Genomic DNA, 167,507 nt, shown 5'->3' on the forward strand with positions numbered 1-167,507 from the left:
CGCCCTCAATGCCATGATGGGACAAAAAAGGGACTTCAGCGATCAACCAACTTGACAGCAACCGATACAGTTGCTGGCCAAGCGCAGCGCCGAGCCGGGACCGGAGAGTCGAGACCTCAATATTTCAATGAGTTAACGCAGGAGAGACCTTGGCTCTCCGGTCCCGGATCTTCGCTTCGCTCGTCCGGGATGACATCCAGACATTAGTCACTAACCTGCGCCGGCTAGCTCACAACCTGTGCATCGCTTGTGCGCAAGCTGTGGGCCGCCTGTGGACAGCTGCGTGCAAAGACCGGAATTGCCGTTCTACTTCAATCGGCTACGAAGAGCGGTGCTCTGTGGACAATTCCGGGGCCTGTTTAGAGCCCCGGACCGCCAAACTTGTTGCTGCGCGGGAAGCCGGTGGGGGGCAGCCGTCCAGCCTGACCCCGGTCGCCGCGCCAGTCGGCCAGTTCATCCAATGAGCGGGTGTAGCTGCGGCCAGACGTATCGATCCAGGTCAGGCCTGTTGCGCCGGCAAAGACGACCGCATCCGCCACACGCCCATCGCGATAGCGCTGCAGCCGCACACCGCGTCCACGTGACATTTCCGGAACCTGCGCCAACGGGAAGATGACCAGCTTGCGGTTCTGACCGATAACAGCCACCTGATCGCCTTCGACGGGAATGCAGAGCACGGCTTCGTTCGGCGCGGTGACGTTGAGCACCTGTTTGCCCTTGCGTGTGTTGGCAACGACATCCACCTCCGGCACGACAAAGCCGCGTGCTTCATCGCTGATCAGCAGCAGCTTGCGGTCCGGCTTGTGCATGAAGGCTGAAACGATGTCCTGGCCTTCCTCCATGTCGACCATCAGCCGGATCGGCTCGCCATGGCCGCGCCCGCCGGGCAGGTTGGCGGCGGACAGGGTGAAGAACTTGCCGGCGGTGGTCAGCAGCAGGATCTTGTCCGTGGTCTCGCCGGGGAAGGCGATCTTCAGCTTGTCGCCCTGCTTGAAGGTCAGGGTCGAAAGGTCCTGCTGGTGTCCCTTGAGAGCGCGAATCCAGCCCTTTTCCGAGATGATGACGGTGATCGGTTCCTTCTCGATCATCGCCTGCTGGATGTCGCCGAGCGCATGTTCGGGGGCTTCCGCCACATCGGTGCGGCGTTTGCCGAGCGGCGTTTCGGGCCCGTAGGCCTTTGCAATCTCGGCAGTTTCCTTCGAAAGCCGGGCCCATTGCCGTGCTTCCGAGCCGATCAGGTCCTTGAGGTCGTCGCGTTCGCCGGAGAGTTTTTCGTGTTCCTTGCGGATCTCGAACTCTTCCAGCTTGCGCAGCGAGCGCAGGCGCATGTTGAGGATCGCCTCGGCCTGCACGTCACTCAGGCTGAACACCCGCATCAACTCGGCCTTCGGCTCATCCTCCTCGCGGATGATCCGGATCACCTCATCCAGGTTGAGATAGGCAACCAGATAGCCTTCCAGCACCTCGAGCCGGTGCTCGATCTGGGTCAGCCGATGGTTGGATCGGCGCAGCAGCACCTCGCGGCGATGGTCGAGCCATTCGCGCAGGACCTGCTTCAGCCCCATCACCATGGGCACCTTGCCGAGGGACAAGACGTTCATGTTCAAAGGGAATCTGGTTTCAAGCTCGCTCAGCTTGAACAGTGATTCCATCATCAAGGCCGGATCGACATTGCGCGACCGCGGCACCAGGACGACGCGGACGTCTTCAGCAGACTCATCGCGAATGTCATCGAGCAACGGCAGCTTCTTGGCCGTGAGCAGCTCGGCGATCTTCTCGATCAGGCGCGACTTCTGCACCTGGTAGGGGATCTCGGTGATCACGACCACCCATTGGCCCCGGCCGAGATCCTCGACGGACCAGCGCGCGCGGACGCGGAAGCTGCCGCGGCCGGTCTCGTAGGCCTCGAGCAGGCCCTTCGGGTCTTCGACCAGAATGCCACCGGTCGGAAAGTCCGGCCCCTTGAGATAGGCAAGCAGATCCCGGGTGTCGGCGTCCGGATGCTTGATCAGGTGCTGGGCGGCAAGGCACAGCTCATGCGCATTGTGCGGCGGGATCGAGGTCGCCATGCCGACGGCAATGCCGGAGGAGCCGTTGGCGAGGAGATTCGGGAACCCGCCCGGCAGGACGATCGGTTCACGTTCCTCGCCGTCGTAAGTCTCTCGAAAATCGACGGAATCCTCGTCGAGCCCATCGAGCAGACGCTTGGCCGTGTCGGTCAGGCGGGCTTCGGTGTAGCGCATCGCGGCGGCGTTATCGCCGTCGATATTGCCGAAGTTGCCCTGGCCGTCGACCAGCGGATAGCGCTGCGCAAAGTCCTGCGCGAGGCGCACGAGGGCGTCATAGACGGCCTGGTCGCCATGCGGATGGTACTTACCGATTACGTCACCGACGACACGGGCGCACTTCTTGAACCCCGCGCCCGGATCCAGCTTGAGCAGCCGCATGGCGTAAAGCAACCGGCGATGCACCGGCTTCAGACCATCGCGCACATCGGGCAGGGCCCGGTGCATGATGGTCGAGAGAGCGTAGGCGAGGTAGCGTTCCTCGAGTGCGTCGCGCAGGTTGACGCCTTCGATGCCGCTCGGCGGAGTGAGGTCTTTTCCCATGCTGCATGCTTAGCCCGAAGGGGCGGGGGAGACAATTTGCGAGGCAGTGAAATGGCGCAGATTTCGGCGGTTTTTCCCCGCTTTTAGCGTGTCAGCCGAGGGGATCGGGCAGGCCGGCGAGGCCAGCCGCTGTGAAGGCTTTCTCCAGCGCCGATGTCAGTCCCTCGCGTGTCTGCGCAAGGGAGACGCCACGCGGAGAAAACACGTCCCTTTCGAGAAAAAACCGGGTCAACGTCAGACCATTTGCGACATCGCGGAAGTTGATTTCCGAGCCGGGCTGACGTTCGCCGGAAACCAGGAAGGAGGGCAGGGGCAGGAGCCTCTCGCGGTAGGGAGCCCCCGCGTCCCGGGACACGGCCCGGCCGGACTTCGGCGACACATAGGCAAGATCCCAGCTTTGCCCGGTCGAGGCACAGCGGGAGAGGTCGAGGCCGAAGCCAAGTTCGGCGAGGAGTTCAAGTTCGAAGCGGACGATCAGCGGCCCGACGATCAGCGGCTCGCCGAGATGGTCGAGGACGAGGGTCAGCGCTTCGTGGACGCCTGGGTGAGCAGCCCGCTCGGGCATCAGCCGGGCGAGGGCCGTGAGGTGTTGCAGGCCGTAGAGGCCGAGCGGATCGGTCAGGAGCAGGCCCGCGCGGAGCGACAGGGGTTCGACGGCAAAGCTGCCGAGCTGATCTGCAAGACGGGCGCGCCAGGTGACCTGCAAGGAATTGCCCGGCTGCAGCAGCGGGGCAAGGCGGCGGGAGCGGCCGCCGCGCACAAGACCGAGATGACGGCCATGCTGGCGTGTCATCACTTCGATCACCGCGCTGGTCTCCCCCTGCGCCCGGCTCGACAGGAGCACGCCTTCGTCCGTCCACTCCAGTCCCACGTGACCTCCCGGGAAAGTCAGGTCCCCCGACGATCAGCGGGGAAACTCGAGGCCCATTTCGCGGTAGCGCTCCGGATCATCGGACCAGTTCTCGCGCACCTTAACGAAGAGGAACAAATGCACCGGCCGTTCGACGATCTCGGCCAGTTCCGTGCGTGCGGCCTGGGAGATGACCTTGATGGTCTGGCCCTTCTTGCCCAGCACAATGGCTTTCTGGCTGTCGCGCTCGACATAGATCGTCTGTTCAAGACGGACAGAGCCGTCCTTGCGCTCTTCCCATCGCTCGGTCTCGACGGTCGAGACATAGGGAATTTCTTCGTGCAGGCGCTCGAACAGCTTTTCGCGTGTGATCTCGGCGGCAAGCATGCGCATGGGCGCATCGGACACCTGGTCTTCCGGATAAAGCCAGGGACCGGGCCGCACCTTCTCGGCGAAATAGGTCAGGATATCCTGGACACCGTCGCCGCTGAGGGCCGAGACCATGAAAGTCTTCTCGAAAGCGACTTTCTCGTTTGCCGTCACGGCCAGTTTCAGCAGTTTCTCGCGGTTGGCGACATCGGTCTTGTTGAGGATCAGAACCTTCGTCCCGCGTTCGCCAGCGAGCCGGTCGAGGATCGTCTCGACCTCTTCGGTCAGGCCTTTGCGGGCGTCTATGAGCAGGGCGGTGACATCCGCATCGCGCGAACCGCCCCAGGCCGTGTCGACCATGGCCCGGTCAAGCCGGCGCTTGGGCTTGAAGATGCCCGGCGTGTCGACAAAGATCACCTGCGCGTCGCCATGCATGGCGATGCCGCGCACGAGCGCCCGGGTGGTCTGCACCTTGTGCGTGACGATGGACACCTTGGTGCCGACGAGCTGGTTGATCAGTGTGGACTTGCCGGCATTCGGAGCGCCGATCAGCGCAACGAAACCCGCGCGCGTGGTGGGCGCCGTAGCGGGAGCCAGTGTGTCCGCGCCCGTTTGGGCCGTCTCGTCATTCTCGATGTCGTTCAATACGTTGGTCCTGTTTCTGGACGTTGGAATACACTTGCACCTGAAGGCACCGTCCCCGCGTCAGGGGGGCGGATCCAGGGTCGCACGCGCGGAGACTGTCTTATCTTCAGGCAGCGGGCTGCCTAGCGGCGTCACTCGCTCCAGACGCCTTCCCGGCGCAGCATGGCTTCGGCGGCGGCCTGTTCGGCAATCCGCTTGGAACTGCCACTGCCCTCCGCAGGCGCGTGCCGTTCGACATGGACCGCAACGATGAACACCGGCGCGTGGTCCGGTCCACTGCGATCCACCACATCATAGGTGGGCGCGGGCAGGCTGCGCGCCTGGGCCCATTCCTGCAATGTGGTCTTGGCATCACGCAACGGACCGGAGAAGGTCAGCATACGCGGTTCCCACTGCCGGCGCACGAAATCTTCTGCAGTTGCCATGCCGGCGTCGAGATAGATCGCGGCAATCACGGCTTCACAGATATCAGCAAGAAGCGCGGTCTTCTGCCGTCCGCCGGTCTGCGCCTCGCTCTGGCTGATGCGCATGGCATCGCCGAGCTTGAGGTCCTGGGCGATCTCGGCGCAGGTCTCGCGCTTGACCATATGGTTGAGCCGGCGCGCCAGTTCGCCTTCGTCAGCACGCGGAAAGTTCCGGTGCAGCATGGTGGCGACTGCAAGACCCAGAACCCGGTCACCGAGAAACTCCAGCCGCTGGTAGCTGCCGCCGGTTTGCGGGTTGTTCAGGGCACTGGCATGGGTCAGTGCCTGCTCCAGCAGCGAGCGGTCGGTGAAACGGTGGCTGATCCGGTCTTCGACACGGGACAGCGGATCGGTTGTGGTCAGGCGTGTGCTCATCAGCTTTGCCGGTTAGAGCGAATTGAACATGCGATCCCAACGCACGGTCCAGGGCCACTGCCAGAACATCCAGGCCGGCTGACCGTCGGAAACGGAGAAGAAGATCACTTCAGCCCGGCCGACGAGGTTCTCATAGGGAACGTAGCCGACACTCGACTCGACACGGCTGTCGGAGGAGTTGTCGCGGTTATCACCCATCATGAAGTAATGGTCGGCAGGGACTTTGTAGACCTTGGTGTTGTCACCAAAGCCACGCGGATTGAGGTCGAGAGTGTCGTAGCTGACGCCATTCGGCAGGGTTTCACGGAAGCGGGCGATCGGTTGGCTCACACCGAACGCGTCTTTCTCGACGAAATCAGAAATCCGCTCGCGCTTCACCGCTGTGCCGTTGATGTGGAGGGCGCCGTCAATCATCTGGATCTCGTCGCCTGGCATTCCGATCACGCGCTTGATGTAGTCGGTTGAATTGTCGCTCGGCAGCTTGAAGACCACGACATCGCCGCGTTCGGGTTCAGCGCCCCAGATCCGGCCGGAGAAGGGGGCAAGTCCAAACGGGAAGGAGTAGCGCGAATAGCCGTAGCTGTATTTGGAGACGAAGAGATAATCGCCGATCAGCAGGGTGTTCATCATCGACCCGGAGGGGATGTTGAACGGCTGGAACAGGAGCGTGCGCACCACCAGCGCCAGCAGCAGCGCCTGAACAATCACCTTGACGGTCTCGCCGAGACCGCCGTCCTTGGCCTTCTTGTTATCGGTCACGCTCATCGGATCCTTCATCCTTCACCACCGCCGCTGCAGGCGAAATCTGGCGACTTGTACCGGTTCGGGGCAGCACTGGCAACGGACGAGAGGATTACAGCTTGGCAATGTGGGTGGGGGGCATAGCAGGACGGTGGCAATGGAGGGAGATTGTGGCGGACACTGATCAAGCGATATGTCTCCGCGCCGTCCCGGCCTTGTGCCGGCACCTGTAAGGGAGCCAAAGTCCTGAGCCACTTCGTCTACATTCTCGCCAACCGACCCTTTGGAGCGATCTACATCGGGTCAGCGCGCGATCTCAGAGCAAGACTGGAGCAGCACCGGGCTGGTTCGATTGGTGCGCATACATTGAAATACAATATCAAGACACTTGTGTACTTCGAGCAGCATGAAACGGTCCTGGATGCCGTCCACCGGGAGAAACGACTGAAACGTTGGCCGCGCGGCTGGAAAGACAATCTGATCAGTGCGGCCAATTCGGGCTGGTGGGACATTTCAGACCAGATCCCGTTCTGACGGCCATTCTCGCATCTGTTGTGATAGCGCAAGAACATCGGCCTCACCGCCCATGACAGGTCCCGGCACAAGGCCGGGACAGCTCGGAGGGGATCTATTTGTAGCGACTTTGCAAAGGCAGCATTTGCCCCAAGCGCGCGGATGCAGGATCCAAAAGGGGCGCTGCTCTTTCTCTCGTCATCACCATACGCGCCGTCCCGGCCTTGGGCCGGGACCTGTAAGGGACACTTCGCAATGGTGATTGATCAAGGCAGGGGCGGCGGGCAGGATCTGGAATTCAGGGCTCGGCCCACATGACAGGTCCCGGCACAAGGCCGGGACGGCGCGGGGGATGGTTGTGTAGCAATTTAGTGAAACAGCGCTCAATCCTCACGCCTCGCTCGGATCGTCCTTGAGTGGCGGCGTCGGTGGTTCGGGCCAATCGGCCGGCCAGGCGGAGATGACGACAAAGGCCTGGGCCAGCGGATAGTCATCGGTGATGGTGAGATCAATGCGGGGCCGGAAGCCCTCTGGCGTCAAGGCGGTGAGGCGGTCGGCGGCGCTGCCGGTCAGTTGCAGCGTGGGACGGCCGGAGGGCAGGTTGACGACGCCCATCTCGCGCCAGGCAACGCCCATTCGGATGCCGGTCCCGAGCGCCTTGGAACAGGCTTCTTTGGCGGCAAAGCGCTTGGCATAGGAGGCGGCGCGCTCGGCCCGGCGATCCGATTTTGCCCGCTCGATGTCGGTGAAGACCCGGGCGGCAAAGCGCTCGCCGAACCTTTCAAGCGTCTGCTCGATCCGGCGGATGTCACACAGGTCGCTGCCGATGCCGAGGATCATCCGGTCTGACCTTTCTTTCTCGTCACTCAGCAGGACGCGACTGCGCCGAGCGGGCCACTTCCGCCATCTGCCGGGCGGCAATCCGGCGTTGCTTGCGTTCCTGGTACGCCTTCACGCTGAAATAGACTGGAAAGTAACATAGAAGACCGCAGGTCAGCCCGAGCGGCAGGCCGCCAATGATCATCGGCTTGAGAAGAGGCCATAGGGCATCCAGCGAGTGGGTTAAAAGGTCGGCATGCATCAGGCCATGGGTTGCATCAGCCGAAGTGTCCAGGGTTCCTGTCCCGAGGATCACATGGCCGAGCTTGTAGGTGATGGCCCAGATGAAGGGAAAAGTCAGGGGATTGCCGACCACCGTGCCAAGCGCCGAGGCGAGCATATTGCCCCGGACGATCATGGCCACGGCTGCGGCCAGCAGGAAGTGAAAGCCCATGAAAGGAGTGAACGAGGCGAAGGCGCCACAGGAGAAGCCGAGCGCCACCGCATGCGGCGAGGCCGTCAGGCGCAGCACACGCTTGCCATAGTAGCGGAACGACCGCATCCAGCTGGCTCGCGGCCACACGGCGACGCGCAGTTTCTCGTATCGGCTCGGCGGTGTGCGGCGCTGAAACAGCATGGGGCGCGCAGGTCTCCTCGTTCGTCTCCGGCCTCAGGCCAGGTTGCGGCTGCCCGGCTTCACTGGCGGCAAGGCCGCCAGTTCCGGCGGCAGGTTGTCCGGTGAATAGGATGGCACCTTGTAGTCGATCAGGGCGACCAGAGGGACGCTCACATCGGCTTCGCCGGCTGACCGGTCGATCAGGCAGGCAACGCCGACCACATCAGCGCCAATCGCTTTCAGGGCATCAACCGTCTCGCGGCTGGACAGACCGGTGGTGACAATGTCCTCAACGATGATGACACGGGCGCCCGGCTCCAGGTCAAAGCGGCGCAGACGGAATTGGCCGCCCTCCCGCTCCACCCACATGGCCGGTACGCCAAGGTGGCGCGCGGTCTCATAGCCCGGGATCAGGCCGCCGAGGGCGGGGGAAACGATGAAATCAATCGGACCGAGGTTGGCGGCCCGGATCTTGTCAGCCAGAGCCTTGCACAGTTTCTCGGTCTTGTCCGGGTGCATGAACACGCGCGCTTTCTGCAGGAACACAGGGCTGCGCAGGCCGGATGACAGAATGAAATGGCCTTCAAGAATGGCGCCTGCCTCGCGGAACAGGGCCAGGACGTCGTCCTGAGTCATGCGTTTATCCCGTCTGTGGTCCCGCTCTCAGCCGTTGACGCGCGTCACGCTGGACACATTCGGCTTGGTGCGGAGCTGGTTGATGATGCGGTTGAGATGTTTAAGATCCCATACCTCAAGATCGATAATCATCTGGTGAAAATCGGCGACTTTGCGGACCATCTTGAGATTGTCGATGTTGCCGCCGTTCTCGCCGATCACCTGGGCGATGGCCGCGAGCGATCCGGGCTCGTTGAGCGCCGAGACGCTGATCCGGGCCGGAAAGCGCTCGGGATTGTCGATGTCGATATCCCAGCGCACGTCGACCCACAGGTCGCTCTGGTCATCGAATTCCTTCAGCGCCGGGGACTGGATCGGGTAGATCGTCAGGCCTTCGGCCGGCGTCAGGATGCCGACGATGCGATCGCCGGGCACGGCGCCGCCATTGGGCGCGAAATTGACCGGGATGTCGCCGGCAAGGCCCCGGATGGGCAAGGCATCGCCATCGGCGCCGGTGACCGTGGGAATGCGGAACTTCAGGCCCTGACCCTTTTCCAGATCGAACCAGCCTTCGCCCGGCTCGGGCCGGATGATGCCGACGCGCTCGTCCTGGTAGTCGGGATGGACCGACTTGACCACCTGCTGCGCGCTGATTTCGCCGCGGCCGACGGCCGCCAGAAGATCGGCAATGCTGTCCTGGCTGAGCAGGCCGAGGACGCCTTCCAGCAGGCCTTCCGAATACGGCTTGTCGGCACGGGTGAAGGCGCGCTGCAGGATATGCTCGCCGAGGGCGCCATATTGCTTGCGCACGGATTCGCGCGTCGCTCGGCGGATCGCGGCCTTGGCCTTGCCGGTGACGGCGATGGATTCCCAGGCCGGCGGCGGTGTCTGCGCCTGCGACCGGATGATTTCCACTTCGTCGCCGTTCCTGAGTTCGGTGACCAGCGGCATGATCTTGCCGTTCAGCTTGCAGCCGACACAGGTGTTGCCGATGCTGGTGTGCACCGCATAGGCAAAGTCGATCGGCGTTGCCCCGCGCGGCAAGGCGATCAGGCGGCCCTTCGGCGTGAAGCAGAACACCTGGTCGTGGAACAGCTCGAGCTTGGTGTTTTCCAGGAATTCTTCGGGCGTGTCGCCCTGTGACAAGAGGTCGATGGTGCGCCGCAGCCAGTCATAGGCGCGGCTTTCCTCGGTGTGGCGCGCAATGTTGCGGCCGCCGGTCTCGCCGTCCTTGTAGAGCGCATGGGCGGCAATGCCGTATTCGGCGACGCGGTCCATGATCTGGGTGCGGATCTGCAACTCGATGCGCTGGCGGCGCGGGCCGACGATGGTGGTGTGGATCGAGCGATAGTCGTTCTGCTTCGGCGTCGAGATGTAATCCTTGAACCGGCCGGGGACGGTGGACCAGGTGGTGTGGATGACGCCGAGCACCCGGTAGCAGGCCTCGGTAGTGCCGACGATAACGCGGAAGCCATAGATGTCGGACAACTGCTCGAAGCCGAGCGACTTCTGCTGCATCTTGCGGAAGATCGAGTAGGGGCGCTTCTCGCGGCCCTTGACCTGGGCCGCGATGCCGCGTTCGGCGATGCGGGCGGTGAGGGTTTCCTCGATATCGGTGATCAGCCCGTCGTTGCGCTCGCGCAGGCTGGCAAGACGCTCGGCCAGGGTCGCATAGGCGTCCGGGTTGAGGGTGCGGAAGGACAGGTCCTCCAGTTCCTCGCGCATGTCCTGCATGCCCATGCGCCCGGCGAGCGGGGCATAGATCTCCATCGTTTCTTCGGCAATGCGCGCCCGCTTGTGCTCGGGCATATGCTCGAGGGTGCGCATGTTGTGAAGACGGTCGGCAAGCTTGACCAGGAGCACGCGGACGTCGTCGACGATGGCGAGCAGCAGCTTGCGGAAATTTTCGGCCTGCTTGGCCTTCTGGGTCTGCAGGTCGAGGCGCTTGATCTTGGTCAGGCCCTCGACGAGCTTGCCGATCTCCTCGCCGAAGATCGTGTCGATCTCGGCCCGGGTGGCGTCCGTGTCCTCGATGGTGTCATGCAGGAGCGCAACGGCGATGGTCGCGTCATCCAGCCGCAATTCGGTGAGGATGGCGGCGACTTCGAGCGGATGGGAGAAATAGGGATCGCCCGAGGCACGGGTCTGTGACCCATGCTTGCGCATGGCATAGACATAGGCCTTGTTGAGCAGGGCCTCGTCCGCACTGGGATTGTAACGGGTAACCCGTTCAACGAGCTCGTATTGACGCATCATGGCCGGGCCGCATCATGCCGACTGAACACAGGACGGCATGGCGCGCCGGATCACCGGCACGCACTGCCACCGACCTTAAATGTCGTCCGAACGCTCCGGCGGGACAAGCCCTTCGAGGCCACGCAGAAGGTCTTCTTCCGACATGCGGTCGAACTCAACGCTGGAATCGTCAACGGCGTTGATCTGGGTGCCGCCGGACTGGCTGGACGGAACCATCGGCACGGCGCCCGGCTCCGGCTCATCCACTTCCACATATTTCTGCAGCGAGTGGATCAGGTCTTCCTTGAGATCTTCCGGGCTGACCGTCTCATCCGCGATCTCGCGCAGGGCGACGACCGGGTTCTTGTCGTTGTCGCGGTCAATGGTCAGCGGCGCGCCGCTGGAAATCATCCGGGCGCGATGCGCTGCAATCAGAACCAGCTCGAACCGGTTATCGACCTTGTCGATGCAATCCTCGACGGTAACGCGCGCCATAGGACGTCTCCATGTTGTCAGAAATTGAGTCACCAGCGTATACGGCGAACCGCAACGTCGTGCAAGCCTTCGCGCTGCAACAGGTTTCGTGCCCTGAATATATCGTGAAGAACACGGTTTCACTGGGGGTACACGTCAATCTTTACGATTGCGGCATCTGCATTTGATGTAGTACCTCAAGCAGTGTGGTCGTGGAAATTGGGGCATTTTCATGGCTGGTCTGACCAAATTCGTAAAACAGGCGTTTCAAATTTCGGCAACCGATAGTAGTGTGCTTGGGGTGTGAACGGGATTGCCGCGCGAGCGGGCCAGTTTGTTTTGGTCACCACTGCTAAATAACAACGCCGAAAGCAAGGGCAGGGTCTCAATGTTCGATTCTCGTGAAAAAATTGCTTTGTTTATTGATGGGGCAAATTTGTATTCAACGGCCAAGGCTATCGGCTTTGATATTGACTACAAGATGTTGCTTAAGGAATTTCAAGGTAAGGGTTACCTTCTCCGGGCCTATTACTACACTGCGATCATTGAGGATCAGGAGTATTCCTCGATCCGCCCGCTGATCGACTGGCTCGACTACAATGGCTACAAGGTTGTCACGAAGCCTGTAAAGGAATTCATCGACAGCACCGGCCGCCGCAAGGTGAAAGGCAATATGGACATCGAGCTGGCGATTGACGCCATGCAGCTCGTCGACCATGTCGACCACATCGTGCTGTTCTCCGGCGATGGCGATTTCCGCTCGCTGGTCGAGGCGCTGCAGCGCAAGGGCCGCAAGGTCTCGGTGGTGTCCACCCTGCAGACCCAGCCACCGATGATCGCCGACGACCTGCGCCGCCAGGCCGACCATTTCATCGATCTTGCCCATCTTGCTTCGCGCGTTGGCCGCGAACCGGTCGAGCGGCCCGTCCGCATGCCGGACCGCGACCGGGAGCGCGAGCGGGCGATGGACGAGGATGATGACTATTGATGCCTGAGGCTTCCGCCGCGACGGAGCCGTCCCGCGACTGTCCGACTTGCCCGCGCCTTGTTGCTTTCCGGATGGAGCACAGGGCGCGGTTTCCTGACTGGTTCAACGCGCCGGTTCCGAGTTTCACCTCGGAACGGCCCGTGCTGATGGTGGTTGGACTGGCCCCAGGATTGCGCGGCGCCAACCGCACCGGGCGGCCCTTTACCGGCGACTATGCCGGTGATCTCCTCTACGAGACCATGATCGATTTCGGCTTTGCGGCGGGGTCCTATCAGGCCCGACCGGATGACGGGTTGCAACTGACCGGCGCAATGATCACCAACGCGGTGCGCTGCGTGCCGCCGGAAAACAAACCGACCGGGCCGGAAATCAACGCCTGCCGCCCCTATCTAGTAGCGACACTAGAAGCTGCGACGAGCGTGCGGGCCGTCCTGGCGCTGGGGCGCATCGCCCATGACACGTTTTTGACGACCCTGGGACTACCACGCAGCCGAAATGCCTTTGCGCACGGCGCAAGGCATGACCTGAGTTATCGGGGGCGGCCGCTGATGCTCTTCGACAGCTATCACTGCTCCCGCTACAACACCAACACCGGCCGCCTGACCCGCGAGATGTTCCGCGATGTGTTTTCGGCCATGCGGGCTGCGCTGGGTTGAGCGAGGCGCAAGGCCTTCGGCCGTTTCCCTTTCCTTGGTCGTCATGCCATGGCTCGACCATGGCATCCATGCCGTTGCCTTTCCATGCGGTACATCCTGTCGAGGTTGCGTCTCGCTGATGCTGTCCGAGCTGTGAGGTCACGGCATGGATGCCATGATCAAGTCATGGCATGACGAAGGCGTTGAAGGTTTATGGGGGCGGCGAGGGTTGGGGGCTGGCTTGCAGCCCTTGCCGGATTTCTCCGGCAGCCAACACACATTTTCCCCTCTCCTTTTTCGTCATGCCATGGCTCGACCATGGCATCCATGCCGTTACCTTTCCACGCGGTTCACCCTGTCGCGGGCGCGTCTCGCTGATGCTGGCCGGGCTGTGAGGTTACGGCATGGATGCCATGATCAAGTCATGGCATGACGAGGAGGTTGAAGGTTCAAGGCGTGGCGCCGGGCTCCACCAGCGACCAGCCTTCCGGGCCGAGATGCTCCTGCGGCTGGAAGCGGGCCTTGTAGGACATTTTGTCTGATCCATCGACCCAGTACCCGAGATAGACATAGGGCAGCCCAAGCTTTCGGGCGCGCTCGATGTGGTCGAGAATCATGAAGGTGCCGATGCTGAGATCCTGCATCTCAGGGTCATAGAACGAGTAGACCATCGACAATCCGTCAGCGAGGCGATCACTGAGGGCGACGGCGACGAGCGGGCCGGTGCCGCGCCGGGTCAGGAAGCTGTCCGGTCCGCGCCGGCGGTATTCAACCACCATCGTGTCGACATGGGTGTCCTCGATCATCATGGCATAGTCGAGCACGGTCATTTCCGACATGCCGCCATTCTCGTGCCGGGCCAGGAGATAGGTCCGGAACAGGTCATATTGCTCGGAGGAGGGCGAGGGTGGCAGTTCGGCGCCAATCAGGCTGCTGCCGGTCTTCCAGGTGCGGCGGAAAGACCGGGTCCAATCGAACTCGGCAACGCGAACCCGGACGGAAACGCAGGCCCGGCACATTTCACAGGCCGGTCGGTAGGCGATGTTCTGGCTGCGACGAAAACCGCCCTGGGTAAGGACATCGTTGAGGGAGGACGCCTGATGACCGACAAGATGCGTGAAGACCTTGCGTTCCTGGCGCCCGGGCAGATACGGGCAGGGCGCGGGCGCGGTTAGATAGAACTGCGGATGGTCAATCGGGTGACGGGTCACGACCGGTGTTTGGCTCCTGCTACGCCCTTTCTTCTACTCTATTACGTGGGCGTCCCAAACGACACGTCAACCAAAGAATGAAGGTGCTCTGCCGCTGAGCCGGCAAAGCTGGGGAGCAATTGTCACCGGAGCGTGTCAGATCAAGGTACTTGGCCGTCACTGTTGAGGGGAGCGACCAGGCTCGCCCGGGACTTGGTCAGGGCCGGGACAGTGCCGGGCTGTTGACGACGATTGTGCCGAGGATCAGGTCGTGCAGCAGGCGCTTGCGGTCGCTGAACAGGCTGACCAGCAAGACGAGCGGCGTCAGCAGGGTAAAGGACAGCCAGAACAAGAGAACGTGCATGGCGGCCAGCAGGGCATAGGGCTTTGCGCCATACCACAGCCGCATCTCGATCCCCATCGCGCGCATGCCCGGTGTTGCCGCATTGGGCCCGCCAAGGGTCACCGCCGTATAGATCAGCGCGACTGCCTGCCACAGGAAGGCGTAGAAAAACCACGCCAGACCCAGCGTGAAGATGCCGAGAAAGAACACCAGGACGCCGGCGACGAAGGTGAAGAATGCGACCAGCAGCACGTCGATCAGAAACGCAAAGACACGCTTGCTGCGGATACCGTCAAACAGGGCGGGATTGGCCATTGGGTCGAACTGGTCCCGCTTCGGCTCGTCATAGCTGGCGTCATAGGTCATTGGCGGTCTCCTTGCGGTGGAGATGTGGGATCCCCTTGCGCACTGTGCAATGGCGAAAGCTCACGCCATTACTTCCGCAACGTTCATCGACCGCACGGGGAAGCCGCGCGCTTCCAGAGCCGAGATGATCTTCTGGCCATGCGCCGCATCGAAGGTCTCGAAGGTGACGTCCAGTGTCGCGCCCTTGGCCGGCACGTTGAGGAACAGCCGGTGGTGCGAGACGTCCACGACATTGCCCTGCATCTTGCCGATGAGCGTTGTGATCTCGCCAAGTACGCCCGGCCGGTCCGGCGTGTCGATGCGGATGGCGAGCAGCTTGCCGTCGCGGGCGAGTTCCCGCACCACGATGGAGGAGACCAGCCGCGGATCGATGTTGCCGCCGCACAGGACAAGCCCGACCTTCTTGCCCGCAAAGCGGGCAGGGTCTGTGAGAAGGGCCGCAAGGCCTGCGGCCCCGGCGCCTTCGGCCAGCGTCTTCTGCTGCGTCAGGAACAGGTTGATCGCCCGCTCGATGGCGCTTTCCTCGGCAAGGATGATGTCATCCACCAGCTCGGCCACGATCATCCGGGTGAGATCGCCGACATCGCGCACGGCAATGCCTTCGGCGATGGTCGGGCCGCCGCAGGTGACCGGCTCGTTGTTCAGCGCGCCCCACATGGCCGGATAGAGCCGAGTCTCGACGCCGATGACGGAGATCGACGGCTTCAGCGCCTTGGCTGCGACCGCCATGCCGGAAATCAGTCCGCCGCCGCCGACCGGCACCACGAGACAGTCAAGATCCGGATCCTCGGCCAGCATTTCCAGCGCGATGGTGCCCTGGCCGCGCATCACGTGCGGGTCGTCAAACGGGTGCACCCAGACGAAGCCATGCTCTTCCGACAGGCGCTGCGCCTCGGCCTTGGCCTCGACAAGCGTGTCACCCGACAGGACCACAGTGGCGCCATAGCCGCGCGTGGCGGTGATCTTCACGAAGGGCGTCGGCTCCGGCATGACGATGGTCGCCGGGATGCCAAGACGACCGGCATGGTAGGCGACGGCCTGGGCATGGTTGCCGGCCGACATGGCGATGACGCCGCGCGCCCGTTCCTCGGCCGTCAGCGACAGCAGCTTCACCAGGGCGCCGCGCTCCTTGAAGGCGCCGGTGACCTGGAGGTTGTCATACTTGATGCTGACAATGGCGCCAGTCAGCGCCGACAATTTCGGCGCCGGCAGGAAGGGCGTGCGCAGCACCGACCCGTCAATGAGACGGGCGGCATCCTGGACATCGGCAAGCGTGATCGGCAGGGGCATCAAGACCTCACAGTCAGACTGGGCGGATCTGGCCGGATCTGGCCAGGTGGCGCGGCTCAACGGGCGCGCTTGAGGATCTCGGCCACCTTCGGGGCGAAATAGGTGAGGATGCCGTCGGCCCCCGCGCGGCGGAACGCCATCAGGCTTTCCATCATGGCGCGTTCCCCGTCGATCCAGCCATTGTGGGAGGCGGCGACGATCATCGCGTATTCGCCGGACACCTGATAGGCGTAGGTCGGCACGCGGAAGCTCTCCTTCACCCGCTGGATGATGTCGAGATAGGGCATGCCCGGCTTGACCATCACCATGTCCGCCCCTTCCGCCAGATCCATCTCGACCTCGCGCAGGGCCTCGTCGGTGTTGGCCGGATCCATCTGGTAGGTGCGCTTGTCGCCAATGAGCGTCTTGGAGGTGCCGACTGCGTCGCGGAACGGGCCGTAGAAGGCCGAGGCATATTTGGCCGAATAGGCCATGATCTGGGTGTCGCGGTGACCGGCTTCGTCCAGCGCCCGGCGGATCGCGCCGATGCGGCCATCCATCATGTCGGATGGGGCAATGACGTCAGCGCCGGCCTCGACCTGGACGAGGGCCTGGCGGCAGAGCTGGTCGACGGTCTCGTCGTTGAGAATGCGCTCGCCCAGCATCAGGCCGTCGTGGCCGTGGCTGGTGTAGGGGTCGAGCGCCACGTCGGTGATGAGGCCGATGTCGAGTTCGGCCTGCTTGATGGCCCGGCAGGCGCGGCAGATGAGGTTTCCTGAATTGAGCGCTTCTGTGCCGGCCTCATCGCGCAGGGCCGGGTCCGTGTAGGGAAACAGCGCCAGCGCCGGGATGCCGAGGCTTGCGGCATATTCCGCCTCGCGCACGGCCTCGTCCACTGACAGGCGCTCGACACCGGGCATGGAGGCCACTGGCTGGCGCACATTGGTGCCATCGACCAGAAAGATCGGCCAGATCAGGTCATTGATGGAAAGCGTCGTTTCCTGCACCAGCCGCCGGGCCCAGTCGGCACGGCGATTGCGCCGCATGCGGCGTCCGCCGAGAATGTCGTCAATGTGCTCGGACGTGATGCGGGGCGAATGGGAAGACATGGGCGTTTCCTGACCTTGGCCCTGAGGGCCATCTTTTTGATGGCCGGACTTTAGCAACAGGGGCAGGGCTTCGCCAGTCATCGATGGGCGCGCGGCCTGCGGCGGTTTGGCGGCAAAGGGCAACTGTCCACAACACACTCAGCCGAATAGCCGATCGGCGCGCAAATTGACGTTAACGTCAAAAATAGCTACGAAACCTAAGGCCGACGCTGCGGCGGCATGCGCACAGCCAAGGGCGGACCATTGGGAGGTGGCCATGGATTTTTGCCTGACTGAGGACCAGCTGGCGTTTCAGGATCTGGCCGCCGGTTTCGCCCGCGACGCGATGGAGCCGCATGCCCGGGAGTGGGATGAAAAGTCCATCTTTCCGCTCGAGACCCTGCGCAAGGCGGCTGAACTGGGCTTTGCCGGCATCTATGTGCGCGAGGAGGTCGGCGGTTCCGGCCTGACGCGACTGGATGCGGCGCTGATCTTCGAGGAACTGGCCAAGGGCTGCACCTCGACGGCGGCCTATATCTCGATCCACAACATGGTCGGCTGGATGATCGACCGTTTCGGCTCGGACGCGCTGCGCCAGCGCTATGTGCCCGATCTTTGCACCATGGCCCGCTTTGGCAGCTATTGCCTGACCGAGCCGGGTTCAGGCTCGGATGCCGCCAGTCTCCGGACCCGGGCGGTGCGCGAGGGCGATCACTACGTTCTCAATGGCTCCAAGGCCTTCATCTCCGGCGGCGGCGCAGCGGACATCTATATCGTCATGGCGCGCACGGGAGGGGAGGGGGCCGGCGGCGTTTCCTGCTTTGTGGTTGAGAAAGGCACGCCCGGCCTCAGCTTCGGCGCGCAAGAGATCAAGCTTGGCTGGAAGAGCCAGCCGACGGCGCAGGTGAATTTCTCGGACTGCCGCATTCCGGCCGGCAACCGCATCGGCGAGGAGGGCGAAGGCTTCAAGTTCGCCATGGCCGGGCTGGACGGCGGCCGCCTCAACATCGGCGCCTGTTCGCTCGGCGCGGCGCAGACCTGCCTCGACCGGTCGATTGCCTACATGAAGGAGCGCCGCCAGTTCGGCAAGGCGCTGACCGAGTTCCAGGCGCTGCAGTTCCGCCTCGCCGACATGGCGACGGAGCTGGAGGCCGCGCGGCTCTTGCTGCACAAGGCGGCGATTGCGGTCAACGACAAGGCGCCGGGCGCGACGCGGCTGGCGGCGATGGCCAAGCGGCTGGCGACGGACACCGGCTTTGCCGTCGTCAACGAGGCGCTGCAGCTGCATGGCGGCTATGGCTACTTGCGCGACTATCCGATCGAGCGCTACCTGCGCGACGTGCGGGTGCACCAGATCCTGGAAGGCACCAACGAAATCATGCGGGTGATCATCGCCCGCGACCTGCTGGGTCGCTGAGGGAGCGCTGGCCATGACCGATGACGTGCTGTTCGAGACAAGGGGTAAGGCCGGGATCATCACGCTGAACCGGCCGCAGGCGCTGAACGCCCTGACGCACGAGATGGTGCGGGCGATCTCGGTGAGGTTGGATGACTGGGAGCACAATCCCTCTGTTGAGCGCATCCTGTTGCGCGGGGCCGGCGAGAAGGCTTTTTGCGCTGGTGGCGATATTCGCCAGGTCTATGAAAGCGGAGAAGCGCTGGGCCGCACCGGCAACCCGGAACAGACCCGGCTCTTTGGCGATGAGTACATCCTCAACGCCCGCATCCATGCCTTCGCCAAGCCGTGGATCTCGCTGATCGACGGCATCGTCATGGGCGGTGGTGTCGGCTTGTCGGTGCATGGCAGTCACCGGGTTGGGACGGAAAAGACCCTGTTCGCCATGCCGGAAACCGGCATCGGCTTCTTCCCCGATGTCGGCGGCTCCTATTTCCTGCCCCGCCTCAAGTCCGGCATCGGGCTTTACTGCGCGCTGTCGGCTGCACGGCTGAAGCAGGCCGATGCGCTTTATGCCGGAGTGCTGACGCACACGGTGCCCTCAGCGGCGATTGCAGCCCTGACCGACGCGCTCGCGGCTGCGGAGGATGTCGAGGCCGTGCTGGCAGCGCATGTGGTGGATCCGGGCCCGGCACCGCTGGCCGCCCATACGAGAGAGGTTGAACACATCTTCACGCAGCCGACGCTTGGCGGAGTGATGGCGGCGCTGGAGGCGGCGACCGGAGACTTTGCCGAAGGCGCACGCAAGGCAATCGCAACGAAGTCACCGACCAGCGTCGCCTTGTCCTTCGAGCAGCTGAAGCGCGGGGCGAGCCTGCCGTTCAATGCCTGCATGCGCATGGAATACAGGATCGTCAGCGAGATCCTGAAGCACCATGACTTCTATGAAGGTGTGCGGGCCGTGCTGATCGACAAGGACAACGCGCCACGCTGGACGCCGGAGCGGCTGGAGCAGGTGGACAGCGCCGCGCTGGGCGCGTATTTCGAGGAGCCGGCCGGGGGCGATCTGCCGCTGGCCTGAATTCCTCCCGATGTAAGTCCAGGGCCTGAGTGAGCCCATCCAGCCGGGGCCGCGCCATGATCGTTACCTTCCAGGACCTTCTCAAGAACCGCCCGCCCTGGGCGGTCGTGCTGATGTGGTACCTCAGGGCCATGGCCCTGCTGCTGATTGCCGGCGGGGTGATTCACTGGGCGCGCATCGTCGGCTATTCGCCGTGGCGCGGGGTCTGGTTCTGGGACATGCCGATCGAGTGGCAGACGGCAACGGTGTTCTTTGCCGTACTGGACCTGGTGGCGGCCATCGGCCTGTGGCTGACGGTGTCCTGGGGCACGGTGATGTGGCTGTTCCGGGCGCTCAGCCAGATCGTGATGCACACCGCCTTTGCCGACATTTTCGGCCGTCGGCCCTATGAAATCTCTTTCTACATGCTGACCATCGCGATCTACCTGCTGCTGCTCTACCTGATGGAGCAGGAGCAGAAGAAGCGATAGGCGGCCCATCAACGACGCCTTCGGGGGGACTGAACATGACAACAATTGCATTCATCGGCCTTGGCAACATGGGCGGACCGATGGCCGCCAACCTCGCCAAGGCAGGCCATCAGGTCACGGGCTTCGATCTCAGCGAAGACGCCAAGGCGCGTCTGGTGGCCGCCGGTGGCCGGGCTGTGGCGACCGTCGCCGAAGCTGTCACGGGCGCCGATGTTGTCGTCTCCATGCTGCCGGCCGGCAAGCATGTCCGCTCGGTCTACACCGGCCCTGATGGCGTCATTGCCAATGCGCCGAAGGGCGCGCTGCTGATCGACAGCTCGACCATTGACGTCGACAGCGCGCGCGCGGTCGCTGACGCTGCCAAGGCAGCCGGCATGCTGATGCTCGATGCGCCGGTGTCCGGCGGCGTCGGCGGGGCGGCAGCCGGCACGCTGACCTTCATGGTCGGCGGCGAAGCCGAGGCCTTCGAGCAGGCCAAGCCGATCCTGTCCGCCATGGGCAAGAACATCATTCACGCCGGCGGCGCGGGCACCGGCCAGGCGGCCAAGATCTGCAACAACATGATCCTCGGCATCTCGATGGTCGCCGTCAGCGAGGCCTTTGTTCTCGCCGAGCGCCTTGGCCTCGATGCGCAGAAGCTCTTTGACATCTCCTCGACCTCGTCGGGCCAGTGCTGGTCGCTGACCAGCTATTGCCCGGTGCCAGGGCCGGTGGCGACCTCGCCGGCCAACCGCGACTACCAGCCGGGCTTTGCCGCGCAGATGATGCTGAAGGACCTGAAACTGGCCCAGGAGGCGGCGCAGTCGTCGGGCGCAGCAACGCCGCTGGGAGCGCAGGCCGCCGCGCTTTACGCCATGTTCTGCAACTCCGGCCACGCCGACATGGACTTCTCCGGCATCGTCAAGTACCTGCGCGGCGACGCCTGAGGCTTTCGACCTCTCATCCAATCCCGGATCGGGCCGCTCTGCCACACGCAGGGCGGCCCTTTCTGCTTTGTCCAGAACAACGGCATTCGTCATGCCATGGCTTGACCATGGCATCCACGCCGTTCCCTCGCAGCTTGTGGAGCGTGTCGACGAGGATTGTCATGGACGCACAGCGCTGGCCGAGGCGTCACGGCATGGATGCCATGGTCGAGCCATGGCATGACGAAGGAGGGGGGGGAGATGAGTGGGGCAGCTTCAGCCTGGGCCTGCACTATGGGAATGTCCTGTGTTTTCCCTGACCATCCACATTCGTCATGCCATGGCTCGACCATGGCATCCACGCCGTTCCCTCGCAGCTCGGGGAGCGTGTCGACGAGGATCGTCATGGAAGCACCGCGCTGGCCGAGGCGTCACGGCATGGATGCCATGGTCGAGCCATGGCATGACGACGGAGAGAGGGAGAGGGGTGGGGGAGGCGGAACGAGCCGGCGAAGCTTTACCGCTGGGCTCCCATTTGCAGAAACATTTCGGAAAAAATTCGAGCGGCCCGAACGGGGGGCTGTGGGCGAGATGTGGACGGGGGAGCGAAGCAGCCGGCAAAGTGCAAGCATTCCTGCGGCTTATCGCAAAACCCCGCGAAACTGCTGCTAAAAGTCTCGGGAACTTCTTAACTGACGATTCAGTGTGTCTTTTAAGCGGATTTTAGAAGCGCGCCTGTATGTTGACCTCAAGGTGGGAAAAATATCCATCGGAAAACAGGTAGAAATAGAGGCGCAAACAAATGATCTCAGCAACCAGAGCTGTGGACGCCGCTGTGCAGGCTGAAAAGGACACGGACATCAAGCCGTTGTACCTCGAAGCACTGACACTCGTCGAAAGACTTCACCGGCGTCTGCTTGACGTTATCAAGGATGAGTTCGACCGCATGGGCCGGTCGGATGTCAACAGCGTCCAGGCGCTGCTGCTGTTCAACATCGGCGACAGCGAACTGACGGCTGGCGAGCTGCGCACCCGTGGCTACTACCTTGGTTCGAACGTGTCCTACAATCTGAAGAAGCTGGTCGAGACCGGCTACATTCACCACCAGCGCTCGCGCATGGACCGCCGGTCGGTTCGTGTCAGCCTGACGCCGAAGGGCGCGGAAGTGGCCCGGATCGTCAATGACCTCTATGAGCGGCACATCCTGTCGGTCGAGCAGGTCGGCGAAATCGGCGCGGACGACTTCACGATGCTCAACAAGGCGCTGCGTCGTCTGGAGCGCTTCTGGACCGACCAGATCCTGTATCGGCTCTGAGCCGAAGGCCGACGTCAGTTCCCCCCGCGAGCCATGCGTCTGCCGCAACGCCGCCCTACAAAGGGCGGCGTTCGCCTTTGCGCTGCGGCATGACATGTTTCAGCCACAAAACCCTGACTATCTGATGCTGACGACATGCGGGTGTCCGTCCCCTTGCAAGGGCAGTTCCGGCGAGTGATGTCGCTGTTGTTAAGCGGCTCGTCAGAACTTGCGCAGTAAAGTCGGACATCCGGGCAACTAGCCGGGGCTTCAGAACAGGCCCTGACCACCCGATGGGCGCAGCACGGCGGGACACCGTCTGCGACCCGAAGCGGATCGCTTGTTGTCATCAGAACGCGGTGAGATCGCCCGGCGGGCGACGCTTGGGGCATAAGGAGCGGTGCGGGTGTTTTTGCGTCAGGAAAAGAAGCAGTCGGGTCGTTCGGTAAAAGCGATTGCGTTTGCCGCCCTTGCGGGGCTTGGGCTCGGGACCGGCATCAGCGCCGTTCAGGCGCAGACCCCGCTCGAAGCCTTGCAGCAGTATAACCAGCGCGCCGAATGGGAAGACAAGTTCGACGCCACGCTGGAAAGCCTCGATGCAATCAAGACATCGACGCCGATCCTGTCGGCCGGCACGGCTGAATATATCACCGGCGCCATCAATCAGTATTCGATGATTGTCCAGCGTGGTGGCTGGGGCCAGGTGCCTTCGAGCAACCGTCCGCTGCGCATCGGCGCCCAGGACAGCGCCGTGACCGATCTGCGCCGCCGCCTGATGGCCTCAGGCGATCTGGAGCAGACCGCCGGCCTGTCCGATACCTTTGATTCCTACGTCGACGCAGCCGTGCGCCGGTTCCAGGTCCGTCATGGCCTGATTCCGGATGGTTCGGTCGGCCAGACCACGCTGGTGGCGCTCAACGTGCCGGCGGAAGTGCGCCTGCGCCAGCTTGAGACCAACCTGGTGCGCCTGCGCTCCATGTCCGGCTTTCTTGGCGACCGGTATGTGATGGTCAATATACCGGCTGCCGAGATCGAGGCGGTCGAGAACGGCCGCGTCCGCTCGCGCCACACCGCAGTGGTCGGCAAGATCGACCGCCAGACGCCGATCCTTAATTCCAAGATCTACGAGATCAACTTCAATCCCTACTGGACCGTGCCGGTGTCGATCATCCGAAAGGATCTGATCCCGAAGATGAAGCAGGATCCTGAGTATCTGGCCAAGAACAAGATCCGTATCTTCGACTGGAAGAACAACGAACTGGCCTGGCAGCAGATCGACTGGAACACCGAAGAGGCGACCCAGTACCAGTTCCGCCAGGAGCCGGGCGAGATCAACTCGATGGGTTCCATGAAGCTGAACTTCCACAACACGCATCAGGTCTATCTGCACGACACCCCGTCCAAGTCACTGTTCGGCACAGACAACCGGTTCCATTCCTCAGGCTGCGTGCGCGTGCAGAACGTGCGCGATCTGGTCAGCTGGATGCTGGAATCGACCACGCCGGACTGGAGCCGTGGCCGTGTTGACGAAACCATCCGCAGCGGCTTGCGCGAGGACGTGAAACTGAAAACCCAGGTGCCGCTGTACCTCACCTACATCACGGCCTGGACGAACGAGGACGGCATCGTCCACTTCCGCGAGGACATCTACAACCGCGACGGCCTTTATGGCGGCGATGTCGCCGGTCTGCAGTAAGCGGGACGAACGTAAGAGGGCCGGATTTTCCGGCCCTTTTGATTTTTTGGGCGCAGTGATGTGTTTTGCCCGTCTTCCCGGCCAAGCTGAGCGTCAGCGAAGCGCTGAGCCGGGATCCAGACATCAGCCGCGCGAAGCGCGACAACGCTGATCTGGTGCCGCCGGTTGCGGCTCAATTGTTGTGGCGCTCGCATGCGCTCGCACTCATGCGCTGGATTCCGGATCTGCGGTTCGCTGAACGCTCACCTTGTCCGGAATGACGGGTATGGACATTCGGTGGCTTCTCCGCTGCCGAAGGATCGGATTTCCAAACAGAAAGCCTCAGGTATCAAGCGCTTCATTACCGCCAACTCTGCGCCGTCCCGGCCTTGAGCCGGGACCTGTGTCCTTCGCGCTCCGGCTGATCACTTGGCTGAACGGATCGCCTTCCATACAGGTCCCGGCTCAAGGCCGGGACAGCGCGGGGAGGGGCGGAGGGTGGGTGCGGCTGTCCGCTGGCATAGGGGCAGAACCACGCGGAGAGCGAAGGCAAGTCAACGGGGTGTCCGCCCGCTCTGCCGGGTCTGGTCACCGGTTCATCCCCTCGCGGCTGGTGTTGCCCTTTGCTAGGATGGGGCACGTCCGGAATCAGGAGCACCACGCCATGCCAGGGCAGAACGGGGAAGTCTATTTCGAGTTTGTGCCCATCGGCCGGCAGGTGAAGGTGGTGGCGATTGACGCGGCCTCGGGTGTCGAGGTGAGCATTGTCGGTCCAAGTTCTGCGTCGCAGCGGGACCTGGAAAGCGTTGCCCTGCGCAAGCTGCAGAAGCGGATAACGGATCTAGCCGCTGAAGGCTGAGGGGTGAGAGGCAACTGCGGCCAGTGCGGGCGGCCTTATCAGGGCCATGTCGGATCATGGCAGAGCTGTGACGGTTGGCCACTTGGTTCGCGGGGAGGGCTATGCTAATTGCTTGGCTCCCTAACGGGCTGTGCGACTGGTGAGCGAGCCGCCGCGCAGATGCAAGGCCTGACCGGCCTGCCGGCCCCGGATCCCGATGCCCTGTGCTCGCTGAAAAGGACCAAGCGATGTCGATGACGGATACCTCGGCGAGCCAGCCGATCTATTCCGGGTTCTTCACCCGCAACCTCGCCGATGCGGACGCCGACGTGTTCGCTGCGATCCAGAAGGAAGCCGGTCGCCAGCAGCATGAGATCGAGCTGATCGCCTCGGAGAACATCGTCTCCAAGGCCGTGCTCGAGGCGCAAGGCTCGGTCCTGACCAACAAATATGCCGAAGGCTATCCGGGCAAGCGCTACTATGGCGGCTGCCAGTATGTCGACATTGTCGAGACCCTGGCGATCGAACGCGCCAAGCAGCTGTTCGGCGCCAAGTTCGCCAACGTGCAGCCGAACTCCGGCAGCCAGATGAACCAGGCCGTTTTCCTGGCCCTGCTGCAGCCGGGCGACACTTTCATGGGTCTTGACCTGAATTCGGGCGGTCACCTGACCCACGGCTCGCCGGTCAACATGTCCGGCAAGTGGTTCAACGTCGTCTCTTATGGCGTGCGCAAGGACGATCACCTCCTGGACATGGCCGAGGTCGAGCGCCTCGCCCATGAACACAAGCCGAAACTGATCGTTGCCGGTGGCACCGCCTATTCGCGCACCTGGGACTGGAAGAAGTTCCGCGAGATCGCTGACGCGGTTGGCGCCTACCTGATGGTCGACATGGCGCATATCGCCGGTCTCGTCGCCGGTGGCGTGCATCCCTCGCCGGTGCCCCATGCCCATGTCTGCACCTCGACCACGCACAAGTCGCTGCGTGGCCCGCGCGGCGGCCTGATCCTCACCAACGACGAGGACATCGCCAAGAAGATCAACTCGGCCGTGTTCCCAGGTCTTCAGGGCGGGCCGCTGATGCATGTCATCGCCGCCAAGGCCGTTGCCTTCGGTGAAGCGCTGAACCCGGAATTCAAGTCCTACGCCGCAGCCGTGGTGGCCAATGCCAAGATGCTGGCCCAGACCCTGCAGGAGCAGGGCCTCGACATCGTCTCCGGCGGCACCGACAACCACCTGATGCTGGTTGACCTGCGTCCGAAGAACGCCACCGGCAAGAAGGCCGAAGGCGCGCTTGGCCGGGCCAACATCACCTGCAACAAGAACGGCATTCCGTTTGACCCGGAGAAGCCCTTCGTTACCTCCGGTATCCGCCTCGGCACCCCGGCCGGCACGACGCGCGGCTTCGGCCTTGCCGAATTCCGCGAGATCGGCCTCTTGATCACCGAAGTGCTCGACGGCCTGAAGGCGGCCAACAGCGAAGATGGCAACGCTGCCGTGGAAGTTGCCGTGAAGCAGAAGGTCATCGCCCTGACCGAACGCTTCCCGATCTACCCGGCCTGAGGGTTCTGATGGCGCGAGGCCAGGCTCTGGCCTCGCCGCTTCGAATCTGGTCCTATCGGCCTCATCAAAGGTCCGCGCCGCAGGGCGCGGGCTTTTTGCGTTTGAAACGCAGCTGACCTGTCCTATCAAGGGCCAACCAGAGTACACCCGGCCCTGCCGGTCACGACAAACGGGAGTTTCCCCATGCGCTGCCCCTTCTGTGGCGGAGACGAGACACAGGTCAAGGACTCGCGTCCGACCGAGGACAATACCGCCATCCGCCGGCGCCGGGTGTGTTCGACCTGCGGTGGCCGCTTCACCACGTTCGAGCGGGTGCAGCTGCGTGAGCTGATGGTGGTCAAGCGCTCCGGCCGCCGGGTGCCCTTCGACCGGGAGAAGCTGATGCGTTCCGTCGAGACGGCCGTGCGCAAGCGGCCCGTCGATCCGGAGCGGATCGAGCGGATGGTCAGCGGCATCGTGCGCCAGCTGGAAAGCACGGGCGAGGGCGAGGTGACGAGCGAGGTCATCGGCACCCATGTCATGGAGGGGCTGAAGAACATCGACAGCGTCGCCTATGTGCGCTTTGCCTCCGTCTACAAGAATTTCCGCGAGGCCAAGGACTTCGAGGCCCTGATCGGCGAGCTGAACAACCCGGCCGCAGGTCCGCTGGAGGACGAGTGAGCAGCGCGGTGCCAGAGGGGCAGGGGCTGGTCTCGGCCTCCGACGTCCGGGCGATGCGGGCGGCAATCGCGCTGGCCACACGCGGACTGGGGCGGGTCTGGCCCAACCCTTCGGTCGGCGCGCTGATTATCGCAGGCGAGGGCACGGAGCGGCGGATTGTCGGGCGCGGCGTCACCGCGCGCCCGGGCGGGCCGCATGCGGAAGTGAGCGCCCTGCGCAGTGCTGGCGAAGCGGCACGCGGAGCGACCGCCTATGTCACACTGGAGCCCTGTTCCCATTACGGTCGCACGCCGCCCTGTTCGCTGGCGCTGGTCAAGGCGGGCGTCCGGCGGGTTGTTGTCGGCTGTCTCGATCCCAATCCGCGCGTCTCCGGCCGTGGCATCGCGATCCTGCGCGAGGCTGGCGTGGATGTGGTGGCGGGCGTCGAAGAAGAGGCCGCGCGCTGGCTGCATGCGGGGCACAATCTGCGCGTGACCGCCATGCGTCCGCTTGTGATGCTGAAGCTCGCTGTCTCTGCCGATGGCGGCATCGGCCGGCACGGGGAAGGGCAGGTGGCGATTACCGGGCCCGAGGCGCGGGCGATGGTGCATGGCCTCCGGGCCCGCTATGACGCCATACTGGTCGGCATCGGCACCGTGCTGGCCGATGATCCGGAGCTGACCTGCCGCTTGCCCGGCATGGGCAGCCGGTCACCGGTGCGCGTGGTGCTGGACCGGCAGGCGCGCCTGTCGCTGACGAGCCGGCTGGTCCGCGGTGCTGCCGATGTGCCCGTCTGGGTCATCGCCGGCCATGACGCGGATCCTGAACGGATTGAGGCACTGACCGAAGCTGGCGTGCTGGTCATTCGCGTGCCGCCAGGGCCTCAGGGGATTGATCCGCTGGTCGCGGTCACGGCATTGGCCAACCGCGGCATCACCCGGCTGATGGTCGAGGGCGGCGCCGCCGTGGCGGGCAGTTTTCTCGACGCCGGCCTGATTGACGAGGCCTTCATTTTCACCGGACGGACGAGCCTTGGGCCTGGTGCAATCCTGCCCTTCGCCGGACGCCCCTTGGCGGCGCTCACCGAATGCCCCACTTACCGGCTGGCCGGAACCGCCCTCTATGGCCCGGACCGGCTGATGCGCCTGGCGCGCAAGGAGATCTGAGATGTTCACTGGTATCGTCACCGACGTCGGCGTGATCCGCTCCGTTATCGACATCCCCGCCGGCAAGCGCACCCGCATTTCCACCGTCTACGATCCGGACGGCATTGACCTCGGTGCCTCCATCGCCTGCGGCGGTCCGTGCCATACGGTGACCGCCAAGGGACGCGACGGCGAGGGCAACTGGTTCGAAGTGGAAAGTGGCGCGGAAACCTTGCGCCTGACGACCGCGAAGGACTGGCGGGCTGGCATGCGCCTGAACCTGGAGCGCTCGCTGTCGCTGGGCACGGAACTGGGCGGTCATCTGGTGCTCGGCCATGTTGACGGGCTGGCGCGCATCGTCACGCGCCGGGATCACCCGGACAGCGTCTATTTCCGCTTTGACACGACGCCGGACTTTGCCCGCTTCATCGCCCGCAAGGGGTCGGTTGCCCTTGATGGCACGTCGCTGACGGTCAACGAGGTCGAGGGGACGGAGTTCTCGGTGTTCCTCATTCCCCATACCCTCAGTGCCACCACCTGGGGGGAACGGCAGCAAGGCGACCACGTTAATCTTGAAGTGGACATGATGGCGCGCTATGCCGCGCGCCTTGCCGAATTCGACCGATAGGCAGCCCTCAAAGCCGAGGGCTGGACAAACGGGGTCAGGCATGGTTCCTGACCCCTTACGATCTCAAGTGAAAGCGACCGACCGATGAGCTCCGCCCCGCACGTCCTGATTATCGAAGCCCGTTTCTACGACGACATCGCAGCCGCTCTATTTGAAGGCGCGACCAAGGCGCTGGACGATGCCGGAGCCACCTATGACCGCATCACGGTGCCGGGCGTGCTGGAAATCCCGGCGGCCCTGTCGATGGCGCTGACGTCGATGGAAAACGAGGGCACCTTCTATGACGGCTTCGTGCTGCTGGGCTGCGTCATTCGCGGCGAAACCTCGCATTACGACATCGTTGCCAATGAATCCGCCCGCGTGATCATGGATCTCATCGTTGATGCCGATCTTGCCGTGGGCAACGGCATCCTGACCGTCGAGAACGGCGAGCAGGCCTGGGCCCGTGCCCGTATCAGCGACAAGGACAAGGGCGGCGCTGCGGCCCGCGCGGCGCTCGACATGATCGCCCTGCGTGAGAAGCTCGGGGTCTGAGACACGATGGCTGACAGGGCAGACAACGCAGGCGGCCGCGAGGTCAAACCGGCCAACAAGCGCGGCACCGCCCGCCTCGGTGCGGTTCAGGCGCTCTACCAGATGGACATCGGCGGCGCCTCGCTGACCGATGTCATCAACGAATTCACCGCCTTCCGGCTTGGCAAGGAAGTCGACGGCGCCCAGTATCTGGACGCCGATGAGCATTACTTCAAGTCGGTTGTGAAGGGTGTGGTCGACGAACAGCGGGTGATCGATCCGTTCATCCACACCGCGCTGGCCGAAGACTGGCCGCTGAAGCGGATCGACAGCCTGCTGCGCGCCATCCTTCGGGCCGGCAGCTTCGAACTGCTGCGCCGCCGCGACGTGCCTGCAAAGGTGATCATTTCCGAGTATATCGACATCGCCAAGGCGTTCTACACCGACGACGAACCGCCGTTGGTCAATGGCGTGCTCGACCGTCTGGCGCATGAACTGCGCAGTGCGGAACTGCCGCCGCGTCCCGCCTCGAATGAGGACGAGGACGAGACAGGCGGTACCGCCGATATCGCCGATGACACGGCCGGCAAGACCGACTGAAGGCCCTGATGATGGCTGGCGACAGGCCAAACGAGTTCGCGCTGATCAAGCGCTTCTTCGCTCCTCTTGCCAGCGATCCCGGGGCCCTTGGCCTCACCGATGATGCTGCGACGCTGACGCCCTCGAAGGGCTGTGAACTGGTCCTGACCAAGGATCTCCTGGCGGCCGGTGTACATTTTTTTCCCCATGATCCGGCGGCGGCCATCGCCGCCAAGGCGCTGAGGGTCAACCTGTCGGATCTGGCTGCCAAGGGCGCGCGTCCGCGTGGCTATCTGCTGGGCCTCGCCCTGCCGTCCGACTGGACATCCGACTGGCTGGAGGCGTTCTGTTCCGGGCTGAAGGCCGATCAGGCAACCTATGATGTGACCCTGCTTGGCGGCGATACCATCGCTTCCGGCGGCGCGCTGTTGATCTCGGTGACGGCCATTGGCGAAGTTCCGGTCGGTCTTACCGTCCGGCGCAATGGCGCCAGGGCAGGGGATCTTCTCTACGTGAGCGGCACGCTCGGGGATGCTGCCCTTGGTGTTCGGCTGCGCTACGAGCCAGATCTGGCGGCCCGTCTGGGGCTTGAGGATGCCAGCACGGGCTTTCTGCTCGATCGCTATCTTTTGCCGCAACCGCGCTGTGCCCTGGCCGGAGCCGTGCTAGCCCATGCCAGCGCTGCCATGGACATTTCCGACGGCTTGACTGGCGATGCCGGCCATATGGCGGCGGCCTCCGGTGTTGACCTGCAGATCGATGTCGCCGCCATTCCGCTGTCACCAGCGGCTCAGGCGGTGCTGGCGCGCGAACCGGACTTTCTTACGACCTGTCTGGGCGGCGGCGATGACTATGAGCTTCTGATTGCTGTGCCGCCTGAGAAAGCTGCGGCCTTCGAGGCGGATGCGCGTCTGTCCGGTGTGGCGCTTGCCCGCATCGGACGGGCAGAACCAGCGCGCGGCGAGGCTGGAACGCTGCTCTATTTGCGCGAGGGTGAAAGTTTTTCCCTTGCAGGCAACGGCGGCTTCCGACACTTTTGATCGCCGGCCGGGTCCCCTCCGGCTTTCCTGTCCGTCAACCGCACTCAAGGTCCTCTCGGCACCTTACATGGTTTCCTAACCCTCGAAGACCAGATGGCCCGCGCTATCCGGCCGGGGCGGAGTGTCTTGCATGAGCCAATTGTCTTCCGCCGCCGCAGGCGCCACCGGCGTCGATGACCGCATCGCCCGGCGAAATGTCTTGATTCTGGCTTTTGCCCAGGCCCTTGGAGGGGCGTCCGCCTCCATCGTCATTGCTACCGGTCCGCTGATCGGCTCGGCCTTGCTCGGGGTGGACAAGTCGCTGGCGACGCTGCCGGTCTCCTTCATGGTGCTGGGGACGGCGCTTGGCATGTTGCCGGCGGGCATGATCATGCGTCGCTTCGGCCGCCGGCACAGTTTTCTCGGATCCTCGATCGGCGGCACTTTTACCTCGCTGCTTGCGGCCTGGGCGGTGATCGTGGCTGACTTCTGGCTGTTCACGCTGGCCTGTGCCGCCATGGGCTTCGTCACGGCCTTCGTGCAGCAGTTCCGCTTTGCCGCCGCCGATACGGCGAGCGAAGCGTTCCGGCCACGGGCGATCTCCTGGGTGATGGCGGGCGGCATTCTGGCGGGCGTGATCGGTCCCCAGACCGTCATCCTGACGCGGGACCTGTTTGCGCCGATCCTGTTCGCTGGAACCTATGTGGCGCTGGCCGGGCTGTCGTTCCTTGCCTTTCTGGTGCTGTGGTTCCTGAAGGCGCCGCCCCCGGTCGCAGCCGCGCGGGCCGGGGAGGCCCGGCCGTTGCTTGTGATCATGCGCAAGCCCGGCTTCATTGTCGCCGTCACCTGCGGCATCGTCTCCTATGCCCTGATGAGCCTCGTGATGACTGCAACGCCGCTGGCGATGATCGGCTGCGGCCTGACCACGACCGACGCGGCGCTGGCGATCCAGTGGCATGTGCTGGCGATGTTCGGTCCCAGCTTCTTCACCGGCGCCCTGATTGCCCGGTTCGGTGTGCGCAGCATCGTGCTGGTCGGCCTGGCTCTGCTGTGTGCCTGCGCGGTGATTGCCTTGAGCGGCGAGGAGGTCGGCCATTTCTGGGTGGCGCTGATCCTGCTGGGTGTCGGCTGGAACTTCGGCTTCATCGGTGCCACGACCATGCTGACGGCGTGCTACCGCCCGTCGGAGCGTAACATGGTCCAGTCAGCCAATGACTTCCTGGTGTTCGGCTTTGTCGCCTTCGCCTCGTTCTCGTCGGGCTCGCTGCTTTATAATTTCGGCTGGGGCACGGTGAACATGCTGGTGTTCCCGGTGACTGCAATCTGCGTCATCCTGATGGTGGTGCTGCGCCGCAGTTCAACCGACGATGCGCTGGCTTAAGTAAAAAGGCGATTGCATACAGACGTCTATCGCGCTGCGAAAAATGATGCACTGCGCTTGCCGCAGTGCAAGGACGGAAGTGCTGATGATCTCGTCAGTTTCTGCAGGTAGCGCTTGACCAACCCCACTTGTTACCTGTTACCGTGGCGCCGTTGTCCCGTGCCGGAGACTTGATCGGGTACTTGCCAAAGACAGAAGGCTCGCGCACGGGGCCGGTCTGCAGCTCCTTGCCGCATAACAGAAATCCGAAACAGCATGGCGAGGGCTGCGCGTCACTTGGGGAGGACTCATGACCGAGCTTGTCGTTGTCATAGCATGCGGTTTCCTGGCGATTGCCTATGGGATCTGGGCTGTCCAGTCCGTCATGGCCGCCGATGCCGGAAACGCCAGAATGCGTGAAATCGCCGGTGCCATCCAGGAGGGCGCACAGGCCTACCTGACCCGCCAGTATTCCACCATCGCCGTTGCCGGCGTCGTGATCTTCATTCTCGGGGCCTGGCTCCTTGGCATGCTCGTCGCCATCGGCTTTGCCGCCGGCGCGATCCTGTCGGCGCTGGCCGGCTTCATCGGCATGCATGTCTCCGTCCGCGCCAATGTGCGCACCGCACAGGCGTCGGCCAAAAGCCTCGCCGCCGGTCTCGAGATCGCCTTCAAGTCCGGAGCTGTCACCGGCATGCTGGTGGCGGGTCTGGCGCTCCTTGGCGTTGCCGTCTATTTCGCGGTGCTGACCCATGGGCTTGGCTATCCGGCAACGGACCGGGTCGTCATCGATGCGCTTGTAGCCCTCGGCTTCGGCGCGTCGCTGATCTCGATCTTTGCCCGTCTCGGCGGCGGTATCTTCACCAAGGGTGCGGATGTCGGCGGCGATCTGGTCGGCAAGGTCGAGGCCGGCATTCCCGAAGATGATCCGCGCAACCCGGCGACCATCGCCGACAACGTGGGCGACAACGTCGGTGATTGCGCCGGCATGGCGGCCGACCTGTTCGAGACCTACGCGGTGACGCTGGTCGCCACCATGGTGCTGGCGGCGATCTACTTCGCCGGAACGCCCTCGACCTCCGCGGCAATGCTCTATCCGCTGACCATTGGTGGGGCCTGCATCATCACCTCGATCATCGGCACCTTCTTCGTCAAGCTGGGCGCCAACAACTCGATCATGGGCGCCCTCTACAAGGGCTTCATCGCCACGGCGGTGCTGTCGCTCATCATCCTCTATCCGGTCACCTCCTGGGTGTTCGGCGGTATGGACGGGGTGCTCACCACCTCGCGCGGCCTCAGCTTCACGCCGATGGATCTCTATCTGTGCGGCATCGCCGGACTGCTGGTGACCGGATTGATCATCTGGGTGACGGAATATTACACCGGCACTGGCTTCCGCCCGGTCCGCTCCATCGCCCAGGCTTCGGTCACCGGCCATGGCACCAACGTCATCCAGGGCCTTGCCATCTCGATGGAAGCGACCGCCCTGCCGGCGATCATCATCATCGCCGGCATCATCGTCACCCACTCGCTGGCCGGCCTGTTCGGCATTGCCATCGCGGTGACCACCATGCTGGCGCTGGCCGGCATGGTGGTGGCGCTCGATGCCTTCGGCCCGGTCACCGACAACGCCGGCGGCATTGCCGAAATGGCGGACCTGCCGGCGTCGGTCCGTGTCACCACCGATGCGCTTGACGCGGTCGGCAACACGACCAAGGCCGTGACCAAGGGCTATGCCATCGGTTCGGCTGGTCTCGGCGCCCTGGTGCTGTTTGCCGCCTACACCGAGGATCTGCGCTTCTTCATCGCCAACTCGGACAAGTATCCCTACTTCCAGGGCCTGACCAACGAGACGCTCGACTTCTCGCTGTCCAATCCTTACGTGGTCGTGGGGCTCTTCTTCGGCGGCCTGCTGCCCTATCTCTTCGGCGGTATCGCCATGACCGCCGTGGGCCGTGCCGCCTCGGCGGTCGTGGAGGAAGTGCGGCGTCAGTTCCGCGAGAAGCCGGGCATCATGGCGGGAACCGAGCGGCCGGACTACGGCCGGGCGGTCGACATGCTGACCAAGGCGGCGATCCGCGAAATGATCGTGCCCTCGATGCTGCCGGTGCTGTCCCCGATCGTGGGCTTTTTCATCATCAACATGATCGCCGGCAAGGCCAATGCCTTCGCCGCGCTCGGGGCGATGCTGCTCGGCATCATCATCACCGGCCTGTTCGTGGCCCTGTCGATGACAGCCGGTGGCGGTGCCTGGGACAATGCGAAGAAATACATCGAGGACGGCCATCACGGCGGCAAGGGCTCGGACGCCCACAAGGCCGCAGTGACCGGCGACACGGTGGGTGACCCCTACAAGGACACCGCTGGTCCGGCCGTCAACCCGATGATCAAGATCGCCAATATCGTCGCCCTGCTGCTCCTCGCCGTGCTGGCGCATTGAGGGCAGGGGGTCTTGCAAGAAATGCAGAAGGCCCCGGAGCGATCCGGGGCCTTTTGTTTTGATGACGTGCAGTCGCAGCCGCCTTACAGGCCCAGCGACGGGGTGGTGGCGCCGCGCAGGATCTGGGTGATGAAGCCGTAGTCGGCGCCGCCCGTGCGCGTGGTGCGGGTGATGAAGTCGAACACCTTGCCGTCCTGCATGCCGTAATTGGCGATGTCCTTCACGAAGCCGTCCTCGTCGAAATAGACGGCGACGACGCGCTGTTCGACGATCTTGTTGCCCAAGAAGGCGGTGGTCTCGGACACCTGCGAGATGTAGTAATACGTCAGGCCGCTGATGTCGGAGGTGGTGGACGGCGAGCCGAGCACCAGTTCGACGTTTTCCTTGCTCGAGCCGACCTGGACCTGCTGCAGCATGTCCGGGGAAATGGAATGGCCGTGATTGAAGGTCTGGGTGAAGCAGCCTCCAACGGTCAGGCCGAGGAGAATCGGAAGCATCACCACATGCGACTTGATCTTCATTCCTGCGTTCCCGTTCCCGTTGAACCGGGGAATGTGCCCGGTGCGTATCTGAATTCGTTCCTTGGCAAAGCGAGTAACCTGCGTTAGGGCACAAGGCAACACCCACAGTCACCGCAATGCGAGAGGCTTGATATGGTTTTTGGCCTGTTTCGCCGCCGGACACAACCATCCGAATACGCCCTTTATGGCGCCATCGTGGCTCAGGCCCGGCAGCCTGTGTTTTATGCCGAGCTCGGCGCGCCCGATACGGTCGACGGCCGCTTCGACATGATCATCCTGCATGCGATGCTGCTGTTCCGCCGGCTGCAGGGCGAGGGCAAGGAAGCCGTCGCCGTGTCTCAGTCAGTCTTCGACATCTTTTTTGCCGATATGGATGGCTCGCTGCGGGAGATGGGCATCTCTGACAATGCCGTGCCGAAGAAGGTGAAGCGCATGGCCGAGGCTTTCTTCGGCCGCGCCGCTGCCTACGGCGCCGCCATCGATGCCGGTGATCTCAATGCGCTGGCCGCTGCCATAGACCGCAATTTTTTCCCCGAAAGCTCCAGTCCGGCGACCGCAATGGCGCTGGCCCGCTATGCCATGGCCGCAGGCCCGGTGCTGGCGGCAGTTCCGGTGGGCGATATCCTCGCTGCCAAGCTGTCCTGGCCCGACCCGCTGTCCCTGGCGGAAGGATCCACTCATGTCTGATGTTGCCTTTCCCCTCAGCCACCGGTTCGATGTTGCCCGCCTCGGCAACAAGGCGCAGGTGGTCAAGATTGTTCCGGACACCGCAGAGCTTGCCCGCATGGCGGAGGCTTACGGGCTTGTGGAACTGGCATCCCTTACGGCAGACCTCGAGGTCCGCCCGTGGCACAAGGCAGGCGCCTTTGTCATCGGCACCCTCTCGGCCAAGGGCGCGCAGCGCTGCGTGGTGACGCTTGAGCCGGTGCCGATGCAGGTGAGCGACAGGTTCGAGCGCGCTTATGAGCCGGCCCCGACGGTTGGCCGCCGGGCTCCGGACCTCGCCGATGACGGCGAGATCGAGATCGACCTCGAAGCGCCTGAGCCGCCGGATGAAATCGTCGACGGCATCATCGACCTGGGGGCGCTGGTGTGCGAGCAGTTCGTGCTGGCGCTGGATCCGTTCCCGCGGGCCCCGGGGGCGGAACTGGCCTTCAAGGCGCCGGTGGAAGCCGATGACGCAGACGACGAGCGGCCCAATCCTTTTGCTGTCTTGCAAAAACTGAAAGATCAGGATCCGCAGTAACTGGGCCTTCCCGGGGCCGGGTGTTGCAGTGAATTCGGTTGGAAATGGGGTGTTTGCGGTCGGTATAAGCCGGGTTCCGGTCCGGAAAACGGTTGTCTCGCGCCTCGAAACCGCTATGTTCGCTGCGCTGCGGCCCCTCACGGGCCGGGGACGCGACCGGCTGAGCGTGGGGCAGTCTAGTCCGGCGCGGAGACTGACCCGTTCGTGGCGCGTCGTCCGCCGCTCTGAAGGACAACAAGAACCTGCCAATGGCGAAACCCATTCATATTGCTCTCGATGTCATGGGCGGCGACGCCGGCGCGGAAATGGTGCTTCCGGGCGCTGAACTCGCGCTGTTGCGCCATCCCGACATCCGCTTTCTTCTGTATGGCAATGAGCGCGTCGTGCTGCCGCTGCTGGAGAAATATCCGCGCCTGCGCGATGCCTCGACCTTCTTCCATTGCGATGTCGCTGTGGCGATGGACGCCAAGCCGAGCCAGGCGCTGCGCCAGGGCCGCTGGCGTTCGTCCATGTGGCGTGCGATCGAGGCGGTGAAGACGGGCGATGCCGCTGTCGCCGTTTCCGCCGGCAATACCGGTGCGCTGATGGCCATGTCCAAGTTCTGCCTGCGCACCATGGCCAATATCGAACGCCCGGCAATCGCAGCCATCTGGCCGACGACCCGGGGCGAATCCGTCGTGCTCGATGTTGGTGCGTCCATCGGTGCGGATGCGCAGCAACTGATCGATTTCGCTATCCTCGGCGGCGCAATGGCCCGCGCGCTTTTCGGCGTGCAGAAGCCGACCGTCGGCCTGCTGAACATTGGCGTCGAGGAGGTCAAGGGTCTCGAAGAGGTGCGCACTGCCGGTCGGCTCCTCAAGGAAGTGCCGTTCCGCTCCTTCTCCTACGCCGGTTTCGTCGAGGGCGATGATCTTGGCAAGGGGACGGTTGACGTCGTGGTGACGGAAGGCTTTGCCGGCAATATCGCGCTGAAGACGGCGGAAGGCACGGCGAAGCAGATTGGCGGCTACCTGAAAGCCGCGATGCAACGCACGTGGCTGGCCAAGCTCGGCTATCTGCTGGCAAAGGGCGCCTTTGACCGGCTGCGCGAGAAGATGGACCCGCGCAAGGTCAATGGCGGCGTGTTCCTTGGTCTCAATGGCGTCGTCATCAAGAGCCATGGCGGCACCGACGCCGAAGGTTTCGCCGCCGCAATCGCCCTTGCTCATGGCATGGTGCGCAACGAACTCATTCACAAGATCGCACAGGACCTGGTTCACTACCATCGTGGCCGGTTTGCAGTGCCCTCTGACAACTCTGAAGGTGAAGTGTGAGCGTGATCCGTTCGACCGTTCTCGGTTGCGGCAGCTATCTGCCCGAGAAATTTCTCACCAATGAAGAACTGGCGTCGATGGTCGACACCAGCGATGACTGGATCGTCCAGCGTACGGGCATCCGCAAGCGCCATGTGGCGTCCGAAGGTGAATTTACCTCGCATCTGGCTGTCAAGGCAGCCCGCCGTGCGCTCGCCAGCGCCGGTCTTGAGGCGAAGGACATCGACGTCATCATCCTGGCGACGGCAACGCCGGACAACACCTTTCCGGCGACTGCGGTGACCGTGCAGCACGAGCTGGGCATGCATCATGGCTTTGCCTTTGACATTCAGGCCGTCTGTTCGGGATTTGTCTTTGCCCTGGCGACCGCCGACAATTTCCTGCGCTCCGGCCAGGCGCGCCGGGTGCTGGTGATCGGTGCCGAGACCTTCTCGCGCATTCTTGACTGGCAGGACCGGACCACCTGCGTTCTCTTTGGCGATGGCGCCGGGGCCGTCGTTCTCGAAGCACGCCAGGCGGAAGGATCCATTGCTGATCGCGGCATCCTGACGACCCATTTGCGCTCGGACGGCAGCCACAAGTCCAAGCTTTATGTCGATGGCGGACCGTCCTCGACCCAGACGGTCGGCCACCTGCGCATGGAAGGCAAGGAAGTCTTCAAGCACGCCGTCGGCATGATCACCGACGTGATCGAGGACGCCTACAAGGCGACCGGCCTTGGCTCGGACGATCTCGACTGGTTCGTACCGCACCAGGCCAACAAGCGCATCATCGATGCCAGCGCCAAGAAACTCGGGATCGCGCCGGAGAAGGTGGTGACCACGGTCGACCAGCACGGCAACACCTCGGCCGCCTCCATTCCTCTCGCCCTGGATGCGGCCGTGCGCGATGGCCGGATCAAGCAGGGCGATCTCATCATGCTTGAAGCGATGGGCGGAGGCTTCACCTGGGGCTCCGCGCTGCTGCGCTGGTGAGGAAACACATCTTGCGCCCGCTTGCGGGCGCAAGAGCGGGTTGACCGGTCGCAGCGGACACAATACCGTATTGGCGAACGTAACTTTTGCAGCAAAATCAGCCGGATCGATGATTTGAGGCAAGGAGGGGCCATGGGCAGCAAGACCGTGACGCGCGCAGACCTATGCGAAGCCGTCTATCAGAAGGTGGGGCTTTCCCGAACGGAGTCTGCCGAACTGGTCGAGCGTGTCTTGGCGGAAATTTCCGACTGCCTTGTGACTGGCGAATCCGTGAAGCTCTCGTCGTTCGGGTCCTTCGTCGTCCGCTCCAAGGGCGAGCGGATCGGCCGCAACCCGAAGACCGGCGAGGAAGTGCCGATCTCGCCACGACGGGTGATGGTGTTCAAGCCGAGCAACATTCTCAAGCAGAAGATCAACGAGACCCTGGCCGGTGACGGTCACGACGCCTGATCCTGACTGAGTCTTGCGCCGGCAGGGAAGAAGGGGCGTTCCGGCCGGACAAGGCTGGGAAGCGCTAACGGCTGCGCTTTGTCCGAGGGTGCCTGCGCCGAAATGCGCGGGCGGGGTGTGCTGCCGGTGTCGCGCAGGCGGCCAGTCGGTCCGGTCCGGTTGAACCGGCTGCAGGGCGAGGCAGATTGCCGGGGCGAGGTCCGCCGCACCTGTTCAGATTGGCTCATGTTGGTCTTGTTTTTGCCGCGTGCCAGTGCAACTCGATTACATTGAATATTGTCGGGGAACATTGTCGAGATTCGCGGTGCAGGACCTGCGGGACTGGAGACAGTCCGGCGTTGTTGGCGTGACGCATGACCGGCCCTGCCGGGGAGAAACGATCACCATGTCGCTTGAAAAAAGCCCGGATGCGTTCCGCACCATCAGCGAGGTGGCCGAGGATCTTGACCTGCCACAACACGTGCTGCGCTTCTGGGAGACCCGCTTTACCCAGATCAAGCCCCTGAAGCGCGGCGGTGGCCGACGCTATTACCGCCCCGATGACGTCGAGCTTCTGCGCGGTATACGGCATCTCCTTTACGGCGAAGGCTATACGATCAAGGGCGTGCAGCGCATCTTGAAGGAGCAGGGGCCGCGCTTCGTCATGCAGATCTGGCGCGAAGACGCCATCCCACTCTCCGTTGCAGCCCGTGTCGATCTGGATGACGACGACGAGGCACCCCGCATGGAAACGCCGGTTCGCCGGCCAGCCGTGGTCGAGCAGGCGCCGGCTCCTACACGAGCCGAGCCCGGACATGGTCTGCCGAGCGAGGTGCTGCCCAAGGGGCTCCTGTCCGATGACGATCCCCGCGTCCATGCCGCTCAGGCCAAGAGCAGCAGCTTCCGCTTCATGGAGCGGTTTCGCGGCGAGAAGGGGGACATTCACCCCGGCGGCAGCGCAGCCCTTTCGAAGGACGACGTCAGGCGCCTTCAGGCAACCTTGTTCGAACTGCTGGAATGCAAGCGGCTGCTGGACCAGGCCCGTTGAGTTAACTTGTTACTGCAAGTCGGGCGGCAGAGATCCTTTGCCAGCGCTGCCTGTGGATGGCCGGATACAGCAGGCCTTGCGCAAGCCGGGCGAAGCGGTTAGAGAGGGCGCAGTCGGGCAGTAGCGCAGCCTGGTAGCGCACTTGACTGGGGGTCAAGGGGTCGTCGGTTCAAATCCGGCCTGCCCGACCAAATCTCGTCCATCCCCCAACCGCCTTGCGGTCATGGACTGAGGCCTTCCGGACAATCTTGAAGACAGCGATCCGGCGGAACGCAACTTTAGTTGCTCAGCCAGCTAGGACACTGCGTGTTGCTGGCGCCATGCCCCGGGTGAGGAACCTTCCGCGCCGGTCATACAGCTTGTCTGCCGCGATCAGGCCCCAGGCGAGGCCAAGCAGCATGAACATGTGGCGCCAGCGATCGATGTCGATGACGACGCCGACGCAGACATGCACCAGGAACACGGCGAAGACGCATTGCGCGAAGGGCGTCCAGGGACGGTGCCGGAACAACTGGCCGCCCAGGGCTACAAGCGTCCACAGCATCAGCATCGGCCAGGCAATGCCGCCGAGCCAGCCATAGGCGGTGAAGGCCTTCATGTAGACGTTGTGCTCATCCTCGGGGAAGTACTTGTTGAACTCGAGGGGGCCGAGGCCCAGCGGACGCTCCATCGCCATTTCAAAGCCGAGGCTGTAGCGGGCAAAGCGGCCAAGGCGCGATCCGTCATAGGGCTGCACCAGCTTGGCCCGTTCCGCGAAGAGGTCTGAGACCTGGTCAATCGACAGCGCGGCAAGAAGCAGGAGCGCAATCCCCAGAACGCCGGCACCGGCAAGCATCATCAACCGCAGCCGGCGCGCTGGTCGCTGCTCGTTGACGAGGAGCAGCAGATACAGGACGACGCCTGCGACAGCCATCATGCCCCAGGCACCGCGCGAGAACGACAGAAATATCCCAAGCACCAGGACCGGCAGAGTGATCAGCGCCAGGCCCCAGGTCGAGGGGGGGCCAGTCATCAGCCGGCGCAGCAGCAGCAGCGTCGGCAGCAGAAGGAACGGGCCGAACACGTTCGGATCCTCGAACGTGCCCTTTGCACGCAGGTTGCGGACAAAGGCTTCCGCGCCCGGAATGAGATTGAAAAAGCCAAGAATGCCGAACATCGCGCAGAAGAATGCGCTGGCGATATAGGCACGCTCGATGATCGCAACCCGGTCCGGCCGCTCCGTGATCAGGGCGGCATAGAACATGGCCGTTGCTCCGAGAAAGGCCGACACCGCCATGTGCATGGCACCGGCCGGCAGATCACGGGCGAACGGTACAGCCATGATGCCGCCAGCCATGAACAGCAGCAAGAGAACCATCATCGGTCCGATCTCACGGCGGAATTTCAGGCCGGCGAGCAGCCAGACGACCATAAGCAGCGCCACCAGCAACTCGTAAGGTGCAGGTTCGGCGAGCACGAATCCGCCGAGGAACACCGCCAGCCACAGGGCCGCATCGCCGAGCCGGCGGAGGGGCAGGCCCCGCCCGCGCAGAAACCCGGCAGGCGCTGGCGCTGTGAGGGCGTCGCTCAATACGCATTCTCCGTGTTGAGTAGGCGCGCCGGCGTCAGGGCCAGGATCTTGATGTCAAACAGGATTGACCAGTTCTCGATGTAATAGAGATCGAACTCGACGCGCTTCTGGATCTTCTCCTGCGTGTCGACCTCGCCGCGCCAGCCGTTGATCTGGGCCCAGCCGGTGACGCCCGGCTTCACCTTGTGACGGGCGAAGTAGCCGTAGACGACCTCATCCCAGGTCTGGTCATTGGTGTGGGCGTTGACCGCATGCGGGCGCGGGCCGACCAGCGACAGCGTGCCGGCAAGCACGTTGAAGAGCTGCGGCAGTTCGTCGATGGAGGTGCGGCGGATGAAGCGGCCGACCTTGGTGACACGCGGATCGCCCTTGGTCACCACCTTCTTGGCCGCCGGATCGGCCATGTCAGCGTACATCGAGCGGAACTTCAGCACGTCGATGATCTCGTTGTTGAAGCCGTAGCGCTTCTGGCGGAACAGCACCGGTCCCTTGCTGTCGAGCTTGATGGCAATCATCGTCGCGATCATCACGGGCGACAGGGCAAGGATCGCAAGGCTGGCGACGACGACGTCGAACACGCGCTTGGCGACCATGTCCCAGTCGGTGATCGGCTTTTCCACCACGTCGACGAAGGGGACAGTGCCGATGAAGGACGAGCCACGGGTGCGGAAGCGCATCTTGTCAGTATGGGCCGACAGACGGATGTCGATGGGCAGGACCCAGAGTTTGCGCAGCAGTTCGAGCACGCGCTGTTCGGCGCGGAGCGGGATGCAGACGATCAGCATGTCGATGCGGGCGCGGCGGGCAAATTCCACCAGCGCATCGATGTTGCCGAGCTTCGGATAGCCGGCAACAACAGCCGGCGAGCGGTCATTGGCGCGGTCGTCGAAGATGCCGCAGATGCGGATGTCGTTGTCCTTCTGCGATTCCAGCTCGTGGATAAGGTCGGCTGCAGCCGTCCCGCCGCCGACGATGACCGCACGTCGTTCCAGCCGGCCATTGGCCATCCAGCGCCGCACGAGACGGGACAGCAGGAACCGCTCGGCCAGAAGCGCGGCAAGGCCGGCAGCATACCAGGCGCCAAAGGCCGTCGCCGGCACATGGACCGTCAGGGGCGTGGTGGCGATGGCGATGGCGAACATCGCAAAGACGAGCGTCCAGCCGCCGCCAATTCGCCCGGCCTGGGCCAGCCCGGCGCGCATCACCGGCACCTGGTAGCAGTCAAAGGCATGGAAGAAGGCAAGGGCGGAGACGAGGGCCACGCCAAGCAGCAAGAGCATCAGTCCCGGTGCGGCAAAGCCGGCCCCGGAGAGCGCCAGGACCGCTAGGCCGGAGCCAAGCACAAGGGCGGCGTCGACCAGGCGGACAACACCCTCCAGCACCGGTTGCGAGATGCCGTCGGAGCGCAGGCTGTCGGCGATGCGCAAGGCATCGGCCGACATCATCGGCTGGGTGATCTCGGGGCGATGCCCTGAGTCGCCCGATGTGCTGCGGCGCAGTTCATCAGCCAGCCGTCTGCGCAGCGCCTCTGCATCCTCGACGGACGCATCGGGGGCTGTCGTCTCTGGCTGAACGGGGAGGGGCTGGTCGGCTGGCATGGCGATCATGGTTTGCTCGGTCTGGCTAAAATGGACTTGGGCTCGGAATGCTTGGAAAGGACCGGGGAGGCGGCCACGCCCTCGAAGGGATGCGGCTCCTGCCCACGCAGGAGATGGTAGAGATCGGTGATACGGCTCGACATGACGGTGGCCGAGAAGCGATCCGCCATGGCATTGCGCAGGTCCCTGGCAAGGGCACGGGCCAGTTCGGGTGCATCCAGCATCTCGCCCATGGCACTGGCGAGGCGATGGCTGTCGCCCGGTTCCACAAGGCGTCCGGCATGGCGGCCGAAAACTTCCGGAATGCCGCCAACCCGTGTGGCCAGGAGCGGCACTTCCGCCGCCATGGCCTCCAGGACGATATAGGGCATTGCCTCGGCGCGGGAGGGAACCACCAGCGCCCGGCCCATTTCGAAGGCCTTGCGTGCCGGCAGGGCGCCAAGGAAGGTGATCTGCTCCCCAAGGCCGAGATCAGCGATCATGCGCTCGTAGCGCGGGCGGTCCGGGCCTTCGCCGATGATGTAGGCTGACACGGGCGCGGCGCGGCGCAGGCCGAGATTGTAGATCGCCTCGATGAAGAGATCGGGTCCCTTCAGGTCACGCAGCATGCCGACATAGATGAAATCGCGAGCGTCCGGTCCCGGCCGCACAGGATCAAATTCAGCATCATTGAGGCCGTTGTAGATGACCCGCACCGGTTCGTGCGGCGGCAAGACCTTGGTTTCATAGGCCGCGCGCTCGTAGTCGGACACGAACACCAGACCGTCGGTCAGCCGCGCCTGCACCCGCTCCAGCAGGTGGTAGACGCGTCCCTCGAAGCGGTTCGGGTCATAATGCAGGCTGCCGCCATGCGGGCAGTAGACGCGGACAACATCCAGGCCTTGCAGGCGCAAGAGGGTTCCGATCCCCCGCACATAGGCGCCGCCCTTGGCGCCATGCCCGTGCAGAACGTCCGGACGAAGCGCCTTGACGTTGCGATAAAGCGTCAACCCACCGGTGAGGTCCTGGATGGTCAGGTGGCGCTGGATGGCAAAGCGGGTGATTCCAAGGGCCAGATGCGGGCGCATCCGTTCAAGGATAGCCACATCGAAATCGGAGCCGGTCGTGGAATCACAGACGACGCCAACCGAGTGGCCAGCCTTGGCCTGGGCAATCGCCAGATCGTGGATATGACGGATCGTTCCTCCCACGGGCGAGCGCACGCAGTGGATGATCCGCAAAGGGTGCGGACTCATGACAAAACTCCCTGTCAGTCGCCCGGGCTTCTTTTTCGAGCCTGTGGCGCCAACAGGGAGAACCCTAGCAGGGGAGGATGAGTCCTCGGTTAATCCGCAACGGGATCAGAACAGCCGTTCCCGGATGTAGATGGTATCGCCCGGGCGGACAGGGTCCGTAATGGGGACACGTCCGTTCAGGATTTCGCCATTGATCTGTCGGGTAATGTCCGCCCCCGCCTGTTCCGCCCGCGGTGAAAAACCGCCTGCGGTGGCGATGGCGTTCTGGACCGTCATGCCGGCCACGTAGGGGTACTGGCCTGCGGCCTGAACTTCGCCCATGACGAAAACCGGCCGGTACTGGTCGACCTCAACCGAAACATCCGGATCGCGCAGGTAGCCCTTGCGCAGCGCGGCGGCGATGGCACCGGCCAATTCCTGCTGGGTGCGTCCGCGCGCGGCAACATTTCCGACCAGCGGCATCGAAATATACCCAGCTTGATCAACGACATAGCTGTTGCTCAAATCCGGCTGGCCAAACACGATCACCCGAAGTCGGTCGCTGGAGTCCAGCCGGTAGGGTTGGGTGAGGACTTCATGAAAAGCGGACGGTGGGCGTTTGTACCCGCTGCATCCGGCAAGCGCGAGCGCGATGGCAAGAAAGACAAGCGGGCGGGCAAGCATCATCTACTCCTGAACTGGCTGCCCCCAAGCTCGCAAATCATGGTTAATACGGGGTGAATGGTGTTCTGATGCATTTTCCGCAGTTAATTTCACATTAATAAAGATTAATTTTCGAAATCTGGCTTCGTAGCCGGGCTTAATGTTTCCCTTACCATGTTTGTGCATAGTTTGGCGGAAGCCTCTCGGAGTTGGTGTGATGAGTTCTAGGCACGACATCTATGAGCCGCAGGATATGGCCCTGGACCTCGCCGCCCTATTGCGTGCCATCGGGCGGGCGCAACGTTGGCTCCTGCCGCTGGTGCTTCTGGTCGCGGCGGGGGTCTTTTTCGGGCTTCAGCTGATGCCGGAGAAATACACCGGCGAAGCCAAGGTGTTGATCGAAAGTGGAGACGCACTTGATCCGGGCGCCTCGCGCGGCGTTGAAAACATCCGGGCATTGCTGGACGGGGAGGGGGTTACCAGTCAGGTGCAACTTCTGAACTCCGTTGATCTGGCGCGCCGCGTTGCCCAGCGTCTGGATCTCGTCTCCGTACCGGAGTTCAAGGCATCTGGTTCCGCAGGCATCCTGCAGCATGCTTTGGCGCTGCTGGGCCTTGCTTCCGATCAGTCGCGGGTGTCACCTGAAGAACGTGTGCTGAAGTATTATTTCCGCAACCTGAGTGTTTACAGGCTCGAAGGCTCCCGTGTTATCGCCGTCGAGTATGTGTCGCAAAGCCCGGAGTTGGCAGCCCAGGTCGCGAACACCATTGTTGACGAGTACCTCCAGATGCAGTCGTTGGCGAAGCGGCAGAGTCAGGAAGTTGCTGCCGGCGCTTTGGAACCTCAGATCAACCGACTGAGCCAGGAAGTCCAGATTGCGCGCAAGTCCGTCGAAGACTTCCGCGCCCGCGCAGATCTTCTGACCGGCAGCGACAACCGGACACTGAACCAGATGCAGTTGTCTGAAATCAGCTCTCAGCAAGCATCGGCCCAGGCCGCTGCCGCTGAAGCGGATGCCAAGGCACGGCAGTTGCGCCAGCTGCTGTCGTCCGGCGGGTCGCTGGAAAGCGCCAGTGAAGTGCTGAACTCCGGCTTGATCCAGCGCCTGCGCGAGCGTCAGGTTGAGCTGCAGTCCCGCATTGCAGAGCTGTCGACGACGCTCCTGCCTGGCCATCCGCAGCTGAAGGCGCTGTCGTCGCAACTGGCCGATTATGACCAGCAACTGCGGAGCGAGGCACGCAAGATCCTCGCTGGACTTGAGAATGATGCGCTTGTTGCCAAGCAGCAGGCCGCAGCGCTCGCCCTGCGCGTCGATGAACTGAAGGAAGCCGCGGCCCGGTCCAACTCCGATCAGGTGCGCTTGCGCGAACTGGAGCGGGAGGCCGATGCAAAGGCGGCGCAACTCGACGGACTGATCGCGAGCTATCGCGACGCCGATACCAGCCGCAATGCCAATGCGCTGCCGGCAGACGCCCGCGTGATCTCGCGCGCCGGTGTCCCCATCGAACCGTCCTCGCCAAAGGTGATGTTCTTCACCATCGCAGCGACACTGGCGACCTTTGTGCTTGGCTGCACCTTTGTCATCATGCGCGAATTCCTGAGCGGGGATGCCCTGCGGCCGCTGCGGCCAGCTGAAATCTATGCAGCGCCGCTCGAGGTTGCCCGTCCGGCGATCCAGGACGAAGACCGTGTTCCTTCGCAGGAAATCCATGTGCCCGGTGACGAGGACGGTAGCGATGACAGCGCCGCCGGGCAGGTGCATGACACAGATCCGCAAGATCTGGACGAGGGCGCGGAAGGTGTCAGGTCTGTTGCTGTCGCGCCGACCGATGTGCGTCCGGCAGCGGCTGCCGTTGCCGACAGGAGCGAGGGCCAGACCGACACCCGTGCGCCCGGGCCGACCCGGCGCGACGAGCGCAGCGCCCGGCGCGAGGCTGATCTTGCCGCGCGGCGGATCGAGCGGCTGAGTGACAGTGTGGCCATGCCTGATGTCCTGCGCACCGCGACGGACCCGGCCTTCTCGGCCAGCATGCCAAAAGCAGCAGACCCGATCGCGGTTGCAGCAGCGCAAGAGGCTTCCCGGTCGCAGCGCCCTGAACCCCGCACTGCGGTTTCTGTCAAAGCGCATGGGGTGGCTGCGTCGCGGCGGGTCGTCGTTGTAAGTGCTGCCGAGCCGGAGTTGTCGCATCAGCTTGCCTTCGACATGGCGCGGCTGGCGGCGGATGACGGCGAGATGTCCTTGCTTATGGAAGTGTTTCCGGACAGCGATGATCCGGCGGCGGCTCCCGGCTTTTCCGACCTGGTGGCCGCCGAAGCGTCATTCTCTTCTGTGATCTATCGCGATGCCGGGTCGCGGGCCCATATCATCGAGGCCGGTCGGCTGCCCTTGCCCGACGCCGAGGTCGAACCCCGTCGCATCGCGCTGGTGATGGATGCAATCGACGCAACCTACGACCGGATTGTCATCGATCTTGGCCGGGTCCGGGATTCGGCAGCCGCTGCCGAAGTGCTGGGCTATGCCGACCTGGTGATCGTTGCCAGCCGCAGCGGTGTTGCTGCCGTTCGCCTGGCCGAGGTTCTGGATCTGATGTCCGCGCTGACTGAAGCAGACGTGACGGTTCGCCGCGTTGGCGGCACGTCCAAGGCAGCCTGACGCTTCAGGCTGCGTCTCTGTCCGTTGCAAGTTGTTGTGGCCACGCCCTGAACGGGCGGGGCCTTTCAGTTCGTGCGGACTGGTGCAAGCATGCGGCGCAGTCGGCGATAAGCCGTCCAGAACAGCCGGGAAGCGCGCGCGCGGCGCTTGAGCGTGGCAAGGATCGCTCCGCAGGCGAGGGCAAGCCGGCCACGCAGGCTGCAGGCAAAGCCGATGTCCAGCAGCGGCTCAGGGTCGGTCCAGGCGTGTTTGTAGCGCTCATCGCCGAGACCAAGGTCGAGAACCGAGAGGCCGGGATCCGCCGCAGCTTGCCGGATCATTGCCGTGAGCAACTGTATGCCAGGGCTGAATGGCAGGCTGTCGTCCCCGGCGATGCTGTTGGAGTAACCGTAGAGCCGCCCCCCGCTTATGCCCGTGACATAGGTTGCGCGGACAAGGCCGCCGACCTCCAGTGCCGTCAGCCGGATGCGGGGAGGCCGGTCCCCGCTTCCGACCAGCATGGCCTGCAGCGCGGCCTTGAGGTTCGGATCGCTGAAGACATTCGGGATGCCGCTAGACCGGGCCCGGGCCTCGCGCTGTCCCACGAAGACATCCAGCAAGGCGATCACATCCGCCGGATCCTGTGGTGTTTTGACGCTGACAGGGCCAAGCCGGGCGAGGGCCTTGGCCTTCTTGTCGAGCTTGCGTCGTCCGTCGCGATCATGGCGCCGGCGCAGCAGGGCATCATAGTCCTCGTCGAGCGGCCCGACATGCACGGCATTGACACTCAGGCGTCGGGGCAGCCCGCTGAAGGGATGGGGCTTGCCGTGGACGGTTTGTGGAACATTGGCCAGATCGATCCGGTCGACCCGGGCGTGGAGGGCAATCTGACGCAGGGCCGGTGCCATGTCATCCGCCCGCACTTGTTCCAGCCCCTCCAGCGTCCAGAGCCCTGGGTTCTGGTTGCCATGGCGTGCGCCAAGCCACTCAAGGCGGCGATCAAACCGGCCCCGTATAATCGCAAGAGGCCATAGGAAGGCGGGACGGCCGTCCATGTCACCGATGACGATGCACGGCTGATGGCCAAGCCGGGAGCCGACATGCGCCTGCCAGGGCGCCAGCCAGTCATGTGTCTGGTAGAGGCAGGTAAGCGAGCGGGTCTCGAGGTCCAACCAGTCCGGCCGCGCCGCCTCGATCCGGTCGAACAGCCGAAGCGTCACGTTCGACATCGGGGCCGGACATGGGAGCGACACACCGGATCGCGGGATGGTTGCCTGTGCCTGTCCCATGCCCTTGCTGCGTCTCCGGCCCGTAATTGTTGCAGAGGAGCATTGCAACAATCTCTAAAAAAAGAGTACCTAGGCTCGGTTTCGAGGCAAAGTGCAGAATGTATATGGGGTTGAAGCGGCGGTTCTTTTCGACCGGGTTCTGGGTGCTTCGGCACACATGGATCAGTCGCGCGCTCGCCCCGTTGACTCAAGGCTGCGGTGTAATCTTCACGCTGCACAATGTTCGCCCGCGATCCGATAATCCGTTTCAGCCGAATGCGCATCTTGAAATCACGCCCGAGTTTCTCGAGCAGGTGGTGGACCTTGTGCGCCGGCGTGGCTACCGGGTTGTCTCCCTGACGGAAGCTGTCGACAGGCTGACGCTTGGCTATGGCGATGAGCGCTTTGCCGTGCTGACTTTCGATGACGGCTACCGGGACAATCTGGAGCATGCCTATCCGGTGCTGAAGGCGCTGGACGCGCCCTTCACCCTGTTCATCACGTCCGGCCTGATCGACCGCTCGTCGGAGCTGTGGTGGGTGGCGCTGGAACATCTCATTCGCGACAGGGCAACCCTGACCGCTTCGCTCGACGGCGGGCGGACGGAGCTGTCCTGCGCCGTCCCGGAAGAGAAGGCCAACTGCTTTGCCACCTTGCGCGAGCTGCTGATCCGCGAGACGGACGAGGCCGCGCAGCGCAATCTGATTCGTCAGCTCGCAACGGGAAATGGTCTCGACTTGCGAGTGCTGGCCGACGAGATGATGCTGTCCTGGGCCGAGTTGCGGCGGCTCGCCGCTGATCCTCTGGTCTCCATCGGGGCGCATACGCACGACCACTTTGCCCTTGCCCGCCTGCCGCTGGACGAGGCGCGCCAGGATATCCTGACCGGCGTGGAGCGGATCGAGACCGAACTCGGCCAGCGGCCGCGCGTCTTTGCCTATCCCTACGGTGACGATGCCTCGGCGGGGGCACGCGAGGGCCGGCTGGTTGCCGATCTGGGCTTCCAGGCTGCGGTCACGACCCAGCCGGGCGTGCTTGCGTCCTCGCATGCGCGGCATCTGATGCATCTGCCGCGTGTATCGCTGAACGGCTATTTCCAGGACCCGTCCTATGTCGAGGAATACCTGACTGGCGCGCCGTTCATGCTGTTTCGGGCGGCCTCGCGGTTCAGCCGCGTTGCTTCCCGCCGCGCTCCATCCACCAGATGATTGCGCCCGCCGGTATGACCCAGACCAGGCCGGCAATGGCAAAATAGATGAAGCGGGTGAGATTGGACGATTGCTGCAACGTCATGTCGCCGATCACCATGGCCGTGAGCGCATAGACGACGACGAAAACGACCAGAACGACCATGCCGATGAATTTGCGCAGCGAAGGCACTCGTGAACTCCCAGTCTCTGATGTGCCCCATAGGGCGGTAAAGCCAGCGGTCTGGCCAGCCGTATGGTTCCGGGGCGGCGCAATGTCGCAATCCTGAAGGCCGATTGATCCGGCTTGGCTGCGGCCGCGCCACTTGCCCCGCTGCCTGGGGACCTATATCCCAAGCGGCCATACGTCAAATCCCGGACGCCGATAAAATGACGCTGCTGACCGATGCTGCCCCAGTTTCCGCTCTCACTTTGCAAGCGGCCCGCAACCGTAGCCAGATCCGCATGTGGCTCTATGGCATCTGCCTGTTGATCCTGGCGATGGTGGTGGTGGGCGGGGCAACGCGGCTGACCGACTCGGGTCTCTCCATCACCGAATGGAAGCCGATCCACGGCACCATCCCGCCGCTCAGCGAGGCGGAATGGCTGGAGGAGTTCGACAAGTACCGCCAGATCCCGCAGTACCAGCTCATCAACAAGGGCATGAGCCTTGATGAGTTCAAGTTCATCTTCTGGTGGGAATGGGGCCATCGCCAGCTTGGCCGCTTCATCGGCATCGCCTACGCCCTGCCGCTGGTGTTCTTCTGGGCCACCGGGCGCATCGAGCGCGGGCTGAAAGTGCCGCTGCTGTTCGGTCTGTTCCTTGGCGGACTGCAGGGCGCTGTCGGCTGGTGGATGGTCGCCTCGGGCCTCGTCGAGCGCACGGACGTCAGCCAGTACCGGCTCGCCACCCATCTGACGCTCGCCTGCATCATCTTCGCTTACGTCTTCTGGATTGCGCGCCGGCTCGCTCCCCATACGGAGGCAACCCCACGCGATGCGGATCTGCTGCGCCGGGCTGGCTGGCTCGTGTTGGGCCTCGTCTTCGTACAGATCTTCCTCGGCGGCCTCGTCGCCGGGTTGAACGCAGGTCTTACCTTCAACACCTGGCCGCTGATGGACGGGCAGTGGGTGCCGAAGGGGCTGTTGGTCATGGAGCCGGCGTGGAAGAATTTCTTCGAGAATGTCATGACGGTGCAGTTCCAACACCGGCTGGGTGCCTATGTCTTGATGATCGCTGCCGTGGCGCTGCTCGCGATGACGCTGAAGCGCAATGTGCACAAAGGCCTGCGGGCGACGGTGCTGCTGCTGACAGCGGTGATCTTCGCCCAGGCGGCCCTCGGCATCACCACCTTGCTGCTGCATGTGCAGCTCGACGTTGCCCTCGCCCACCAGGCGATGGCCGTCATCGTGCTCGGCATGGCGGTGGAATATCTCGTCCGGCTGAAAGGCGAGGCACCGGTTCCAGCCTGAATCAGTTTGTTAGAATCAGGATGTGAAGCAACTCACTCGGTTTCTTCGCTTTGGCAGCGAAGGGATTCTGAACAAATGGGAAAGCGGGCACCAGTCGCACCCGCGAAAACGCCTCCCGGAGCAGATTTCCCTCTCCGCCGCACTGTCGCAACCCCTGGTTCTCGCCATCAACCACCACGCCGTCCCGGCCCTGTGCCGGGACCCGTCATCAGGGCAGAGCCTCTCTTCCGTTCGGTGCGACGGGAACAGGTCCCGGCACAAGGCCGGGACGGCACGGGGTGTGGATCGGGTCAATGCGAGAGAAAGAAAAACCCCGCTGGATCGCTCCGGCGGGGTTTCCATTTTCAGATGAGCTTGTTGCCGATCAGTCCGGCAGCTTTGCGAGCGCCTGGTCGAGGTCGGCGATGATGTCGGCGACATCCTCGAGACCAACCGACAGGCGGACCACGTCGGGACCGGCACCGGCCCGCGTCTTCTGCTCGTCGGAGAGCTGGCGGTGGGTGGTGGAGGCCGGGTGGATGATCAGCGAGCGGGTGTCGCCGATGTTGGCCAGATGCGAGAACAGGCTGACATTGGAGACGAGGGCGACGCCCGCGTCATAGCCGCCCTTGACGCCGAAGGTGAAAACAGCGCCCGCACCTTTCGGGCAGTATTTTTTGTAAAGCTCGTGGCCTGCGTCACCCGGCAGGGCGGCGTAGGAGACCCAGGACACCTTCGGATGCTTGGCCAGATGCTGGGCCACCGCGAGCGCATTGTCGCAATGGCGCTGCATGCGCAGGGGCAGGGTCTCAATGCCCGTCAGGATCATGAAGGCATTGAACGGCGAGATGGCGGGACCAAGGTCGCGCAGGCCCAGCACGCGGCAGGCGATGGCGAAGGAGAAGTTGCCAAAGGTCTCGTGCAGCACCATGCCCTGGTATTCCGGGCGCGGTGCGGAGAGGAGCGGATAGCGGCCGCTGGCCGACCAGTTGAACGTCCCGGCATCGACGATGACACCGCCCATGGAGTTGCCATGGCCACCCATGAACTTGGTCAGCGAATGCAGCACGATGTCTGCGCCATGCTCGATCGGTCGGATCAGGTAAGGGCTCGCCATTGTGTTGTCGACGATCAGCGGCACGCCCTTCTTCTTGGCAATCGCCGAGATGCCGGCGATGTCGGTGACGATGCCGCCGGGGTTGGCCAGGCTCTCGATGAAGATCGCCTTGGTGGTCTCGTCAACGGCGGCCTCGAAGGCAGCAAGGTCCGACGGATCGGCCCAGATGACGTTCCAGCCGAAGCTCTTGAACGAATGATTGAGCTGGTTGATCGAGCCGCCATAGAGCTTGGTCGAGGCAACGATGCTGTCGCCCGGGGTCATCAGCGTGTGGAAGGTGATGAGCTGCGCGGAATGGCCGGAGGCGACAGCCAGCGCGGCGGTGCCACCTTCCAGCGCCGCAACACGCTCTTCCAGAACGGCGGTCGTCGGGTTGGTGATGCGGGTATAGATGTTGCCGAAGGCCTGCAGGCCGAACAGCGAAGCGGCGTGGTCGACGTCATCGAACACGAAGGACGCGGTCTGGTAGATCGGCGTCACGCGCGCGCCGGTGGCCGGATCCGGCTGGGCGCCGGCATGGATTGCCAGCGTCGAAAAGCCCGGGGTTGCATCAGTCATTCCCTGTTCCTCCAGTGTAATTTGTGCGCAGTGTGGCCTAAGGTGTAGGCAAGGTCAAAGGATTGAAGTTCCAAAAGAGGGCCGTTCGGGAGATGCCAATGGTCCGCTGGAGGCAGTTCTTGAGCGGTTGTTTTCTCGCCAACTCGGTGGGCCTCGTCAGGCCGGTGTCTTGTGCCCTGGATCAGGAGCGGATGGATGACACGGATATTCGGTGGAATTGTTGCGCTGCCGGTTCTCAGTTGCGCCTGGCTTGCTGTCGGCGTTTGGGTGGCGGGTGCGATGTATCCGGGATACAACCATCTGAGCCAGTTCATCAGCGAATTGGGCGAAACCGGCTCACCCGTTGGCGCCTGGGTCAACTGGGGGGTCTTTTTTGCCTGCGAAGTGCCGGTGCTGGTCTTCGTGTGGCAGGCTTTCCGCCGGCTGCCGCGCCATGGATTGCTGACGGCAGGCCTGGCCTTGCTCGCCCTCTATGCCCTCCTCCTGATGGCGGCGGCAGTCTTTCCATGTGATTTCCGATGCAGGGCGCAAGTGCCAACCACCTCGCATCAAATTCACATGCTGACAGGAATCTCAGCCTATCTTTTTGGGCTCGCCGGGTTGCTTGCCCTGTCCATCGGGCTTGGCCGCATGGAGCAACGCAAACCGCGGCTTGTCTTTGTCCTGCCGGTCACCAGTGTGCTGTTGTTGGCAGTGAGTGGAACTGTGCCCGAATATGCCGGATTGGGGCAGCGACTGAACGAAGCATTGATCTACATCTGGATGATTGCAGTGGCCGCCAGGGTAGAGCGGCTGACGCCGCCGTCCCGACCTTAGCGGCGCTCGTCCAACTTTCAGCCCTTCAATTGGTCTTGCCGGATCCGGACAGCCCCCGATGCTGAAACCCGTCCGCCAGAACGGGCCGCTTGGAGGAGAGGTTGCGGGAGTTGACGCCCATCCAGCCAATCTCGCCGGAGAGCCGTCCGTATTCGATCTTCGGGCAGCGGTTCATGATGACCGTCAGACCCGCTGCTTCGGCTGTGGCGGCAGCTTCCTCATGCTCGACGCCGAGCTGCATCCAGATGACCTTTGGCAGTTCCGGAAGGCCAAGTGCCTCGTCGACGATGCCCGGCACCGCATCGGAGGCGCGGAAGATGTCGACCATGTCAACGGGCACGGGGATATCAGACAGGCGGCCATGCACCGGCCGACCAAGCAGCTCCTTGCCGGCAAGGCCCGGATTGACCGGCCAGACCTCGAAGCCCTTGGCGATCAGATATTTGGTGACAAAGAACGACGGCCGCACCTCGTTGGCGCTCGCCCCGATGATGGCAATGGAACGGGTTTCGGACAGGACGCGCCGGATCAGGTCATCGGTGTAATCGGGCATCGCCTCACTCTCCCCGCCACGCGGGCGCGCGCTTCTGCAGGAAGGCGTTGATGCCCTCCTCGGCGTCGCGGGCGAGCATGTTCTCCACCATCACCGAGGCGGCATAGTCATAGGCCTCGCCAAGCGGCATCTCGATCTGGCGGTAGAAGGCCTCCTTGCCGATCTTCAGCGTCAGCGGCGACTTCGACGCGATCACCTCGGCGTATTTCTGCACCACCTGTTCCAGATAGTCGGCCGGAATGATGCGGTTGATCAGGCCAAAGGACTTGGCGGTCGAGGCATCGATGGATTCGCCTGTCAGCAGCATTTCCATCGCCTGCTTTGGAGACGCGTTGCGGCTGACGGCCACCATCGGCGTGGAGCAGAACAGGCCGATATTGACGCCCGGCGTGCAGAAGGTGGCGGTGTCGGTGGCCAGCGCCAGGTCGCAGGAGGCAACCAGCTGGCAGCCGGCGGCGGTGGCGACGCCCGTCACCACGGCAATCACCGGCTTGGGCAGGCGGACGATCTGCTGCATCAGGTCCGAGCACTGGCGCATGATCGCCTCGTAGGTCGCCCGGCCCCGGTCGCTTTCGGCGCGCGCTGCGGTCAGTTCCTTGAGGTCATGCCCGGCGCAGAACACCTTGCCCTCGGCGCCAAGCAGGATCACCCGCACCGCCGGGTCCAGTTCGGCGAGGGTCAGCTCGGCAGCAAGCGCGCTCATCATCTCCCGCGACAGCGCGTTCATCTTCTCCGGCCGCTGCAGCACCAGGCGCAGCACGCCATTGTGCAGCAGCTTGCCGATGAGCGGGCGGGCGGACTGATCGGCTGCGATCTCAGGGCTTGACGGGGACATGCGGCGCTCCGGTCTGGAAATTCATTTTGATGGTTGTACCCCAGACCGGAGCCCGTGCAAGTCAGGCGTTCGGCGGTGGCTTTATTGCGCCGGCTTTGCCGCAAGCCAGGGGGCTTCGGCGCTCCAGAAGATGATGTTCACGCCGAGATAGTCGCTGGCGAAACTCTCGAACTCGGCCCGGGTGAAGCGCTGCTTCGTCTCCGGGTTGATATAGGCGAGCGTCGGCTCCTGGATCGCCATGGCCACCAGCGGCAGCTTGCCCCGGTAGGAATGGAAGAACGGATAGGCATTCTTCATCTGCCCCTTGCGCCAGGGCACGATGTCCGGTCCGCCGAGGCCAATGCGGTTTTCCGCCGCAAAGGCGAACACCCGCTCCATGTACTTTCGGTCGTTGTTCCATTCACAGGGCCAGAAATTGACGTATTGCACCACCGCCGAGGTGGTAAAGGCCTTGCGCGCCGCGCCCATGGTGTCGAGGGTCGCGCTGAAATAGGCGTCGCAGGAAAAACCCGTCGCCGGGTCCTTGGCGTTCACCTCGACCGCCGTCTCCGGCAGGTTCATGCCGGCGATCTCGCCATCAAATCTTTCGCCAAGAGCGATGAGCAAGGCCTGGAAGCGGGCTCTGAGCGCTGGGTTCCATTGCCGTGCGGCCCAGCCTTCCTGCACCAGGGTCTTGGCCTCAAGGTCCTGATACTGCGGCACCAGCCCGCCCTCATAGACCGGGTCAGTCAGGATATACTCCGGCAGATATCGGGCCTCGGTCGAGAAGAACCGGTCCTGGATCTGGATGAACAGCTGCTTGCCGGCTGCCTTGGCGAGCGTCAGGTCCGCTTCGATGGCGCTGAAGTCGTATTGGCCCTCGCTCGGTTCCAGCCGCCGCCAGTTGTAGATCACCTGGACGCCGGAAATCTCAGGCCGGGCGAGGAGGGCGGTCTGGCTCTCCAGTTCGCCGGCAGACGTATAGAGATAATGCGTCAGCGGCGCGGCTCCTGCGGTCGAGGTCGCAGCCGTGAGACTGGCAAGGGCAAGGGTGAGGCAGCGGGCAAGGGAAAGCATCGGCAAATCTTCCTGTCAAATGGGGCCGGAGGCGCGCACGCGCGCGGCTCCAGCCAGGCCTGTATGATCGGCAAATGGGATGACAGTTGGGCAGGCCGGAAAAGGGATAAATTCCAAATAAAACAATAGATTAAACTGAAAATCTGTATCATTGTCCCAGCAGCGCCGTCACTCTTGTGCCTTGATTGCCGGCGGCGGCTCGGCTTGTCTGGTGCCAAGCGCCGCGAATGCACCGGCCGGGGGGAGACAGCAATGCAGCCAGTCATGAGCGTTCCGGAGGTGGAGGCCTTTCTCACCCGCGAGTTTCCGCAGATCCATCTGGATGGCCCGGTCTACCGGGTGGAGAGCCTTGAGCCTGGCGTCGCCGTGATGCGCTTTACCGCCAGCGAGCGGCACCTGCGTCCGGGCGGCACGGTGTCTGGACCGGCGATGATGGCGCTGGCCGATCTTGCCGCCTATGTGGTGATCCTTGGCCACATCGGCCCGGTGGCGCTGGCGGTGACGACGAACCTCACCATCAATTTTCTCAGGAAGCCCGCCCCCGGCGATCTCATCGCCACCTGCCGGCTCCTGAAACTCGGCAAGCGGTTGGCTGTCGTGGACTGCGGTATAAACGGGGAGGGCGAGGCCGAGCTCGCCGCCCACGCCACCGCCACCTATTCCGTGCCGCCGGACCGTGGCTAAATATACGGTATTCTGTTACCGTTTTTGCAAGTCATTGATATTTATTGCTTTTATGAAATGCGTTGCAAATGTTTGATCTTGACGTTTTGCCGGTGACCGCGTATCACCCCGCTCGAACACACGGTGTGACAGAGCGAGGGGATTCCCTGGCGCGTCCTCACCGGTCTGGTTTCACCGATCAATCATGGATCAACACAAATGAAGACCTTCTCTGCCAAGCCGGCTGAGGTCGAAAAGAAGTGGATCTTGATCGACGCGGAAGGCATGGTTGTGGGCCGTCTGGCTGCCTACATCGCGAGCCACCTGCGCGGCAAGCATCTTCCGACCTTCACGCCCCACGTCGATTGCGGCGACAACATCATCGTTGTCAACGCTGACAAGGTGGTGCTGACCGGCCGCAAGTTCGAAAACAAGAAGTACTACTGGCACACCGGCCATCCGGGCGGCATCAAGGAGCGCACTGCGCGCAACATTCTCGAAGGCCGCTTCCCGGAGCGCGTGCTCGAGAAGGCCGTCGAGCGCATGATGCCGGGCGGCCCGCTGTCCCGTCGCCAGCTGAAGAACCTCAAGGTTTACGCTGGCCCGACCCATCCGCATGAAGCCCAGACGCCGGCCACCGTCGACGTCAAGAGCCTCAACGACAAGAACGCGAAGAGGGCTTGAGCATGGTCGAGCTGAACTCCCTGGACCAGCTGAAGGGCGCCGTTGCAACGGCTGCCGTTGACGCTCCGGTTCACGTCCAGAAGCTGGACGCTCATGGTCGCGCCTATGCCACCGGCAAGCGCAAGAACGCGATTGCCCGCGTCTGGGTCAAGCCGGGCACTGGCAAGATCACCATCAACGACACCGAATACCAGGCGTATTTCGCCCGTCCGGTGCTGCAGATGATCCTGCGTCAGCCGGTCATGCTGACCAACCGCGACGGCCAGTACGACATCGTCGCCACCGTCGCCGGTGGTGGCCTGTCCGGCCAGGCCGGCGCCCTGCGTCACGGCATCTCCAAGGCCCTGACCTATTACGAGCCGGAACTGCGCGCCATCCTGAAGAAGGAAGGCTTCCTCACCCGCGACAGCCGCGTGGTCGAGCGCAAGAAGTACGGCCGTGCCAAGGCACGTCGCTCGTTCCAGTTCTCCAAGCGCTGATCCCTCAGCTGCTTGTCAGACCAACGAAAAACCCGCCGGTGCAAGCCGGCGGGTTTTTTGGTTTTTGGGGGAGGGGGATGGCCCACTCTCTGCCGTCATCCCGGCCCAGCTGAGCGCCAGCGAAGCGCCGAGCCGGGATCCAGATGATAGCCGCGCGGAGCGCGACAAGACTGGTTCGAGGGGCTTGGCGAGGCGGTATCAATGATGCGTTCGCATGTTAAAGCTTCTTGGCCACTGGACGCTTCAACTTACGTTCGAGTTTGCTTTCAAATTCAGGCAGTGTTGTCGGTTTGCCTGCAGTAAGTCCCTTTACGGCATCCTCAAGCGTAGTATAGATTGTCTTGTGGATTTTGAGGACAGCCTTACAAGCTTGTTCAGTCTCATCGTAATCGACAACTACCCAAACTATGTCGCAGTTTGAGATATGATCTATAGGCTCCATGTCATCTAGAGCCTCCAAGAATGGTCGGTCAATTACAACCACCATCTTCTTGCCCCAACGGCGAAGCGTTGGAACCTTTATCATTAACTGTGGCATAAGGCGTTTAGGGCCACTTGATCGGAAGTCAGGTCGGCGAGCGGCACCTGGCATGGGAACACCGTTGCCTATGAAGGTCAAAATATTGTTATGGTCCTTGGTCATTGCCCCGCCGCTAAAGTAAACAGCCTGCATTTCCACGGCGCACCACCGAGTTCCGTCATCCGGATTGACGACAACCAAGTCAATTCTGCCGACATCTTCCTGCCTGGAATCTTCGATGCCTTCGTCCTCCACCGCATACATGTCCACCTCTTTCGCATTTGGTGCGTTTTCGGCTTCCAGCGCTGAAAGGGGTCTTCTCAGAAATGGAATCTCTTTAGCGATAAGCGGGCTATCGGAGCCAAGTAATTCCTTGCCGATGTGCTTGATAATCGTGCCGTTCTCGAGAAATCTATTCGGACAAGTAGCAGTTATAGGGCCGAATGTGATGTCATCTCCGGGGGCCTGCAATGGGTGAAAATTCCGAAGTGAACACACCCCACCAGTCTTGTTGCAGTTGATGCTTCCGCTTTGTGGGCCGAGTGCTGGCATCTGCTGGAAGTAAGGGCATGTGACAGTAGTATTTTTGGCCTGCACCAAGCGCTTGCGCTCGTCATTTGGCAGATCAATAAAGCGGTTTCCGTACAATTCAGCAATTCCGTAGAATTGCTTCTGCTTCTCTGGTCTCCGTGAAAGCTTCTTTTTCTTTGTCATTAAGCGACAGCCAGCGTCGTTTCGCGTTCAGCGACAATGGTTCTATCAGATTCGAGGAGAGTTAGGGCGATTGCACGACCGAGTAGAGGCGGTACAGCATTACCCACCTGCACATACTGCTCTGTGCGGCTGCCCTTGAATTCGAAGCTATCCGGAAAAGATTGCAGCCGCGCGGCTTCGCGCACTGTAATGGCACGATCCTGATTTGGGTGGATATAAGCCCCCCAATGTACATCGCACTTGGTCAGAATAGTACACGAAAGATCTGTCTTCCGCGGCCTACCATAACGTTTTGTGTGGTCTGAGCGCTTAGCTTTCTTCATGCCAGCGGGAAGCATATCGAATGGAATGTCACGCCATGAGCCGCCTGCTGGAATATGCTTCATGCGCGCTTCATTGATTGGGGAAAGTCGTCCTGCAGCGTGGTTCGTCAAGCAGCTCGCGCCGCTTCGGAGCTCGTGCTGATAAGTGTTCATTGGCGGGCAAAGGTAATGCTTAGGCACCTCCTTGTCGCCATTCGTGAGCGGGGGAAGGTCGCTAATTGCGTCCCAGATTGTAACAAACGGCCTTAATCCAGGACCGTGTGTCGGTTCAGGAAAGAGGATCGGCGCGCCAATACGATTGGCAATGAAAACGAGCCGTCTCCGTTCCTGCGGAATGCCATACTCCTCGGCTTTTAGAACCTTCCACCGGACCGCATATCCAAGACGGCCCATACCCTCTTCGATCTCGCGAATAATCCCACCCTCGGCGATAGAGGTTAGGCCACTCACGTTTTCCATCACCAGCCAACGTGGTCTTAGTCCTTCAACGATGCGCAAATACTCACGGAATAGACCAGCGCGCGGATCGTGGATGCCACGCCCATGATTATAGACCGAGTAGCCTTGGCAAGGCGGGCCGCCTACGAGGACATCAAGCATGCCGGGCTGCAACCTGGTAATACCCAGCAGATCCGAAACGGAAACGTCCTGTATCTTCCCGCCGACAAAAACAGACTCAGGGTGTGTGGCTGCAAAAGTCTCTCCAGCACGCCGATCGAAATCAAGGCCACCCAGAACATGAAAGCCTGCTTGCCGGAAGCCTTCGGAAAGGCCGCCGGCGCCGCAAAACAGGTCTAAGACAGTACTGCCTTGGCTTCCCATCATCAGTTTCTCCCCGACTCCCCTACGTTCGTAATGAATACAAAACGAGAACGTTTAAGATGTCAATCCCATCAATGCGCCTCAGAGAAGAATTTTTGCATCGATTTGTCTCCTCAAATTCCAAAGAATCATTTGAAACGCCGCTGTTAGATTGTTTGCGGCATTTGGAGCCTAAATCACCTGACAATGCAGAGAGGTCAATCCTTTTGAGCGTTCCCCCCCTTCATCCCCACACCCGCCACATAGGTCTCCACCACCGCCCGGTCATCGCCCAGCGTCTGCAGGATGAAGAGTTCGTCGGCCAATGAGCGGGCGGTCTCTACGCGCAGGGCCATTTCCGGGGTGGAGGCGGGGTTGAGGACGATGATGTCGGCCTCGGTGCCCGCGTCCAGGGTGCCGATCTTGTCTTCCAGCGACAGGCTCTCGGCGTTGCCGCGTGTGGCCCAGTAGAAGGTCTCGAAGGGGTGCAGGCGCTGGCGCTGCAACTGCAACACCTTGTAGCCCTCGTCCAGGGTGCGCAGCAGCGAATAGGACGTGCCACCGCCGATGTCGGTGGCAATGGCGGTGCGCACGCCCTGGTCCTCCAGCCGGGCCTTGTCGAACAGCCCGCTGCCGAGGAAGAGGTTGGACGTCGGGCAGAACACGGCGACGGAGCCGGTCTCGCGCATCACGCCGAGCTCGCGGTCATTCATGTGGATGCAGTGGCCGAGCAGGGTCTTGCGGCCAAGGAGGCCGTAGTGCTCGTAGACGGCGAGATAGTCGGCATGGCCGGGATAGAGATCCAGCGTGTAGGTGATCTCGTTGTGGTTCTCGTTGATGTGGGTCTGCAGGTGGCAGTCGGGGTGCTCGACAAGCAGCGCGCCGGCCACCTCCAGCTGCGCCGGCGTCGAGGTGATGGCAAAGCGCGGCGTGATCACATAGAGCGCGCGGCCCCGGCCATGCCATTCGGCCAGAAGCGCCTTGCTGTCGTCATAGGCCGATTGCGCCGTGTCGCAGAGGGCAGGGGGCGCGTTGCGGTCCATCATCGTCTTGCCGCCCAGCATGCGCATGCCGCGCGCTTCGGCTTCGGCGAAATAGGCGCGCACGGAATTGGGGTGGCTGGAGCAATAGGCCACCGCCGTCGTCGTGCCATGGGCGATCAGCGAGTCATAGAAGGCGGTGGCAATGCGCTGTCCATGGGCGAGATCGGCGAATTTCTGCTCGGCCGGGAAGGTGTGGTCGTTGAGCCAGTCCAGGAGCTGGTCGGCCCAGGAGGCAATCACCTGCGCCTGCGGGAAATGGATATGCGGATCAATGAAGCCGGCCATCAGGAGATGCGGCCGGTGGTCGGTCACCGGCGTCGCCTCGGGGGCTTGCGCCTGAACCTGTGCAAAGGGCCCCATGGCGGTGATGAGGCCGTTCTCGATCAGGAGGCCGCCATCTTCGTGATGCACCAGCGCGCCGTCGTCCTCCGCCCCGTGCGGGCGGCGGAGAAACGAGACGATGCGGCCGCGTAGCAGCCGGGCAGGGGAAGTAGCCAAGACCGGAACCCTCATGGTTGTCCTCACACCTCAGCCGTGGGCGCCGCGAGTGAGGCGGCGGCCAGCGGCTGAGGCAAACCTTGAAGTTCTAGTCGGCAGGGCCGGGCGGCACAAGGGCGCCGCGCGGCAATCCCTGTGAGGTGGCTCAGATCGTCAGGAGATGGGCGCTGCCGCCGCTGAGCGTTGCCGTGCTGAGGTCGACAAGACCGATCAGCTTGACCAGCTGGTCGGCTTCCGGGTTGAAGCCGATCGTGTGCCGGCTGAGGTCCTGCACGATGTAGGTGTTGCCCTCGAACTGGAACCAGGTCACGCGGCCGAAGTCGCCAGCCGCGGCGGTGTCCAGGAGCTTCTGGAACGTCGCCCCGGCCGGAGCCGTCACCTTTGCGGAGACGAAGTTGGCGACCCTTTCGTCGTCGGGAAGGTCAATCCGGTCGCCCTTACCCATCCCGGCAATCGTGACGAAGGTCGTGACCCGGCCGCTGTTCATCGACAGGACCACCGTGTCCAGCCCGCTGCCGACATCGACCATGTCCGCGCCGGTGCCGGTGATGATCACGTCATTGCCCGCCCCGCCCGACAGGGTGTCGGTCGCCGCTCCGCCGGTCAGCGTGTCATTGCCATCGCCCCCGGTCAGCGCGTTGGCCCAGGTGGCGGAGCCGGTGAGGACATCGTCGCCGGCCCCGCCGTCCATGGTCACGTTGGCGGCGGCCGTCGCGGCGGAGATGGTGTCCTTGCCCTTGCCGCCGAGGACGGTCACAGGCCCGGTCAGCACGTCCTTTGCCGTGAGGCCGACACCCCCGGCAAAGCTGGCGGCGTCAAGGAACCTGAGCGCAGTCCCCGAAAAATCGCCCAGCCAGAGCGAGGGGCCGTCGCCCGTCACCGTGATGGTCTGGACAGCGTTGCCGGTAAAATTGCCGCTGCCGCCCCGTGGTGGCGTGGTGTCGGCGCGGAAATTCACCGTCTCGACGTCGGCAAGCTGGATCCCGTAACCGCCCACCGTGGCGTCTGAGCCCTTGAATGCGATGGTAAAACTGTCATTTTCCCGCGTCGCAGCCCCATCCACGACGACAGTGACCCCGTTCACGAAATAGCCCGACAGCTGCAGCGTGCCGCCGGAGGCCAGGCCCTTCACCGTCACTGGCTCACCGACGATGCGTCCGGTCAAGGCAACCGTGGTGATCGCATTCTGCCCGGTGGCATTGAAGGCGGTGACATCGATCGTCTGGGGCGCGGTGAGACCACTCGATTCCACTTCCAGCACCTCGAAGCCGCTGAAGCGCGAGGCTGCCGCGGGCAGTGCGCCGTTGGTGATGCTCGCGACCTGGGTGACCAGCCTGTCGATGCCAGCCCCGCCGTTCACGCTGCCGTAGTCTGTCCCGCGGATCGCCAGCCAGTCGTCGCCCGCCCCCAGATCGATCCGCGTGCTGGAACTGGTCGAGGCCGAGGTGTAGCGGTCGCTGCCTGCGCCGCTGGCAATCGAGGTGTTCAGCATCTCCCGTGTCACCGTGATATCGCCGCTGCTGCCGGTGGCATCCAGCGTGGTGAGGGCCGTCGGCCCGTCGAGGAACAGCACCATGCTGTCGCCGGTGATGGTGAGGCTCCGCGCGGCCGCCCAGTCGACGGTCTCGAAGGTGATGATCTCGTCCGCGTCCACGGACACGCTGGTCGCCCGAGGCGAGAAGCTGGAAATGCTCGACAGGCCGCCAAAGACGCGGATCTGCAGCGATGTGGCGGTCTCGTCAATGACGTGGATCGCCCGGGTCGTGGAAACGAGGTCCAGGTTCAGCGGCCGCGCCGCGGCCTCGACCTTAAAGACCTCCGGTCTGGTGTGGTCGTTGTTGCGGGAACTGATGAGCTTCAGGTCCGTCAGGGCGTCCGAGCGGATCGTCGCCTGGCGGGAGGAAAAGAGCGTCACCGAGGCGAGCCTGTCGCCGCCGGCACCCGCTGTGTCCTCGATGATCGCGGCGCTCCAGCCAGAGGAGGTCACCTCCCGCACGTTGCCATGGGTCAGCATCGTCCAGGAGCCGGAAGTCTCGGCGCTCACGCTCTCCAGCCCGGTCCACGACCGCAGATCGATCCTTTGGTTGTTGGTAAGGCCATAGTCCAGATAGTCCAGATGCAGCGCCTCGACATTGCGGACGCTGGCAACCGGCAGGACCGTCTCGCCGAACCGCATGTCATTGATCAGGCGCAGGGTGTCGTATCCTGCCCCGCCATCGATCTGGTCGCCGCTCTGGAATGTGCCACCCGCGCCGGTCGAGACCGTGCCGATGATCGTGCTGTTTGCATCCAGGGCCTTGATCACGTCGTCCCCGGCGGTGAGGATCAGCGCGCCGTCGCGGTTTGACATGTCGAGCGGGCTCTTGCCGTTGTAGACCTTGGCAAGATCGGCGGCCGCGACAGTCCCGGCTGCCGTCTTGAGCGCCAGAACGGCAGCGGCGGACTTGGCCTGAAACTCGGCCGAATTGGAAAAGCCGATCAGGATCTGGGTCATCGGCTGGCCCGTGGCCTTCCAGGCGGCGATCTCGGCCGCAGAGCCTGCACGGCCCAGCACGTTCTGGTACAGCGCGCCGAGCGAGACATCGCTGACGCTGTTGTCGCCGTAGCGGTTCTTCCACTCCTGCGAATTGACAAAGCCGGCCGCCACCTTCGAGAGGGCAGTGGCATCCGCGCGCAGGTCCTTCACCCAGCCGCTGATGCCGGTTGTGTCCGGCACGCGTCCGAAAGCCGCCTGATAGATGCGGATCACCTGATCGACATAGGTGACGGCTTCAGCGCTGCCGGCCAGTTCATCCCGGAAACTGTCGAAACTCCGCACACCTTTGTCGACGAGATGCGCGTAGGTGGTTGAGTAGTAAACTTCCGGCGTGCGCTGCAGAACGTTCTGGAACAGCTGGACAATCCGGTCTGCAGTCGTCATCGCCAAGGCACGCTTCCTTATGTTGTATCAATGGCGTGCAGACCGGGAGCGTTCGACTGGAGCAGACTCAAACCCTCGCGCCGCACGGCTCAGGAATTGTGCAGCGATACAATGACGGGTTTGGGTTGTGAAGGCCGGGGATTGTCATAATTCGCGATTTTTGCCAGACGCGAGCGGACTATGGGCGAACCCGGGTTACGCCCTGGGCCTGCGCTGTCGTTGCATTGAACTGAGCCAGGCAGTCGACAGGGCAGGGAAGGAGGATCGCTGTTCCGGCCAGGGCTCGTCGCAAGACGGTTTTCGAGGCCTCTCCGCCCCCTCTCCCTCGTGGGAAGTGTGACGTCCGGCACTTGCAAAAATCAACGGACATTGCCTCGGCCCGGTCAGGGGGCGTCCGTGCAGTCATCGGGATCCTCAAACGCGCCCGCGCGCACCAGGTCGGCAAAGCGGCGGCCGCGTGCCACCAGCTCGGCAAAGCGTCCGCGCTCGACGATGCGGCCCTGTTCGAGGAACAGGATCTGGTCGGCATCGCGGATCGTCGACAGGCGGTGGGCGATGATGAAGGTGGTGCGCCCGGCGCGCAGGTGATCCAGCGCCCGCTTCACCTTTGCTTCCGTCTCCGTATCGAGCGCGGAGGTGGCCTCGTCGAGGATCAGGATCGGCGCGTCCTTCAGGATGGCCCGGGCGATGGCCAGGCGCTGGCGCTCGCCGCCCGACAGGGCCTTGCCCTGTTCGCCGCAGCGGGCGTCAAATCCCTCCGGCCGGGACAGGATGAAGCCGGTCGCCTCGGCCATGTCGGCAGCCGCGCGAATGTCGGCATCGCTGGCTTCCGGCCGGCCGATGCGTATGTTCTCGGCGATGGAGCGGTCGAAGAGGCCGGCGTTCTGCGCCACCACGGCGATCTGGCGGCGCAGGCTGTCGAGGGTGACATCGCGGATATCGGTGCTGTCGATCAGCACCCGGCCCGTCGCCGGATCGCGCAGCCGCTGCAACAGGGCGAGCGTCGTGCTCTTGCCCGAACCCGTGGGGCCGACCAGCGCCACCGTCTCGCCGGGGCGGGCCTCGAAGCCGAGTTCGCTGAGCCCCGCCGTGCCATCGGCATAGCGGAAGGAGACGCCCTCGAACACCACATGGCCCTTCGGCACGGCAAGCGGCCGCGCGCCGGGCTTTTCCGGCAGGTCGCTGGCCGCATCCAGCACCTCGAAGAACTGCTGCATCGCCGGCGCATCCAGGAACAGGCGGGTGACGAAGGCGGTGATGTTGTCGAGCCGCCCGATCAGCAGCGTCGCAAAGCCGACGAAGGAGACGATCTCGCCAACGCTGACGTCGCCGCGTGCATGCAGCACGGTGCCGAGTGCGAACATGGCAACGATGGTCAGCGTCGAGGCGGCCCGGGTCAGGATCGAGGTCATCGCCCACCAGGTCAGCACCGGATTCTGCACCGAGAGCAGCCGTCCCATCAGCTCGCGCAGGGCCTGGGTTTCCTCCTGCAGCCGGGTGAAGCTCTGCACCAGCGTCACATTGGCCATGACATCGCCGACCCGGCCCGAGAGGGCAGCGTGATAGGCCGCCGCATCCGCCTGTCCGGCCTGGGTCTTGCGCATGACGAGGCCATTGAGAAGCACATAGACGGCCATCAGCGCCAGTAGCAGCGCCGCCATCGCGGCATTCATGGAAAAGGCGACGGGAAGCAGCACGACCAGCGACACCAGTGCCGTCACCTGCTCGCGGAAGGCCGACAGCCAGAGCCCGAACAGAGTGTCCGATCCCTTCAGCATGACGCCGATCAGCCGGCCGGACTGCGCTCCGCTGTGAAAGGTGCTGGGCAGACCGATGACATGCTCGAAATAGCGCCGCATGACGGCAAGCCGCCGGCGATGCGCCAGCCGGTCCGCCTGCAGCGCCACGAAAACCCCGGCGGCGACCGAGAGAAATCCGAACAGCGCCCATAGCCCGACAAGACTTGCTGCCGGTTCGCCTGTCGTCAGCGCATCGATGACCGCACCGAACAGCAGCGGCTCGGCAAACTGCACCAGCGCCAGCGCAGTCCCCGCCACCGCAATCAGCCCCGCCAGCCAGACCTCCGGCCAGAGCAGACCGAGCGCGCGCCAGTAGATGCGGAGAAAGGACATGGGAAGAGGTCTCGGCGTGTGATCGGGGGCAATTGGCGTCAATGCGAGATCACCTCTGCAAATTCACGCAGGGAGATCAAGAGGCATCCGGAGGGTCCGATGCGAGGTCTCCGATCGGCAATGGGTGCGGCATGATTGCAGGAGTGTCGTTTTTAAACTACAGTTTGATCGCGTTCCGTCTCAATGCTGTCATCCCGGACGAAAGCGAAGCGGAGATCCGGGACCGGAGAGCCGAGGTCTCTTCAGGGTTGCATCAACAAAAAATGGAGGCCTCGACTCTCCGGTCCCGGCTCGGCGCTACGCTTGGCCGGGATGACTCCGGTGAGGTCACGGTTGGCCATCGTGCGACGGTCGCTTTCAGACAGCAGTGCATCATGCTTATGCCGCGCCACGCTGGCAAAGCGACTGCTGGCAGACTGGAAAGAGGACAATGCCTGAAACGATCAGCTTGTTTGATCCTGCCGAACTGCTGACGTCCCGAGAGGCCGTTGCGGCTTTCATGTCCGATGCGTTGGCGTCGGGTGATGCCGGGTACATCGCCCATGCCGTCGGCGTCGTCGCGCGCGCGAAAGGCATGAGCCAGATCGCAGAAGATGCAGGACTGTCGCGCGAACAGCTCTACCGCTCCTTCAGCCGCGAGGGCAATCCGACCTTGAAGACAACACTCGCGGTCCTGAAGGCCCTCGACATCGAACTCGTTGCAAGGCCAAAGGAGACCGAGCGGGTCAGATGACGGGCACGGTCACAACTGTTTACGTTTTAGGACAGACCGTGGCCTTGGCTTACGCAAAAGCACTTCACTTGTTGATGTTCGAGCGGGAGCAGAAACAGCGCCTCAGATAAGGAAGTGATTGACAATGCAATCTATGCGAATTGAACTAAGGGGGTGCGCGCTGTGATTTAAATGGGGGCTGGAATGAATTTCGAAGAAGCAATCAAGGACGTTGCCCGCAGGTCAAGACACAACGCTGAAATTGCGGAGACAGAAGAGGCGACGAAGATGGCAGTAATCGTGCCCTTCATTCGCGCTCTTGGATATGATGTTTTTGATCTTTCGCATGTCGTGCCCGAGTTTTGCGCTGATGTCGGAATAAAAAAGGGGGAAAAGGTCGACTACGCCCTCAAAATTGACGGCAAAGTTGCTGTCCTTGTTGAGGCGAAGCCATTTTCGACAAATCTTGGAAGTGTTCAGTATAGCCAGTTGTTTAGGTATTTTACTGTGACCGACGCACGACTGGCCATTCTTTCGAATGGGCGCGAAGTGTGGTTTTTCTCCGATATCGAAGAGAAGAACAAGATGGACAAAAGTCCTTTTTTTAAGTTCAACTTTGAGAACTATGACAAATTTCAGTTGGAAAGCCTTCAGAAATTCCACCGCGACTCGTTTGATTTGGACGCGGTATTGTCAACGGCGTCGGTTCTTCGATACTCCGACTTGGCGTCAGGCTATCTAAAGCGGCAGCTGCATGATCCAGACGAAAACTTCGTAAGATTCGTTGGCAAGGAAATATACGACGGAAGCCTTACCAAAGGAGTGGTTGAGCAGCTCAAGCCTTCTATCCGAGCCGCGCTCGAAAGCATTGTTCGGAGCGAAATATCTGAAAAACTCGGTGTCGCGTTTCAGCCGGCTGTTCGGCCGGAGGTGCAAGTAAATCAAGATAACGCGGACGTTTTGTCCGTTGCTCTAGAGGTTGTAACGACTGACGAGGAAGCACAAGCGTTCTTGATCGTTCGTGCAATATGCGCCGAAATCGCAGATGTGGATAGAATTTTCATTAGAGATACAAAAAGTTATTGTGGTGTGAACTTTGACGACAACAATCGAAAGCCAGTATGTCGATTCTGGTTCAACGCCAAAAGTGTCAAGTACATTGGCCTGTTTGACGAGGAAAGGCAGGAGACCAAGCATGAGATAGCGAGCGTGTCGCAGATTTATAAATTTGCTACACACATTCGGAAAACTGTCTCGGCCTATTTGTAGAAGCAAGCATTGCCTCTCGAAACTTCCGGAGCCCCCATGTCCACGATCCGTCCCCGTCCGACCGACAACGCCGTGTTCGGCAAGCACCTGACTGGCGGTGCGCATGAGCCGACCTATGGCGGCGTGTTGTCCTTCATGCGCCGGCGCTACAGCCGGGATCTGGCTGGCGTCGATGTGGCGATCCTGGGCGTGCCCTTTGATGCCTCGGTGTCCAATCGCCCGGGTGCGCGCTTCGGCCCGCAGGGCGTGCGCCGGGCATCGGCGATCTTCGACGGCGATCCGCAATATCCGTTCCACGCCGACCCGTTCGAGACGCTGGCGGTGGTCGACTATGGCGACTGTTCCTTCGACTACGGCCGCAACGGCGAGATCCCGGCCTGCATCGAGGCGCAGGCGCGCGAGATCCTGGAGCAGGGCGTGCATCTCTTCTCCATCGGCGGCGACCATTTCGTCACCTTGCCGCTCCTGCGCGCCCATGTCGCCCAGCACGGGCCCCTGGCGCTGGTGCAGTTCGACGCGCATCAGGACACCTGGCCAGATGACGGCGGGCGTATCGACCATGGCACGATCACGGGCCGCGCGGTGCGCGAGGGGCTGATCGATCCGGAACGCTCAATCCAGATCGGCATCCGCACCCACGCGCCGGAGACCTGCGGCCTTGAAATCCTTTACGGCGAGGACGTGGAACTGCTCGGCGTCAACGCGGTGGTTGACCTGATCAAGGAACGGGTGGGCGATGCCAAGGCCTATATGACCTTCGACATCGACTGCCTCGACCCGGCCTTCGCGCCGGGCACGGGCACGCCGGTCGCCGGCGGGCTCACGTCGCGCGAGGCGCTGATGATCCTGCGCCGCCTCGGCGATCTCAATTTCGTCGGCGGAGATGTGGTGGAAGTGGCTCCGGCCTATGACCACGCCGACATCACCTCCATCGCGGGGGCAACCGTGGCGCAGCATTATCTTGGTCTGCTTGCTGAAAGGCGGACGCAAGCGTGATGGAATGACCGAACAAAGCCGGACGGGGCGGCAGGATGTGACGCGCCGTTCGGACGTCCTGCTCTGACGCAAGGGCATGGACGCCACTTCGGCCAAAAGGCCTGGCCCGCGCTCAGGCGGCCTGGCCCGGCTTGCGGGTGCCTTCGATGTTGTCGTTGAAAGCCGGGCGGCGCCAGGCGCGATAGAGCGCGTCGGCATCCTGCATCCGGTCATAGAGCCGGCTCGCCAGCACCAGATAAGCGACCTGGGCGATCAGCGCCGTGCAAAGGCCCGCGATCATCATGTCCAGGCTGCCGGACACGGCCGCGATCAATGCAAGCGCGGCGCCGGCGAAGGTTGCCATCAGCAGCAAGGCGGCGCGGCGCGTTGTGCTGCCCGGCACGGGCACGATCATGCGGTTGAGGAACATCCTCTCGCCCAGCAACGCCCGCACATGCCAGGGGAGCCGACTGTTCTGCGTATGGCCCGTTGCCACCACGGCAGCGGGACGCAAGGGCGACAGGCGCGGCAAGCGCGTGGCGGCAAATCCGAGTGCCGCCGTGGCCGCCAGGGCCGCCGGCCAGCCATAAAGGCCATGCAGCCACAACGCCACCGGGATCAGGGGCAAGAGGGCAAGGCGAATGGCCAGCGTCAGGCGTCCGGGTGGCCGCCGCCACATGCGCGCCGCCATCGCGTACCAGCGGATCTGCCGGGCCGGCATCACGGCCGGGCGCGGGGGGCTCGGCTGGGTCTTTGCCGGATGGGTGTTTGCGGTGCTTGCCATGGGTCACGGCACGCCTTGCGGCGGTCTCTCCTGGGGTCGGAGCGGCACAGGAGCCGCCCGGGACCGGATACGCTGTAAGATATCTCGGCAAGGACCAGGCCGGTGGCAGACCGTGCGCGATGCCGGTCCGAGGGCTCCACTGGCCTGTCCCCCGGGACCTGGCCAAAACGGCCAAGTGGACTGGGAGACAAGCCGATGCATGGATCTTGCTATACCCGCATCTTAACGTAAGAACCCGGCGCGTCGCCAAGAATCTTTACCCGGTTGGCCCCCGGCTTGCGCGCTTTCACCTCGGCCCCGTCCTTGTCGCGGATCCAGGCATCCCAATGCGGCCACCAGGAGCCGGGATGTTCGCTCGCCCCGGCGATCCAGTCCTCCAGATTGCCCTCCGGCTTGCCGCCGGTCCAGTACTGGTACTTGCCGCGCGACGGCGGATTGACCACGCCGGCGATGTGGCCGGAGCCGGACAGGATGAAGTCGACCGGTCCGCCAAAGGCCGAGGACCCGAGGAACACAGACCGGGGCGGGGCGATGTGGTCCTCGCGGGCCGACAGGTTGTAGATCGGGATCGTAACCTTCTTCAGGTCCAGCTTTTCGCCGGCGACCACCATCTCGCCCTTGGCAAGCCGGTTCTCCAGATAGCAGTTGCGCAGGTAGAACGAGTGATTGGCCGCCGGCATGCGGGTGGAATCGGAGTTCCAGTAGAGAAGGTCGAACGGGAAAGGTTCCTTGCCGCGAATGTAGTTGTTGACGACATAGGGCCAGATCAGGTCGTTCGAGCGCAGCATGTTGAAGGCCGACGCCATTTTCGAGCCGTCGAGATAGCCGCGTTCGGCCATCTTGCGCTCGATCAGCGAGATCTGCTCCTCGTCGACGAACACCTTGAGATCGCCGGCATGGGTGAAATCCACCTGGGTGGTGAAGAAGGTGGCAGAGCCGATGCGCTCGTCGCCGGTCGCCGCCATATAGGCAAGCGTCACGGCCAGCAGGGTTCCGCCGACGCAGTAGCCGATGGCATTGACCTTGTCTTCCTTGGTGGCGCGCTTGATCACATCCAGCGAATGGAGAATGCCTTCGCGCATGTAGTGCTCGAAGTTCTTCTGCGCCTGGCGTTCATCCGGGTTGACCCAGGAAATCACGAAGACAGTGTGCCCCTGGTCGACAGCCCATTTGATGTAGGACTTCTCCGGCGTCAGGTCGAGGATGTAGAACTTGTTGATCCAGGGCGGCACGATCAGCAGCGGCCGCTTCAGCACCTTTTCGGTGGTCGGCGTATACTGGATCAACTGGCAGACGTCGTTCTCGGCGATCACCTTGCCCGGGGTCAGGGCGAGGTTCTTGCCAACTTCGAACTTGCTGGCGTCGGTCTGGCGGATCTTGATCTCGCCGTGGCCGGCCTTGATGTCCTCGACCAGAAACTGCATGCCGCGAACGAGGTTCTCGCCGTTGTTCTCCAGCGTCTCGCGCAAGAGGGCCGGGTTGGTCAGGACAAAGTTCGACGGCGACAGGGCATTGGCGATCTGCTTGACGTAGAAATCGGCCTTATGCCGTGTGTGCTCGTCCAGCCCGTTGGCCTCGGCGACCATGTCATTGGCCCAGTTCGAGGTGATCAGGTAGAACTGCTTCAGGAAGTCGAAGAACTGGTTTTCCTGCCAGTCCGGATCCTCGAAGCGCTTGTCGCGCGGCGGGGCGGCAATGGCCGGTTCGGCCGGTTCGCCCATCATTCGCTTGAGGGACGAGTTCCAGAGATTGATATAGCCGGACCACAGGCGGCCCTGCGCTTCGACCGCTCGGCTCGGATCGGACGTCCAGTACTCACCCACCTGCGCCAGCGTCTTGATGATCGAGGTCAGTTCCTCGGCGCCGTCGGCTTTCACCTCGCCCTTTTCGCGCGGTTCGAGATAGGCGGCCAGTGCCTTGCCGCCTTGTTCGAGCACCTTGGCAAGGTTCTGCGCAAAGGCTTCCGGATTGTTGACGATGTACTGGACCAAAGGACTCTGGCGATCATCGGCCATCTTCGGTGTTCCCTCCCGCACGTTTTTTGCTTCTGGCACCGTTGTGACCCGGCTGCTCATCAAATTTATGACACAGGTTTCCGCCGCGTCGAATGCCCAATTCTCAGGTACCAGCCCTGCAAAGGGTTGAGCTTGCGAATCTCCCCCGTCCGTGTCACCCAGCCTGCCTGCTTTGAGTTCGGGCTGTCATGCAGCTAAGATAGGCAGAACCGGCGGGGGCGTTTGGCTTTGGAGATATGGTGGTGAGACACATTTCTGCTCCGGTCCGGCCTGCGGTCGCCAGGCGGCTATCTGTGGGGGCCCGGGTTCTGGGGCTGGCCATGCTTGCAGCCGGCTGTGCCATGGAGCCGGACACATCGCTGATCGAGGCCGTTTCCAATCCGCGGCGGGCACCCGCGGCGCCGAGCCTGCCAGCCTATCCCGTGGCTGTTGCGCACCCGTCAGCAGCGGACGTGAACACCGCCATGCCCGGCGACCCGGCCCAGCCGGCGGTCTCTGCCGTTCTGGATGAGGCGGAGCGCGAGCGCACGATTGCAGAAATGAGCGCCATGGCCGGTCGTGGCCAGGTGCGCAGGCCACTCAGTTCCCCCGGTGAACTGCGACGTCTCCAGAATGGGCACGGCGCGGCAGCGCTGGCCGATATCGAGGGCCGTTAGTCGGGTAAAAATACCCGCGCGGCCCTTGCAAAGGCGCGTGCGGAAAGAAGGGCTTGCTGCTACAAGGGCGCCAGTCCCGGCCCTGTGCGCTGACCGGGGCTGAAAGACGTCAGCAAAGCCGCACAACGCCGCAGAGGATCACGAGGCCCGCGCCATGGAAGAGTTTCACAAGACCCGCAGACTGCCCCCTTACGTGTTCGAACAGGTGAACAAGCTGAAGGCAGCGGCGCGGGCGCAGGGCGCGGATATCATCGACCTCGGCATGGGCAACCCGGATCTGCCGACGCCGCCGCATATCGTTGAGAAGCTGACGGAAGTCGTGACCGACCCGCGCACGCACCGTTATTCCGCCTCCAAGGGCATCACCGGCCTGCGCAAGGCCCAGGCTGCCTACTACGAGCGCCGGTTCGGCGTGAAGCTGAATCCGAACACCCAGGTCATCGCGACCCTCGGGTCCAAGGAAGGCTTTGCCAACATGGCCCAGGCGATCACCGCCCCGGGCGACGTGGTGCTGAGCCCGAACCCGAGCTATCCGATCCACACCTTCGGCTTCCTGATGGCGGGCGCCGCGATCCGCTCGATCCCGGCCAAGCCGGGTCCGGAAGTGTTCCATGCGCTGGAGCGCGCCGTGATCCATTCGGTGCCCAAGCCGATCGCCGTGATCATGTGCTACCCGGCCAACCCGACAGCCTATGTCGCCGACCTCGACTTCTACAAGGATGTGGTTGCCTTCGCCCGCAAGCATGACATCTTCATCCTGTCGGATCTGGCCTATTCCGAAATCTATTTCGGCGACACCCCGCCGCCGTCCATGCTGCAGGTTCCCGGCGCCATCGAGGTGACGGCGGAGTTCACCTCCCTGTCCAAGACCTTCTCGATGCCGGGCTGGCGCGTGGGCTTCGCCGTCGGCAACGAGCGCCTGATCGCCGCGCTTGCCCGCGTCAAGTCCTACCTGGACTACGGCGCTTTCACGCCGATCCAGGTGGCCGCCACCGCTGCCCTCAACGGCCCGGAGGACTGCATCGCCGAAATGCGCGCCACCTACAAGCGCCGCCGGGATGTGCTGGTCGAGAGCTTCGGCCGCGCCGGCTGGGAGATCCCGGCCCCGGAAGCCAGCATGTTCGCCTGGGTGCCGATCCCGGAGAAGTTCAAGGCGCTGGGCAGCCTCGAATTCTCCAAGCTGCTGCTGGAGAAGGCCGACATTGCCGTGTCTCCGGGCATTGGTTTTGGCGAGTACGGCGATGAATATGTCCGCATCGGCCTGGTGGAGAACGAGAAGCGCCTGCGTCAGGCCGCGCGCAATCTTCGCCGCTTCCTTGAAACGGCAGACGAAACGTTGCACAACGTCGTCCCGATCAGCGTCTCGCGCTGACGATTGAGACTGTTTGGCAAAAGAGCCAGCCTCTTCTGCCAAACGCTCAGGCCCGCGCGGCACCTGAACGTCCCTCCGGAATTCGTCCGGAAAGGACAATTGACAACGGGAACTCGGATCGCATGGCTTCTGCATTGAGACTTGGTGTTGCGGGACTGGGTACGGTCGGCGCTTCACTTGTCCGCCTTCTGTCGAAAAACGGCGCGGCACTTGCCCGCAAGTGCGGCCGGCCGGTCGTGCTCACCGCAGTCAGTGCCCGTGACCGAACTCGTGACCGCGGCGTCGATTTGTCCAGTTACACCTGGTTTGATGATCCGGTGGATCTCGCCGGCTCATCCGAGATCGACGTTTTCGTGGAACTGATTGGCGGAGCCTCCGGCTCTGCTGAAGCCTCGGTGCGCGCCGCCATCGCAGCCGGCAAGCATGTGGTCACCGCCAACAAGGCGCTGCTCGCCAAGCATGGTGTGGAACTTGCCGCACTGGCTGAAGCATCCGGTGTCAGCCTCAACTACGAGGCGGCGGTCGCCGGCGGCATTCCGATCGTCAAGACCTTGCGCGAGGCGATGGCCGGCAACTCGGTCGCCCGCGTCTATGGCATCCTCAACGGCACCTGCAACTACATCCTGACCCGGATGGAGCGCGAGGGCCTGTCCTTCGCCGAGTGCCTTGCCGATGCACAGCGCCTGGGCTACGCCGAGGCCGATCCGACCTTCGACATCGAGGGCAACGACACGGCGCACAAGCTGGCGCTGCTGACGAGCCTCGCCTTCGGCTGCAAGATTGCTGCCGACGATATCTATCTCGAGGGCATCACCTCGATCACCACCGCCGATATCCGCGCGGCCGATGAACTCGGCTATCGCATCAAGCTCCTGGGCGTTGCCCAGAAGACCGACAGCGGCATCGAGCAACGTGTGCATCCGACCATGGTGCCGAAAACTTCTGCCATTGCCCGCATTGATGGCGTGCTCAATGCCGTTGCCGTCGACGGCGACTTTGTCGGGGAAATCGTGCTCGTCGGCCCCGGTGCCGGCGGCGACGCGACGGCCTCGTCGGTGGCCTCGGACATTGCCGACATTGCCCGCGGCGACATTGCACCGATGCTGGGAGCGCCAAGCGGCGAACTCACCGACTACACCCGCGCCGGCATGCGCCGTCATGAAGGCGGCTACTACATCCGCCTGTCGGTCTTTGATCGTCCGGGTGCCTTTGCCACCATCGCCAAGGCGATGGCGGACGCCAATATCTCGCTGGAGTCCATCGTGCAGCGCCGGGCAGACGCCCCGGGCCTTGCCGACCGGGCCCCGGGCGAGGGCAGCGAACCGCAACCTGTCATTCTCATCACCTATGAGACGACCGAGACGGCAGTCAAGCAAGCGCTGGAAGCAATTGTTGCCAAGGGCGTTGTGGCGGATGCGCCGCAGATGATCCGGATTGAGAAACTGGCCTGAACGTATCCCTGACGGGATCACCCTGCTTGAGGATTTGGGGGACATCGATGTCGAAAAAGGAAGCCGCACCGGCCCACAGCGCTCTGGATCGTATCCTGACGCTGGAACTTGCCCGTGTCACCGAACGCGCAGCTGTTTCGGCTGCGCGCCTGCGGGGCCACGGCGATGAAATGGCTGCCGACCAGGCTGCCGTGGATGCCATGCGCCGCGAACTGAACAACCTGCCGATCGATGGCACGGTGGTGATCGGCGAAGGCGAGCGCGATGAAGCCCCGATGCTCTACATCGGTGAAAACGTCGGCACCAAGCAGGGCCCGCGCGTCGACATTGCCCTTGATCCGCTCGAAGGCACGACGATCTGCGCCAAGAACCTGCCAAATTCGCTGGCGGTCATTGCCATGGCGCCGGAAGGTGGCCTCCTGAACGCGCCGGACAGTTACATGGAAAAGATCGCCATCGGACCGGGCTATCCGGCTGGCACGATTGATCTGGACCTGCCGATTGCGGAAAATCTTGCGGCCGTGGCCAAGGCCAAGGGCGTCAAGGTGCATGAGGTGACCGCCTGCGTGCTTGACCGTCCGCGCCATGCCCGCCTGATCGAGGAAATCCGTGCCACTGGCGCCGCGATCCGTCTCATCGGCGATGGTGATGTCGCCGGCATCATTCACGTGACGGACCCGGATGAAACCGGCATCGACATTTATGCCGGCATCGGCGGTGCGCCGGAAGGCGTGCTGGCAGCCGCTGCCCTGCGCTGCATCGGCGGCCAGATGCAGGGCCGTCTGGTCATCACCCGCGACGAGCAGGTCGAGCGAGCCCACCGCATGGGCATCTCGGACATCAAGCGCAAGTATCAGCTGGAAGAAATGGCCTGCGGCGACGTGCTGTTTGCCGCCACCGGCGTCACCGATGGCAACTTCCTGCAGGGTGTCCGCTTCGGCCGTCATCACATCACCACCCATACCGTGGTGATGCGCTCCTCGACCGGGACGGTGCGCTACATCAAGGCCCAGCATACCCAGATCGAGAAGTTTCACCTCGACTGAGCAGGTCCCGGATGACGGGCGGCCACATGGGCGCCCGTCATGAGGAGAGAAGAGAGTGAGCACGGCCATGTCGGTCGAAGACAGCGGGCGGCTCGTGCTTGGCGTCACCCGCTCTGCCAACGGACAGGTCTGGCGCGAGCGCCAGACCCGGGCACAGGGCCTGATTTCCATGGCAATGGCCCAGCGGCTCGGGCTGCCGGACGTGCTGGCCCGTGTCATGGCCGGGCGCGACGTCGGACTTGAGGACGCAGAAGGCTTTCTTGATCCGACCCTCAAGGCGCTGATGCCGGATCCGTCCGGGCTCGTTGACATGGACCGCGCCGTGGCCCGCATCGCCGACGCGGTCGAGGCTGGCGTCTCCATTGCCATCTTTGGCGACTATGACGTGGACGGGGCCACCTCGTCGGCTCTGCTCGCGCGGTATCTGCAGGCCCTCGGCCTCACTCCGGCCATCCATATCCCCGACCGCATCATCGAAGGCTACGGTCCGAACGGCCCGGCCATCGAGGCGCTGTACCAGGGCGGCGCCAGGCTGCTCGTGACCGTCGACTGCGGCAGCACGTCCTTCGAGGCCTTCGAGACTGCACAGCGGCTCGGCCTTGATGTGGTGGTTATCGACCACCACCAGTGCGGTGTCGAACTTCCCGCCGTTGCCGCCCTCGTCAATCCCAACCGTCAGGATGACCTGTCGGGGCAGGGGCATCTGGCCGCAGTCGGGGTGACGTTCCTCTTCCTCGTCGGCCTCAACCGCGAGCTGCGCCGCCGTGGCGCGTTCCTGACCCGGCAGGCTCCCGATCTGCTGGCTCTGCTCGATCTCGTCGCACTCGGCACCGTCTGCGATGTGGTGCCCCTGAAGGGGCTCAACCGCGCCTATGTCACCAAGGGACTGATCGCCATGCATGGCCGGGGCAATCCTGGTCTTGCTGCGCTCAGCGATGTTGCGCGGGTCGGCGGCAAGCCGGCCGCCTATCACCTCGGCTTTCTCATTGGCCCGCGCATCAACGCCGGCGGGCGCATCGGCGATGCAGCGCTTGGCGCGCGATTGCTGACAACGCGGGATGACACGGAAGCCCGTGCCATTGCCGAGCGGCTCAATGCGCTGAATGCCGAGCGCCAGGCCATGGAAGCGATCATGCTTGAAGAGGGGGATGCGCAGGCGGTGATCAAGATCGCCAACGACGACCCCGCCGTGCTGCTCACCGGCTCCGATGGCTGGCACCCTGGCATCGTCGGGCTGATTGCCTCCCGGCTGAAGGAAGCCCATCGCCGCCCCGCCTTTGCGATTGCCTATGACGAGACGGGCAAGGGCACCGGGTCCGGGCGCTCCATCGCCGGTGTCGATCTCGGACGGGCGGTGCGCAAGGCGGTCGAGGAGGGGCTGCTGGAAAAGGGGGGCGGCCATGCCATGGCGGCCGGCCTGACGGTGCGGCGCGAGCGCGAAGCGGAGCTGTCCGCTTTCTTCAACGACATGTTGAAGCAAGACGTGGAAGTGGCTGCATCGAATCGCGAAATGAAGATCGACGCTGCCCTGACGGCGGGCGGGGCGACGCTGGATCTGGTCAACGGCCTGGAGCGCGCCGGGCCCTATGGTGCCGGTCATCCGGAACCGGTCTTCGCCTTCCCTGCGCACCGGATTTCCTTTGCCGATGTGGTCGGCAACGGCCATGTCCGGGCAACCATCGCCGGTGCCGATGGACAAAGCCTGAAGGGCATTGCCTTCAAGGCGGCCGAGAAACCCTTCGGCGAAGCGCTGCTCGCTTCACGCGGCCGGCCGATGCATGTCGCCGGCGTCCTGTCGCTCGACACCTGGCAGGGCGCGGAACGTGTGCAACTGCGCATCCTCGATGTCGCCGACCCGCAGAAGAACCCCTTGTAAAGCCGACTGTTGACAAACCCTCTGTTGTCACCCCGGCTCGCGCTGCGCTTGGCCGGGGTGACTCTGAACGAGAACGGACAGTCCGGGCTTTGGACAGCAGGCCGCCCCTTGTAAGGTTTACCGCCGTTAACCATGTCGCAACATCCTGCCGCTAGTCTTGATCTTGTCGCTGAAGGAATCGGCGGGGGGAGATCATGGCTGCTCAGGACGGGTTGAAGGCAATCTTCACGGAACTCGACCGGTCGACGGACCGGGCGCTTGCCGGCCTCTACCGGGTTCGCGCCGATGCGCTGCTTGAACGCCCCGAAACACCATCCCCGATGATCCCGCTCATTGCCGAAGCCGGTCTTGTCTTTGGGCTTGTTGCCATGCTCGTCCAGCTTGGTCTTTCTGCCAGCAACTGACCCTTTCCCGCTTTCCCATTCGTCCCATCTTGGCCAAACTGCCGGCCTGTTGAAACGGACCGGGACACCCGTGTCCGAAGCCGGTATCTAGCAAGGTGTGTCATGGCCGAGTTTCCGATTGCCCTGTGTTCCCTGAACCTCGGGTTTGCTCCCCCTTCGCCCGAGGCCTATGTCACGGCGATCGACCAGCGCATGGCACGGGCAAAGGCCGATGGCGCGCGTCTCCTGATGCTGCCGGAATATTGCATCGAGGCCTGTCTTGCCTTCCGCCCGCAAGGGTTGGCGCCCACGGGCGAAATGGCCTTTCTGGCCGAGGTCGCCGTCGCCATTGAGCCGCAGCTTGCGGCCTTGGCCGTGCGCCACGGCCTCTCTCTTCTGGCCGGGTCGATGCCCTGGCCGCAGGACGGGGGAGGGCACACCAACCGCGCCATCTTCTTCACCCCCGATGGCTGCCGCCATGTTCACGACAAGCTGTCGCTGACCCCGTTCGAGAAAGCGCCGGAACCCTGGGTGCTGACGCCGGGCCGGAAGCTGACCGTGTTCGAGGTCGAGGGCGTGCGCATCGCCATGCTGATCTGTCTCGACGTGGAAATGCCGGCCCTGTCGTGCCTGCTCGCGAAAGAGCACCTCGACCTGCTGCTTGTTCCCTCCATGACCGGCATGCTCTCCGGCTATCATCGCGTCTATGATTGCGCCAAGGCGCGGGCCGTTGAGCTTCTGACCTCGGTCGCCCTGTGTGGCTGCACCGGGGTTGCGAGGGGTACGACACAAAACGACACCAACGTTTCCGGCGCCGCGCTTTATGTCCCATGCGAGGCTGAACTCGGTTACACAGGCACGGCGGTGAGCCTGACGCCCACCGGCGGCGAGAACGGCGAAGAGCCCTATGTGGTGGTTCATCCGCCGATTGACGCGGTTCGGCGCCTGCGCGCCGGTGCCGCCGAAGTCTGGCCGGGCGCCTGGAGCGCGCAAGGCGTCGAGATCTGCCGCCAATAGGCAGGATATTAATAAGCCGACTAAAGATTGTGTGCCGGTTGCTGCGCACAGTTGCCAATTCACAACTCATTTGAGGTTTCGGCGCTTGTTTAACGCAAAAGCCGGATTTCAGCCGTATTCTGTCTCTAGCTACCTTGACAGACGGTTCATATGAACGTTTTTCAAGTGTATCGATGCTCAAATGAGCGGGCGAGGTGCCGCGAGCATTTTCCTCTGTTTTGATCGGAAGCGTGTGCCATGACGGACGCCCCGCTTTCATATCCGGACCCGGTTGTGACGTCCCGATCACCGCTGCATCGCCTCTGGCAGGCTTTGCGCGAGATGTTCCTGCGTCCGGCCCGGCTGCAGATCGCGGCCCTGTGCTATCGCGTGCGCGATGGCCGCCGTGAAGTCCTGCTGGTCTCCTCGCGCGGCACGGGCCGCTGGATCCTGCCCAAGGGCTGGCCGCTGCTGGATCGTGCCTCCGAGCGCACGGCAGAAGTCGAAGCTTTCGAAGAGGCAGGCGTGATTGGCCGTGTCCGGCGCCACCCTTATGCCAGGATCCGCTCCACCAAGGGGCTCGACAGCGGCTTGCGCGTTCCCACCGATGTTCTGGTTTATCTTCTCAAAGCAGAAGCGCAGGCGGATGAATATCCGGAGCGGGGCGAACGGGAACTGCGCTGGCTTCCGGTCGAGGACGCCGCAAGCCTTGCCGACGAGGCCGAGGTGGCCAGGCTTCTGACCCGCATGTGCCGCGACGTCACGATCTGGTCGCAGACATAATCAATAACGGAAGCGGCGCATCAGGGCCCTTCAGATCCGGCCTTGAACCACTGTATCGGCGGACATGGTCGGGAGGCCAACAGGCAGCATCACGTGAAGACAGACCAGAAGTCGATCCTCGACAAGGATCTCGACAAGCTCGCCTATATCGAGGATGCCGCAGGCTACACGGGCAGAAAGCTCGTGGCGCCCGGCCTTGCCTTCCTGTTTCTGGTGTTTTGCGCCGTCATCGCCATAGCCTATGTACCGGCCTTGCCAGGCAGCATCCTGATCATCACCGCCGCCGCTGTCGGCGGCTACATGGCGATCAACATCGGCGCCAATGACGTGGCCAACAACGTCGGCCCGGCCGTCGGGGCGCGGGCGTTGAGCCTGCCAGCAGCCCTTATCATGGCAGCAGTTTGCGAAAGCGCCGGCGCGCTGATTGCTGGCGGCGATGTGATCAAGACCATTTCGGCGGGTATCATCACGCCACTCGACGCAGAAACCCCGGATGACTTCGCGCTGGTGATGCTGTCAGCGCTGCTGGCCGCCGGCCTCTGGCTGAATTTTGCCACCTGGATCGGAGCGCCGATCTCGACGACCCAGTCGGTGGTCGGTGGGGTCCTGGGCGGGGCCATTGCCGGTTTGGGGTTCGAGCCGGTGAACTGGTCAGTGGTCAGCTTCATCATGGCGGGCTGGCTTGCCTCGCCGTTGCTGAGCGCCTTACTTGCGGCATTGATCCTCGCTTTCATCCGCAGCAAGGTTGTCTATCAGTTCGACAAGATCGATGCAGCCCGGCGCTGGGTGCCGCGGCTGATCGGCGTGATGGCCGGCACATTCGCGACCTATCTGACCTACAAGGGCCTGTCCCGCGTCGTGGCGCTGGACCTTGGTCATGCGCTGCTGGCCGGCTTGATTGTCGGCGTTGCCGCCCATGCGCTGGTCCGGCCCGTGATTGCCCGCCAGGCTGTGGGGCTCGAAAATCGCAACCAGTCCGTCCGCCAGCTGTTTGCCTGGCCACTGATCGGCGCGGCGGCGCTCCTGTCCTTTGCCCATGGCGCCAATGATGTTGCCAATGCAGTCGGCCCGGTTGCCGCCATTGCCCATGCGCTTGGGGCTGGCGCGATCAGCGAGACGGTGCGCATTCCGGTCTGGGTGATGGCAATCGGGGCCGTGGGCATTTCGCTGGGCTTGATCCTGTTCGGCCCGCGTCTCATTCGCCTCGTTGGCCAGCAGATCACCAAGCTCAATCCGATGCGTGCCTATTGCATCGCGCTGGCTACGGGGGTCACCGTGATCCTCGCCTCGGCGCTCGGATTGCCGGTCAGCACAACACATGTGGCGGTCGGCGCCGTGTTCGGCGTCGGGTTCTTTCGCGAGTGGGAGACGCAGCGCGTTGGCTACCGGGCGGATGTCCCGTCGGGCAAGGCCGGGACAAAACTGCGCCCGATCCGCAGCCGCGAGGAGCAGAAGCGGCGCCTGCTGGTGCGCCGCTCCCATGTCATGACGATCCTGGCCGCCTGGATGGTGACGGTGCCAGCTGCGGCGCTGATTGCCGGACTGATGCACCTCATTCTCGACGCGATCTTCTGACGGCGTCAGGCTGCCGACAGTTCCCGGGCAGCATCCAGAAGATGCTCCAGCACATAGGGCTGGAAGCTGCGCCAGCACTCCAGCACGAACTGGTCCTCTGCCCTCCGCCACAGGATCACCTCCGCCTTGTGGCAGAGCGTGCGCGTGACCATGCCTATGGGGAAAGCCGACAGCGCCAGATCGATCGGCACGCCGGAGTTCATGAGCCAGGTCGCGCGCGGACCGCTCACCAGCACCGCATCCTGCCGGTGCGAGATGTCGGTGACGGATGCCGCCAGCCCGGCGACAGCGGCGTTGACGGCGGCCTCGAAGGCCTCCAACTCGGCCTCGGGTGCCAGCAGCAGCCACTCGTCGGGCCCAAGCCACAGGGCGGCCTTGCCTGCGCCAGTGGCCGCCGACAGCGGCGCCTGCGGCAAGGCAAAGCCCAGTGCGCCGGCAACCGCTGTCTGCGCTTCCGCGCGGCCACGGAACGACAGGCGGGCGAGGGGAGCCGTCTTCTGGATGCTAACCGCATCCTGGCGCAGCACCGGCGCAAGGCTTGCGGCGGGTGTGTAGAGCTCAGCCATTGAGACGGGTTCCTTCCGGGTCATACATAACGGGGTCGACGACCTTCACCGGGATCGCGCCGGCCGGCATCGGCACATTCAGCACTTCGCCGTGGCGGGCGCGGCCATCCTTGACGATGGCGAGCGCAATGGTCCGCCCGAGCGCCTCGCTCCAGTAGGCCGAGGTCACATGGCCCAGCGCCGGCATGCCCTTGGCGGGATTGGCTTCGGCGGTGATCTGCGCCCCTTCTTCCAGCATCTGCTTCGGGTCGACCGGCATGAGGCCGACGACCTGTTTGCGGCCCTTGGCGACGAGGTCCGGACGCGACAGCGAGCGCTTGCCGACGAAATCGAACTTCTTCTTGCCGATGGCCCAGTCAAGCCCGGCGTCGTCCGGGGTCACCGTGCCGTCGGTCTCCTGACCGATGATGATGTAGCCCTTCTCGGCGCGCAGCACGTGCATGGTCTCGGTGCCGTAGACACAGCCGCCGTGCTTGACGACTTCCGCGTTGATCAGTTCCCACACCTTGGCCCCATGGCGCGCCGGCACGTTCACTTCAAAGCCCAGTTCGCCCGTGAAGCTCACCCGGAACAGGCGGCAGGGCAGGCCGGCAAAGCGGCCCGAAGCGACGCTCATGTGCGGGAAGGCCTCGTTGGAGAGGTCAATGCCCTCGACAAAGGGCGCAATCACCTCGCGCGCCTTCGGGCCCTGCACCGCAATCACCGCATATTGCTCGGTGGTCGAGGTGATCCACACGTCGAGATCCGGCCATTCTGTCTGGAGGAAATCCTCCATCATGGCAAAGACCCGCGCCGCGCCGCCCGTGGTGGTGGTGACGTGGAACCGGTCTTCCGAGAGCCGCCCGACGACGCCGTCATCAATGATGTATCCGGCCTCGTTGAGCAGCACCGCATAGCGGCAGCGGCCGGGCTTCAGGCCTTTCCACGGGTTGGTGTAGAAGCGCTCGAGGAATTCGGCCGCGTCCTTGCCCACCACCTCGATCTTGCCGAGCGTCGAGGCATCGAACTGGCCGACCGCCTGCCGCGTCACGCGACATTCGCGCGCGACGGCCGCGTGCATGTCCTCGGACCCTTTCGGGAAATACCAGGTGCGCTTCCACTGGCCGACATCCTCGAAGACGCCGCCCTTGGCCACCACCCAGTCATGCGACGGCGTGCGCCGCACCGGGTCGAAGGCATCGCCGCGCGAGGAGCCGGCAAAGGTGCCGAAGGTCGTCGGCGAATAGGGCAGGCGGAAGGTGGTCAGACCCACCTGCGGCAGCGGTGCGCCCAGCGCGCCGGAGGCAATCGCCAGCGCGTTCATGTTGGACAGGCGGCCCTGGTCAGTCGCCATGCCGGTGGTCGTGTAGCGCTTGATGTGCTCGATCGACATCATGCCTTCGCGCACCGCCAGCTGCACGTCCTTGGCGGTGACGTCGTTCTGGTAGTCGACAAAGGCCTTCACCCGGCCGGCGTTGCGGTCATGCGGCAGCGCGCCAAGATAGCCGCCGGTCGAAGCCTCGCCACCGGTTGCCATCAGGCGGCCGCCCTTGCGCGTGGCACCGGTCGCGGCCTCTGCAGCCTGTTCGCCGGCGGCATAGCCGTCCTCCAGCACCGCCGCCAGGCCATTCACACCCCGGCAGCTTCCGGCGGAGCGCTCCCGCTGCACGCTGGCGCCAGGCAGGAACGCCTCGTGCTCGGCATTCCAAACGACCTTGCCGCGCGACTGCGAATAGAGGCTGACCGACGGCGTCCAGCCGGAGGACATCAGGATGGCATCGCAGGTCACATCACCCGCAGAGACCACGCTGCCGTCCTTGCGCAGCCGGCCGAGCATCGCCTTCGACACACGCAGCCGCCCGCTGGTGCCGGTGACGACGCAGGCCGCCTCGACACGAATGCCCCGGCGTGCGGCCGCCTCGCACAGATGCTCCGGCGGATTGGCGCGCATGTCGGCAATCGCCACCACCTCGACCCCGGCATCCGCCAGATCGAAGGCGGCGGCCCAGGCGCTGTTGCAGGCTGTGGTCACCAGCACCCGGTGCCCGACGGTCACCCCATAGCGGTTGAGATAGGTGCGGCCGGCGCTGGCCAGCAGGATGCCCGGCCGGTCGTTCTCCGGGAACACCATCGGCCGCTCATGCGCTCCCGCAGCAATGACCACTTCTTTCGCCCGCACCTGCCACATGCGCTCACGCGGCAGGCTCGCATCCGGCTCAGCCAGATGGTCAGTGACGCGTTCGGCCAGCGCGACGAAATTCTGCACGAAATAGCCAAACGCAGTGGTGCGCGGCAGCAGCGTCACGTTGTCCCGCTGAGCGAGCGTCGCCAGCGTGGCGGCGACCCAGTCGGCGGCCGGCAGGCCCTCAATGGTGGAGCCGGTTTCGCTGAGCAGCGAGCCGCCCATTTCCGCCTGCTCGTCGCACAGGATCACCCGCGCGCCCGTCTCGCTGGCCGAGAGCGCAGCCGCCAGACCCGCCGGACCGGAGCCGATCACCAGCACGTCGCAATGGGCATAGAGGTTGGCGTAATGATCCGGATCGGCCAGCTTCGGCGGCTTGCCGAGACCGGCAGCGGCGCGGATCACCGGCTCGTACACCTTGTCCCAGAACGCCTTCGGCCACATGAAGGTCTTGTAGTAGAAGCCGGCCGGGAACAATGGCGACAGCATATCGTTCACTGCCCCAACATCGAAGCCAAGCGAGGGGAAGCGGTTCTGGCTGATCGCCATTAGGCCTTCGTAAACCTCCACCTGTGTCGCGCGCAGGTTCGGGGTCTGGTCGCCGTGGCGGTAGATGCCGACAAGCGCGTTCGGCTCTTCCGATCCGGCCGTCAGGATGCCGCGCGGGCGGTGATACTTGAACGAGCGGCCAACGAGATGCACGCCGTTGGCAATCAGCGCGGAGGCGAGCGTGTCGCCCGGATGCGCCTGCATCACCTTGCCGTCGAACCTGAACTGAAGCGTCCGCGACCGGTCGATGCGGCCACCACGGGCAAGGCGAGCGCTCTGGGTTGATTTCTGGTTCTGGGCGCTCATCAGCGGGCGTCCTTTTCCTGGGAGGCGCTGGCAAGGGCGTCGAGGTCGGGCTTGGGTTCGCCGGCCTTGTAGGTGCAGACGAATTTGTCGCTGACCGTGTCGCGCACGGCGTTGAAGAAGCGACCGCAGCCATGGGCATGGCGCCAGCGTTCGGCATAAAGGCCACGCGTGTTGCTGCGCATGTAGAGGAACTCAGCCCATTCCTCGTCATTGAGCTGCGAGGGATCGGCGGGGCGGGCGATATGCGCCTCGCCGCCGTAGCGGAACTCGGTCTCGGGCCGTTCGACGCCGCAATAGGGACAGGAAATCAGCAGCATGACTTGATCGCATCTAACAGGTTGGAGCATGAGGTCTTCCGAAAACCGCTACACACTTTTCGGCCTCATGCTCTAGTGAGCCACGGCGGCCGCGGCCGCCTCATCGATCAGCCGTCCGGTGCGGAACCGGTCGAGCGAGAAGGGGGCATTGACCGGATGCGGGGCTCCGGTGGCGATGGTGTGGGCAAAGACATGGCCCGAGCCCGGCGTGGCCTTGAAGCCACCCGTGCCCCAGCCGCAGTTGAGATAAAGCCCCGGCACCGGTGTCAGCCCGATGATCGGCGAGCGGTCGGGCGTGTTGTCGACGATGCCGCCCCAGTTGCGCAGCATGCGCATGCGGCGGAACATCGGGAACAGCTCGCAGATGGCATCAAGCGTGTGCGTGGTAATGTGCAAGCCACCCGCCTGGGAATAGGACACGAACTGGTCCGTGCCCGCGCCGATCACCAGCTCGCCCTTGTCCGACTGGGAGATATAGGCGTGGATCGTGTTCGACATGACCACGCAAGGAAAGGCCGGCTTCACCGGCTCCGACACCAGCGCCTGCAGCGGATTGGATTCAAGCGGCAGCTTCAACCCAGCCATCGCCATGACGACGGAGGTGTTGCCGGCGGCGACACAGCCGATCTTCTTCGCACCGATGAAGCCGCGTGTGGTTTCAACACCGGTCACCTCGCCCGTCGGGGCCCGGCGGATGCCGGTGACGGCGCAGTTTTGAATGATATCAACCCCAAGTGCATCCGCCCCGCGCGCGTAGCCCCAGGCGACCGCGTCATGCCGCGCCGTTCCGCCGACGCGCTGCAGCGCCGCGCCCATCACCGGATAGCGGATGTTCCTGTCGATGTTGAGCGGCGGGCAGAATTCCTTGGCTTCCTCGGCGCTCAGCCACTCGTTGGTGACACCGGCCAGCCGGTTGGCATGGATGTGGCGCTTGAACACCTGAATGTCATGCACCGTATGCGCCAGCATCATCACGCCGCGCTGCGAATACATGACGTTGTAGTTCAGGTCCTGCGACAGCCCGTCCCAGAGATCGAGCGCGTGCTGGTAGAGCCTCGCGCTTTCCTCCCAGAGATAGTTGGAGCGCACGATGGTGGTGTTGCGGCCCGTGTTGCCGCCGCCGAGCCAGCCCTTGTCGAGCACGGCGACATTGGTGATGCCATGCACCTTGGCGAGATAATAGGCGGTGGCAAGGCCATGGCCGCCCGCACCGATGATGATCACATCATAGGCCGGCTTCGGCTGGGGCGAACGCCACTGCCGGCCCCAGTTCTTGTGGGCGCTGAAGGCGTTTTTCGCCACTTCGAGGAAGGAATAGCGCGTCATGGCCGCCGCTTTTGCCCCTGGTCTGATGCCGTGAATGGATCCTGCCAGCTCTCCAGCACCGGGTGCGGCCGCTGACAGGGCAGGGTGCCATCATCGCCAACCCTGCCGTCAAGGGGGCTTCCTGATCGGTCAACCGATGGTCTGAATCCGACATGCTGCGTCGCAGAAGAAGAAAGTGTCGCCGATGCCAGCCGCTGGTTCCACGCTGCCACTTCAACGCTTTCGTCATGCCATGGCCCGACCATGGCATCCATGCCGTGCCCTCTCCACCCAGGCAGCGCCTGCGTGGCTCGCCCCCCCACCCCCGCCGCATGGTCCGCACCGCCACGGCATGGATGCCATGATCAAGTCATGGCATGACGAAGGAGAGGCGAGGGCCAGCGGCCCATCCCCACGACCGTTCCTCACCGCTTTCGTCATGCCATGGCTCGTCCATGGCATCCATGCCGTGCCCTCTCCACCCGGGGAGCGTCTGCGTGGCTCGCCCCGCCACCCCCGCCGCATGGTCCGCACCGCCACGGCATGGATGCCATGATCAAGTCATGGCATGACGAAGGAGAGGGGAGGTCCGGCGGCCCAAGACGGACAGGGCTTGAAAACACCGCTGCCATCATGTTAGTTAGACAAACTAACAAAAGGTTATATCATGGATCTCGAGGAAAGCCTGCGCTGCCTGCAGTGGCACATGTGGTTCCGCTGGCGCGAGGAATCGCGCCGCAGCGGCTCGATGGACCTCACGCCGAACGAGCTGGATTATCTCTATGCGCTGCTGGGCGCCGGCCGCCCGCTCCGTCTGGGCGAGCTGGCTCAGCGCCTGCAGGTAACGCCCGCCTCGGCCAGCGCCATGGTGCGCAAGCTGGAAGTGCGCGGCTACATCAGCCGCAGTGCGAGCGGCGAGGATGCCCGTTCGGTGCTTCTTGTGCTAACGCCGAAATGTCAGGCGCTGGAGGCGGAGGAACAGACGATCTACGCCGACACCGCGTCCCGCCTTGCCGCCATGCTCGAGCCGCAAGAGCTTTCCGAACTCTCCCGCCTTCTCGCCAAGGCGCGGGGCAATCTGACGACCGATTTTTGAGAAGCTCCATGGACAGCACGCGCATTCCCCGGACCTTCCTGATCTACACGCTGCCGGCAGTGGCGGCGCTGGTGGTTCAGGCGCTGAACATGATGATCGATGGCATCTTCATCGGTCATGTGATGGGCACGCCGGGTCTTTCAGGCATTTACATGGCCTGGCCGCTTGTCGGCGTGGTGCTGGCGGTTGGCACCATGATCGGGATTGGCGGCGGGGCGCTGCTCTCCATGGCCAATGGCGCGGGCCGCGTGGCGCTCGCCCGGCGCTATCTCGGCCTGTCGCTTCTGCTTGTGGTCATCCTCGGCCTCGTCGGCGGCGTGTTCCTGATCCTGTGCCGCGAGGCTTTCCTGTCGTTCCAGGGCGCCCCGGACGAGGTGGTCCGCCATGGCATGGATTACCTGTTCGTGCGCGGCCTTGGCGGCATCTCGGTCATGGGCGCCGCTGTCCTGCCGCTCCTGGTGCGCAACACCGGCGCACCGGTCCGCGCCACGCTGGCCATGTTCGCCGGCGTGCTGGTCAATCTGGTGCTCGACTATGTCTTTATCGTCGAGTTCGGCTGGGGCCTGTCGGGGGCGGCTGCGGCAACGGTCGCTGGCGAAGCGGTGTCGGACATCGCCTGCCTGTGGTTCCTGTTCGGCCGTCCGATGGCGCTCCGGCCGCGGCTCTCTGATTTCCGCATCCGGCTGGGGCGGATTGCCCAAATCCTGGTCACCGGGTTCACCAGCATGATCATGTATCTCTACATGAGTGTCGTCATCATGCTGCATAATTACCTGTTCATGCGCTTCGGCTCGGAAGTGCAGGTCGCCGCCTTCGCCATCACCGACTACTACATGGCCTTCTACTACCTGCTGGGCGAGGGCATCTGCGGTGGCATGCAACCGCTGGTGAGCTATTTCCATGGCGCGGGGGAGCGGAAGGCGGTCCTTGGAACCTTGCGCCTTGCCATGATCTCGATTTTCGGGCTTGGCTGCGCGCTTGTGGCCGCGCTGCTGATCGTACCGGAGGTGTTCGTCGCCCTGTTCACCACCGGGGATCCGGTGCTGTCGGCGGCGGCAGAACATGGCATTCGCCTGCATCTCTTCACGATGATGCTGGAAGGCCTCATCATCATCGTCGCGACCTACTTCCAGGCCATCGGCGACGCGCGCCGGGCGTTGATGATCGCGGCGGCCAACATGCTGGTGCAACTGCCCTTCCTCGCCATCCTGCCCCGCTTCCTCGGCACCGATGGCATCTGGCTGGCGATCCCGGCAGCAAACCTGTTTCTCGCCCCGATCGTGCTGGTCATGCTGGCGCTGCATCTGCACCGGCAGGACCGGCTGGTGGCGGCGCCAGCCTGATACCGGCCTGACATCTGCCTGATACCGGCCTGACACCGGCAAGCCTTTGAAATCATCCCCAGCCTGTCGCATTTCGCGGCAGGTTGGGCGCCTGCCCGACAGCACGGGCTGGCCCTGCCGGGCATGGTTCGGCTATGGTGCCGCCAAACTTCCCCACCTATTCCATTTAAAGAGGATCGACCCCATGGACGTTCGCGCCGCCGTTGCCGTTGCCGCAGGCAAGCCGCTGGAAGTCACCACTGTGCAGCTGGAGGGCCCGCGCGCCTTCGAGGTGCTGGTCGAGGTCAAGGCCACCGGCATCTGCCACACGGACGACTTCACCCTGTCTGGCGCCGATCCGGAAGGCATCTTCCCCGCGATCCTCGGCCATGAGGGCGCTGGCGTTGTCGTCGAAGTCGGCAAGGGCGTCACCAGCCTGAAGCCGGGCGATCACGTCATCCCGCTCTATACGCCCGAATGCCGCGAATGCCCGTCCTGCCTGTCGCGCAAGACTAACCTGTGCACGGCGATCCGTTCGACCCAGGGCCAGGGCGTGATGCCGGACGGCACCTCGCGCTTCTCCATCAACGGCGAGAAGGTGCACCACTACATGGGCTGCTCGACCTTCGCCAACTACACCGTCCTGCCGGAGATCGCGCTGGCCAAGGTCAACCCGGCCGCCGCCTTCGACAAGATCTGCTACATCGGCTGCGGCGTCACCACCGGCATCGGCGCGGTGATCAATACGGCCAAGGTGGAGATGGGTGCGACCGCCATCGTCTTCGGCCTCGGCGGCATCGGCCTCAACGTGATCCAGGGCCTGCGCCTGGCCGGCGCCGACATGATCATCGGCGTCGACCTCAACAACGACAAGAAGCCCTGGGGCGAGCGCTTCGGCATGACGCATTTCGTCAACCCGCTGGAAGTGGGCGAGGATCTGGTGCCCTATCTCGTCAACCTGACCAAGCGCGGCGCGGACCAGATCGGCGGCGCGGACTACACCTTCGACTGCACCGGCAACACCAAGGTGATGCGCCAGGCGCTGGAAGCCTCGCATCGCGGCTGGGGCAAGTCGGTGGTGATCGGCGTTGCCGGCGCCGGCCAGGAAATCTCCACCCGTCCGTTCCAACTCGTCACCGGCCGCACCTGGATGGGCACGGCCTTCGGCGGCGCGCGCGGGCGCACCGACGTGCCGAAGATCGTCGACTGGTATCTCGATGGCAAGATCGAGATCGACCCGATGATCACCCATGTCATGCCGCTCGAGGACATCAACAAGGGCTTCGAGCTGATGCATTCGGGCGAATCGATCCGCTCGGTCGTCGTTTACTGAGGTCGCACGTGATGAAGACCGTTTCCGAAAGCCGCTGCTTTGGCGGCGTGCAGGGTGTTTACAGCCATAACAGCGCGGCCTGCGGCGTGCCGATGACCTTCGCGGTCTATATGCCGCCGCAGGCGAGCCAGGGGTCGGTGCCGTGCCTGTGGTATCTCTCGGGCCTCACCTGTACGCATGAGAACGCCATGACCAAAGCCGGGCTGCAGGCCCATGCGGCGGAGTTCGGCCTGGCGCTGGTGTTTCCCGACACCAGCCCGCGCGGCGAGGGCGTCGCCAATGACGCCGCCTATGACCTTGGCCAGGGCGCCGGCTTTTATGTCGACGCCACCGAGGCGCCCTGGGCACCGCATTTCCGGATGGAAGACTATGTCGTGCGCGAATTGCGCCAGCTGGTGCAGGCGCAGTTTCCGGTCACCGACCGGCACGGCATCACCGGTCACTCCATGGGCGGCCACGGCGCGCTGACCCTGGCCATGCGTCACCCGGAGCTGTACCGGACGCTGTCCGCCTTTGCGCCGATCGCCCACCCGACCGCATCGACCTGGGGCCGCAAGCAACTTGCCGCCTATCTCGGCCCCGACGAGACGCTCTGGCAGGAGCATGACGCCGCCCTGTTGCTAGCGTCCAGAGGCTGGAAGAGGGAGATGCTGATCGATCAGGGGCTTGGAGACCAGTTCCTCGACCTTCTGAAGCCCGAGGCACTGGCCACGGCGCTCGCCACCACCCGTACGCCGGGCACCTTGCGGCTACAGGCCGGCTACGACCACTCCTACAACTTCGTCGCCACCTTCGCCCGCGATCATGTCGCCTGGCACGCCGCGCGGCTGAAGGATTGAGACGGGGGGAAGGACAGAAGGGGGGCGGAGCCAATGCCCCCTCTCCGAGTCACCCCGGCCAAGCGCAGCGCCGAGCCGGGGCCCACTCGTTTCCAGAGCAGTCCCCATCGCACGCCGTTGCCACTGCTGACTTTGCAGCCCCGCGAGCCTCTCTGGCCCTCTGCAAACGAGTGGGCCCCGGGTCTCCGCTTCGCTCTCGCCCGGGGTGACGCCCGAGTGTGTGGCTGCTGTCCCCGTACCCGGCAAGGCAACAGCCCCTGACCACCCGAAACCCGATCGAAAGCACAAAAAACCACAGAAAAACAAAGTCTTGCCGCTCGCGTTTCGGGTCGAGGTGGCAGGCGCCGACGCATAGGGTCCGCCGGTATTCCCAACCGGAGACCGGACACATGCAACTCACCGACAAGGTCATCATCCTCACTGGCGCCAGCAGCGGCATTGGCGCGGCAGCCGCGCGGCTCTTTGCGGCACGCGGGGCAAAACTTGTCCTCGGCGCGCGGCGCGGCGACCGGCTGGAGGCGCTCGCCGCCGAGATCAAGGCCGCCGGCGGACAGGCGGTCAGCGTGGCCGGAGACGTCGCCGACGACGCCCATGCCGAGGCGCTGGTGGCGGCAGCGCTTGCCACCTATGGCCGTCTCGACGGGGCCTTCAACAACGCCGGCATGGTCGGCGACATGGGTCCGCTGCCACAGATGGAACCGGGCAACTGGCACCGGGTGCTGGCGGTTAATCTCACCAGCGCTTTCCATCTCGCCCGCCACCAGATCCCGGCCATGCTGGCCAATGGCGGCAAGGGTGCGATTGTCTTCACCTCCACTTTTGTCGGGCACGGCGTCGGCCTGCCGGGCATGGCGGCCTATGCGGCCTCCAAAGCCGGACTGATCGGCCTGACCCAGGTGCTGGCGGCCGAACATGGCGCGGCCGGTCTCCGGGTGAATGCGCTGCTGCCGGGGGGAACGCTGACCGAAATGGCCCCGAGTGATGCGGGCGCGTTGTCCTGGATTGCCGGGCTGCATGCCCTGAAGCGCATCGCAGCGCCGGAGGAAATCGCCGCCGCCGCCGCTTTCCTTCTCAGCGACGACGCGTCCTTCGTCACCGGCTCGGCCATGTTCGCCGATGGTGGCAACGCCATCTGCAAGGCGTGACAATGCCTGACGGGGCAAAACCCTGATGTCCTCTCAGGGGCGCCCGATGATGATCCTGGCTCTCAGTTTCGACGGGTCAGGGTCATCGGCAGGGCGTCGCCTGGGCGCAGGGTCAGGCGGCAGGCTGGCTGCACATCCGTACCCGGCTTCAGTTTCAGGTCAAAGCCTTGCGCCAGGATGGCCAGACTGAGGATAGCCTCGGTCATGCCGAACTGCAGGCCGGCGCAGATGCGGGGTCCAATCGAGAACGGTACATAGCCATATTTCGACGGGCGGGCGGCCGCACCGGGCAGGAACCGGTCCGGATTGAACGCGTCGGCGTCCTCCCACAACAGCGGATTGCGATGCAGGAGCCACGGCACGACCATCAGGATCGTGCCCTTGGGCAGCTTGCGGCCCCCGACCATGACATCGTCCATCGCCTCGCGGGCAAGGATCGGCACCGGCGGGTAGAGCCGCAGCGATTCCTCGATGATCGCCTTGGTGTAGGGCAGGCGGGCAACGTCCTTGAAGGTCGGGGTCGCGCCGGCCAGAACCGTATCCAGTTCCTCGTGCAGTCGGGCACGTACGCGCGGCGACTGCGACAGCAGGAACCATGTCCAGGCCAGCGTGTTGGCGGTTGTCTCGTGCCCGGCCATGAAGATCACGGCCGCCTCGTTGCGAATGGCCTCGCGGGTCAGCGGCTTGCCATCCTCGTCGCGGGCTTCCAGCAGGCCGCCGATGACGGAGGCTTCGCCATTGTCCTTCTGGATCTGATAGCTGTCGATGATTTCGTCCAGAACCCCGAGGATCCGCTTGGTTGCCTGGCGCACGGCCGGCTTGCGGAAACGCGGCAGCCATTCGGGCAGGCCGAGCATGGCGGGCAGGTCGACTTGGTCGATGTGGCGCTGGTACTCGGAAAAGCCCTCGACGACCTCATGGGCGTAGTTCTTGCCAAGCTGCCGGCCAAAGATCGTCCGGCAGATGATTTCCGCCGTCAGATGCGCCATGTCGGCGAGCGCGTCAATTTCAGCGCCATCGCCTCGGTTGGCCCAGGTCTCGCGCTGTTCCTTGATCGTGTCGATCATGATCGGGGCAAAGCCCGGCACGCGCGAGCCATGGATGATCGGTGCAACCACCTTGCGCCGGCGCGCCCAGGTTTCACTGTCGGAGATGAACAGCCCGTCGCCGATCAGTGGCGCCAGAGCATGGCGCATCTGCGGGCTCTTGCGTTGCAGTTCGACGTGATGGGTCTGGAAGGCCTCCTGCACCACGTCGGGGCTGTTGCAGATGACGACCATCCGCCGCAGGACCTGCTGGGTCATCATGCGGGAGGCAAAATTGCCCTTGGTCCAGATCGACAGGAAGTTGCGACGAGCAAGGCCCATCAGCTCGAGGATCGGCGGCGTCCGGTCATGGCGGAGCGGAAATGGTGGGATGAAGTCCGCTGGCCACTGGCCAGCAAGGGTGTTCATTTCAGGTCCGGTGGCGGAAAGAGGGCTACTCTGGTCCAAGATTGATCCTCGGAAAGAGCCGCGCAGAGAGGGAGGGCAGCGCGGCCGACGGCGCTTCTTTACTCCATCTCGCGTTGCAACAATACGCTTTTCATTGCCCGGAACGCGGCCGCACCAGCAGCGCTGAAATTGCCGCAGCGGCCCAGCCGACGATCAGCATCATGCCGCCGGTCGGGGCCGCCATCGGGAACAGCCGCGCATCGCGCAAGGCACGGCTGGCAAGGTCACCACAGAACAGCAGCAGCCCGATAGCAATCAGCCCCAGGGCCAGCGGCAGCAACGGGACGCGGCGCACTTGCGCCACGGCGGCAAGGGCCAGGAAGGCTGGTGCGTGATACATCAGCATCTGCGCAGCCGTTGCCAGCAGGCCGGTGGTGTCCACATGCGCGGCCAGCGCCGACAGGGCCACTCCCAGCGCCCCGGTCAGCCCTCCAAGGACAAGGCCGATGCGGAACAGGGGCGCGGTCGCGGCAGGCTCCGGGGTCTGGTATTTGATCATCGGCCGATATCCGGTCTGGTGGGTGGCGGGTCACGCCCCTCGGGCGATGTCCAAGCCTTTCCCGCGACTTTAACCCAAGTCGTGCGCCCGGGGAGGGGCAAACCGTCGCAACCGGCAAAACGACTTTCCTCGTTCGCACACTTGCGCGTGCTGAAGGCCCTGTTCGGCGTGACATGTCCGCAGGCTTGTGGCAGCAAGGGGAGACAAACCCCTCCTTCCTCCGACGTCCCTTGCCCCGGGACGACCATCCCAGGACAGGTTCATGGATTTTCAGCTTCTTTCGGTCGAGACCCTCGGTCTCGTGCTTGGCCTGCTGGCTGCCGGCGGCGTTGCGGGCCTGCTGGCCGGCCTGTTCGGCATTGGCGGCGGCGCGGTGCTCGTGCCGGTGTTGTATCAGTTTTTTGTTCTGCTCGGCGTCGACGAGAGCGTGCGCATGCATGTGGCCGTTGCGACCTCCCTTGGCATCATTGTTCCGACTTCGCTGCGCTCTTTCCTGTCGCATCGGGCCAGGGGCGCGGTGGACGAAGCCCTCCTGAAAAGCTGGCTGATCCCCCTGCCGCTCGGGGTGGCGCTCGCAGCTCTCGTTGCGGCGCATGTCTCCGGCGACGGCCTGAAAGGCATCTTTGCTGTCATCGCGATGCTGGTGGGCTTGAGGATGCTGTTCAACCGGGCCAGCTGGCGCCTCGGCGATGACATCCCCGGTTTTCCCATCCGCCCCCTCTGCGGCGCACTGATCGGGTTTCTGTCCACGCTGATGGGGATCGGCGGCGGGGTGATGAACAATACGTTCATGACGCTGTACAGCCGGCCGATCCATCAGGCCGTGGCCACTTCGGCCGGCGTCGGCGTGTTGATCTCCGTGCCGGGCGTCATCGGCATGATCTGGGCTGGCTGGGGCGCGCCCGGCTTGCCGGCTTTTTCGCTCGGCTATGTCAACCTGCTCGGGGTTGCCCTGATCATCCCGGTCACGACGCTGGCAGCGCCGCTTGGCGTGCGTCTCGCCCATGCCTGGCCGAAGCGGCGGCTGGAATTGGCCTTCGGGATCTTTTTGATGATCGTGGCTTTCCGCTTCGCCTTTAGCCTCCTGGGCTGAGCCGAACCGTCAGGGGTTCAGCACCAGCCGGTCGCCTTCGACGGTCCAGCTTCTCAGGCGGGACAGGGCGCTCATGCCGAGCAGGCTCGTCTCCAGGCTCTGCGGCTGGGCCACAAAACTGCGCACCCCATTGAGCCGGATGTCGGCCAGCTGAAGGGTCTCGATCTGCACCGGCGCCACCAGCGTGCGGCCGTTGGCGGTCGATACGGGTACGCTGAACGACAGGGCGTTCACGTCAATCCCGGCCCGGCGTGCGTCGTCATGGGTTAGGACCACAGCCGACGCGCCGGTGTCGACGAGAAACCGGACCGCCCTGCCGTTGACATCGCCCTCGATCTGGAAATGCCCGCTCGGGTCGCGCACGACCATGACGCTGCCGTCGCCCTGGCTGACGGCCATGCCGGGCGCCAGCGCTCCCAGCACGCGGTAACCGACACCGGCGAGCTCGAAGCGATAGGTATAGCCGGCAACCAGCACCAGTCCGAGCGTGCCCCAGGTCGCCACAGCCGTCAGGACCTCGCGCAGGCGCGGTGGTCCAAACACCAGGCTGGCTAGCATGACAAAGGCAATCGCCGACAGGGCCACGATCCTCGGGCCGTCGTCATTGGCCTCGAAGGTCTGGTCGACAGCAGCAAAGTCGAAGAAATACGCCACAAGGCCGCCAACCATGGCCAGGACCAGCGCGCCGATGACCAGGCCGCGCAGAAGTGACTTGCCGTTCATTGACCGGCCTCCACCACCGCGATCCGGTCCATCCGCCCGTCCAGTTCACTCATGATTGTCCGCCGCTGGTCGAGGGACATCGTCCCCCAGGCGACAATCTCGTCGAGCGTGCGGGCGCAGCCCCGGCAGAGACCGGAGACGGGATCCATCACGCAGATGCGGACACAGGGACTTTCCATGCTTGCCATGTAAGGGGATCCAGGCAGAACACAAGAGGAGCGGCACTTGTTCGGGGGCGGGAGCCGCTCAGCGGCCCCCGGTCACCAGCATGATCGGAGCGGTCACGAGTGTCACGGGCAAGGTCACGGCCACCTGCACGGTGCTCTTGACGAAGGAACCGAGATCCTTACCGGCGGAGCCCAGGCTGCCGGTTGCATCGTTGCCGGAGACGGTCAGCTTGTCCTTTTGCAAGACCTCCGTCAGACGCGGAGCGATGGAGGCGAAGGCGGCGAATTTGGAGTGGTGTGCCGCGTCCGGTCCCTCCAGATTGGTCAGGTCGATGACCACTGCGCCAAGCGCAGCGAGTTCGGCGTCGTCGCCATAACGTCCAACGCGGTCCTTGCCACCGGCGATGATGCTGGACACGTTGAGTGCCCTATCGTCCTTGGACAGGAGCAGGATGATGGGGGGATCAAGGCGACCGATGCGGCGCATCTGGTCCTTGAAGACGTCGACATCGATGTCCGGGGCGGCCAGAACGATGCGCTTCAGCTTCTGCGACAGCCTCTTGCGCCGCTCCGGCGGCATCTGGCGCAGGGTCTCCATCATCAGCCAGGTGCCCATCGAGTGGGCGAGCACGTTGACCTCGAGCGCGCCGCTTTTGGCCAGATCCTCCAGCGTCTGCTCCAACTCGTCGCGGGCGACGGCAGCGCTGTTGAGGTCATAGACATAGTCGGTCAGGTCACCGCGCGAGGCCCAGGTGAACAGCACCGGCACGCCGGGCGCATCGGAATCATGCATCACTTGCGCGAACCGAAAGACGCCTTCGGCAAACAGGGTGTTGTAGCCGTGGATGAACAGGAACACTTTCCGGTCCTTGGGCTGGCGGGCCACCAGTTCGCGGCGGACGGCAGCGCGGAAGCCGTCATCGCCATTCAGATAGCTGGCCTTGCGCGTGACCATGTGGCGAGCCGGGTCGCCAGGCAGGCTGTCTGGCCATTCGATCTGGCCGGACGCGTGGTTCGGAGGGATGGAAATGGCGACCTCGGCGAAGTCGCGCTGGTTGGCCCGTTCGCCGGAAAACAGCGTGCCCGGGGCCTCGGACCGGTTGCGTGTGGTCACGACCAGAAGCTCTTCGATCGAAGTTCCTTCGGCTGTCGCCGTGTTGGGCGCTAGCGCCCCTGTCACTGGGCGGCTGCCGCAACCAGCGAGCAGTGCAGCCGTCATGGCAAGAGCGGCGAACCGTACGAGATACTTGCTCAATTGCATCATGCCAGCACCAGAACCCCCAACAGGAACGCCAGCGCCGACAACTGCTGCACGGCGCCGATGACGTCGCCGGTGAAGCCGCCGATCTTTGCAAACGCCAACCGGCCTGTAGCATGCGCTGCCAGTGCGCCGGCGGCAAGCCCGCAGACGAGTGACAAAAACGGAAGCACAAAGACAAGCGGAAGCAGCACAAGCGCTGTGAGGCCCAAGCCGTTCAGAACTCCATCCATGCCCGGCACCCCGAAACGCGCGGCAAGCCCGTCGGGACGGGCCGATGGAAGCTGGGCCCATTGCCACAGGCACAGCAGTCGCGACACCGCTTCCATCCCGATCAGCAGCAGCAGACTGCCCGCAAGGCCGAAGCGCTCCGGCAGGGCGGCCAGCAGCGCGATCTTGAGGACAAGCGACAGCGACAGCGCAATGGCCGCAAAGGCGCCGATGCGGCTGTCCTTCATGATCTCCAGCCGACGTTCGCGCGTCGCCCCGCCGAAGAAGCCATCGGCCACGTCTCCCAGTCCGTCCTCATGCAGCGCGCCGGTCAGGGCGATCATCGCTCCCAGCACAAGGGCGGCACTGGCATAGGCGGGCAGGCCGGTCATCTGCAGCCCAAGCCAGAGCAGCGCCGGTCCCAGGGCCAGCAGCGCACCGGCGAGGGGCATGGCCCGGGCCATCCGGGCAAACTCGGGTGCGCCGGAGACATCGTCATAGGGCCCGATCTGAGGCACCGGCAACCTTGAAAAAAAGCGCAGGCATCCGGCGGCATCGGCGAGAAGGCGCCAGCCGGTCACCTGCCATCCCGGGCGTTCGTCCATGTCGGTCTCTTGCATGGACCTGTCGCCCACCCGTTGTCATTTGTCGCCTGAGAGTTATAGAACGGCAAACCCGCGCCGCCAACCGGCAGCGTCTGCCGCGCCCTTCCGGAGCCCGTTGTCATGTCCCTGTCCGAATCCGCCTTGCCATTTGACGATATCCGCAATCTGGTGGCCCAGATGCCCGGCCCGGACGAGGCCGCCGCCGCTGTCGTGCGCGCCCGCGATGCCGAACTGACCAAGCCGGCAGGTTCGCTCGGCAAGCTGGAGGAAATCGCTGAATGGCTGGCGGCTTGGTCCGGCAAGGCGCCGCCGAAGATCACCCGGCCGCTGGTCGCGATCTTTGCCACCAACCACGGCATTGCCGACAAGGGCGTGTCTGCCTTCCCGCAGAGCGTGACCCGGCAGATGCTGGAGAATTTCTCGGCCGGCGGGGCGGCGATCAACCAGATCTGCATCGCCAATGACCTGGGCCTTAAGGTCTTCGATCTCGCCATCGACATGCCGACGCCGCCGATTGACGACGAGGACGCGCTGGACGAGCCGAACTGCGCCGCCACCATGGCCTATGGCATGGAAGCGGTGGCTGGCGGCACGGACCTGCTCTGTCTCGGCGAGATGGGCATCGGCAACACCACCATCGCGGCGGCCGTGTTCAACGGTCTCTTCGGCGGCACGGCGGCGGACTGGGTTGGCCCTGGCACCGGCGTGGATGACGCGGGCCTGGAGCGCAAGCGCGTGGCTGTGGAAAAGGCAGTTGCCCGGCTCGGCAGCGCCGCCAATGATCCGCTGGAAGTGCTGCGCAAGGTCGGCGGGCGCGAGATTGCCGCCATGGCCGGTGCGATCCTCGCCGCCCGCCTGCAGCGCACGCCGGTCATCGTCGACGGCTTCGTCACCACGGCGGCAGCAGCCGTGCTCTACAAGATGGACCCGGGCGCGCTCGATCACTGCCTGTTCGGCCATGTCTCGGCCGAGCCGGCGCACCGCCGGGCGCTCGCTGCCATGAACAAGACGGCGCTGTTCGATTTCGGCATGCGTCTGGGCGAAGGCACCGGCGCGGCGCTGGCCGCCGGCATCGTCAAGGCCGCCGCCAGCGTGCATGCCGGCATGGCGACGTTTTCATCGGCCGGCGTCTCGGGCAAGGAAAGCTGAGCCGCGCAGTCCGCTGGCGCATGGCTGCGTGCCGCGGACTGCCTCACCTGGTCTGATCCTGTCCCTCACGGGCCAATGCCCCCGCGCATCCCGAAGCAAGGTCAGAGGCAGTGTTTTTCCACTGCACCTGGAAGCTGCCGTAGCGTAGTGTGTCGCGGCCATGCCGGGTGCTTCCGCCGGGCTGGTCGGAAGCTGTTCGGCGGCACGCTGGCAGCGGAAAGGTGAGCTATGGCGACCGTTGGGTCAGAGCCTGTCTTGCAGCTTGTGGACAGCATCTATTCGGCAGCCTATGGCAGCGGCGACTGGACCAGTGTCATGCAGGGGGTGCGCAGCCTGTTTGGCGGTGCGCGCGCCTGCATTGCGGCGTTTGGAACCTCGGATCTTCGCGCCGTCTCGCATGAGACGCACGACGATCCGCAGTTTACCACATCCCTGTTCCTGGGAGCCTACACCCGGGACCCGCTGGCGATCGCCGAAAAGGCAATGGCTGTCGGTAAGAGTTACTCCTGGGACGAGATCGTTGATACCCGCGCGCTGCACGGCCGGGAGCTCTGGAATGACGTCTACCACCCAATGGGGCTGCATGAGTCTATCAGTTGCAAGCTGTTCGAGAATGCACAGGCGGCCGTTTGCATCCATGTCACCCGAACCCAGACACAACCCAGTTTCAGCACCTCCGAACGCCGGCTGTTCGACAGGATCGTGCCGCATCTGCTGCGTGCAGGCGAAATGGAGCGGGCCATTGGCAAAACCTCCTCGCTTGTCGCAACTTTTGCGCAGATGCAGTTTGGCATCATTCTGCTCGATGGTCATTGTCGGCTTGGCTGGATGAATGAGGCGGCGGAAGCGATTCTCTCCAGCCCTTCCGGCCCGTTGAAACTGTCAGATGGCCAGGTCTGTACCGCTGCACTGCCGTATACTGCGGCTTTCCAGGAGCTTGTCGGGCGCGTCTGTACCCCGCATGGCATGGTGAGTGCCGGTGGAACGCTGCTTTTGTCCGTATCTGCGGGCGGCGGCCAGCCTGCACGCCAGTATGGTGTGTCGGTTGCCCCGCTTCCCGGCAGCAGCGCCTATGGCCTGATGCCGCCGGGAAGCGCGCTGGTGATGATCAGCGGGATTTCATCTGCAGTGCCGGATCAGGTGCACATATCCCTGCGCCAGCTTTTTTCGTTGACCCGCGCGGAAGCCAGACTGGCCGCACTCATCGCCGGAGGTCTGTCGCTGAAAGAGGCGGCGGAGCGGGCGGGGATCGGCTTTGGCACTGCGCGCAATTACTTGATCCGCATTTTCCGCAAGACTGGAACAAATCAGCAGACCGCCCTGGTTGCGCTGATCAAGTCGCTGCCGCCCTTGCCCTGATTCTGGCTCTGGCTCTGGCTCTGGCTCTGGTTTGGATTCTGGTTCAGGTCCTGGCTCCGGTTTGGATTCTGACCGGTCTCCTGCTCCGGGAGGCCTGCTGCCCTCATTTTGGTATCAAATGGTATCTTTCAAATCGGGGTGACTGCTGTGACCCTTGGGCAAGGCTTTCGTCCCGGGGCGAAAGCATGCGGCCTGTGCACAGGTCAACCAGAAGGCGCAGAACATGGCAGGAACACGGCCCCATCAGCTTCATCAGGCCGCAGACACGGGCAGAGCGCAGATACGCTACGGCACAGGCATTGTTGTGTGTCTTGCGCTCTGCCTTGCGGCCAGTCCCGTTCGTGCGGATACATGCGCGGCCATCCTGAAGGCCTTCGAGGCCCTGGCCGCTGTACCAGGCTACAGCCAGATGGTCCGCATGCCGGACATGCCGCCGATCCAGTCGATTGCGATTGGCGATGTTCTTTATGTCAACCCCGGCGACAAATGGCAGAAAGTCACCCTGAAGCCGGGTGGTCGCCTCGGCATCCTGAAGGCCGTTGTCCCGGATGCCGCCAGTCTGAAGGATTGCGCCAAGGCCGGAGCAGACATGATCGACGGCAGGTCGATGACCACCTACACCTACGTGCCGCCAGCGCTTAAGGGGGCGGAAAGCCTCGCAAAGCCCGGCGTGCAGACGCTCTGGGTCGGCGATTCCGATGGCCTGCCTTACAAGATGACTGACACGGACATCGAGATGACGATTTCCTACAGCAACATCACCCCGCCGGTGCAATGATGCCTGTGTCCTTTCGCCATGGCATGGGGACCGCGCTGCTTGCCGCTTGTGCGGCTTTGGCATGTCCGCTGGCCGGCGCGCGGGCTACGGAACCGGCGGTTCTGATCATCGATTCCTCCGGCAGCATGGCGGAGCGCATCGGCGGGGAGACACGGCTTGATGCGGCACGCAAGATCCTGACTGAGGACGTTGCGCGCTGGAAACCGGGCGCGTCTCTGGCGCTGGTGGCTTATGGACATCGCCGCAAGAGCGACTGCGGCGATATCGAGACGCTGAGCCCGCCGGGGCCGGTGCACCTGAACAACCTGACTGCCGCGCTTGCAAAGCTGCGCGCGCGCGGCAAGACGCCGTTGTCCGATTCCCTGCGCCATGCCGCAGGGCTCTTGCCTGAGACAGGTGGCAACATCCTGCTGCTGAGCGATGGCCTTGAAACCTGTGGCGAGGATCCCTGCGAGGTTGCCCGGGCGCTGCGTGCGGCGAATGGCAAAGTGTTCATTCACGTGATCGGTTTCGGTCTGACCGAGGCGGAGAGCAAGGCGCTTGCTTGTATCGCCGGGGCAGGTGGCGGCCTGATGCGGAGTGCCGAAGGAGCCGGGGACTTGCAGGAAGCCGTTTCGGCATTTGCGGCAAGCACCGGCGTGGCGGAGCCTGAGCCTGGACAGACTGCTTCGGCCGCTGCAGTGCCCACCCCAGTACCTACCCCAGTGCCCACTCTGGCATCGGAGCCCGTCAGGCCCCCCGTGGCCGAGCCTCAACCGGTCCCGGTGTCTTTCGTGGCCGTTGCCAAGGACATGCAGACGCTGGTTGGCGTGCCGTTGGCATGGACAGTGCGGGCGGCTGAGGGCGGGGGACCGGTTTATGAAGGAGGCGGCGAGGGCATCGCGCTGGTTCTGAAACCGGGAACCTATACAGTCGGGCTGAAGGGCGCCAACGCTGCATCACTCACCCAAGTCTTGATCGACAAGGCCGGTGGCCTGCCAGTCGAGGTTGGCATTGACCTCGGGCGGCTCGACCTGTCGCTGATCGCGGCGAAGGGGATGACCCTTGACGAGCTTGATCTTGCCGGCCCCCTCGATTGGAGCGTGACACCACTGGATGGTCAGGCGCCATTGACGGCGCCAACCGGCGTGGCTCCTGCCCTGGCGCTTGCGCCGGGGCGATATGCGGTGGCCGTGACCACCGGGAAGCGCGAAGCGCAAGGTGAGGTGCTGGTTCCATCCGGCGGCCGGGAAAGCCTTGTGCTCAATCTTCATCTCGGTCGCCTGAGACTGGAAGCCGCGCTTGAGGGTGAGGCGGCACCGGTTTTGGGCGGGACCGAACTGTCCTGGCGAATTTCCAGACGGGACGAAACGCAGTTGGTTGTTGGTTTCGATGCAGTGGCGCAGCCGGTTGCCGTGTTGCCAGCCGGGGTCTACGCCGTGATCCTGTCGCTTGGCGGGGCCGAAATCCCGGCTGAGGCAGAGGTCGTAGAAGGCCAGGACCAGACGGTCCGGGTGTCGATCGGGGCAGGTAGCGTTGCTCTTGAAGGGGCGCTTGCGCCTGGCGGCGAGGTCTTTTCCGACTGGCGGGATGCGCAATGGACGGTTCGCCCGCTGCGCGTTCTTGGCGGCGCGGCGGTCGGGCCTGCGCTGGAGAACCACGCCGAAGCACGTCCACAGCTCAAGCTGATGCCGGGAGAATGGGAAGCGGCACTGGTGTCCGGCACCGCCACGGCCAGCGTCCGCTTCGTCGCAAGGCCAGGGGAGCAACAGACCGTCCGCATCGACCAGGCGGCGGGCCGGTTGACCATGGCAGCACAGGCCGCTTCAGGTGAGGCATCGGTCAACATCCTGATCTCGGTCTTCGGCCCGGCCAGCAGCGGCATCTTTCCGGAAAAGCCGCTCTTCGAGGTCGGTGTGCCACGCGACTACACGCAGATTGTCACGGCTGGCCGCTACCGCATCATTGCCCTGGACTCCGTTGGCCGCACTGGAGTGGCTGAAGTCGATGTTGCTCCAGGGCATGTTATAAATGAGATTATAGTTATAAAATAAGAAAATATCATAGTATTTAAACTTACGCGAGAAGTGTTAGTAGTTTTAATTGTGTAATACTGATAAACTTGTAAATATTTCTGGTATTTTGCTCAATAAGTCATCAATTCAAGATTTATCTCATCTTTGAGGAGTGGTGTCGATGCGCCTTCTTGCAGGTTTTCTTTTGATCGGGCTGCTGCAGTCCGGGTTTGTTACGTCAGCCGTGGCGCAGGAGCTGCCGGGGACGGCTCAGGCACAGGATGCGCTGTCGACGGCAAAAGATGCCGTAAACACGGTGAAAAACCTCCCCAACGCCGCCACGGATGCAGTTGTTGGCGAGATCGAGAAACATGTGCCGGCGGAGTTGCAGCCGCTCGTCAACTCTGCCGGTGCGATTGCCAAGCAGCTTGAGAATGTCGCAAACGGCAAGATGATTGCCGATGCGGTCGGCTCGACACTCGATGCCTTCGGCAAGGCCATTTCCGATATTTCCAACGGCGGCAAGGAGCTACGGGAGCGCCTTGCCCGGCTGGAGAAAGAAAACACCGAGAAGATGATCGAGATCGAGCACTCGAAGGCGAACCTGGCGCAATTGCAGGCTCAGGTCGAGGCGCTCAAACAGTCGACGGCAGCCGTCATGGAACTGATCGAGGCACACAAGGGGCGGATCGATGGACTGGAGAACCGCGTCGCCGAGCTGGAGCGCCAGAAGGGCACGGTGACGGCCCCGTTCAAGGTTGTCGACAAGACCGGCTTCACCTTACTGCTTGTCGATGAAGCTGGCGCGACCTTCAGCAGCCTTGGCGGGGGCACGACGAACATCCAGCTCAAGCAGGGCCAGCCGCCACAGCTTTATCTCGGCAACCAGGCGGGCGGATTGTCGCTGGAAGGAGGTGAGACCAATCGTACCACCCTTGTGAATGGCGACACGTCGGTCTTCGAGATGAAGGCCAGCTCTGGCCAGGGCATCCAGATGCGCGGCACCACGACTGAAGGCCAGTTCGAGCTTGGCTCAGGGCCGGCGCTGCTCGGACTTGTTGTTCGCAAGAACGATCAGCCGGCAGCAGGCCTTGGAACCTTTGACGGGCGCGGCGTTGCCCTCAGGCTGTTTGGCGCGGGCGGCCAGGTGATCGCCGCCGCAGGCGAGAATCCGTCCGTGGCCGGGACCGGGCTTGTCTATGTTGGAAATGGCAGCAAGAACAGCGCGGCCCTTGCCGCAGACAGCGACGGATCGGGTTTCGTGCATGCCTTCGCAGGCAATGGCACGGTGGGCGCAGGATTGGTCGGCAAGGAGCGCCTTGTCGCGGCCTATTATGAGGGCGGGGCAGCGGTTGCGACGCTGCAGAAAAGCGACAAGTCCGAGGGCGGCACGATCCGGGCCCGCGATCCCTCTGGCGAGGCGGTCTTCTCCACGGGTTACCGGGCCGATATCGGCGGCGGCGAGGCCTGTGTCATTCGCAACAAGCGTGGCGGCAACATCTTCTGCCTGGGCCTTGGTGTCCCCGGCTTCGGCACGGTGCGTTAGAGCAACACCGGTAAAAGGGGGAGCTGGTTTTGCGTCCGGAGTTGCGTGAAAATAAAGCGATAGAGTATTTGCGGCGCCGCCGGTTCCGCCGCAAATGCTCCCAGATGGTCCCGCGCGACAGGGACGCTGCGCCGCCACCGCAGAGCGCATCGGCATTCTGGTTCCTGCTCCTGCTTGGGCCGCCCATTGCGGGCGTGCTGGTGTTGTGGCTGTTGGGAGCAAATCCCTTGAACCTGGCGGTGGTGGCTGCCGCTCTGCTGCCATCCTACGGGCTGGGTCTTGCTCCTGCCCTGCTGGCCGGTCTGGTGGACCGGTGGTGTGCCGGGCGTGGCCTGGGCCTGACGATCCGGCTGGCCGCCGTCCTGCTGGCGGCTGCCGCTGCCGCCATGGGGCTGGTCATTCCGCTGTTCAGTCAGGGCTTGGTACAGGGCTGGTATCCACTGCTGGTTGGTCCGGTCGCCGCCGCTGCAACGCTTCTGGTTATGCTGCTTCACGCCGCAAGCCGGGCCTTCCCGCGGTGAACCCACCGGAAGGCTTTGTTGAGGAGCCGCCGGGACCTGCCTGCCCTTAAGCTGCCGCCAGGCCACGCTTTTCCAGAAGGGCGTTGATGTCCGGGCCGCGTCCACGGAAGGCCTTGTAGGCGGCATCCGGGTCCTGGCGGCCGCCGGCGGAATAGATGTGGCGGTAGAGTTTTTCCGCCGTCGCCGGATCGAACACATTGCCGGTTTCCTCGAAGGCGCTGAAGGCGTCCGCGTCCATCACCTCCGACCACATGTAGCTGTAGTAGCCGGACGAATAGCCCTCGCCGGCAAAGGCATGGGCGAAATGCGGCAGCCGGTGGCGCATGGTGATCTCCGACGGCATGCCGAGGTCCTTGAGGGCTGAGGCCTCATAGGCGGTGACGTCGATGCCGGCCGGATCCGGCATCTCGTGCAGGGAAAGGTCAATCAGCGCGCAGGCGGTGTATTCGACCGTGGCGAAACCCTGGTTGAAGTTGCGCGCGCCGAGCACCTTGTCGAGAAGGGCCTTCGGCATCGGCTCGCCGGTCTTGTAATGCACGGCAAAGCGCGACAGCACATCCGGCTGGCTCAGCCAGTGTTCGTAGAGCTGCGAGGGCAACTCGACAAAGTCCCGTGCCACGCTGGTGCCGGAGATCATCGGATAGGTGACATCGGACAGGAGCCCGTGCAGGCCGTGGCCGAATTCGTGGAACAGGGTGCGGGCATCATCGAAGGTGAGCAGCGCCGGTTCACCGTCCGCGCCCTTCGAGAAATTCATCACGTTGACGATGATCGGCCGGACCTCGCCGTCGAGCTTGTGCTGTGACCGGAAGGCGCTCATCCAGGCGCCGGAGCGCTTGGAGGGGCGGGCAAAATAGTCGCCGAGGAACAGGCCGACGTGATTGCCCTTGGCATCGCTCACCTCGAAGACGCGCACGTCCGGATGATAGACGGGCAGACCGTGCTTTTCCTCAAAGCGCAGGCCGAACAGGCGGGTTGCGGTGTCGAAGGCGGCCTCGATGATCTTGTCGAGCCGCAGATAGGGCTTCAGCTCGGTCTCGTCGAGATCATGGTCGCGCTTGCGCACCTTCTCGGCATAGTGACGCCAGTCCCAGGGAGCGATGGCCGCGTTGTTGCCTTCGGCACGGGCGACCTCGGCAAGCTTTTCGGCTTCCTCGCGCGCGCGCTCGACGGCCGGACCCCAGACGCGGGTCAGCAGTCCGCGCACCGCCTCCGGCGTCTTGGCCATGCTGTCGTCCAGCTTGTAGGCAGCATAGCTCGGGTAGCCGAGCAACCGGGCGCGCTCGGCACGCAGCGCCAGCGTCTCGGCAATGACACCGCGGTTGTCGGTCGGGCCCTCGGCCTCGCCGCGCGCGGACCAGGCCTTGAATGCCTCCTCGCGCAAGGCCCCGTTGGTGGAAAACTGCAGGAAGGGCTCGATCGAGGAGCGCGACAGGGTGATGACATGCTTGCCCTCCAGCCCGCGCTCCCTGGCAGCCGCTGCAGCCGCCGCGAGCAGAAAGTCCGGCAGACCGGCCCGGTCCGCCTCTGTTTCGAGCACGAGCTGATAGTCAGATTCGTCCTTCAGCACATTCTGGGCAAACTGGGTGCCGAGGGAGGCGAGCCGCTGGCTGATCCCGGCCATGCGGGCCTTGGCCGAATCGCCGAGCCTTGCCCCGGCGCGGGTGAACATCAACTGGTAGCGCTCCAGCACCCGGGCCTGTTCCGGAGTGAGGTCCAGGCTGTCGCGCTGGTCCCACAGGGCAAAGACGCGGGCGGCAAGCCTCGGGTTGAGCAGCGTTTCCGACCCATGCAGCGAGAGTTTCGGCGCCATTTCGCGCTCGATTGCCTGCAGCTCCGGGTTCGTGTGGGCGCCGGTGAGGTTGTAGAAGGTCCGCGATACGCGGGTCAGCGCCTCGCCGCTCGTCTCCATGGCGCGGATCGTGTTGTCAAAGGTCGGATCGTCCGCCTGACCGGCGATCGCGTCGATCTCCGCCCTTGCCTCGGCCATCGCCGTATCGAAGGCCGCGACGTAATCCTGCGACCGGATATCGGCAAAAGGCGGCAGGCCGAAAGGCGTGGACCAGGTGGAGAGCAGCGGATTGTCGGACATGGATCGGAATACCTTGGGTGGCGGAGAGGCAGGGCGGGAGACGGCTACGGTCGGCCATCCGTTTCCCATCCTGTCATATGGGCAAGCCATTGCCACTTTCCAAATTCGCTGACGTGATGTGCGCCAATATTTAGATTTGCCTTTAATTAGAGAATCGTCTAAACATTGGGCCAAGAGGAGCCCGTATGGCATTCAACCAAGTGTTCGAGGCGCTCGCTCATCCGGTGCGACGCCAGATTCTGGCCCGGCTCAGGTCCGGCCCCTTGTCGGCAGGGGACCTTGCCGCCGGGTTCGACCTGTCGAAGCCTTCGATGTCCGTGCATTTCAAGAAATTGCGCGAGGCGGATCTGGTGTCCGTCGAACGGCAGGGAACGAGCCTGATCTACCAGCTCAACATGTCGTTGCTGGAGGAGGCGCTGGCGGGTGTCCTGACGCTGACGGATGGCCGGAGCGCGACTGAAAGCCCATCTTCAAGCGAAGGAAAGCAGGAATGAGTGAAAGTCCAAGCCTGATGGCTGACACATCGCGTCCCGGCACACTGGGGGCCGCAGGGTTTGTGGGGCTGGGCCTGATCGCCGGCCTGACGCTGGCGGGGTTCCTGCTGCTGCCGGCTGAGGCCGCGTTGCCGGTGCATTTCGATCTGACCGGTCAGGCGGATTCGTATCTCGGACGGGATATCGCCCTGCTGCTTCTGCCCGCAATCAGTCTCATTCTGACCCTTGGGGCCATGGCACTGACGCGATATGCGCCGGCTGAAGCTGTGCGGGCAGGGCGCGCAGCCATGGCGGTCGCCGTCGTCGGCATGATCTGGCTTTTTGCCCTGTGTCAGACGATCATCCTGTCCGCAGGCGCCGGGCTTGAGGTCAATGTCCTGCGCCTGATCTGTGTCGCGCTGGGCCTGTTTCTGATGTTGCTTGGCAATGTCCTGCCGAAAACCCAGCCTAACCCTTATGCCGGGCTGAGACGACCGTCGACGCTGCGAGATCCGGTTGCCTGGCGTCAGGCAAACCGATTTGCCGGGATGGCCTTTGCAACTGGCGGCGCTGCGCTGATCGTGATCGCCGCGATGACAGGCGAAGGCCGAATTCTTGGCCTTGCCTTGCTTGCCGCAGCGATCCTGCCGGCACTCGCCAGCCTTCTCAATGTGCTTTGGCTGACGAAACGCTGAAGCCAGGGGGGAATGTCGGATTTCAGTCCGAGGGACCGAACACGACCTGATACATCAGCCGGCCGGGGTAGAACGTGAAGATCCCGGCCACCAGCAGCGCCCAGAGCATGTAGCCTTTCATGGCTTTGGCATGTTTGGTGATCTGCCCCTTTCGCGCGGCCCAGACCGCCATGGGAACACCGATGAGCGTGACCACTGACAGGATATGGATTGGGCTGAACGGGCCGATCATCCGGATGCCATGGATGAACATGCTGGATCCAGCGACCCACAACATCAGGAAAGCCCAGAGATAGCCGAGCGAGCGGTGGGGCAGGGTGCCCTTCGGCGCGGCGAACTGGACAATGCCCAACACGGCGGCGGCAATGGCGGCAAAGGCGTGGGTGTAGACAACTGGCCCGGCGGCCAGCAAAGGTTCAAGCGACATGGTTTACCTCACCACATGGAAGCGGCTGCGCGGGTCGGCCATTCCTCGTCGTATGGCTTGCCGCCAATCGTGCCATTCGACAGGTCGGCGAGTATGTCGCCGGCGGTCGGCAGTGTTTTCGGGTCAACCTTCGCAGCCTCGTCCCACAGGCCGGCGCGGAGGATGGCGCGGGCGCACTGGAAGTAGACCGTCTCGATGGTGATGATGATGGCCGAGCGTGGAGCTTTTCCCTCCATGGCAAGGCGGGCCAGCAGGGCCGGATCGACACTGACAACGGCCTTGCCGTTGACACGCAGCGCGTTGCCGGAGCCGGGGATCAGGAACATCAGCGCCACGCGCGGGTCACGCACGATGTTGCGCAGGGAATCGATGCGGTTGTTGCCGCGCCGGTCCGGCATGATCAGGGTCGTGTCGTTCTCGATGACGACACACATGCCCTTGTCGCCGCGGGGCGAACAATCAAGCCCCTCCGGACCGCTGGTCGCGAGCGCGCAGAAGGGCGCAGCCTCCATCATCCGGCGATACATTGGCGTCAGGCGCGGGCTTTCCTTGACGGTGGAGGTGGGCCCGGTCGGGCCGTAGATGGCTTCGAGCTGATCAACGCTGGTCAGGATGGTCATGGCGAGTGGGCGGTCCGGACGGTGGGCAACGCCAAAAACCGTAATCCCGGCATACGATCAGTACCAGTAGAAACTGCAGGGGCTGGCCTTGAAATCGGTTCCGTGCGGTCTAGTCTGGCCGCTGCTTAGAAATCGACTTTTCGGGAGCCAGGGCCATGCGGGTGATGAACGATATCGAGACGGCTGCGGCGCTGCCCTACAAGGCGCTGGTCGAGGCGCTGCGGGAGATGTTCCGCGCAGGCTGCGAGATGCCGGTGCGCCATCACCACACGATGGGGGTCCCGGGTGAGCCTGACGCGACGCTGCTGCTGATGCCGGCCTGGACGCCGGGGCAGTATCTCGGGGTCAAGCTGGTGACGGTAATGCCGGGCAATGCAACGCGCGGGCTTCCCTCTATTTCCGGGCAATACATCCTCTCTGACGCGCGCACCGGTGCAGCTCTCGCACTTATCGACGGCGCCGTGCTGACGGCGCGCAGGACGGCGGCTGCCTCGGTGCTGGCGGCCGACTATCTCGCCCGCAAGGATGCCGGCCATCTCGTGATTGCGGGGACGGGCAGCCTGTCGCGCCCACTGGCGGAGGCCCATTGCGCCCTTCGGCCGATCCGCAAAGTGACGATCTGGGGCCGCCGACTTGCGGCCGCCGAAGAGGTCGCTGCCGACCTTCAAGCCGATCTCGGCGTCGAGGTGGTCGCTGCAGCCGATCTGGAGGCGGCTGTTCGCACGGCGGATATCGTCAGCGCCGCCACGATGTCGCAAACGCCGCTGATCCTTGGCGACTGGCTGCCGGAGGGGTGCCACGTCGATCTGGTTGGCGCCTACAAGCCGACCATGCGCGAAAGTGACGACGCTGCCATACGCCGGGCGCGGGTTTATGTCGACACTCGCGCAGGGGCGATGAAGGAGGGGGGCGATATCGTCATTCCGCTGCAGTCGGGCGCGCTGACACCGGAGGCCATTGCCGGTGATCTCTATGACCTGACGCGGGGCACCGCGCTGGGCCGGACCTCTGACACAGAGATCACCCTGTTCAAATCGGTTGGTGCTGCGCTGGAGGACCTTGCCGGTGCAGTTCTAGCCTATGAGGGGCACGCTGGATAAGGGCAAGGGCTGCGACACAATAACGCCCAAATGCCTTTCTAGCTTGCGTGAAACAGACGTGAAGCAGAGGCAGGCCTTCTGTGATCTTGTTTTCTTTGGCGCCCGGCGTCATGGGTTGTGAAGTATTTTTTATCCCTCACCCCGTTCGAGCAAGGTGGTGAAATGCGCAAGTTTTTATTCAATGCTGTTCTTCTCGGCGGGCTTCTGTCTTCCGGTGCAGCCTTTGCCTGGACAGCCCAGTCCTCGGCAGATCTCAACATGCGGACAGGTCCTGGAACCAACTACGCGCCAATCCTGGTCATTCCGCGTGGTGCACTCGTTGAGGTCGGTGCGTGCAATGCGTGGTGTTCGGTGTTTTATGCCGGCTATCGCGGCTTTGTCAGCGGTCGTTACCTCATTCCGGTCAGCGGCGGCTACTATCCGCCCCCGCCGGTGGTCGTGCCGCCTCCGGTGATTGTCGTTCCGCCGCCGGTGTATCGCCCGCCCGTCTATCGGCCCCCGGTCTATCGTCCGCCCCACTACCGGCCGCCGGAGTATCGTCCGCCCGTCTATCGGCCTGAGCCGTACCGGCCGGAACCCCATCGCCCCCGTGATGGATACCGTCCCCCGCAGCCGTCGATTCCGGGGCCGGAGTTCCAGGGCTCCCACCCTGGTCGGCCGATGCAGGAAGAATCCTATCGCAACTGAAGTCTTGCGCGTTCCGGGCCGTCTGTTGCAAACGCCCCGTCAGGTGCCAACACACGGAGAAAGCCCGGCAAGATCGGGCTTTCGCCATTTCTGGGGTGGGTGTGCGCCAGCCCGAGCGGGCAAATGGGGCAGGCCTGTCCCGGTAAAACCCGCAAGTCCTGTGATTGTTGCCACAGTTCGGAACTGATTTGCCGCTAGGCTCAGACCCGAGATCGAGATTCGAACAGGGGCTTGAGCAACAACCCCGCTGACACGCTTGAGGAGTATGGCATGGCCCGTCAGATCTGGAGTTTTCCTGACGTTTCCCGCAAGGCCGGACAGGCTCTGCGCCGTCTGGCTGCCGGCGTTTCGCTTGCTGCGCTGACGGCAACAGCCGCCTTCGCCGCAGACCCGGTAGCCATGGTGCTGGACCGGTCCGAGGGCGTCAATGCCACGGCCTTCGCCGAACTGGTGCCTGGCGATGAAATTGCCCTCGGCACCGGTGGTTACGTCGACCTTCTCGACTACACCGCCTGCCGCGAGGTGCGTATCACCGGTGGTAGCGTCACAGCCACCTCGTCCGGCCTGATCATCGCTGAAGGCGAGGAGAAGGAACTGCGTCCGGGCAATTGCCTGAAGCAAGAAGCCGGCAACGCCGGTACGGACGGCGGCAAGGGCCTGGCGGTCACCATGCGCGGGCTGATTCCCGAAAACAAGGTTGCGGCGTCCTTGATGCTGCGGTTCGGCGAGGACCTGAAGGAGCGCTATGACAGCGTCTTCGTCTCGGTCGATGGTGGTGCGCCGCAGGAATACAAACTGGACGACAAGGTCCTGGCCGACATGCCGGATCTCGTGGCCCCGGCCGAAGGCAAGGGAAATGGCGTCCCGATCGAGTTGACCTTCAAGCCGCGTGCGGGCACGGGCGAAGCTGAAATTCGCCAGTTCACGCTGGACCCGCTTGAAGTCGGCCGGGAAACGGCGGTTGTCGTCGTGAAATGAACGAAGCCGCGCGGGCAGCGACAGCCGCCAGGGAACGCCGGCGTTTGAAGGCTGCGGTGATTGTCATCGCGGTCATCGCTGGACTGTTGGCGGGTGTCGGTGCGACGCGTGCGCTCTGGGAGGGCTGGGTCTCCGACCGGCTGCTCCAGGTCAGGGCATTGGTCACCGACCTGCCGCAGGACCGCTTTCCTGTTGCTGTGGTCGGTCTCGACCAGGCTTCCCTGACATCAAAGCGGCTGGAAGCGATCCCGCGGGTGTTCATGTCGCAGGCTTTTGCCAAGGCAGGGACTGCGCTGTTCGATGCCGGGGCCACGGCCATCGGCCTCGACTTTGTCTTCGCCTTTTCCGCTGATGCCTTTGCTGATCCGCAAACCGGCGAGGCCCGCCTCAAGGGCTATGACCGACAGTTTCTGCGTTTCCTGTATGAAAACCGGGGCCGCGTCGTTGTCGCCCGCACCTCGACAGGTATCCCGCATCGCTCGATTTCCGCTGCTGCCGGCAGCGACGGTGTGCGGTCGACCGAGATCCTGACCGACAATGACGGCGTCGTTCGCCGGCATCGGCCGCAATTGCCATTGGAGACCTCCCCGGCCTTTGTCGATGCGATGCTTGGCCATGCCGGGGCCGTGGTCGACAGGCCCTATGTTGCCGTGCCCGGGGCCCGGCTGGCAACATCCGTTCCCTATCTGTCGCTGCTTGATGTCCTTGACCTGATGGATGCGCCGGACGGGGCGGAAAAGCTGAAGCAGTTTGCCGAGGGCCGCGTCATCCTATTCGGCTCGACCTTGCCCAACGAGGATGAGCATCTTTACCTCGACCGATTTCTGCCACGCGAAACGCCAGTGGGCGAGAGCGCCGGACCGGCCGGACGCCCGCCCGTTCGCACGGCAACGAGCGGTGTGTTCATTCTCGCGGATCTGATCGGATCGCCGCTGGTGGCCCGCACGGTCACGGAAGCGCCGCTGCCGCTGGTCGGAGCGCTGATCTTTGTCTTTGCCCTGGTCGGCGCATTCGCCGGCCTGAACCTGCCGCTGCCGAGCCTGCCCCTGGTGGTCGCTGGGCTGGTGTTGGCCGGGATCGGGCTCGCCTTCGCGGTCCTGATGTCCGGCTGGCTGCTGCCAGCCGGTGCGCCGCCGACAGCCGGGTTCATTGCACTGATGGTGGCCGGCGTTGCCCAGGTCGCGGTCCTGAAACGGCGTGAGCGGGAACTGGTCCGGTTGTTCGGGCATTATCTGTCACCGCAGGTGATCCGGGCCATGGCGGAGGAGGAGCGCCTGTCGGATCTTGGCGGCGAGACCCGCAAGGTTGTGATTGGCTTCATTGATATCGTCGGCTTCACCCGCATGTCGGAGCGCCTTCCCGACCGCGAGGTGGTCAAGGTGGTCAACACCGTCTTCGATGCGATCGGCACCGAGATCACCCGGTCGGAAGGCTATATCGACAAGTATATTGGCGATGCCGTCATGGCGGTCTGGAACGCGCCGAATGATGTGGCCGACCCGGAGGCAAGGGCCGTGGCCTGCGCGCTTGCCGTCGTTGATCTGCTGCCGGAACTGCGCCGGCGGACCGGGCAGCCGGAACTTGACCTGCGTATCGCTCTCAATGCCGGACCGGCGCTGGTCGGCGATATTGGTGGCGAGACTCGCCGCTCCTTCACGGTGATGGGGACCACGGTCAACACGGCAAGCCGGATCGAGTCCATTGCCAAGGACGCTGCTGTGCGCCTTGCCTTCACCGGTCCGGTCGGAGATGCCTTGCCGGCTCGCTGGCCGCAGCGGCTGTTGTGGCGCGGACAGCTGCGCGGCCTCATGACTGAAACGGTTGTTCTCACGCTGGATGACGCTCGTCTGTGGATGGACGGCGAGGGCCCGGCGTTGATGCTGGTCCCGGAAGAGGCTGAGCCTGCCGCCTCCAGCGACGCCACCCCGTCGCGCCAGACAGCGACCTCCCGAACTTAAGGTTCCTTTACCGCCCCAGCGCCCCGCCAAGAACGCCGCCCAGCACCCCGCCGATGAAGGCAGCCCCGGCGGCTCCGTCGATCCCGCTCTGATCTTCAGGCGGCAGGCGTTCGGGGCCAGGGGCTCCGGGGGCATCCGCAAGGGGCTGCTGCCTCTGGGCACTGCGGGCATCGCGGCGCTGCGCCTGCTGCTGCTTGAGCTTTTCGGCGATCACCACGTAGGCGGCCTGCGTCTGGGCGACGAGCATCTGATACTGCGGCTCATTCAGGCTGCCGGTTGCGGGCTGACCGGCTGCTGTCTGCCAGGCGCGGATGCCGCTGCGGGTGCGGTTGCCAAAGGCGCCGTCCGGCTTGCCGACATCGAAACCGGCAAGGTTCAGTCGCAGCTGCACTTCACGCCGGCGCATCTGGCTCCAGCCTTGTTCCGTGGCCGTGATTTGGCTCGCCGGATTTGCCATGTCTGCCGGCGCCGTCCGCGAGGCGCTGTTGCCTTCGGTCAGAACTGCGACCTGTTGTTCGGCTGCTGCTGCGGAGGGGGCAGTGGTGCTGGCCATCGCCTGTTCGTTCTGCCCTTCGGTCGGCGCCGTGGTGCCGCCGGACAGGCGGGTAACCTGGTTGCGGGCGACTTCGGCGAAAGTCCCGTTCGGGTAGGCCGCGAGATAGGCGGAATAGTCGCCCACCGTGCCGGCGGCCTGCGCGGCATCCCAGAGCGCTTTCTCGCGTTCCCAGGCGATCTGGCTTGCCGCAGTTGGAACCGTGCCGGAGACGGCGGTCGGTGCCGGTTCGGACGCGGCGGTCGTTCCGGAGGCCGTCGCAGCGGCTCCCGTTGAGCGGTTCAGGAACACTTCGCCGATCAGTGAGGCATTGACCCACGGGCGCTGACGTTCACCGGTCTCGCGGTAAACGTCGCCGGTCACCCGGGTCATCACGTTCTGGATCGGTGTATCCGGCGCATCAATGTGGCGCAGCAGCGCCGTGGTGAAGGGCGAGTTGGAGCCGGACCCATCCAGCGCCACATCTCCCGGCGAGGTGGCAAAGGCGATCACCGAGCCTTCAGCGCCGGCGTCTTCCATCTTGAGTTCCGCAAGGCCGAGCCCCACTGCCGCGGAGCGGCTGGGGCTCATGCTGCGCGCCAGTGTCCGGGCCAGCGGATTGTCGCGGCAGGCGTCGAGGAACACCATGCGCACCTTCACGTCATTCGACATCTGGCGCAGCACGAAATCCGCCGAAATGGTCTCGAAGTCGAGCGCGGTCTCGTCAGCGAATTTTGCGTCGATCGGGATCAGGTAGTTGACGCCGCCCACCTGCATGCCATGCCCGGCATAGAACAACAGCGCAATCTCGGCTCCGCGCGCCGTCTTGGCGAAATCGGCGACCGTGCGGCGCATGCCCTGATAGTCGAGGTCATAGCCTGCGACCACTTCGAAGCCGAGCTGCTGCAGTTTCGCCGTCATGGCGCGCGCATCATTGGCGGGGTTGGGCAGGGCAACTGCATGGGCGTAGTCACCATTGCCCATGACGAGGGCAACGCGTTTGGCAAGCGCCGGCGAGATTCCGGCGATCAGGACGACCAGAACGGCAAGTGCGCGCGCAAGCATCTTCGTGTTCCTCCGGCGGACAATGATGGACGCTACGGTAGACAAATCTCTGCCACGGGTCGCGTCCTCATACAAGCAGGCCGCATCATCGGTCAGATGATACGGCCTGTCCGTCGTGCGCGTCACAAAGCGTGGCTTTTCAGCGGAAATGGCAACTCACGCTGCCAAAAGGTCCGAAATCTGCGTGGATCGACGAGCCGTGCGGGGCTTCGACCGGGCGGATGAAGGAGCCGGCCAGCACAACCTCGCCGGCCGACAGGCCCATGCCATATTGCGCCAGCCGGTTGGCAAGCCAGGCGATGCCCCGGGCCGGATTGTTGAGAACGCCAGCGCCGAGGCCGGTCTCTTCCACTTCGCCATTCTTCGAGACAATCGCCCCCATCCAGCGCATGTCGACCGCATCGGGCCGCATCGGCCGGCCGCCAAGCACGTAGCCGGCGTTGGCGGCGTTGTCGGAAATCGTGTCGACGATGGTGCGGGTCTGCTTGGTCTGGGGATCGACCCGGACGATGCGCGTGTCGAGGATTTCCAGCGAGGGCGTGATGTAGTCAGTCGCGTTCAGCACGTCGAAGACGGTGACATCCGGTCCCTTCAGCGGGGCCTTCAGGATGAAGGCGATCTCCGCCTCGATGCGCGGCTGGATGAAACGGTCTTCCGGGATGACCGAGCCATCCTCGAAGGCCATGTCGTCGAACAGCACGCCCGAATCCGGGATGTTGATATTGAGCGCGTATTGCATCGCCTTGGAGGTGAGGCCGATCTTCCAGCCGGTCACTTTGCGCCCGGCCGCGAGTTTGCGCTTCACCCAGGCGGCCTGGACCGCATAGGCATCGTCCATGGTCATGCCAGGGTGCTTCAGGGACAGGAGCCCGGTCTGCACACGGGCACGCTCGGCCTCATCGAGGGCGGCGGCGGCGGCGTCGATTTCGGCGGCACTCAGCATCAGATCACCTCGTCGGCAACAGGGTTGGTCAGGGTGCCGAGCCCGTCGGCGCTGACCTCGATGACATCGCCCGGCTTCAGCCAGATCGGCGGATCGAAACGTGCGCCGGCGCCGGTCGGCGTCCCGGTCAGGATGACATCGCCCGGCAGCAGCGTGGCGAAAGTCGAGATGTAGGCGATGATCTTGCGGAAGGAGAAGATCATGCGGCTGGTGCGGTCCGACTGGCGCAGCTCGCCGTTCACCCGGGTTTCCAGCGCGATGTCGGCAATCTGCTCCTCGCCGGTGAAGGGCACGAACCAGGGGCCGAGCGACCCGGAGCGGTCGAAGTTCTTGCCCTGGGTGACGTTGAACTTGGCGTGGCGAACCCAGTCGCGCAGCGTGCCTTCGTTGGCAAGGCTGAGGCCGGCGATATGGGAGAGTGCATCCTTCTCGGAGATCCGGCGGCCCGGCTTGCCGATGACGATGACGATCTCGCCCTCGTAGTCGAGCTGATGCGATTCCGGCGGGCGGATCAGCGGCGCGTTGTGGCCTGTGAAGGACGATGAAAAGCGCACGAACAGGGACGGGTTCGACGGCGCGGCCTGGCCGTCCTTGTACTCTTCGTTGCGGTCGGGGAAGTTGACGCCGACGCAGATGTACTTGTCTGCGTCGGTGACGGGGAGGTCGAAGCTGAGACCGTCGAGATCCAGGTCTGCCGACAGGCCGGAGCCCTCTTCAACCAGCCGCGACAGCGCGCCGTCTGCGAGCACGCTGCGCAGGGTTGGCCAGCGGGCTCCGAACCGGGCGCTGAGGTCGACGACACCATCGCCGTTGACCAGACCATAGCGGCGTTGGCCGTTCCTGTGAAAGCCGACGAGTCGGGATGAGGGCAGGGCGATGGTCATGTCGTCATCTCCTCACGGGGCCACGATCGGCTGGGCGTCCAGCTTGGCGGCAACGGGCTCGACGCCGGCAAAGAGGCTGCCTTCCTCGAACCAGGACTTCGGCGCCGGCGCCCCCCAGAGCGTCTGGCGCTGCGGGTCCTTCAGGTCCCACTTGATCGGTTCCAGGTCCGGATCGACCGTCTGGTAGTCGGAGCAATAGATCTCGATGCGGTGGCCATCCGGGTCGCGGATGTAGAGGAAGAAGGCGTTGGAAATGCCATGCCGTCCCGGGCCGCGCTCGATGTTGGCGAGATATCCGGAGGTGGCCATCAGGTCGAGCAGGTCGATGATGTTGAGCGGTGTCGGCACCCAGAAGGCGGTGTGATGCAGGCGCGGGCCACGGCCGTTGGTGAAGGCGATGTCATGCACGCCGCCCTTGCGGTGCGTCCAGGCGGCCCAGAGCTTCTTAGATACTTCGTCCTCGGTGTATTCCGTCACCCGGAAGCCGATCTCGTTGTAGAAGGCGACGCTCTCGTCCACGCTCGGGGTGAAGCAGTTGAAGTGGTCGATGCGCAGCGGCTTCACGCCCTTGTAGAGGGCGTATTTCTGGTGGATCGGCGGCAGCCGGTCCATACGGGTGTAGAATTCCAGCGGAATGCCGTGCGGATCCTGCGTGCGCAGCGTGCGCGACTGGTAGGGCCGCTCGACCCACTCCACCGGCAGACCCTTTGCCTTGAAGAATTGCTCAGCCCTGGTCAGGTCATCCTCGTCAAAGAGCTTGAAGCCGAGCAGGTTGGCGGTCGCCGTCTCACCCTTCTTCAGGATGATGCAGTGATGCCCGCGCTCTTCCATGGCGCGAAGGTAGATCTCGCTGTCGGTCTCGTCGGTGACCTGAAGGCCGAGGATGTCGACGTAGAAGGCGCGCGATGCAGCCAGATCGCGCACGGTGAATTCCACGTGGCTCAGCCGCACGATGTTGAAGGGCGGATAGAGATTGGGGGCAGGAATGGGCATCGGGTCCTCCCGGAGACTTTGCCGGATTGTTCTGGTCAGGGTGTAGCGGGGATCAGCCGCCGAGCTTGGGGATGGCGTGGGCGTGCGTCGCAAAAGCGATGTTCTTGGTTTCCATGTAGAAATCGAAGGACCAGTCCCCGCCGTCGCGGCCAATGCCGGAGTTCTTGACGCCGCCGAAGGGCGTCGGCAGATGGCGGACGTTCTCCGAGTTCACCCAGATCATCCCGGCCTCGAGGCTTTCCGAGAAACGGAAGGCGCGGGTGACGTCATTGGTCCAGATGTAGCCGGTGAGGCCGTATTCGACGTCATTGGCAATAGTGAGGGCTTCCTCTTCCGTCTTGAACGGGATCGCCGTCAGGACCGGGCCGAAGATTTCCTCCTGCGCGATGCGCATGGACTGGTTCGCGCCGGTGAACAGCGTCGGGCTGACATAATGCCCGCTGGCGAACTCACCGCCGAGCTTCTGGCCGCCGACGGCAATGGTGGCGCCATCTTCACGGGCGATGTCAAAGTAGGAGAGAACCTTCTTCTCGTGCACCTCGTGAATCAGCGGGCCGATGACCGTGTCCGGATCGAGCGGATGGCCGACCTTGATGCGGGCGGCCTTCTCGGCAACCTTGGCGACGAAGGCGTCATGGATGCTCTCTTCCACCAGCAGGCGGGACGAGGAGGTGCAGCGCTCGCCGTTCAGCGAATAGATCATGAAGACAGCGGCATCCGCAGCCCGCTCCAGATCGGCATCGGCGAAGACCACGACCGGGTTCTTGCCACCGAGCTCGAAGTGAACGCGCTTCAGCGTCTCGGAGCCTTGGCGCATGATCATAGAGCCGGTGCGGCTTTCGCCGACAAAGGCAATGGCCTTGATGTCCGGGTGCATGGTGAGCGCCTTGCCGGCGTCCTCGCCGAAGCCGTTGACGAGGTTCCAGACGCCCTTCGGCAGGCCGGCCTCCTCGGCAATCTCGACCAGCAGACGGGCGGTCAGCGGCGAGAATTCGGCCGGCTTGTGGACGACGGTGCAGCCGGCCGCCAATGCCGGTGCGATCTTCCACGTCGACAACATGAAGGGCGTGTTCCACGGCGTGATCACGCCGACGGGCCCGATCGGATGGCGGGTGGTGATGTTCACCTGTCCCGGCGCCTGGATCGACTGGCCGTCGCGCGCTTCCGGGGCCTTGTCGGCATAGAAGCGGAAGTTTTCCGCCCCGCGCAGCGCTGCCTTCGACATGAACCGCAGCGCCTGGCCGGTGTCCATGCACTCGGTGAAGGCAATCTCGTCTGCACGGGCAACGATGCCGTCAGCGATCTTGTGCAGGATCTTGCGCCGGTCGGCGCCGGAGAGGGCGGCCCAGCTCTTGAATGCCGCCTTGGCTGCCTTGGCCGCCTTGTCGATGTCGGAGGCACCGCCCTTGGCGACCTTGGCCAGCAGCCGGCCGTCGGCCGGAGAGCGGGTCTCGAAGGTCTCGCCGCTGTCGGCTGCGACCGAGACGCCGCCGATATGGTTCAGAACGCCATCGCGAGCAAAGTGGGCGAGATAGTCTTCGGCACGGGCCAGGTTCTTTTGCAGGTCGCTCATGGACGGTCCTTCTCGGCGTTCCGCAGACGCGGGTGCATGGTGTTGCGCTTCCAGCTCAGGGCCGGATCGATTTCGATGATTTCGAGAGACAGGGCGAAATGCGGCTCGGCAAGCAGCGGGGCGAAGATCGCTCCGGCTGCTGCAAAGATTGCATCGCCGCCTGCCTTCTTCTCCTCCGCGCTGCGCCCCGTGCCGATGCGCAGGATCATGTCGACAAAGCTATTGTGCGGCAGCAGGTCACCGATGGCGGCATGATCGGCCTTCAAGGCCCGAACCCTCACAGCGCCCAGTTCAAACAGACCGGTCGCCAGCATGGCGGCATGCAGTTCCCGGCAGGCGGACGTCATGTCCACGGTAGCCTCGACCGGCCCGGCATATTGGAGTGTCAGATGTGGCATGACCGCGATCTCCTCTTGGTAATTAACATGTTAAATATAAACCCGCATGGCCGTCAAATGTTTTATAGGCAAGAAGGAAGGGATCGAGGGGCGTCCCTCGGGCGTCACAGTCAGCGAGGACTATATGGGACCGGACGAAATCGAGGGTCAGGGGCCGGACACCGAAGGCGCGAAAGGGCACTTGCGGGCAACACGTCGTTCACTCCCGATCGCCCTGTTGCGGGCGCGGGAAAGCGTGATGGCGCATTTTCGTCCCATGCTGTCGCGCCATGACCTGACGGAGCAGCAATGGCGCGTCATGCGCGTGCTGGCCGAAGAAGGCGAAATGGACGCAACTCAGCTGGCAGCCAAGGCGCTGATCCTGGCACCGAGCCTGACCCGGATGATTCGTCTTCTGGAGAAGCGGCTGTTGATTTTTATCCGCAAGGACGCCGACGATGGTCGCCGGACCCTGGTGCGTATCGCACCTGACGGTCTTGGCCTGATCGAGAAAATCCGGCCCGAGAGCGCGGCGGTCTATCAGATGCTGGAAGCGCGCTGCGGCGGGGCGGAACTCGAAAGCCTGATGGATCAACTGGACCGTCTGGTCAGCCGCTTGGGTCCCGCAGAGGCGCAGGGTGACGACTGATCCCGACCCGCACCAGCCTGTGGCGCCCGGGGCCCTGCGATCAGTTGCGGCGCCGGGTTTCGAGCCATAACAGACATCAGGAACGGCCGAACAAGTTCCGGCTGTTGTTAAACTGGACTTTAAGGGAGGAAAGCACGACCACTTATGGAGTGGTACGCCCAAGGGGAATCGAACCCCTGTTTTCGCCGTGAAAGGGCGACGTCCTAACCGCTAGACGATGGGCGCTTACTCGGTGCAGCCCGTGTGGGCCGCGTCGTGTGAGGAGGCTTATAGGCAGATTGAGTGGAGGCTGCAAGAGGGTATTTGCATGGTTTTCCACAGGCTCGGATTTTTTCGTCGGTCGCGTCCGGTGCTTTGGCGGAAAACCTCGGGAGCCCGGCGATCACCGGACTCCTCTCATGGTTAGAATGGCTTAAGCGGGGATCTTACCAGGTGCCCGTGTTGGCCATCGAACTCCAAGGTTCAGCCGGGGCCTTGGCTTCGCCCTTTTGCAGCAGTTCGATCGAGATGCCGTCCGGTGACTTCACAAAGGCCATGCGGCCGTCGCGCGGCGGGCGGTTGATGGTGACGCCCTTGGCCATCAGGTCGGCACAGAAAGCGTAGATGTCGTCGACTTCATATGCGAGGTGACCGAAGTTGCGGCCACCGGCATAAGTTTCCGGATCCCAATTGTAGGTCAGTTCCAGCAGCGGTGCCGCATCGGCCCGGCCGCTGTCGACATCTTCGCGGGCGGCAAGGAAGATGAGGGTGAAGCGGCCAGCCTCGTGCTCCATCCGGCGCACTTCGGTCATGCCCATCTTGTTGCAGTAGAAATCGAGCGAGGCCTCGACATCGGTCACGCGGACCATCGTGTGCAGGTAGCGCATGGTGTCCTTTCGGAAAAGCTTGAAGCAGCGGGCTACAATCGGCGTGGTGGCATCACCGGGCTTGCCTGGACCTCGATGTGCGACAGAAACTGTCCGGACAAGACCGGGTTCAGACAACCTGACGGGATCTCAAACAGGGCGGTGGGCACCATGACACGCCAATCGGACGCGCGGCAGATAAAGGATGTGGACCAGGCCAGCGCCGTGCTGGCCGAGGTGTTTGCCCGGGAAGGGCGGGTGGTTGTGCTGACCGGTGCCGGGATCTCGACCGAATCGGGCATACCCGACTACCGCTCGCCCGGAGGCATATGGGCCAACACAATCCCTATTCAATACCAGGCCTTCGTCTCAGACAAGGCGGCCCGGCTCGAGGACTGGCGCCGGCGATTCCATTTTGGAGCCGAATTTTCGTCCGCCAGTCCGAACGCAGCCCATCTGGCGCTAGCCCGGCTGGCTGAGAGAGGACAGGTCAATCTCGTCATCACCCAGAACATCGACGGGCTGCACCAGCGGGCCGGACTTGCCGCCGACCGGCTGGTTGAACTGCATGGCAATGGCACCTATGCCCATTGCCTCGATTGCAGGGCCAAAGCCCGGATCGAGGATCAGGAGGCCGTCGTCGCCGCAGGCAGAAGCCCGCGCTGCCAGGCTTGCAATGGCCTTTTGAAAGCCGCCGTCATCAGCTTCGGCGAGGCCATGCCACAGGAGAAGATGGCGCGCGCAGTCGCTGCCGCCCGGCGCTGTGACGTGTTTCTCGTTCTGGGGTCGTCGCTGGTCGTTCACCCTGCAGCAGCGCTGCCCGAGATCGCCGCCGACGCCGGCGCACAGTTGATCATCGTTAACAGGGAGCCGACGCCGCTGGATGACCTCGCTGAGTGGTGCATCCGGACATCGCTTGGCGAGACCTTCCGGCAGTTCTCCTGGGCGTGCTGATGCATTGCAGCAGATGCAACTGTGGTTAGTTAACAAAATCCTCTGGTGGAGGGGCGGGCTGGTGTTATCCTTTTGTTAGGAATCAGGGGGTGCGTGAGTCGGACAAGACTTCTGCCCGCTGGCTGATGCGGCGTAGATGATGGGGCGTTGGACGATGGGGGGAAAGACGGCACAGGATCCCCGACTGATCGAGGCGATGGCCGACGAGGTCGGCGTCGACGTGATCGAGGTCGCGGGAACCATCAAGTGGTTCGACATCGCCAAGGGGTACGGCTTCATAGTGCCGGACAATGGCATGCCGGACATTCTTCTCCACGTCACGTGCCTGCGCCGCGACGGGTTCCAGACCGCCTATGAAGGCGCACGGGTCATCTGCGAAGTGCTCGACAAGGCACGGGGGCTGCAGGCCTTCCGCATCCTGTCGATGGACGAATCCACCGCGGTTCATCCGTCCCAGCTGCCGCCCTCCCGCACCCACGTTCAGGTGGTGCCGGAAACCGGGTTTGAGCGCGCAAGCGTGAAATGGTTCAACCGGGTCAAGGGCTTCGGCTTCCTGACCCAGGGCGAGGGCTCGGAGGATATCTTCATCCACATGGAGACCCTCCGCCGCTTCGGCATTACGGAGCTTCGCCCGGGCCAGGACGTTCTGGTTCGCTTCGGCATGGGTCCGAAAGGCCGCATGGCTGCGGAAATCAGGCCCGTTGGCTCCGGTACACATATCCCGTCGTCCCACTGAGCTGTCGGCTCAGGCGGGACGTGTGATCAGTCAGGACACGAGCCGCCGGGACAGTTTTCCGGCGACATCGAAGGAGTGTGGTTCGCCGCAAGCCAATGAGCTGTTGTCTTCGCTGCTTGGCGTGTTTGGCCAGGCGGCAAGGCGTGCAAGCCCTGATGGGGGTGGTCGCAGAAGCGGCAGCCGCTGGAAAGGGCAGGGGCTTCTGCGAGGAGGCCGGATGTCGGTGTGTTCCGGCGTCATCAGTAAAGTCGAGTTTGCGTTGTCCAGGGGGACTTTGTCATGCGTATCACCCATTTTACGGCGCCGTCGCGCGCCCTTCCCGTTCGTGGCCACCCGGCTCCGACGGCCTCTTGGCGTGAAGCGGCGGCAATCCTTGCCCGGGCCGCGCTGATTGGTGTTATCATCTTGTTCGGCGTCCTTGCCGCCCGTGCCGCCCGCGCCGCCACGGTGTCAGCCGCCGGCCTTCCGGTCGAAACCGTGGCAATTGCAACAGCGACGGGCCCCGTGTCCTTTGTTGCCGAAGTCGTATCCACCGAGGCGCAGCGTGCCATCGGGCTGATGAACCGCAAGGAACTGGCGGCCGACGCCGGCATGCTTTTTGTCTTCGAGCGCGAAGGCGAGCGGCATTTCTGGATGCAGAACACCTATGTTGCCCTCGACATGATTTTCATCGGCGCGGATGGGAAGATCGTGTCCATCGCGCCCGATACCACGCCGTTGTCGCAGAAGATCATCTCATCCGGCGTTCCGGCGCTTTATGTGCTGGAGGTGGTTGCCGGAACCTCGGCCCGGCTTGGCATCGAACCTGGCCAGAGCGTCACTGCCCCCAGCATCCAGCGCCGCTGAGGCTTGCGCCGCATTACCGAGTGTTTTTCAAGGCGAGAATACAATGTGAACACACTCCGGGACAATTCCGGGAAATGTTAACCTGTTCATTCCGTGTTCTCCCAAATTTTCCGCGTTTGTTCGCATTGACAGTGGCGCTATAACCCGTCAAAACCCATGAAATTCAAGGCATCGGGGTATAGCGCAGCCTGGTAGCGCATCTGCTTTGGGAGCAGAGGGTCGCAAGTTCGAATCTTGCTGCCCCGACCATCTTTTCAAGCACTTGGCGAGAGTTCGCCGGCGACAGGATCTGGCCTGCGGGAGCACCGTGGGAGCCAGCGTACCCGGCAGCCCCTGTTCGCTCGCTGCCGCCTCATGCCATTGCCCGCTTCTGCCTGGCCAGGCCGGCCTGCCACACACAACGCTGCATTGCCAAGCGGCTTTTGGTTTCCACCAGACCGCGTCCGTTCCACTGTTGCCGCGCCGCGTAACTTCACGCGGGCTAACATGTTGGGGACGTAGATGGTTTTGGACAGTTTCGACACATCCACCCTCGTTGCCGCCGAGGCCCTGGGCCGCCTGACGGGCGAGATCCGGGCGGCTGGCCTGACGCTGGAAGAAAGCGCTGACTTTGCCGCCTTCGAACAGGCGGCTCAGGCAAGCGAGGATCAGTATCTCATGGAGGATTTCTCCTCCCGGTTTTTCGACCTGCACGCCAGCAATGCCTTCTGGATCGGCGTCCGGGACGGGGAGGGTAAAGTGGCCTCGCTGCAGGCTGCAAAGGTGGAGGATCTGCGCGATCGTCCGCTGGCCGTGTTCTGGCAGCAGCAGCAGCGCCGGATCTTCGCCGACCCCACAGGCGGCACCGCCCGACTCGGCGGCGCCCATGCCGCCGACGCCTTCGAACTCAGTGGCCGTATTGTCTACCACGGCAATCTCTGGCTGCGCCGGGACCTGCGCGGCCGCGGTCTCGCCGAAAAACTGACCCAGACCGGATTTCTTGTCGCTCTCCTGAAATGGCAGCCTGACTGGCTCTATGGCCTGATGGCCGAAACAAACGCCCTGAAGGGGTTCGGCCTCAGGGTTGGCTACCGCCGCTTTGCCCCGCGTGGCACTCACTGGATCGTACCGCCGGCGCATATCCGGCCGGATGACTGGCTGGTCTGGTCGAGCCACGCCGATCTCGTCACGCTGGCGCGTAATATCAGCGCTCGATTGACTGGATGAGGCCGTAATAGGCGCAGAACCGGGTCGGCGCGCCGGCCCGGGGACGCAGGGCGATGATCAGCCGCTCGAAGGCGACTTCAACCGGGGCGCCGTTCAGATGCAGCCGGGTGCGTGCATAGCCATAATAAGCCCCCCGTTCCAGCGCGATGAGATAGCCGTCGGCGGCAGCCGCCTCAAGCTCCGCATCCGGTGTCCGCAGGCCGGAGTCAGGGGATCGCGTCCAGTCGTCGCCAAACAGCTGGCGCTGCGAACAGTCTTGCCCGACGTAGAAAATCGGTGGCGGCACGCCATCGGCAACCTTGTCGGAGCACAGGCTGAGATGGGGCATGTGCAGGCGCAGCCGGTTGTCGGCAATGCCGCCCGATGCGCGCGCATCCTCAAGGAACCGCGCGAGACGCGGATCGGCAAGACCCCGGTCAATGGCATCAAGTCCCAGATCGGCAAACATGTAGTTCGGACGCGCCAGCATGATATCGAGTGCAGTCGTTTGGAATCGAAAAGCCCTGCGTCAGGCATATCGAGCTTGATCCCAAATTGCCGCATTCTTTTTTTGAGGGGATCGCGATTTGTTGACAGGACACGCCTATCTGCAGACCCTGCCGGACCCCGCTTTGCTTTTGCCGACCCCCGTTCGCAACGCCCTGGCGTGAAGGCGGGCGATGGCCATTCGAATGGCAAGCCGGTCAGGCCTCACGCGAGAAAGCGCGCACAAGCAGATCGATTACATCAAGAAACTGCTCCCGCATCTCCGGCAGCAGGTCGCCGACATGCGACACCTGGTAGTCGATGCTGAGGATCATGTCCCACATGTCGGACAGGCCCTTTTCCTCAACAGCTTGTCTCAGGCGGATGAGCCGGGCATTCGTGGGCATGCTGTGCTCATGCTGGTACTGGCTCATGCGCAGCGGTATCATCTTGGGCATCGGTCCTGGAAGGCCGGTTTTGCTGGCGTCAGGGCAATGGGGCGAACGCCAGATGTCCGACCGAATAATTGTCTGATGAACGTAAATCCTATTTCGCCGGTGCGAAAGCAATCGTCGGTGCAAAGCCGATTGTATTTGGCAGACTTTGGCCGCTTTTCCAAAGGGCAGGCCGCGTCCTCCCTGCCTTTCTCCTCCTTCTCCGGTTCTGCAGCAGGCCGGCGGGCCGTGATCGCTGTCCTATGGGCGCGCGTGGGTTGCGATCTGCAGCATCATGTTGACATTGATGCCAAACACGCGGAAAACGGGGCATGTTTCGGGGCCGGCGCAGACGCGCTGCCTGGCTATGGCTGGCAAAGGCTTCCGGGACGCGCGAGACATACAGTCAACATCAGGACACGCGACATGGTTGCGCGCATCTATCGGCCGGCCAAGACGGCCATGCAGTCGGGCAAGGGCAAGACCCAGCGCTGGGTGCTCGAATATGAGCCGGAAGTGGCCCGGACCGTCGAGCCCTTGATGGGGTACACCTCATCGTCAGACATGAAGCAGCAGGTCCGGTTGTATTTCGAGACCGTCGAGGAGGCAGAGGCCTGCGCGTCGCGTCTCGGGGTTGCCTATCGCGTCGAGAAGCCAAAGGACCGCATCGTCCGCGGCGCGTCCTATTCGGATAATTTCCGCTTTGACCGGTCTGCTCCCTGGACCCATTGAACCGCGCTGGCTGGTCGGGACACATCCGTCCCGGACGTGATCAGCGGTTGGCGGTTCACGCATTCTGGCTCCGGTACAGACCGGAGCTTCGCCCGTTTTCAACGGACATCAATTGGCCCCGTAGCTCAGCTGGATAGAGCACTCGCCTTCTAAGCGAATGGTCGCAGGTTCAAGTCCTGCCGGGGTCGCCAGTCCTCTTTTTCAAACAAGTCTCCTGCGGTCTGCAAACGTCTGCTGCTTGAGCGGCGACAGCACTTGAGGTCCAGCCGGCGAGCCGCGCTTCTCAGGCGGCCCGGCGCCGGAAGGCCTACGGCGCCGGGGCATCAGGTTGTCCGAAGGATGCGGACCAGTCCGTCAGGAATCGCGCCCGCTTCATCCGGTCAAGATAGGTCAGGAGGCCGGGGCCGAGACGGATGGGAAACAGGGGTTTGCCGCGCAGGAAATCGACGACCCGTTCCGGCATGGAGACAGTATCAAGAGCCGTAATCGGCACCAGTCCGCCCGAGCGCGCAATTTCAGCTTGCCCTTCGCGCGACAGGAGGTAGGCGATGAAACGCTGGCCGAGTTCCGGGTTCTCCGCCTTGCGGGGGACAAAGGCGGTGCGGCTGAGGACCAGGGTATAGTCGTCCAAGAGGTAAAGGCCGATCCGCGGATCACGTGCAGCGATGTCGAGCGCATAGGAGCCAATGACGTTATAGCCATAGACGAGGCGTCCTTCCCCCAGGGCTTCGAGGATCAGGCTGCTGCAGCAATAGGTGAGCGCCTGCGCGCGGCCGAGCGTCTCGACCAGGCGGGGAAACTGGTAGCCCCGGCGGGTATCCTGTGTTGCGAAAAGATAGCCGACGCCCGAGACGGCCACGTCATAGGTTCCGACCCGCCGGTTATAAAAGGCAGGATCATCGCGGATCTGGCTGGCCAGTTCCAACCGGGTGCGCGGCAGGTCGCGTCCCTCGAAGGCCGGCTTGTTGTAGGCCATCACAACCGGTTCGAAGGTGAACCCCCAAAGCTCGTCCCGCCAGGAGGCCCATTCGGGCAGGGCGGCGGAATCTCGCGGACGAAACGCCCGGGCAAGGCCTCGGTTGACCAAGTCGACCTGGAGGTCCATGGCGGACGAAATGACAACATCCATTCCAGCACCGCCGTTGGCAAGAACGGCGCTGTGCAGCTCCGAGGTGTTGTATTCGGTGTAGACGACCTGAACTCCGGGGTTTGTTGCTTCGAACCTGGTAACTACGTTGCTGATCGCCGACGTGTCGGTGGCACTGTGGATGTTCAGCTGCTGCGCCAGCGCAGCCGCGTTCAGGCCTGCGGTCAGAGTGAGGGCGAGGGCAGAGGCGAGGGCAGAGGCGAGGGTGAGGGCGCGCATCATGCCGCAGCCACCCGGATGGGCATTGCGGGCAGGAGGAGCCGCGCCGAAAGCCCTCCTTCCGGCGAGACGTCGAGTTCAAACCGGCCGCCGTGCGCCTTAACCGAGGCCTCGACGATCGCCAGCCCGAGGCCGGAGCCGCCCCGTGAGCCGAGGCTGGAAAACCGCTGGCGTGCCCGGGTCCTGTCGGCTTCGGCGATGCCTGGACCATTGTCCTCGACACGAAGGTCGAGTGCTGTCTGCCCGCCCAGTTCACCCTGCGACAGGGCAATGCGCACCAGCGGTGCCGTACCGGCATGGCGCAGGGCGTTGTCGACCAGGTTGCGCATGGCTTCGCGCAAGCTGACCGGGTCACCGGCAACCATCAGGTCCTCCGCACCTGGGGTCACCTGGACCTCGAATTCCGGCTCTGCTGAAGAATCCGGGCTCCGGTTGACCTCTTCGATCAGGCCGCGTGCGATGTCGATCATGTCGACCGCCTCCTGCGGGGCGGTGTCTGCCCGGTGGATGACCATGGCGTGGGTGAGAAGCTGGTTTGTCAACCGGATCGTCCGGCTGGCCTGGTCAGCCGCCTTCGCAACCCGCTTGCGCTGGGTCGCAGCATCGACAGTCTCGGACGCCAGTTCCAGTTGTCCGCGCAGGGCTGAAAGGGACGTCCGGATTTGGTGCGCCACGTCCGCGATGAAGGACTCGGCGTTGTCCTTGCTGGCATCAAGGCGCCGCATGAACCCGTTGATCGCAGCGATCAGGCCCGCGATCTCGCGCGGCGGCTGGGCGCGCAGCGGCGCAAGGTTTGCCGGGTCGCGGCCCTGGATATCGGCCTCGATTCCGGCGAGGGGGCGCATTGCCAGATGGATGGCGGACTGCACGCAGACCAGGCCGATCAGGGCCAGCACGGCAAGCATTGCCATGCCCCTGAAGAACAGGTCACGCTGCATCACATCGCGCGCGCCTCGGGTCTGGCCGACCTGGACGGCAACCTCGACCGGGCCGGTGATGCCTGGCACCGACAACTGGCGACGGACGAAACGGACGGCTTCGCCCGTGTGCGGCGCATCGAAGAACTGTCTGTCGGCCACGGGAAGCGAGGCGCGCGGACCCAGGCCCGGCGGGGCAGGCAGATCGGTATTCCCGGTGAGCACCGTGCCGTCCGCCGTCGACACTTGGTAAAAGGCACGGTCGCCCTCGACGAGGGCGAGAATTTCGAGGGCGGAATTGGGAATGTCGACCTGAATGCCGGAGGGCGTTGCGGTGACGCTTTCCAGAATGGCGATGGCGGCCCCGTCCAGCATCAGGTCGAAGGTGGTATCGGCGGCGTCGCGGGCATAGTTCCACAACCCGAAGGCCAGCGCCGCCATGATGACCGTGAACCCGGCGAGCATGGCTGCCATCAGCCGCCGCCGCAGGGAATACGGCCGGTCGGGTATCCTAGTCGCGAACATCGGCAATATATCCCAGACCGCGAATTGTCCGAAGGCGCAGCGGTGATCCCTCCAGCTTGCGGCGCAACCGCACCACCGCCTGCTCGACAGCATTCAGGGTCGGGGTCTCTTCAAAGGTGTAGAGCCGGTCGGCGACTTCCTCCTTCGACAGCACCCGGCCCAGGCTGCCGAGGAACGCCTCCAGCAGCTGCACGTCACGGGACCGCAGTTGCAGGTCCACACCGTTCAAGGTCGCGCATTTCGCTGCACGGTCATAGACCAGCCCGCCGGCGATGAACTGGTTCGCTGCCTGACCCGAACGCCGGCGCACCAATGCCCTCGCGCGGGCCGCCAGTTCCCGAAAATCGATGGGCTTCACAACATAGTCGTCGGCGCCAAGGTCCAGTCCGGAAATACGGTCGTCGATCTCGGAACGGGCGGTCAGGATCAGAACCGGCGTCCGGTCGCCGCGCGCGCGCAACCGGCGCAGGACTTCCGTGCCCTGCAGGCCGGGCAGGTTGATGTCGAGAATGAGCAGGTCGAAATGACTGTGTACGAGCAAGGCGTCGGCCATCGCGCCATCTGCCTCCCGGTCGATGGCGTGCCCTTCGGCCAGGAAACGGTCCATGACCATTTCCGCCAACTCGTCATTGTCCTCGATCAGGAGCATGCGCATGGCCGGAGTATGCCATCTCGCCGATGCTTTGCCAGCCGGAAACCACCCGTTTCAGGCCCATGTCAGCGTCGCGTCAGTTTCGCGTCAAGCCACGGTCAGTCCCGTCAGTTAGGCACAGAGGTGGAGGAGAACAGGCTGTTGCACCCCAGGTCACCGAACGTGGCTCTGGATGGGCGCTGCTGCTCTTGCCAACGACAAACGGGAGGAAACCAGATGAAGATCACACAACTCTTTGTGGCGACGGTCGCGCTCGTCGGCATGTCCGGATTTGCCGCGATGGCCGACATCACGCGGCCCGAGTGCATTGCTCCTGCCAACCCGGGCGGCGGCTTCGACCTCACCTGCCGCGTGGCGCAGGCTGGGCTTGCCGAACAGTTCAAGGAACCGATGCAGGTCACTTTCATGCCCGGCGGGATCGGCGCGGTGGCCTATAACCTGTTCAACACCACCCGGACCGATGACGGCAATGCGATCGTCGCCTTCTCGTCTGGTTCTCTGCTGAACATCGCCACCGGAAAATACGGTGCCTGGACGGAGAATGACGTGCGCTGGCTGGCGTCTGCCGGCACGGATTACGGTGCGGTCGTGGTCAAGGCCGACAGCCCGTTCCAGACGCTCGAAGACGTCGTATTGGCTGTCACAACCGACCCGACGAGTATTGTCTTCGGGGCCGGTGGATCGGTCGGGTCGCAGGACTGGATGAAGGCCGCAATCCTTCTGAAGGCCGTGGGCGCTGATCCGCGCGCCATGCGCTATGTCGCCTTTGATGGTGGTGGCGAGTCCATCGCGGCGCTTCTGGGTGGTTCCATCCAGGTCTATACCGGCGACGTTGCCGAGCAGGCCGCCCATATCGGGGCCGGCACCATGCGCGTTCTGGCCACCTTGGCGCCGGAGCGCCTGGGCGCACCCTATGACAGCTTCCCGACGGCCCGCGAGCAGGGCTATGACGTAGTCTGGCCGATTGTGCGCGGCTATTACCTTGGCAAGAACGTATCGGACGCGGACTATGATGCCTGGGTTGCGGCTTTCAACGCTGCCTATGCGACCGAGGCCTTCGCCAAGAACCAGGCCGAAAAGGGCCTTCTGCCCTACAACAAGGCGGGGGCGGAATTTGCCGCCGAGATGAAGACGGGTGTCGAGAGCATGCGTCTCATCGCACGTGAAACCGGTCTGATCCAGTAATCGTCCTTCTCGTCCGGACCGGGTGGCTGCCTGCCGCCCGGTCCTCGTCGTCTCGCGCAAGGAGGGCGCCATGGCCGACCGCATTTTTGCCGGAGTGCTGCTGCTCGTCGCACTCGGCTATACCTACATCGCCTTCACCGTCATCAAGGCACCATTCCAGTATGACCCGGTCGGGCCGGAAGGCTGGCCCCGGCTGCTGGGTCTTGTGGCGATCATCTGCGCCGGCTTCATTGTCATCCGGCCGGAAATTCCCAATCTGAACCTGACCCGCGCCACGCTGCTCCGTCTGGCGGTGCTGGTGGCGTTGCTCTTCGGCTACGCCGCTGCCTATGAACCGGTGGGCTTCATCCTGTCCACCTGGGCGTTCTGCACGGTGCTCAGCCTGTTCCTGGGCGCGACCCCGAGCAGAGCCGTGGTGTTCGGCGCGGCATCCGGCATTCTCGGATATGCGATGTGCACGGTGCTCCTGAACCTGAACCTGCCTGCGGGCATTTTGAAACCCTGGCTCTGAGGGCATACCGATGGACGCCATCCTTACCGGACTTGGGCAGGGCTTTGCCGTTGCGCTTGACCCTTTCAACCTGTTCCTCGTTCTGATCGGCTGCTTTGCCGGCACACTGATCGGCGCGCTGCCCGGCCTCGGGCCGATCAACGGCGTGGCGATCCTGCTGCCCATTGCCTACAGTCTGAAACTCCCGCCTGAATCTGCGCTGATCCTGCTGGCGGGCGTCTATTATGGCGCCGAGTTTGGCGGGCGGATCAGTTCGATCCTCCTGAATGTGCCCGGCGATGCCAGCGCGGTGATGACCACGCTGGACGGCAACCCGATGGCCCGGCGTGGCGAGGCCGGACGCGCGCTCTCGCTCTCGGCGGTGGCCTCGTTCATCGGTGGCACCTTTGCCGTGGTGATGATGACGTTGTTCGGCCCGCTGATGGCCTCCTATGCGGTCACCTTCTCGCCGTCCGACTATGTTGCGCTGATGGTCTTTGCCTTTGCCTGTCTTGCCTCGCTGGTTGGCTCGAACCCGGTCAAGACGCTTCTTGGGGCGGTGATCGGGCTGATGCTGGCTTCGGTCGGGATTGATGCCAACACCGGGGTGGTTCGCTTCACCTTCGGGGTGCCTGACCTTCTGGCTGGTATCGACTTTCTGGTCATCGTGATCGGCTTCTTCGGGATGGCGGAGTTGATCAGCCTGGTCGAACAGCAGTTCTCGGGCAAGCTTAAGGCGCTGAAGATCGACAAGACCTTCGTCAGCTTCCGCGACATGATGGACGTGAAGTGGACGATCTTGCGGTCTTCCATCATCGGCTTCTTTGTCGGTGTTCTGCCGGGCACGGGCGCATCTGTTGCTTCAGCGGTCGCCTATGGCACCGAAAAGCGCATCAATGGCGCCAAAGGCACGTTTGGTGACGGCGATATCCGCGGCCTTGCCGCCCCCGAAAGCGCCAACAACGCCAGTGCGGGGGGCGCGATGGTGCCGATGCTGACCCTGGGCATTCCCGGGTCCGGCACCACGGCGATCCTGCTTGGCGCGCTCATGCTGTTCTCGGTCACGCCGGGACCGATGATGTTCCAGACCCGCCCCGAGATCGCCTGGGGCCTGATCGCCAGCATGTATATCGGCAACATTGCCCTGCTGGTCATCAACCTGCCGCTGGTGGGCCTGTTTGCCCGCATGTTGACCATACCGCAGCAATACCTGTCGCCGCTCATCGCCGTGATGGCCTTCATCGGGGTCTATTCGGTGGTGTCGAACCCGCATGATCTCTTCATGATCACAGCCCTCGGGGTGTTTGGCTGGATCCTTCGCAAGCTCGACTTCAGCATAGCGCCGATCATCCTCGGTTTCGTGCTGGGCCGCCTGTTCGAGGACAACCTGCGCCGCGCGTTGTCGATCTCGGGCGGAGACTGGGGCATCCTGTTCCAGTCGGTGAATTCGGTCATGCTCTATGCTCTTGCGGCGGGCATGGTGATCCTGCCGATCTGGCTGTCCCGGCGGCGCCGGGCGGTTGTGAACGACGAGTAGGGCCCGACGGTGAACGTCCGTGGACTATCGGTTGCCCTTGGCATCGGCTTTCCCGCTGCGGCGCTTCTCGCCGTGGCGGGAGTGCCGGCCGGCGCGTTGCTCGGTGCCACGGCGGCGGTGGCTGCAGCAGCGTTTGCCGGACTGGGTCCAGTGGTGCCCGACCCCTTGCGCAACCTGGCCTTCGGCATCATCGGGCTGTCGCTTGGGGCCGGCATCTCCAGTGACATCATGGATGATATCGCGCGTTGGCCGGTCAGCCTGCTCGGGCTGGCGTTGACAATCGTGCTGACCATGGCTTTGACCGGGCGCCTCCTGGTGCGCCGGTTTGGCTTTCAGCCCGATACCGCGGCTCTGTCGGTGTCGCCGGGAGCCCTGTCTTACGCGGTGGTGCTGGCGGGGCAGGGACGTGGCGACTTGCGCTCGGTCGTGGTCCTGCAAAGCATGCGGCTGCTTCTAGTGACCTTGTGCCTGCCACCGGCCATCGCCGCGCTGGCCGGCGTGCCCGCATCCGGTCCAGGCGCCGCCGGTGGGGCAGGGCCGCTCGCCCTGCTGCCGACATTGGTGCTCATTCTGGCCGGCATGGCCTGCGGCTGGGCGCTCGAGAGGGCAGGTAGCCCGGCAGCCTATCTTCTGGCGGGGCTGGCGGTCAGCGGGCTGGCCCATGCCCTCGGCTGGGTACAGGGGTTCTTGCCCGGCCCGGTTGTCTTCTTCGGCTTCGTTGTCACCGGTGCGGTGATCGGCAGCCGGTTCACCCGGATCGCACGGTCAGACCTGAAGGTCCTTGCGGCAGCGGGCCTGGCGGTGACGACCGTGTCGGTGGCCCTGTCAGCGCTCGGGGCACTGTGCGTGGCCTGGCTGACCGGCCTCGCGTTTCCTGTGGTTTGGGTCGCTTTTGCTCCGGGCGGGGTCGAGGGCATGGCGGCCATCGGACTTGCACTTGGCTATGATCCGGCATTTATCGCCACGCATCACATCTTCCGCATCATCGCGGTGATTGCCCTTCTGCCGCTGGCCTTGCGCCTGGCTGGACGCTGATCAACACGACGTAGGCCTGACAGCGCGCCACTTCATCTCGCGATAACGCTCTGGGATCTGCTATTTTGCCGGCGTCCGACTGCTTTGGTGACAAGCTTCAATATCCGTTGATTATTCAGTCGTTTGTTATCCACAGTTAATCTTCGTTGTTAGCCGCTTCATGTGCGCTCTGACCTTGCGGCAGCTCGGCTCCTGCGAAGCGTAGAGTTTGATTCTCTGGAGTGTCTCGTTTCGCGTAGGGCCTTCGAAGCCATTCTCATGGCCACTAAAGACACTTCGGTTTGTCTGCGCTCCGGCGGCTGCCGAGCGGATCAGGGGACCAGCCAGGGCAGGCGCGCGCAACCGCAGCAGGAACCGGCGGGATCGGTGGCGTGCCGACGCCGGTCAATCATCGAAACATGCAACAAAGGACCCGGCCTCCGAGCGTTGCGGCCTTAAAAGCCACGCATCTGGCAACCGGAACAAGCCGAAGAAGGCGGTGCCCTGGCCTTGGCAGGCGATACAAGAGTGGATCATGCAAGCCGAAGCCAGCGGGAGACCACGACGCAATCAGCGACCAAGATTACAGCTTAGACGAAGACCTGACTTCTACGTCGTTTGGTCGGAAATGAGAGCGGCGGGCTGCTTTATCATGCGTGAAAGCCTGCCATCGCGGCGGGGACGCGCGAAACGGCAGGCTTTTGGCTGTGGTTGATCAGTTCGCGGTCATGTCCTGCACCCGATCGACGGGCGTGAACTTCGACTTGATGGCCGCGTTGATTTCCTCGGATTCCTCGTCGAGGGCCTTCAGGGCCAGGCTGAGCAGATAGGCGCAGAAGGCGCGGCCATCCTTTTCCGCCTCGCGGCGCGTGAAATAGATCATGCGCTTCAGCGACTCATTCGTGAGGTCGCTGTCATGGCCCGCGACTGCGTTCGGGCTCTGGGTGATATCGGCAGCTTTCGACATCTGGATCCTACCGTTCTACTACTGGGCCTCACTGGACCGGTCGGCGCGTGCCCGATCGGGCCGGCCATCTGCATCCTGCGGCGCGATCATCCGTTCGCAGCGTGAAACTTGCGTGATACGGTGACAGGACGCGGGCCTGAGTCAAGCTGGCACCGCGCGATCCGGAGGCTGACGGTCATCCGGGATAATGGGGCCTCAGCGACACATTGACGATGCCTGGACGACTTTTCCTGCAATGCCTTGGCCCGGTGCGCCTGTTCGCGCCGGGGGGCGAGCCGTTCTCGTTCAAGACGCGCAAATCGCTGGCCCTGATCGGGTTTCTCCTGCGTCGACCGGGTTTTTCCGCCACCCGATCTGAAATCGCCGCGCTGTTGTGGAGCGAGGGCGATCGCAACCGGGCAACCGTTTCTTTGCGCCAGGCGGTCTCGCATGTCCGCCAGGCGGAGGCGGCCTGCGGGGTGCCACTGATCGAGGCGACGCCCACCGGGATCAGTCTGCTCGGCGAATCCCTCACCACCGACCTCGATCTGTTGCAGCAGCTCCTGGCCGGCCAGGTTCCCTTCGACGCCGACCGGCTTGCCCGTCTCTGGGGCGGTGACTTTCTCAGTGGCTTTGACGCCATCGATCCGGCCTTTGCCGAATGGCTCGGGCTGGAGCAGGAGCGGGTGCGCTCCAGCGTCATCGAAAAGGCTGTCACTGCGCTTGAGGCGCTGCGGCGGGTGACGGACGCGAGCGCGGCAATGCAGCGCGAGGTCATAGCCGGTTTTCTTGTCAGCCTCGATCCGGCCAATGAATTTGCCCACCAGACCTTGATCCGGCATTTTCTGGACCAGGGCCGGCGCGAACGGGCCATGCAGCAGCTGCGCGACTGCACGAGGGAATTGCGTAACCTTCTCGACGAGGAGCCGGATCCGGCGACGCTGCAACTGTTGGAACAGCCGGCCAGGGCGGGCCAGGCCGTACCGCACCTCGCGCGCCTGGTGCCGCCGGCAGATCTGTCGGCCGAGGCGTCGCCGGTGACGGCGTCCGCCGCACCGATCCCCTCCGGGCAATCCATGGCTGATTCCATGGTGGACTTGCCGGCGCTTCGCCGGGACATCACCCTGCCGGTCCTGTCGATTGCCAGTCTGTCCTTCGAGCGCGAGGCCGATCATGTTGCGCTGTCGCTGCGCGATGACATCGTCGCCGGTCTTTCGGCCTACCGCTGTTTCGAACTGTTCGAGGCGGCCTACTGGATGGGCGAGGACGGAACGGCGCCGATGCGGGTGGATGGCGGTGAACTGGGCAGTTTCCTGCTGCGCTTCCGCCGCGACCGCATGCTGAACCGGATCTACGTCCAGCTGGAGAACCGCAGCAGCGGCCAGATCGCCTTCAACGAAGTCATTGACCTGACCCTTGCTCGCTCGCGCTCCGAGCGGATCGAGGCCGTCTACCGGACGGTGAGCCGGGTTTATGGCCATATCATCGGCCGGCTGCGCCAGCGTCCCGGTCGCTCGGCGTTTTCGCGCTGGTGTCAGGCCGAGGCGCTGATCTGGGAATTCAACCTTGCGTCCGACCGCAAAGCCCTCCAGATCCTCAGCGAACTCGAGCAGTCTCACGACAATTTCAGTCTGATCTATGCCGGTCGCTGTTCGATCCTGATGAAACAGGCGCTGTGTTATCCTTATCCGGGGATCGGCAGCCTCGACCAGGACGAAGTCCTGACGCTTGCCGAGAAGGCAGTCGCTCTGGATCCCTGGCAGGTGGTCAACCATCGCATGAACGGCTGGACGCTGATCCAGTCCGGCCGCGCCGATGACGCTGGACGGGCGTTCAAACAGGCGCTCGCGCTCAACCCGCTCGATCCGATGAACACCATTTCCGCCGCCGAGGCTCTGGCGCATATCGGCGATATCGGCAAGGCGACCGAACTCGCCCTCCGCGCTTTTGAGGGCCTGGCCACGACGCCGCGCATCGTCTACGGCTACATGGCAAACATCTTCTTCGCCTCGGGGGATTTCGACCGGGCGGCCGACTATTCCCGCCGGGGGCCGATCGACAACATCCATGTCCTTGCCACCCGTCTTGCCGCCCAGCATGGCGCCGGCCTGACGGAAGAGGCGGCCGCGACACGGTCCATGCTCCTCCAGCGGATCGGAACCCAGTTCGGCCGGCTCGATCCATCGGCCCATTCAGCCGAACTGACGGCCTGGCTCGAGCAGGTTAACATGTTCCAGGCGCCGGCGATCCGGGCGACGTTCAATGCCGCGCTCGACACCTTGCGTGAGACGCTGGGTCTGCGTCGCCTGTGACTGCCGCGCGATGCGGCTGCCTCAGTTGCGCCCGCTGGCCGCATCCGGTGCGGTTGCTGTTCCAAGGGTGCTGTCGGCAATGCCGTTGAGATAGTCCTCGTCGACCCGGTCAAGCTTGGCCGGATTGTAGCGGTAAGGCAGCACCACGTGCCGCTTTGCGGATGTGTCGCAAACGACGGTGAAGTCGAACAGCGCGATGACATCCGCCGGTACACCGGCCTTGGCCAAGACGGCTTTCGGATTGTCGACAAGGGCCTTGCGCTTGGATGGATCCGTTCCGGCCTCGGCAAGGACACGTCCGAGGGCCGCGACTTTGCTGGCAGGCATCGGGAAGCGAGCCATGGCTGTTTCTCCGTGAGGTCGGGCAGGAGGCCGGGCCATCAGCCCCGCTTGGTGAAGCGGGGCCTCCAGGCAGGGTTTTCAGTTACTCGGGCAGGATTTCGTAGAAGCAGATGCCCAGGGCCTTGCGGCCGAGTTCGGCGAAATAGGCCGCGTCGCCGGCTTCCACGCGGGCAGCGTCCAGATCGGCAGGAACAACGAGATGCACGCTGTCGACACCGTCGGCCAGCACGGTGGTGCCGGAGGTTGCGGCTTCAACGAGCGCGGCGGCTTCGCTGGCTTCACCGGTGTTGACCAGCTGACCGATGCGGGCGCCAAAGCTGACGAGTGAGTCACGGGTAATTTCCTGACGCATGTCGAACCTCTGTCAGTCGCAAAGACCAGGCGGCGGGCATGAGTGTCCCGCTGCCGCTGGTGCTTGGGGTGCGCCGCGGCCTGCCGTTGGGTCTTTGGGCCCGTTGTGGGCCGGTGTTGGAACGGATGTCTTGTTGTTGAGCCCTGGCCGGTGCCAGTGGAGGGTTCCAGGCCGGCAGGTCAGGACCTTGCTGCCGGACCGGAACCGCATGGTCCGTCCGAGCCCCTTTACCTTCATCGCCCCGATTGCGTTCAGCAAGGGGGGCTGTCAGGCTCCCCGTCAACGCAACTGGCGGATGGTCCCGGGCTGTGGATAAAGTTAACACTGTCTTAAAGGGAGGGGGCGGGCCGCTTGCGCCGGGCCGGGAAGCTTCGTCTTGCCTCCGGAAAAACCTTGCTCAGATCGGTCAGGTTCTGGGTCTGCAGCAAACGGGAGCAAGCGTCCCCGAGGCCGTTGCGCCCGCTGCGTCGCTGCCGCCCGATCTCACGCCCTTCCTGCCGCTTCTTGAGGCGTGGCCGCTGGCGATCCGGGCCCTTCCGGTGGACGGCAGCGGTCTCTGTCTGGTGACTGCGATGCTGGATGCGCCGGCCGCCAGTGTCACGGCAACATCTGAAAACAGCTGGCGTGCCAATGCTTTGAAGAGCCTTGAGGCACTTGTCAGCGGCGGGCAGGGGGAAAGCCGGCTCGGAGCGCTGCAATCCTGCCTCGGGGAGATGGCCGAACGCCTCAGTCTCGTGTCCCGCGGCCTGACGGATCCGCTCGTTCATGTTCACGATCAGGGGCTTGCGGAAATTGCGGCCGGGACGTTGCTGCGCTTCAGCCCAGGGCAGGAGCAGGCTCTGGTCCGGACCTACCCGGTTCTGGCTCGGCATTGGACCGGCACGGCGATTGACTGGAACGCGCTGTCGCCCCGCCGACTTGCTGCGGTGCCCCTTGACGGGGGTGGGGCCGTTCAGCTTCCGTCACTTGGACAACTGATCGGGGAGGGCACCTGGTCTGGTCTGACTGGCTTGCCGCTTGCGTCCTCCGTTGGAACGGCGGTCTGGGCGGACCGGGAGGAGGCGCGCCGCAGGGCCCTTGCCGAAGCCGGCGAGCGCGATGCGGTGGGCCTTTGGTGGTACAACCGGCTGGGGATAACTCCGCTTGCCATGGGGGTGGTACAGGAGGTTCTGCCTGAAATTTGTGCAAGTTGGATCGCTGACCGTCAGCGCGTCACCCGATTTTTCCTGCTTCCGAGCGAACTGGCACAGCATGTCGTGATGGCCTTGTCCTGGACAGGCGACGGGCGGATGGGTGTCGGCGGCTTTGCGGCGGCTGCCGATGCGGCCGCTGCGATCCGCTCGGCCTTTGCCGAACTGGTTCAGGGGGAGCGGATGCTCGATCTCCGGCTCTCTGGCTTGTCCGGCCAGATGCCCGGTGCCAATCGCTTGCCGCCCGCGCTGGATCTGGCACTCAACCGTGACATCCGAACGGAGTTCCGGCTTGTTCCGGACAGTGCTGTGGCGGCGACCAGTCTTCCGCCCGCCTTCACGCCGGACGCGTTGGCCACCAGTCTGCTGGACCGGCGGATGAGGGTTTATATCCTCGATCTGACCCGCCCGGACATTGGTCTTGCCTGTGCGAAAGTGGTCAGTCCCGACCTGATTGACTGGCAGCCGCGCTTCGGAGGCTGGCGTCTCAATGGACCGGACCATGCGGAAGGCGGACAACAAGGCATTGAAAGAGAGAGAGATTTCTCCAGTCGACCGTTTCCGTTCTGATGGCGCCGTCGATGCAAAGGTGTACGCTTGACACGCAGGCGGTCCCGGCCTAGAAAAAAGATGAGATTGAAACTCCACTTTTGGAGCGGCGTTCTCACCGGCTCTCGCCGGTTCCCCTCTTGGGGTCTCTGGAAACCAGACTTAACGGCGGGCCTTCGGGTCCGCCTCTTTTTTTGCCGCTGAGGCCGGTGTCTGGAAATATCTGGAAATATTTCTCCCGATCCTTGGCGGCATGTCTTTCAAATCCCTACGGGAAACCCCATATCCACTCCAAAGGGCCGTTTGTTAAGGCCTGTAGTCAACCGGAGCCCGTCATTCGGAGCCCGTTACCGGAGAAGGAAATGCCATCCGTGTCTCGCCGTTTCACCCGTATTACGACTGCCGCCATTCTCGGGTTTGCTGCCCTGCTCATTGCCGCCGATTATGCTGAGGCGCGTCGCGCGGGCGGTGGCGGAGGCTTCGGCAGCCGAGGCACACGCACCTTCCAGTCAACACCGGCAACCCCGACCGCGCCCGGCACTGCCGCGCCGATTGAGCGTTCCATGACCCCTAACCCCGGCCCGACCAACCCGGGCGTCAACCAGGCGGCCCGTCCGGGCGCACAGGCCCCGGCGGCCCAGCAGCCAGGCCTATTCGGCAGCTTTGGCCGCTCGATGCTGGGCGGCCTGATGGTCGGCGGTCTCATCGGCATGCTGATGGGGCAGGGACTGGGCGGTATGGCCGGCTTCTTCGGCCTGCTGCTGCAGATCGGCGTCATCGCCCTGATCGTGATGCTTGTGATGCGGTTCCTGGCCAGCCGGCGTCAGCCGACCCCGGTGCCGGCCTATGCATCTGCCGGCGGTGCAAGGCCGCGTCCGGACGCGGACCGGTTCAACAGCCAGTCCAGTGGCATGAACGCCCGCTCCGACATGGCGACAAACACCGCCACACTGGCAACCGGTGGCCTTGCTGGTCTCGCTGGCGGCCTGTTCTCTGGCGGGGCGTCCGACGCTGCTGCTGCCCAGCTGGCCGGGACGCCAATCGAGATCGAAGGGGCGGATTTCGACCGCTTCGAGCAGATGCTGACGGACGTGCAGGAGGCCTACGGCCGCGAGGATTTCGCCGCCCTGCGCCGTCTCGCCACCCCGGAGGCCATGTCTTACCTTGCCGAGGAACTGGGCGAACTGGCAACCGAAGGCCGCCGCAACCATGTCACGGACGTCAAGCTGCTGCAGGGCGATCTCGCCGAGGCCTGGCATGAAGACGGCACCGACTATGCCACCGTTGCCATGCGCTATGAGAGCATCGACGTGATGCTCAACCGCGAGACCGGCGACGTCATCGAGGGCAATCCGGACCTTCCGGGTGAAAGCACCGAGATCTGGACCTTCGCCCGCAAGCGCGGCGGCGACTGGAAACTCTCCGCAATCCAGGGCGTGTCCGCCTGATCCAGTGTGCTGTGATGAAACCGAGCCCGGCCAGGTGCCGGGCTCAGGCTGATGGCAGACCCTCTATCGTCATCCCGGGCGCAGCGGAGCGGAGACCCGGGACCGGAGAGCCGAGGTTTTTCCTAGGGTAACTCATTGAAATATAGAGGCCCCGGCTCTCCGGTCCTGGCTCGGCGCTGCGCTTGGCCGGGATGACTTCGGTGAGGTCGAGGCTTGTCATCAACCTCAGCCCGGCCAGGTGCCGGGCTTTTTTGCGCCCGTCAGCGGTTCACCAGCACCGGCCGGCCATCAGCCTCTGGCCGTGACAGGGTCATCACCCAGAAATGCCGCCAGGTCCCGTCCGAGCGACGGACCCGGGCAAGACCCATCCGCGTGACATAGGGATTGAGCAGGTTGCGGTCGTGTCCGGCCGATCCCTGCCAGCCGGCAAAGGCCGCCTCCTGCGAGGCGTAACCGGCCCCGAGGTTCTCCGCCCCTGCATAGTTGCGGTAGCCTGCCGCATCCAGCCGTCCCGACAGTCCTTCTGCGCTGTGCTGCCGCGTCTTCATGCTGTCGCGCTCGGCGATGTAGCGGGCCATGTCCGCCGAGACCTGCGTCAGCCGAGGGTCCAGCGAGACGGGGGCCACGCCCTTGCTGGCGCGATAGGCATTGAGTTGTGCCAGCATGGCCGGTTCATCCACGGCAACGGGCTCGATGACGGTCGCAGGGCCAAGCTTGGTTGGTTCCAGCCCGGCGCAACTTGCAAGGGCGAGGCCAAGGGCAAGGGCAAGGCCAAGTCTGGTAAGGAACAGGCGACGGGTCTGCATCGGCGGTTTCATCTGGCGCTCCGGATCGGATCGTCTCGCAGTAGGACAGTTTGGCGGCAAGGCCAAGTCGAGAGGCAGGCTTTTATGGGGCTTTTCTGCGCGTCAGCCCTGCATTACATCCGCTGGCGGTCCCTTCAAGCGGAAGTCTTCCGTTTCCCTTTTCCCCGCACTCCTGTAGGAAGCGCGATTGAATGAGCGGATGCGTCCGGGCCTGGGGAGCCCGCCCGTGTTCATCCCGATGCGTCAGGCGAACCATGAGCAGCATGAGCGACCAGCACAGCCCGGCCGATGGCCCGTCTCCCGTTTCCGCAGCCCCCGCGCCTGTGAAGCGTCCTGTCTGGCTGCGTCTTCTCGGCCATGACATCATCGCGCCGGCCGTACTCGTGCTGCTGGCGCTGATCCTGTTCGTGCCCGGGCAATGGACGGTGCCGCCGCTGGACCGGGATGAGCCTCGCTTCACCCAGGCTTCCAAGCAGATGCTTGAGACCGGCAACTATGTCGATATCCGGCTGCAGGACGAGCCGCGCTATAAAAAGCCCATCGGCATCTACTGGCTACAGGTGGTTGCTGCCAAGGCGACTGGCTACGGCGCCGATGCCCCGCTGTGGGTCTACCGGCTGCCGTCCCTGATTGCCGGCCTTGCGGTGGTTCTCCTGACCTACTGGACCGCGCGTGCCTTCGCCGGCCCGCCGGTTGCCTTTGTCGCCGGTTTGCTGGTCGCAGCCGCCCTGATCCTCGGCGTCGAGGCGCGGCTCGGCAAGACCGACGCGACCCTGTTTGCTACGATCGTCCTGGCGCAAGGCGCTTTGGCCCGCCTGTTTCTGGCGAACAGTCCCGCACCACGCTGGGGCCTTGCCCTCGTCTTCTGGACCGCGATGGCCGGCGGCGTTTTGGTCAAGGGCCCGGTGATCCTGATGGTGGTCGGCTTGACCGTTGCCGCCCTTATGCTGCTGACACGCAGCGCCTCATGGTTCCGCGCCGCCGCGCCCCTGTTTGGCGTGCCCTGGATGCTCTTGCTGATCCTGCCCTGGTTTGTGGCGATCTGGATTGCCACCGAGGGCAGCTTCTTCCAGGAGGCCATCGGCCGCGATCTGCTGGGCAAGGTGTCCGAAGGGCAGGAAAGCCATGGTGCGCCGCCGCTGACCCATCTGGCGGCGATGCTTGCCGTGTTCTGGCCGCTGCCGGGCTTTCTGCTGCTGGCCGCCCCGCGCATCTGGGCCGAACGGCACAGCCGGTTGACACTTTTTGCGCTCGCCTGGTTCCTGCCGTCCTGGATTGTCTTCGAACTGGTGGCAACCAAGCTGCCGCATTACACCATGCCGCTGCTGCCAGCCCTGGCGCTGGTCACCGCTGCGGCGCTGGTGGAGGGGGCGGGGACAACAGCCGGACGCGCCCTGCGCTGGACGTCGGCGGGGCTGGTTGCGCTTTTGCCCGTGGCGATTCTCGGCGCGGTGGTGGCCGGTCCCTTCGCTCTGGGTCTGTGGCCGTCGCCTCCGGGCGTCGTGCTTTGCGCCTTTGCCGCGCTCCTTGGCCTGTGGGCGGCCATCCGCCTGGCTCACGGCGAAGCCCTGGCGGCGTTGCCGCGCGCCGTAGCCGCGATGGTGCTGATGACCGGCGGCGTCTGGGGCTTTTCCGGCCCGGCCCTTGAGACGATCTGGGTCAGCCCCCGTCTGGCCGCAGCCATTTCCGAAGTCTCGTCCTGCGAGGCGCCGGACGTGTCGTCCAGTGGCTTCAGCGAGCCGAGTTTCGTCTTCCTGCAAGGCACGCAGACCCGGCTCATCCCCGGTGACGCAGCGGCGGCGTTCCTGGCGGAGACGGCTCAGATGCCCAATCCCTGCCGCATTGCCGTGATCGAGAAGCGACAGGAGGAGAGCTTTCTTGCCGCCGCTGCTGCAACCGGACTTGTGCCGGAACTCAGGGGCAGGGTAGAGGGCGTGAATATCAATGGCGGTCGCACCCTCGACCTCGGGCTCTACGTGGCAGGACCAGCAGTACAATGACGGACAGGTATGAGACGGACAGCTTCGGCTGGAAATCCCGGCTTGCGGCGGTCAAGGCGCGGTTTCTTGGCAACTGGCGCCAGGTCCGCGCGATCATCGGCAATCGCCGTCGCCGGGCTGAACGCCTGCATGATCCCCTGCCGGCTGGCCAGAGGCCGCAGGACATCCTGGCCATCCTGCTCCTGACCGTCGGCATAGCTTTGATCCTGGCGGATATTCCGACCTATCCCTGGCTGCGCTCGCTGCCACCGGGCTACCGCGAAGTCTTCGCCAGCTTTACCGATTTCGGCAAGGCCCACTGGATCCTGTGGTCGACGGGCCTGTTCTGTCTCGGATACCTCGCCTTTGCCGACTTCGACCGGCTTTGCGGCCGGGTCCGGCTGACCCTTGCGATGATCTGGACCTATGCGGCCTTTGTTTTCTACAGCGTGGCGCTGACCGGTATCCTGGCACTCGTGTTCAAGTGGATCCTCGGCCGCGCCCGGCCGAAGCTTTATGAGGAAGTCGGCCCGGTCGCCTTCGATCCCTTCATCCTGCACGGGGCCTACACCAGCTTTCCCTCCGGCCATTCGACGACCGTTGCAGCACTGGCGACAGCGCTTGCCCTGATTTTCCCGACCTGGCGCTGGCTGATCATCGTCCTGGCCTTCTGGACCGCGTTCAGCCGCATCATGGTCGGCGCGCATTATCCGTCTGATGTGGTTGCCGGCACCTTGCTCGGCATGACGGTGACCCTGTTCTGCGCCCGCTGGATGGCCCGGCGCCGGCTTGGTTTCACCCTGTCGGCCAATGGCAGCATCGTGCCGATCATCAGCCAGCGTTCGGCTGCGACCGGCCTGCGCGCCTTGTGGCTGATCGCAACGGGTCGCCGCTCGGCCCTGCGTCCGGCGGCAGATGCGGAGGCCATCAAATGACTGACACGCCAGATGTCACTGTCGTCGTTCCCGCGAAGGACGAGCGCGATAACCTGCCCATCCTGCTGGACGAGATTGCGTCCGCGCTTGAGGGGCGGCCCTTCGAGGTTCTGGTCATTGACGACGGCTCAAGCGATGGCACGGACCAGGTGCTGGCGGCCTATGCCTCGGCCCATCCCTGGCTCAGGCCGCTCCGCCATGCCCGCGCCTGCGGCCAAAGTGCAGCAGTGCGCACTGGGGTGCTCAATGCCCGTGGCCGTGTCGTGGCAACGATTGATGGCGATGGCGAAAACAACCCGGCCTATATCCCTGAACTCCTGAAGGCACTCGAGGACGGTGGACCGGCGGTTGCGCTCGCGGCCGGCCAGCGCATCGGTCGCAAGGCCAGCCGGGCCAAGCGCCTTGCCTCAAAACTGGCCAATCGCCTGCGCGGGGCGCTGCTTCAGGACAACACCCGTGACAGCGGCTGCGGCCTCAAGGCCCTGCGCCGCGACGTGTTCCTGCAACTGCCTTATTTCGACAGCTGGCACAGGTTCCTGCCGGCGCTGGTCATCCGCGAGGGCTATGGCGTGGTGCATGTCGATGTACTCGACCGTCAGCGCCGGCATGGCACCTCGAAATATGGCATCTTCGACCGGGCGCTGATTGGTGCCCTGGATCTCTTCGGTGTCTGGTGGCTGCGCCGCCGGCGCAAGGCCATCCCGGCGGTGTCGGTGATCACGCCCGCGCCGGACCGCAGCGCCTGACTGCGTTCTTCTGTCGCCCCTGCCGGGAAACCTGACATGACTGACTTGCTTCAGTGGCTGCACGACGTCTTCGTCAAGCAGATCGACTTCTGGGTCATCCTGGGCTTCATCGCCCAGTTTATGTTCTCCATGCGCTTCATCGTGCAATGGATCGCCTCGGAACGCGTCGGCCGCTCCATTGTACCGGTTGCCTTCTGGTTCTTCTCTATCGGCGGCGGCTCGCTGCTGCTGGTCTACGCCATCCAGCGCGAGGATCCGGTGTTCATCGCCGGTCAGGCGCTCGGCCTGATCATCTATTTCCGCAATCTCTGGCTGATCTTCAAGGAAAAGCGCCGGGATCCGACGATCTGAAACACGTTTCTGACATGCTGGACGAAGTTTGGGGCGGGCTGTTTCAGCCCGCCCAGAAGCTTATGACAAGCCTTGACCTCACCGCCGTCATCCGGCCAAGCGCCGCGCCGAGCCGGGACCGGAGAGCCGAGGCCTCAATATTTCAATGCGCTACCCCCCGAGAGACCTTGGCTCTCCGGTCCCGGATCTCCGCTTCGCTGCGTCCGGGATGACTTTATAGGGTTTGTCCGTCGTCTGAGGGCGGGCTGTTTCAGCCCGCCCTTTTTGCGGCCTAACCAGCCATGGCGGCAAAGCCGCGAGAAAGATCCGCAATCAGGTCCTCCGGGTCTTCCAGCCCGATGTTGAGGCGAATGCTTTCCCCACCCGGCAGCGGTGTCCCGGCAGTGCGAACCCCCGCCAGCCGGACCGGGATCGCAAGGCTCTCGAAACCGCCCCAGGAATAGCCAAGGCCAAACAGGCTGAGGCCGTCCAGGAAGGCGCTCGCTTGCGCTCTGGTGACACCCGGCGCGAAATCAAAGGCGAAAAGCCCGCTGGCGCCGGAAAAATCCCGTGCCCACAGCGCATGGCCCGGATCCTGCCGCAGCGCCGGATAGCGGATCGCCGCCACCTGCGGCTGGGCGACGAGCCAGTCGATCACCGCCAGTGTCGAGCGGTAGTGCCGCTCCAGCCGCACCGACATGGTGCGCAGGCCACGCAGCGCCAGATAGACATCATCGGGAGCGATATGCACGCCCATCGCACCGTGCAACTCGGTCAGTCCGGGCAGGGCACGTTCGCTGGCCGCGATGGTGCCGATGGTCACGTCGGAATGGCCGACGATATATTTCGTGCCGGCCTGGATGGAGAGATCGACCCCGTGGGCGATCGGTTTGAAAAACAGCGGCGTTGCCCAGGTGTTGTCCATCAGCACGAAGGCGCCAATTTCTTTCGCTGCAGCCGTGATTGCCGGAATATCCTGCATTTCGAACGTCAGGGACCCGGGCGCCTCCGTGTAGATGGCCGCGGTGTTGGGCCGGAACAGCGACCTAATCCCGCCGGCAAGTTCCGGCAGATAGTATTCCACTTCAACGCCATAGCGCGGCAGCACGGTATCGCAGAAATGCCGCGTCGGACCATAGACGGTGTCGGCGACCAGGAAATGATCTCCTGCCTTGAGGCAGGACAGGCAGGCAATCGCCACCGCATTGAGCCCCGACGTGGCAAGCTTTGCCCCCGCCGCGCCTTCCAGCGCGGTCAGCGCTTCCTCAAGGGCATCTGTTGTCGGATTTCCGCGCCTGGCGTAATTATACTTCTGGGCACCGGGCGCCATATGTGCGGTATCTGGAAACAATACCGTCGAGGCATGCACCACCGGTGGGTTGACGAAACCATGAAATGCGTCCGGATGCCGTCCGGCGTGGACAATAATTGTGTCTGGTTTCTGATCAGTTGGTGCCGTTTTCTTGCTCATGTTCACCGTCGCAGTTGCGTTTCTGTCCGAAACGGGGGAATCGCCAATGGAAATTTTCCTCAGACCAAACTGCAACCCCTTGACCCGCCCCGTCAAATGCCATCGAATGGCCTTCATTGGATTGGCGTTCAATCATGTCCCCCGCAAGGCAGCCGGAAGTGCTGTCGGGAGGACCGGGACCCGGTTACGGCCGGGGAGGGGGTCCGGAGGCGGGCGTGACGTGGTTGCGGCGGCAAGACCGATGAAAAAATACAGATGGGTAACAATAAAGGCTGCAAATCCATGAAAGCTAATCTCGTTCCGCTTCTGCTCGGCGCCGCGATGGGCGTTGCCGCGACCTCCGCGTCCGCCGGCACCCTTGACGACGTCAAGGCCAAGGGCTTCATCCAGTGTGGTGTGAGCCAGGGCCTGCCGGGCTTCTCCAATCCGGACGCGCAGGGCAACTGGACCGGCCTCGATGTCGATGTCTGCCGTGCCGTTGCCGCTGCCGTGTTCGGCGATGCCAGCAAGGTCAAGTACTCGCCGCTGAACGCCAAGGAGCGCTTCACCGCCCTCCAGTCCGGCGAAATCGACATGCTGTCGCGCAACACCACCTGGACCGCGTCGCGCGATACCTCGCTCGGCCTGAACTTTACCGGCGTCACCTATTATGACGGCCAGGGCTTCATGGTTCGCAAGTCGCTCGGCGTTGCCGGCGCTCTCGAACTGTCGGGCGCGTCTGTCTGCACCCAGACCGGCACCACCACCGAGCTGAACGTCGCCGACTACTTCCGCACCAACAACATGCCGTATGAAATCGTCGCCTTCGAAAAGGCCGACGAAGTGGTCAAGGCCTATGACGCCGGCCGCTGCGACGTGTTCACCACCGACGCCTCGGGCCTCTATGCAGAGCGTCTGAAGCTGACAAACCCGGGTGACCACATCGTTCTGCCGGAAATCATCTCCAAGGAGCCGCTCGGCCCGGTCGTGCGCCATGGCGATGACCAGTGGTTCGACGTCGTCAAGTGGTCGCTGTTTGCGATGATCAACGCTGAAGAACTGGGCGTGACCCAGGCCAACGTCGAAGAGATGAAGGCCTCTGCCAACCCGGAAATCAAGCGTCTGCTCGGCGTTGACGGTGCCTTCGGTGAAGCGCTTGGCGTGTCCAACGACTGGGTCGTCAACATCGTGAAGAGCGTCGGCAACTATGGCGAGGCCTTCGACCGCAACGTCGGTCCGGACACTCCGCTGGGCATCGCCCGTGGCCTGAACGCACTGTGGACCAAGGGCGGCATCCAGTACGCTCCGCCGGTCCGCTAAGGTCTGCTGACTGGTGAACCTGGCCTCTCCAGGGTCCAGGTTCCGTCTCGCCGTCCCGGCCGGTTGATAAAACCGGCCGGGACGAGCGTCATAAGGTGAGCCACTAGAACAACAACGGGGCTTGCCTTCAGGGGACAAAATGGCCGTTTCCGCGTCGACGGGGAAATGAAACGGCCGGCGGCATGACGGGTGCGGACATCAATCACGCGCCGATGCCGCTCGTGTTTGGCGAGGGTACATGACAATTCGGGATAACGACGGAGCGGAGCCCGAAGCAAGGGTGTCGCTGGTCAACGACCCGCGTGCGCGAGGCATCTTCTTCCAGGTGCTGTTGCTGGCGATGATCGTTTTTGCCGGCTGGACGATCGTGAACAATACGATCAGCAACCTGCAGCGCCAGAATATTGCCTCCGGCTTCGGGTTCCTTGACAGAAACGCCGGCTTTGGCACCTCCCAGAGCCTGATCGCATACACCGAGGCCTCGACCTATGGTGACGCGATTGTGGTCGGCTTTCTCAACACGCTGCTGGTAGCCGTCATCGGCATCATCCTGGCGACACTGCTTGGCTTCGTCATCGGCGTCGCCCGCCTGTCGAAGAACTGGGTGATCGGCAAGCTCGCCTATTGGTATGTTGAGATCCTGCGCAACGTTCCATTGCTGCTGCAGATATTCTTCTGGTACTTCGCCGTTCTGCGCGCCGTTCCGGACAAGCGCAGCAAGTGGTCACTGTTTGATACCTTCCACCTCAATGTTGCCGGTCTGTGGATGCCGGAACCGATCTACGCTCCGGGGGCAGGTATTGTCGGCTTCGCGCTCATCGGCGCCATCGTTGCGTCTCTTGGCATCGGGCGCTGGTCGCGCAAACGCCAGGAGGCGACAGGTCAGCAGTTTCCGGTGTTCCTCACCGCAATCGGGCTGATCATCGGCTTGCCGGTCATCGCCTTCCTGGCCACCGGCATGCCGATCACGCTGGAGCATCCGGTGTTTGTCGAGACGGGACCGCTGCTGCGCCAGGGCTTCACCCTTGGCACGGGCATGACACTGATCCCGGAATTCCTGGCCCTGACCCTTGCGCTCACGATCTACACCTCGGCCTTCATTGCCGAAATCGTGCGCGCCGGCATCCAGGCCGTCAGCCATGGCCAGACCGAAGCGGCAAGTGCACTCGGGCTTCGCGCCTCACCGACCCTGCGTCTCGTCATCGTGCCGCAGGCGATGCGGGTGATCATTCCGCCGCTGACCAGCCAGTATCTCAACCTGACCAAGAACTCCTCGCTCGCCGTTGCCGTCGGGTTTCCCGATCTCGTATCGATGGGCGGAACGGTGCTGAACCAGACCGGTCAGGCCATCGAGGTCATTGCCATCTGGATGCTGGTCTATCTGTCGCTGAGCCTGATCACGTCGGCTTTCATGAACTGGTACAACCAGAAAATGGCGCTGGTGGAGCGGTAAGGATGAACACAATGGCTCAACCCCCTGTCTTTCAGATCCGCACCGAGGACGCGCCCAAGCTGCCGGCTCCGGTTTCCACCTCCGGTGCCGTCGGCTGGATGCGGCAGAACCTGTTTTCCTCGATCGGCAACACGGTCCTGACCCTGATCGGTCTCTATCTGGCCTGGCTGCTGCTGGCCCCATTGGTGCAGTTCGCGCTCATTGATGCAGTCTGGAGCGGTGAGGACCGCCAGGCCTGCCTCGCCCCGGAAGGCTCCGGCGAACATGTCGGTGCCTGCTGGGCTTTCGTGCGGGCCTATTTCCCGCAGTTCATCTATGGCCGCTATCCGGCGGAGGAGGTCTGGCGGGTCAACATCGTCTATGCCCTCTTCGCCCTGCTGCTGATCCCGCTGGCGATGCCGAAGGTTCCCTTCAAGCGGCTGAATGCAGCCCTCTTCCTGGTTGCTTTCCCGATTGTCGCCTATTTCCTGCTGACCGGTCTGGTCATCGGCGGTGAAGTGGTGCTGCCGATCGTTGAAACCCGCATCTGGGGCGGTCTGCTGGTCACTTTGGTGATTGCCGTCACCGGCATCACCGCGTCCCTGCCGCTCGGCATCCTCCTGGCCCTTGGCCGCCGGTCGCAGTTGCCGATCGTCAAGATGTTCTCGGTGATTTTCATCGAGTTCTGGCGCGGCGTGCCGCTGATCACCGTGCTGTTCATGTCCTCGGTGATGCTGCCGCTGTTCCTGCCCGATGGCATGACCTTTGACCGGCTGTTGCGTGTTCTGATCGGCGTGACCCTGTTCTCGGCCGCCTATATGGCGGAAGTGGTGCGTGGCGGTCTGCAGGCGATCCCGAAGGGTCAGTACGAAGGCGCGATGGCGCTTGGCCTCGGCTTCTGGCAGATGATGCGTCTCATCATCCTGCCGCAGGCGCTCAAGCTGGTGATCCCCGGCATCGTCAACACCTTCATCGGCCTGTTCAAGGACACGACCCTGGTGCTGATCGTCGGCATGTTCGACCTGCTTGGCCAGATCCAGTCGGCCTTCTCGGATCCGACCTGGGCGACGCCTGTCACCGGACACACGGGCTATCTCTTTGCCGCGATGATCTTCTTCACCTTCTGCTTCGGCATGTCGCGCTACTCCATCTACATGGAGAATCTGCTGCATACCGGGCACAAGCGTTAGCTTCAGCCGAATGGCCGGCGCGGCCGATCCGCGCCGCCTCTCGCCCAGCAGGTGCGGTCCGTCCGCGCCGCCTCTTGAAAAGACGTATTCTGGAGTAAACCCATGACTGAGAACGCAGTCTCCGACATTGAAATCGCGGTCGACCGCAGCAAGATGACCGTCTCCGACACGGATGTGGCGGTCGAGATTGTCGGCATGAACAAGTGGTACGGCGACTTCCACGTCCTGCGTGACATCAATCTGAAGGTGATGCGCGGCGAGCGCATCGTGATCTGCGGTCCCTCGGGCTCCGGCAAGTCGACCATGATCCGCTGCATCAACCGCCTGGAAGAGCACCAGAAGGGCAAGATCGCGGTCGATGGCATCGAACTGACCAATGATCTCAAGAAGATCGACGAGATCCGCCGCGAGGTTGGCATGTGCTTCCAGCACTTCAACCTGTTCCCGCACCTGACGATCCTGGAAAACTGCACCCTGGCGCCGATCTGGGTGCGCAAGATGCCGAAGAAGCAGGCCGAGGAAGTTGCGATGCACTATCTCGCCCGGGTCAAGATCCCCGAGCAGGCGCACAAATACCCGGGCCAGCTTTCCGGTGGCCAGCAGCAGCGCGTGGCCATTGCCCGTGCCCTGTGCATGAGCCCGAAGATCATGCTGTTCGATGAGCCGACCTCGGCGCTCGATCCGGAAATGATCAAGGAAGTGCTGGACGTGATGGTCAACCTTGCCGAAGAAGGCATGACCATGCTCTGCGTGACCCACGAAATGGGCTTTGCCCGCAAGGTCGCCAACCGCGTCATTTTCATGGATGCGGGCCAGATCGTGGAGCAGAACGAGCCGGAAGCCTTCTTCCTCAATCCGCAGCACGAGCGCACCAAGCTGTTCCTGAGCCAGATCCTGCATCACTGACAGGGTGCCCGGCCAAGCATCTTCGAGGGCGCGGGAGGAAACTCCCGCGCCCTCAGAGTCCTGACAAACCCTCTATCGTCATCCCGGACGCAGCGAAGCGGAGATCCGGGACCGGAGAGCCAAGGTCTCTCCAGGGTAACGCATTGAAATATAAAGGCTCCGCCTCACCGGTCCCGGCTCCGCGCTACGCTTGGCCGGGACCGGTGAGGTTGTGGTTTGTCATCAAGCTCAGGGCGCGGGAGGAAACTCCCGCGCCCTTTGTGGTGTCACGGGCCAAATTTTTCTGTCGGCGGGAGACGTGGCGGTCTTTCTTTCACCCTATTCACGTAACGTTATCGGCTCCTCTGCTAAGCGTTGCGTCCGTCTGGCGAAGCGAAAGCCCAGGAGGCCTGATTTGAGATCCGCCCACGAAATGAACTTGAGTTCTGCCACCTTTTCCACGACAGCCCACCCCGCAGCCCCTGCGCCTTTGACACGCGTCCGAAGCCTTGCAGGAAACACAGGCCTCGGCGCGCTGGCCCGTCTTGTCGCCATGAGCCTGCCACTTGCGCTGGCCCTGTTTCTGGCTCTTGCGCTTTCCGCAAGAGCCCAGGATACGGCGCTGCCGGCCGATCTGGTCGGCAAGTGGCTGGCCGAGGACATCGGCGGCAACGGTGTCATTGACTACGCCCAGAGCGTCCTCGAAATCGAGGAAGCGGGAACTGTCGCCGGGTCCACCGGGTGCAACACCATGTTCGGCCAGATCCGGCAGGGCGGCGGTGTCCTGAAGATCGGTCCGCTCGCAGTCACCCGCAAGGCGTGCCCGCCGGCTGTGATGGATCAGGAGCGCAAGTTCGTCGATGCCATCAACGCTGCCGTCGACTATCGCAGCGAACGCGGCAAACTGATCCTGCTGGATGCGAAGTCCGAACCCGTCGTCACCCTGACATTGATGTGAGGTGCAGGTCCCGGCGGCAGTGCCCCGCCGGGGCTCGCTCATCCGGTGACGACCGGCGTGTCGGCAAGCGCGCCCCATTCGGACCAGGACCCGTCATAGAGGCTGAGGTCCTTGTGGCCGAGGATTGTCAGGGCCAGTGTCACGGCAGCGGCGGTCACGCCCGAGCCGCAGGAGGTTGTCACCGGCTTGTCGAGATCGACCCCGGCCTCGGCGAAGACGGCCCGAAGTCCAGCCGCGTCCTTCACCGTGCCATCGCTGGAAAGAAGGCTGCCGATGGGGGTGTTGAGCGCGCCCGGCATATGGCCTGACCGCAGGCCTGCGCGGGGCTCCGGTGCGGTTCCGGCGAACCGCTCGGCCGAGCGGGCGTCCACCACCTGGCGCGCGCCGCTGTCTACGATCTGCCGCATGTCCTCAAGGTCGACCACGGCGCCGTTGTTCATCCGGGCGGTAAAGTGCCGCTCGGGTCTGCGCATTGCGCCATCCTCCAGGGGCCGCCCCTCCGCCTTCCATTTCGGCAGCCCGCCATCTAGTACAAAGACCCGCGGCGCGCCCATGGTCTTGAGCATCCACCAGCCGCGCGCGGCCGAGAACAGTCCGGCGCTGTCATAGACCACCAAAGTCATGCCATCGCCGATGCCGAGCTTGCGCATCATCGAGGAGAACACATGCGGTGCCGGCATCATGTGCGGCAGCGGGCTGGCTGTGTCGCTGATCGCCTCGATGTCGAAGCGTACGGCCCCTGGAATGTGTTCCGCGAGATATTCGGCGTTGGCATCGCGGCCCGAGCCCGGCAGATGCAGGCTGGCATCCAGAACCAGCACATCCGGCGCGGACATGTGGGCGGCAAGCCATTCGGTCGATACGAGCGGGGATGTCATCGGGAAACTCCAGAGTGGGAAAGGGGGGGATGGCGAAGGGTGGTCAGTCGGCAAGCTGGATGCGGATGCGCCGGTTCAGCTTGCCCTTCTTTTCCATCTTGGTGATGTCGATGCGGCCCACTTCGCTGGTGCGGCTGACATGGGTGCCGCCGCAGGGCTGCAGGTCGAAGTCCGCGCCGATGCGCACCAGCCGGACCTGGCCGGAGCCACGCGGCGGCGACACGCTCATCGATTTGATGAGCCCGGGGTTGGCGTCAAGTTCGGCGTCGGTGATCCACGACGTCGAGATCTCCATGTCGCGCTCGACCGCGGCGCGGATTTCCGCTTCGATGGCCTCGCGTTCCGGCGGTTCGGGCATGTCGAGATCGATGCGGCTCTCGTCCTCGCCAATCTGGCAGCCGGTGATCTTGGTCTTCAGCACGGCGCAAATGATGTGCAGCGCCGTATGCATGCGCATCAGCCGGTAGCGCCGGGCCCAGTCCACATGCGCCACCACCAGTTCGCCAGGATCAGGGATGTCCGCGCCGGCAGCTGGCAGGTGCCGGTGCCCGGTCTTGCCATCGGCATAGATCGCGGCAGCAATCTCGATGCGGCTGCCATCCGCGCGTTCCAGATACCCGGTGTCTCCCGGCTGGCCGCCGCTGGTGGCGTAGAACACGCTGCGGTCCAGAACGATGGCCCCGTCACCGGTCACCTCGATCACACGGGCCTCGCAGCTGCGCAAATAGGCGTCGTCGCGGAACAATGGCTCCGTCATGCTGTGCTCCTCAACTGGTGAACCGAAGCGGCGGGGAGGTGACGTTAGCATGGCCAGCCTGAAGCGCAACCGGCAGGTCAGGGCCTCAGGCGAAGGCTCATACAGCCGCGCGGGCGGCCAGCAACTTCACGGCAAAGGTCCCCATAACTCCGGCAAACAGCCAGTCAAAGGCCCGGATGGCACGCGGCGACGTCTTGAGTGCCCGCGAGATGGCGCCGGCGCTCGCCACCATCCCGATCCCGAAGGGCAGGGACAGGATCACGAAGTAGAGCCCGAGGAAGAACAGCTTTCCGGTCGCTTCCGGGTCCGTGACACTGACGAACTGCGGCAGGAAGGTCACGAAGAACAGCACGACCTTCGGGTTGAGCAGATTGGTCAGCACGGCCTGGGCGAACAGCTTGCGCAAGGGCACGTCAGGTGCGGTGCCTTCTTCGAGCGACAGGGCCGATCCGTTGCGGATGGCATCCACCGCCAGCCAGACCAGATAGCCTGCACCCAGAACCTTGAGCACGAGAAAGGCGGACGGAGAGGTTGCAAGCAGCACCGAGACGCCGATGGCGGCCAGCACGGTATGCACCACGATGCCGGCAACTGCGCCGGCAAAACACACCCACCCGGCAACCCGTCCATGCACCAGCGTCTTCGACAGCTGCAAGGTCATGTCGGGCCCCGGCGTGATGATCAGGACGATCGCGGCGAGGGTGAAGCTGGCAAGGACGGCAAGATCAGGCACAAACGACATCGCACGGCGCTCCGGCTGCGACAGGGTGGAAACAGATATATCGTGGCGCGGTGACCGGCGCCACTGCGCCAGCTCACGGAAATCACCCTCTAAAGGATCGGCGACAGCAGCCGGGCGCTTTGCGCCAGAACCCGGAACAGATAGGGCCGCTGGTCAAGATCATCGGGCGCGGTGCGTCGCGCCAGCCGTAAATCCGCCTCCAGCATCGCCGCGATCTGGGCGATGAACGGCTTGTGGCTGAACCACAGTGTAATCTCGAAATTGATGTGGAACGAGCGATTGTCGAAATTCACCGTGCCGACAGAGGCGAGGTCCTCGTCCACCAGCACCACCTTCTGGTGCAGGAAGCCGTCCAGATAGCGATAGACCTTGATGCCATGATTGACGAGATCATCGGCATGGGCATGGCTTGCCAGCCAGACGAGGCGATGGTCTGCCTTTTCCGGCAGCAGCACCCGCACATCAACGCCGCGCATCGCGGCGGCATAAAGCGCAGTCTGGATTTCCGGTCCCGGCACGAAATAGGGACTGACGACCCACAGGCGCTTGCGGGCGCGGGAAATCACCTCGGTAAAGGCGATGGAACAGTCCTCCTGCGGATCGGCCGGCCCGGTCGGCATCACCAGCACCGGCTCGTCGCCCTGCGGTTCGAACGGCCCCGGCGAGACGATGTCCAGCGCCTGACCGCTGCCCCAGTGCCAGTCTTCCGCAAAGGACAGCGTGCAGGCGAGGGCCGCCGGGCCGGACACCTTCACATGCGTGTCGCGCCAGTGTCCGAAGTCGGGATCGCGGCCGAGATACTCGTCGCCGACATTGTGGCCGCCGACCCAGGCATGGCGGTTGTCCACCACGACCACCTTGCGATGGTTGCGGTAGTTGATCCGCATCGGGCCAAGCAGCCGCAGGTAATGGTGGGTCTCGTTGAAGCCCGAAACCGCGATGCCGCCGCGCCGCAGCCGCCGGATATAGGATTTCGGCAGGCCCTTGGAGCCGATCTCGTCATAGAGCAGATAGACGCGCACGCCTTGCCGCGCCTTTTCGATCAGGAGATCGGCCAGCGTCCGGCCCAGAACGTCATCGCGAATGATGAAGAACTGCACCAGCACCACATCTTTCGCGTCCGAAATGCCCTTCAGGATCGAGGAAAACGTCGCCTCGCCGTCAATCAGCAGCTCGCAGGCATTGCCGGACAGGAACGGCAGGTTGGCAATCTTCGACAGCACCGGCCAGTCGTCGGTGGCGTCCCGGTCACCCAGCCCGAGTTCGGCTGCGCGCAGGCGGCGCTCGAACCGGCCCATCTTGCGCTGCACGTCGGCATAGTCGTCAAACTGTTTCCAGCCGAACACGAGATACAGAAACGCGGTGGGGAACGGCAGGAAGAACAACGACAGCAGCCAGGCGATCGAGCCCTGCGCCGAGCGGCTGTTCATGACCTCCCGCACGGCGCAGATCCCGGCAATGAGATACAGCACCGCCGTGACCCCGGCGATGATCCCGAGGTTGTTGAGCACGATATCAACGACCGAAACATCATGCTCGATGGATCCGGCGAGCGTGCTGGCGACCGGAAGAGGATCAGCCGGAGGCGGTGAAGCTGTGCCCGCCAGGGGAGTGCTCATCCCGCGAAGGGGGCAGGAATGGCAGCCCTGGGCTCGAGCCAGCTTGGCACGGGCAGGTTCTTCGCCTTCAGGAAGTCCGGGTTATACAGCTTCGACTGGTAGCGCGAGCCATGGTCGCACAGGATGGTCACGATGGTGTGGCCCGGTCCCATGTCGCGCGCCAGCCGCCGGGCGCCGGCGATGTTGATCGCGCTGGATCCCCCCAGCAGCAGGCCCTCATGCTCGGCAAGGTCAAACAGCAACGGCAGGGCTTCTTCATCGGGGATCATATAGGCCTTGTCGACCTTTGCCGTTTCGATGATCGGCGTCACCCGGCCAAGGCCGATGCCTTCCGAGACAGACCCGCCCGGCGACATTTCAGCCTTCCCGGTGGTGAAGAGGGAATACATGCCGGCGCCATGCGGATCCGCGCAGCCGATGACGATGTCTGCCTTCTGCTCCCGCAGATAGCCGGAGGTGCCAGCCAGCGTGCCGCCGGTGCCGACCGCACAGATGAAGGCGTCGACCTTGCCTTCCGTGTCGCGCCAGATTTCAGGTCCGGTGCCGACGTAATGTGCCTTGCGGTTGTCGAGGTTGTTCCACTGGTCGGCAAACAGCACGCCATTGGGTTCCTGCGCGGCCAGCTGTTCAGCAAGGCGCCGGGCGACATGCTGATAGTTGTTCGGGTCGGAGAAGGGCTTCACCGGCACCTCGACGAGCTGCGCACCGGCGAGCCGCAGCATGTCCTTCTTTTCCTGGCTCTGGCTGTCCGGCATGACGATGACGGTGCGATAGCCGCGGGCGCTGGCCACAAGCGCAAGGCCGATGCCGGTGTTGCCTGCGGTGCCTTCGACGATCAGGCCACCGGGCTTCAGGTCGCCACGCGCTTCCGCCTCGAGAATCATCTGCTTGCCGGCGCGGTCTTTGACCGACTGGCCCGGGTTCATGAACTCGGCCTTGCCCAGGATTTCGCAGCCCGTCTCGTCCGACAGGCGGTTCAGGCGGATCAGCGGCGTGTTGCCGATGCACTCAACGACAGAAGCGGTGCGGGTCATGAAAAAATGTCCGATCTTGCAGAAAAGCGGGGGAGGCGTCCTTGTGCGGACGCTAAACGCCCTTGGCAGAAGGATCAAGTCGCAGCCATGGTGCCCTGTCTGGCCAGCGGTCATCTTTGCCAAAACAGAAACAGAAACCGACCTTATCTGTCTTGGGAAAGCCTTGTCGGAAACGGTCTGTGTGACTAGTTTTCCGAAAATACACATGGGCGTGATCCGGTTTGTGTTGATCGCCGTAAGACCATTTAAACGATAGCGCGACAAAGAGCGCGCGCCATAAAATGACTGTCGGGCACACATATGGAACACACGACTGGACTCGATGAACTGCTTGCGGGATATGTCGCCGGAACGCTGGCCGAGCCGGCCCGCGTGCTCGTCAGCGCGCATCTGGAACTGACGGATCGCAACCGCACATACGTCCGTCAGCTTGAAGCTCTGGGCGGTCTGGAACTGGAAGAGACAAAGCCGGTTGCTCTGACCAATCGGGACGCCCGGCTCGCCGCCATTTTTGGTCTCGGCGCACCGCAGGTCAGTACCGCCCAGCCGGAAGAATCCTTTGATCCGCGCCTTCCCGCGAGCCTTCGGCGCATGATGGGCCGCCCCTCGCTGGAGGGGCTTGCCTGGCGCAGCCTGATGCCGGGAGTGAAAGAATACCGCATGGGCGAGGTCGATGGCTGCTCCGCCAGCCTCCTTTGGATCCGCGCCGGACGGGCTGTTCCTTCACACACCCACGACGGGACCGAACTGACGTTGGTGCTGCAGGGCGGCTTTGCCGATGCGGATGGCCATTACGTGCGTGGTGACATCGCCATTGCCGATGATCACATCGACCACAAGCCGATTGCCGACCGCGACGAGGACTGCATCTGCTTTGCTGTCACGGACGGGCATCTGCGCCTGACAGGCCCCGTCGGGCGCCTGTTCCAGCCCTTCATGCGCATGTGACGAAATCCGCCGAAGGCTCTCCTGCGTAAACGAATGGAACCGCAGGAGAATTGCCTTGACCGTTTATGTCGCAACCCCCGCCGATGGAGCCGCCTGGATCACCGGAGCCAGTTCCGGTATCGGACGCGCCCTGGCGCTTGAGCTGGCCGGCGCCGGCTGGACGGTTGTTGCGACCGCCCGCTCCGCCGCAGCGCTCGAAACGCTTGCTACTGACGCCAGGGACCTTGCCGGGCGCATTGTCCCGATGCCTGGCGACGTCACGGACGCTCTCGCCATGGCGGCGATTGCCGCGCGAATCGAGACCGAACTTGCGCCCGTTGCGCTTCTCGTTGCCAATGCCGGCATCTATCTGCCGCAGGACGGGCTTGCAGGGTCTGCTGAGGCTTATTCCCAGACCATCGACGTCAACCTCAAGGGCACCGTCAATGTGCTGCTGCCGGTCATCGCGGCGATGACACCGCGGTATAAGGGCCAGATCGCCGTGGTTGCCTCGGTGGCCGGCTACAGTGGACTGCCAACCTCTGCAGCCTATGGCGCGACCAAGGCCGGCTTGATCAACATGACCGAAAGCCTGAAGTTCGACCTCGACCGCGCCGGGATCCGCATCCAGCTGGTTTCGCCCGGGTTTGTCGACACACCGGCCACCGCCGAGAACCCTTTCCCGATGCCGCATCTGATGTCGGTCGAGGCGGCCGCAAAGGCCATCGCCGAGGGCCTGAAAGGCAAGGCGTTCGAGATCGCCTTTCCGCGCGCCTTTGTCCGTCAGCTGAAGTTCCTGCGCCTCTTGCCTTATCGCCTGTATTTCCCGCTCGTCGCCCGCGCCACTGGATGGGCAAAAAAGCCGCTGTGAACCCGGCCGCAGGCCTTCATCCTGGACCGTCTGTTGCCGGGAAACGCAGGAGAGCTGACTTCTTCTCTGCCGTTTCGCGCATGGCAGCAGTGCGATAGTCGGACGGCGTCTGGCCCATTTCCTTGCGGAACGCCGCATTGAAGGTCGAGCGGGCGTTGAACCCGACATCTTCGCCGATGTCGATGATCCGGTTCGTCGTGTTGGTCAGCAGCTCGCAGGCCTCGCGGACCCGCCAGTGGTTGACATACTCGTAGAAATTGCTGCCGATATAGTCGTTCAGCACCTGGGACAGATAGTTCTCGGATACTTTCAGGTGGTCGGAGAGATTGCGCAGGTTAAGGGCGTGGTTGCGATAGAGCTTGTCCTCCGCCATGGCTCGCTCGATCTTGCCCGCGATCCGCTTCATCCGCTCCCCGTCCAGTGCCGAGCGCTGATAGCGCGCTTCAGTCAATGCCACGGCCGGCGCTTCCTCGCTCACCTGCAGCACCTCGCGTGGCACCTTCAGTACGACACCGGCGTCCATTTCCGCCTCGGCGGCCGGGCTGCGACGGGCGGGGGCGTAGATCGGCTGCTGCCACAGCGCCATGAAGGTCAGGGGGTAGATCCAGGCGGCAAAGATCAGCACGCTGACCATCGGTGAGGGATTGAGCTGGTTGAACAGCAGGTTGTCGCCAAGCAGCACCAGGTTGATGCCCCAGGACAGTCCCATCAGCGGAATGTTCCAGTGCAGCCAGCGCAGGCTGCTGCCTTCGAGGTTCGAGAAATAGTCGAGTTTCTGCCGTTCGTGCCGCCCAAGTTCGCGGATGCTCATCGCCACGTAAAGGGTCATGACCGGCAGATAGACCAGCATGGTGATCAGCCGTTCGGGCGGCAAGGGCGTCGACAGGGTCGTGCCAAGATCGTGCAGGCTCGGACCATGCAGGGCGACGGGCTGTGACTTTGCGTAAAGCAGGATGGTCAGGAACTGCATGGCCGCATATGGCGCCAGGTGCCAGAGGTCCTTGCGGTTGAAGCTCAGGGGGTCCTTGCTGGACAAGGCCCGTGCATAAAAGTAAAGCGCCGGGCCTTCCAGCAGCAGCAGCGGCGTCATCACCGCCACGACATGGTTTGGGCCGGGCAATGTCCACTCGCCGATGCCATACATCACCTCGGTCAGGTCGCCGAGGGCCATCACCAGCACCAAGCCCAGGAAGGCGGAGATCGCCAGCGAGTGGTCCTTGCGCGGCTCGCGGCGGGTCAGCAGGAGCCCGATGACGAAGACCAGATGCGTTGCCAGTCCGAGGGCAAGGATGAAAAGATCGTTCGTATACAGGATCGGCACTCCGCAAGGGTTCGCCCCGCATCGAAAAGAAGGCGCGCATGCGCAGGGTGATCTGCGCATGCGCGGTCTGGTCCCGTCAAGGCCGGGTGGGGCAGTGGCCTTGTGGCGCGTGTTGAGGAACACGGGACGGGAACAGGCACCCATGTGCCATGCCCTGAGGCGTCAGGCGTCCGGACGGGCCCGACCGGACACTTCAGGGGGGCGGAAACGGCAATGTCAGCCGCCGAAGCGATACGTCACGAAGGCACCGACCGAGTACTGGTTCTTCGAGCCGCGGCTGCCCGTCACGATCGGCGATTTCGCCGCCTCGCCCACCAGCCGGTCATAGGATCCGGTCAGGGTGAAGGCTGCCTTCTCGGTCAGGAGATAGGTCGCATCCGCCGAGATCCCGACACTGGCGATGCCGCCGGACGGCCGGAAGGTCTTGAGCCCGCTGCGCCCGGACTGGGCGGCGCTGACCCCGAAGACCGAGCGCATGTAGCTCTCGTCAAACCAGGTCGCCTTGGCAGCCGCGCCCAGCATCAGGCGGTGGTCCAGCAGCGGCGGGGCCTTGACGCCGAGCGTGAAGTCACCGGTCCAGCCTTCGGCCGCCTTGATCTTTTCGTTGAGGCCGAAGCGGTTCAGGCTTTTGTCCCGGCTGTCCTTCAGCTTCAGGACGCTGCGCCTGAGTTCCACCGCGGCCTCCAGCCAGGGCAACGGTTCATAGGCGATGAAGCCGCCGGCATCGAGCGTCGGCGCCAGGTCGCCAAGGCCGTTCAGCGTCTTGCGGTCGTCCTTGGTGTCGCGGCCCATGCTGTAGCGCAGGACCGGCCCGGCCCGAAATCCGTAGGTGTCGAGGGCGTTGACAGTGAGGCCCTTGGGATCGAGCAGGACGGTATCGCGCCAATTGACCGCGACATACGGAACGGGAAGCACCTTCATCTTGTCGGACCCGAGGAATGCCGGCGCATAAAGCGCGCCGCCGCCGACAGTGACCGTCCAGTCCGGCTTTGCCTCATCAACGGCGAGCTCGGGAAAGTCCTGTCGCGCCGGCTCCTCGAGATCTGCGGCAAAGGCGGGAAGGGCAAGGACGCTTAGTCCGAGGCCGAGGGCAAGGCCGGTGAGGACGGGGCGATGATGGGTCACGTCGAATTCTCCGCTTGGGGCGCGCAGGGAGGTCGCGCCGGTCGGGCCGCGGTGCCGGGCACTGCGGTTGCGACGGAGATGCCAGATTGCAGGCGGAACTGCGTCCGGTCGGGCTGGCCCGGACGAAAGGTCGCCGCGCTCTGGCGGCAGATGGAAGGGCATCATGTGCGGGCCGGTGGAGCCGGACGTCGGCAGGCTGGCTTCAGTCCTTGCTCTGGCGCAGGTGCCGTTCCAGCCGGCTCAGTCCGAGCGACAGGGTCACGGTCAGGGTCAGATAGATCAGCGCCACCAGGTTGTAGGTCTCGAAGTAGCGGAAATTTCCGGCCGCCGTCACCTTGCCGAGCTGGGTCACGTCGGTAACGCCGAGCACCGACACCAGCGACGAATCCTTCACCATGGCGATAAAGTCGTTGCCATAGGGCGGCAGGATGGTGCGGAAGGCCTGCGGCGCCACGATCAGCCGGAAGCGCAGCCAGCCATTCAGCCCCAGCGCCTTGGCCGCCTCGATCTGGCCCGGATCGACGGCGACGATCCCGGCCCGGAACACTTCCGCCAGAAACGCAGAATAGGCCAGCACCAGTGCCGTCACCGCCCGCCACAGCAGCGAAATGTCCCGCGTCCTGACCGGTTCCAGCCCCAGTGGCCCGGTCAGAAAGTTCCATGCCTCCACCAGCATCGGCACGCCGGCGAAAGCCACATAGAGCAGCAGCACGATGATCGGGATCCCGCGGATCACCTCGATGTAGAACTTCACCACCTGCCGGATCACGAGGAACCGTGACAGCCCGCCGACAGCGAGCAGCAGGCCGAGCGCGGAGGCTCCCGCAAACCCCGTTACGGTGACGAGCAACGTGATGCCGATGCCCTGCGACAGCACGGACAGCACCTGCGCATGCACCTCACTGGTCAGCGCCTGGCCGAAGGCATAGGCACCGGCCAGGCCAAGCACCACCAGCCACCAGGGAAAGTCGGTCGTTGATGTCTTGCGGGACGGGCCCATGGCTTAAGCGCTCCGAAGGGGCTGGAGAGGGGCTGTTGCACGAAAGACCGGAACCCGACGGGTGTTTCCCATCGGGTTCCGGTTCAGCCCTTGCGCGCCCTGCGCATGTTCAAGGCGGGATGCGACAGCCTCTGAGGCTGCGACCTTACTGGCCCATCTTGTAGTCGAGGAACCACTTCTTATCGAGCGCGGCGATGGTGCCGTCGGCCTTCATGGAGGCTATGGCGGCATTGACCAGCAACTGTATCGGTTGCTGTCAAGTTGGTTGATCGCTGAAGTCCCTTTTTTGTCCCATCATGGCATTGAGGGCG

Annotated in this window: 156 protein-coding genes, 4 tRNA genes and 1 pseudogene; 89 read left to right on the forward strand and 72 right to left on the reverse strand. The window is 63.8% G+C overall.

Annotated features, from left to right (window positions below):
- Positions 1 to 359 precede the first annotated feature (359 nt).
- The 5 genes from parC to lepB all read right to left on the reverse strand — a co-directional run bounded on the left by parC (position 360) and on the right by lepB (position 6,077).
- Positions 360 to 2,609, reverse strand: coding sequence for a DNA topoisomerase IV subunit A (gene parC, locus ACTIFE_RS07250; protein ID WP_439528496.1), 2,250 nt, complete (start codon positions 2,607 to 2,609; stop codon positions 360 to 362).
- Between the two features lie 91 nt (positions 2,610 to 2,700).
- Positions 2,701 to 3,474 carry a DNA repair protein RecO gene (recO, locus tag ACTIFE_RS07255; RefSeq protein ID WP_439528636.1) on the reverse strand — a complete coding sequence of 258 codons (774 nt, stop codon included), beginning with the start codon at positions 3,472 to 3,474 and terminating at the stop codon, positions 2,701 to 2,703.
- Positions 3,475 to 3,513: 39 nt separating this feature from the next.
- Positions 3,514 to 4,464, reverse strand: coding sequence for a GTPase Era (era, locus tag ACTIFE_RS07260; RefSeq protein WP_439528637.1), 951 nt, complete (start codon positions 4,462 to 4,464; stop codon positions 3,514 to 3,516).
- Positions 4,465 to 4,604: 140 nt separating this feature from the next.
- Positions 4,605 to 5,312 (reverse strand): ribonuclease III, encoded by a 708-nt coding sequence (rnc, locus tag ACTIFE_RS07265; RefSeq protein ID WP_439528497.1) that lies wholly within the window; start codon positions 5,310 to 5,312, stop codon positions 4,605 to 4,607.
- A 12-nt stretch (positions 5,313 to 5,324) separates the two neighbouring features.
- On the reverse strand, positions 5,325 to 6,077 hold the full coding sequence (gene lepB, locus ACTIFE_RS07270) for a signal peptidase I (RefSeq protein ID WP_439528498.1): 753 nt from the start codon (positions 6,075 to 6,077) through the stop codon (positions 5,325 to 5,327).
- 144 nt (positions 6,078 to 6,221) lie between these two features.
- Here lepB and ACTIFE_RS07275 point away from each other — a divergent pair, with 144 nt between their 5' ends.
- Entirely contained in the window at positions 6,222 to 6,587 is a 366-nt protein-coding gene (locus tag ACTIFE_RS07275; RefSeq protein WP_439528499.1) for a GIY-YIG nuclease family protein, read from the forward strand.
- A 369-nt stretch (positions 6,588 to 6,956) separates the two neighbouring features.
- On the opposite strand, the gene acpS is transcribed toward ACTIFE_RS07275, so the two are convergent.
- From acpS to rpoZ, 5 genes are all read right to left on the reverse strand, one after another.
- Positions 6,957 to 7,406 carry a holo-ACP synthase gene (gene acpS, locus ACTIFE_RS07280; RefSeq protein WP_439528500.1) on the reverse strand — a complete coding sequence of 150 codons (450 nt, stop codon included), beginning with the start codon at positions 7,404 to 7,406 and terminating at the stop codon, positions 6,957 to 6,959.
- Positions 7,407 to 7,428: 22 nt separating this feature from the next.
- Positions 7,429 to 8,022: a DUF2062 domain-containing protein gene (locus tag ACTIFE_RS07285; RefSeq protein WP_439528501.1), complete on the reverse strand. Its 594-nt coding sequence runs from the start codon at positions 8,020 to 8,022 to the stop codon at positions 7,429 to 7,431.
- Between the two features lie 33 nt (positions 8,023 to 8,055).
- Entirely contained in the window at positions 8,056 to 8,637 is a 582-nt protein-coding gene (gene pyrE, locus ACTIFE_RS07290; RefSeq protein ID WP_439528502.1) for an orotate phosphoribosyltransferase, read from the reverse strand.
- Between the two features lie 27 nt (positions 8,638 to 8,664).
- Positions 8,665 to 10,872, reverse strand: coding sequence for a RelA/SpoT family protein (locus ACTIFE_RS07295; RefSeq protein ID WP_439528503.1), 2,208 nt, complete (start codon positions 10,870 to 10,872; stop codon positions 8,665 to 8,667).
- Positions 10,873 to 10,947: 75 nt separating this feature from the next.
- Positions 10,948 to 11,346 carry a DNA-directed RNA polymerase subunit omega gene (gene rpoZ, locus ACTIFE_RS07300; RefSeq protein ID WP_106752230.1) on the reverse strand — a complete coding sequence of 133 codons (399 nt, stop codon included), beginning with the start codon at positions 11,344 to 11,346 and terminating at the stop codon, positions 10,948 to 10,950.
- A 367-nt stretch (positions 11,347 to 11,713) separates the two neighbouring features.
- On the opposite strand from rpoZ, the gene ACTIFE_RS07305 reads away from it, so the two are divergent.
- Together ACTIFE_RS07305 and ACTIFE_RS07310 are read left to right on the forward strand one after the other, a co-directional pair.
- Positions 11,714 to 12,313 (forward strand): LabA-like NYN domain-containing protein, encoded by a 600-nt coding sequence (locus ACTIFE_RS07305; RefSeq protein WP_439528638.1) that lies wholly within the window; start codon positions 11,714 to 11,716, stop codon positions 12,311 to 12,313.
- Positions 12,313 to 12,969: a uracil-DNA glycosylase gene (locus tag ACTIFE_RS07310; protein ID WP_439528504.1), complete on the forward strand. Its 657-nt coding sequence runs from the start codon at positions 12,313 to 12,315 to the stop codon at positions 12,967 to 12,969. The genes ACTIFE_RS07305 and ACTIFE_RS07310 overlap by 1 nt, the downstream gene beginning before the upstream one ends.
- A gap of 428 nt (positions 12,970 to 13,397) precedes the next feature.
- On the opposite strand, the gene ACTIFE_RS07315 is transcribed toward ACTIFE_RS07310, so the two are convergent.
- From ACTIFE_RS07315 to hemB, 4 genes are all read right to left on the reverse strand, one after another.
- Entirely contained in the window at positions 13,398 to 14,159 is a 762-nt protein-coding gene (locus ACTIFE_RS07315) for an arginyltransferase (protein ID WP_439528505.1), read from the reverse strand.
- 196 nt (positions 14,160 to 14,355) lie between these two features.
- Complete coding sequence (locus ACTIFE_RS07320) at positions 14,356 to 14,847, reverse strand: RDD family protein (RefSeq protein WP_439528506.1); 492 nt, start codon at positions 14,845 to 14,847, stop codon at positions 14,356 to 14,358.
- Positions 14,848 to 14,907: 60 nt separating this feature from the next.
- A complete protein-coding gene (locus ACTIFE_RS07325) occupies positions 14,908 to 16,137 on the reverse strand; it encodes a threonine ammonia-lyase (RefSeq protein ID WP_439528507.1) in 1,230 nt (409 codons plus the stop codon).
- A gap of 56 nt (positions 16,138 to 16,193) precedes the next feature.
- Positions 16,194 to 17,225, reverse strand: coding sequence for a porphobilinogen synthase (hemB, locus tag ACTIFE_RS07330; protein WP_439528508.1), 1,032 nt, complete (start codon positions 17,223 to 17,225; stop codon positions 16,194 to 16,196).
- A gap of 256 nt (positions 17,226 to 17,481) precedes the next feature.
- Between hemB and ACTIFE_RS07335 the strand changes: the two genes are divergently transcribed.
- The 16 genes from ACTIFE_RS07335 to ACTIFE_RS07410 all read left to right on the forward strand — a co-directional run bounded on the left by ACTIFE_RS07335 (position 17,482) and on the right by ACTIFE_RS07410 (position 34,748).
- A complete protein-coding gene (locus ACTIFE_RS07335) occupies positions 17,482 to 18,621 on the forward strand; it encodes an isobutyryl-CoA dehydrogenase (protein ID WP_439528509.1) in 1,140 nt (379 codons plus the stop codon).
- 13 nt (positions 18,622 to 18,634) lie between these two features.
- Entirely contained in the window at positions 18,635 to 19,681 is a 1,047-nt protein-coding gene (locus ACTIFE_RS07340) for an enoyl-CoA hydratase/isomerase family protein (RefSeq protein ID WP_439528510.1), read from the forward strand.
- A 56-nt stretch (positions 19,682 to 19,737) separates the two neighbouring features.
- A complete protein-coding gene (locus ACTIFE_RS07345; protein ID WP_439528511.1) occupies positions 19,738 to 20,151 on the forward strand; it encodes a DUF6163 family protein in 414 nt (137 codons plus the stop codon).
- Positions 20,148 to 21,077, forward strand: coding sequence for a 3-hydroxyisobutyrate dehydrogenase (gene mmsB, locus ACTIFE_RS07350; protein WP_439528639.1), 930 nt, complete (start codon positions 20,148 to 20,150; stop codon positions 21,075 to 21,077). Before ACTIFE_RS07345 ends, mmsB begins: the two co-directional genes overlap by 4 nt.
- A 781-nt stretch (positions 21,078 to 21,858) precedes the next feature.
- Positions 21,859 to 22,371: a transcriptional regulator LdtR gene (gene ldtR, locus ACTIFE_RS07355; RefSeq protein ID WP_439528512.1), complete on the forward strand. Its 513-nt coding sequence runs from the start codon at positions 21,859 to 21,861 to the stop codon at positions 22,369 to 22,371.
- Between the two features lie 391 nt (positions 22,372 to 22,762).
- Entirely contained in the window at positions 22,763 to 24,046 is a 1,284-nt protein-coding gene (locus ACTIFE_RS07360) for a L,D-transpeptidase family protein (RefSeq protein ID WP_439528640.1), read from the forward strand.
- A gap of 643 nt (positions 24,047 to 24,689) precedes the next feature.
- Positions 24,690 to 24,884, forward strand: a complete 195-nt coding sequence (locus ACTIFE_RS07365) for a DUF6898 family protein (protein WP_439528513.1) — start codon at positions 24,690 to 24,692, stop codon at positions 24,882 to 24,884.
- Positions 24,885 to 25,111: 227 nt separating this feature from the next.
- Positions 25,112 to 26,425, forward strand: coding sequence for a serine hydroxymethyltransferase (gene glyA, locus ACTIFE_RS07370; RefSeq protein WP_439528514.1), 1,314 nt, complete (start codon positions 25,112 to 25,114; stop codon positions 26,423 to 26,425).
- Between the two features lie 183 nt (positions 26,426 to 26,608).
- Positions 26,609 to 27,085, forward strand: coding sequence for a transcriptional regulator NrdR (gene nrdR, locus ACTIFE_RS07375; protein WP_106752242.1), 477 nt, complete (start codon positions 26,609 to 26,611; stop codon positions 27,083 to 27,085).
- A gap of 53 nt (positions 27,086 to 27,138) precedes the next feature.
- Positions 27,139 to 28,230 (forward strand): bifunctional diaminohydroxyphosphoribosylaminopyrimidine deaminase/5-amino-6-(5-phosphoribosylamino)uracil reductase RibD, encoded by a 1,092-nt coding sequence (gene ribD / locus ACTIFE_RS07380; RefSeq protein WP_439528641.1) that lies wholly within the window; start codon positions 27,139 to 27,141, stop codon positions 28,228 to 28,230.
- A gap of 1 nt (position 28,231) precedes the next feature.
- The gene (locus ACTIFE_RS07385; protein WP_439528515.1) at positions 28,232 to 28,837 is read left to right on the forward strand and encodes a riboflavin synthase; all 606 of its coding nucleotides are present in this window, start codon (positions 28,232 to 28,234) and stop codon (positions 28,835 to 28,837) included.
- Positions 28,838 to 28,921: 84 nt separating this feature from the next.
- A complete protein-coding gene (gene ribH, locus ACTIFE_RS07390) occupies positions 28,922 to 29,371 on the forward strand; it encodes a 6,7-dimethyl-8-ribityllumazine synthase (protein WP_439528516.1) in 450 nt (149 codons plus the stop codon).
- Between the two features lie 6 nt (positions 29,372 to 29,377).
- On the forward strand, positions 29,378 to 29,950 hold the full coding sequence (nusB, locus tag ACTIFE_RS07395; RefSeq protein ID WP_439528517.1) for a transcription antitermination factor NusB: 573 nt from the start codon (positions 29,378 to 29,380) through the stop codon (positions 29,948 to 29,950).
- An 11-nt stretch (positions 29,951 to 29,961) separates the two neighbouring features.
- Positions 29,962 to 30,969 (forward strand): thiamine-phosphate kinase, encoded by a 1,008-nt coding sequence (gene thiL / locus ACTIFE_RS07400; RefSeq protein WP_439528642.1) that lies wholly within the window; start codon positions 29,962 to 29,964, stop codon positions 30,967 to 30,969.
- Between the two features lie 130 nt (positions 30,970 to 31,099).
- Positions 31,100 to 32,329 (forward strand): MFS transporter, encoded by a 1,230-nt coding sequence (locus ACTIFE_RS07405; RefSeq protein WP_439528518.1) that lies wholly within the window; start codon positions 31,100 to 31,102, stop codon positions 32,327 to 32,329.
- A gap of 289 nt (positions 32,330 to 32,618) precedes the next feature.
- Entirely contained in the window at positions 32,619 to 34,748 is a 2,130-nt protein-coding gene (locus tag ACTIFE_RS07410; protein ID WP_439528519.1) for a sodium-translocating pyrophosphatase, read from the forward strand.
- Between the two features lie 83 nt (positions 34,749 to 34,831).
- Here ACTIFE_RS07410 and ACTIFE_RS07415 read toward each other — a convergent pair whose 3' ends face one another.
- Positions 34,832 to 35,269 (reverse strand): outer membrane protein assembly factor BamE, encoded by a 438-nt coding sequence (locus tag ACTIFE_RS07415; RefSeq protein ID WP_439528520.1) that lies wholly within the window; start codon positions 35,267 to 35,269, stop codon positions 34,832 to 34,834.
- Between the two features lie 132 nt (positions 35,270 to 35,401).
- On the opposite strand from ACTIFE_RS07415, the gene ACTIFE_RS07420 reads away from it, so the two are divergent.
- The 7 genes from ACTIFE_RS07420 (at position 35,402) to ACTIFE_RS07450 (ending at position 40,470) form a co-directional block, all read left to right on the forward strand.
- Positions 35,402 to 35,956: a ubiquinol-cytochrome C chaperone family protein gene (locus ACTIFE_RS07420; RefSeq protein ID WP_439528521.1), complete on the forward strand. Its 555-nt coding sequence runs from the start codon at positions 35,402 to 35,404 to the stop codon at positions 35,954 to 35,956.
- Positions 35,949 to 36,515: a YceD family protein gene (locus ACTIFE_RS07425; RefSeq protein WP_439528522.1), complete on the forward strand. Its 567-nt coding sequence runs from the start codon at positions 35,949 to 35,951 to the stop codon at positions 36,513 to 36,515. The genes ACTIFE_RS07420 and ACTIFE_RS07425 overlap by 8 nt, the downstream gene beginning before the upstream one ends.
- Positions 36,516 to 36,763: 248 nt before the next feature.
- Complete coding sequence (gene plsX / locus ACTIFE_RS07430) at positions 36,764 to 37,828, forward strand: phosphate acyltransferase PlsX (protein WP_439528523.1); 1,065 nt, start codon at positions 36,764 to 36,766, stop codon at positions 37,826 to 37,828.
- The gene (locus ACTIFE_RS07435; RefSeq protein WP_439528524.1) at positions 37,825 to 38,802 is read left to right on the forward strand and encodes a beta-ketoacyl-ACP synthase III; all 978 of its coding nucleotides are present in this window, start codon (positions 37,825 to 37,827) and stop codon (positions 38,800 to 38,802) included. The genes plsX and ACTIFE_RS07435 overlap by 4 nt, the downstream gene beginning before the upstream one ends.
- A gap of 132 nt (positions 38,803 to 38,934) precedes the next feature.
- Positions 38,935 to 39,252 (forward strand): integration host factor subunit alpha, encoded by a 318-nt coding sequence (locus tag ACTIFE_RS07440; RefSeq protein WP_439528525.1) that lies wholly within the window; start codon positions 38,935 to 38,937, stop codon positions 39,250 to 39,252.
- 385 nt (positions 39,253 to 39,637) lie between these two features.
- Positions 39,638 to 40,279, forward strand: coding sequence for a MerR family transcriptional regulator (locus ACTIFE_RS07445; RefSeq protein WP_439528526.1), 642 nt, complete (start codon positions 39,638 to 39,640; stop codon positions 40,277 to 40,279).
- Between the two features lie 114 nt (positions 40,280 to 40,393).
- Positions 40,394 to 40,470, forward strand: a tRNA-Pro gene (locus tag ACTIFE_RS07450).
- Between the two features lie 95 nt (positions 40,471 to 40,565).
- Here the strand turns inward: ACTIFE_RS07450 and ACTIFE_RS07455 are convergent.
- The 4 genes from ACTIFE_RS07455 to ACTIFE_RS07470 all read right to left on the reverse strand — a co-directional run bounded on the left by ACTIFE_RS07455 (position 40,566) and on the right by ACTIFE_RS07470 (position 45,345).
- A complete protein-coding gene (locus ACTIFE_RS07455) occupies positions 40,566 to 41,849 on the reverse strand; it encodes an O-antigen ligase family protein (RefSeq protein WP_439528527.1) in 1,284 nt (427 codons plus the stop codon).
- The gene (locus ACTIFE_RS07460; protein WP_439528643.1) at positions 41,846 to 43,447 is read right to left on the reverse strand and encodes an undecaprenyl-phosphate glucose phosphotransferase; all 1,602 of its coding nucleotides are present in this window, start codon (positions 43,445 to 43,447) and stop codon (positions 41,846 to 41,848) included. The genes ACTIFE_RS07455 and ACTIFE_RS07460 overlap by 4 nt, the downstream gene beginning before the upstream one ends.
- 5 nt (positions 43,448 to 43,452) lie before the next feature.
- Entirely contained in the window at positions 43,453 to 44,682 is a 1,230-nt protein-coding gene (locus tag ACTIFE_RS07465; RefSeq protein ID WP_439528528.1) for a glycosyltransferase family 4 protein, read from the reverse strand.
- Between the two features lie 105 nt (positions 44,683 to 44,787).
- The gene (locus ACTIFE_RS07470) at positions 44,788 to 45,345 is read right to left on the reverse strand and encodes a polysaccharide biosynthesis/export family protein (protein WP_439528529.1); all 558 of its coding nucleotides are present in this window, start codon (positions 45,343 to 45,345) and stop codon (positions 44,788 to 44,790) included.
- 196 nt (positions 45,346 to 45,541) lie between these two features.
- Here ACTIFE_RS07470 and ACTIFE_RS07475 point away from each other — a divergent pair, with 196 nt between their 5' ends.
- Positions 45,542 to 47,977, forward strand: a complete 2,436-nt coding sequence (locus tag ACTIFE_RS07475) for a succinoglycan transporter (RefSeq protein ID WP_439528530.1) — start codon at positions 45,542 to 45,544, stop codon at positions 47,975 to 47,977.
- 65 nt (positions 47,978 to 48,042) lie between these two features.
- Here ACTIFE_RS07475 and ACTIFE_RS07480 read toward each other — a convergent pair whose 3' ends face one another.
- Positions 48,043 to 49,245, reverse strand: a complete 1,203-nt coding sequence (locus ACTIFE_RS07480; RefSeq protein ID WP_439528531.1) for a GNAT family N-acetyltransferase — start codon at positions 49,243 to 49,245, stop codon at positions 48,043 to 48,045.
- 98 nt (positions 49,246 to 49,343) lie between these two features.
- Between ACTIFE_RS07480 and ACTIFE_RS07485 the strand changes: the two genes are divergently transcribed.
- The gene (locus ACTIFE_RS07485) at positions 49,344 to 50,432 is read left to right on the forward strand and encodes a polysaccharide deacetylase family protein (RefSeq protein WP_439528532.1); all 1,089 of its coding nucleotides are present in this window, start codon (positions 49,344 to 49,346) and stop codon (positions 50,430 to 50,432) included.
- Here ACTIFE_RS07485 and ACTIFE_RS07490 read toward each other — a convergent pair.
- A complete protein-coding gene (locus tag ACTIFE_RS07490; RefSeq protein WP_439528644.1) occupies positions 50,392 to 50,577 on the reverse strand; it encodes a DUF2842 domain-containing protein in 186 nt (61 codons plus the stop codon). The two genes, ACTIFE_RS07485 and ACTIFE_RS07490, sit on opposite strands and share 41 nt — an antisense overlap.
- Positions 50,578 to 50,801: 224 nt before the next feature.
- Between ACTIFE_RS07490 and ACTIFE_RS07495 the strand changes: the two genes are divergently transcribed.
- On the forward strand, positions 50,802 to 51,884 hold the full coding sequence (locus ACTIFE_RS07495) for a COX15/CtaA family protein (RefSeq protein WP_439528533.1): 1,083 nt from the start codon (positions 50,802 to 50,804) through the stop codon (positions 51,882 to 51,884).
- A 364-nt stretch (positions 51,885 to 52,248) separates the two neighbouring features.
- On the opposite strand, the gene ACTIFE_RS07500 is transcribed toward ACTIFE_RS07495, so the two are convergent.
- Positions 52,249 to 53,538: an O-acetylhomoserine aminocarboxypropyltransferase gene (locus ACTIFE_RS07500; protein ID WP_439528534.1), complete on the reverse strand. Its 1,290-nt coding sequence runs from the start codon at positions 53,536 to 53,538 to the stop codon at positions 52,249 to 52,251.
- Positions 53,539 to 53,733: 195 nt separating this feature from the next.
- Here ACTIFE_RS07500 and ACTIFE_RS07505 point away from each other — a divergent pair, with 195 nt between their 5' ends.
- Complete coding sequence (locus ACTIFE_RS07505; RefSeq protein WP_439528535.1) at positions 53,734 to 54,354, forward strand: DUF998 domain-containing protein; 621 nt, start codon at positions 53,734 to 53,736, stop codon at positions 54,352 to 54,354.
- 25 nt (positions 54,355 to 54,379) lie between these two features.
- Here ACTIFE_RS07505 and ACTIFE_RS07510 read toward each other — a convergent pair whose 3' ends face one another.
- From ACTIFE_RS07510 to ACTIFE_RS07520, 3 genes are all read right to left on the reverse strand, one after another.
- Positions 54,380 to 54,907, reverse strand: a complete 528-nt coding sequence (locus ACTIFE_RS07510) for a CoA-binding protein (RefSeq protein ID WP_439528536.1) — start codon at positions 54,905 to 54,907, stop codon at positions 54,380 to 54,382.
- A 4-nt stretch (positions 54,908 to 54,911) separates the two neighbouring features.
- Complete coding sequence (locus tag ACTIFE_RS07515; RefSeq protein WP_439528537.1) at positions 54,912 to 55,742, reverse strand: enoyl-CoA hydratase; 831 nt, start codon at positions 55,740 to 55,742, stop codon at positions 54,912 to 54,914.
- An 81-nt stretch (positions 55,743 to 55,823) separates the two neighbouring features.
- Positions 55,824 to 56,798 carry a hypothetical protein gene (locus ACTIFE_RS07520; protein WP_439528538.1) on the reverse strand — a complete coding sequence of 325 codons (975 nt, stop codon included), beginning with the start codon at positions 56,796 to 56,798 and terminating at the stop codon, positions 55,824 to 55,826.
- 252 nt (positions 56,799 to 57,050) lie between these two features.
- Here ACTIFE_RS07520 and ACTIFE_RS07525 point away from each other — a divergent pair, with 252 nt between their 5' ends.
- The 3 genes from ACTIFE_RS07525 (at position 57,051) to rpsI (ending at position 58,624) form a co-directional block, all read left to right on the forward strand.
- Complete coding sequence (locus tag ACTIFE_RS07525) at positions 57,051 to 57,482, forward strand: PaaI family thioesterase (RefSeq protein ID WP_439528539.1); 432 nt, start codon at positions 57,051 to 57,053, stop codon at positions 57,480 to 57,482.
- Positions 57,483 to 57,680: 198 nt separating this feature from the next.
- Positions 57,681 to 58,145: a 50S ribosomal protein L13 gene (rplM, locus tag ACTIFE_RS07530; protein WP_439528540.1), complete on the forward strand. Its 465-nt coding sequence runs from the start codon at positions 57,681 to 57,683 to the stop codon at positions 58,143 to 58,145.
- A gap of 2 nt (positions 58,146 to 58,147) precedes the next feature.
- A complete protein-coding gene (gene rpsI / locus ACTIFE_RS07535; RefSeq protein ID WP_439528541.1) occupies positions 58,148 to 58,624 on the forward strand; it encodes a 30S ribosomal protein S9 in 477 nt (158 codons plus the stop codon).
- A 217-nt stretch (positions 58,625 to 58,841) separates the two neighbouring features.
- Here rpsI and ACTIFE_RS07540 read toward each other — a convergent pair whose 3' ends face one another.
- From ACTIFE_RS07540 to ACTIFE_RS07560, 5 genes are all read right to left on the reverse strand, one after another.
- Entirely contained in the window at positions 58,842 to 59,858 is a 1,017-nt protein-coding gene (locus tag ACTIFE_RS07540) for a NotI family restriction endonuclease (protein ID WP_439528542.1), read from the reverse strand.
- Entirely contained in the window at positions 59,858 to 61,006 is a 1,149-nt protein-coding gene (locus ACTIFE_RS07545) for a DNA cytosine methyltransferase (protein ID WP_439528543.1), read from the reverse strand. Before ACTIFE_RS07545 ends, ACTIFE_RS07540 begins: the two co-directional genes overlap by 1 nt.
- Positions 61,007 to 61,200: 194 nt before the next feature.
- Entirely contained in the window at positions 61,201 to 62,523 is a 1,323-nt protein-coding gene (gene guaD, locus ACTIFE_RS07550; RefSeq protein WP_439528544.1) for a guanine deaminase, read from the reverse strand.
- A gap of 145 nt (positions 62,524 to 62,668) precedes the next feature.
- Entirely contained in the window at positions 62,669 to 65,443 is a 2,775-nt protein-coding gene (locus ACTIFE_RS07555; RefSeq protein ID WP_439528645.1) for a DUF4214 domain-containing protein, read from the reverse strand.
- Positions 65,444 to 65,826: 383 nt separating this feature from the next.
- Positions 65,827 to 67,575 carry a glucan ABC transporter ATP-binding protein/ permease gene (locus ACTIFE_RS07560; RefSeq protein ID WP_439528545.1) on the reverse strand — a complete coding sequence of 583 codons (1,749 nt, stop codon included), beginning with the start codon at positions 67,573 to 67,575 and terminating at the stop codon, positions 65,827 to 65,829.
- A 430-nt stretch (positions 67,576 to 68,005) separates the two neighbouring features.
- Here ACTIFE_RS07560 and ACTIFE_RS07565 point away from each other — a divergent pair, with 430 nt between their 5' ends.
- The 3 genes from ACTIFE_RS07565 to speB all read left to right on the forward strand — a co-directional run bounded on the left by ACTIFE_RS07565 (position 68,006) and on the right by speB (position 70,552).
- Complete coding sequence (locus tag ACTIFE_RS07565) at positions 68,006 to 68,308, forward strand: addiction module antidote protein (protein ID WP_439528546.1); 303 nt, start codon at positions 68,006 to 68,008, stop codon at positions 68,306 to 68,308.
- 183 nt (positions 68,309 to 68,491) lie between these two features.
- The gene (locus tag ACTIFE_RS07570; protein WP_439528547.1) at positions 68,492 to 69,556 is read left to right on the forward strand and encodes a type I restriction endonuclease; all 1,065 of its coding nucleotides are present in this window, start codon (positions 68,492 to 68,494) and stop codon (positions 69,554 to 69,556) included.
- 36 nt (positions 69,557 to 69,592) lie between these two features.
- Positions 69,593 to 70,552: an agmatinase gene (gene speB / locus ACTIFE_RS07575; protein WP_439528548.1), complete on the forward strand. Its 960-nt coding sequence runs from the start codon at positions 69,593 to 69,595 to the stop codon at positions 70,550 to 70,552.
- Positions 70,553 to 70,664: 112 nt separating this feature from the next.
- On the opposite strand, the gene ACTIFE_RS07580 is transcribed toward speB, so the two are convergent.
- Positions 70,665 to 71,315 carry a DUF6653 family protein gene (locus ACTIFE_RS07580; RefSeq protein ID WP_439528549.1) on the reverse strand — a complete coding sequence of 217 codons (651 nt, stop codon included), beginning with the start codon at positions 71,313 to 71,315 and terminating at the stop codon, positions 70,665 to 70,667.
- A gap of 209 nt (positions 71,316 to 71,524) precedes the next feature.
- Positions 71,525 to 73,330, reverse strand: a complete 1,806-nt coding sequence (locus ACTIFE_RS07585; RefSeq protein WP_439528550.1) for a PHA/PHB synthase family protein — start codon at positions 73,328 to 73,330, stop codon at positions 71,525 to 71,527.
- A gap of 242 nt (positions 73,331 to 73,572) precedes the next feature.
- On the opposite strand from ACTIFE_RS07585, the gene ACTIFE_RS07590 reads away from it, so the two are divergent.
- From ACTIFE_RS07590 to ACTIFE_RS07630, 9 genes are all read left to right on the forward strand, one after another.
- Positions 73,573 to 73,986, forward strand: coding sequence for a hypothetical protein (locus ACTIFE_RS07590; protein ID WP_439528551.1), 414 nt, complete (start codon positions 73,573 to 73,575; stop codon positions 73,984 to 73,986).
- Positions 73,987 to 74,140: 154 nt separating this feature from the next.
- A complete protein-coding gene (locus ACTIFE_RS07595; protein ID WP_439528552.1) occupies positions 74,141 to 75,358 on the forward strand; it encodes an LL-diaminopimelate aminotransferase in 1,218 nt (405 codons plus the stop codon).
- Positions 75,359 to 75,480: 122 nt separating this feature from the next.
- Positions 75,481 to 76,809, forward strand: a complete 1,329-nt coding sequence (locus tag ACTIFE_RS07600; RefSeq protein WP_439528553.1) for a homoserine dehydrogenase — start codon at positions 75,481 to 75,483, stop codon at positions 76,807 to 76,809.
- 47 nt (positions 76,810 to 76,856) lie between these two features.
- Positions 76,857 to 77,855, forward strand: coding sequence for a class II fructose-bisphosphatase (gene glpX, locus ACTIFE_RS07605; RefSeq protein WP_439528554.1), 999 nt, complete (start codon positions 76,857 to 76,859; stop codon positions 77,853 to 77,855).
- 67 nt (positions 77,856 to 77,922) lie between these two features.
- Complete coding sequence (gene recJ, locus ACTIFE_RS07610; protein ID WP_439528646.1) at positions 77,923 to 79,731, forward strand: single-stranded-DNA-specific exonuclease RecJ; 1,809 nt, start codon at positions 77,923 to 77,925, stop codon at positions 79,729 to 79,731.
- 194 nt (positions 79,732 to 79,925) lie between these two features.
- Positions 79,926 to 80,135 carry a hypothetical protein gene (locus tag ACTIFE_RS07615; RefSeq protein WP_439528555.1) on the forward strand — a complete coding sequence of 70 codons (210 nt, stop codon included), beginning with the start codon at positions 79,926 to 79,928 and terminating at the stop codon, positions 80,133 to 80,135.
- A gap of 102 nt (positions 80,136 to 80,237) precedes the next feature.
- A complete protein-coding gene (locus ACTIFE_RS07620; protein WP_439528556.1) occupies positions 80,238 to 81,131 on the forward strand; it encodes a nitrilase-related carbon-nitrogen hydrolase in 894 nt (297 codons plus the stop codon).
- Between the two features lie 237 nt (positions 81,132 to 81,368).
- Positions 81,369 to 81,893, forward strand: coding sequence for an NUDIX hydrolase (locus ACTIFE_RS07625; RefSeq protein ID WP_439528557.1), 525 nt, complete (start codon positions 81,369 to 81,371; stop codon positions 81,891 to 81,893).
- 93 nt (positions 81,894 to 81,986) lie between these two features.
- Positions 81,987 to 83,468 carry an inorganic phosphate transporter gene (locus ACTIFE_RS07630; RefSeq protein ID WP_439528558.1) on the forward strand — a complete coding sequence of 494 codons (1,482 nt, stop codon included), beginning with the start codon at positions 81,987 to 81,989 and terminating at the stop codon, positions 83,466 to 83,468.
- Positions 83,469 to 83,473: 5 nt separating this feature from the next.
- Here ACTIFE_RS07630 and ACTIFE_RS07635 read toward each other — a convergent pair whose 3' ends face one another.
- The 4 genes from ACTIFE_RS07635 to ACTIFE_RS07650 all read right to left on the reverse strand — a co-directional run bounded on the left by ACTIFE_RS07635 (position 83,474) and on the right by ACTIFE_RS07650 (position 88,693).
- The gene (locus tag ACTIFE_RS07635) at positions 83,474 to 84,034 is read right to left on the reverse strand and encodes a sarcosine oxidase subunit gamma (protein ID WP_439528559.1); all 561 of its coding nucleotides are present in this window, start codon (positions 84,032 to 84,034) and stop codon (positions 83,474 to 83,476) included.
- A complete protein-coding gene (locus ACTIFE_RS07640; protein ID WP_439528560.1) occupies positions 84,027 to 87,050 on the reverse strand; it encodes a sarcosine oxidase subunit alpha family protein in 3,024 nt (1,007 codons plus the stop codon). Before ACTIFE_RS07640 ends, ACTIFE_RS07635 begins: the two co-directional genes overlap by 8 nt.
- Positions 87,050 to 87,367 (reverse strand): sarcosine oxidase subunit delta, encoded by a 318-nt coding sequence (locus ACTIFE_RS07645; RefSeq protein ID WP_439528561.1) that lies wholly within the window; start codon positions 87,365 to 87,367, stop codon positions 87,050 to 87,052. Before ACTIFE_RS07645 ends, ACTIFE_RS07640 begins: the two co-directional genes overlap by 1 nt.
- A 72-nt stretch (positions 87,368 to 87,439) precedes the next feature.
- Positions 87,440 to 88,693 carry a sarcosine oxidase subunit beta family protein gene (locus tag ACTIFE_RS07650; protein ID WP_439528562.1) on the reverse strand — a complete coding sequence of 418 codons (1,254 nt, stop codon included), beginning with the start codon at positions 88,691 to 88,693 and terminating at the stop codon, positions 87,440 to 87,442.
- Between the two features lie 646 nt (positions 88,694 to 89,339).
- On the opposite strand from ACTIFE_RS07650, the gene ACTIFE_RS07655 reads away from it, so the two are divergent.
- From ACTIFE_RS07655 to ACTIFE_RS07675, 5 genes are all read left to right on the forward strand, one after another.
- A complete protein-coding gene (locus ACTIFE_RS07655; protein ID WP_439528563.1) occupies positions 89,340 to 89,768 on the forward strand; it encodes a MarR family winged helix-turn-helix transcriptional regulator in 429 nt (142 codons plus the stop codon).
- A gap of 8 nt (positions 89,769 to 89,776) precedes the next feature.
- On the forward strand, positions 89,777 to 91,111 hold the full coding sequence (locus ACTIFE_RS07660) for an MATE family efflux transporter (protein WP_439528564.1): 1,335 nt from the start codon (positions 89,777 to 89,779) through the stop codon (positions 91,109 to 91,111).
- A 184-nt stretch (positions 91,112 to 91,295) separates the two neighbouring features.
- On the forward strand, positions 91,296 to 92,423 hold the full coding sequence (locus tag ACTIFE_RS07665) for an S-(hydroxymethyl)glutathione dehydrogenase/class III alcohol dehydrogenase (protein ID WP_439528565.1): 1,128 nt from the start codon (positions 91,296 to 91,298) through the stop codon (positions 92,421 to 92,423).
- 11 nt (positions 92,424 to 92,434) lie between these two features.
- Positions 92,435 to 93,262 (forward strand): S-formylglutathione hydrolase, encoded by an 828-nt coding sequence (gene fghA, locus ACTIFE_RS07670; protein ID WP_439528566.1) that lies wholly within the window; start codon positions 92,435 to 92,437, stop codon positions 93,260 to 93,262.
- A 389-nt stretch (positions 93,263 to 93,651) separates the two neighbouring features.
- The gene (locus ACTIFE_RS07675) at positions 93,652 to 94,407 is read left to right on the forward strand and encodes an SDR family oxidoreductase (protein WP_439528567.1); all 756 of its coding nucleotides are present in this window, start codon (positions 93,652 to 93,654) and stop codon (positions 94,405 to 94,407) included.
- 62 nt (positions 94,408 to 94,469) lie between these two features.
- Here the strand turns inward: ACTIFE_RS07675 and ACTIFE_RS07680 are convergent, their stop codons facing one another.
- Complete coding sequence (locus tag ACTIFE_RS07680; RefSeq protein WP_439528568.1) at positions 94,470 to 95,861, reverse strand: cytochrome P450; 1,392 nt, start codon at positions 95,859 to 95,861, stop codon at positions 94,470 to 94,472.
- Between the two features lie 130 nt (positions 95,862 to 95,991).
- The gene (locus ACTIFE_RS07685) at positions 95,992 to 96,399 is read right to left on the reverse strand and encodes a DUF423 domain-containing protein (protein WP_439528569.1); all 408 of its coding nucleotides are present in this window, start codon (positions 96,397 to 96,399) and stop codon (positions 95,992 to 95,994) included.
- A gap of 262 nt (positions 96,400 to 96,661) precedes the next feature.
- Between ACTIFE_RS07685 and ACTIFE_RS07690 the strand changes: the two genes are divergently transcribed.
- Entirely contained in the window at positions 96,662 to 97,492 is an 831-nt protein-coding gene (locus ACTIFE_RS07690) for a sulfite exporter TauE/SafE family protein (RefSeq protein WP_439528570.1), read from the forward strand.
- A 9-nt stretch (positions 97,493 to 97,501) separates the two neighbouring features.
- Here ACTIFE_RS07690 and ACTIFE_RS07695 read toward each other — a convergent pair whose 3' ends face one another.
- The 4 genes from ACTIFE_RS07695 to ACTIFE_RS07710 all read right to left on the reverse strand — a co-directional run bounded on the left by ACTIFE_RS07695 (position 97,502) and on the right by ACTIFE_RS07710 (position 100,455).
- Positions 97,502 to 98,215 (reverse strand): TIGR02281 family clan AA aspartic protease, encoded by a 714-nt coding sequence (locus tag ACTIFE_RS07695; RefSeq protein ID WP_439528571.1) that lies wholly within the window; start codon positions 98,213 to 98,215, stop codon positions 97,502 to 97,504.
- Positions 98,212 to 98,403, reverse strand: a complete 192-nt coding sequence (locus ACTIFE_RS07700) for a DUF1289 domain-containing protein (protein WP_439528572.1) — start codon at positions 98,401 to 98,403, stop codon at positions 98,212 to 98,214. The genes ACTIFE_RS07695 and ACTIFE_RS07700 overlap by 4 nt, the downstream gene beginning before the upstream one ends.
- Before the next feature lie 58 nt (positions 98,404 to 98,461).
- The gene (locus ACTIFE_RS07705; protein ID WP_439528573.1) at positions 98,462 to 99,268 is read right to left on the reverse strand and encodes an alpha/beta hydrolase; all 807 of its coding nucleotides are present in this window, start codon (positions 99,266 to 99,268) and stop codon (positions 98,462 to 98,464) included.
- Positions 99,269 to 99,642: 374 nt separating this feature from the next.
- Positions 99,643 to 100,455, reverse strand: coding sequence for an adenosylcobinamide-GDP ribazoletransferase (locus ACTIFE_RS07710; RefSeq protein ID WP_439528574.1), 813 nt, complete (start codon positions 100,453 to 100,455; stop codon positions 99,643 to 99,645).
- A 126-nt stretch (positions 100,456 to 100,581) separates the two neighbouring features.
- Here ACTIFE_RS07710 and cobT point away from each other — a divergent pair, with 126 nt between their 5' ends.
- From cobT to ACTIFE_RS07740, 6 genes are all read left to right on the forward strand, one after another.
- Positions 100,582 to 101,604: a nicotinate-nucleotide--dimethylbenzimidazole phosphoribosyltransferase gene (gene cobT, locus ACTIFE_RS07715; protein WP_439528647.1), complete on the forward strand. Its 1,023-nt coding sequence runs from the start codon at positions 100,582 to 100,584 to the stop codon at positions 101,602 to 101,604.
- Between the two features lie 255 nt (positions 101,605 to 101,859).
- Positions 101,860 to 102,963 (forward strand): hypothetical protein, encoded by a 1,104-nt coding sequence (locus tag ACTIFE_RS07720; protein WP_439528575.1) that lies wholly within the window; start codon positions 101,860 to 101,862, stop codon positions 102,961 to 102,963.
- Between the two features lie 223 nt (positions 102,964 to 103,186).
- Positions 103,187 to 103,741, forward strand: a complete 555-nt coding sequence (locus ACTIFE_RS07725; protein WP_439528576.1) for a hypothetical protein — start codon at positions 103,187 to 103,189, stop codon at positions 103,739 to 103,741.
- Positions 103,741 to 105,774, forward strand: a complete 2,034-nt coding sequence (locus tag ACTIFE_RS07730; RefSeq protein ID WP_439528577.1) for a vWA domain-containing protein — start codon at positions 103,741 to 103,743, stop codon at positions 105,772 to 105,774. The genes ACTIFE_RS07725 and ACTIFE_RS07730 overlap by 1 nt, the downstream gene beginning before the upstream one ends.
- A gap of 142 nt (positions 105,775 to 105,916) precedes the next feature.
- Positions 105,917 to 107,281, forward strand: a complete 1,365-nt coding sequence (locus ACTIFE_RS07735) for a hypothetical protein (protein WP_439528578.1) — start codon at positions 105,917 to 105,919, stop codon at positions 107,279 to 107,281.
- A gap of 104 nt (positions 107,282 to 107,385) precedes the next feature.
- Positions 107,386 to 107,802 (forward strand): hypothetical protein, encoded by a 417-nt coding sequence (locus ACTIFE_RS07740; RefSeq protein ID WP_439528579.1) that lies wholly within the window; start codon positions 107,386 to 107,388, stop codon positions 107,800 to 107,802.
- 46 nt (positions 107,803 to 107,848) lie between these two features.
- Here ACTIFE_RS07740 and ACTIFE_RS07745 read toward each other — a convergent pair whose 3' ends face one another.
- On the reverse strand, positions 107,849 to 109,894 hold the full coding sequence (locus ACTIFE_RS07745) for a M3 family metallopeptidase (protein WP_439528580.1): 2,046 nt from the start codon (positions 109,892 to 109,894) through the stop codon (positions 107,849 to 107,851).
- A 185-nt stretch (positions 109,895 to 110,079) separates the two neighbouring features.
- On the opposite strand from ACTIFE_RS07745, the gene ACTIFE_RS07750 reads away from it, so the two are divergent.
- A complete protein-coding gene (locus tag ACTIFE_RS07750) occupies positions 110,080 to 110,388 on the forward strand; it encodes a metalloregulator ArsR/SmtB family transcription factor (protein WP_439528581.1) in 309 nt (102 codons plus the stop codon).
- Positions 110,385 to 111,062 carry an SdpI family protein gene (locus ACTIFE_RS07755; RefSeq protein ID WP_439528582.1) on the forward strand — a complete coding sequence of 226 codons (678 nt, stop codon included), beginning with the start codon at positions 110,385 to 110,387 and terminating at the stop codon, positions 111,060 to 111,062. Before ACTIFE_RS07750 ends, ACTIFE_RS07755 begins: the two co-directional genes overlap by 4 nt.
- 22 nt (positions 111,063 to 111,084) lie before the next feature.
- Here the strand turns inward: ACTIFE_RS07755 and ACTIFE_RS07760 are convergent, their stop codons facing one another.
- Together ACTIFE_RS07760 and ACTIFE_RS07765 are read right to left on the reverse strand one after the other, a co-directional pair.
- Positions 111,085 to 111,489 carry a DUF2306 domain-containing protein gene (locus ACTIFE_RS07760; protein WP_439528583.1) on the reverse strand — a complete coding sequence of 135 codons (405 nt, stop codon included), beginning with the start codon at positions 111,487 to 111,489 and terminating at the stop codon, positions 111,085 to 111,087.
- 8 nt (positions 111,490 to 111,497) lie between these two features.
- The gene (locus ACTIFE_RS07765; RefSeq protein ID WP_439528584.1) at positions 111,498 to 112,109 is read right to left on the reverse strand and encodes a pyridoxamine 5'-phosphate oxidase family protein; all 612 of its coding nucleotides are present in this window, start codon (positions 112,107 to 112,109) and stop codon (positions 111,498 to 111,500) included.
- Between the two features lie 155 nt (positions 112,110 to 112,264).
- On the opposite strand from ACTIFE_RS07765, the gene ACTIFE_RS07770 reads away from it, so the two are divergent.
- The 4 genes from ACTIFE_RS07770 (at position 112,265) to ACTIFE_RS07785 (ending at position 116,832) form a co-directional block, all read left to right on the forward strand.
- Positions 112,265 to 113,209 (forward strand): ornithine cyclodeaminase family protein, encoded by a 945-nt coding sequence (locus ACTIFE_RS07770; RefSeq protein ID WP_439528585.1) that lies wholly within the window; start codon positions 112,265 to 112,267, stop codon positions 113,207 to 113,209.
- Between the two features lie 162 nt (positions 113,210 to 113,371).
- Complete coding sequence (locus tag ACTIFE_RS07775) at positions 113,372 to 113,896, forward strand: SH3 domain-containing protein (protein ID WP_439528586.1); 525 nt, start codon at positions 113,372 to 113,374, stop codon at positions 113,894 to 113,896.
- A 270-nt stretch (positions 113,897 to 114,166) separates the two neighbouring features.
- Positions 114,167 to 114,874 (forward strand): hypothetical protein, encoded by a 708-nt coding sequence (locus ACTIFE_RS07780; RefSeq protein ID WP_439528587.1) that lies wholly within the window; start codon positions 114,167 to 114,169, stop codon positions 114,872 to 114,874.
- The gene (locus ACTIFE_RS07785; protein WP_439528588.1) at positions 114,871 to 116,832 is read left to right on the forward strand and encodes an adenylate/guanylate cyclase domain-containing protein; all 1,962 of its coding nucleotides are present in this window, start codon (positions 114,871 to 114,873) and stop codon (positions 116,830 to 116,832) included. The genes ACTIFE_RS07780 and ACTIFE_RS07785 overlap by 4 nt, the downstream gene beginning before the upstream one ends.
- 7 nt (positions 116,833 to 116,839) lie before the next feature.
- Here ACTIFE_RS07785 and ACTIFE_RS07790 read toward each other — a convergent pair whose 3' ends face one another.
- From ACTIFE_RS07790 to ACTIFE_RS07815, 6 genes are all read right to left on the reverse strand, one after another.
- On the reverse strand, positions 116,840 to 118,429 hold the full coding sequence (locus ACTIFE_RS07790) for a caspase family protein (RefSeq protein WP_439528589.1): 1,590 nt from the start codon (positions 118,427 to 118,429) through the stop codon (positions 116,840 to 116,842).
- Positions 118,430 to 118,568: 139 nt separating this feature from the next.
- A complete protein-coding gene (hpaH, locus tag ACTIFE_RS07795) occupies positions 118,569 to 119,372 on the reverse strand; it encodes a 2-oxo-hept-4-ene-1,7-dioate hydratase (protein ID WP_439528590.1) in 804 nt (267 codons plus the stop codon).
- Complete coding sequence (locus ACTIFE_RS07800; protein WP_439528591.1) at positions 119,372 to 120,256, reverse strand: fumarylacetoacetate hydrolase family protein; 885 nt, start codon at positions 120,254 to 120,256, stop codon at positions 119,372 to 119,374. Before ACTIFE_RS07800 ends, hpaH begins: the two co-directional genes overlap by 1 nt.
- Positions 120,257 to 120,268: 12 nt before the next feature.
- Complete coding sequence (gene hpaD / locus ACTIFE_RS07805) at positions 120,269 to 121,249, reverse strand: 3,4-dihydroxyphenylacetate 2,3-dioxygenase (RefSeq protein ID WP_439528592.1); 981 nt, start codon at positions 121,247 to 121,249, stop codon at positions 120,269 to 120,271.
- 52 nt (positions 121,250 to 121,301) lie between these two features.
- On the reverse strand, positions 121,302 to 122,822 hold the full coding sequence (gene hpaE, locus ACTIFE_RS07810) for a 5-carboxymethyl-2-hydroxymuconate semialdehyde dehydrogenase (protein ID WP_439528593.1): 1,521 nt from the start codon (positions 122,820 to 122,822) through the stop codon (positions 121,302 to 121,304).
- Positions 122,819 to 123,220 (reverse strand): 5-carboxymethyl-2-hydroxymuconate isomerase, encoded by a 402-nt coding sequence (locus ACTIFE_RS07815; RefSeq protein WP_439528594.1) that lies wholly within the window; start codon positions 123,218 to 123,220, stop codon positions 122,819 to 122,821. The genes hpaE and ACTIFE_RS07815 overlap by 4 nt, the downstream gene beginning before the upstream one ends.
- Before the next feature lie 124 nt (positions 123,221 to 123,344).
- Between ACTIFE_RS07815 and hpaR the strand changes: the two genes are divergently transcribed.
- The gene (hpaR, locus tag ACTIFE_RS07820) at positions 123,345 to 123,848 is read left to right on the forward strand and encodes a homoprotocatechuate degradation operon regulator HpaR (RefSeq protein WP_439528648.1); all 504 of its coding nucleotides are present in this window, start codon (positions 123,345 to 123,347) and stop codon (positions 123,846 to 123,848) included.
- A gap of 150 nt (positions 123,849 to 123,998) precedes the next feature.
- On the opposite strand, the gene ACTIFE_RS07825 is transcribed toward hpaR, so the two are convergent.
- Both ACTIFE_RS07825 and ACTIFE_RS07830 read right to left on the reverse strand, forming a co-directional pair.
- Positions 123,999 to 124,073 (reverse strand) — tRNA-Glu (locus ACTIFE_RS07825).
- Between the two features lie 200 nt (positions 124,074 to 124,273).
- Positions 124,274 to 124,714: a VOC family protein gene (locus ACTIFE_RS07830; RefSeq protein WP_439528595.1), complete on the reverse strand. Its 441-nt coding sequence runs from the start codon at positions 124,712 to 124,714 to the stop codon at positions 124,274 to 124,276.
- A gap of 150 nt (positions 124,715 to 124,864) precedes the next feature.
- Between ACTIFE_RS07830 and ACTIFE_RS07835 the strand changes: the two genes are divergently transcribed.
- The 5 genes from ACTIFE_RS07835 (at position 124,865) to ACTIFE_RS07855 (ending at position 128,435) form a co-directional block, all read left to right on the forward strand.
- Positions 124,865 to 125,647 carry an SIR2 family NAD-dependent protein deacylase gene (locus ACTIFE_RS07835; protein ID WP_439528596.1) on the forward strand — a complete coding sequence of 261 codons (783 nt, stop codon included), beginning with the start codon at positions 124,865 to 124,867 and terminating at the stop codon, positions 125,645 to 125,647.
- A 154-nt stretch (positions 125,648 to 125,801) separates the two neighbouring features.
- Positions 125,802 to 126,383, forward strand: a complete 582-nt coding sequence (locus tag ACTIFE_RS07840; RefSeq protein WP_439528597.1) for a cold-shock protein — start codon at positions 125,802 to 125,804, stop codon at positions 126,381 to 126,383.
- Positions 126,384 to 126,662: 279 nt separating this feature from the next.
- Positions 126,663 to 127,229 carry a DUF192 domain-containing protein gene (locus ACTIFE_RS07845; RefSeq protein WP_439528598.1) on the forward strand — a complete coding sequence of 189 codons (567 nt, stop codon included), beginning with the start codon at positions 126,663 to 126,665 and terminating at the stop codon, positions 127,227 to 127,229.
- A gap of 172 nt (positions 127,230 to 127,401) precedes the next feature.
- A tRNA-Pro gene (locus ACTIFE_RS07850) sits at positions 127,402 to 127,478 on the forward strand.
- Between the two features lie 252 nt (positions 127,479 to 127,730).
- Complete coding sequence (locus tag ACTIFE_RS07855; RefSeq protein WP_439528599.1) at positions 127,731 to 128,435, forward strand: hypothetical protein; 705 nt, start codon at positions 127,731 to 127,733, stop codon at positions 128,433 to 128,435.
- On the opposite strand, the gene ACTIFE_RS07860 is transcribed toward ACTIFE_RS07855, so the two are convergent.
- Both ACTIFE_RS07860 and ACTIFE_RS07865 read right to left on the reverse strand, forming a co-directional pair.
- Positions 128,413 to 128,904, reverse strand: coding sequence for a hypothetical protein (locus tag ACTIFE_RS07860; RefSeq protein WP_439528600.1), 492 nt, complete (start codon positions 128,902 to 128,904; stop codon positions 128,413 to 128,415). The genes ACTIFE_RS07855 and ACTIFE_RS07860 overlap by 23 nt on opposite strands.
- A gap of 214 nt (positions 128,905 to 129,118) precedes the next feature.
- A complete protein-coding gene (locus ACTIFE_RS07865; protein ID WP_439528601.1) occupies positions 129,119 to 129,307 on the reverse strand; it encodes a hypothetical protein in 189 nt (62 codons plus the stop codon).
- A gap of 453 nt (positions 129,308 to 129,760) precedes the next feature.
- On the opposite strand from ACTIFE_RS07865, the gene ACTIFE_RS07870 reads away from it, so the two are divergent.
- Positions 129,761 to 130,066 (forward strand): ETC complex I subunit, encoded by a 306-nt coding sequence (locus ACTIFE_RS07870; RefSeq protein ID WP_439528602.1) that lies wholly within the window; start codon positions 129,761 to 129,763, stop codon positions 130,064 to 130,066.
- A 114-nt stretch (positions 130,067 to 130,180) separates the two neighbouring features.
- A tRNA-Arg gene (locus ACTIFE_RS07875) sits at positions 130,181 to 130,257 on the forward strand.
- Between the two features lie 116 nt (positions 130,258 to 130,373).
- On the opposite strand, the gene ACTIFE_RS07880 is transcribed toward ACTIFE_RS07875, so the two are convergent.
- Genes ACTIFE_RS07880 through ACTIFE_RS07890 form a run of 3 tightly spaced genes read right to left on the reverse strand, consistent with a single transcriptional unit; the run spans position 130,374 to position 133,529 of the window.
- On the reverse strand, positions 130,374 to 131,435 hold the full coding sequence (locus ACTIFE_RS07880; protein WP_439528603.1) for an ABC transporter substrate-binding protein: 1,062 nt from the start codon (positions 131,433 to 131,435) through the stop codon (positions 130,374 to 130,376).
- Positions 131,432 to 132,874, reverse strand: coding sequence for a sensor histidine kinase (locus ACTIFE_RS07885; protein ID WP_439528604.1), 1,443 nt, complete (start codon positions 132,872 to 132,874; stop codon positions 131,432 to 131,434). The genes ACTIFE_RS07880 and ACTIFE_RS07885 overlap by 4 nt, the downstream gene beginning before the upstream one ends.
- Positions 132,861 to 133,529, reverse strand: a complete 669-nt coding sequence (locus tag ACTIFE_RS07890; RefSeq protein WP_439528605.1) for a response regulator transcription factor — start codon at positions 133,527 to 133,529, stop codon at positions 132,861 to 132,863. The genes ACTIFE_RS07885 and ACTIFE_RS07890 overlap by 14 nt, the downstream gene beginning before the upstream one ends.
- Positions 133,530 to 133,742: 213 nt before the next feature.
- Here ACTIFE_RS07890 and ACTIFE_RS07895 point away from each other — a divergent pair, with 213 nt between their 5' ends.
- From ACTIFE_RS07895 to ACTIFE_RS07910, 4 genes are all read left to right on the forward strand, one after another.
- Positions 133,743 to 134,711 (forward strand): Bug family tripartite tricarboxylate transporter substrate binding protein, encoded by a 969-nt coding sequence (locus ACTIFE_RS07895; protein WP_439528606.1) that lies wholly within the window; start codon positions 133,743 to 133,745, stop codon positions 134,709 to 134,711.
- Between the two features lie 70 nt (positions 134,712 to 134,781).
- Positions 134,782 to 135,222: a tripartite tricarboxylate transporter TctB family protein gene (locus ACTIFE_RS07900; protein WP_439528607.1), complete on the forward strand. Its 441-nt coding sequence runs from the start codon at positions 134,782 to 134,784 to the stop codon at positions 135,220 to 135,222.
- A 10-nt stretch (positions 135,223 to 135,232) separates the two neighbouring features.
- Entirely contained in the window at positions 135,233 to 136,738 is a 1,506-nt protein-coding gene (locus ACTIFE_RS07905) for a tripartite tricarboxylate transporter permease (protein WP_439528608.1), read from the forward strand.
- A gap of 9 nt (positions 136,739 to 136,747) precedes the next feature.
- Positions 136,748 to 137,773, forward strand: a complete 1,026-nt coding sequence (locus ACTIFE_RS07910; RefSeq protein WP_439528609.1) for an AbrB family transcriptional regulator — start codon at positions 136,748 to 136,750, stop codon at positions 137,771 to 137,773.
- 694 nt (positions 137,774 to 138,467) lie between these two features.
- On the opposite strand, the gene ACTIFE_RS07915 is transcribed toward ACTIFE_RS07910, so the two are convergent.
- A complete protein-coding gene (locus ACTIFE_RS07915; protein ID WP_439528610.1) occupies positions 138,468 to 138,719 on the reverse strand; it encodes a hypothetical protein in 252 nt (83 codons plus the stop codon).
- Between the two features lie 212 nt (positions 138,720 to 138,931).
- Here ACTIFE_RS07915 and ACTIFE_RS07920 point away from each other — a divergent pair, with 212 nt between their 5' ends.
- The gene (locus tag ACTIFE_RS07920; protein ID WP_439528611.1) at positions 138,932 to 141,010 is read left to right on the forward strand and encodes a BTAD domain-containing putative transcriptional regulator; all 2,079 of its coding nucleotides are present in this window, start codon (positions 138,932 to 138,934) and stop codon (positions 141,008 to 141,010) included.
- Positions 141,011 to 141,031: 21 nt separating this feature from the next.
- Here ACTIFE_RS07920 and ACTIFE_RS07925 read toward each other — a convergent pair whose 3' ends face one another.
- Complete coding sequence (locus tag ACTIFE_RS07925; RefSeq protein ID WP_439528612.1) at positions 141,032 to 141,352, reverse strand: hypothetical protein; 321 nt, start codon at positions 141,350 to 141,352, stop codon at positions 141,032 to 141,034.
- An 82-nt stretch (positions 141,353 to 141,434) separates the two neighbouring features.
- Positions 141,435 to 141,704 carry a hypothetical protein gene (locus tag ACTIFE_RS07930; protein ID WP_106752333.1) on the reverse strand — a complete coding sequence of 90 codons (270 nt, stop codon included), beginning with the start codon at positions 141,702 to 141,704 and terminating at the stop codon, positions 141,435 to 141,437.
- 572 nt (positions 141,705 to 142,276) lie between these two features.
- Here ACTIFE_RS07930 and ACTIFE_RS07935 point away from each other — a divergent pair.
- Entirely contained in the window at positions 142,277 to 143,464 is a 1,188-nt protein-coding gene (locus ACTIFE_RS07935) for a YcaO-like family protein (protein ID WP_439528613.1), read from the forward strand.
- A 341-nt stretch (positions 143,465 to 143,805) separates the two neighbouring features.
- The gene (locus ACTIFE_RS07940) at positions 143,806 to 144,891 is read left to right on the forward strand and encodes a Tim44 domain-containing protein (protein WP_439528614.1); all 1,086 of its coding nucleotides are present in this window, start codon (positions 143,806 to 143,808) and stop codon (positions 144,889 to 144,891) included.
- A 260-nt stretch (positions 144,892 to 145,151) separates the two neighbouring features.
- Here the strand turns inward: ACTIFE_RS07940 and ACTIFE_RS07945 are convergent, their stop codons facing one another.
- Positions 145,152 to 145,709, reverse strand: coding sequence for a CAP domain-containing protein (locus tag ACTIFE_RS07945; protein ID WP_439528615.1), 558 nt, complete (start codon positions 145,707 to 145,709; stop codon positions 145,152 to 145,154).
- A 242-nt stretch (positions 145,710 to 145,951) separates the two neighbouring features.
- On the opposite strand from ACTIFE_RS07945, the gene ACTIFE_RS07950 reads away from it, so the two are divergent.
- The 4 genes from ACTIFE_RS07950 to ACTIFE_RS07965 are packed head-to-tail and all read left to right on the forward strand — an operon-like array spanning position 145,952 to position 149,708.
- Positions 145,952 to 147,697: an ArnT family glycosyltransferase gene (locus tag ACTIFE_RS07950; protein WP_439528616.1), complete on the forward strand. Its 1,746-nt coding sequence runs from the start codon at positions 145,952 to 145,954 to the stop codon at positions 147,695 to 147,697.
- Positions 147,694 to 148,611 carry a phosphatase PAP2 family protein gene (locus tag ACTIFE_RS07955; RefSeq protein WP_439528617.1) on the forward strand — a complete coding sequence of 306 codons (918 nt, stop codon included), beginning with the start codon at positions 147,694 to 147,696 and terminating at the stop codon, positions 148,609 to 148,611. Before ACTIFE_RS07950 ends, ACTIFE_RS07955 begins: the two co-directional genes overlap by 4 nt.
- Complete coding sequence (locus ACTIFE_RS07960; protein WP_439528618.1) at positions 148,608 to 149,357, forward strand: glycosyltransferase family 2 protein; 750 nt, start codon at positions 148,608 to 148,610, stop codon at positions 149,355 to 149,357. The genes ACTIFE_RS07955 and ACTIFE_RS07960 overlap by 4 nt, the downstream gene beginning before the upstream one ends.
- Positions 149,358 to 149,393: 36 nt before the next feature.
- Positions 149,394 to 149,708: a lipid-A-disaccharide synthase N-terminal domain-containing protein gene (locus ACTIFE_RS07965; protein WP_439528619.1), complete on the forward strand. Its 315-nt coding sequence runs from the start codon at positions 149,394 to 149,396 to the stop codon at positions 149,706 to 149,708.
- Between the two features lie 271 nt (positions 149,709 to 149,979).
- Here the strand turns inward: ACTIFE_RS07965 and metC are convergent, their stop codons facing one another.
- Positions 149,980 to 151,158 carry a cystathionine beta-lyase gene (gene metC, locus ACTIFE_RS07970; RefSeq protein ID WP_439528620.1) on the reverse strand — a complete coding sequence of 393 codons (1,179 nt, stop codon included), beginning with the start codon at positions 151,156 to 151,158 and terminating at the stop codon, positions 149,980 to 149,982.
- A 282-nt stretch (positions 151,159 to 151,440) separates the two neighbouring features.
- On the opposite strand from metC, the gene ACTIFE_RS07975 reads away from it, so the two are divergent.
- The 5 genes from ACTIFE_RS07975 to ACTIFE_RS07995 all read left to right on the forward strand — a co-directional run bounded on the left by ACTIFE_RS07975 (position 151,441) and on the right by ACTIFE_RS07995 (position 156,922).
- Positions 151,441 to 152,457, forward strand: coding sequence for an amino acid ABC transporter substrate-binding protein (locus tag ACTIFE_RS07975; protein WP_439528621.1), 1,017 nt, complete (start codon positions 151,441 to 151,443; stop codon positions 152,455 to 152,457).
- Between the two features lie 238 nt (positions 152,458 to 152,695).
- Positions 152,696 to 153,910, forward strand: coding sequence for an amino acid ABC transporter permease (locus tag ACTIFE_RS07980; protein WP_439528622.1), 1,215 nt, complete (start codon positions 152,696 to 152,698; stop codon positions 153,908 to 153,910).
- Between the two features lie 11 nt (positions 153,911 to 153,921).
- The gene (locus ACTIFE_RS07985; protein ID WP_439528623.1) at positions 153,922 to 155,079 is read left to right on the forward strand and encodes an amino acid ABC transporter permease; all 1,158 of its coding nucleotides are present in this window, start codon (positions 153,922 to 153,924) and stop codon (positions 155,077 to 155,079) included.
- Between the two features lie 102 nt (positions 155,080 to 155,181).
- Positions 155,182 to 155,985, forward strand: coding sequence for an amino acid ABC transporter ATP-binding protein (locus ACTIFE_RS07990; protein WP_439528624.1), 804 nt, complete (start codon positions 155,182 to 155,184; stop codon positions 155,983 to 155,985).
- Between the two features lie 412 nt (positions 155,986 to 156,397).
- Entirely contained in the window at positions 156,398 to 156,922 is a 525-nt protein-coding gene (locus ACTIFE_RS07995) for an META domain-containing protein (RefSeq protein ID WP_439528625.1), read from the forward strand.
- 38 nt (positions 156,923 to 156,960) lie between these two features.
- On the opposite strand, the gene sseA is transcribed toward ACTIFE_RS07995, so the two are convergent.
- From sseA to ACTIFE_RS08020, 5 genes are all read right to left on the reverse strand, one after another.
- Positions 156,961 to 157,800: a 3-mercaptopyruvate sulfurtransferase gene (gene sseA / locus ACTIFE_RS08000; RefSeq protein WP_439528626.1), complete on the reverse strand. Its 840-nt coding sequence runs from the start codon at positions 157,798 to 157,800 to the stop codon at positions 156,961 to 156,963.
- Between the two features lie 43 nt (positions 157,801 to 157,843).
- A complete protein-coding gene (locus ACTIFE_RS08005) occupies positions 157,844 to 158,557 on the reverse strand; it encodes an alanyl-tRNA editing protein (protein WP_439528627.1) in 714 nt (237 codons plus the stop codon).
- Positions 158,558 to 158,654: 97 nt separating this feature from the next.
- A complete protein-coding gene (locus ACTIFE_RS08010) occupies positions 158,655 to 159,299 on the reverse strand; it encodes a LysE family translocator (protein ID WP_439528628.1) in 645 nt (214 codons plus the stop codon).
- Between the two features lie 89 nt (positions 159,300 to 159,388).
- Complete coding sequence (cls, locus tag ACTIFE_RS08015; protein ID WP_439528629.1) at positions 159,389 to 160,918, reverse strand: cardiolipin synthase; 1,530 nt, start codon at positions 160,916 to 160,918, stop codon at positions 159,389 to 159,391.
- Complete coding sequence (locus ACTIFE_RS08020) at positions 160,915 to 161,952, reverse strand: cysteine synthase A (RefSeq protein WP_439528630.1); 1,038 nt, start codon at positions 161,950 to 161,952, stop codon at positions 160,915 to 160,917. The genes cls and ACTIFE_RS08020 overlap by 4 nt, the downstream gene beginning before the upstream one ends.
- Positions 161,953 to 162,252: 300 nt before the next feature.
- Here ACTIFE_RS08020 and ACTIFE_RS08025 point away from each other — a divergent pair, with 300 nt between their 5' ends.
- On the forward strand, positions 162,253 to 162,900 hold the full coding sequence (locus ACTIFE_RS08025) for a ChrR family anti-sigma-E factor (protein WP_439528631.1): 648 nt from the start codon (positions 162,253 to 162,255) through the stop codon (positions 162,898 to 162,900).
- 55 nt (positions 162,901 to 162,955) lie between these two features.
- Positions 162,956 to 163,750 (forward strand): SDR family NAD(P)-dependent oxidoreductase, encoded by a 795-nt coding sequence (locus ACTIFE_RS08030; RefSeq protein ID WP_439528632.1) that lies wholly within the window; start codon positions 162,956 to 162,958, stop codon positions 163,748 to 163,750.
- A gap of 16 nt (positions 163,751 to 163,766) precedes the next feature.
- On the opposite strand, the gene ACTIFE_RS08035 is transcribed toward ACTIFE_RS08030, so the two are convergent.
- From ACTIFE_RS08035 to ACTIFE_RS08050, 4 genes and pseudogenes are all read right to left on the reverse strand, one after another.
- The gene (locus tag ACTIFE_RS08035; protein ID WP_439528633.1) at positions 163,767 to 165,071 is read right to left on the reverse strand and encodes a helix-turn-helix domain-containing protein; all 1,305 of its coding nucleotides are present in this window, start codon (positions 165,069 to 165,071) and stop codon (positions 163,767 to 163,769) included.
- A 216-nt stretch (positions 165,072 to 165,287) separates the two neighbouring features.
- Complete coding sequence (locus ACTIFE_RS08040) at positions 165,288 to 166,196, reverse strand: MipA/OmpV family protein (RefSeq protein WP_439528634.1); 909 nt, start codon at positions 166,194 to 166,196, stop codon at positions 165,288 to 165,290.
- Between the two features lie 202 nt (positions 166,197 to 166,398).
- Positions 166,399 to 167,196, reverse strand: coding sequence for an amino acid ABC transporter permease (locus ACTIFE_RS08045; protein WP_439528635.1), 798 nt, complete (start codon positions 167,194 to 167,196; stop codon positions 166,399 to 166,401).
- A gap of 145 nt (positions 167,197 to 167,341) precedes the next feature.
- A pseudogene (locus ACTIFE_RS08050) lies at positions 167,342 to 167,431 on the reverse strand (basic amino acid ABC transporter substrate-binding protein); the annotation flags it as partial.
- Between the last annotated feature and the right edge of the window lie 76 nt (positions 167,432 to 167,507).

This window comes from Pannonibacter sp., from assembly GCF_051860505.1.
GTDB lineage: Bacteria > Pseudomonadota > Alphaproteobacteria > Rhizobiales > Stappiaceae > Pannonibacter.

Bases quoted from the DNA above. Each gene is read 5' to 3' on its own strand.
- parC (WP_439528496.1), bottom strand. From the start codon at position 2,609: ATGGGAAAAGACCTCACTCCGCCGAGCGGCATCGAAGGCGTCAACCTG.
- rnc (WP_439528497.1), bottom strand. From the start codon at position 5,312: ATGAGCACACGCCTGACCACAACCGATCCGCTGTCCCGTGTCGAAGAC.
- lepB (WP_439528498.1), bottom strand. From the start codon at position 6,077: ATGAGCGTGACCGATAACAAGAAGGCCAAGGACGGCGGTCTCGGCGAG.
- acpS (WP_439528500.1), bottom strand. From the start codon at position 7,406: ATGATCCTCGGCATCGGCAGCGACCTGTGTGACATCCGCCGGATCGAG.
- ACTIFE_RS07285 (WP_439528501.1), bottom strand. From the start codon at position 8,022: ATGCTGTTTCAGCGCCGCACACCGCCGAGCCGATACGAGAAACTGCGC.
- pyrE (WP_439528502.1), bottom strand. From the start codon at position 8,637: ATGACTCAGGACGACGTCCTGGCCCTGTTCCGCGAGGCAGGCGCCATT.
- ACTIFE_RS07295 (WP_439528503.1), bottom strand. From the start codon at position 10,872: ATGATGCGTCAATACGAGCTCGTTGAACGGGTTACCCGTTACAATCCC.
- rpoZ (WP_106752230.1), bottom strand. From the start codon at position 11,346: ATGGCGCGCGTTACCGTCGAGGATTGCATCGACAAGGTCGATAACCGG.
- ACTIFE_RS07305 (WP_439528638.1), top strand. From the start codon at position 11,714: ATGTTCGATTCTCGTGAAAAAATTGCTTTGTTTATTGATGGGGCAAAT.
- ACTIFE_RS07310 (WP_439528504.1), top strand. From the start codon at position 12,313: ATGCCTGAGGCTTCCGCCGCGACGGAGCCGTCCCGCGACTGTCCGACT.
- ACTIFE_RS07320 (WP_439528506.1), bottom strand. From the start codon at position 14,847: ATGACCTATGACGCCAGCTATGACGAGCCGAAGCGGGACCAGTTCGAC.
- ACTIFE_RS07325 (WP_439528507.1), bottom strand. From the start codon at position 16,137: ATGCCCCTGCCGATCACGCTTGCCGATGTCCAGGATGCCGCCCGTCTC.
- hemB (WP_439528508.1), bottom strand. From the start codon at position 17,225: ATGTCTTCCCATTCGCCCCGCATCACGTCCGAGCACATTGACGACATT.
- ACTIFE_RS07335 (WP_439528509.1), top strand. From the start codon at position 17,482: ATGGATTTTTGCCTGACTGAGGACCAGCTGGCGTTTCAGGATCTGGCC.
- ACTIFE_RS07340 (WP_439528510.1), top strand. From the start codon at position 18,635: ATGACCGATGACGTGCTGTTCGAGACAAGGGGTAAGGCCGGGATCATC.
- ACTIFE_RS07345 (WP_439528511.1), top strand. From the start codon at position 19,738: ATGATCGTTACCTTCCAGGACCTTCTCAAGAACCGCCCGCCCTGGGCG.
- ldtR (WP_439528512.1), top strand. From the start codon at position 21,859: ATGATCTCAGCAACCAGAGCTGTGGACGCCGCTGTGCAGGCTGAAAAG.
- ACTIFE_RS07365 (WP_439528513.1), top strand. From the start codon at position 24,690: ATGCCAGGGCAGAACGGGGAAGTCTATTTCGAGTTTGTGCCCATCGGC.
- glyA (WP_439528514.1), top strand. From the start codon at position 25,112: ATGTCGATGACGGATACCTCGGCGAGCCAGCCGATCTATTCCGGGTTC.
- nrdR (WP_106752242.1), top strand. From the start codon at position 26,609: ATGCGCTGCCCCTTCTGTGGCGGAGACGAGACACAGGTCAAGGACTCG.
- ribD (WP_439528641.1), top strand. From the start codon at position 27,139: ATGCGGGCGGCAATCGCGCTGGCCACACGCGGACTGGGGCGGGTCTGG.
- ACTIFE_RS07385 (WP_439528515.1), top strand. From the start codon at position 28,232: ATGTTCACTGGTATCGTCACCGACGTCGGCGTGATCCGCTCCGTTATC.
- ribH (WP_439528516.1), top strand. From the start codon at position 28,922: ATGAGCTCCGCCCCGCACGTCCTGATTATCGAAGCCCGTTTCTACGAC.
- nusB (WP_439528517.1), top strand. From the start codon at position 29,378: ATGGCTGACAGGGCAGACAACGCAGGCGGCCGCGAGGTCAAACCGGCC.
- thiL (WP_439528642.1), top strand. From the start codon at position 29,962: ATGGCTGGCGACAGGCCAAACGAGTTCGCGCTGATCAAGCGCTTCTTC.
- ACTIFE_RS07405 (WP_439528518.1), top strand. From the start codon at position 31,100: ATGAGCCAATTGTCTTCCGCCGCCGCAGGCGCCACCGGCGTCGATGAC.
- ACTIFE_RS07410 (WP_439528519.1), top strand. From the start codon at position 32,619: ATGACCGAGCTTGTCGTTGTCATAGCATGCGGTTTCCTGGCGATTGCC.
- ACTIFE_RS07415 (WP_439528520.1), bottom strand. From the start codon at position 35,269: ATGAAGATCAAGTCGCATGTGGTGATGCTTCCGATTCTCCTCGGCCTG.
- ACTIFE_RS07420 (WP_439528521.1), top strand. From the start codon at position 35,402: ATGGTTTTTGGCCTGTTTCGCCGCCGGACACAACCATCCGAATACGCC.
- ACTIFE_RS07425 (WP_439528522.1), top strand. From the start codon at position 35,949: ATGTCTGATGTTGCCTTTCCCCTCAGCCACCGGTTCGATGTTGCCCGC.
- plsX (WP_439528523.1), top strand. From the start codon at position 36,764: ATGGCGAAACCCATTCATATTGCTCTCGATGTCATGGGCGGCGACGCC.
- ACTIFE_RS07440 (WP_439528525.1), top strand. From the start codon at position 38,935: ATGGGCAGCAAGACCGTGACGCGCGCAGACCTATGCGAAGCCGTCTAT.
- ACTIFE_RS07445 (WP_439528526.1), top strand. From the start codon at position 39,638: ATGTCGCTTGAAAAAAGCCCGGATGCGTTCCGCACCATCAGCGAGGTG.
- ACTIFE_RS07460 (WP_439528643.1), bottom strand. From the start codon at position 43,447: ATGCCAGCCGACCAGCCCCTCCCCGTTCAGCCAGAGACGACAGCCCCC.
- ACTIFE_RS07465 (WP_439528528.1), bottom strand. From the start codon at position 44,682: ATGAGTCCGCACCCTTTGCGGATCATCCACTGCGTGCGCTCGCCCGTG.
- ACTIFE_RS07470 (WP_439528529.1), bottom strand. From the start codon at position 45,345: ATGCTTGCCCGCCCGCTTGTCTTTCTTGCCATCGCGCTCGCGCTTGCC.
- ACTIFE_RS07475 (WP_439528530.1), top strand. From the start codon at position 45,542: ATGAGTTCTAGGCACGACATCTATGAGCCGCAGGATATGGCCCTGGAC.
- ACTIFE_RS07480 (WP_439528531.1), bottom strand. From the start codon at position 49,245: ATGGGACAGGCACAGGCAACCATCCCGCGATCCGGTGTGTCGCTCCCA.
- ACTIFE_RS07485 (WP_439528532.1), top strand. From the start codon at position 49,344: ATGTATATGGGGTTGAAGCGGCGGTTCTTTTCGACCGGGTTCTGGGTG.
- ACTIFE_RS07490 (WP_439528644.1), bottom strand. From the start codon at position 50,577: ATGGTCGTTCTGGTCGTTTTCGTCGTCGTCTATGCGCTCACGGCCATG.
- ACTIFE_RS07495 (WP_439528533.1), top strand. From the start codon at position 50,802: ATGACGCTGCTGACCGATGCTGCCCCAGTTTCCGCTCTCACTTTGCAA.
- ACTIFE_RS07500 (WP_439528534.1), bottom strand. From the start codon at position 53,538: ATGACTGATGCAACCCCGGGCTTTTCGACGCTGGCAATCCATGCCGGC.
- ACTIFE_RS07505 (WP_439528535.1), top strand. From the start codon at position 53,734: ATGACACGGATATTCGGTGGAATTGTTGCGCTGCCGGTTCTCAGTTGC.
- ACTIFE_RS07510 (WP_439528536.1), bottom strand. From the start codon at position 54,907: ATGCCCGATTACACCGATGACCTGATCCGGCGCGTCCTGTCCGAAACC.
- ACTIFE_RS07515 (WP_439528537.1), bottom strand. From the start codon at position 55,742: ATGTCCCCGTCAAGCCCTGAGATCGCAGCCGATCAGTCCGCCCGCCCG.
- ACTIFE_RS07520 (WP_439528538.1), bottom strand. From the start codon at position 56,798: ATGCTTTCCCTTGCCCGCTGCCTCACCCTTGCCCTTGCCAGTCTCACG.
- ACTIFE_RS07525 (WP_439528539.1), top strand. From the start codon at position 57,051: ATGCAGCCAGTCATGAGCGTTCCGGAGGTGGAGGCCTTTCTCACCCGC.
- rplM (WP_439528540.1), top strand. From the start codon at position 57,681: ATGAAGACCTTCTCTGCCAAGCCGGCTGAGGTCGAAAAGAAGTGGATC.
- rpsI (WP_439528541.1), top strand. From the start codon at position 58,148: ATGGTCGAGCTGAACTCCCTGGACCAGCTGAAGGGCGCCGTTGCAACG.
- ACTIFE_RS07540 (WP_439528542.1), bottom strand. From the start codon at position 59,858: ATGACAAAGAAAAAGAAGCTTTCACGGAGACCAGAGAAGCAGAAGCAA.
- ACTIFE_RS07545 (WP_439528543.1), bottom strand. From the start codon at position 61,006: ATGATGGGAAGCCAAGGCAGTACTGTCTTAGACCTGTTTTGCGGCGCC.
- ACTIFE_RS07555 (WP_439528645.1), bottom strand. From the start codon at position 65,443: ATGACGACTGCAGACCGGATTGTCCAGCTGTTCCAGAACGTTCTGCAG.
- ACTIFE_RS07560 (WP_439528545.1), bottom strand. From the start codon at position 67,575: ATGTCCTTTCTCCGCATCTACTGGCGCGCGCTCGGTCTGCTCTGGCCG.
- ACTIFE_RS07565 (WP_439528546.1), top strand. From the start codon at position 68,006: ATGCCTGAAACGATCAGCTTGTTTGATCCTGCCGAACTGCTGACGTCC.
- ACTIFE_RS07570 (WP_439528547.1), top strand. From the start codon at position 68,492: ATGAATTTCGAAGAAGCAATCAAGGACGTTGCCCGCAGGTCAAGACAC.
- speB (WP_439528548.1), top strand. From the start codon at position 69,593: ATGTCCACGATCCGTCCCCGTCCGACCGACAACGCCGTGTTCGGCAAG.
- ACTIFE_RS07580 (WP_439528549.1), bottom strand. From the start codon at position 71,315: ATGGCAAGCACCGCAAACACCCATCCGGCAAAGACCCAGCCGAGCCCC.
- ACTIFE_RS07585 (WP_439528550.1), bottom strand. From the start codon at position 73,330: ATGGCCGATGATCGCCAGAGTCCTTTGGTCCAGTACATCGTCAACAAT.
- ACTIFE_RS07595 (WP_439528552.1), top strand. From the start codon at position 74,141: ATGGAAGAGTTTCACAAGACCCGCAGACTGCCCCCTTACGTGTTCGAA.
- ACTIFE_RS07600 (WP_439528553.1), top strand. From the start codon at position 75,481: ATGGCTTCTGCATTGAGACTTGGTGTTGCGGGACTGGGTACGGTCGGC.
- glpX (WP_439528554.1), top strand. From the start codon at position 76,857: ATGTCGAAAAAGGAAGCCGCACCGGCCCACAGCGCTCTGGATCGTATC.
- recJ (WP_439528646.1), top strand. From the start codon at position 77,923: ATGTCGGTCGAAGACAGCGGGCGGCTCGTGCTTGGCGTCACCCGCTCT.
- ACTIFE_RS07615 (WP_439528555.1), top strand. From the start codon at position 79,926: ATGGCTGCTCAGGACGGGTTGAAGGCAATCTTCACGGAACTCGACCGG.
- ACTIFE_RS07620 (WP_439528556.1), top strand. From the start codon at position 80,238: ATGGCCGAGTTTCCGATTGCCCTGTGTTCCCTGAACCTCGGGTTTGCT.
- ACTIFE_RS07625 (WP_439528557.1), top strand. From the start codon at position 81,369: ATGACGGACGCCCCGCTTTCATATCCGGACCCGGTTGTGACGTCCCGA.
- ACTIFE_RS07635 (WP_439528559.1), bottom strand. From the start codon at position 84,034: ATGGCTGAGCTCTACACACCCGCCGCAAGCCTTGCGCCGGTGCTGCGC.
- ACTIFE_RS07640 (WP_439528560.1), bottom strand. From the start codon at position 87,050: ATGAGCGCCCAGAACCAGAAATCAACCCAGAGCGCTCGCCTTGCCCGT.
- ACTIFE_RS07645 (WP_439528561.1), bottom strand. From the start codon at position 87,367: ATGCTGCTGATTTCCTGTCCCTATTGCGGCGTCGAACGGCCCGAGACC.
- ACTIFE_RS07650 (WP_439528562.1), bottom strand. From the start codon at position 88,693: ATGACGCGCTATTCCTTCCTCGAAGTGGCGAAAAACGCCTTCAGCGCC.
- ACTIFE_RS07655 (WP_439528563.1), top strand. From the start codon at position 89,340: ATGGATCTCGAGGAAAGCCTGCGCTGCCTGCAGTGGCACATGTGGTTC.
- ACTIFE_RS07660 (WP_439528564.1), top strand. From the start codon at position 89,777: ATGGACAGCACGCGCATTCCCCGGACCTTCCTGATCTACACGCTGCCG.
- ACTIFE_RS07665 (WP_439528565.1), top strand. From the start codon at position 91,296: ATGGACGTTCGCGCCGCCGTTGCCGTTGCCGCAGGCAAGCCGCTGGAA.
- fghA (WP_439528566.1), top strand. From the start codon at position 92,435: ATGAAGACCGTTTCCGAAAGCCGCTGCTTTGGCGGCGTGCAGGGTGTT.
- ACTIFE_RS07675 (WP_439528567.1), top strand. From the start codon at position 93,652: ATGCAACTCACCGACAAGGTCATCATCCTCACTGGCGCCAGCAGCGGC.
- ACTIFE_RS07680 (WP_439528568.1), bottom strand. From the start codon at position 95,861: ATGAACACCCTTGCTGGCCAGTGGCCAGCGGACTTCATCCCACCATTT.
- ACTIFE_RS07685 (WP_439528569.1), bottom strand. From the start codon at position 96,399: ATGATCAAATACCAGACCCCGGAGCCTGCCGCGACCGCGCCCCTGTTC.
- ACTIFE_RS07690 (WP_439528570.1), top strand. From the start codon at position 96,662: ATGGATTTTCAGCTTCTTTCGGTCGAGACCCTCGGTCTCGTGCTTGGC.
- ACTIFE_RS07695 (WP_439528571.1), bottom strand. From the start codon at position 98,215: ATGAACGGCAAGTCACTTCTGCGCGGCCTGGTCATCGGCGCGCTGGTC.
- ACTIFE_RS07700 (WP_439528572.1), bottom strand. From the start codon at position 98,403: ATGGCAAGCATGGAAAGTCCCTGTGTCCGCATCTGCGTGATGGATCCC.
- ACTIFE_RS07710 (WP_439528574.1), bottom strand. From the start codon at position 100,455: ATGGACGAACGCCCGGGATGGCAGGTGACCGGCTGGCGCCTTCTCGCC.
- ACTIFE_RS07725 (WP_439528576.1), top strand. From the start codon at position 103,187: ATGGCAGGAACACGGCCCCATCAGCTTCATCAGGCCGCAGACACGGGC.
- ACTIFE_RS07730 (WP_439528577.1), top strand. From the start codon at position 103,741: ATGCCTGTGTCCTTTCGCCATGGCATGGGGACCGCGCTGCTTGCCGCT.
- ACTIFE_RS07735 (WP_439528578.1), top strand. From the start codon at position 105,917: ATGCGCCTTCTTGCAGGTTTTCTTTTGATCGGGCTGCTGCAGTCCGGG.
- ACTIFE_RS07740 (WP_439528579.1), top strand. From the start codon at position 107,386: ATGGTCCCGCGCGACAGGGACGCTGCGCCGCCACCGCAGAGCGCATCG.
- ACTIFE_RS07745 (WP_439528580.1), bottom strand. From the start codon at position 109,894: ATGTCCGACAATCCGCTGCTCTCCACCTGGTCCACGCCTTTCGGCCTG.
- ACTIFE_RS07750 (WP_439528581.1), top strand. From the start codon at position 110,080: ATGGCATTCAACCAAGTGTTCGAGGCGCTCGCTCATCCGGTGCGACGC.
- ACTIFE_RS07755 (WP_439528582.1), top strand. From the start codon at position 110,385: ATGAGTGAAAGTCCAAGCCTGATGGCTGACACATCGCGTCCCGGCACA.
- ACTIFE_RS07760 (WP_439528583.1), bottom strand. From the start codon at position 111,489: ATGTCGCTTGAACCTTTGCTGGCCGCCGGGCCAGTTGTCTACACCCAC.
- ACTIFE_RS07765 (WP_439528584.1), bottom strand. From the start codon at position 112,109: ATGACCATCCTGACCAGCGTTGATCAGCTCGAAGCCATCTACGGCCCG.
- ACTIFE_RS07770 (WP_439528585.1), top strand. From the start codon at position 112,265: ATGCGGGTGATGAACGATATCGAGACGGCTGCGGCGCTGCCCTACAAG.
- ACTIFE_RS07775 (WP_439528586.1), top strand. From the start codon at position 113,372: ATGCGCAAGTTTTTATTCAATGCTGTTCTTCTCGGCGGGCTTCTGTCT.
- ACTIFE_RS07780 (WP_439528587.1), top strand. From the start codon at position 114,167: ATGGCCCGTCAGATCTGGAGTTTTCCTGACGTTTCCCGCAAGGCCGGA.
- ACTIFE_RS07785 (WP_439528588.1), top strand. From the start codon at position 114,871: ATGAACGAAGCCGCGCGGGCAGCGACAGCCGCCAGGGAACGCCGGCGT.
- ACTIFE_RS07790 (WP_439528589.1), bottom strand. From the start codon at position 118,429: ATGCTTGCGCGCGCACTTGCCGTTCTGGTCGTCCTGATCGCCGGAATC.
- hpaH (WP_439528590.1), bottom strand. From the start codon at position 119,372: ATGCTGAGTGCCGCCGAAATCGACGCCGCCGCCGCCGCCCTCGATGAG.
- ACTIFE_RS07800 (WP_439528591.1), bottom strand. From the start codon at position 120,256: ATGACCATCGCCCTGCCCTCATCCCGACTCGTCGGCTTTCACAGGAAC.
- hpaD (WP_439528592.1), bottom strand. From the start codon at position 121,249: ATGCCCATTCCTGCCCCCAATCTCTATCCGCCCTTCAACATCGTGCGG.
- hpaE (WP_439528593.1), bottom strand. From the start codon at position 122,822: ATGAGCGACCTGCAAAAGAACCTGGCCCGTGCCGAAGACTATCTCGCC.
- ACTIFE_RS07815 (WP_439528594.1), bottom strand. From the start codon at position 123,220: ATGCCACATCTGACACTCCAATATGCCGGGCCGGTCGAGGCTACCGTG.
- hpaR (WP_439528648.1), top strand. From the start codon at position 123,345: ATGGGACCGGACGAAATCGAGGGTCAGGGGCCGGACACCGAAGGCGCG.
- ACTIFE_RS07830 (WP_439528595.1), bottom strand. From the start codon at position 124,714: ATGCGCTACCTGCACACGATGGTCCGCGTGACCGATGTCGAGGCCTCG.
- ACTIFE_RS07835 (WP_439528596.1), top strand. From the start codon at position 124,865: ATGACACGCCAATCGGACGCGCGGCAGATAAAGGATGTGGACCAGGCC.
- ACTIFE_RS07840 (WP_439528597.1), top strand. From the start codon at position 125,802: ATGGGGGGAAAGACGGCACAGGATCCCCGACTGATCGAGGCGATGGCC.
- ACTIFE_RS07845 (WP_439528598.1), top strand. From the start codon at position 126,663: ATGCGTATCACCCATTTTACGGCGCCGTCGCGCGCCCTTCCCGTTCGT.
- ACTIFE_RS07855 (WP_439528599.1), top strand. From the start codon at position 127,731: ATGGTTTTGGACAGTTTCGACACATCCACCCTCGTTGCCGCCGAGGCC.
- ACTIFE_RS07860 (WP_439528600.1), bottom strand. From the start codon at position 128,904: ATGCTGGCGCGTCCGAACTACATGTTTGCCGATCTGGGACTTGATGCC.
- ACTIFE_RS07865 (WP_439528601.1), bottom strand. From the start codon at position 129,307: ATGCCCACGAATGCCCGGCTCATCCGCCTGAGACAAGCTGTTGAGGAA.
- ACTIFE_RS07870 (WP_439528602.1), top strand. From the start codon at position 129,761: ATGGTTGCGCGCATCTATCGGCCGGCCAAGACGGCCATGCAGTCGGGC.
- ACTIFE_RS07880 (WP_439528603.1), bottom strand. From the start codon at position 131,435: ATGATGCGCGCCCTCACCCTCGCCTCTGCCCTCGCCTCTGCCCTCGCC.
- ACTIFE_RS07885 (WP_439528604.1), bottom strand. From the start codon at position 132,874: ATGTTCGCGACTAGGATACCCGACCGGCCGTATTCCCTGCGGCGGCGG.
- ACTIFE_RS07890 (WP_439528605.1), bottom strand. From the start codon at position 133,529: ATGCGCATGCTCCTGATCGAGGACAATGACGAGTTGGCGGAAATGGTC.
- ACTIFE_RS07895 (WP_439528606.1), top strand. From the start codon at position 133,743: ATGAAGATCACACAACTCTTTGTGGCGACGGTCGCGCTCGTCGGCATG.
- ACTIFE_RS07900 (WP_439528607.1), top strand. From the start codon at position 134,782: ATGGCCGACCGCATTTTTGCCGGAGTGCTGCTGCTCGTCGCACTCGGC.
- ACTIFE_RS07905 (WP_439528608.1), top strand. From the start codon at position 135,233: ATGGACGCCATCCTTACCGGACTTGGGCAGGGCTTTGCCGTTGCGCTT.
- ACTIFE_RS07915 (WP_439528610.1), bottom strand. From the start codon at position 138,719: ATGTCGAAAGCTGCCGATATCACCCAGAGCCCGAACGCAGTCGCGGGC.
- ACTIFE_RS07920 (WP_439528611.1), top strand. From the start codon at position 138,932: ATGCCTGGACGACTTTTCCTGCAATGCCTTGGCCCGGTGCGCCTGTTC.
- ACTIFE_RS07925 (WP_439528612.1), bottom strand. From the start codon at position 141,352: ATGGCTCGCTTCCCGATGCCTGCCAGCAAAGTCGCGGCCCTCGGACGT.
- ACTIFE_RS07930 (WP_106752333.1), bottom strand. From the start codon at position 141,704: ATGCGTCAGGAAATTACCCGTGACTCACTCGTCAGCTTTGGCGCCCGC.
- ACTIFE_RS07935 (WP_439528613.1), top strand. From the start codon at position 142,277: ATGCTGGATGCGCCGGCCGCCAGTGTCACGGCAACATCTGAAAACAGC.
- ACTIFE_RS07940 (WP_439528614.1), top strand. From the start codon at position 143,806: ATGCCATCCGTGTCTCGCCGTTTCACCCGTATTACGACTGCCGCCATT.
- ACTIFE_RS07945 (WP_439528615.1), bottom strand. From the start codon at position 145,709: ATGAAACCGCCGATGCAGACCCGTCGCCTGTTCCTTACCAGACTTGGC.
- ACTIFE_RS07950 (WP_439528616.1), top strand. From the start codon at position 145,952: ATGAGCAGCATGAGCGACCAGCACAGCCCGGCCGATGGCCCGTCTCCC.
- ACTIFE_RS07955 (WP_439528617.1), top strand. From the start codon at position 147,694: ATGACGGACAGGTATGAGACGGACAGCTTCGGCTGGAAATCCCGGCTT.
- ACTIFE_RS07960 (WP_439528618.1), top strand. From the start codon at position 148,608: ATGACTGACACGCCAGATGTCACTGTCGTCGTTCCCGCGAAGGACGAG.
- ACTIFE_RS07965 (WP_439528619.1), top strand. From the start codon at position 149,394: ATGACTGACTTGCTTCAGTGGCTGCACGACGTCTTCGTCAAGCAGATC.
- metC (WP_439528620.1), bottom strand. From the start codon at position 151,158: ATGAGCAAGAAAACGGCACCAACTGATCAGAAACCAGACACAATTATT.
- ACTIFE_RS07975 (WP_439528621.1), top strand. From the start codon at position 151,441: ATGAAAGCTAATCTCGTTCCGCTTCTGCTCGGCGCCGCGATGGGCGTT.
- ACTIFE_RS07980 (WP_439528622.1), top strand. From the start codon at position 152,696: ATGACAATTCGGGATAACGACGGAGCGGAGCCCGAAGCAAGGGTGTCG.
- ACTIFE_RS07985 (WP_439528623.1), top strand. From the start codon at position 153,922: ATGGCTCAACCCCCTGTCTTTCAGATCCGCACCGAGGACGCGCCCAAG.
- ACTIFE_RS07990 (WP_439528624.1), top strand. From the start codon at position 155,182: ATGACTGAGAACGCAGTCTCCGACATTGAAATCGCGGTCGACCGCAGC.
- ACTIFE_RS07995 (WP_439528625.1), top strand. From the start codon at position 156,398: ATGAACTTGAGTTCTGCCACCTTTTCCACGACAGCCCACCCCGCAGCC.
- sseA (WP_439528626.1), bottom strand. From the start codon at position 157,800: ATGACATCCCCGCTCGTATCGACCGAATGGCTTGCCGCCCACATGTCC.
- ACTIFE_RS08005 (WP_439528627.1), bottom strand. From the start codon at position 158,557: ATGACGGAGCCATTGTTCCGCGACGACGCCTATTTGCGCAGCTGCGAG.
- ACTIFE_RS08010 (WP_439528628.1), bottom strand. From the start codon at position 159,299: ATGTCGTTTGTGCCTGATCTTGCCGTCCTTGCCAGCTTCACCCTCGCC.
- cls (WP_439528629.1), bottom strand. From the start codon at position 160,918: ATGAGCACTCCCCTGGCGGGCACAGCTTCACCGCCTCCGGCTGATCCT.
- ACTIFE_RS08020 (WP_439528630.1), bottom strand. From the start codon at position 161,952: ATGACCCGCACCGCTTCTGTCGTTGAGTGCATCGGCAACACGCCGCTG.
- ACTIFE_RS08025 (WP_439528631.1), top strand. From the start codon at position 162,253: ATGGAACACACGACTGGACTCGATGAACTGCTTGCGGGATATGTCGCC.
- ACTIFE_RS08045 (WP_439528635.1), bottom strand. From the start codon at position 167,196: ATGGGCCCGTCCCGCAAGACATCAACGACCGACTTTCCCTGGTGGCTG.